The 230,686-nt window shown below is 72.3% G+C and carries 203 protein-coding genes, 1 tRNA gene and 1 riboswitch (2 of these 205 cut by a window edge); of the genes, 82 read left to right on the top strand and 122 right to left on the bottom strand.

Annotation, left to right across the window (positions count from 1 at the left end; genetic code table 11):
- A protein-coding gene (locus NI26_RS04270; protein WP_158407734.1) for a UrvD/REP family ATP-dependent DNA helicase crosses the window boundary here: on the bottom strand, nucleotides 1–2,958 show its 5' portion. It extends 198 nt beyond the left edge of the window; the window shows 2,958 of its 3,156 coding nt (coding positions 1–2,958); its start codon is at nucleotides 2,956–2,958; its stop codon lies off the left edge, out of view.
- A gap of 117 nt (nucleotides 2,959–3,075) precedes the next feature.
- Here NI26_RS04270 and NI26_RS04265 point away from each other — a divergent pair, with 117 nt between their 5' ends.
- Nucleotides 3,076–3,300: a DUF3107 domain-containing protein gene (locus tag NI26_RS04265; RefSeq protein WP_066657860.1), complete on the top strand. Its 225-nt coding sequence runs from the start codon at nucleotides 3,076–3,078 to the stop codon at nucleotides 3,298–3,300.
- Nucleotide 3,301: 1 nt separating this feature from the next.
- Nucleotides 3,302–3,598 carry a hypothetical protein gene (locus NI26_RS04260; RefSeq protein ID WP_066652875.1) on the top strand — a complete coding sequence of 99 codons (297 nt, stop codon included), beginning with the start codon at nucleotides 3,302–3,304 and terminating at the stop codon, nucleotides 3,596–3,598.
- 57 nt (nucleotides 3,599–3,655) lie between these two features.
- Here the strand turns inward: NI26_RS04260 and NI26_RS04255 are convergent, their stop codons facing one another.
- Nucleotides 3,656–4,372, bottom strand: coding sequence for a ferritin-like fold-containing protein (locus NI26_RS04255; protein WP_066652872.1), 717 nt, complete (start codon nucleotides 4,370–4,372; stop codon nucleotides 3,656–3,658).
- A gap of 104 nt (nucleotides 4,373–4,476) precedes the next feature.
- On the opposite strand from NI26_RS04255, the gene NI26_RS04250 reads away from it, so the two are divergent.
- Entirely contained in the window at nucleotides 4,477–5,973 is a 1,497-nt protein-coding gene (locus NI26_RS04250; RefSeq protein ID WP_066652870.1) for a DEAD/DEAH box helicase, read from the top strand.
- Between the two features lie 91 nt (nucleotides 5,974–6,064).
- Here the strand turns inward: NI26_RS04250 and NI26_RS04245 are convergent, their stop codons facing one another.
- Nucleotides 6,065–6,946, bottom strand: a complete 882-nt coding sequence (locus NI26_RS04245) for a PHP domain-containing protein (RefSeq protein WP_066652868.1) — start codon at nucleotides 6,944–6,946, stop codon at nucleotides 6,065–6,067.
- Between the two features lie 61 nt (nucleotides 6,947–7,007).
- On the opposite strand from NI26_RS04245, the gene NI26_RS04240 reads away from it, so the two are divergent.
- Both NI26_RS04240 and NI26_RS04235 read left to right on the top strand, forming a co-directional pair.
- The gene (locus tag NI26_RS04240) at nucleotides 7,008–8,492 is read left to right on the top strand and encodes an aminopeptidase P family protein (RefSeq protein WP_081985228.1); all 1,485 of its coding nucleotides are present in this window, start codon (nucleotides 7,008–7,010) and stop codon (nucleotides 8,490–8,492) included.
- 15 nt (nucleotides 8,493–8,507) lie between these two features.
- Nucleotides 8,508–9,017 (top strand): GNAT family N-acetyltransferase, encoded by a 510-nt coding sequence (locus tag NI26_RS04235; protein ID WP_081985226.1) that lies wholly within the window; start codon nucleotides 8,508–8,510, stop codon nucleotides 9,015–9,017.
- Nucleotides 9,018–9,132: 115 nt separating this feature from the next.
- Here the strand turns inward: NI26_RS04235 and NI26_RS04230 are convergent, their stop codons facing one another.
- Nucleotides 9,133–10,050: a general stress protein gene (locus NI26_RS04230; protein ID WP_066652862.1), complete on the bottom strand. Its 918-nt coding sequence runs from the start codon at nucleotides 10,048–10,050 to the stop codon at nucleotides 9,133–9,135.
- Nucleotides 10,051–10,207: 157 nt separating this feature from the next.
- Between NI26_RS04230 and NI26_RS04225 the strand changes: the two genes are divergently transcribed.
- Genes NI26_RS04225 through NI26_RS04210 form a run of 4 tightly spaced genes read left to right on the top strand, consistent with a single transcriptional unit; the run spans nucleotide 10,208 to nucleotide 14,131 of the window.
- Entirely contained in the window at nucleotides 10,208–11,527 is a 1,320-nt protein-coding gene (locus tag NI26_RS04225; RefSeq protein WP_066652860.1) for a magnesium transporter MgtE N-terminal domain-containing protein, read from the top strand.
- Nucleotides 11,528–11,561: 34 nt separating this feature from the next.
- Nucleotides 11,562–12,077, top strand: a complete 516-nt coding sequence (locus tag NI26_RS04220; RefSeq protein ID WP_066657854.1) for a DUF1003 domain-containing protein — start codon at nucleotides 11,562–11,564, stop codon at nucleotides 12,075–12,077.
- Nucleotides 12,070–13,236 carry a P-loop NTPase gene (locus NI26_RS04215; RefSeq protein ID WP_066652857.1) on the top strand — a complete coding sequence of 389 codons (1,167 nt, stop codon included), beginning with the start codon at nucleotides 12,070–12,072 and terminating at the stop codon, nucleotides 13,234–13,236. Before NI26_RS04220 ends, NI26_RS04215 begins: the two co-directional genes overlap by 8 nt.
- Nucleotides 13,237–13,279: 43 nt before the next feature.
- Complete coding sequence (locus NI26_RS04210; protein ID WP_066652855.1) at nucleotides 13,280–14,131, top strand: class I SAM-dependent methyltransferase; 852 nt, start codon at nucleotides 13,280–13,282, stop codon at nucleotides 14,129–14,131.
- A gap of 69 nt (nucleotides 14,132–14,200) precedes the next feature.
- Here NI26_RS04210 and NI26_RS04205 read toward each other — a convergent pair whose 3' ends face one another.
- The gene (locus NI26_RS04205; RefSeq protein WP_066652853.1) at nucleotides 14,201–14,581 is read right to left on the bottom strand and encodes a twin-arginine translocase TatA/TatE family subunit; all 381 of its coding nucleotides are present in this window, start codon (nucleotides 14,579–14,581) and stop codon (nucleotides 14,201–14,203) included.
- A gap of 64 nt (nucleotides 14,582–14,645) precedes the next feature.
- Between NI26_RS04205 and NI26_RS04200 the strand changes: the two genes are divergently transcribed.
- Nucleotides 14,646–15,278 carry an O-methyltransferase gene (locus tag NI26_RS04200; protein ID WP_066652851.1) on the top strand — a complete coding sequence of 211 codons (633 nt, stop codon included), beginning with the start codon at nucleotides 14,646–14,648 and terminating at the stop codon, nucleotides 15,276–15,278.
- Between the two features lie 173 nt (nucleotides 15,279–15,451).
- Here the strand turns inward: NI26_RS04200 and NI26_RS16130 are convergent, their stop codons facing one another.
- On the bottom strand, nucleotides 15,452–15,622 hold the full coding sequence (locus NI26_RS16130; protein ID WP_017887054.1) for a DUF3117 domain-containing protein: 171 nt from the start codon (nucleotides 15,620–15,622) through the stop codon (nucleotides 15,452–15,454).
- 145 nt (nucleotides 15,623–15,767) lie between these two features.
- Here NI26_RS16130 and NI26_RS04195 point away from each other — a divergent pair, with 145 nt between their 5' ends.
- On the top strand, nucleotides 15,768–16,910 hold the full coding sequence (locus tag NI26_RS04195; protein WP_158407733.1) for an AI-2E family transporter: 1,143 nt from the start codon (nucleotides 15,768–15,770) through the stop codon (nucleotides 16,908–16,910).
- On the opposite strand, the gene NI26_RS04190 is transcribed toward NI26_RS04195, so the two are convergent.
- Entirely contained in the window at nucleotides 16,889–18,127 is a 1,239-nt protein-coding gene (locus NI26_RS04190) for a hypothetical protein (protein WP_235426504.1), read from the bottom strand. The genes NI26_RS04195 and NI26_RS04190 overlap by 22 nt on opposite strands.
- Entirely contained in the window at nucleotides 18,124–19,206 is a 1,083-nt protein-coding gene (gene dapE / locus NI26_RS04185; protein ID WP_066657851.1) for a succinyl-diaminopimelate desuccinylase, read from the bottom strand. Before dapE ends, NI26_RS04190 begins: the two co-directional genes overlap by 4 nt.
- Before the next feature lie 174 nt (nucleotides 19,207–19,380).
- Between dapE and dapD the strand changes: the two genes are divergently transcribed.
- A complete protein-coding gene (dapD, locus tag NI26_RS04180) occupies nucleotides 19,381–20,349 on the top strand; it encodes a 2,3,4,5-tetrahydropyridine-2,6-dicarboxylate N-succinyltransferase (RefSeq protein WP_066652842.1) in 969 nt (322 codons plus the stop codon).
- A 25-nt stretch (nucleotides 20,350–20,374) separates the two neighbouring features.
- Complete coding sequence (locus tag NI26_RS04175; RefSeq protein ID WP_066652840.1) at nucleotides 20,375–21,190, top strand: alpha/beta hydrolase; 816 nt, start codon at nucleotides 20,375–20,377, stop codon at nucleotides 21,188–21,190.
- Between the two features lie 557 nt (nucleotides 21,191–21,747).
- On the opposite strand, the gene NI26_RS04170 is transcribed toward NI26_RS04175, so the two are convergent.
- The 7 genes from NI26_RS04170 to typA form a co-directional block, all read right to left on the bottom strand.
- Nucleotides 21,748–23,046 (bottom strand): citrate synthase, encoded by a 1,299-nt coding sequence (locus tag NI26_RS04170; protein WP_081984701.1) that lies wholly within the window; start codon nucleotides 23,044–23,046, stop codon nucleotides 21,748–21,750.
- A gap of 194 nt (nucleotides 23,047–23,240) precedes the next feature.
- Nucleotides 23,241–24,359: a succinyldiaminopimelate transaminase gene (gene dapC / locus NI26_RS04165; RefSeq protein WP_066652838.1), complete on the bottom strand. Its 1,119-nt coding sequence runs from the start codon at nucleotides 24,357–24,359 to the stop codon at nucleotides 23,241–23,243.
- 14 nt (nucleotides 24,360–24,373) lie between these two features.
- A complete protein-coding gene (fdxA, locus tag NI26_RS04160) occupies nucleotides 24,374–24,691 on the bottom strand; it encodes a ferredoxin (RefSeq protein WP_066652836.1) in 318 nt (105 codons plus the stop codon).
- A 37-nt stretch (nucleotides 24,692–24,728) separates the two neighbouring features.
- On the bottom strand, nucleotides 24,729–25,988 hold the full coding sequence (locus NI26_RS04155; RefSeq protein WP_066652834.1) for a PIG-L family deacetylase: 1,260 nt from the start codon (nucleotides 25,986–25,988) through the stop codon (nucleotides 24,729–24,731).
- A gap of 19 nt (nucleotides 25,989–26,007) precedes the next feature.
- A complete protein-coding gene (locus NI26_RS04150; RefSeq protein WP_066652830.1) occupies nucleotides 26,008–26,547 on the bottom strand; it encodes a hypothetical protein in 540 nt (179 codons plus the stop codon).
- A 75-nt stretch (nucleotides 26,548–26,622) separates the two neighbouring features.
- Nucleotides 26,623–27,816, bottom strand: a complete 1,194-nt coding sequence (locus NI26_RS04145; RefSeq protein ID WP_066652826.1) for an amidohydrolase — start codon at nucleotides 27,814–27,816, stop codon at nucleotides 26,623–26,625.
- Nucleotides 27,817–27,925: 109 nt separating this feature from the next.
- A complete protein-coding gene (gene typA / locus NI26_RS04140; RefSeq protein ID WP_066652823.1) occupies nucleotides 27,926–29,848 on the bottom strand; it encodes a translational GTPase TypA in 1,923 nt (640 codons plus the stop codon).
- 139 nt (nucleotides 29,849–29,987) lie between these two features.
- Between typA and NI26_RS04135 the strand changes: the two genes are divergently transcribed.
- Complete coding sequence (locus tag NI26_RS04135) at nucleotides 29,988–30,737, top strand: CPBP family intramembrane glutamic endopeptidase (protein ID WP_066652815.1); 750 nt, start codon at nucleotides 29,988–29,990, stop codon at nucleotides 30,735–30,737.
- A 187-nt stretch (nucleotides 30,738–30,924) separates the two neighbouring features.
- On the opposite strand, the gene NI26_RS04130 is transcribed toward NI26_RS04135, so the two are convergent.
- Genes NI26_RS04130 through NI26_RS04120 form a run of 3 tightly spaced genes read right to left on the bottom strand, consistent with a single transcriptional unit; the run spans nucleotide 30,925 to nucleotide 35,073 of the window.
- Nucleotides 30,925–33,063: a dipeptide ABC transporter ATP-binding protein gene (locus NI26_RS04130; protein WP_066652812.1), complete on the bottom strand. Its 2,139-nt coding sequence runs from the start codon at nucleotides 33,061–33,063 to the stop codon at nucleotides 30,925–30,927.
- Nucleotides 33,060–34,088: an ABC transporter permease gene (locus tag NI26_RS04125; protein ID WP_081984699.1), complete on the bottom strand. Its 1,029-nt coding sequence runs from the start codon at nucleotides 34,086–34,088 to the stop codon at nucleotides 33,060–33,062. The genes NI26_RS04130 and NI26_RS04125 overlap by 4 nt, the downstream gene beginning before the upstream one ends.
- Nucleotide 34,089: 1 nt before the next feature.
- Nucleotides 34,090–35,073: an ABC transporter permease gene (locus NI26_RS04120; protein WP_066657847.1), complete on the bottom strand. Its 984-nt coding sequence runs from the start codon at nucleotides 35,071–35,073 to the stop codon at nucleotides 34,090–34,092.
- Nucleotides 35,074–35,217: 144 nt separating this feature from the next.
- Here NI26_RS04120 and NI26_RS04115 point away from each other — a divergent pair, with 144 nt between their 5' ends.
- From NI26_RS04115 to NI26_RS04105, 3 genes are all read left to right on the top strand, one after another.
- Entirely contained in the window at nucleotides 35,218–36,900 is a 1,683-nt protein-coding gene (locus tag NI26_RS04115) for an ABC transporter family substrate-binding protein (RefSeq protein WP_066652802.1), read from the top strand.
- A 69-nt stretch (nucleotides 36,901–36,969) separates the two neighbouring features.
- A complete protein-coding gene (locus tag NI26_RS04110) occupies nucleotides 36,970–37,446 on the top strand; it encodes a peroxiredoxin (RefSeq protein ID WP_066652799.1) in 477 nt (158 codons plus the stop codon).
- Between the two features lie 212 nt (nucleotides 37,447–37,658).
- Nucleotides 37,659–38,204: a PH domain-containing protein gene (locus NI26_RS04105; RefSeq protein WP_158407732.1), complete on the top strand. Its 546-nt coding sequence runs from the start codon at nucleotides 37,659–37,661 to the stop codon at nucleotides 38,202–38,204.
- A gap of 174 nt (nucleotides 38,205–38,378) precedes the next feature.
- On the opposite strand, the gene NI26_RS04100 is transcribed toward NI26_RS04105, so the two are convergent.
- The 8 genes from NI26_RS04100 to gcvT all read right to left on the bottom strand — a co-directional run bounded on the left by NI26_RS04100 (nucleotide 38,379) and on the right by gcvT (nucleotide 49,228).
- Nucleotides 38,379–38,882: a PH domain-containing protein gene (locus NI26_RS04100; protein WP_066652794.1), complete on the bottom strand. Its 504-nt coding sequence runs from the start codon at nucleotides 38,880–38,882 to the stop codon at nucleotides 38,379–38,381.
- Nucleotides 38,883–38,944: 62 nt separating this feature from the next.
- On the bottom strand, nucleotides 38,945–40,687 hold the full coding sequence (locus tag NI26_RS04095; protein ID WP_066652791.1) for a dipeptide ABC transporter ATP-binding protein: 1,743 nt from the start codon (nucleotides 40,685–40,687) through the stop codon (nucleotides 38,945–38,947).
- Nucleotides 40,684–41,634 (bottom strand): ABC transporter permease, encoded by a 951-nt coding sequence (locus tag NI26_RS04090; protein ID WP_066652788.1) that lies wholly within the window; start codon nucleotides 41,632–41,634, stop codon nucleotides 40,684–40,686. The genes NI26_RS04095 and NI26_RS04090 overlap by 4 nt, the downstream gene beginning before the upstream one ends.
- Nucleotides 41,624–42,553, bottom strand: a complete 930-nt coding sequence (locus NI26_RS04085) for an ABC transporter permease (protein ID WP_066652773.1) — start codon at nucleotides 42,551–42,553, stop codon at nucleotides 41,624–41,626. The genes NI26_RS04090 and NI26_RS04085 overlap by 11 nt, the downstream gene beginning before the upstream one ends.
- A 246-nt stretch (nucleotides 42,554–42,799) precedes the next feature.
- A complete protein-coding gene (locus NI26_RS04080; RefSeq protein WP_066652772.1) occupies nucleotides 42,800–44,428 on the bottom strand; it encodes a peptide ABC transporter substrate-binding protein in 1,629 nt (542 codons plus the stop codon).
- A 402-nt stretch (nucleotides 44,429–44,830) separates the two neighbouring features.
- Entirely contained in the window at nucleotides 44,831–47,746 is a 2,916-nt protein-coding gene (gcvP, locus tag NI26_RS04075) for an aminomethyl-transferring glycine dehydrogenase (protein ID WP_066652770.1), read from the bottom strand.
- A complete protein-coding gene (gene gcvH, locus NI26_RS04070; RefSeq protein WP_066652768.1) occupies nucleotides 47,743–48,120 on the bottom strand; it encodes a glycine cleavage system protein GcvH in 378 nt (125 codons plus the stop codon). The genes gcvP and gcvH overlap by 4 nt, the downstream gene beginning before the upstream one ends.
- A 4-nt stretch (nucleotides 48,121–48,124) precedes the next feature.
- On the bottom strand, nucleotides 48,125–49,228 hold the full coding sequence (gene gcvT, locus NI26_RS04065) for a glycine cleavage system aminomethyltransferase GcvT (RefSeq protein WP_066652765.1): 1,104 nt from the start codon (nucleotides 49,226–49,228) through the stop codon (nucleotides 48,125–48,127).
- A 170-nt stretch (nucleotides 49,229–49,398) separates the two neighbouring features.
- A riboswitch (glycine riboswitch) is annotated at nucleotides 49,399–49,489 on the bottom strand.
- A gap of 95 nt (nucleotides 49,490–49,584) precedes the next feature.
- Between gcvT and NI26_RS04060 the strand changes: the two genes are divergently transcribed.
- From NI26_RS04060 to NI26_RS04045, 4 genes are read left to right on the top strand one after another with little or no spacing between them, the layout of a single operon-like run.
- Nucleotides 49,585–49,974 carry a BlaI/MecI/CopY family transcriptional regulator gene (locus NI26_RS04060; protein WP_066652757.1) on the top strand — a complete coding sequence of 130 codons (390 nt, stop codon included), beginning with the start codon at nucleotides 49,585–49,587 and terminating at the stop codon, nucleotides 49,972–49,974.
- A gap of 13 nt (nucleotides 49,975–49,987) precedes the next feature.
- Nucleotides 49,988–50,722 carry a M56 family metallopeptidase gene (locus NI26_RS04055; protein ID WP_066652755.1) on the top strand — a complete coding sequence of 245 codons (735 nt, stop codon included), beginning with the start codon at nucleotides 49,988–49,990 and terminating at the stop codon, nucleotides 50,720–50,722.
- A gap of 48 nt (nucleotides 50,723–50,770) precedes the next feature.
- A complete protein-coding gene (locus NI26_RS04050) occupies nucleotides 50,771–51,253 on the top strand; it encodes an FBP domain-containing protein (protein WP_081985224.1) in 483 nt (160 codons plus the stop codon).
- Complete coding sequence (locus NI26_RS04045) at nucleotides 51,250–51,504, top strand: hypothetical protein (RefSeq protein ID WP_066652753.1); 255 nt, start codon at nucleotides 51,250–51,252, stop codon at nucleotides 51,502–51,504. The genes NI26_RS04050 and NI26_RS04045 overlap by 4 nt, the downstream gene beginning before the upstream one ends.
- Nucleotides 51,505–51,653: 149 nt before the next feature.
- On the opposite strand, the gene NI26_RS04040 is transcribed toward NI26_RS04045, so the two are convergent.
- On the bottom strand, nucleotides 51,654–52,532 hold the full coding sequence (locus NI26_RS04040; protein WP_066652751.1) for a LysR substrate-binding domain-containing protein: 879 nt from the start codon (nucleotides 52,530–52,532) through the stop codon (nucleotides 51,654–51,656).
- 68 nt (nucleotides 52,533–52,600) lie between these two features.
- On the opposite strand from NI26_RS04040, the gene NI26_RS04035 reads away from it, so the two are divergent.
- From NI26_RS04035 to NI26_RS04025, 3 genes are read left to right on the top strand one after another with little or no spacing between them, the layout of a single operon-like run.
- On the top strand, nucleotides 52,601–53,086 hold the full coding sequence (locus NI26_RS04035) for a GNAT family N-acetyltransferase (protein WP_066652748.1): 486 nt from the start codon (nucleotides 52,601–52,603) through the stop codon (nucleotides 53,084–53,086).
- Nucleotides 53,087–53,110: 24 nt separating this feature from the next.
- Nucleotides 53,111–53,374, top strand: a complete 264-nt coding sequence (locus tag NI26_RS04030; protein ID WP_066652745.1) for a hypothetical protein — start codon at nucleotides 53,111–53,113, stop codon at nucleotides 53,372–53,374.
- A 17-nt stretch (nucleotides 53,375–53,391) separates the two neighbouring features.
- A complete protein-coding gene (locus NI26_RS04025) occupies nucleotides 53,392–53,589 on the top strand; it encodes a hypothetical protein (protein ID WP_066652743.1) in 198 nt (65 codons plus the stop codon).
- A gap of 125 nt (nucleotides 53,590–53,714) precedes the next feature.
- Here the strand turns inward: NI26_RS04025 and NI26_RS04020 are convergent, their stop codons facing one another.
- The gene (locus NI26_RS04020; protein ID WP_066652740.1) at nucleotides 53,715–54,902 is read right to left on the bottom strand and encodes a MalY/PatB family protein; all 1,188 of its coding nucleotides are present in this window, start codon (nucleotides 54,900–54,902) and stop codon (nucleotides 53,715–53,717) included.
- A 112-nt stretch (nucleotides 54,903–55,014) separates the two neighbouring features.
- On the opposite strand from NI26_RS04020, the gene NI26_RS04015 reads away from it, so the two are divergent.
- On the top strand, nucleotides 55,015–55,791 hold the full coding sequence (locus NI26_RS04015) for an isocitrate lyase/PEP mutase family protein (RefSeq protein ID WP_066652738.1): 777 nt from the start codon (nucleotides 55,015–55,017) through the stop codon (nucleotides 55,789–55,791).
- Between the two features lie 312 nt (nucleotides 55,792–56,103).
- Nucleotides 56,104–56,391: a hypothetical protein gene (locus NI26_RS04010; RefSeq protein WP_066652736.1), complete on the top strand. Its 288-nt coding sequence runs from the start codon at nucleotides 56,104–56,106 to the stop codon at nucleotides 56,389–56,391.
- Nucleotides 56,392–56,490: 99 nt separating this feature from the next.
- On the opposite strand, the gene NI26_RS04005 is transcribed toward NI26_RS04010, so the two are convergent.
- Complete coding sequence (locus NI26_RS04005; RefSeq protein ID WP_066652733.1) at nucleotides 56,491–56,838, bottom strand: hypothetical protein; 348 nt, start codon at nucleotides 56,836–56,838, stop codon at nucleotides 56,491–56,493.
- Between the two features lie 99 nt (nucleotides 56,839–56,937).
- Nucleotides 56,938–57,303 (bottom strand): hypothetical protein, encoded by a 366-nt coding sequence (locus NI26_RS04000; RefSeq protein WP_144411241.1) that lies wholly within the window; start codon nucleotides 57,301–57,303, stop codon nucleotides 56,938–56,940.
- 147 nt (nucleotides 57,304–57,450) lie between these two features.
- Here NI26_RS04000 and NI26_RS03995 point away from each other — a divergent pair, with 147 nt between their 5' ends.
- Nucleotides 57,451–58,077, top strand: coding sequence for a TetR family transcriptional regulator C-terminal domain-containing protein (locus NI26_RS03995; protein ID WP_066652727.1), 627 nt, complete (start codon nucleotides 57,451–57,453; stop codon nucleotides 58,075–58,077).
- 49 nt (nucleotides 58,078–58,126) lie between these two features.
- Here the strand turns inward: NI26_RS03995 and ychF are convergent, their stop codons facing one another.
- The 3 genes from ychF to NI26_RS03980 form a co-directional block, all read right to left on the bottom strand.
- Entirely contained in the window at nucleotides 58,127–59,200 is a 1,074-nt protein-coding gene (gene ychF / locus NI26_RS03990) for a redox-regulated ATPase YchF (protein ID WP_066652725.1), read from the bottom strand.
- Nucleotides 59,201–59,261: 61 nt separating this feature from the next.
- On the bottom strand, nucleotides 59,262–59,462 hold the full coding sequence (locus NI26_RS03985) for a hypothetical protein (RefSeq protein ID WP_066652723.1): 201 nt from the start codon (nucleotides 59,460–59,462) through the stop codon (nucleotides 59,262–59,264).
- A gap of 24 nt (nucleotides 59,463–59,486) precedes the next feature.
- Nucleotides 59,487–60,029: a hypothetical protein gene (locus tag NI26_RS03980; RefSeq protein ID WP_066652720.1), complete on the bottom strand. Its 543-nt coding sequence runs from the start codon at nucleotides 60,027–60,029 to the stop codon at nucleotides 59,487–59,489.
- Nucleotides 60,030–60,079: 50 nt separating this feature from the next.
- On the opposite strand from NI26_RS03980, the gene NI26_RS03975 reads away from it, so the two are divergent.
- Both NI26_RS03975 and NI26_RS03970 read left to right on the top strand, forming a co-directional pair.
- On the top strand, nucleotides 60,080–60,745 hold the full coding sequence (locus NI26_RS03975) for an exonuclease domain-containing protein (RefSeq protein ID WP_235426502.1): 666 nt from the start codon (nucleotides 60,080–60,082) through the stop codon (nucleotides 60,743–60,745).
- 97 nt (nucleotides 60,746–60,842) lie between these two features.
- Nucleotides 60,843–61,601, top strand: a complete 759-nt coding sequence (locus NI26_RS03970) for a GntR family transcriptional regulator (RefSeq protein ID WP_066652718.1) — start codon at nucleotides 60,843–60,845, stop codon at nucleotides 61,599–61,601.
- A gap of 18 nt (nucleotides 61,602–61,619) precedes the next feature.
- Here NI26_RS03970 and NI26_RS03965 read toward each other — a convergent pair whose 3' ends face one another.
- The 8 genes from NI26_RS03965 to iolC all read right to left on the bottom strand — a co-directional run bounded on the left by NI26_RS03965 (nucleotide 61,620) and on the right by iolC (nucleotide 70,615).
- Nucleotides 61,620–62,027, bottom strand: coding sequence for a tautomerase family protein (locus NI26_RS03965; protein ID WP_066652713.1), 408 nt, complete (start codon nucleotides 62,025–62,027; stop codon nucleotides 61,620–61,622).
- A gap of 181 nt (nucleotides 62,028–62,208) precedes the next feature.
- Nucleotides 62,209–63,249, bottom strand: a complete 1,041-nt coding sequence (locus NI26_RS03960; RefSeq protein WP_081984695.1) for a Gfo/Idh/MocA family protein — start codon at nucleotides 63,247–63,249, stop codon at nucleotides 62,209–62,211.
- 17 nt (nucleotides 63,250–63,266) lie between these two features.
- Nucleotides 63,267–64,217, bottom strand: a complete 951-nt coding sequence (locus NI26_RS03955) for a sugar phosphate isomerase/epimerase family protein (protein WP_066652711.1) — start codon at nucleotides 64,215–64,217, stop codon at nucleotides 63,267–63,269.
- 31 nt (nucleotides 64,218–64,248) lie between these two features.
- Nucleotides 64,249–66,186: a 3D-(3,5/4)-trihydroxycyclohexane-1,2-dione acylhydrolase (decyclizing) gene (gene iolD / locus NI26_RS03950; RefSeq protein WP_066652710.1), complete on the bottom strand. Its 1,938-nt coding sequence runs from the start codon at nucleotides 66,184–66,186 to the stop codon at nucleotides 64,249–64,251.
- Entirely contained in the window at nucleotides 66,183–67,091 is a 909-nt protein-coding gene (iolB, locus tag NI26_RS03945; protein ID WP_066652709.1) for a 5-deoxy-glucuronate isomerase, read from the bottom strand. The genes iolD and iolB overlap by 4 nt, the downstream gene beginning before the upstream one ends.
- An 8-nt stretch (nucleotides 67,092–67,099) precedes the next feature.
- A complete protein-coding gene (locus NI26_RS03940) occupies nucleotides 67,100–68,623 on the bottom strand; it encodes a CoA-acylating methylmalonate-semialdehyde dehydrogenase (protein ID WP_066652707.1) in 1,524 nt (507 codons plus the stop codon).
- The gene (locus NI26_RS03935) at nucleotides 68,620–69,609 is read right to left on the bottom strand and encodes a class I fructose-bisphosphate aldolase (RefSeq protein ID WP_066652698.1); all 990 of its coding nucleotides are present in this window, start codon (nucleotides 69,607–69,609) and stop codon (nucleotides 68,620–68,622) included. Before NI26_RS03935 ends, NI26_RS03940 begins: the two co-directional genes overlap by 4 nt.
- On the bottom strand, nucleotides 69,602–70,615 hold the full coding sequence (iolC, locus tag NI26_RS03930) for a 5-dehydro-2-deoxygluconokinase (RefSeq protein ID WP_066652693.1): 1,014 nt from the start codon (nucleotides 70,613–70,615) through the stop codon (nucleotides 69,602–69,604). Before iolC ends, NI26_RS03935 begins: the two co-directional genes overlap by 8 nt.
- A gap of 148 nt (nucleotides 70,616–70,763) precedes the next feature.
- On the opposite strand from iolC, the gene rmuC reads away from it, so the two are divergent.
- Nucleotides 70,764–72,026 carry a DNA recombination protein RmuC gene (gene rmuC / locus NI26_RS03925; RefSeq protein ID WP_066657838.1) on the top strand — a complete coding sequence of 421 codons (1,263 nt, stop codon included), beginning with the start codon at nucleotides 70,764–70,766 and terminating at the stop codon, nucleotides 72,024–72,026.
- 147 nt (nucleotides 72,027–72,173) lie between these two features.
- On the opposite strand, the gene glpX is transcribed toward rmuC, so the two are convergent.
- Complete coding sequence (glpX, locus tag NI26_RS03920; protein WP_081984693.1) at nucleotides 72,174–73,163, bottom strand: class II fructose-bisphosphatase; 990 nt, start codon at nucleotides 73,161–73,163, stop codon at nucleotides 72,174–72,176.
- A gap of 120 nt (nucleotides 73,164–73,283) precedes the next feature.
- Here glpX and fbaA point away from each other — a divergent pair, with 120 nt between their 5' ends.
- Together fbaA and NI26_RS03910 are read left to right on the top strand one after the other, a co-directional pair.
- On the top strand, nucleotides 73,284–74,312 hold the full coding sequence (gene fbaA / locus NI26_RS03915) for a class II fructose-bisphosphate aldolase (RefSeq protein WP_066652690.1): 1,029 nt from the start codon (nucleotides 73,284–73,286) through the stop codon (nucleotides 74,310–74,312).
- A 94-nt stretch (nucleotides 74,313–74,406) separates the two neighbouring features.
- Nucleotides 74,407–75,666 (top strand): M18 family aminopeptidase, encoded by a 1,260-nt coding sequence (locus tag NI26_RS03910; protein WP_066652688.1) that lies wholly within the window; start codon nucleotides 74,407–74,409, stop codon nucleotides 75,664–75,666.
- Between the two features lie 46 nt (nucleotides 75,667–75,712).
- On the opposite strand, the gene NI26_RS03905 is transcribed toward NI26_RS03910, so the two are convergent.
- Nucleotides 75,713–76,834, bottom strand: coding sequence for a zinc-binding alcohol dehydrogenase family protein (locus NI26_RS03905; RefSeq protein ID WP_066652681.1), 1,122 nt, complete (start codon nucleotides 76,832–76,834; stop codon nucleotides 75,713–75,715).
- 85 nt (nucleotides 76,835–76,919) lie between these two features.
- Between NI26_RS03905 and NI26_RS03900 the strand changes: the two genes are divergently transcribed.
- Entirely contained in the window at nucleotides 76,920–77,489 is a 570-nt protein-coding gene (locus tag NI26_RS03900) for a TetR family transcriptional regulator (protein WP_066652678.1), read from the top strand.
- Between the two features lie 39 nt (nucleotides 77,490–77,528).
- Here NI26_RS03900 and NI26_RS03895 read toward each other — a convergent pair whose 3' ends face one another.
- Both NI26_RS03895 and NI26_RS03890 read right to left on the bottom strand, forming a co-directional pair.
- Complete coding sequence (locus NI26_RS03895; RefSeq protein WP_066652677.1) at nucleotides 77,529–78,287, bottom strand: DUF6264 family protein; 759 nt, start codon at nucleotides 78,285–78,287, stop codon at nucleotides 77,529–77,531.
- Nucleotides 78,284–79,348, bottom strand: a complete 1,065-nt coding sequence (locus NI26_RS03890) for a 4-hydroxy-3-methylbut-2-enyl diphosphate reductase (RefSeq protein WP_081984691.1) — start codon at nucleotides 79,346–79,348, stop codon at nucleotides 78,284–78,286. Before NI26_RS03890 ends, NI26_RS03895 begins: the two co-directional genes overlap by 4 nt.
- 137 nt (nucleotides 79,349–79,485) lie before the next feature.
- On the opposite strand from NI26_RS03890, the gene xseA reads away from it, so the two are divergent.
- The 5 genes from xseA to NI26_RS03865 all read left to right on the top strand — a co-directional run bounded on the left by xseA (nucleotide 79,486) and on the right by NI26_RS03865 (nucleotide 83,884).
- The gene (gene xseA / locus NI26_RS03885; protein ID WP_066652675.1) at nucleotides 79,486–80,727 is read left to right on the top strand and encodes an exodeoxyribonuclease VII large subunit; all 1,242 of its coding nucleotides are present in this window, start codon (nucleotides 79,486–79,488) and stop codon (nucleotides 80,725–80,727) included.
- Nucleotides 80,728–80,791: 64 nt separating this feature from the next.
- On the top strand, nucleotides 80,792–81,064 hold the full coding sequence (locus tag NI26_RS03880; RefSeq protein ID WP_066652672.1) for an exodeoxyribonuclease VII small subunit: 273 nt from the start codon (nucleotides 80,792–80,794) through the stop codon (nucleotides 81,062–81,064).
- Nucleotides 81,061–81,696: a DUF4245 domain-containing protein gene (locus NI26_RS03875; RefSeq protein ID WP_066652670.1), complete on the top strand. Its 636-nt coding sequence runs from the start codon at nucleotides 81,061–81,063 to the stop codon at nucleotides 81,694–81,696. The genes NI26_RS03880 and NI26_RS03875 overlap by 4 nt, the downstream gene beginning before the upstream one ends.
- A 35-nt stretch (nucleotides 81,697–81,731) precedes the next feature.
- Nucleotides 81,732–82,346 carry a carbonic anhydrase gene (locus NI26_RS03870; RefSeq protein WP_066652668.1) on the top strand — a complete coding sequence of 205 codons (615 nt, stop codon included), beginning with the start codon at nucleotides 81,732–81,734 and terminating at the stop codon, nucleotides 82,344–82,346.
- Between the two features lie 164 nt (nucleotides 82,347–82,510).
- Nucleotides 82,511–83,884: a class II fumarate hydratase gene (locus NI26_RS03865; RefSeq protein WP_144411421.1), complete on the top strand. Its 1,374-nt coding sequence runs from the start codon at nucleotides 82,511–82,513 to the stop codon at nucleotides 83,882–83,884.
- A 164-nt stretch (nucleotides 83,885–84,048) separates the two neighbouring features.
- Here the strand turns inward: NI26_RS03865 and NI26_RS03860 are convergent, their stop codons facing one another.
- The 3 genes from NI26_RS03860 to NI26_RS03850 form a co-directional block, all read right to left on the bottom strand.
- Nucleotides 84,049–85,410 carry a PhoH family protein gene (locus NI26_RS03860; RefSeq protein ID WP_200884132.1) on the bottom strand — a complete coding sequence of 454 codons (1,362 nt, stop codon included), beginning with the start codon at nucleotides 85,408–85,410 and terminating at the stop codon, nucleotides 84,049–84,051.
- Between the two features lie 368 nt (nucleotides 85,411–85,778).
- Nucleotides 85,779–86,888: an aminotransferase class V-fold PLP-dependent enzyme gene (locus NI26_RS03855; protein WP_066652665.1), complete on the bottom strand. Its 1,110-nt coding sequence runs from the start codon at nucleotides 86,886–86,888 to the stop codon at nucleotides 85,779–85,781.
- Nucleotides 86,889–87,000: 112 nt separating this feature from the next.
- Entirely contained in the window at nucleotides 87,001–87,786 is a 786-nt protein-coding gene (locus tag NI26_RS03850) for an isoprenyl transferase (RefSeq protein ID WP_235426501.1), read from the bottom strand.
- A gap of 86 nt (nucleotides 87,787–87,872) precedes the next feature.
- Between NI26_RS03850 and trhA the strand changes: the two genes are divergently transcribed.
- The gene (gene trhA, locus NI26_RS03845) at nucleotides 87,873–88,571 is read left to right on the top strand and encodes a PAQR family membrane homeostasis protein TrhA (protein WP_066652662.1); all 699 of its coding nucleotides are present in this window, start codon (nucleotides 87,873–87,875) and stop codon (nucleotides 88,569–88,571) included.
- 159 nt (nucleotides 88,572–88,730) lie between these two features.
- Here the strand turns inward: trhA and NI26_RS03840 are convergent, their stop codons facing one another.
- Nucleotides 88,731–89,024, bottom strand: a complete 294-nt coding sequence (locus NI26_RS03840; RefSeq protein ID WP_081984689.1) for a hypothetical protein — start codon at nucleotides 89,022–89,024, stop codon at nucleotides 88,731–88,733.
- Complete coding sequence (gene mca, locus NI26_RS03835; RefSeq protein WP_144411239.1) at nucleotides 89,021–89,911, bottom strand: mycothiol conjugate amidase Mca; 891 nt, start codon at nucleotides 89,909–89,911, stop codon at nucleotides 89,021–89,023. Before mca ends, NI26_RS03840 begins: the two co-directional genes overlap by 4 nt.
- A gap of 121 nt (nucleotides 89,912–90,032) precedes the next feature.
- Here mca and NI26_RS03830 point away from each other — a divergent pair, with 121 nt between their 5' ends.
- Nucleotides 90,033–90,482 (top strand): DUF4307 domain-containing protein, encoded by a 450-nt coding sequence (locus NI26_RS03830; RefSeq protein ID WP_081984687.1) that lies wholly within the window; start codon nucleotides 90,033–90,035, stop codon nucleotides 90,480–90,482.
- A gap of 67 nt (nucleotides 90,483–90,549) precedes the next feature.
- Nucleotides 90,550–91,038, top strand: coding sequence for a transcription elongation factor GreA (gene greA, locus NI26_RS03825; RefSeq protein ID WP_066652650.1), 489 nt, complete (start codon nucleotides 90,550–90,552; stop codon nucleotides 91,036–91,038).
- Between the two features lie 366 nt (nucleotides 91,039–91,404).
- Here the strand turns inward: greA and ilvA are convergent, their stop codons facing one another.
- Both ilvA and NI26_RS03815 read right to left on the bottom strand, forming a co-directional pair.
- Nucleotides 91,405–92,664 (bottom strand): threonine ammonia-lyase, encoded by a 1,260-nt coding sequence (ilvA, locus tag NI26_RS03820; protein WP_066652647.1) that lies wholly within the window; start codon nucleotides 92,662–92,664, stop codon nucleotides 91,405–91,407.
- A gap of 65 nt (nucleotides 92,665–92,729) precedes the next feature.
- Nucleotides 92,730–93,968 carry an AI-2E family transporter gene (locus NI26_RS03815; protein ID WP_066652641.1) on the bottom strand — a complete coding sequence of 413 codons (1,239 nt, stop codon included), beginning with the start codon at nucleotides 93,966–93,968 and terminating at the stop codon, nucleotides 92,730–92,732.
- A 93-nt stretch (nucleotides 93,969–94,061) separates the two neighbouring features.
- Here NI26_RS03815 and NI26_RS03810 point away from each other — a divergent pair, with 93 nt between their 5' ends.
- On the top strand, nucleotides 94,062–95,324 hold the full coding sequence (locus NI26_RS03810) for a winged helix-turn-helix domain-containing protein (protein ID WP_066652634.1): 1,263 nt from the start codon (nucleotides 94,062–94,064) through the stop codon (nucleotides 95,322–95,324).
- 320 nt (nucleotides 95,325–95,644) lie between these two features.
- On the opposite strand, the gene NI26_RS03805 is transcribed toward NI26_RS03810, so the two are convergent.
- Nucleotides 95,645–96,547, bottom strand: a complete 903-nt coding sequence (locus tag NI26_RS03805; RefSeq protein ID WP_066652624.1) for a M48 family metalloprotease — start codon at nucleotides 96,545–96,547, stop codon at nucleotides 95,645–95,647.
- A gap of 23 nt (nucleotides 96,548–96,570) precedes the next feature.
- The gene (locus NI26_RS03800; protein WP_066652615.1) at nucleotides 96,571–97,152 is read right to left on the bottom strand and encodes a LemA family protein; all 582 of its coding nucleotides are present in this window, start codon (nucleotides 97,150–97,152) and stop codon (nucleotides 96,571–96,573) included.
- 237 nt (nucleotides 97,153–97,389) lie between these two features.
- On the opposite strand from NI26_RS03800, the gene NI26_RS03795 reads away from it, so the two are divergent.
- A complete protein-coding gene (locus NI26_RS03795; protein ID WP_066652611.1) occupies nucleotides 97,390–99,771 on the top strand; it encodes an Ig-like domain-containing protein in 2,382 nt (793 codons plus the stop codon).
- Nucleotides 99,772–100,161: 390 nt separating this feature from the next.
- Here NI26_RS03795 and NI26_RS03790 read toward each other — a convergent pair whose 3' ends face one another.
- From NI26_RS03790 to NI26_RS03755, 8 genes are all read right to left on the bottom strand, one after another.
- Nucleotides 100,162–101,490, bottom strand: coding sequence for a threonine/serine exporter family protein (locus NI26_RS03790; protein ID WP_081984684.1), 1,329 nt, complete (start codon nucleotides 101,488–101,490; stop codon nucleotides 100,162–100,164).
- A 255-nt stretch (nucleotides 101,491–101,745) separates the two neighbouring features.
- Nucleotides 101,746–101,819 (bottom strand) — tRNA-Leu (locus NI26_RS03785).
- Between the two features lie 82 nt (nucleotides 101,820–101,901).
- Nucleotides 101,902–103,377, bottom strand: coding sequence for an NAD(P)/FAD-dependent oxidoreductase (locus tag NI26_RS03780; RefSeq protein WP_066652606.1), 1,476 nt, complete (start codon nucleotides 103,375–103,377; stop codon nucleotides 101,902–101,904).
- A gap of 47 nt (nucleotides 103,378–103,424) precedes the next feature.
- Nucleotides 103,425–103,973 carry a DUF501 domain-containing protein gene (locus tag NI26_RS03775; protein WP_066652599.1) on the bottom strand — a complete coding sequence of 183 codons (549 nt, stop codon included), beginning with the start codon at nucleotides 103,971–103,973 and terminating at the stop codon, nucleotides 103,425–103,427.
- A 68-nt stretch (nucleotides 103,974–104,041) separates the two neighbouring features.
- A complete protein-coding gene (locus NI26_RS03770) occupies nucleotides 104,042–104,599 on the bottom strand; it encodes an FtsB family cell division protein (RefSeq protein ID WP_066652590.1) in 558 nt (185 codons plus the stop codon).
- Between the two features lie 378 nt (nucleotides 104,600–104,977).
- Nucleotides 104,978–106,261 carry a phosphopyruvate hydratase gene (gene eno / locus NI26_RS03765; protein WP_058728084.1) on the bottom strand — a complete coding sequence of 428 codons (1,284 nt, stop codon included), beginning with the start codon at nucleotides 106,259–106,261 and terminating at the stop codon, nucleotides 104,978–104,980.
- A 98-nt stretch (nucleotides 106,262–106,359) separates the two neighbouring features.
- Nucleotides 106,360–107,604 carry a histidine--tRNA ligase gene (gene hisS, locus NI26_RS03760; RefSeq protein ID WP_066652581.1) on the bottom strand — a complete coding sequence of 415 codons (1,245 nt, stop codon included), beginning with the start codon at nucleotides 107,602–107,604 and terminating at the stop codon, nucleotides 106,360–106,362.
- A gap of 323 nt (nucleotides 107,605–107,927) precedes the next feature.
- Nucleotides 107,928–108,626: a MazG family protein gene (locus NI26_RS03755; RefSeq protein WP_066652572.1), complete on the bottom strand. Its 699-nt coding sequence runs from the start codon at nucleotides 108,624–108,626 to the stop codon at nucleotides 107,928–107,930.
- Between the two features lie 103 nt (nucleotides 108,627–108,729).
- Between NI26_RS03755 and nhaA the strand changes: the two genes are divergently transcribed.
- Nucleotides 108,730–109,908: a Na+/H+ antiporter NhaA gene (gene nhaA, locus NI26_RS03750; protein ID WP_066652563.1), complete on the top strand. Its 1,179-nt coding sequence runs from the start codon at nucleotides 108,730–108,732 to the stop codon at nucleotides 109,906–109,908.
- Between the two features lie 225 nt (nucleotides 109,909–110,133).
- On the opposite strand, the gene mfd is transcribed toward nhaA, so the two are convergent.
- The 7 genes from mfd to NI26_RS03715 form a co-directional block, all read right to left on the bottom strand.
- Nucleotides 110,134–113,745 carry a transcription-repair coupling factor gene (gene mfd, locus NI26_RS03745; RefSeq protein ID WP_066652554.1) on the bottom strand — a complete coding sequence of 1,204 codons (3,612 nt, stop codon included), beginning with the start codon at nucleotides 113,743–113,745 and terminating at the stop codon, nucleotides 110,134–110,136.
- 61 nt (nucleotides 113,746–113,806) lie between these two features.
- On the bottom strand, nucleotides 113,807–116,314 hold the full coding sequence (locus NI26_RS17125; protein WP_235426499.1) for a hypothetical protein: 2,508 nt from the start codon (nucleotides 116,312–116,314) through the stop codon (nucleotides 113,807–113,809).
- A 160-nt stretch (nucleotides 116,315–116,474) separates the two neighbouring features.
- The gene (gene pth, locus NI26_RS03735; RefSeq protein WP_058742290.1) at nucleotides 116,475–117,059 is read right to left on the bottom strand and encodes an aminoacyl-tRNA hydrolase; all 585 of its coding nucleotides are present in this window, start codon (nucleotides 117,057–117,059) and stop codon (nucleotides 116,475–116,477) included.
- A 32-nt stretch (nucleotides 117,060–117,091) separates the two neighbouring features.
- Nucleotides 117,092–117,724, bottom strand: coding sequence for a 50S ribosomal protein L25/general stress protein Ctc (locus NI26_RS03730; RefSeq protein ID WP_066652537.1), 633 nt, complete (start codon nucleotides 117,722–117,724; stop codon nucleotides 117,092–117,094).
- 335 nt (nucleotides 117,725–118,059) lie between these two features.
- Nucleotides 118,060–119,022 carry a hypothetical protein gene (locus NI26_RS03725; protein ID WP_066652530.1) on the bottom strand — a complete coding sequence of 321 codons (963 nt, stop codon included), beginning with the start codon at nucleotides 119,020–119,022 and terminating at the stop codon, nucleotides 118,060–118,062.
- A 10-nt stretch (nucleotides 119,023–119,032) separates the two neighbouring features.
- Entirely contained in the window at nucleotides 119,033–119,689 is a 657-nt protein-coding gene (locus tag NI26_RS03720) for a response regulator transcription factor (RefSeq protein ID WP_081984677.1), read from the bottom strand.
- Entirely contained in the window at nucleotides 119,686–120,888 is a 1,203-nt protein-coding gene (locus tag NI26_RS03715) for a sensor histidine kinase (RefSeq protein WP_066652525.1), read from the bottom strand. Before NI26_RS03715 ends, NI26_RS03720 begins: the two co-directional genes overlap by 4 nt.
- Before the next feature lie 115 nt (nucleotides 120,889–121,003).
- On the opposite strand from NI26_RS03715, the gene NI26_RS03710 reads away from it, so the two are divergent.
- Nucleotides 121,004–121,615 carry a hypothetical protein gene (locus tag NI26_RS03710; protein WP_066652521.1) on the top strand — a complete coding sequence of 204 codons (612 nt, stop codon included), beginning with the start codon at nucleotides 121,004–121,006 and terminating at the stop codon, nucleotides 121,613–121,615.
- 13 nt (nucleotides 121,616–121,628) lie between these two features.
- On the opposite strand, the gene NI26_RS16775 is transcribed toward NI26_RS03710, so the two are convergent.
- From NI26_RS16775 to NI26_RS03665, 9 genes are all read right to left on the bottom strand, one after another.
- The gene (locus tag NI26_RS16775) at nucleotides 121,629–122,591 is read right to left on the bottom strand and encodes a hypothetical protein (RefSeq protein WP_066652519.1); all 963 of its coding nucleotides are present in this window, start codon (nucleotides 122,589–122,591) and stop codon (nucleotides 121,629–121,631) included.
- Nucleotides 122,592–122,784: 193 nt separating this feature from the next.
- On the bottom strand, nucleotides 122,785–124,140 hold the full coding sequence (gene manD, locus NI26_RS03700; RefSeq protein ID WP_235426496.1) for a D-mannonate dehydratase ManD: 1,356 nt from the start codon (nucleotides 124,138–124,140) through the stop codon (nucleotides 122,785–122,787).
- Entirely contained in the window at nucleotides 124,137–125,417 is a 1,281-nt protein-coding gene (locus tag NI26_RS03695) for a mannitol dehydrogenase family protein (RefSeq protein WP_066652516.1), read from the bottom strand. Before NI26_RS03695 ends, manD begins: the two co-directional genes overlap by 4 nt.
- A complete protein-coding gene (locus NI26_RS03690) occupies nucleotides 125,414–126,286 on the bottom strand; it encodes a sugar phosphate isomerase/epimerase family protein (protein ID WP_066652510.1) in 873 nt (290 codons plus the stop codon). The genes NI26_RS03695 and NI26_RS03690 overlap by 4 nt, the downstream gene beginning before the upstream one ends.
- On the bottom strand, nucleotides 126,283–127,467 hold the full coding sequence (locus NI26_RS03685; RefSeq protein WP_066652507.1) for a Gfo/Idh/MocA family protein: 1,185 nt from the start codon (nucleotides 127,465–127,467) through the stop codon (nucleotides 126,283–126,285). Before NI26_RS03685 ends, NI26_RS03690 begins: the two co-directional genes overlap by 4 nt.
- Nucleotides 127,464–128,300: a sugar phosphate isomerase/epimerase family protein gene (locus NI26_RS03680; protein ID WP_066652502.1), complete on the bottom strand. Its 837-nt coding sequence runs from the start codon at nucleotides 128,298–128,300 to the stop codon at nucleotides 127,464–127,466. Before NI26_RS03680 ends, NI26_RS03685 begins: the two co-directional genes overlap by 4 nt.
- A gap of 125 nt (nucleotides 128,301–128,425) precedes the next feature.
- Nucleotides 128,426–129,373 (bottom strand): carbohydrate ABC transporter permease, encoded by a 948-nt coding sequence (locus NI26_RS03675; RefSeq protein WP_066652496.1) that lies wholly within the window; start codon nucleotides 129,371–129,373, stop codon nucleotides 128,426–128,428.
- Nucleotides 129,370–130,383, bottom strand: coding sequence for a carbohydrate ABC transporter permease (locus NI26_RS03670; RefSeq protein ID WP_066652494.1), 1,014 nt, complete (start codon nucleotides 130,381–130,383; stop codon nucleotides 129,370–129,372). The genes NI26_RS03675 and NI26_RS03670 overlap by 4 nt, the downstream gene beginning before the upstream one ends.
- Nucleotides 130,383–131,735, bottom strand: a complete 1,353-nt coding sequence (locus NI26_RS03665) for an ABC transporter substrate-binding protein (protein WP_066652491.1) — start codon at nucleotides 131,733–131,735, stop codon at nucleotides 130,383–130,385. Before NI26_RS03665 ends, NI26_RS03670 begins: the two co-directional genes overlap by 1 nt.
- A 143-nt stretch (nucleotides 131,736–131,878) precedes the next feature.
- Here NI26_RS03665 and NI26_RS03660 point away from each other — a divergent pair, with 143 nt between their 5' ends.
- The 4 genes from NI26_RS03660 (at nucleotide 131,879) to NI26_RS03645 (ending at nucleotide 138,950) form a co-directional block, all read left to right on the top strand.
- Nucleotides 131,879–132,919, top strand: a complete 1,041-nt coding sequence (locus NI26_RS03660; protein ID WP_066652489.1) for a LacI family DNA-binding transcriptional regulator — start codon at nucleotides 131,879–131,881, stop codon at nucleotides 132,917–132,919.
- Between the two features lie 135 nt (nucleotides 132,920–133,054).
- Nucleotides 133,055–134,494 (top strand): glucuronate isomerase, encoded by a 1,440-nt coding sequence (gene uxaC, locus NI26_RS03655; protein ID WP_066657811.1) that lies wholly within the window; start codon nucleotides 133,055–133,057, stop codon nucleotides 134,492–134,494.
- A 220-nt stretch (nucleotides 134,495–134,714) separates the two neighbouring features.
- Nucleotides 134,715–138,122, top strand: coding sequence for an SdrD B-like domain-containing protein (locus tag NI26_RS03650; RefSeq protein ID WP_066652486.1), 3,408 nt, complete (start codon nucleotides 134,715–134,717; stop codon nucleotides 138,120–138,122).
- Between the two features lie 204 nt (nucleotides 138,123–138,326).
- Nucleotides 138,327–138,950, top strand: a complete 624-nt coding sequence (locus tag NI26_RS03645) for a class I SAM-dependent methyltransferase (protein ID WP_066652483.1) — start codon at nucleotides 138,327–138,329, stop codon at nucleotides 138,948–138,950.
- On the opposite strand, the gene NI26_RS03640 is transcribed toward NI26_RS03645, so the two are convergent.
- Nucleotides 138,951–139,634: a response regulator transcription factor gene (locus tag NI26_RS03640; RefSeq protein ID WP_235426495.1), complete on the bottom strand. Its 684-nt coding sequence runs from the start codon at nucleotides 139,632–139,634 to the stop codon at nucleotides 138,951–138,953.
- Nucleotides 139,631–141,067: a sensor histidine kinase gene (locus NI26_RS03635; protein ID WP_066652482.1), complete on the bottom strand. Its 1,437-nt coding sequence runs from the start codon at nucleotides 141,065–141,067 to the stop codon at nucleotides 139,631–139,633. The genes NI26_RS03640 and NI26_RS03635 overlap by 4 nt, the downstream gene beginning before the upstream one ends.
- 216 nt (nucleotides 141,068–141,283) lie before the next feature.
- On the opposite strand from NI26_RS03635, the gene NI26_RS03630 reads away from it, so the two are divergent.
- On the top strand, nucleotides 141,284–141,529 hold the full coding sequence (locus NI26_RS03630) for an SHOCT domain-containing protein (protein ID WP_066652480.1): 246 nt from the start codon (nucleotides 141,284–141,286) through the stop codon (nucleotides 141,527–141,529).
- On the opposite strand, the gene NI26_RS03625 is transcribed toward NI26_RS03630, so the two are convergent.
- Entirely contained in the window at nucleotides 141,516–142,055 is a 540-nt protein-coding gene (locus tag NI26_RS03625) for a gluconokinase (RefSeq protein WP_066652478.1), read from the bottom strand. The two genes, NI26_RS03630 and NI26_RS03625, sit on opposite strands and share 14 nt — an antisense overlap.
- 113 nt (nucleotides 142,056–142,168) lie before the next feature.
- Between NI26_RS03625 and gndA the strand changes: the two genes are divergently transcribed.
- Nucleotides 142,169–143,641: an NADP-dependent phosphogluconate dehydrogenase gene (gene gndA, locus NI26_RS03620; protein ID WP_081984671.1), complete on the top strand. Its 1,473-nt coding sequence runs from the start codon at nucleotides 142,169–142,171 to the stop codon at nucleotides 143,639–143,641.
- A gap of 192 nt (nucleotides 143,642–143,833) precedes the next feature.
- Here the strand turns inward: gndA and NI26_RS03615 are convergent, their stop codons facing one another.
- Nucleotides 143,834–144,517, bottom strand: coding sequence for a hypothetical protein (locus NI26_RS03615; RefSeq protein WP_158407729.1), 684 nt, complete (start codon nucleotides 144,515–144,517; stop codon nucleotides 143,834–143,836).
- A 147-nt stretch (nucleotides 144,518–144,664) separates the two neighbouring features.
- Between NI26_RS03615 and NI26_RS03610 the strand changes: the two genes are divergently transcribed.
- Complete coding sequence (locus NI26_RS03610; protein WP_081985218.1) at nucleotides 144,665–146,266, top strand: molybdopterin-dependent oxidoreductase; 1,602 nt, start codon at nucleotides 144,665–144,667, stop codon at nucleotides 146,264–146,266.
- Here the strand turns inward: NI26_RS03610 and NI26_RS03605 are convergent.
- From NI26_RS03605 to NI26_RS03555, 11 genes are all read right to left on the bottom strand, one after another.
- Nucleotides 146,253–146,705, bottom strand: a complete 453-nt coding sequence (locus NI26_RS03605) for a GNAT family N-acetyltransferase (protein WP_066652472.1) — start codon at nucleotides 146,703–146,705, stop codon at nucleotides 146,253–146,255. The genes NI26_RS03610 and NI26_RS03605 overlap by 14 nt on opposite strands.
- Nucleotides 146,706–146,733: 28 nt before the next feature.
- The gene (locus NI26_RS03600; RefSeq protein WP_081984669.1) at nucleotides 146,734–147,519 is read right to left on the bottom strand and encodes a putative protein N(5)-glutamine methyltransferase; all 786 of its coding nucleotides are present in this window, start codon (nucleotides 147,517–147,519) and stop codon (nucleotides 146,734–146,736) included.
- Nucleotides 147,520–147,565: 46 nt separating this feature from the next.
- Nucleotides 147,566–148,543, bottom strand: a complete 978-nt coding sequence (locus NI26_RS03595; RefSeq protein WP_066652469.1) for a ribose-phosphate diphosphokinase — start codon at nucleotides 148,541–148,543, stop codon at nucleotides 147,566–147,568.
- Nucleotides 148,544–148,598: 55 nt separating this feature from the next.
- Nucleotides 148,599–150,026, bottom strand: coding sequence for a bifunctional UDP-N-acetylglucosamine diphosphorylase/glucosamine-1-phosphate N-acetyltransferase GlmU (gene glmU / locus NI26_RS03590; protein WP_066652467.1), 1,428 nt, complete (start codon nucleotides 150,024–150,026; stop codon nucleotides 148,599–148,601).
- Nucleotides 150,027–150,111: 85 nt separating this feature from the next.
- Nucleotides 150,112–151,491: an MFS transporter gene (locus NI26_RS03585; RefSeq protein WP_066652465.1), complete on the bottom strand. Its 1,380-nt coding sequence runs from the start codon at nucleotides 151,489–151,491 to the stop codon at nucleotides 150,112–150,114.
- Between the two features lie 167 nt (nucleotides 151,492–151,658).
- Nucleotides 151,659–152,705 carry an NAD(P)-dependent alcohol dehydrogenase gene (locus NI26_RS03580; protein WP_066652463.1) on the bottom strand — a complete coding sequence of 349 codons (1,047 nt, stop codon included), beginning with the start codon at nucleotides 152,703–152,705 and terminating at the stop codon, nucleotides 151,659–151,661.
- Nucleotides 152,702–153,994, bottom strand: a complete 1,293-nt coding sequence (locus NI26_RS03575) for an ROK family transcriptional regulator (protein ID WP_066652461.1) — start codon at nucleotides 153,992–153,994, stop codon at nucleotides 152,702–152,704. The genes NI26_RS03580 and NI26_RS03575 overlap by 4 nt, the downstream gene beginning before the upstream one ends.
- A 127-nt stretch (nucleotides 153,995–154,121) precedes the next feature.
- Complete coding sequence (locus NI26_RS03570; RefSeq protein ID WP_235426493.1) at nucleotides 154,122–155,198, bottom strand: sugar phosphate isomerase/epimerase family protein; 1,077 nt, start codon at nucleotides 155,196–155,198, stop codon at nucleotides 154,122–154,124.
- Nucleotides 155,199–155,275: 77 nt separating this feature from the next.
- Nucleotides 155,276–156,361, bottom strand: coding sequence for a Gfo/Idh/MocA family protein (locus tag NI26_RS03565; protein ID WP_066657795.1), 1,086 nt, complete (start codon nucleotides 156,359–156,361; stop codon nucleotides 155,276–155,278).
- Complete coding sequence (locus NI26_RS03560; RefSeq protein ID WP_235426490.1) at nucleotides 156,358–157,071, bottom strand: ThuA domain-containing protein; 714 nt, start codon at nucleotides 157,069–157,071, stop codon at nucleotides 156,358–156,360. The genes NI26_RS03565 and NI26_RS03560 overlap by 4 nt, the downstream gene beginning before the upstream one ends.
- Nucleotides 157,071–158,264 carry a Gfo/Idh/MocA family protein gene (locus NI26_RS03555; RefSeq protein ID WP_066652454.1) on the bottom strand — a complete coding sequence of 398 codons (1,194 nt, stop codon included), beginning with the start codon at nucleotides 158,262–158,264 and terminating at the stop codon, nucleotides 157,071–157,073. The genes NI26_RS03560 and NI26_RS03555 overlap by 1 nt, the downstream gene beginning before the upstream one ends.
- Before the next feature lie 97 nt (nucleotides 158,265–158,361).
- On the opposite strand from NI26_RS03555, the gene xylA reads away from it, so the two are divergent.
- The 4 genes from xylA to NI26_RS03535 all read left to right on the top strand — a co-directional run bounded on the left by xylA (nucleotide 158,362) and on the right by NI26_RS03535 (nucleotide 163,317).
- Nucleotides 158,362–159,555, top strand: a complete 1,194-nt coding sequence (xylA, locus tag NI26_RS03550; RefSeq protein WP_066652452.1) for a xylose isomerase — start codon at nucleotides 158,362–158,364, stop codon at nucleotides 159,553–159,555.
- On the top strand, nucleotides 159,548–161,053 hold the full coding sequence (locus NI26_RS03545) for a xylulokinase (protein WP_066652449.1): 1,506 nt from the start codon (nucleotides 159,548–159,550) through the stop codon (nucleotides 161,051–161,053). Before xylA ends, NI26_RS03545 begins: the two co-directional genes overlap by 8 nt.
- Nucleotides 161,054–161,167: 114 nt before the next feature.
- Nucleotides 161,168–162,157, top strand: a complete 990-nt coding sequence (locus NI26_RS03540) for an acetylxylan esterase (protein WP_066652446.1) — start codon at nucleotides 161,168–161,170, stop codon at nucleotides 162,155–162,157.
- Nucleotides 162,158–162,309: 152 nt separating this feature from the next.
- Nucleotides 162,310–163,317, top strand: a complete 1,008-nt coding sequence (locus NI26_RS03535; protein ID WP_066652444.1) for a helix-turn-helix domain-containing protein — start codon at nucleotides 162,310–162,312, stop codon at nucleotides 163,315–163,317.
- On the opposite strand, the gene NI26_RS03530 is transcribed toward NI26_RS03535, so the two are convergent.
- Both NI26_RS03530 and NI26_RS17050 read right to left on the bottom strand, forming a co-directional pair.
- A complete protein-coding gene (locus tag NI26_RS03530; RefSeq protein WP_066652443.1) occupies nucleotides 163,275–163,847 on the bottom strand; it encodes a TetR family transcriptional regulator in 573 nt (190 codons plus the stop codon). The genes NI26_RS03535 and NI26_RS03530 overlap by 43 nt on opposite strands.
- Nucleotides 163,848–163,965: 118 nt before the next feature.
- Complete coding sequence (locus tag NI26_RS17050) at nucleotides 163,966–164,139, bottom strand: hypothetical protein (RefSeq protein ID WP_200884131.1); 174 nt, start codon at nucleotides 164,137–164,139, stop codon at nucleotides 163,966–163,968.
- A 490-nt stretch (nucleotides 164,140–164,629) separates the two neighbouring features.
- Between NI26_RS17050 and NI26_RS03520 the strand changes: the two genes are divergently transcribed.
- Both NI26_RS03520 and katG read left to right on the top strand, forming a co-directional pair.
- On the top strand, nucleotides 164,630–165,094 hold the full coding sequence (locus tag NI26_RS03520) for a DUF2231 domain-containing protein (RefSeq protein ID WP_066652441.1): 465 nt from the start codon (nucleotides 164,630–164,632) through the stop codon (nucleotides 165,092–165,094).
- Between the two features lie 109 nt (nucleotides 165,095–165,203).
- Entirely contained in the window at nucleotides 165,204–167,609 is a 2,406-nt protein-coding gene (katG, locus tag NI26_RS03515; protein ID WP_235426485.1) for a catalase/peroxidase HPI, read from the top strand.
- Between the two features lie 21 nt (nucleotides 167,610–167,630).
- Here the strand turns inward: katG and NI26_RS03510 are convergent, their stop codons facing one another.
- The 5 genes from NI26_RS03510 to NI26_RS03490 all read right to left on the bottom strand — a co-directional run bounded on the left by NI26_RS03510 (nucleotide 167,631) and on the right by NI26_RS03490 (nucleotide 174,709).
- Nucleotides 167,631–168,788 carry a PP2C family protein-serine/threonine phosphatase gene (locus NI26_RS03510; RefSeq protein ID WP_066652440.1) on the bottom strand — a complete coding sequence of 386 codons (1,158 nt, stop codon included), beginning with the start codon at nucleotides 168,786–168,788 and terminating at the stop codon, nucleotides 167,631–167,633.
- A gap of 164 nt (nucleotides 168,789–168,952) precedes the next feature.
- The gene (locus tag NI26_RS03505) at nucleotides 168,953–171,325 is read right to left on the bottom strand and encodes a glycoside hydrolase family 3 N-terminal domain-containing protein (RefSeq protein ID WP_066657788.1); all 2,373 of its coding nucleotides are present in this window, start codon (nucleotides 171,323–171,325) and stop codon (nucleotides 168,953–168,955) included.
- Between the two features lie 170 nt (nucleotides 171,326–171,495).
- Nucleotides 171,496–172,389: a carbohydrate ABC transporter permease gene (locus tag NI26_RS03500; RefSeq protein WP_066652437.1), complete on the bottom strand. Its 894-nt coding sequence runs from the start codon at nucleotides 172,387–172,389 to the stop codon at nucleotides 171,496–171,498.
- Entirely contained in the window at nucleotides 172,389–173,408 is a 1,020-nt protein-coding gene (locus NI26_RS03495) for a carbohydrate ABC transporter permease (protein ID WP_058728968.1), read from the bottom strand. Before NI26_RS03495 ends, NI26_RS03500 begins: the two co-directional genes overlap by 1 nt.
- 2 nt (nucleotides 173,409–173,410) lie before the next feature.
- Entirely contained in the window at nucleotides 173,411–174,709 is a 1,299-nt protein-coding gene (locus NI26_RS03490; protein WP_066652430.1) for an ABC transporter substrate-binding protein, read from the bottom strand.
- Nucleotides 174,710–174,867: 158 nt separating this feature from the next.
- Here NI26_RS03490 and NI26_RS03485 point away from each other — a divergent pair, with 158 nt between their 5' ends.
- The gene (locus NI26_RS03485; RefSeq protein ID WP_066652428.1) at nucleotides 174,868–175,896 is read left to right on the top strand and encodes a LacI family DNA-binding transcriptional regulator; all 1,029 of its coding nucleotides are present in this window, start codon (nucleotides 174,868–174,870) and stop codon (nucleotides 175,894–175,896) included.
- 774 nt (nucleotides 175,897–176,670) lie between these two features.
- Here NI26_RS03485 and NI26_RS03480 read toward each other — a convergent pair.
- Nucleotides 176,671–177,657: an AraC family transcriptional regulator gene (locus NI26_RS03480; RefSeq protein ID WP_066652426.1), complete on the bottom strand. Its 987-nt coding sequence runs from the start codon at nucleotides 177,655–177,657 to the stop codon at nucleotides 176,671–176,673.
- 121 nt (nucleotides 177,658–177,778) lie between these two features.
- On the opposite strand from NI26_RS03480, the gene NI26_RS03475 reads away from it, so the two are divergent.
- On the top strand, nucleotides 177,779–178,225 hold the full coding sequence (locus NI26_RS03475) for a MarR family winged helix-turn-helix transcriptional regulator (RefSeq protein ID WP_066652420.1): 447 nt from the start codon (nucleotides 177,779–177,781) through the stop codon (nucleotides 178,223–178,225).
- A gap of 161 nt (nucleotides 178,226–178,386) precedes the next feature.
- A complete protein-coding gene (locus NI26_RS16770) occupies nucleotides 178,387–178,539 on the top strand; it encodes a hypothetical protein (RefSeq protein WP_158407728.1) in 153 nt (50 codons plus the stop codon).
- Between the two features lie 135 nt (nucleotides 178,540–178,674).
- Here NI26_RS16770 and NI26_RS03470 read toward each other — a convergent pair whose 3' ends face one another.
- From NI26_RS03470 to NI26_RS03455, 4 genes are all read right to left on the bottom strand, one after another.
- Nucleotides 178,675–179,523: a carbohydrate ABC transporter permease gene (locus tag NI26_RS03470; RefSeq protein ID WP_081984659.1), complete on the bottom strand. Its 849-nt coding sequence runs from the start codon at nucleotides 179,521–179,523 to the stop codon at nucleotides 178,675–178,677.
- Complete coding sequence (locus NI26_RS03465) at nucleotides 179,523–180,404, bottom strand: carbohydrate ABC transporter permease (protein WP_066652417.1); 882 nt, start codon at nucleotides 180,402–180,404, stop codon at nucleotides 179,523–179,525. Before NI26_RS03465 ends, NI26_RS03470 begins: the two co-directional genes overlap by 1 nt.
- A 98-nt stretch (nucleotides 180,405–180,502) precedes the next feature.
- Nucleotides 180,503–181,822 carry an ABC transporter substrate-binding protein gene (locus NI26_RS03460; protein WP_066652411.1) on the bottom strand — a complete coding sequence of 440 codons (1,320 nt, stop codon included), beginning with the start codon at nucleotides 181,820–181,822 and terminating at the stop codon, nucleotides 180,503–180,505.
- Nucleotides 181,823–181,982: 160 nt separating this feature from the next.
- The gene (locus tag NI26_RS03455) at nucleotides 181,983–183,002 is read right to left on the bottom strand and encodes a LacI family DNA-binding transcriptional regulator (protein WP_235426482.1); all 1,020 of its coding nucleotides are present in this window, start codon (nucleotides 183,000–183,002) and stop codon (nucleotides 181,983–181,985) included.
- 247 nt (nucleotides 183,003–183,249) lie between these two features.
- On the opposite strand from NI26_RS03455, the gene NI26_RS03450 reads away from it, so the two are divergent.
- The 8 genes from NI26_RS03450 to NI26_RS03415 all read left to right on the top strand — a co-directional run bounded on the left by NI26_RS03450 (nucleotide 183,250) and on the right by NI26_RS03415 (nucleotide 191,653).
- Nucleotides 183,250–184,488 carry a sugar ABC transporter substrate-binding protein gene (locus tag NI26_RS03450; RefSeq protein ID WP_066652409.1) on the top strand — a complete coding sequence of 413 codons (1,239 nt, stop codon included), beginning with the start codon at nucleotides 183,250–183,252 and terminating at the stop codon, nucleotides 184,486–184,488.
- A gap of 58 nt (nucleotides 184,489–184,546) precedes the next feature.
- Entirely contained in the window at nucleotides 184,547–185,497 is a 951-nt protein-coding gene (locus NI26_RS03445; RefSeq protein ID WP_066652406.1) for a carbohydrate ABC transporter permease, read from the top strand.
- Entirely contained in the window at nucleotides 185,494–186,384 is an 891-nt protein-coding gene (locus NI26_RS03440) for a carbohydrate ABC transporter permease (protein WP_066652403.1), read from the top strand. The genes NI26_RS03445 and NI26_RS03440 overlap by 4 nt, the downstream gene beginning before the upstream one ends.
- Before the next feature lie 49 nt (nucleotides 186,385–186,433).
- Nucleotides 186,434–187,279, top strand: coding sequence for a ThuA domain-containing protein (locus NI26_RS03435; RefSeq protein ID WP_066652399.1), 846 nt, complete (start codon nucleotides 186,434–186,436; stop codon nucleotides 187,277–187,279).
- Entirely contained in the window at nucleotides 187,276–188,397 is a 1,122-nt protein-coding gene (locus NI26_RS03430) for a Gfo/Idh/MocA family protein (RefSeq protein ID WP_066652397.1), read from the top strand. Before NI26_RS03435 ends, NI26_RS03430 begins: the two co-directional genes overlap by 4 nt.
- Before the next feature lie 260 nt (nucleotides 188,398–188,657).
- Entirely contained in the window at nucleotides 188,658–190,022 is a 1,365-nt protein-coding gene (locus NI26_RS03425) for a sensor histidine kinase (RefSeq protein WP_066652394.1), read from the top strand.
- Nucleotides 190,019–190,639 (top strand): response regulator, encoded by a 621-nt coding sequence (locus tag NI26_RS03420; protein WP_066652392.1) that lies wholly within the window; start codon nucleotides 190,019–190,021, stop codon nucleotides 190,637–190,639. Before NI26_RS03425 ends, NI26_RS03420 begins: the two co-directional genes overlap by 4 nt.
- A 135-nt stretch (nucleotides 190,640–190,774) precedes the next feature.
- Nucleotides 190,775–191,653: a hypothetical protein gene (locus NI26_RS03415; protein WP_066652389.1), complete on the top strand. Its 879-nt coding sequence runs from the start codon at nucleotides 190,775–190,777 to the stop codon at nucleotides 191,651–191,653.
- 204 nt (nucleotides 191,654–191,857) lie between these two features.
- Here the strand turns inward: NI26_RS03415 and opgC are convergent, their stop codons facing one another.
- The 4 genes from opgC to NI26_RS03395 all read right to left on the bottom strand — a co-directional run bounded on the left by opgC (nucleotide 191,858) and on the right by NI26_RS03395 (nucleotide 197,664).
- Nucleotides 191,858–194,374, bottom strand: a complete 2,517-nt coding sequence (opgC, locus tag NI26_RS03410) for an OpgC domain-containing protein (RefSeq protein ID WP_144411236.1) — start codon at nucleotides 194,372–194,374, stop codon at nucleotides 191,858–191,860.
- The gene (locus tag NI26_RS03405; RefSeq protein WP_066652386.1) at nucleotides 194,362–194,775 is read right to left on the bottom strand and encodes an ATP-binding protein; all 414 of its coding nucleotides are present in this window, start codon (nucleotides 194,773–194,775) and stop codon (nucleotides 194,362–194,364) included. Before NI26_RS03405 ends, opgC begins: the two co-directional genes overlap by 13 nt.
- Nucleotides 194,772–196,799 (bottom strand): glycosyltransferase, encoded by a 2,028-nt coding sequence (locus NI26_RS03400; RefSeq protein ID WP_066652384.1) that lies wholly within the window; start codon nucleotides 196,797–196,799, stop codon nucleotides 194,772–194,774. The genes NI26_RS03405 and NI26_RS03400 overlap by 4 nt, the downstream gene beginning before the upstream one ends.
- A gap of 115 nt (nucleotides 196,800–196,914) precedes the next feature.
- On the bottom strand, nucleotides 196,915–197,664 hold the full coding sequence (locus NI26_RS03395; RefSeq protein ID WP_066652382.1) for a TetR/AcrR family transcriptional regulator: 750 nt from the start codon (nucleotides 197,662–197,664) through the stop codon (nucleotides 196,915–196,917).
- Between the two features lie 121 nt (nucleotides 197,665–197,785).
- Between NI26_RS03395 and NI26_RS03390 the strand changes: the two genes are divergently transcribed.
- Nucleotides 197,786–198,715, top strand: a complete 930-nt coding sequence (locus NI26_RS03390) for an NAD-dependent epimerase/dehydratase family protein (protein ID WP_066652379.1) — start codon at nucleotides 197,786–197,788, stop codon at nucleotides 198,713–198,715.
- 191 nt (nucleotides 198,716–198,906) lie between these two features.
- On the opposite strand, the gene NI26_RS03385 is transcribed toward NI26_RS03390, so the two are convergent.
- The gene (locus NI26_RS03385; protein WP_066652376.1) at nucleotides 198,907–200,727 is read right to left on the bottom strand and encodes a DEAD/DEAH box helicase; all 1,821 of its coding nucleotides are present in this window, start codon (nucleotides 200,725–200,727) and stop codon (nucleotides 198,907–198,909) included.
- A 182-nt stretch (nucleotides 200,728–200,909) separates the two neighbouring features.
- Between NI26_RS03385 and NI26_RS03380 the strand changes: the two genes are divergently transcribed.
- The 4 genes from NI26_RS03380 to NI26_RS03365 all read left to right on the top strand — a co-directional run bounded on the left by NI26_RS03380 (nucleotide 200,910) and on the right by NI26_RS03365 (nucleotide 205,744).
- The gene (locus NI26_RS03380) at nucleotides 200,910–203,150 is read left to right on the top strand and encodes an MDR family MFS transporter (protein ID WP_066652372.1); all 2,241 of its coding nucleotides are present in this window, start codon (nucleotides 200,910–200,912) and stop codon (nucleotides 203,148–203,150) included.
- Between the two features lie 119 nt (nucleotides 203,151–203,269).
- Nucleotides 203,270–203,860 (top strand): TetR/AcrR family transcriptional regulator, encoded by a 591-nt coding sequence (locus NI26_RS03375; protein WP_066652370.1) that lies wholly within the window; start codon nucleotides 203,270–203,272, stop codon nucleotides 203,858–203,860.
- Nucleotides 203,861–204,042: 182 nt separating this feature from the next.
- Complete coding sequence (locus NI26_RS03370) at nucleotides 204,043–205,065, top strand: hypothetical protein (protein ID WP_066652365.1); 1,023 nt, start codon at nucleotides 204,043–204,045, stop codon at nucleotides 205,063–205,065.
- Nucleotides 205,066–205,321: 256 nt separating this feature from the next.
- On the top strand, nucleotides 205,322–205,744 hold the full coding sequence (locus NI26_RS03365; RefSeq protein WP_066652363.1) for a glyoxalase: 423 nt from the start codon (nucleotides 205,322–205,324) through the stop codon (nucleotides 205,742–205,744).
- A gap of 6 nt (nucleotides 205,745–205,750) precedes the next feature.
- Here NI26_RS03365 and NI26_RS03360 read toward each other — a convergent pair whose 3' ends face one another.
- Entirely contained in the window at nucleotides 205,751–206,035 is a 285-nt protein-coding gene (locus NI26_RS03360; protein WP_066652361.1) for a hypothetical protein, read from the bottom strand.
- A 64-nt stretch (nucleotides 206,036–206,099) separates the two neighbouring features.
- Between NI26_RS03360 and NI26_RS03355 the strand changes: the two genes are divergently transcribed.
- Nucleotides 206,100–206,408 (top strand): hypothetical protein, encoded by a 309-nt coding sequence (locus tag NI26_RS03355; RefSeq protein WP_066652360.1) that lies wholly within the window; start codon nucleotides 206,100–206,102, stop codon nucleotides 206,406–206,408.
- 54 nt (nucleotides 206,409–206,462) lie between these two features.
- Here the strand turns inward: NI26_RS03355 and NI26_RS03350 are convergent, their stop codons facing one another.
- Complete coding sequence (locus NI26_RS03350) at nucleotides 206,463–207,275, bottom strand: glycoside hydrolase family 16 protein (RefSeq protein WP_066652358.1); 813 nt, start codon at nucleotides 207,273–207,275, stop codon at nucleotides 206,463–206,465.
- A gap of 295 nt (nucleotides 207,276–207,570) precedes the next feature.
- Between NI26_RS03350 and NI26_RS03345 the strand changes: the two genes are divergently transcribed.
- The gene (locus NI26_RS03345; RefSeq protein WP_066657781.1) at nucleotides 207,571–208,449 is read left to right on the top strand and encodes a DUF808 domain-containing protein; all 879 of its coding nucleotides are present in this window, start codon (nucleotides 207,571–207,573) and stop codon (nucleotides 208,447–208,449) included.
- Between the two features lie 128 nt (nucleotides 208,450–208,577).
- Here the strand turns inward: NI26_RS03345 and NI26_RS03340 are convergent, their stop codons facing one another.
- From NI26_RS03340 to NI26_RS03325, 4 genes are all read right to left on the bottom strand, one after another.
- Nucleotides 208,578–208,793 (bottom strand): hypothetical protein, encoded by a 216-nt coding sequence (locus NI26_RS03340; protein ID WP_066652356.1) that lies wholly within the window; start codon nucleotides 208,791–208,793, stop codon nucleotides 208,578–208,580.
- A 100-nt stretch (nucleotides 208,794–208,893) separates the two neighbouring features.
- Nucleotides 208,894–210,843, bottom strand: a complete 1,950-nt coding sequence (locus tag NI26_RS03335; RefSeq protein ID WP_081985211.1) for a potassium transporter Kup — start codon at nucleotides 210,841–210,843, stop codon at nucleotides 208,894–208,896.
- 444 nt (nucleotides 210,844–211,287) lie between these two features.
- Nucleotides 211,288–211,992: a 5'-methylthioadenosine/S-adenosylhomocysteine nucleosidase gene (gene mtnN, locus NI26_RS03330; RefSeq protein WP_066652353.1), complete on the bottom strand. Its 705-nt coding sequence runs from the start codon at nucleotides 211,990–211,992 to the stop codon at nucleotides 211,288–211,290.
- Nucleotides 211,993–212,026: 34 nt separating this feature from the next.
- Nucleotides 212,027–217,468 (bottom strand): discoidin domain-containing protein, encoded by a 5,442-nt coding sequence (locus NI26_RS03325; RefSeq protein WP_066652351.1) that lies wholly within the window; start codon nucleotides 217,466–217,468, stop codon nucleotides 212,027–212,029.
- Between the two features lie 225 nt (nucleotides 217,469–217,693).
- On the opposite strand from NI26_RS03325, the gene NI26_RS03320 reads away from it, so the two are divergent.
- From NI26_RS03320 to NI26_RS03310, 3 genes are read left to right on the top strand one after another with little or no spacing between them, the layout of a single operon-like run.
- On the top strand, nucleotides 217,694–219,433 hold the full coding sequence (locus NI26_RS03320; RefSeq protein ID WP_066652349.1) for a discoidin domain-containing protein: 1,740 nt from the start codon (nucleotides 217,694–217,696) through the stop codon (nucleotides 219,431–219,433).
- A 47-nt stretch (nucleotides 219,434–219,480) separates the two neighbouring features.
- Nucleotides 219,481–221,067: a sensor histidine kinase gene (locus tag NI26_RS03315; RefSeq protein ID WP_066652347.1), complete on the top strand. Its 1,587-nt coding sequence runs from the start codon at nucleotides 219,481–219,483 to the stop codon at nucleotides 221,065–221,067.
- Entirely contained in the window at nucleotides 221,064–221,756 is a 693-nt protein-coding gene (locus tag NI26_RS03310; RefSeq protein ID WP_066652345.1) for a hypothetical protein, read from the top strand. Before NI26_RS03315 ends, NI26_RS03310 begins: the two co-directional genes overlap by 4 nt.
- Before the next feature lie 16 nt (nucleotides 221,757–221,772).
- Here the strand turns inward: NI26_RS03310 and NI26_RS16765 are convergent, their stop codons facing one another.
- The gene (locus NI26_RS16765) at nucleotides 221,773–222,438 is read right to left on the bottom strand and encodes a hypothetical protein (RefSeq protein WP_066652340.1); all 666 of its coding nucleotides are present in this window, start codon (nucleotides 222,436–222,438) and stop codon (nucleotides 221,773–221,775) included.
- A gap of 119 nt (nucleotides 222,439–222,557) precedes the next feature.
- On the opposite strand from NI26_RS16765, the gene NI26_RS03300 reads away from it, so the two are divergent.
- The gene (locus tag NI26_RS03300) at nucleotides 222,558–224,033 is read left to right on the top strand and encodes a glycosyltransferase family 2 protein (RefSeq protein ID WP_235426481.1); all 1,476 of its coding nucleotides are present in this window, start codon (nucleotides 222,558–222,560) and stop codon (nucleotides 224,031–224,033) included.
- 18 nt (nucleotides 224,034–224,051) lie between these two features.
- Here the strand turns inward: NI26_RS03300 and NI26_RS03295 are convergent, their stop codons facing one another.
- Complete coding sequence (locus NI26_RS03295) at nucleotides 224,052–225,098, bottom strand: response regulator transcription factor (RefSeq protein WP_066657774.1); 1,047 nt, start codon at nucleotides 225,096–225,098, stop codon at nucleotides 224,052–224,054.
- A gap of 35 nt (nucleotides 225,099–225,133) precedes the next feature.
- Between NI26_RS03295 and NI26_RS03290 the strand changes: the two genes are divergently transcribed.
- Nucleotides 225,134–225,484, top strand: a complete 351-nt coding sequence (locus NI26_RS03290; protein WP_066652339.1) for a hypothetical protein — start codon at nucleotides 225,134–225,136, stop codon at nucleotides 225,482–225,484.
- A gap of 55 nt (nucleotides 225,485–225,539) precedes the next feature.
- Complete coding sequence (locus tag NI26_RS03285) at nucleotides 225,540–226,397, top strand: formate/nitrite transporter family protein (RefSeq protein ID WP_066652338.1); 858 nt, start codon at nucleotides 225,540–225,542, stop codon at nucleotides 226,395–226,397.
- 70 nt (nucleotides 226,398–226,467) lie between these two features.
- Here NI26_RS03285 and NI26_RS03280 read toward each other — a convergent pair whose 3' ends face one another.
- The 4 genes from NI26_RS03280 to NI26_RS03265 form a co-directional block, all read right to left on the bottom strand.
- Nucleotides 226,468–228,027 carry a glycoside hydrolase family 32 protein gene (locus tag NI26_RS03280; protein ID WP_066652336.1) on the bottom strand — a complete coding sequence of 520 codons (1,560 nt, stop codon included), beginning with the start codon at nucleotides 228,025–228,027 and terminating at the stop codon, nucleotides 226,468–226,470.
- A complete protein-coding gene (locus tag NI26_RS03275; protein WP_081984649.1) occupies nucleotides 228,024–228,968 on the bottom strand; it encodes a carbohydrate ABC transporter permease in 945 nt (314 codons plus the stop codon). The genes NI26_RS03280 and NI26_RS03275 overlap by 4 nt, the downstream gene beginning before the upstream one ends.
- Nucleotides 228,965–229,957 (bottom strand): carbohydrate ABC transporter permease, encoded by a 993-nt coding sequence (locus NI26_RS03270; protein ID WP_066652333.1) that lies wholly within the window; start codon nucleotides 229,955–229,957, stop codon nucleotides 228,965–228,967. The genes NI26_RS03275 and NI26_RS03270 overlap by 4 nt, the downstream gene beginning before the upstream one ends.
- A 103-nt stretch (nucleotides 229,958–230,060) precedes the next feature.
- Nucleotides 230,061–230,686, bottom strand: partial view of an ABC transporter substrate-binding protein gene (locus tag NI26_RS03265; RefSeq protein WP_066652332.1) — the 3' end only. 694 nt of this gene lie beyond the right edge of the window; the window shows 626 of its 1,320 coding nt (coding positions 695–1,320); its start codon lies beyond the right edge, outside the window; it ends in the stop codon at nucleotides 230,061–230,063.

The following is a 230,686-nucleotide window of genomic DNA, read 5'->3' as shown; positions in this document are numbered from 1 at the left end:
GGGGTTCTGCACGAAGACGAGTCGGGCGTCGGCCATCGGCGCGCCCGCCGGGACCCCCTCGACCGCGCCGTCCTCGACCGCGAGCTGGTACGCGCCGAGCTGGGGGTGCTCCGGCATGTCGTTCTTCTCGCTCGGCATGGAGCGCCCGGTCTTCAGGTCGACGACGCTGACCCGCCCGTCGGGGTCGACCTCGATGCGGTCGATGCTGCCGCGCATCCGCGCCGGCCCGGTCACGAGTGCGAACGACGTCTCCGCGCCGAGCAGCCGTCGACCGGCGCTCGCGAACGTGCGCAGGTAGTCGCTGAGCCCCTCGATCATCCGCCGGGTCCGCGCGCGTTCGCGGTCGGCGACCCACGGCGACTCGAAGGTCAGCTCGTCCCAGCGCCCCTCCACGTGGTCCCACAGCGACTCGACGTCGACCGCGGTGGCCTGCTCCATCGCCTCGTGGACGATCGTCCCGATGCCCATCGCCGGGCTCGGCGCGCTGCCACCGAAGGTCTGCACGAACCAGTGCACCGGGCACTCCTCGAAGGTGCCGATGCGCGAGGGCGACACCGCGACCGTCGGGGCGACCGGCTCACCGTCCTCGTGCTCGGGCGCCGGCGGGGCGTCCAGGTCGACCAGCGGGTCCTCCGTCGTCGGCTCGGCCGTCCCGTACCACTCGTCCGGTGACGCACCGGCGACCCCGGCCTCGGCGAGCCGTGCGAGGGCGGATGCGGCCTCGTGGTCGCCCGAGGCGACGACGCGGCGCCGCAGCGAACCCGCCATGCCCCGGAGCGACAGCGGGTGCACGGTCGGTTGCCGGTCCGGCGGCACCGGGACGAGCCGGACGAAGGGCGACGGTGCCTCGTCGTCGTTGGCGACCGTGCCGATGACGACCTGGGTGGTGGCGCGGGAGACGGCGCGGGCGAACAACCGGAGCTCGTCCGCGATGACGGCTGCCCGGTCGTCGACGGTCTGGTCGTCGATGCCGGCGGCTGCGCGGACCAGCCCGTCCGGGTCGAGCAGGCTCCCCCGCACCCGGGTGTTCGGCCAGACACCGTCCTGGAGCCCGAGCACGACGACCACGTCGCACTCGAGCCCGATCGTGGCCGAGGGGGTGAGCACGCGCACGCGGCCCGCCGTGCGGTCGGGGCCGATGGAGTCCTCGGGCAGGTCGGCGCCGAGCAGGTCGTCGACGAACACCCGCGCGGGCGCGTCCGGGGTGCGCTCGACGAAGCGCTTCGCCGCGGTGAAGAGCCCGACGACGGCGTCGAGGTGCCGGTCGGCCTCAGCGGCCCCGACACCTCCTGCCGCGGACTGCCCGCCCCAGGCCGTCGCGAGGCCGCTGCGCTCCCACAGTCCCCACAGGATCTCCTCGATGCTGGCGTCCGCGGCGGCGTCCGCCCGCGCCTGCATGAGGCTGCGGGCGAGTCGGGTCGCGCGTCGGGCGAAGCCGGCGTCGACGGTGGCGAGCCGTTCGGGGGCACCGAGCGCCTCGACGAGCAGCTCGTCGGCGGTACGGGTCCCGCCGCCCGCGAGTTCCTCGCGACGCAGGGCGAGCCGGAGACGGCGCATCGCCAGGGTGTCCAGGCCCCCGAGGGGTCCGGTCGCGAACGACGTCGCCAGGTCGGCACCGAGCGGGAGCACCCCGAGCGCGACCGCGGCGGCGTCGAGGAGCGCCCGGGCAGCGCTGTCGTCACGCGGGCGCACCGGGGCGGCGCCGGCCGTCGCGGGCACCTCGGCGACGGACAGGGCACGCACGAGCTCCGGGATGGCGGCTCCGCTGCGGGTGACGACGGCCATCCGGTGCCACGGCAGGCCGTCCAGCAGCCGGTGTTCACGGAGGCGCCGGGCGACGGCGACGACGAGCGCCGAACGGCTGCCGGCCTCGAGGTGCAGCACGGCGTCGCTCCGGGCACCGGTCGTCGACGCGACGGCGGTGCGCTGGCGTCCGGCCGCGGCGGCCCCGATGCGCGCCGTCACCGCGCCGACGAGCTCCCGGACCGGTGCCGCGTGCCGGTGCACCGTGCCGAGCACGACCTCGTCGACGCGCGCCACACCGAGCCGGGTGGCCAGGCGTCCGAGCACGTCCGGCTCCGCACCGCGGAACGCCGAGGCCGCGATGTCCGGGTCCCCGAAGGCCACGACCTGCACCCCGGAGCGGGCGAGCGCCCCGAGCAGGGCGACCTCGCCCTCGACGAGTTCCTGCGTGTCGTCCACGACGACCAGGCGCAGCGCGGCGACACTCGCCGGGACCTCGTGTCGCAGCACCGCGGCGGTCGCGAAGGCCACGAGCTCCGCGGCGTCGAGACTGCTGCCACGGAAGGCCGTCACCGCTGCGCGGTACTCGTCCACGAAGTCACCGACGGCGCGCCACTCGGGGCGACCGCGCTCGTCGGCGAGCTCCCGCATGTCCTCGGGCTCCACCCCGGCGGCCACGGCGCGCATCATCACGTCGCGGAGTGCCGTGCGGAAGCCGGCCCGTTCCCGCACGACGGCGGTGATCGGCGCCGGCCACTCCGGTCCGACCCCGTCGGTCTCGTGCCCCGCGAGCAGGTCGGCGATGATGCGGTCCTGCTCGCCACCCGTGAGCAGCGTCGGCGGCTCCTGCCCCTGCAGCGCGGCGGCGTGCGCGACGACCTGGAAGGCCAGGGAGTTGACCGTCCGGGCGAGCGCGCCCGGGACCGCCCGGTCGACCGCGGCCGCCAGGCGATCGCGGAGCGCCGTGGCTGCGGTGCGGGCCGAGGTCAGCGCGAGCACCGTGGCGTGACCGTCCGGCGAGACCGCGTCCGGACGGGAGAGCCGGTCGGCGACGAGCCGCGCGAGCGTGGTGGTCTTGCCGGTGCCCGGCGCGCCGAGCACGGCGGCGTGCCGGCCCTCCGGCAGGGCGAGCACGGCGTCCTGCGCGGGGTCGGCGACGAGCGGGCGGACGACCCCGACGTCCTCGGGGAGGGTCGTCAGCGTGGTCCTGGGCACGCGGACACGGTACCGAGGACGGCCGACAGCAACGCTCGACGCACCGGGACCGCCGTCGGCGGTGCGCCCCCGGCGAACGCCCGGGCCGACGGGGTACCGCTCGGATACGCTGTGCTCGTGGACATCAAGATCGGCATCATCAACAGCCCGCGCGAGATCGCCTTCGAGACCGCCCAGAGCGCCGAGGAGATCGAGCAGGCCGTGGCAGCGGCCCTCGAGTCGCAGTCGACCCACCTCTCCCTCAAGGACGAGAAGGGCCGCCGGTTCATCGTGCCCGTCGCCTCGCTCGCCTACGTCGAGGTCGGCGCAGAGGAGTCCCGCCGCATCGGCTTCGTCGCCTGACGTGGAGCTGCTCTTCGCCGTGCTCGGCGGCCTCATCGCGGGGGCCGTCGCGCACGTCGTGGTGCCGTGGCGCTCGACGCGCGGAGCACTGCTCGGCCCCGTCGTCGGCGGCGTCGTGGCGGCCGTCGTGTGGGAGGCCCTGACCTGGGCCGGTTGGCCGTACGACGGCGGATGGATCTGGGTCGTGGCCCTGGTGGGTGCCGGGGTCGTCGCCGTCGTGACCGAGTGGGTCCTGGGTCGTCGTCGCACGGCCGCAGACGAGCACGCCTTCGAGCGCGCACGCACCGAGCGCGTCTGACCGAGCAGGCCCGAGCGAGCGCGCCCCGCGCCCCGGGCCGTCGACGCGGCCCGCGCCTCAGGCGGTCAGGCCGAGTGCGTCCATCCGCCGTGTGTGCGCAGCGATGAGCTCCGTCCACACCGGCTCGAGCTTCTCCTGGTCCTCACGGGCGTGGACCGCCAGCGCCGACCGTGCCACGAGCAGCGTGTCCCCCACGAGCCGCCGGCCCCACATCGCCAGGCGCGACCCGACGCGCGGGTCCTGCTCGATGTGCGCTGCCAGCTCCTCGACGACCGCCGGTTCCTCGCGCGCGTCGAACACCGTCCGCAACCGCTGTCGGACGTCGAGCGGCAGCGACCGGAGCAGGCTGCCGAAGAGGTCGTTGAGGATCCCTGCCGTCACGTAGCCCGTGAGCATCGACTCGTACCAGTCAGCGCCGCTCGTGCGCAGCAGGAAGCGGTCGATCGCCTCGCGGTGGGGCTCCATGAGCTCCGCCGGCGCCCACCCGCCTCGTTCGATCTCGGCGACGATCGTCCGGTGCCGCTCGAGCGCGGTCGTCGCGAGCACGCCCGTGACGAGTCGCCCGGACATCGTCGGCGCCGCGGCACCGGCTCGACCCATCGTCTCGTAGAGCGACAGCTGCAGGTAGGCCGCCTGCCCCAGGTACACGTCGAGCTCGGGACTCACGTCGTCCAGCTGCAGGCGCTCCACGGGCTTGGCGTTCCGCGGGTTCCGCGACGCCAGCCACGCGGCGGCGAGCTGCGCAGCGCGCTTCCGGTTCCACCACGACACCACGCCCCAAGCATACGGGCCGCGGGCACCACTCCCGCCCGGCGGGCGCTGTCCTCGCCCGCCGTCGGTAGACTGGCCTGGACTTCCACCAGGACTAAGGTGATTCTTTGACTTTCGCAGACCTCAACATCGAGCAGGACATCGTCGACGCGCTCGCGACGAAGGGCATCGCCGAGCCCTTCCCGATCCAGCAGCAGACGATCCCGCTCGCCCTCACCGGCCAGGACATCATCGGCCAGGCCAAGACGGGTACCGGCAAGACCTTCGGCTTCGGCCTGCCGCTGATCCAGCGCCTCGGTGCCGACCCGGAGCACGGCGTGAAGGCGCTCGTCGTCGTCCCGACCCGCGAGCTCGCGGTCCAGGTGACCGAGGACCTCGAGCTCGCCACGTCGAACCGGTCGACCACGATCGTGTCGATCTACGGCGGCAAGGCGTACGAGGGCCAGATCGAGCAGCTCAAGGCCGGCGCGCAGATCGTCGTCGGCACGCCCGGTCGCCTCATCGACCTGCAGCGCCAGCGCCTGCTCGACCTGTCGAAGGTGCAGGAGGTCGTGCTCGACGAAGCAGACCGCATGCTCGACCTCGGCTTCCTGTCGGACATCGAGCGCATCTTCCAGGCCGTCCCCGCGGTGCGCCACACCATGCTCTTCTCGGCGACGATGCCGGCTCCGATCGTGGCGCTGGCCCGCCGGTTCATGACGCGCCCGGTGCACATCCGCGCGACGGACCCCGACGAGGGCCTGACGCAGGCGAACATCAAGCACGTCATCTACCGCGCGCACTCGCTCGACAAGGACGAGGTCATCGCCCGCATCCTGCAGGCCGAGGGCCGCGGCAAGACCGTGATCTTCACGCGCACGAAGCGCGCCGCCGCGAAGCTCGTCGAGGAACTGAAGGACCGTGGTTTCAACGCTGCCGCCGTCCACGGTGATCTCAACCAGGAGCAGCGCGAGCGCGCGATGGCGGCGTTCAAGGCCGGCAAGCGCGACGTGCTGATCGCGACCGACGTCGCGGCGCGCGGCATCGACGTGGACGACGTCACGCACGTCATCAACCACACGATCCCGGACGACCCGGACACCTACCTGCACCGCGCCGGCCGCACCGGTCGTGCCGGCAAGACGGGCATCGCGGTCACCTTCGTGGACTGGGACGACCTGCACAAGTGGACGCTCATCGACAAGGCCCTCGAGTTCGGCATCCCCGAGCCCGTCGAGACCTACTCGTCGTCGCCGCACCTGTTCGCCGACCTCGACATCCCCGCCGGGACGAAGGGCCGCCTGCCCGGTGCGCCCTCGCACGCGGCCGAGGCAGGTTCCTCCGCCGGCCGTGGCGCGCAGCGGACCGGTGACCGTCGCGGCTCCGAGCGCAGCGGTGACCGCCAGGGCGGCTCGCGTCCGCGCTCGCGCACCCGGTCGGGAGGCTCGTCCGACGCCGTCACGTCGGCTCCGGCCGCCGAGTCCACGGGTCCTGACGCCGCGCAGCCCGCCGGCGAGGGCTCGACCACCGACGGGGCCGCGAAGCGCCGTCGCCGTCGTCGTCGTCGCAGTGGTTCCGCCGAGGCGACCACCTCGGCACCGCAGGGCACCGGCGAGGGCGAGTAGCGCCTCCCGTCCGAAGGCCCCGTCACTCACGTGACGGGGCCTTCGTCACGTCCGCGTGCCTGCCCGCCGGGGACCCCGACAGGGGCGGACGTCAGGCCAGGCGGGAGCCCGCGCCGTGCACCGGGTCGCTGCCGGTGGCCTGGTCGACGATGGCGTCGAAGGAGTGCCGCGCGGTCCGGTGCTCGCCGAACCGGTTCGGCTTGCCGGTGCCGTGGTAGTCGCTCGAGCCGGTGACGAACAGGTCGTAGCGACCGGCCCAGTCGAGCAGCGTCCGCTTGCCGTGGGCGAGGTTCTCGCGGTGGTCGACCTCGAGCCCGCCGAGGCCGGCGTCGACGAGGTCGCGCAGCATGGGCTCGTCGATCACGATCCCGCGCGAGGACGCCGCCGGGTGCGCGATCACCGGCACGCCACCGGCGCCGCGGATGAGCTCGACGCCGCGCAGGGGCGTCGGCGCGTCGTGCGGTTCGTAGTAGCCGGAGGCCGGGTGCAGGATCCCGCGGAACGCCGCGCTGCGATCCGGTTCGAGCCCTCGGGCGACCAGGGCGTCGGCGATGTGCGGGCGACCGATGGTGGCGCCGTCGCGCGCCTGCGCGAGGACGTCGTCCCACGTGATCGGGTGGTCGCGACCGATGCGCTCGACCATGCGTCGTGCCCGCGCGAACCGGCCGTCGCGGATCCGGGCGGTCTCCGCGACCAGGGCCTCGTCGGTCGGGTCGACCAGGTAGCCGAGCACGTGCACGCTCCGGTGGCCGACGCGGGTGCTCAGCTCGAGGCCGGGGAGCAGCGACATCGGGCGGTCGCGGACGGCGGCGGTCGCCTCGTCCCAGCCGGCCGTCGTGTCGTGGTCCGTCAGGGCGACGCCGTCGAGGCCGGCAGCAGCGGCGGCAGCGACGAGCTCCGCCGGCCGCTCGGTGCCGTCGGACACGCTCGAGTGGGCGTGCAGGTCGATGAACGGATCGGGCACGTCGACCATGCTACCGACAGGTGAACAGCCGCTCAGGCCGGAGGGTCAGCTCGGTGCGATGATGGGTGACATGGCCGACACCACTCCTCGCGCGACGAGCAACCGATCCACCACCCCCGGGTCCTCGACCTTCAAGGACCACATCGCGTCGCAGTGGGCGGACCGGGAGCGTCCCACCCCCGAGCCGCGCGAGCAGTCGCCCTTCGCGGCGGAGCGACGTGCTCGCATCTCGGAGCTGCACCCCGGACGCACGATCGTCGTCCCCGCGGGTCAGGCGAAGGTGCGGTCGAACGACTGCGACTACCCGTTCCGTCCGCACTCGACCTTCGCGCACCTGACCGGCTGGGGCACCGACACGGTCGTCGGCTCCGTCCTGGTGATGACCCCGAACGGGTCCGGTCACGACGCCACGCTGTACTTCCGCGCCACGGCCGGCCGTGACTCCGAGGAGTTCTACGCGAACCCCGAGATCGGTGAGTTCTGGGTCGGGCCCCGCCCCTCGCTCGACGAGGTCGCCGCCGACCTGGGTCTCGCGACGGCCGACCTCGGCGCCTTCGCCGGGGTGGCCGACGGCCTCGACGCATCCGTCCTGCTCGTCCGCGATGCCGACGCCGAGCTGACGCGCGCCCTCGACACCCGACTCGGCACGACGGTCGGCGGTGCGGACGCCGTGGACGGGACCCCGGCGACCGAGGACGTGCTCTCCCGTGACCTGTCCGAGCTCCGGCTGGTCAAGGACGCGTACGAGGTGCGCGAGCTCCGGAAGGCCGTCGAGGCGACGGGGTCCGGTTTCGACGACGTCATCGCCGACTTCGACGCCGTGCTCGCGCACCCTCGCGGCGAGCGCATCGTCGAGGGCACGTTCAACCGTCGCGCACGGGCCGACGGCAACACGGTCGGCTACGACACGATCGCCGCGTCCGGCCACCACGCGTGCATCCTGCACTGGACCCGCAACGACGGCGCGGTGCAGCCGGGCGACCTGATCCTGATCGACGCCGGCGTCGAGGTCGACTCGTTCTACACCGCCGACATCACCCGGACGCTCCCCGTGTCGGGCACCTTCACCGACGTGCAGCGCATGGTCTACGAGGCCGTGCTCGAAGCCGCCGACGCCGCGTTCGCGATCGTGAAGCCGGGCATCACCTTCCGCGAGGTGCACGCGACCGCGATGGAGGTCATCGCGAAGAAGACCGCCGAGTGGGGCTTCCTGCCCGGTACGGCCGAGGAGTCGCTGCAGCCGGACAACCAGTTCCACCGCCGCTACATGGTGCACGGGACGAGCCACCACCTCGGGCTCGACGTCCACGACTGCGCGAAGGCCCGCCGCGAGATGTACATCGACGGTGTCGTGCAGGCGGGCATGGTGTTCACGATCGAGCCCGGCCTGTACTTCCAGCAGGACGACCTGACCGTGCCCGAGGAGTTCCGCGGCATCGGCGTCCGGATCGAGGACGACGTCCTGGTGACCGAGGACGGCGCCGAGAACCTGTCGGTCGGCATCCCCCGGACCCCCTCGGAAGTGGAGGGGTGGATCGCCCGCACCGGCCGCTAGCCTGAGCGGGTGACGATGCCCGACGCCTCCCCCAGCACGACGTCCGCCCCGACCGACGGCCCGATCGCGCCGCGCGGGCTGGTGATCGACGTCGAGCACTTCGACTCGCCCGACGCACAGCGGCTCCGCGCCGCCCAGCGTCTCGAGATCGACCGGGCCTACGGCGGGGACACCGAACCGGGCGAGAAGCCGACGGCCGACTCGATCGCGGTCTTCTTCCTGGCCCGCGACGAGGACGGCACGCCCCTCGGCTGCGGTGGCCTGCGCCTGGTGCAGGACGGCATCGCCGAGGTGAAGCGGATGTACGTGCGGCCGGAGTCCCGCGGGGCCGGTGTGTCGAGCGCGATCCTCCGTCGCCTCGAGGAGGCCGCGATCGACCTGGGTTCCCCGGCGCTCGTGCTCGAGACCGGCGACGAGCAGAAGCGCGCGATCGGGTTCTACGAGCGCGAGGGCTTCCGCCGCATCGCGCAGTTCGGGCCGTACGTCGGAGCGGCGCGGTCGATGTGCTACTCGAAGGTGCTCTGACCACCGAGCCCTGACCGGCGACCCGTGACCGGAGCCCTGACCGGTCACGCGCCGCAACGGAGGACGCCCGCGTCGACGATCGTCGACGCGGGCGTCCTGCGGTTCGGTCCCTCCGTCAGCCGCGCTCGCCGTCGCGGCGGTCGTCGGGTGCCGAGCCGGGTCGCTGGTCCGCACCGGCGGGGCGCTCGTCGGCTCCGTCGACGCGCTCCCCGTACTGCGGGGGCTGGCCCGGTCGTGACTGCGGGACACGCGGGTCCGACGTCGGCGCCGGCTGCTGCGCCGTCTGCGGGGTCTCGCCGTACCGGGGGCCGTCGTTGGTCCCGTACCGCGGGCCGTCGTTGGTCCCGTACCGCGGACCGGCGGCCGACGGGCCGGACTGCTGCGGGCCTCCAGGCCGGTGCTGCTGCGGCTGGTGCGGCGTCGCGTGCCCACCGTAGGGCGAGCCCTGCCGGGGGCCCGGACGCCACGGCTCCTGGCCCTGGGACGGACGGGCCTGCGAACCCGGCGCGCCCGGCTGCGGAGCGTCGTTCCAGTGCGTCGACGGCGTTGCGCCGTGCTGGCCGAGGATCCGCTGCGCCTGGCCGGTGAGCTGCGGGTCGACGACGATCTGGTAGTTCGTGGCGAGCACCTGGTGCACGCTCGTGAAGTCCCGCTGCCGCTTCGTGATCGCGAACGAGACGATGCCGTACAGCATGCCGAACGCGGCGCCGATGATCGCCGCGGCGATGATCAGACCGCCCGCCGTCGGTGAGAACAGCGTCAGCACGATGCCGAAGAAGATGCCGAGCCAGAGACCGGAGAGCGCGCCCGCGATGGCCGCACGGCCGTAGGTCATCTTCCCGGTGACGCGCTCGACGGTCTTCAGGTCGTTGCCGACGATCGAGATCTTGGCGACGGGGAAGTCCGCCTCGGCGAGCTTCGCGACGACGCGCTGGGCATCGGGGTAGCTGTCGTAGGTGCCGAGGACGTCCCCACGCGGCAGCGTCGGGAAGGCCTGGGCGGTGCGTCCGGCGAACGGGCTCTGGTTGCTCACCCAGCCATCATCCACCGGGCACCTTGCGATCACACGTGCGCCTCCCGGGAACCTCCGGGGCAGGGGCGCAGCGGCTGGTGCACCGAGCCGCGCGTCCCCTCGGTGTGCGCAGGGTGCGCTCGTCCCCGGCCCGCGCGGCAGCGACTACGCTGGACGGGTGAGCGCCACGAAGGTCTTCGTCGCCCGCCTCGCCGGGTGCTCCGTCTTCGACCCCGCGGGCGACCGCGTCGGTCGCGTCCGGGACGTCCTGGTCGTGTACCGCCGCGTCGACGCCCCGCACGTCGTCGGGCTCATCGTCGAGGTGCCCGGCAAGCGCCGCATCTTCCTCAGCATCGGCCGCGTCACGTCGATCGGCGCCGGTCAGGTCATCACCACCGGCATCGTCAACATGCGTCGCTTCGAGCAGCGCGGGGGTGAGGTGCGCGTCATCGCGGAGATGCTCGGCCGCAAGGTCCTGCTGACGCGCGACCGCATCCGCGCCACGATCGAGGACGTCGCGATCGAGGACCGCGGACAGGGCGACTGGGAGGTGTCGCAGCTCTTCCTCCGCAAGCCGAAGACGACGCCGTCGCCGTTCGGCAAGGGCCCGACGACGTTCGCCACGTGGAACGAGGTCACCGAGGACGAGCTCCCCGGCGAGGCCCAGTCCGCCGAGCACGTGATCGCCGCCTACTCCGACCTGGTCCCGGCCGACCTGGCGTCGACGCTCCTCGACCTGCCCGAGGAGCGCCGGTTCGAGGTCGCCGAGGAGCTCCCCGACGACCGGCTCGCCGACGTGCTCGAGGAGATGCCCGACCAGGAGCGCATCGAGATCCTGACCCGGCTCGAGGACGCCCGCGCAGCCGACGTCCTCGACCAGATGCAGCCCGACGACGCCGCCGACGTGCTCGCGCAGTTCCCCGACGACCGGAGCGAGGCGCTGCTGCAGCTCATGGAGCCGGAGGAGGCGCAGGACGTCCGCATGCTCCTCGAGTACGAGCCGGACACCGCGGGTGGTCTCATGACCACCGAACCCGTCATCGTCTCCGCGGACGCGACCGTGGCCGAGGGGCTGGCGCTCATCCGCCGGCACGAGCTCGCCCCGGCGCTCGGCGCGAGCGTGTGCGTGGTGCTGCCGCCGTACGAGCCGCCGACCGGTCGGTTCCTCGGGCTCGTGCACTTCCAGCGCATGCTCCGGTACCCGCCGAACGAGCGCCTCGGCACGCTCATCGACCAGCAGACCGAGCCGGTCCGCGTCGACGCGAGCGCTGCCGAGGTCACGCGCGTGATGGCGACCTACAACCTCGTGTCCGTCCCCGTGGTCGACGACGCCCACCGTCTGGTCGGGGTGGTGACGATCGACGATGTCCTCGACCACGTCCTGCCGGACGACTGGCGAAGTCACGGCGAGGGGGATGCCCCCTCGCGACTCCGCCAACGCCAGCGCAAGACGCCCGTGACGACGGGGAGGAGGACCACCCGTGGCCCGAACGGATGACAACCGCCAGGAGCGACTCGACTCGCCCAAGGGCATGCGCACGCGTGTGCTCCCGACCCGCCGCCGTGGCCGCGGGGACACCTTCGGTCGGGCGACCGAGGGCATCGCGCGGGCGATGGGAACGCCCTGGTTCCTGGTCGGCCTGACCCTCTTCTGTGCCCTGTGGATGGGCTACAACACCCTCGCTCCGAAGCCGTGGCAGTTCGACTCGGCTGCGATCGGCTTCACCGCGCTCACCCTGGTGCTCTCACTGCAGGCCTCGTACGCGGCGCCGCTCATCCTGCTCGCGCAGAACCGGCAGGACGACCGCGACCGTGTGCAGTTCGAGCAGGACCGCCAGCGCGCCGAGCGCAACCTCGCCGACACCGAGTACCTGGCCCGCGAGGTCGTCGCCCTCCGCCTGGCGATGCGGGAGATGGCGTCGAAGGACTTCATCCGCGCCGAGATCCGGTCGCTGCTCGAGGAGCTCGACCGGCGGGACGCCGAGGAGGCAGCGCTGCGCGCCGACTCCGTCGACGACGGTGAGGGAGCGGCGAGCACGCGTGGCTGACGGCACCGCAGCGACGCCCGACGAGCAGCTCGGCGCCGCGGTCCTCGCTGCGCTCGGTCGCGTGATCGACCCCGAGATCCGCCGCCCCGTCACGGAGCTCGACATGATCCGCGGGGTCGACGTCCGGCCGGGAGGCTCGGTGCGGGTCGACCTGCAGCTCACGATCGTCGGGTGCCCCGCCGCCGACACCATCGAGCGCGACGTGCGGTCGGCCGCCGGTTCCGTGGACGGCGTGCACCACGTCGAGGTCGACGTCGACGTGATGAGCCCGGCGACCCGCGCCGCCCTCACCGAACGCCTCCGTGCCGGCCGGCCGCGCGGCGTGCAGTTCACCCCGGACTCCCTGACCCGCGTGATCGCCGTCACGAGCGGCAAGGGCGGGGTCGGGAAGTCGACGGTCACCGTCAACCTGGCCGTCGCGCTCGCAGCGGCCGGTCAGCGGGTCGGCATCGTCGACGTCGACGTGCACGGCTTCAGCGTGCCCGGCCTGATGGGGTTGACCGACGAGCACGGCGTCGCACCCCGGCCGACCCGCGTCGACAGCATGATCCTGCCGCCGGTCGCCCACGAGGTGAAGGTGGTCTCGATCGGCATGTTCGTCGACGACGTCTCGACCGCGGTGTCCTGGCGTGGACCGATGCTGCACCGCACGGTCTCGCAGTTCCTGACCGACGTGTGGTTCGGCGACCTCGACGTGCTCCTGCTCGACCTGCCGCCCGGCACCGGCGACGTGGCGATCTCGGTCGGGCAGCTGCTCCCCCACGCCGAGGTGCTCGTCGTCACGACGCCCCAGGCCGCGGCCGCCGACGTCGCCGAGCGGAGCGGGGTCGTCGCACGGCAGACCGGGCAGAAGGTCATCGGTGTGGTCGAGAACATGGCCGGGCTCGTGCAGCCCGGCGGCAGCGTCCTGCACCTGTTCGGCGAGGGCGGCGGCGACGAGACCGCCGCTCGGCTCTCCCGGGGGCAGGACGTCCCCGTGCCGGTCCTCGGCCGCGTCCCCCTGTCGGTCCCGCTCCGGGAGGGCGGCGACGCCGGCGTCCCCGTCGTGCTCGGCGCCCCGGAGGACCCCGCCGCGGTCGCCCTGCGGTCCGTCGCCGAGACCATCACCACGATGGGACGGGGCCTGGCCGGACGGAAACTCGGGCTCAGCCTGTCCTGAGCGATCGTCGCGCACGGGCCGACGCGCCCGCTAGCGTGGCCGCATGGACAGCTCCGACCACGTCAGCGTCGACTGGGACGCCGCCCGCGCGACGAACCGCGCGAACTGGGACGACCGGGTCCCCATCCACGAGGGCGCGTACGACGTCGCCGCGCTCGACGACCCGGCACACCGGTCGGACGTCGTGCGCGACGACCTGCCCGCGCTCACGCCGTGGCTGCCCGGCGGCACGCTCACGGGGCTCGACGTCTGCCACCTGCAGTGCCACATCGGCACCGACACGGTCTCGCTGGCCCGCGAGGGTGCACGCCTCACCGGGGTCGACTTCTCGGCACCGGCGCTCGCGGCGGCAGCGGCCCTGGCCGACCGGCTCGGCCTCGACGTCACGTGGGTGGAGACCGACGTCCTCGACGCCCGCGCGGCCGTCACCGGCGACTTCGACGTCGTCTACACGAGCATCGGCACGATCTGCTGGCTCCCGGACCTCGACCGCTGGGCCGCGCAGGTCGCGGGACTCCTCAGGCCGGGCGGGGTGTTCTTCATCCGCGACGGACACCCCGCGCTGTACGCCCTGGACGAGGACGCGCCGGAGCTCGTGACGCGGCACCGGTACTTCCCCGACGGCACGGCCCAGCAGTGGGAGGACGCGGGCACCTACGTCGGCGAGGGCACCGTCGCGAACACCCGGACGTACGAGTGGCCGCACCCGCTGTCCGAGGTCGTCAACGCCCTGCTCGGCGCCGGACTGCGTCTCCGCCGACTGGACGAGGGGCGCACCCTGCCGTGGCGGTTCAGCCCGCGCATGGAGGAGGACGGCCACGGTTCGTGGGTGTGGCCCGCCCCGGACCGCGACCGGATCCCGACGACGTTCACGATCGTCGCGACGCGTGATTGAGAACGGACGGGAGGCCCGGTGCCAGCTGGCACCGGGCCTCCCGTCCGTCGTGTCGTGACGGGAGCCGCGTCAGGTCGCCTCGGTGTCGAAGGGGGCCGGCTCGCCCTCGGCGAGCGGCACCACCGGCGCCGTCGCACGCACCTTCGACGCGGTGACCTGCGCGGTCTCCACCGCGGCCGTGCTGCCGGCGGCGGTGCCCCCGGAGTCGAGCAGGGCGTCGCGGATGATGCGACGGGGGTCGTACTGCCGGGGGTCGAGCTTCTGCCAGTCGACGTCGTCGAACTCGGGGCCCATCTCCTCGCGCATGCGGTCCTTCGCGGTGTCCGCGAACCGGCGGATCGCCTTGACGAACTCGGCGAGCTTCTGCGCGTACATCGGCAGGCGCTGCGGCCCGAGCAGCAGCACCGCGATGATCCCGATGATCAGGATCTTGTTGAAGTCGATGGACACGGCAACGAGCGTAACCCGTCCCACTGCGCCGCACCCGTAGAGTTGTCTCCCGAACGGAGTGTGCGTGTCAGAGAAAGAGTCGAACTGGAAGTTCGCCGAGGACATCGTCTCGGAGCCCGAGGTGATCGCGCGAGCGCGAGAGCACTCCCTCGAACTCGGGGTCGAAGCCGTCTCCCCCGCGATCGGCGCCCAGATCGCCGTGGTCGCAGCGGCATCGCGCGCGACGAGCATGATCGAGATCGGCACCGGGCTCGGCGTCTCGGGACTCTACCTGCTGCGCGGCGCGCCCGATGCGACCCTCACGACGATCGACGTCGAGGTCGACCACCAGCAGTACGCCCGTGACGCCTACGTCGCCGCCGGCACGGCACCCTCGCGCGTCCGGCTCATCCCGGGTCGGGCGAACCAGGTGCTGCCCCGGATGAACGAGGCGTCGTACGACGTCGTCCTCGTCGACGCCGACCCCGAGCACGTGATCGAGTACGTGGAGCACGGACTCCGCCTCGCGCGCGTCGGGGGCACCGTGCTCGTGCCGCACGCGCTCTGGCGCGGTCGCGTCGCGGACCCGGTGCGTCGGGACCGCGCGACGACGGACTTCCGACTGCTGCTCACCGAGGTCTCGACCTCGGGCGCGGTGCGGAGTGCGCTCTCCCCCGCCGGGGACGGGCTGCTGCAGATGACGAAGGTCTCGGCCTGACCCGCCGGACGTCCTGACCCGACGGACGTCCTGGACCGACGGACATCCTGATCCGATGGACGTCCTGGATCGACGGACGTCGCGGCCCGGTCTGCCGGTTCCGTCGGCCACGACGCACACGAGAGGCCCGGAGCGTACGCGCTCCGGGCCTCTCGTCGTGGTGCGTCGACGGACTAGGCGGAGACGACCTCTGCCAGTGCGTCGTGGAGTTCCTTGGCCTCGGCGTCGTTGACCGAGACCACCAGGCGGCCTCCACCTTCGAGCGGAACCCGCACGATGATGAGTCGACCCTCCTTGACAGCCTCCATCGGCCCGTCACCGGTCCTCGGCTTCATCGCTGCCATCAGATGTCCCCTTTCGTGCAGAAGATGCAGGCCCATTATCCCGTACCGAGGGGGCAACTGCGAAACCGCCCAGGTTGGGGGTGTCGGAATGCGACGTTCTCGCGGCTTCGGGTGGTCACCTTGGCGTGTGCCGAACATCCGCTCCATGCTGCGTCCACAGGTCGATCCGGTCGTCGAGGCGGTGCCGAGGGGCATGCGCATCGCCGGAGCGTTCTCGTGGCGCTTCCTCGTGGTGGTGGCTGCCCTCGCCGTCGTCGTCGCCCTCGTGGTCCTGCTGCAGGACATCCTCGTGCCGTTCCTGGTCGGGCTGCTCGTCTGCGCACTGCTCGCCCCCTTCTCGGCGTTCCTGCAACGTCACCGGTGGCCGAAGTGGCTCGCCGTGCTCACGGCCTGCATCTCGGTCGTGGTCGTCCTCGGTGTCCTGGCGCTCGTCGTGACGGCGCAGATCCGCTACGACCTGCCGACGCTCGAGCGTCGACTGACGAGCAACGTGCAGACCTTCCAGACCCTGCTCGCGTCCGAGCCGTTCGGCATCACCTCGGCGCAGGTCACGAAGTACCTGGCGGAGGCGACGAAGTTCCTGCAGACCCACGTCGCGTCGATCCTGTCCGGGGCCGCCGAGGCGGGCAGCGGGCTGGTGCACGCGCTCGAGGGGCTGTTCATCGTGGTGTTCACGACGATCTTCGTGCTCATCGACGGCCGCCGGATCTGGTCGTGGGTGGTGCGGATCTTCCCGCGACGCTCGCGCGGACGCATCGACGCCGCGGGTCAGGCGGGGTGGAAGACCCTCACCAGCTTCATCCGCGTGCAGCTCGTCGTCGCGGTGACGGACGCACTCGGCATCGTCATCGGCGCGCTCGCGCTCGGCCTCCCGCTCGCCGTCCCGATCGGCGTGATCGTGTTCTTCGGCGCGTTCGTCCCGGTGGTCGGGGCGATCGTCGCCGGCATCGTCGCCGTGCTCATCGCGCTGGTCTTCAACGGACTGGTGCCGGCGCTGGTCATGCTCGCCGTGGTGGTGGTGGTCCAGCAGCTCGAGAGCCACGTGCTGCACCCGTTCCTGACCGGCTCGGCCGTCCGGGTGCACCCGCTCGGCGTCGTGCTCGGTGTGACCGCGGGCACCACGATCGCCGGCGTCGTCGGAGCCTTCTTCGCCGTGCCGTTCATCGCGACGGTGAACGCGATGGTGCACGCCGCGGCCGACTGGCGCCCGGGCGAGGACCCCTCGGCGACACCCGCCGCCGAGGACTCAGACGACCGCGAGGTCGATCACGGCGGCGTCCAGTCGTAGCCGTCGACCCACCAGCAGGTGTACAGCCAGACGAACTGCAGACCGAGACAGACCGCGACCACCAGCACCCGGTAGCCCGACGACCGCGGGAGGGCCACGATGCCGAGGAGCGGCGCGATCGGCAGCAGGATGCGCCAGGTGCTCGACTGCGGGAAGAACACGGCGAGCAGGTAGACGACGTAGGCCACGCCCCACAACCGCAGCTCGAGGCCGACGCGCCGCACAGCGGGGTGCGCGACGAACACCGCGAACCCGACGAGCGCCACGGCGAGCAGGATCGCCCCCGCCGGCTGCCCGAACCACCAGCCGGCGCCCTGGATCCACGGCGCGAACGGGACGAGTTCCCGCCACCCGATGTACGACGACCGCCAGGCGAGCTCGGTGTCGGTGTACGCCTTCGGGACCCCGGTCACCGCCCACGCGATCGCCGGCCATGCGAGTCCGACGAGCCCCGAGACCGCACCCACGACGAGTGGCGGCAGAGCGGTGCGCAGGGTCGGCCGCTCCACCTCGCGCACCCATGACGGCCGGATCGTCCAGGCGGCCAGGAACAGCACCACGAGGAACGCGAACGCGAGCCCGGTCGGTCGGGTCATCCCGAGCAGCAGCACGACCGGCACCATCGTCCACCAGCGGCGGTCCACCATCAGCAGCAGGGCGACCAGGAGCAGGAAGAGCCCCATCGCCTCGGCGTAGGCGACCTGGAACACGGCGGACACCGGCGCGACGCAGAACAGCACCGTGGCGAACGTCGCCCGGCCATCGTCGAGGAAGCGGCCCATCAGCCGTCGGAACACCAGCGCAGCGCCCCACCCGGCGACCAGCGACACCGTGACCGCGACGGCCTCGAACGACGCCCCGGTCAGCACCATCAGCCCTCGGACGAGGAACGGGTACGCGGGCATGAACGCCCACGCGTTCTCGGTGACGTGGCCCGCGGCGTCCACCGGCAGGGTCGACGGGTACCCGTTCGACGCGATCACCCGGTACCAGGCGCCGTCCCAGATCGATGCGAAGGACAGGTACGACGGACGCGCACCGGTGAACGAGTTGGCGGTCTGCACACCGGCGAAGGCCAGGAGCATCGCCCCCGTCACGAGCCGCGCGACCACGTAGACGACGGTGACCCGGACCCACCAGGGCACGAGCCGGTAGCGCGCGCGCCAGCGGCCGGCGCCGTGGAGCCCCGCGACGGTGCGCGCGGGGCCGGTGGTCACGCCGTCAGCCACCGACGCAGGCCGTCCTCGACCGCGGTGATCTGGTCGACGGGGACCTGCTCGTCGTCGTGGTGGGCGAAGACCGGCTCGCCGGGACCGTAGTTGACCGCCGGGACCCCGAGCGCCGAGAAGCGGGCGACGTCGGTCCACCCGTACTTCGGACGCGGGGCCGGGCCGCCGACCGCTGCGACGAACTGCTGCGCGAGCGGCGCGTCGAGCCCGGGGCGGGCGCCGGCGGCGAGGTCGACGATCTGCACGTCGTACCCGGCGAAGAGCTCTCGGATGTGCGCGACCGCCTCGTCCGCGCTGCGCGACGGCGCGAAGCGGTAGTTCACGTGCACCATGGCCTCGTCCGGGATGACGTTGCCGGCGATGCCGCCGGTGATGCCCACGGCGTTGAGCCCCTCGCGGTACTCGAGCCCGTCGACCGTCACGGTGCGCGGTTCGTACGCCGCGAGCGTCGCCAGGATCGGTGCGGTCTTGTGGATCGCGTTGTCGCCGATCCAGCTGCGTGCGCTGTGGGAGCGCTTGCCGGAGGTCCGGACCTCGGCGCGGAGGTTGCCGTTGCACCCACCCTCGATCTGGGCCCCCGACGGCTCACCGAGGATCGCGAAGTCGCCCGCGAGCAGCTCGGGACGGGTCCGTGCGAGCCGACCGAGGCCGTTGAGGGAGTCGCTGACCTCCTCGTGGTCGTAGAACACCCACGTGACGTCGACGTTCGGCTCGGTCAGGTCGTGCGCGAGCTTGAGCTGCACGGCGCACCCGGCCTTCATGTCGACCGTGCCGCGACCCCAGAGGATCTCGGTGCCGTCGTCCGCGGTCCGGAACTCGGTCGGCAGGTTGCCGTTGAGCGGCACCGTGTCGATGTGCCCGGCGATCACGACACGGCGCTCGCGACCGAGCTGCGTGCGTGCCACGATCGCATCGCCGTCGCGCACGACGTCGAGGTGGGGCAGCGACGACAGCGCCGCCTCGATCGCGTCGGCGAGGGGTCCTTCGTTCCCCGACACCGACTCGATGTCGCAGACGGCGCGCGTGATGTCGATGGACGAGGCGGTGAGGTCGAGCTGCTCCGGCATGCGGTCAGCGTACCGGCCGTGTCCCTCAGCGGACGGTGAGGCGACCACCGGTGGACGGTGCCGATCCGTCCACAGCACCCGCGCCTCCAGGCCGGCCTGGTCGCGTCACCGACGTTCTCCACAGACCGTCTCCCCGGACGGGTCGCCGACCGGCCCGCTCGCTACCCTGGTGGCGTGACCGACGCGACCGCTGCCACCGACCGACCCACGCACGCCTGGGGCCACGGCCTCGCGACGATCGCCGCCGACGGCACCGTCCTCGACACCTGGTACCCCGAGACGCACCTCGGTGCGCGTCCGGCCGACGCGGTGTTCCCGCCCGAGCTCGAGGCACACGTCGGCGACGACCCCCGGCGCGAGGTCCGGATCGAGGCGGTGACGACCGAGATCGCCATCGACGACGCACCGACCAGCACGCCCGATGCGTACCTGCGGCTGCACCTGCTCAGCCACCTGCACGTCCGGCCGAACACCGTCTCGCTCGACGGCGTCTTCGGTCACCTGCCGATCGTCGCCTGGACCAACGCCGGCCCGGTGCACCCGGACGCCCTCGTCCGCCTGCGTCCGGTCCTGCAGCGCGCGGGCATCGCGGTGCACGCGGTCGACAAGTTCCCCCGCCTGCTCGACTACGTCGTGCCGGACCGGGTGCGCATCGGCGACGCCAACCGGGTGCGGCTGGGCGCACACCTGGCTCCCGGCACGACCGTCATGCACGAGGGCTTCGTGAACTTCAACGCCGGCACGCTCGGTGACGCCATGATCGAGGGTCGGGTGTCGCAGGGGGTCGTCGTCGGAGACGGCACCGACATCGGTGGGGGTGCGTCGATCATGGGGACCCTGTCCGGCGGCGGGACGCACCGGGTGTCGCTGGGCGAGCGGGCGCTCCTCGGGGCGAACGCCGGCCTCGGCATCTCGCTCGGCGACGACTCCGTGATCGAGGCCGGACTCTACGTGACGGCCGGCACCAAGGTCGTCCTGGTGGGGGTCGCACCGAACCCGGACGGCACGCCGCGCACCGTGAAGGCCGCAGAGCTGTCGGGCGTGCCGAACGTGCTGTTCCGGCGCAACTCGCTCTCCGGTGCGGTCGAGGCCCTGCAGCGCCAGGGCCAGGGCATCCAGCTCAACACGGCGCTGCACGCGTAGCGCCGCTCCCGACGAGACCGACGGCATGGGGGCGACGATCGCGGGGCCGCACGGACCGGTGCCCGTCCGGCAGTACGGACGCCCGGGCCGACCCACCTTGGTGTGGTTGCACGGGGGCGGGTTCTTCCGCGGCGGCCTCGACCAACCGGAGTCGCACGCCGTCGCCACCGCGCTGGCCGCCCACGGGCTCGCCGTCGTGACCGTCGACTACCGCCTCGCTCCGCTGCCCGGGCTGCCCTGGGTCGGACGCCGTGGAGCTCGGCCCCGGGCGCGGTGGCCCCACGCGCGCGACGACGTGCTCGCGGTGGTCCGACACACGAGGGCGCACACCGACGGGCCGCTGCTGCTCGGTGGGGCGAGCGCGGGGGCGTGCCTCGCGTCCGCCGCGACGCTCGGCCTGCTCGATGCCGGCGACCCGCCGGAGGGCGTCGTCCTCGCGTACGGCTTCCACCACGCCCGACTCCCCCGCGACCGCGCCGTGCAGCGCACCGTTCGCGGACACCGCCGTGTGACGCACGCCCCGTGGGCCCTCGACGTCGCGAACCGGAACGCGGTGCCCCGGACGGCACTCGGGCAGCGGACCGCGTTCGCCGGCGGACAGGACCTGACCGGCTTCCCGCCCGCCTTCGTCGTCGACGCCGCGTCCGACGCGATGCGGGCGTCGGGCGAGCGGTTCGCTGCCGAACTCGTCTCGGCGGGCACGTCGGTGGAGCGACACGTCCTGCCCGATCGGCACGCCTTCCTGAACCGACCGGGCACGCCCGCGTTCCGTGCGGCCGTCGACCTGCTCGGGACCTGGGCGACGGGCCGGTTCCCGGCGGCGGCGCACCGCGCCTGCTGAACGCCGCTCCTGAGCGCGGCGCCTGACCGCCGCTCCCGAGCGCCGCCTGACCGCCGCGAGGAGTTCGCCGCGAGCCGGGTGACGCCGCCGGGGACCGACGGACCCCGGGCGCACTCACGGAACCGGGCGCACCCAGCAGAACCGGGCGCACCCAGCAGAACCGGGCGCACCCAGCAGAACCGGGCGCACCCAGCAGAACCGGGCGCACCCAGCAGAACCGGGCGTACCCAGCAGAACCGGGCGTACCTGATCCGCAGGATCGACCAGGTACGCCCGATTCCGCTTGCCATGGCACGCGTGTCGGGAAGGAACGGGCTGCGCGCCGGACAGGAGGCGCGGTGCCAGCCCGCACCGCGCCTCCCGTCCGGCGCGCGCAGTTGCGCTCAGGTCACCGAGCGGGCAGGACACGCCGCGCGTCTCCTGCCGAGCGGGCAGGAACCGTCGCCGGACGACGCCGAGCGTGACAGAGATGGCCCGCTCGCGGCTCGCGACCGTCGAGCGTGACGGAGAAGGCCCGCTCGCGGGGCGCGAGCGGGCCTTCGGACCGGGGCCGGACGTCAGCGAGCGGGCAGGTCCCGCTCCGGGTGCCCCACGTAGAGCTGCTGCGGGCGGCCGATCTTGTTGAGCGGGTCGTTGTTGAGCTCACGCCACTGGGCGATCCACCCCGGCAGACGCCCGATGGCGAACAACACCGTGAACATGCGCGGCGGGAAGCCCATCGCCCGGTAGATGATGCCCGTGTAGAAGTCGACGTTCGGGTAGAGCTTGCGGCTGACGAAGTACTCGTCCTCGAGCGCGATCTGCTCGAGCTCCATCGCGATGTCGAGCAGGTCGTCCTGCACCCCGAGCGACTGCAGCACCTCGTGCGCGGACTCCTTCACGAGCTTCGCGCGCGGGTCGTAGTTCTTGTAGACGCGGTGCCCGAAGCCCATGAGCTTCACCCCGCGCTCCTTGTTCTTCACCCGCTCGACGAAGCGCGACACCGGCTCGCCGGAGTCCTTGATCTGCTGCAGCATCTCGAGCACGGCCTCGTTCGCGCCACCGTGCAGCGGCCCGTACAGCGCGTTGATGCCGGCGGAGATCGACGCGAACATGTTCGCCTTCGTCGAGCCGACCAGGCGCACGGTCGAGGTGGAGGCGTTCTGCTCGTGGTCCTCGTGCAGGATGAGGAGGCGCTCGAGCGCCTTCGACAGCACCGGGTTCGGCTCGTACGGCTCGGCCATCGTGCCGAAGTTCAGCCGGAGGAAGTTGTCGACGAACGACAGCTTGTTGTCCGGGTAGAGGAACGCCTGCCCGATCGCCTTCTTGTGCGCGTAGGCGGCGATGACCGGCAGCTTCGCGAGGAGCCGGACGGTCTGCAGCTCGACCTTCTCAGGGTCGTCGACGTCCATGTCGTCCTCGTAGTACGTGGACAGTGCGCTCACGGCGCTCGACAGCACCGACATCGGGTGCGCCGAGTGCGGCAGTGCGTCGAAGAGCCGGCGGAGGTCCTCGTGCAGCAGCGTGTGCCGACGGATGCGGGCGTCGAAGTCGTCGAGCTCGTCCTTCGTGGGGAGCTCGCCGTAGATGAGGAGCCACGCGACCTCGAGGTAGGTGCACCCCGATGCGACCTGGTCGATCGGGTACCCGCGGTAGCGCAGGATCCCCTGGTCGCCGTCGATGTACGTGATGGCGCTCTTGGTCGCGCCGGTGTTGACGAAGCCGTAGTCGAGCGTGTTCAGCCCGGTCTGCTTCTTCAGCGAGGAGATGTCGATGGCGGACGCGCCGTCGACGCTCGGCAGGATCGGGAACTCCGCCGTGCCACCCGGGAACGTCAGTGTCGCCGTCTCCGTCGACTCCGCGGCGGCGGGGCTCACGGGGACGGGCGTGGTGGGCGGTGTGGCCGTCTTCTGAGCGTCGTTGGCAGTGTCAGTCACGACGACAGCCTAACTGCGCCGACTGTCGGTCGTGCACCACCGGAAGGCGGAGATCTGGTGGATTCCACGGATTGTGCGGGGAGCGCACAGCGGTCCCACCCCTCGTCACGACCGGGAGGCGCGGCCCACCTCGATCAGGACGCGGCCAGTCTCCGGGTGCTCGCCAGCCGCTGCGCCGCGGCCGCGATCCGGTCGTCGGTCGCGGTGAGCGCCACCCGGACGTGCTCCGCCCCGGCGGGCCCGTAGAAGGTGCCCGGTGCGACGAGGATGCCCCGTTCCGCCAGCCAGCCGACCGTGTCGAGCGCGGGCTCGCCGCGGGTCGCCCAGAGGTAGAGCCCGGCCTCGCTGTGGTCGATCCGGAAGCCCGCCCCTTCGAGTGCCCGTCGGAGCATGTTCCGACGGGCCCGGTAGCGGGCCTTCTGCTGCTGCACGTGCGTGTCGTCGGCGAGGGCCACGATCATCGCGTCCTGGACCGGCAGCGGCGGCATCATGCCGGTGTGCTTCCGGACCGCCAGCACGTCGGCCAGGATCGCGGCGTCCCCCGCGACGAAGGCAGCACGGTACCCGGCGAGGTTCGACTGCTTCGACAGCGAGTACACGCTGAGCACGCCGTCCACCCGATCGCCCACGACCTGCGGGTCGAGGATCGAGGGTGTCGGCGACGCGTCGTACGGCGGCTCCCACCCGAGCTCGGCGTAGCACTCGTCGCCGACGATCACGGCGCCGAGCTCCCGCGCCCGTGCGACCGCGGCGCGCAGCTGTTCGACGGACAGCACGCGACCGTCCGGGTTGCCGGGCGAGTTCAGCCACACGAGCTTCGTGCTCTCCGGCCATGCGGCGGGGTCGTCCGATGCCAGCGCGTCGGCCCGGACGAGCGCGGCTCCGAGCTCGTAGGTCGGGTACGCGGCCTCCGGGAACACGACTGTGTCCCCCGGGCCGATCCCGAGCCAGAGCGCGAGCCCGGCGATGAACTCCTTCGAGCCGATGGTCGGGAGCACCTGCTCGGGCGTCAGCGTGATGCCCTGCCGACGGCCGTACCAGTCGGCGATCGCCTCGCGCAGCGCGGGCGTGCCGGCGACCTGCGGGTAGGCGTGCGCGTCGGTGGCACCCGCCAGGGCCCGTCGGACGACCTCAGGGGTCGGGTCGACGGGCGAACCGACGCTGAGGTCGACGATGCCGCCCTCGTACGCCGCTGCGCGCTGCTTGAACGGGACGAGCTGGTCCCAGGGGAAGTCGGGGAGGTCGAGCGCCACGGAGCGGTCCGGGGTCAGCCGCGCGGGGGCTGGGCCGTGATGACGGGGTGGTCCTTGTGGATCACACCGACCTTGGCAGCACCGCCGGGCGAACCGACCTCGTCGAAGAACTCGACGTTGGCCTTGTAGTAGTCGGCCCACTCGTCCGGCAGGTCGTCCTCGTAGTAGATCGCCTCGACCGGGCAGACCGGCTCGCACGCACCACAGTCGACGCACTCGTCGGGGTGGATGTACAGCGACCGGTCACCCTCGTAGATGCAGTCGACCGGGCATTCGTCGATGCAGGCGCGGTCCTTGACGTCGACACAGGGCTGGGCGATCACGTAGGTCACGGTGCGGGTGCTCCCTTCGGACTGAGCGTGGTCGAGTCTACTCGCGGCGCCCGGGAGCCCCGGACCGCGCGGTGTCCGTGGACGATGCGGCAGCCGTCCCGGCCCCGGCTCCAGACGCCGACGCCGCCGCGGCGCGGGCGCGCAGCCCCGACAGGTCGGGCCAGGCGAGGGCGAACGCCGCGATCGCCGCCGGCGCGAAGGTCCAGACGTAGCCGGCGAGGTTCGCGAGCACCAGCGGGGACGACTGCCCGCCGACGCTCACGAGCACCTGCGTCGCGACGATGATCCCGATGCCGGCCGCTGCGACCATCGCCCGCGAGCGGTACAGGAGGCGCAGTCCCACCACGAGTCCGAGCACGATGAGCGTCGTCAGGACCATGCCGACCGGGAAGACCGCGAGCCGCTGCTGGTGCGTGACGGTCCCGAGTGCTCCGACGACGAGCCCGGCGACCGCCGCGACGACGACCGCCGTCACCTTCCCCTGACGGGTGAGCTCGGCGAAGGTCTCGGGAGCGTGGGGCACCGGGTCGGCGTCGTGCCGGAACGCCTCGACCGCGGGGGCCTCCTGCCGGACGCCGTGGGGCATCACCCAGGTCAGGCGCTGCGGGTCCGTCGGGTCCACGGGGTCGATGGCGACCTGCGACCGGTACTGCTCGACGGCGGCGCGGACCTTCGCCCGGACGGGGACGACGTCGACGGTCAGGTCGACCTCGTCCGACGTCGGGTCGACGATCATCGAGAAGGGGACCTCCTCTGCCCGGGCCGCGTACCGGGCAGCGTGGTGCACCCGCACGTGGTCCGGGTGGCCGTACCCGCCGTCGTCGGCGTAGCTGACCACCGCGTCGGCGCCGGTGGAGCGGATCGCCGCGCGCACGTCGTCGACGACCTCGCCCAGGTCCGCCGCGGTGAGCGAGTCGGCCGGGGCGTCGTCGGCGGCCGTCGCGCGTCCGTCCGGTCCCCACTGCATGCCGGAGTCGCTGTACCGCCGCTCGGGCAGGTCGGTGGGACGTGCTCCCCGACCGCCGAGCCACAGGTGTGCCGGACCGCCGAGCGCGGCCAGCGCGGCGGCGATCTCGGTCTCGCGGTGTGCCGCGACACGGGGGCCGTCACCGAAGAGCGGCGCCAGGGCCTCGGTGAGCATCTCGCCGCGCTCGCCCCGCGTGGCGGTGAGCACCGTCACCTCGGCGCCGAGCTCGAGCAGGGTGGCGATGGTGCCGCCGGACGACAGGGTCTCGTCGTCGGGATGGGCGTGCACGAACAGGACGCGCTCGGGACGCGGTGCGGGAGCCTTGGACATCGCGTCCCAGGGTACTTCGCTAGCGGGGCGTGACGATGTACGTCGCGGTCACGCCGTCCGACGACTCGGACACCGTCAGCACCACGCGGTACGCATCGCTGCGGAACATCCCGAACGCGCTCGACGTGTCCGCACGCTTCGCGGACTCGGTGTACCCGGCGGCAGCGAGCTGCTCGGCGGCCGCCGCGAAGTCGTCGACCGAGGCCACGCGGACCTGGACCACCCAGCCGGAACCGTTCGGCCCGGCCCCACCGCCGAGCACGGTGCCGTCGACGAGCGGGACGTCGGGGGTCGGGAAGCCGTCCGGCACCCTGCCGTCGCTCGTCACGCCCGTGCCCGACAGTGCCGCGTCGAGGGCGCCGTCGATGCCGCCCGCGACCGAGGCCATGCCGTCCTGGACCGCCTTGCCGTCGATGCCCTGCACGGTCTCGCTGACGTTCGAGGCGACCGACGAGCCGAGGTCGGTCGCCTGGCGCACCGCGTCGGCGGAGCAGCCGGTCAGGCCCGCGAGGGCGATCCCCGCGGTCACGGCGGCGATGAGGGTCCGGGTCGTGCGCATGCGGACACCCTAGGTGGACTGCCGGGAGGCGCGGCGTGCGTTCCCTGGGAAGTCTCCCGTCCGCCGCGCCGCCGGTCAGGACAGGTAGGTGCGGGCGGCTGCCGTCAGGGCGTCGACGCCGACCGGGATCGCCGTCTCGGCCTGCGGCGCGTAGAACGGCGAGTGGTTGCTCGGGATCTCCTCGCCGCGGCGGAACAGCTCCGGATCGGTGATGCCGGTGAACCAGTACACGAGCGGCACCCCCGCCGCGGTGGCGAGCTGGCCGACGTCCTCCGACGCCATCGCCAGCCCGATCTCCAGGTCGCGCGCACCGGGCACGACGGGACGGATCGCCTCGAGCACGCGCTTCGCCGCCTCGGGGTCGTTCACGGTCACCTCGGCACCCGGGGCACGCTCGATGGTCGGCGCGGCGAGGCCGCCCGCCTCGCTCTCGGCCCGCACGATGCGCTCGATCGAGGCGATGATCCGCTCGCGGGTCTCCTCGTTCCGGGCGCGCGTCGAGATCTCGATGACGGCCTGGTCCGGGATGATGTTCGGCCGGGTCCCGGCGTGGAAGGCGCCGACGGTGACGACGCCGGCGTCGGACGGCGAGACCTCGCGGGAGACGACCGTCTGCAGCCGCACGACGGCGCTCGCGGCGGTGACGATCGGGTCGAGCGAGGCCTGCGGCGCCGAACCGTGCGCGCCGCGGCCGTTGAACGTGACCGTCAGCCGGTCGCTCGACGCCATGACCGGTCCGCTGCCGACCGCGACGATCCCGACCGGCGCGGGGGCGGAGTGCTGCCCCAGCACGACCTCCGGCTGCGGGAAGCGCTCGACCAGGCCGTCCTCGATCATCGCGCGGGCACCGGAGATGACCTCTTCCGCGGGCTGGAAGACGGCGACCACCGTGCCGTGCCACGCGTCGCGGGTGTCGACGAGGCGCTCGAGGGTCCCGAGCAGCCACGTGACGTGGATGTCGTGTCCGCAGGCGTGCATCGTCGGGACCTCGACGCCCTCGTCGTCGCGGCCGGTGTGCGTGCTCGCGTAGGACAGCCCCGTGCGCTCCTGCACGGGCAGGCCGTCGATGTCGGCGCGGAGCCACACGACCGGCCCGTCGCCGTTCGCCAGGACGCCCACGACGCCCGTGCCGCCGACGCCTGTGGTGACCTCGATCCCACCGATCTCGGCCAGTCGGTCGGCGATCACACCGGCGGTGCGGTGCTCCTGGAAGCCGAGCTCCGGGTGGGCGTGCAGGTCCTGGTACAGGGAGAGGAGATCGAGGGTCACCCGTCCACCGTAACCCCGGAGCCGGAGGGCGCGGACGCCGACGGCCCGGCCACCTCGACGAGGTGACCGGGCCGTCGGACGGAGGCGGTGCCTCCAGGCTGTCGCGGGGTTACGCGTCCTGGCGCTTCAGGCGGGCGTACGCGCGCTGACGGGCCTGCGCGTCGAGCTCGACCTTGCGGATGCGCACGTTGTCGGGGGTGACCTCGACGCACTCGTCCTCGCGCGCGAACTCCAGGCACTCCTCGAGGGAGAGCTGGCGCGACGGCGTCATCGACTCGAAGGAGTCGGCGTTCGCCGAACGCATGTTCGTGAGCTTCTTCTCCTTCGTGATGTTCACGTCCATGTCGTCGGCGCGCGAGTTCTCGCCGATGACCATGCCCTCGTAGACCTCCTCCGTCGGGTTGACGAAGAACGTCATGCGCTCCTGCAGGTTCGTGATGGCGAACGGCGTCACGACACCGGCGCGGTCGGAGACGATCGAGCCGTTGATGCGGGTCTGGATCGGGCCCGCCCAGTCGTCGTAGCCGTGCGAGATCGCGTTCGCGATGCCCGTGCCACGGGTCTCGGTGAGGAACGACGTGCGGAAGCCGATGAGGCCACGCGACGGCACGATGAACTCCATGCGGATCCAGCCGGTGCCGTGGTTCGTCATGTTCTCCATGCGACCCTTGCGCGCGGCCATGAGCTGCGTGATCGCGCCGAGGTGCTCCTCCGGCGTGTCGATCGTCATGTGCTCGTAGGGCTCCTGGAGCTTGCCGTTCTCGTCACGCTTCGTGACGACCTGCGGCTTGCCCACGGTGAGCTCGAAGCCCTCGCGGCGCATCTGCTCGACCAGGATGGCGAGCGCCAGCTCACCACGGCCCTGGACCTCCCAGGTGTCCGGACGGCCGATGTCCTGCACCTTGAGCGACACGTTGCCGATGAGCTCGCGGTCGAGGCGGTCCTTGACCATGCGCGCGGTCAGCTTGTGGCCCTTGACCTTGCCGACGAGCGGGCTCGTGTTGGTCCCGATGGTCATCGAGATGGCGGGGTCGTCGACCGTGATCGTCGGCAGCGGGCGGACGTCCTCGGGGTCGGACAGCGTCTCACCGATGGTGATGGTGTCGAAGCCGGCGACGGCGACGATGTCACCGGGGCCCGCGGACTCGGCCGGGAAACGGTCGAGTGCCTTCGTGATGAGCAGCTCGGTGATGCGGGCGTTCGCGACGGTGCCGTCGTGCTTGACCCACGCGACCGTCTGCCCCTTCTTCATCGTGCCGTGGAAGATGCGGAGCAGCGCGAGGCGGCCGAGGAACGGCGAGGCGTCGAGGTTGGTGACGTGCGCCTGCAGCGGGTGCTCGTCGTCGTACGTCGGCGCCGGCACGTGCTGCAGGATCGCCTCGAACAGCGGCTCGAGGTCGTCGTTGTCGGGCAGCTCGCCGTCGTTCGGCTTGTTGCGGCTCGCGGCACCGGCACGACCGGACGCGTAGACGACCGGGACGTCGAGGATCGCGTCGAGGTCGAGGTCGTCGACCTCGTCCGACAGGTCCGAGGCCAGGCCGAGGAGCAGGTCCTGCGACTCGGAGACGACCTCGTCGATGCGGGAGTCCGGGCGGTCCGTCTTGTTGACGAGCAGGATCACCGGGAGCTTCGCGGCGAGCGCCTTGCGCAGCACGAAGCGGGTCTGGGGCAGCGGGCCCTCGGACGCGTCGACGAGCAGCACGACACCGTCGACCATGGAGAGGCCGCGCTCGACCTCACCACCGAAGTCGGCGTGGCCGGGGGTGTCGATCACGTTGATCGTGATGCGGCCACCCGGGTTGAACTGCTCGGCGTGCTCCCCGTTGTAGAGCACCGAGGTGTTCTTCGCGAGGATGGTGATGCCCTTCTCGCGCTCGAGGTCGTTCGAGTCCATCATCCGGTCTTCGCCCTCGAAGTGGGCGTCGAACGAGTTGGTCTGCGTGAGCATCGCGTCGACGAGGGTGGTCTTGCCGTGGTCGACGTGTGCCACGATGGCGACGTTGCGCAGGTCGGACCGGGTGGCGAGCGCCATACAGGACATCCTTCAAGTGTTCGGAGAAGATCGGGCGGCCGACGGCGGCTCTCGCGCCGTGGTGGCACTGCCCGTGGGTGGGCTGGAACGCCCGACACGCCAGTCTACCGGTAGTTCGCAACCCTGAGGAGTACAGCGCATGACCCGACGGCGGACGTGGACCGAGATCACGATCGTCCTCATGCTCTCACTGGGCGGCAGCGCCCTGTACTCGGTGCTCCAGATCATCGACGACCTGTCGCAGACGACGCCCCTCGGCGAGCAGTCGACGGCACTCAACACGTCCACCACGACCGTGCAGTACGTCGACCTCGCGCGGCAGCTCGTCGGCATCGCGGTCGACCTGGCCCCGGTCGCGCTGGTCTGCTACCTCCTCTGGAGCGCGAGGCGCCCGCACCTCCACCGGCTCGGCATCGACCGCTTCCGGGCGCGGCCGGACCTCGGCGGTGCAGCCCTCATCGCGCTCGGCATCGGCGTCCCCGGACTCGCGCTCTACTTCACCGGTCGCGCACTCGGCTTCACGGTGGACGTCGACCCGGCGGCGCTGAACACCTACTGGTGGACGATCCCCGTCCTGCTGCTCTCGGCCGTCCGGTCCGGGCTGCAGGAGGAGGTCATCGTGATCGGGTACCTGTACGAGCGACTCGGCGGGCTCGGGTGGGGGCGGTGGCAGGTCATCCTGTCGACCGCGGTCCTGCGCGGGAGCTACCACCTGTACCAGGGGTTCGGGGCGTTCGTGGGGAACGCGGTGATGGGCGTCGTGTTCGGGTGGATCTACACGAGGTGGGGGCGGCTGCTCCCGCTCGTCATCACGCACTGCCTGCTCGACGCCGTCGTCTTCGTGGGCTACCCCTTCGTCGCCCAGGCGTTCCCGGGACTGTTCCGGTGAGCGCGTGCGTCGCCGAAGCGAGACGCCGGCGTGCCCGTCAGACGGAGGCATCGACGCGAGACGCCGCAGGATCCTGCGGCGTCTCGACGTGACGAGACCGTCTCACGGCAGGACGGGCCCGACGTGGGCCGGTGACGGACGGGAGGCGCGGTACCGACCGGCACCGCGCCTTCCGTCCGTCGGCTGGTCACGCGACCAGCTGCGGCACCTGCTCCGGGTAGTGGCACGCCGCACGGTGGTCGCGCTCCGCGCCGGCGCGCGGCGCCTTCTCGGGCACCTCGTCGCGGCACCGCGCCTGCTGCGCCTCGGGCAGCATCGCGTAGAGCGGGCAGCGCGAGCGGAACCGGCAGCCGGTCGGGCGCTCGGTCGGGCTGGGCGGGTCCCCCGGCAGCAGGATCGTCCGCCGTGCGCGCTCCACGACGGGATCCGGCACCGGGACCGCCGACATGAGCGCAGCCGTGTACGGGTGCATCGGGCGCTCGAAGACCTCGTCGACCGCGCCCTCCTCGACGGTGCGGCCCAGGTACATCACGCTCACCCGGTCCGCGACGTGCCGGATCACCGACAGGTCGTGCGACACGAACAGGTACGACAACCCGAGTCGTGCCTTGAGGTCGGCGAGCAGGTTGAGCACCCCGGCCTGGATCGACACGTCGAGCGCGGAGACCGGCTCGTCGAGCACGATGAGCTCCGGCTCGGTCGCGAGCGCCCGAGCGATCGAGATGCGCTGCCGCTGCCCGCCGGAGAACTCGTGCGGGTAGCGGTCGGCCTCGGCGGCACGGAGCCCCACGAGCCCGAGGAGCTCCGGCACCCGCTCGGCGATGCGGTCCGACGAGGCGCCGATGGCCCGGAGCGGTTCGGCGACGACGTCGTACACGGACATGCGCGGGTCGAGGCTCGCTGCGGGGTCCTGGAACACCATCGAGATGCGCTGCCGCAGCTGCTTCGACGCCGTGACCGGCTGTCCGAAGAGCTCGACCGTGCCGTGCTCGGGCCGCTCGAGGTCCATCAGCTGGTGCAGGGTCGTCGACTTGCCGGACCCCGACTCCCCGACCAGGCCGAGCGTCTCGCCCGTGCGGATGTCGAGGTCGACGCCGTCCACCGCGTAGACCTCGCCGACCTTGCGCTTGAACACCGATCCCTTGACGAGCGGGAACGTCTTCGTCAGCCCCTCGACCTGGACGACGGCGGGGCGCTGCTCGCGGGCGGCGGGTGTGGTGACCGCGACGCCGGTGTCCGGGATCTCGGGCAGCCGGAAGATCGCGCCGGCGTCGGCGTGGGCCTCGGCGACCTCCTCGTACCGGTGGCAGGCGACCGCGTGCGGCACCGAGGTGTCGACCGGCCCTTCTCCGGGGACACCGGCCGCCACGTCGACCGCGGCGAGCGGCGGTTCCGACCCACGGCAGACGGCGGCGGCGAGCGGGCACCGGTCGGCGAACGGGCAGGCGTCGGGCAGCCCGATGAGCGACGGCGGCGACCCGGGGATCGGGACCAGCGGCTCGCCGCTCGACTCGTCGAGCCGGGGCAGCGCGCCGATGAGGCCGATCGTGTAGGGCATGCGTGGTCGGGCGAACAGCTCGTCCGCACTCGCGGTCTCGACGATCCGCCCGGCGTACATCACGGCGATGCGGTCGGCGATGCCGGCGATCACCCCGAGGTCGTGGCTGACGAACACCAGGGCGGCACCGGTCTCGCGCTGCGCGGTGCGGAGCACGTCGATGATCTGGGCCTGGATCGTCACGTCCAGTGCCGTGGTCGGTTCGTCGGCCAGGATCACGTCCGGGTCGTTCGCCATGGCCATCGCGATCATCGCGCGCTGCCGCATGCCACCGGAGAACTCGTGCGGGAAGGCGTCCACGCGCTGCGCGGCCTGCGGGATGCCGACGAGCTCGAGCAGCTCGATCGCCCGGGCGCGTGCGTCCTGCTTCGAGGCACCCCGGTGCACGCGGACGGTCTCGGCGATCTGCTCACCGATCGTGTACACGGGCGTGAAGGCGGACAGCGGGTCCTGGAAGACCATGGCGACCTTGGCTCCGCGCAGCTTGCTCAGCTGCTTGTCGCTGCGGCCGAGGAGCTCCTGCCCCTCGAGCGCGATCGACCCCGTGACCTTCGTGGTCTCCGGCAGCAGTCCGAGGATCGCCATGCTCGTGACGGACTTGCCCGAACCGGACTCGCCGACGATGCCGAGGACCTCGCCCCGCCGGAGCTCGAGGTCGACCCCCCGAACGGCGTGCACGACGCCGCGCGGGGTCGGGAACCGGACGTCGAGATCGCGGACGCGGAGCAGCGGTTCGGTCGTGGTGGTCGTCGTGGTGGTGGTGCTCATGCGCCGGCCCCTGCCTGCGTGGTGATGGTCGCGGCGTCGACCGCGGCCTGGTTCTGGTCGCGCTTCCGACCGGTCCGCTTCTGCTTCTTGCCCGTCGCCGACGTCGGGTCGAGCGCGTCGCGCAGCCCGTCGCCGAGCAGGTTCGCCGCGATCGCGAAGACCACGAGCGCACCGGCCGCGAAGAAGAACAGCCACGGGCTGGTGAGCGCGGCGTCCTGGTTCTGCGCGATGAGCGTGCCGAGCGAGACGTCCGGTGGCTGGACGCCGAAGCCGAAGTAGCTCAGGCTCGTCTCCGCGAGCACCGCGGCCCCGACCTGGATGGTGCCGTCGATGATGAGGAACGAGGCCACGTTCGGCAGGATGTGCCGGAGGATGATCCGGAACGGGCCGATGCCCATGTACCGGGCGGCGCGCACGAACTCGCGCTCCTTCACCGAGAGCGTCATCGAGCGGACGACCCGGGCGGTGACCATCCAGCCGAAGGCCGCGATGAGGACCACGAGCACGATCCAGCCGGAGTCCTGGATGCGCGGGCTGATGATCGCGATGATGAGGAACGACGGCAGCACGAGCAGCATGTCGACGAAGAACATCACGATCCGGTCGACCCAGCCGCCGAAGTAGCCGGCAGCGGCACCCGTCAGCGCTGCGAGTGCGGTCGAGAACAGCGCGACCAGCAGACCGATGAGCAGGCTCTTCTGCATGGCGCGAGCGGTCTGCGCGAAGACGTCCTGCCCGATGCCGTTCGTGCCGAACCAGTGCGCGCCGCCCGGGGGCTGCGAGAACGCGGTGTAGTCGATCTGGGAGTAGCCGTAGGGGCTCACGAACGGCCCGATGAACGCGAAGGCGAAGAGCAGCACGATCACCACGAGGCCGATCCCGGCCCCACGGTTCATGAACACGCGGACTGCGGTCTGCACGAAGCGGTTGCGCTGCTTCCCGCCCGGCTTCGGGCTGCCGGGCAGCGGCGTGTCGGACCGGCCGACGGTCGTGCCGTCGACGGGTTCGATGCGGGTGTCGGTCATCTCAGCTCCTCCGCACACGCGGATCGAGGGCGGCGGTGAGGACGTCGGCGAGGAAGCCCGCGATGAGGACCACGACCGAGGCGAACAGCGTGTACGCGGTCACCGCGTTCACGTCGTTGTTCTGCACCGAGTCGATGAACCACGCGCCGAGACCGTTCCAGCCGAAGATCTTCTCGGTGAAGGTCGCACCGGTGAGGATGCCGAGGAACCCGTAGGCGAAGAGCGTCGTCATCGGGATCAGCGCGGTCCGGAGCCCGTGCTTGAAGGTCGCCTGGCGCTTGGTCAGCCCCTTCGCCCGCGCGGTCCGCAGGAAGTCCGAGCCGAGCACGTCGAGCATCGTCGCCCGCTGGTACCGGCTGTAGATCGCGATGAGGCCGAGCGCGATGGAGATCGTCGGCAGGAGCAGGTGCACGCCCCGGTCGAGGAACAGGTCCCACGCGCTGCCGCTCAGCCCCGGGGTGGCCTCGCCGGTGAAGTTGATGAGCTGGGTCCCGGTGTCCTGGTTGAGCTTCGTCGCTCCGATCTTCAGGAACACGGCCGTCAGGAACACCGGTGTCGAGATGAGCACGATCGAGACGATCGCACTCACCCGGTCCGAGATCCGGTACTGCCGGATGGCGTTCCAGACACCGAGCAGCACCCCGAGGAGGATGCCGAGCAGGGACCCGACCACCAGCAGCCGCAGGCTCACCCCCAGGCGCGGCCAGAAGGCGTCGTTGACGCTGCGGTCCTGGATCGTCCGGCCGAGATCGCCCTGGACGGCGTCGCCGAGCCAGTGCCCGTAGCGCACGACGATCGGCGTCTTGTCGTTGACGCCGATGTCGTCGAGCTTCTTGTCGATGGTGGCCGCAGGTGGTGCCGGGTTGCGTTCTGCGTAGACGGATCGGGGGCTGAACGTCGCCGAGGCCAGGAAGTACGTCAGCGAGGTGGCGAGGAACACGAGCACGACGTAGTACACGAGTCGACGCGCCAGGAAGCGGGTCATGCGGAACACCATACGACCCGATTTGTTTCCGGGAGATCACATCCCGACACATCCCGCGTAACGGATTGGTGTTTGCAACAGAACGGGTCGACTGCCCCCGCGCGGGGGCCGTATGGTGATCCACAACTTCACGAGGGGAACACCATGAAGCACAGGAAAGTCCTGGCGTTGACGGCGGCACTCGCCGGCTTCGCTCTCGTCGCGACCGGCTGCTCGAGCGGATCCAACGGAGGATCCGGCGGCGGCTCGGACGACTCGGGCAAGAAGACCCTGCCCACCTCGGCCCAGATCAACGAGCAGCCGGTCTCGGACCTGCAGGACGGCGGCACGCTCCGTCTGCCGATCTCGCAGTGGATCACGCAGTGGAACTACAACCAGGTCGACGGCGCCCTGGTCGACGCCTCCACGATCGAACAGGCGACGATGCCGTTCATCTACGTGATCGACGGCAAGGGCGCACCGCAGCTCGACACTGACTACGTGTCGAAGGCCGAGGCGACGAGCGACGACCCGCTCACGATCGAGTACGAGATCAACCCGAAGGCGAAGTGGAACGACGGGTCCCCCATCACGTGGAAGGACTTCGAGAACGAGTGGAAGGCCCTGAACGGGTCGAACCCGGACTACCTGGTCGGGTCGACCACCGGGTACGAGGACATCGCGTCGGTGTCGAAGGGCGCGTCCGACCAGGACGTCAAGGTCGTCTTCGACAAGCCGTTCTCCGACTGGAAGTCGCTCTTCAGCCCGCTCTACCCGGCGAGCCAGACCGGCACCCCGGAGCAGTTCAACGAGGCGTACAAGGGCAAGGTGCCGCTGTCGTCCGGACCGTACAAGGTGTCGAAGCTCGACGAGACCGCCGGCACCGTGACGATCGTCCCCGACGAGAACTGGTGGGGTGACAAGCCGAAGCTCGACCAGGTCATCTTCCGGTCGCTCGACGGCAACGCGGACGTCGACGCCTACCTCAACAAGGAGATCGACTCGGTCCTGACGACGACGTCCGAGCGGTTCGACCGCGTCAAGGACGCCAAGGACTCGAAGGTCTACGCCTCGACCTCGGCGCAGTACACGCACGTCGACTTCTCGTCCAAGGGCATCCTCAAGGACAAGCAGCTCCGACTCGCGATCCAGCACGCGGTGAACCGTGAGGCGCTGGCGCAGGTCATCGGCGGCACGCTGCCGTACAAGCTCGGCACGCTCGACAACCACATCTTCCTGTCGACCGACGACGGCTACGAGGCGAACACCGACCCGAACGGCACCTTCGACGTCGAGAAGGCGAAGAAGATCCTGGACGACGACGGCTGGAAGACCGACGGTCAGTACCGCAAGAAGGACGGCAAGACGCTCTCGCTGTCCATCACGATCCCGTCGGGTGCGACCGCATCGCAGAAGCTCTCCGAGGTCATGCAGCAGCAGCTCAAGGACGTCGGCATCGAGCTGAAGCTCAAGTCCGTCGCGGTGGACGACTTCTTCGAGCAGTACGTCACGCCGGGCAACTACGACATGACGATCTTCGTCTGGGGCGGCACCGGCTTCCACTCGGGCGGCGCCTCGATCTACACCACCGGCGACACCGGCCAGAACTACGGCCGCATCGGCGACGACAAGATCGACGAACTCGTCGCGAAGGCCATCGCCGAGCCGGACACCGACAAGGCGAACGAGATCTGGAACCAGGTCGACAAGCAGGTCTGGGCGATCGGCCACTCGATGCCGATCACCGCGAAGCCGGCCCTCGTCGCGCAGAACCCGAAGCTCGCCAACTACGGCGCGTTCGCGGGCGCGCAGAACATCGACTGGACCAAGGTCGGGTTCACGAAGTAGCAGCACGACACCAGGACGGGCCCGGTCGCAGAACGCGACCGGGCCCGTTCCCTGTCCTACTGTGAGGGCATGAGCATCCCCGAGCCGGGCGAGACCGCGCCCGACTTCTCCCTGCCCGGCCTGGTCATCCGGAACGGCGCACGGACGGACGACGAGTACGCCCTGTCGGCGGTCATCGGACGCCCCCTCGTCCTCGCCTTCTACCCCGGCGACGCCACGCCCGTGTGCACGGCCCAGCTCTGCAGCTACCAGGAGGAGCTCGACGGGTTCTCCGACCTCGGGGCCGTCGTCTGGGGTGTCAGCCCGCAGGCACTGGACTCGCACGAGGACTTCGCCCGCGGTGCGTCCCTCACCTTCCCGCTGCTGAGCGACACCGGCGGCGACGTCGCGCGGGCCTACGGCGTCCGTGCGCCGGGCATCGGCCTCCGCCGCTCGGTCTTCGTCATCGATGCCGACGGCATCGTCCGCTGGCGCCACGTCGGGCTCGTCGGCCTGCGCTTCCCGAAGGCCGACACCATCCGCGAGCAGGTCGAACGACTCGTCTGACCGCGCGGGACGGACCAGCGTTCCTGAAGATCGGGCACCGGGTGTTGACACCCGGGCGTGGCGGTGCCGACCATGGACGGACGAGGTCCGCAACGGACCCGCCTCTCCGGGGAACCGGGTCGTCCGGCGGTACGCGCAGGTGTGTCACACCCGCTCCCGGACGTCCCCGGGGAGGCGCTCTCGACCCCGCCCACTCCCCTACGATGGCCTGGATGAGCACCGTCGTCGCGCCCCGGATGCGCCTGTTCGCCGTCGTCCTGTGGGTCGTCGCGGTCGTGCTGGTGCCGCTCGCGCTCCTGACCGGCGGCAACCCGTTGCTCGTCCCCGTCCCGAGCATCTTCACCGCGTTCATCGCGTGGGCCGTGCTCTGGCGCCCGCGGTTCGAGCTCACGGAGGAGACGCTGACGATCGTCGACGTCCGCCGCACGAGCACCTACCCCTGGCGCCGCGTGCAGGAGGTCCGCACGAAGTACGGCATCGAGGTGGTCACGACCGAGGGCGTCCGCCGCACCTGGCTCGCGACGCGGCCGACCGCCGCGCTCGGGATCCGTCGGCCGGGCGACGGCGCGACGACGGCCGCCGACGTCCGGGAGGTCGCGGACGTCCTCCGCGCGCACGTGCCGGCGCCGGTCGTGCAGGACGGACCGCCGCCGGCGACCGTCGAGGCCGCGACCATCGTCCACCGCGTGCACGGGTGGACGGTCACGGCGATGATCGTGCTCGGTGTCGCCGCGTCGATGGCAGGCGCACAGCTCTAGACGAGCACGCAACGGCCCGGTGGCGCGTGGCGGGACCGCGTCGAGCCTCCGGATCATCCCGTCGGCGGACGGGAGGCGCGTGGCGGGACCGCGCAGAGCCTCCCGGCCATCCCGTCGGCGGACGGGAGGCGCGTGGCGGGACCGCGCAGGGCCTCCCGACCGCCCCGTGGTGCGTCAGACCGCCAGCGCGCCCGCGGAGACCAGCAGCAGGACCGCGACCGCCGCCCCGGTCACGACGGCGGGACGGTCCCACCCGCGGCGGACGTCGCTGTCGGGTGCCCCGGCCGCGCGGCGTGCGCGCCAGCGCTGGCGGATCGTCCGCAGCTCCTCCGGCTCCTGCGGCACGGACAGCTGCCCACGACGGACCGGACGCGACCCGCGGATCGACGGCCCGCCGCGGCAGGTGACGGAGCGCCCGTCGGCGGTCTGCACCACGATCTGCCAGCGCAGCCGGACGTCGGTGACGGCAGCCCACGGGACGCGGGTGGTGCGCATCGGGTTCACGACCGTGAGCGCGTCGTCGTCGAGCCGCACCGACGGCCGGACGGTGAGCAGCCAGAGCGCCCACACGATCGCGGCGACCGGGCCGACCGCGACCCAGACGACGTCCCAACTCCCCCGTACCGCGGCGTCGGCGAGCAGGAACACCCCCAGGACGACGACGAGGCCGGACGCCACCGCCCCTCCGCGACCTGCGCGGAGGACGACGGGACGTCCGGCCTCGGGGTGGTGCAGCGGGATCAGCGCCCGAACTCGAACCCGGCACCCGGGATCGCCGCGAGCAGGTCCTTCGTGTACTGCTCCTTCGGGTTCGCGAAGACCTCGTCGGTCGTCGCCTTCTCGACGATCTGCCCCTTCCGCATGACGCAGACGTTGTCCGCGACGAGGCGGACGACGGCGAGGTCGTGCGTGATGAAGAGGTACGTCAGGTCGAGCTCGGTCTGCAGCTCGGTGAGCAGGTCGAGGATCTGTCCCTGGACGAGCACGTCGAGCGCCGAGACCGCCTCGTCGAGCACGATGACCTCGGGCTTGAGCGCCAGCGCACGCGCGACCGCGATGCGCTGCCGCTGCCCGCCGGAGAGCTCGTTCGGGTAGCGGTTCACCATCGACTTCGGCAGCGCGACCTGGTCGAGCAGCTCGAGCACGCGGGCCCGGCGGCTCGCCTTGTCGCCCACCTTGTGCGTGGCAAGGGGCTCGGCGATCGTGTTCCCGACGTTGTACATCGGGTCCAGCGAGCCGTACGGGTCCTGGAAGACCGGCTGCACCCGGCGACGGAAGTCGAACAGGTCCTTGCCCTTGAGGGCGCCGATGTCGATGCCGTCGAACGTGACCGAACCACCGCTGATCGACTCGAGCTGCAGCACGAGCTTCGCGACGGTCGACTTGCCCGAGCCCGACTCGCCGACGAGCGCCGTGGTGGTGCCCTTCGGGATCGCGAACGAGACGTCGTCGACGGCCTTGAGCTCGCGGGACTGCAGGTTCTTCCCGCGGAGCTTGTAGACCTTCTGCAGGTTCTTCACCACGATGAGGTCCTGCGCCGGACGGTGCTCGCGCTCCTGGGCGCGGGCGATCAGCTCGTCGTCCTCGCTGCCCGCGTCGGCGATGTCGACCCGCGCGTGCTGCACCTTCGACTGGATGCGACGGCTCGCGAGCGAGGGCGCCGCGGCGACGAGGCGCTGCGTGTACGGGTGCTGCGGGTTCGCCAGGATCTCCTTGGACGGACCCGACTCGACGACCTGGCCCTTGTACATCACGACGAGCTTCTCGGCACGCTCGGCGGCGAGGCCGAGGTCGTGCGTGATGAACAGGACCGAGGTGCCGAAGTCACGGGTCAGCGTCTCGAGGTGATCGAGGATGATCCGCTGGACGGTGACGTCGAGCGCCGAGGTCGGCTCGTCGGCGATGAGCAGCTGCGGGCGGCTGGACAGACCGATGCCGATGAGCACCCGCTGGCGCATGCCGCCGGAAAACTCGTGCGGGAACTGCTTGAGCCGGGTGGCGGCGTCGCCGAGGCCGGCCTCCTGCAGCACCTCGACCGCGCGGGCGCGGATCGCGTGCTTGCCGGTGGCCATGCCGTTGGCCTTGATGGCCTCTTCCACCTGGAAGCCGATCGACCACAGCGGGTTGAGGTTCGACATCGGGTCCTGCGGGACGTAGCCGATCTCCTTCCCGCGGATGCCGGCCATCTCCTTGTCGGACAGCCCGACGAGCTCACGCCCGTTGAACTTGATCGACCCGCCGGTGACCTCGCCGGTGCCGGCGAGCAGCTTGATGATCGCCTGGGCGCTGGTCGACTTGCCCGAACCGGACTCGCCGACGATCGCCAGACGCTCGCCCTGCTCGAGGGTGAAGTCGACGCCGCGTACGGCCTGCACGAGACCGCTCTGGGTACGGAACCCGACCTGCAGGCCGGAGACCTCGAGCAGCGGGGCGCCGGAACCGGCCGGACGACGGGTGGTGGGATCGGTGAGCGTCTCGGTCATCGACGGGCCCTCGCCTTCGGGTCGAGCGCGTCGCGGACCACGTCGCCGAGGAGCAGGAACGCGAGCACGGTGATGGACAGGGCGGCGGACGGCCAGAAGATCGTCGACGGGTTGGTGCGGATCGACGTCTGCGCGGTCCCGATGTCGAGGCCCCAGCTGAGCGCCGACGGGGGCAGCCCGATGCCGAGGAACGACAGGGTGGCCTCGGCGACGATGAACGACCCGAGCGACACCGTGGCGATGACGATGACCGGGGCGATCGCGTTCGGGATCACGTGGCGGACGAGCGTGGTGAAGCGGCTGACGCCGAGCGCCGCCGAGGCGGTGACGTAGTCGGACTGCTTCGCACTGAGCACCGCACCGCGCATGATGCGGGCGATCTGCGGCCACGCGAACGCGGCGAGCACGAGGGCCACCGTGATCGCGTTGCGGGCCGGGATGACCGACATGATCACGATCGCACCGAGGATGGTCGGGATCGAGAAGAAGATGTCGCCGATGCGGGAGACGATCGTGTCGAGCCAGCCGCCGTAGAAGCCGGCGAGGGCACCGATGATGATGCCGACGAGCGACACCAGGATCGTGGCCACCAGGCCGACGATGACCGAGCTGCGTGCGCCCCAGATGACACGGGCGTACACGTCGTAGCCCTGGCGGTTGTACCCGAGCGGGTGACCCGGGCGGGCGCCCTCGTCACTGAAGTCGAGGTTCGCGGCGCGCGGGTCCACGTGCGTGAACAGGCCGGGGAAGACCGCGACGACCAGCACGAGCAGGATCAGGACCGAGGAGATCCAGAAGGTCGGGCGGACACGCATGGAGTCCCACGCGTCGGTCCAGGTCGAGCGCGTCTTCTCCGTCTCGTCGACCTGGTCGACGGCCTGGAGCGGCGTCTCCTCGATCGGCGCCACGTAGTGCGTCGCGGAGCGGGGTTCGGCGTTACTTGGCATAGCGGATCCTCGGGTCCAGGACGGCGTAGAGCAGGTCGACCAGGAGGTTGGCGAGCATGAAGATGATGACCATCACGGCGACGAACGACACGACCGTGGGGCCCTCGCCGAGCTTGACGGCGCGGAACACCGTGCCGCCGACACCGTTGATGTTGAAGATGCCCTCGGTCACGACCGCGCCGACCATCAGGTTGCCGATGTCGACACCGAGGTAGGTCACCACGGGGATGAGCGAGTTGCGGAAGATGTGCACCCCGACCACGCGACGACGGGGCAGGCCCTTCGCGGTGGCGGTCCGGACGAAGTCGGCGTTCATGTTCTCGGCGACGCTCGCGCGCGTGAGCCGCACGATGTACGCGAACGACACGGTCGCGAGCACGACGGCCGGGAGCACGAGCTCCGACCACGGTGCCTGACCCGACACGGTCACGCGGAACAGACCGAGCTGGATGCCGAAGACGTACTGCAGCAGGAAGCCGACGACGAAGGTCGGCACCGAGATGAGCAGCAGCGAGACGACGAGCGCGGAGGTGTCGAACCACTTGCCCTTCTTGAGACCCGCGATGACACCGACGACGATGCCCGCGACGGCCTCGAAGAGCAGGGACAGGAGCGCCAGACGCGCGGTGATCGGGAACGCCGACGCGAGCTGCTGCGACACCGGCAGGCCCGAGTAGGTCAGTCCGAGGTCGCCGCGGAAGACGCCACCGATCCACAGGAAGTACTGGACGAGGAACGGCTTGTCCAGGTTGTACTGCTGCCGGAGCTGCTCGATCACCTGCGGCGACGGCTGACGGTCGCCGAACAGCGCGGCGATCGGGTCGCCGGGCAGCGAGAAGACCATGAAGTAGATGAGGAACGTGGCCCCGAAGAAGACGGGGATGAGTTGCAGGAGGCGCTTGCCGAGGTACCAGAGCATCAGATCGCTCGGCCCTGCGCAGCGGCGCGCGTGTCGTTCAGGTTCATGTCGTGAGGGGTGGACGGCTCGCGGGTCGGCACGGGTGTCCGGTGCGGGCGGCGGCGCCCGCGGTGGTGGGGGTTGTGTTGCCGCCGAGGTACGGGGGCCCGGAGACCGTGTGGTCTCCGGACCCCCGTCCGGTGGCCGCGGAGCAGGATACCTGCTCGCGATGTGTCTCCGCGGTGCTCGACCGCGGTGACACCGGTGTTACTTGGTGACCTCGATGTCGTAGTACAGCGGCACGGAGTCCCAACCGAACTTGACGTTCTTCACGTTGTCGGCCGACCAGACGCCGGTCACGTTGGAGTACCACAGCGGGATCTCCGGCAGGTCCTGGAACAGGAGCTCCTGGGCCTGGTCGAAGTACTTGTTGCCCTCTTCGACGGTCGAGGCGGAACGGCCCTTGGCGAGCAGCTCGTTGTACTCGGCCGAGTCGTAGCGCGCGTAGTTGCTGGACGAGCCCTCACCCATGGTCGGGCCGAGGAAGTTGTACAGCGACGGGTAGTCGGCCTGCCAACCGGTGCGGCTACCGCCCGTGAGCTTGTCCTGCGTCTGGGCGTCGAGCGCCTCCTGGAACGTCGGGATCGCCTTGCCCTCGGCCTTGATGTCGAGCGTGTTCGAGATCGAGTTGGTGACCGCGGTCACCCATGCCTCGTGCCCGCCGTCGGCGTTGTAGGCGATGGTGAGCGTCTCGTCGTACGGCGACATCTCGTTGGCCTGCGCCCAGAGCTTCTTGGCCTCGGACGGGTTGTAGTCGAGGACGTCGGAGCCCTTGAGGTCACCGTTCCAGCCGGCGATGACCGGGGAGGTGAAGTCCTTGGCCGGGGTGCGGGTGCCGTCGAAGATCTTGTCGGTGATCTGCTTGCGGTTGACCGCCATCGACAGGGCCTCGCGACGGAGCTTGCCCTCCTCGCCCTTCCAGTGGTCGAGGTAGTAGGGCAGGTAGAAGCCCTGGAAGATCGCCGCGGCCTGGTTCGCGTTCGAGTCGGGGAAGTCCGACTTGTACGTCGCGAAGGCAGCGTCCGGGATGGCGTCGAGCACGTCGAGGTTGCCACCCTGCACGTCCGCGTAGGCGGTGTCCTGCGAGGTGTAGAACGTGATCGTCAGACCACCGTTCTTCGGCTTGCGCTTGCCGGCGTAGTCCTCGTTGGTGACGAGCTTGATCGACTGGTTGTGCGTCCACGCACCCTTGCCGTCGAGCTTGTACGGGCCGTTGCCGATCGGGTTCTCACCGAACGCCTTGGTGTCGTCGTAGAACGCCGAGGGGAGCGGCATGAAGGCCGAGTAGCCGAGCGACAGCGGGAAGTCCGACTGCGCCGACTTCAGCGTGACGGTGAACTCGTCGTCGCTCTTGACCTTGAGCCCGGTGAGCTCCGAGTCCTTGTCGGCGTCGTAGCCCTCGATGTTCTCGAAGAAGTAGCTCGCGCCCTGCGCGTTCGACTTCTGGGCAGCCCAGTTCCACGCCTTCGTGAACGACTCGGCCGTGACCTTCTCGCCGTTGGTGAAGGTGTAGCCCGTGTTCAGCGTGATGTCGTAGGTCTTGGAGTCATCGGTGTCGATGCTCTTCGCGACCTCGTTCACCGGCTTGCCGTCGGCGTCGTACGAGACGAGGCCCTCGAAGATCGACGTGATGATCTTGCCGCCACCGGTCTCGGTGGAGTTCGAGGGGATGAGCGGGTTCTGGGGCTCGGAGCCGTTCGTGGTGACGATCCCGGACGCGTTCGTCGAGCCCGAGTCACCGCCGTTGCCGCTTCCGTTGCTGGAGCAGCCGGTCAGGGCGATTGCTGTGGCCCCGAGCACGGCGAGGGCAGAGAGCCCAGCGCGCTTCTTGATCAAGGTTCCTCCTGGTGCATGGGACGCGCCAGGCACAGAGGTGCTGCCGGGCGCGTTTGTCCTTGCACTGTAGGCAGTGCTCGGACCGCCGACCAAACCCTGCGGCCATCGGTTACAAACCGGAAACCAAGTTGCAGGATCGTTGCGGGAGGATGCAAGATTCGGTCGCCCTGACGAGGCGCGAGCGGGTTTGTTGCTTCTGCAACGAAGTTGTTGCACGAGCGCACAGCGATGGGCTAGCCGAGCAGCCCTCGGACGGAGGTGGAGCGCTCCGACATCCCGCGGTCCGGAACCGTCGGCGCACACCCCCTGGCGCACGTGTGCCCTGCCCGGATCTCCGGACAGGGCACACGCTACGCGCTCAGGGGTGGGACCGCCGCCGTGTGACACGGGCGGCGGGCCTGATCAGGCGAACGCCTCGATCGGCGGGCACGCGCAGACCAGGTTCCGGTCGCCGTACGCCTGGTCGATCCGGCGGACCGGTGGCCAGTACTTCCGCGCACTGATCCCGGGCACGGGGTAGACGGCCTGCTCCCGCGTGTACGGGTGCGTCCACTCCCCCGAGATCGCGGACGCCGCGGTGTGCGGGGCGTGCACGAGCGGGTTGTCGTCCGCCGGCCACTCCCCCCGCTCGACGGCTGCCGCTTCGGCACGGATGGCCAGCATCGCGTCGACGAAGCGGTCGAGCTCGGCGAGGTCCTCGCTCTCGGTCGGTTCGACCATGAGCGTCCCGGCGACCGGGAACGACATCGTCGGGGCGTGGAAGCCGTAGTCCACCAGGCGCTTCGCGACGTCGTCGACCGTGATGCCGGACGACTCGCGCAGGGGGCGCAGGTCGAGGATGCACTCGTGGGCGACGAGCCCCGACTCCCCCGTGTAGAGCACGGGGAACGCGTCACGGAGCCGCGCGGCGATGTAGTTCGCACCGAGGACCGCGGCCTCGGTCGCCCGGGTGAGGCCCTCGAGTCCCATCATCCGGACGTAGGTCCAGGTGATCGGCAGGATGCTCGGGCTGCCGTAGGGCGCTGCGGAGACCGGCCCACCGGCGTGGGCGAGTCGCCCGTCCGAGGTCGATCCGGGTCGCCGGTCCGGGTCCTGGGCGAAGGCGTGCGCCGGCAGGAAGGGCGCGAGGTGCGCCTTCGCCGCGACCGGGCCGACGCCGGGGCCGCCGCCGCCGTGCGGGATGCAGAACGTCTTGTGCAGGTTGAGGTGCGAGACGTCGCCGCCGAAGTCGCCGAACCGGGCGTGCCCGAGCAGTGCGTTGAGGTTGGCACCGTCGACGTACACCTGGCCACCGGCCTCGTGCACGGCGTCGCAGACCTCGCGGACGTCGTGCTCGTACACGCCGTGCGTCGAGGGGTAGGTGATCATCAGCGCGGCGAGGGTGTCGGCGTGCTGCGCGGTCTTGGCACGGAGGTCGGCGAGGTCGACGTTGCCGTCCTCGTCGCAGGCCACGACGACGACCTTCATGCCGGCGAGGACGGCGGACGCGGCGTTCGTGCCGTGGGCGCTCGACGGGATGAGGCACACCGTGCGGTCGACGTCACCGCGGGACCGGTGGTAGCCCCGGATCGCGAGCAGCCCCGCGAGCTCGCCCTGGCTGCCGGCGTTCGGCTGCAACGAGACCGTGTCGTACCCGGTGACCTCGGCCAGCCAGGTCTCCAGGTCGCCGATCATGTCGAGGTACCCCTCGACGTCCTCGCGCGGGGCGAACGGGTGCATGTTCGCGAACTCGGGCCAGGTGACCGCCGCCATCTCGGTCGCCGCGTTGAGCTTCATGGTGCAGCTGCCGAGCGGGATCATGCCGCGGTCGAGCGCGTAGTCCTTGTCGGCCAGGTGCTTGAGGTACCGCATCATGCGGGTCTCACTGCGGTGCGCGCTGAACACGGGGTGCGTCAGGTACTCGCTGCTGCGCAGCAGGTCGGACGGGAGGCCCGTGGCCGCGTCGCGCACGGCGCCCTCGGTCGACGGGACGGTCACGTCCACCGCCCCGAACACGTCGGCGAGCGCCGTCACGTCCTCGGGTGTGGTCGTCTCGTCCACCGACAGCTGGAGGGTGTCGGCGTCGATCAGGTGGAGCAGGCGGTCGGCGTCGCGCGCGGCGTCGACGATCGCTGCCGCGCGCCCGGGAGCCCGCAGGGTCAGGGTGTCGAACCAGTGCTCGTGCACGACCTCGAGCCCCGCCGCACGGGCGACGTCGGCGAGCGCCGAGGTCGTCCGGGCCACGCGGTCCGCGATGAAGCGCAGCCCCTCGGGGCCGTGGTAGACCGCGTACATCGAGGCCATCACGGCGAGCAGGACCTGCGCGGTGCAGATGTTGCTCGTGGCCTTCTCGCGACGGATGTGCTGCTCACGCGTCTGCAGGCTCAGCCGGTAGGCCATCTGTCCGTCGGCGTCGAAGGAGACGCCGACGAGCCGGCCGGGCAGCTGCCGCTCCAGACCGGCACGGACCGCGAGGTACCCGGCGTGCGGGCCGCCGAAGCCGAGCGGGACGCCGAAGCGCTGGCTCGTGCCCACGGCGACGTCGGCACCCAGGTCGCCCGGGCTCGCCAGGAGCGTCATCGCGAGCAGGTCGGCCGCGACCACGGCGATGCCGCCACCGGCGTGCACGCGCTCGATGGTCGTCGAGGGGTCGACCACGCGCCCGGAGGCACCGGGGTACTGCACGATCACGCCGAAGGCGCCGTCCAGGTCGTCGTCGCTGGGCCCGGTCGCCGCGTCGAACTCGCGCAGGGCGATCCCGACCGCGTCGGCACGGTGGTCGAGCAGCGCGCGGGTCTGCGGCAGCAGGTCGGCGTCCACCAGGAACGCGTCGCCCTTCACCTTCGACGCACGACGGGCCAGGAGCATGCCCTCGACCACGGCCGTGCCCTCGTCGAGCATCGACGCGCCGGCGGTGGCCATGCCGGTCAGGTCGGACACCATCGTCTGGAAGTTGATGAGCGCCTCGAGTCGGCCCTGCGAGATCTCCGGCTGGTAGGGCGTGTACGCCGTGTACCAGCTCGGGTTCTCGAGCACGTTCCGCTGGATCACCGCGGGCGTGTGGGTGCCGTGGTAGCCGAGGCCGATCATGGCGCGACGGACGGTGTTCCGCCCGGCCTTCGCGCGGAGCTCGGCGAGCGCCTCGGTCTCACCGACGGCCGCGGGGACGACCGTGTCGGTGGTGGGCGCGGCGTGGATCGACTCCGGGATCGCCGCGCGGACGAGGGCGTCGAGGGACGGCTGCCCGACCACGTCGAGCATGACCTGCTGGTCGGCGCTCGTCGTGCCGATGTGCCGGTCGGCGAAGCACGTCTGGAGGTTCTGCTGCGCGCCGGTCATGCGAGGGACGCCCGGTACGCGTCGTGGTCCATCAGGTCCTCGGGGAAGGAGGTGCCCTCGACCTTGAGCTTCACGAGCCAGCCGGCGCCGAACGGGTCCTGGTTGACGGTGTCGGGGGCGTCGACCACGGCGTCGTTGATCGCGACGACCTCGCCCTCGATCGGGGCGAAGAGCTCGCCGACGCTCTTGGTCGACTCGATCTCGCCCATCTGCTCGCCGGCGGTCGTGGTGGTGCCGACGGCGGGGAGCTCGACGTAGACGACGTCCCCGAGCTGCTCGGCGGCGTGGTCGGTGATGCCGACGGTCACGGTGTCGCCCTCGACGAGGATCCACTCGTGGTCGGCGGTGTACTGCAGTGCGGTCTGGTCGGTCACGGGATCAGCCTCTCGGAGTGCGGCGGTAGAAGGGGAAGGGGGTGACGGTGCTGGGGATCGCGGTCCCGCGCACGTCGATGTGCAGGAGCTGTCCCTCGCCGGCCACCGTCGGATCGACGAAGGCCATGGCGACGGGGTGTCCCAACGTCGGCGAGAGCGCCCCGGACGTGACGGTGCCGACGACCTGCCCGTCGTGCACGACGTCGTACCCGGCGCGCGGCGCACGGCGTCCCTCGGTCACGAGGCCGACGAGCACGCGGGCACCGGGGGCGGGCACCACGCCGGCGTCCCCCACGAACGAGCCCGAGGTCGCGACGACACGACCGAGACCGGCCTGGGCGGGTCGCACCTCGGTCGACAGTTCGTGCCCGTAGAGCGGCATGCCGGCCTCGAGCCGCAGGGTGTCCCGCGCGGCGAGCCCGGCGGGCACGACACCGCGGTCGGCGCCGGTCTCGAGCAGGGCGTCCCAGATCGACGACGCGACGTCGGTGTCGCTGTAGATCTCGAAGCCGTCCTCGCCGGTGTAGCCGGTCCGGGCGACGAGGACCTCGGCGCCGTCGAACAGCGCGTGCAGCACGCGGTAGTACCGGAGTTCGTCGAGCGGGGTCTCCGGCTGCAGGCGGTCCGCCACGACCAGGGCGTCGAGCGTCCCTGCGGCGGCCGGACCCTGGATCGCCACGAGGGCGGTGGTGTCCGAGTCGTCGGTGACCTCGACGTCGTGGCCGCCCGAGCGCGCGACGAGCGCGTCGACCGCGACGGAGCGGTTCGCGGCGTTCGCCACGACGAGGAAGACGTCCTCGCCGGTGCGGTAGACCACAAGGTCGTCGAGGATCCCGCCGTCCTCGGCGAGGAGCAGCGAGTACTTCGCGCGACCGACCGGCATCGCGCCGAAGGACCCGGCGAGCGCGTGGTCGAGGAACGGCACGGCGTCGGGGCCGACGACGCCGACCTCTGCCATGTGCGACAGGTCGAAGACGCCCGCGGCCTGACGCACGGCGTGGTGCTCGGCGAGGTCGGACGAGTACCGCACGGGCATCCGGTACCCGGCGAAGTCGGTGAAGGTGGCGCCCGCAGCCTCGTGCGCGGACTCGAGTGGGGAGGAACGCATGACGGAGTTCTCCTGGCATCGGCAGGACCCGACGGCCGTCGTCGGGTGGGAACTCCCCCTCTGTCATGGGCCTGAGAGTTTCACCGCGGCCCGTGAGGTCCGGCGGCTTTCACCGTGGGCGAGACGCCGCGCGGGCCCGGCGGGGACGCGTGTCTGCTTTTCAGAGTGGCCTGTCCGCTGCGGTGTGGGACCTGAGAGATTGACGGGGAGGTTGCTCCTTCGGTGCCGTGCGCGTGCGCTCGGCTCTCCCGCGGCGGGTGTGCGGCCGGTGTTGAGTTGTGCAGGCCCGAGCATACCGACCCCGCGTTTCCGGCATGTGTCGTGGTCGCCCCTTCGACGTCTCGTAGAATGCGGGGATGGCAGGACAGCGATCGCGCCCCCGTGGGCAGCTCGAGCAGGCGGTCCTCGAGACCCTGCGCGCTGCGGCCGACCGCGGCGTCGTGGACGGGTGCACGGCACGGCAGGTGCTGGACGCCTTCCCGGAGCCGCGTCCGGCGCTCACCACGGTGCTGACCGTGCTCGACCGCCTGGGACGCAAGGGCCAGGTCGAGCGGCAGGAGCACGCCGAGGCCCCGCTGACCTTCCGCGCCGTGCACAGCCGTGAGCAGCAGACGGCATCGCTGATGTCGAACGCGCTGGCCGCCGCGTCGGACCGTGAGGCCGCGCTGCTCCAGTTCACCGGATCGCTCGCCTCGGACGACCTCGACGTCCTGCGCCGCGCCCTCGACGCCCGAGCCCGCTCCTGACCGGAACCGAGCAGTGGTCGTCGTCGGAGTCGCCCTCATCGCCCTCGCCCTCGTCGTCGTGGTGGTCGCCCCGCGCGTCCTGACCCGGTCCGCCTGGACGATCGACCACCCACGCACGGCGCTGGTCTCGTGGTCCGTCGCGGTCCTGCTCGGCGTGGTCGGCTTCGTCGTCGGGGTCGCCCTCGTCGTCGCGGCCGACCGACCACTCGACCCCTTCCGGCTCACCGAGTCCCCGACGCACGGCCTGAACCTCGGCGTCGCACTCCTCGGCGTGGCGGCGTTCGTCGTCGCGGTCCGGGTCCGTCCCGGTGCCGAGCACGAGGCCGTGCGGCAGGCCATGCGGTCGGGCACCGCTCCGCACCGACAGATCGACGGCACCACCGTCGCCCTGGTCGAGGCAGACCACGCGCTCGCCTGCGCGGTCCCCGGTCGGTCCGGCGGCGTGCTCGTGAGCACCGGGCTCGCCGACCTGCTGCGGACCGACGAACTGGAGGCCGTGGTCGCCCACGAGCGGGCCCACCTGACGCAGCGCCACGCCGTGGCCGTCGCGGTCGCCGAGTCCATCGAGCGTGCGGTCCCGTGGGTTCCCGGGGCGCGCGCCATGGCGCGCTCGACGCGCGTCCTCGTCGAGTTCGCCGCCGACGACGCGGCGGCCCGACGCGTCGGACGCGACGCCCTGCACCGGGCGGTGCTCGTGGCGGACGGGACGAGCGCGCTCGGGGCGGTCCGTGCCTCCCGGCTGCGCTGAGCCCACCGGTCACGCCTGTCGGGGGCGAGGCATAGGGTGGCAGGCACCGTGAAGCCACTGACCGAAGCAGACATCCGTTCGTCGTTCGTGAACGCCACCCCGGACGAGCTCGAGCAGCTCCCCATCCCGGGGTTGCACGAGATGCTGTGGGACGAGCGCGAGTTCCTCGGCTGGCGCGACCCGCAGGCCGCCCGACGCGGCTACATCGTGTCGTGGATCGACGATCGCCCGGTCGGCATCGTCGTCCGCTCCGCCGGCGGTTCGCTCCGCCCGGGCATCGCCGCGATGTGCTCGTTCTGCCACTCCCCGCAGCCGGCGACGCAGGTCCGCCTGTTCTCCGCCGCCCGCGCCGGTGAGTCCGGCCGGAACGGCAACACCATCGGGTCCTACATCTGCGAGGACCTGGGCTGCTCGATGCTCATCCGGACGGCCCCGCCGCACCTCAACCCGCCCGCGACGATCGCGATGCGCGGCGAGGCCCTGCTCGGGCGCGTGCGGAACTTCACCGAGGACGTGGCGAAGACCGCGTGAGCCGGTTCGCCACCGCGCGGTGGGCCGTCGTCGAGGAACAGGGCGACGGGCGCTGGCGCCTCAGCATCCGCGACGAGGCGGACGACGAGCTCGGCGCGCTCGGCCTCGGGGTCGAGGGGCCGTGGGACCCGGACGTCGAGCCGCACGTGGCGTTCGTCCTGGTGCAGCTCGGACTGACGCTCCGCGGTGCGCGGCCGTGGCACGAGGACGAACTCAGCGACCAGCGCGCACCGGTGCTACCGCTCGGGTGAGCGACCGCTCCCGTGGTCGCGGCGGGCGGCGGGCGGCGGGCGGGGACCGAACCACGTACCCGACGTCGAACCAGCCACGCCGCCTGCTTCGACGTCGGGGACCTGGTTCGACGCTGCATTGCACCCCCGGCCCGGCGGCGGGGCACAGCTCAGGGCTCGGTGGCCGCGATGAAGTTGCGGAGGATCTCGCGGTCGTCGTCGACGCGGACGGCCCAGACCAGCTCGCTGCGGTGCGGGTCGTCCTGCAGCGGGAGCAGGACGACGGTGTCGGGTGCCGCGAGGGTCGCGCTCTCCGGGGCGATCGTCACACCGAGCCCCGCTCCGACCAGGTGGAGCACGGTCGCCCACGTCGTGGCCTCCTGCACGACCTCGGGTCGCCGTCCGTCGACGACCACGGGCGCGAGGTTGCGTTCGGTCGCGACCGCACCGGCGATCGCCGGGAAGAACACGAACGGATCGTCGACCAGTTCGGTGCCGCGGATCGACGCCCGCTCCGCGAGCCGGTGCCCGTGCGGGACCGCCGCGACGAAGGGCTCGGAGCGGAACGGCAGGAACCGCACGGCGGGGTCCGGGTCGGGGTCGCGCAGGACCGCCAGGTCGAGCTCGCCGCGGACGGTGCGCGCGAGCAGCGTCGACGAGTAGCCCTCGGTGAGTTCGACGCGGACGAGCGGGTACCGCTGCCGGAAGGCCTGCACGCGCTCGATCGGACCGAGGGGCAACGCCGAGACGACGAACCCGACGTCCAGCCGTCCGGCCTCACCGCGTCCGACCCGCACGACCTCGTCCAGGTCGCGCGCTGCCTGGTCGAGCAGCGAGCGCGCACGGCCCTGCAGCACCCGACCGGCGGCGGTGAGCGCGACGCTGCGCGAGGTGCGGACGAACAGGTCCACCCCGAGGTCACGCTCGGTCCGTCGGATCTGCTGCGAGAGCGCGGGCTGGGCGATGCGCAGCCGTTCGGCAGCCCGCCCGAAGTGCAGCTCGTCGGCGACGGCGAGGAACGCCCGGAGCTGCCGCAGGTCGACATCCATGCACGCAGCCTATCGATACGCCGGAACGAGTATTGGACACGATCAGATCGCTGGTCGAGGATGGATCAGTGCCCGAGACGCCCACGCTGACCATCGCCGAGTTCGAGACCGCTGCCGACGCCACGGCGTTCCGCACCCTCAACGAGGCGTGGATCGAGCAGTACTTCACGCTCGAGGACGAGGACCGCGCGATCCTCGGCGATCCGATCGGCCGCATCATCGAGCCCGGCGGTGCTGTGTTCGTCGCGCGGCTCGACCACGAGGTCATCGGCTGCATCGGGATCATGCCCGTGGGCGAGCGCGTGTTCGAACTCGTCAAGATGGCGGTCTCGCCGGTGCACCAGGGGCACGGCACCGGGCGGAAGCTCATCGCCGCAGCACTCGACCGCGCCCGGTCCCTCGGCGCGCAGCGGGTCGCGCTCGAGAGCAACAGTGCCCTGGCGAGCGCCGTGCACCTGTACGAGGCGTTCGGCTTCCGGCACCTCGGACACGACGAGATCGTGCCGAGCCCGTACGCCCGTGCGGACGTCCACATGGTGCTCGACCTGGTCTGACCCCGACCCGGTAGCGTCGCGATCGTGCACATCCGACCGCGCCGCGACGACGACCTGGAGCACCTGGTCCGGGTGCTCCGGCGCACGCACGACGAGGACGGCTACCCGGCGCACTGGCCCGACGATCCGGTCGCGTGGCTGACCCCGCCCGGGCACCGCTCGGCGTGGACCGCGTGGCGGCTCTACGAACGCCGCGGCTGGCGGTTGACCCACCGGTCTCCCGCGGACTGGGCGAAGCCGGACGGGACCGTCCCGACCATGCGGTGGTACGAGAAGCGCCTGCCGTGAGCCGGTACGCTCGCCGCATGGCGACGTACGAGGTGCAGGCCGTCCGTGAGCGCGGCGTGTGGCAGGTGTTCATCGAGGGGACCCCGATCACCGAGGTGCTCCGCTGGTCCTCCGTCGGTCCGGTCGCACGGGAGTTCCTCGCGATGGACCGCGACGACGACCTGCGCATCCGCGTCGTCGGCCGCAACCAGTACGTCAACGAGCTGTCCGACTGACGTTGTCGCGGCGCTCCTCCGCGAGCGTCCTCCCGCGGTGAGGCTCGAGCTGCGCGACGTCCCTCGCGCGCCCGGGCCCGGGACGGGTCGCTGGGCGCGAGACTCGTCCGAGCGCGACCGACCGCTCAGGCGACGTGCCAGACCAGCCCCTCCTGCGCGCTCGACGGGTAGGCCGCCGCGATGCGGTGCACGGCCTCGCGCAGGGTCTCCGGCGAGCACGCCAGGTTGAGCCGCGCGAACCCCCGCCCCTGGGCGCCGAAGCCGAGCCCGGAGTTCAGCGCCACGTACGCGTGCTCACGGAGCGGCACCGCCGGGTCGTCCCCGAGGCCGATCCCCCGGAAGTCGAGCCATGCCAGGTAGCCGGCCCGCGGCCGCGTGTAGACCACCCCGGGCAGGTGCTCGGCGAGCAGGGCCCCGAGCAGCCGCTCGTTCGCGACGATGCGGGCGACGACGTCGTCGAGCCAGTCCGTCGCGAGGGTGAACGCGGCGAGGTTCGCGTGCAGCCCGAGGATGCTCGTGCGGCAGGCGACCTCCTCCCACAGCGTGTCGAGGAGCGCCGCGGTCCGGTCGTCCCCCGCGACCATGACGGAGCACTTCACGCCGGCGAGGTTCCAGCCCTTGCTCGCGCTCGTCACGCAGACGCTGCGGGCGCCGTGCTGCTCGGCGACCATCGCGAACGGGGTGAAGCGGACCCCCGGGTGCGTGAGCGGCGCGTGGATCTCGTCGCTGACGACGAGCACGTCGTACCGTGCCGCCAGCTCGGCGAGCGCCTCGAGGTCGGCCCGGTCGTGCACGAGTCCCATCGGGTTGTGCGGGTTGCAGAGCAGGAACACCCGGACGCCGTCGGCGAAGGCGCGCTCGAGCCCGGCGAGGTCGAGCCGGTAGACACCCCACTGCTCGGTCAGCGGGACCTCCTCGACCCGACATCGTGCTTCCTCGACGAGCTCGAAGAACGGCGGGTACACCGGCGGGGTGATCGCGACGCGTCCGCCCTCGGGCAGCGCGAGCCGGAGCGACTCGACGATCCCGACGCTGACGTCCGTCGCCAGGTGCACACGCTCCGGGTCGACCGCCCACCCCCACCGGTCGCGCGCGAACTGCGCGAACGCCGGCGCGAGCGGCCCGGGGCCGTCCAGGTACCCGAGGTCGGACTGCTGCACCCGCTCGACCAGTGCCTGCCGGATCGCCGGCGCCACGTCGTGGTCCATCTCGGCGACGAACAGGGGCAGCACGTCGGGCGCGTAGCGCGTCCACTTGATGCTCGTGCGGACCCCGCGGAGCGTGCCGACCGGGTCCTGTTCGTCGTCAGCCATGCGTCCCAGCATGCATCGACCGGGAGGCCCGGTGCGAGTCCGGCCGTCATCCCGCGTCGTCCAGCGGTCACCTCCCGTGCGTGCCGAGGCCCGCCCACGTAGGTTCGGCACCATGAGCACGAGCACCGCCGACAAGGCGACCACCCTCAAGCAGCTGCACGAAGCCCCCGAGATCCTGCGCGTCGTGAACGTGTGGGACGCGATCAGCGCGAAGGTCGTGAGCGACCTGCCGGAGACGAAGGCGATCGCGACCGCCGGGCACTCCATCGCCGCGAGCCACGGCTACGACGACGGCGGGATGCCGCTCGACGTGGCCCTCGCGGGCGCCGCGACCGTCGCCGCCGCGACGGACCTGCCCGTCACGGCGGACCTCGACGACGGGTACGCGGACCCGGCCGAGACGATCCGTCGCGCGATCGCCGCCGGGATCGTCGGCGCGAACGTCGAGGACCGCCTCCGTCCCTTCGACGAGGCCGTCGCCCGCGTCGCCGCGATCACCGCCGCAGCCGAGGCCGAGGGCGTCGCCTTCCAGCTCAATGCCCGCACCGACGCGATCGCCCGGGGTGGCGACCGCCCGATCGACGAGAGCATCGAGGACGCCATCGCCCGCGGGAAGGCGTTCCTCGACAACGGCGCCGCACTCGTCTTCGTGCCGGGTGCGATCCAGCGCGACGTGGTCGAACGACTCGTCGACGGGCTCGGTCGCGGCAAGCTCTCGGTGATCGGACTGCCGGGCGCCCTGCCGGCTGCCGAGTACGAGGCCCTCGGCGTCGCCCGCATCTCCTACGGTCCGCTGACGCAGCGCGTCGCGCTGCGCGCGCTCCGCGACCTGGCGACCGACCTGTACGGCGACGGCGTCGTGCCGGAGGACACCCCCGCTCTGAACTGACGGCCCACCGGACGGACGGCGCGGTGCACGCTCGCACCGCGCCTCCCGTCCGTCTTGCTGGACGTTCCGGACGAAGCGACGTATAGTGTCTCATTGGTGCACTGCAGCGAACCCATCTGACTCGCGCACACCAGCACGTCTCGTACCGACCCGCCGGGTCGCATTCCACCGAGACCACCGCTCGATCCGAACGGACGAGCAGCACGTCGAGACACGACGTGCGCACCCGCAGCCGATGCGTCGTGCCGGACCACGGAGTCCGCCGACCAGAGCACGGCCGGGTGCCGAACGACCAGGAAGTACCGCACCACCATGACCAGCAACGACCGCATCACCATCTCCGGGACCGCACTCGCGGCCCCCACCGTCTCCCCCGACCGCATCGCCGAGTTCCCGGTCCGCGACGACCGCTCGCAGCGCGAGTACCTCGTCCGCATCGCGGCCGACGACCTGCGCCTGTTCGTCACGCGTGACGCACGCGTGGACATCGACGGCGAGGCCGGCTGGACCGTACCCGGCCGCTCCTGGCGGGGCGAGTCGAGCCGGACCATCCTGCTCGCGCGCCGCGTCGGCAAGGGCGAGCTCGCCCTGGCCGCCTAGGTCGGACCCGCCGGAACCGCTCACACGGTTCCCGGTCCACACACGACGAACGCCGCCGGCTCAGCGCCGGCGGCGTTCGTCGTCTGTGCCTTCAGGGTGTCAGGCCGGCCCGTACGACGACGGCCCCTCGGCTCCGCGGAAGCGCGTGCCACCGTCCGCGTTCACCGGGAGCGCCGGACCCGCACGCCGTGCCGCGTCGCGCAGGCGACGGATGAACGCCGGGTCCTCGGGCTCGAGCTCGTCGTCCGGGGCGACCGTCACGCAGAGCTCGCTCGCCGGGCCGACGAGCAGGATCGACGTCGACACCGAGCCGTCGTCACCGACGCTCGGCACCGTGATCGTGTCGGTGCGCGAGTTCGCTCCGAGGACGGCCGCGTAGTCGGCGACCGCGTCCGCGATCAGGTCCCCGGTGAGGATCTGGCTCGCGTCGTAGTTGATGTACTTCACGTCTCCTCCTCATCTCTCCCTCGACGGTAGGTACCGCGTGTGCGAGGAGGTCTGGAGTGTGCGTTCCGTGGCCAGTCCACTCCTCGGGGCGTGCGCCGGTCAGACCTCAGGCGGGTCCGTCCGGAGGCGCTTGGCCTCCGGCTCGTCGGAGTGCGACGACGCGGCGTCCGTGAACCGTCCGCCGCCCACCACCGCGATGCGGCGCCCGAGCTCGTTGACCAGGTCCTCGTCCTCGGGCTCCAGCTCGTCGTCCGGCGCCGCCTCGACCATGATCTGGGAAGCCGGGCCGAGCAGGACCTCCGCCGTGGTGCCGTAGCCCTCGGCGTCCGCGGTCGGGATCTCGACGATGTCCGTCGTGCCGTTCTCGCCGAGCGCAGCGGCGTAGGCGAGCACCGCCTCGGCGATCGCGTCGCCGGTCATCACTCGGTTCTCTCCGTAGACCACGTACTTCATCGGTCCAGTCAACGCTGCATCCTCGAAGGGCACTCAGCTCGGACGCGCCCCGGGGGACGCGCTGCTCCTCCGCCACGCCGGGACTGCGCGGCTGCGGAGATCGGCTCTTCCCAGTTCTGGGGACTGGTCAGGGCAGCACACACCCGGTGGACTGGACCCATGCGATCGTTCCACCCCCTCGACACGTCAGCGCTGCTCCGGGTCGAGATCGTCGACGCGATGATCCGTGTGCTCCGCGCGAACGCCCTGCACGAGGTGTCGTACGAGCACGTGGCCACCGAGGCGTCGCAGCCGCTCGACGTCGTCACCGAGGTGTTCCCGACCTGGGACGGACTCCTGCTCGCCACCATCGACCAGTGGAACGACCAGCGGACCACCGCGCTGCTGCCGATCGCCGAGCGCAGCGGCACGATCGTGTTCCTCCGCGCCATCGTCCGCGCGAACGTCGCCGACCCGTCACTCATGCGCTTCCTGACCTCGACGCTCAACATCGCCGCGACGCCGCACCACCCGCTCGCACCGATGCTCCACCTGCGCTGGCGTCGCTTCCACGGGTTCGTGCTGGCGGCCCTGCAGCGGGACGTCGAGCTCGGCCGGGAGCCGCGCACCATGGAGCCGGCTCGTGGCGCCGAGCAGCTCCTCGCGACGTACGAGGGGCTGCAGCTGCAGTCGATGGTGCGGCCGGAGATGGACCTGCTCGAGTCGTTCGACCGTGCGGTCACCCGACTCCGCGAGGGCTGGTCGCGCGAGTACGTGCCGCCGGTGTGGGACCTCGAGACGGCCTGACCGGACTTCCGAGCGCGGCGGCCGACAGCCGTCGGCCGCCGCGTACCGGTCAGTTGTTGAAGCGGAACTCCACCACGTCGCCGTCCTGCATGACGTAGTCCTTGCCCTCGATGCGGGCCTTGCCGTGCGCACGGGCCTCCGCGATCGAGCCCGCCGCCATGAGGTCCTCGAACGAGATGACCTCGGCCTTGATGAAGCCCTTCTCGAAGTCGGTGTGGATCACGCCGGCAGCCTGGGGAGCCTTCCACCCCTTGCCGATCGTCCACGCCCGGGCTTCCTTCGGCCCGGCGGTCAGGTAGGTCTGCAGCCCGAGGGTGTCGAACCCGATGCGGGCGAGCTGGTCGAGGCCGGACTCGGTCTGCCCGGTCGACTCGAGCAGTTCGGCGGCGTCCTCGGGGTCGAGCTCGATGAGCTCCGACTCGACCTGGGCGTCGAGGAACACGGCCTGCGCCGGTGCCACGAGCGCGGCCAGCTCGGCCTTGCGGGACTCGTCGGTCAGGATCGCCTCGTCGACGTTGAAGACGAAGATGAACGGCTTGGCCGACAGGAGGCCGAGCTCGGCGATCGGCGCGAGGTCGATCGAGGTCGCGGAGAGCAGCGTGCCCTGCTCGAGCGCCGCCCTCGCCTCGTTCGCGGTCTCGAGCACGATCGGCTCGGCCTGCTTGAGCTTCACGGTCTTCTCGTACCGGGGCAGCGCCTTCTCGATGGTCTCGAGGTCCGCGAGGATGAGCTCGGTGTTGATGACCTCGAGGTCGTCCTTCGGCGAGACCTTGTTCGCCACGTGCACGACGTCGTCGTCGGTGAAGCCACGGACGACCTGCGCGATGGCGTCGGCCTCGCGGATGTTCGCGAGGAACTTGTTGCCGAGGCCCTCGCCCTCGCTCGCACCCTTCACGATGCCGGCGATGTCGACGAACGACACGGGCGCGGGCACGGTCTTCTCGGAGCTGAAGAGCGTCGCGAGCTGGTCGAGCCGCGGGTCGGGCAGGTTCACCACGCCGACGTTCGGTTCGATCGTCGCGAACGGGTAGTTCGCGGCGAGGACCTGGTTCTTGGTCAGGGCGTTGAACAGGGTCGACTTGCCGACGTTCGGGAGACCGACGATTCCGATGGTGAGAGCCACGGGAGCACAGCCTACCGGCGGCGGCCCGCCGGAGCCGACCCGGTCCTCCAGGCCGGTGCCGTCAGGACGGCCAGATGCCGGACAGGAAGCTCACGAACGTGAGCAGCAGGCCGTGCGCGATCCCGAGCACGATGCCGGCGACCAGCACCGCGGTCACGAGCAGGGTGGTCCCGAGACCGATCCCACGCCGCACGGTGTGCGGCCGCGCGTCCACGCGGTGTGCGCCCGCCAACAGCTCGTCCAGGTCCCTCGGCTCCCCCATGCGCCGACTGTACGTCGCGGCGGGTCAGGACACCAGCGCTCTGAGGCGCTCGTCGACCAGGGCGAGCACCTCGGCCTGGAGGCGCTGGGAACCGCGCCAGTCACCGCGCACCTCGAGCGCGTGGTCCGCACCGTCCACCGTGTGCAGTCCGGCGCGTGTCGTCCCGACCGCGGAGGGCAGCCACATGGGGTCGGCGGAGCCGCCGACGGCGAGCGAACCGGTGCCCGCCGCGGCGAGCGCGGCGACGACGGCCGGATCGGTGAGGACCGGCGTGAGCCAGACCCCGTCGACGCCGTGGCGGACCGCCCAGGGCAGGGCGGAGCACCCGAACGACTTCGCGACGACGAGGTCCGGGCGGCGGCCGTCGAGTGCGCCCGCGACGTGGCGCTCGACGAAGGCCACCGGGTCGTCCTTCGCTGCGGCGTCGACCGTCCACGCCGGCGCGACGACCTCGACGCCGTGCTGCGCGGCGATCGCGCGCGTCCACCAGAGCAGGGGCGCCTGCTGCCCGTACCCGGCACCGGGCAGGACGAGGACGAGCGGGGTCGTGGTGGCGGTGGCGGTCACGCCTCGGACGCTACCGCGCCGGGCCGCAACGCCGAGGCCGCGCGCGGGTGATGTCGGAACCCCGTGCGACCATCGAGGGCGTGCCGTTGAACTTCACCGCGATCGACTTCGAGACCGCGAACAGCTCCCCCGCGAGCGCCTGCTCCGTCGGACTCGTCAAGGTCCGCGGCGGCCGCGTGGTCGAGCGGGCCTCCTGGTTCATCCAGCCACCGCAGGGCCACGACGCGTTCCTCGAGTGGAACACCCGCATCCACGGCATCGTCGCGACGGACGTGGTCGGGGCGAAGGGGTGGGCCGAGCAGTACCGGGACATCGTGGCGTTCGCCGAGGGGGACGTCCTGGTCGCGCACAACGCCCGGTTCGACATGGGTGTGATCGCCGGCGGCTGCTCGGCGACCGGCACGGAACTGGCGCAGCACCACTCGCTGTGCTCGCTCCAGGTGGCGCGCAAGACCTACACGCTCGACTCCTACCGACTCCCGATGGCGGCCCGCGCGGCCGGGTACGAGGGCTTCCAGCACCACGACGCCGCTGCCGACGCCGAGGCCTGCGCCGCGATCGTCGTGCACGCCGCGGGGCAGCACGGGTGCGACACGGTCGAGGCGCTCGGTGCGGCCACCCGGGTGCACATCGCGCCGGTGCGACCGCGGACGGAGCAGCCCCGTGCGGCAGCCCAGCCGCGGCTGTCGAACCGTCCGATGATCTTCGCCGACTGACGATCCCGGGGGGCCGGGCCGCGCGGAGTCCGGTGCTATTGTCACGACATAGCCGTGGGGTGCCGTCGCCGGTGCCCTCCCCACCCGGAGGACCGCGATGACCAACGAGGGCCAGCTGCCGTCCGACTTCTCCACGGACCTGGACCGCTCCGGGCCGGTGCCGCTGTACTTCCAGGTCGCATCGCGGCTCGAGGAGGCGATCCGCTCCGGCGCGATGCCGCCCGGCGCACGGCTCGAGAACGAGATCGCCCTCGGCGAGCGACTCGGGCTCTCGCGCCCGACGATCCGCCGAGCCATCCAGGACCTGGTCGACAAGGGGCTGCTCGTCCGTCGTCGAGGGATCGGCACGCAGGTCGTGCACGGCCCCGTGACGCGCAAGGTGGAGCTGACGAGCCTGTACGACGACCTCGCGCAGGGCTCGCAGGCACCGGCGACCACGCTGCTCGAGCGCACGGACCTGCCGGCGAGCGACGTCGTCGCCGAGGCCCTCGGCACCGCCCCGGGCACGCCGGTCGTCCACATCCGCCGCGTCCGCTTCGCCGAGGACGTCCCGATGGCGATCCTCGAGAACTTCCTGCCGCCCGAGTTCACGGCGATCACCGACGAGGACCTGCGGACGCACGGGCTGTACCAGCTGCTCCGCGGCCGGGGTGTCACGATGCGGGTCGCGAAGCAACGGATCGGGGCACGGGCGGCCACCGACGACGAGGCCTCGCTGCTCGAGATCGAGGACGGTGACCCGGTCCTGACGATGAGCCGCACGGCGTACGACGCGTCGGGCCGGGCGGTGGAGTACGGGATGCACTGCTACCGCCCGGACCGCTACTCGTTCGAGGTCACCCTCGTCGACAAGTAGGCCGGCGGACCCGCTGCCTCAGCCGGCGGAGGGGACGCCGAGCTCGCCGGTCACGTACTGGGCGCGGCCGAACCCGAACGACCAGTCCTGCGGCCCGTTCTCCACGTAGCCGATGAAGACGTCCTCGCTCGCGACGCCGACCTCGGCGAGCCGGTCGTGCACGGCGCGGTAGAGACCCTGCTTCGCCTCGTCGCTCCGACCGCCCTGGGTGAAGACCTGGACCATGACGACGCCCTCGGTCCGCTCGAAGCCGAGACCGGCGTCCTGCGCGATGATCTGCTGCGCCGGGTGCTCGGTGATCACCTGGAACCGGTCGCGCTCGGGGATGCCGTACTCGGCGACGATGGCGGTGTGGATCGCGTCGGCGACGGCACGCACCTGCTCCGGGGTGCGACCGGTGACGAGATCGATGCGGACGAGCGGCATGGTGCCTCCTGTGGGTGGGGGGGGGTGGCGGTGCGCCGTCGCGGACGGGAGGCGCGGTGCCAGCATGCACCGCGCCTCCCGTCCGGTACACGGCCCGTCTCCAGCACCGGTGCCGGCACCTCCGTCGCCGGGCGCCCGCCGCCGGGCGCCGCCGTCAGGCGTCCTTCGTCAGGGTGCGTCCTCAGGCGTCAGGCGTCGTGTCGTAGAACGCGGGCTTCGCGGTGGCGTAGGTCACGTGCTCGAGGGCGCCGGTCTGCTGCGCCCGCACGGCGACCTCGGCGACGACCGACGCCGTGTAGCCGTCCCAGGCGCTCGGCCCGTCGATGCCCCCGGTGCGGGCAGCGTCCACCCAGCGCTGGACCTCCTCGTCGTACGCGGCGCCGAAGCGCTCGACGAAGGACGGGGTGACGCCCTGGCCCGAGACACCGGCCGACACGACGTTCATCGTCGTCTCGCGCCCGATGTACGCGACGCCGGACTCGAACACGGCGTCGGTCGTCACCTGGTACCCGAACTGCGCGTTGACGTTGATCTCGACGATCGCCATGGTGCCCGACGCGGTGGTGAACAGCACGAACTGCGGCTCCGGCAGGTCGACCGGTCCGAGCGAGTTCCTGCGGGGCTTCTTCACCTCGACCGCGACGATCGGCTCGCCCGTGAGGAACGGGATGATGTCGATCTCGTGGATGACCGAGTCGTGGATGAGCATCGACTCGCTGAAGTTCGGCGGCGTCGTCGGGTTGCGGTGCGCGTGGTGCAGGGCGAGCAGCGCGCCGTTCGTGCCGGACTCGCGGAGTGCCCGGAGCTCCTGGTACCCCTTGTCGAAGCGACGCATGAAGCCGACCTGGATCCGTGGGCGGTCGGACCTCGCCTGCTCGAGCTCGACGATGCGCAGGGAGTCCTCCGCGCTCGTGGTGAGGGGTTTCTCGCACAGGACGGCGAGACCACGCTCGATCGCCGGAACGAGGACGGGCTCGTGCAGGAACCCGGGCGTCGCGACGAGCACGGCATCGATCGGCGTCGCGTCGAGGGCGTCCTCGAACGACGCTGCGGTGAGCGCCCCCGGTGCCCGCTCGGCGGTGGCGGTGGCCCGGGCGGTGTCCGGGTCGACGACGGCGACGACGTCTGCGCCGGCGATCGTGGACGTGATGCGACGGACGTGGTCGCTGCCCATCGCGCCGGCTCCGACGACGGCGACGCGGAGGTTCTCGGTGGTGCTCACGGGGTTCTCCTGGGGGGTCAGCGGACGCGCGCCGAGGCGGTCGACTCGAGGATGTGCTGGACGGTGCGCTCGGCGATCGGGCCGGGGGCGTCGACCGAGCACCCGTACATGTCCTGCTCGACGATGCCGAAGACGTCCGGGTCGATCCGGGCGACGGCCTCGATGACCGGGGCGAGCTCGGGGGTGCCGTGCGGCGGCTCGGTCATGATGCCCTGCGCCACGGCCGTCGCGAAGGGCACGTCGTTCTTGAGCACGTCGAACAGCAGCTCGGTGTCGACCTGCTTGAGGTGGAGGTAGCCGATGCGCTCCGGGTGTTCGGCGATCATGCGGAGGTTGTCGCCGCCGTAGTAGGCGAAGTGCCCGGTGTCCAGGCACAGGTTCGTGTACCGCGGGTCGGTCTCCTCGAGGAAGCGCACGGTCTCGCGGTACGTGCCGACGTGGCTGTCGGCGTGCGTGTGGAACTGCTGGCGGACGCCGAACTCCTCGAGCAGCGCCTTGCCCAGCTGGTCGTGTCCCCTGCCGAGGCGCTCCCACTGCTCGTCGGTCAGGGTCCGCGACTCGAGCACCGCACCGGTCGCGTCCGAGCGCCAGAGGTCCGGGATCGTCACGAGGTGCCGGGCACCGAGCGCCGACGCGAGCCCGGCGACCGCGACCGCCTGGTCCCACGCCCGCTGGAACTGGTCGTCACCCTTGTGGAACCCGGTGAAGACCGTGCCGGCGGACAGCCGGAGGCCGCGGGACTCGAGCTCGTCGGACAGCTGCGCCGGATCGGTGGGCAGGTACCCGTACGGACCGAGCTCGATCCACGTGTAGCCGGCTGCTGCGGCCTCGTCGAGGAAGCGCTGCCACGGCACCTGGCCCGGGTCGTCCGGGAACCAGACGCCCCAGGAGTCGGGGGCGGTACCGATGCGGATCGCGGCGGGGGCGGCCGCTGCGTCGGTGGCAGCGGTGTCGGCGGTGTCGGTCATGACGTCGTCGTCCTTCGTGGGATGGGTTCGTTCAGCCGAGCAGGGGGCGCTGCGACGCGACCTGCTGCTCGTACTCGGCGCGGGCCCGCCGGGTGCTCGGCAGGGTCGAGGTCTCGGCGACGGGGACGTCCCACCAGCCGTCACCCTCGGGGGCGGGGGCGAGCGGGTCGGCGTGCACGTGCACCAGCGTGGTGTGGTCGTTCGCCTTGGCCTGCCGCACGGCCGCGGTCAGGTCGGCGATCACGTCCGGGCCGGGGCGGACCTCGATCACGTCGACGCCGTAGGAGCGCGCGTTCGCGGCGAGGTCGACGGGCAGCACCTCGTCGTTCTCGAACGACCCGGTGTCGTCCCGGTAGCGGTACTCCGTGCCGTAGCGCTCGGAACCGACGGTCTCGGACAGGCGGCCGATCGACGCGTAGCCGTCGTTCTGCACGAGCACGACGACGACCTTGATGCCCTCGGCGACCGCCGTCACCAGCTCGGTGTGCAGCATCAGGTACGAACCGTCGCCGACGAGGACGATCGCGTCGCGGTCCGGGGCGCCGCGTCGCACACCGATGCCGCCGGCGATCTCGTAGCCCATGCACGAGAAGGCGTACTCGACGTGGTACCCGAGCGGGTCGCGGACCCGCCAGAGCTTGTGCAGGTCGCCGGGCAGCGAGCCGGCTGCCTGGACCACGACGTCGCGCGGGTCCGTCGCCGCCCGGACCGCGCCGATGATCTCCGACTGGCCCGGGACCGCGCGTCCGGACGGCACGGACGCGGCGTCGACGACGGCGTCCCACTCCTGCTTCCGCGACGCGACCTCGGCGGCGTACCCGGCGGAGACGGCGTACGACGGGGCGTCCGACGAACCTGCCGTGAGCATCTCGGTCAGCGCGACCAGCGCCTCCCGGGCGTCCGCGACCAGCGGCAGCTGCGAGCCGTGCTTGTGGGCGTCGAACGCGGCGACGTTCACGTTGACGAAGGTCACGTCGGGGTCCTGGAACGCCGTCCGGGACGCCGTGGTGAAGTCGCTGTACCGCGTGCCGATGCCGATCACGACGTCGGCCCGTGCGGCGATCGCGTTCGCCGCAGCCGTCCCCGTCGCCCCGATGCCGCCGAGGTACTGCGGGTGGTCCCAGACGAGCGAGCCGCCGCCCGCCTGCGAGGTGCCGACGGGGATGCCCGTCGTCTCGACGAAGGCCGCGAGTTCGTCCTCGGCACCCGAGTAGAGCACGCCACCACCGGCCACGACCACGGGACGCTCGGCGCTCCGGATCGCCTCGACCGCACGGGCCAGCGGTCCGCGTTCCGGCAGCGGACGCCGGACGTGCCACTCGCGCGGTTGCAGGAACGTCACCGGCACGTCGAGCGCTTCGGCCTGGACGTCCTCGGGCAGGGCGATCGTCACGGCGCCGGTCTCGGCCGGGTCGGTGAGCACCCGCATCGCGGCGAGCGCGATCGGGAACAGCTGCTCGGGCCGTTCGACGCGGTCGAAGAACCGCGACAGCGGCCGGAACGCGTCCGTCACCTGCAGCGACGGGTCGTGCGGCATCTCGATCTGCTGCAGCACCGGATCGGTCCTGCGGGTGGCGAAGGTGTCCGACGGCAGCAGGAGCGCGGGCAGCCGGTTGGTCGTCGCGAGCGCGGCGCCGGTGAGCATGTTCGCCGCGCCGGGGCCGACCGAGGCCGTCGACGCGAAGGTCGCCCGGCGGCGGTGCATCCGGGCGAACCCGACGGCCTGGTGCACCATCGCCTGCTCGTTGCGGGCCTGGTGGTACGGCAGCAGGCCGGGCTGGTCGACGTGGAGCTGCTTGATCGCCTGCCCGAGACCGGCGACGTTGCCGTGCCCGAAGATGCCGAAGATCCCCGGGATCGTGCGCTCGCGGTGATCACCGTCGACGGTCCACTGGTTCGCCAGGAACGCGACGAGCGCCTGACCGACGGTCATCCGACGGGTCTGCTCCGGGCCGGCGTGCTGGCTCATCGGGAGGGCTCCTTCTCGTAGGGCAGGCGCGGGTCGATCGGTTCCGAGGTCCACGTCTGCCGGACCCACCCGTGGGCGGGGTCGTCGGTGATGTTCCAGACGCGCTCCGGGTCCGGTCCGGCCATGACGTTGAGGTAGTACATGTCGTAGCCCGGTGCCGCGACGGCCGGTCCGTGCCAGCCGTACGGCACGAGGGCGATGTCCCCGGTCCGCACCTGGCGGAACTCGTCGATGGGCCGGTCGTCCGAGGCGTACGTGCGGTGCAGGGCGAAGGGGTCGGCCTGCTCGGGAGCCTGCACACCACGGGCCACGGCGGCTTCGTAGTAGTAGATCTCCTCGAGGTCCGACTCCTCGCCCGGGCGGTTCGTGTCGTGCTTGTGCGGCGGGTACGACGACCAGTTGCCGGCCGGCGTGATCACCTCGCAGACGATGAACCGCACCGCGTCGAGGGCGGCCGGGGTCCCGAAGTTGTGCACCTGCCGGCTCGACTGCCCCGTGCCGCGGAGTTCCACGGGGACGTCGACGCGGGCGATGTACGTGCTCGGCCGGACCGTCGCCGTGGGCGCCTCGGCCACGGCGACACGACCGGAGCCGGTGATCGTCGCGGCGGTGCCGGACCCCAGGTAGAGGACGTCGGTCGGCCCCTCGAAGACGCCGGTGCGTCCCTCGAGCGCCTGCTCGGTGTCGTCGTACGCCACGGTGAAGCTGCCGGCGAGCGGGACGACGAGGCGCTCGACCGCGTCGGCCGGGAGGCGCAGCTCGCCCCCGTCCTGCAGGGCGCCGGTCCGCAGACCGGTGTGCGTCCACCCCTCGACGCGGCCGTCGACCACGTCGGTCCAGCCCGCCTCGGGGCGGGAGCCCGCCGGGATGAACCAGCGGTCGCGCTGCTGCTGTTCGTTCGCCATGCTGCGCGTCAGCCGTTCGACGGGAAGCCGAGGTCGACACCGCCGTGCACTGCCGGGTCGAGCCAGCGGGAGGTGATCGCCTTCTGCCTGGTGAAGAAGGCCACCCCGTCGGCGCCGTACGCCTTGTGGTCGCCGAACAGCGAGTTCTTCCAGCCGCCGAACGAGTAGTAGGCCACCGGCACCGGGATCGGCACGTTGATGCCGATCATGCCGACCTGCACGTCGCGCTGGAATCGTCGAGCGGCTCCGCCGTCGTTCGTGAAGATCGCGGTGCCGTTGCCGAAGGCGCCGGAGTTGATCAGCTCGAGCCCCTCGTCGTAGGACTGCACCCGGACGACCGAGAGCACCGGACCGAAGATCTCCTCGGTGTAGACGCGACTCGACGTCGGCACCCGGTCGATCAGCGTCGGGCCGAGCCAGAAGCCGTTCTCGTCGCCGTCGGGTCGCACGGTGCGGCCGTCCACCACGACCTCGGCTCCGTCCTGCTCGGCGACCTCGATGTACGAAGCGACCCTGTCGCGGTGCTGCTCGGTGACGAGCGGGCCCATGTCGCAGCCCCGACGTCCGTCGCCGACGCGCAGCGTCGCCGCGCGCTCGCTGATCTTCGCGATCAGCTCGTCGGCGACCGGCTCGACCGCCACCACCACCGAGATCGCCATGCAGCGCTCACCGGCCGAGCCGAAGCCCGCGTTGACCGCGTTGTCCGCGACGAGGTCGAGGTCCGCGTCCGGCAGCACCAGCATGTGGTTCTTCGCCCCGCCGAGCGCCTGGACGCGCTTGCCGTGCTTCGTGCCCGTCTCGGACACGTACCGGGCGATCGGCGTGGACCCGACGAACGAGATCGACTCGACGTCGGGGCTGGTGAGGAGCCCGTCGACCGCTGCCTTGTCGCCGTTGAGCACCGTGAACACGCCGTCGGGCAGACCGGCCTCCCGGAACTTCCGCGCGAGCCACATCGCGGCGGACGGGTCCTTCTCGCTGGGCTTGAGCACGACGGTGTTGCCGGCGGCGATCGCGATCGGCAGGAACCAGAGCGGCACCATCGCCGGGAAGTTGAAGGGCGAGATGATGCCCACGACGCCGAGCGGTTGACGGATCGAGTACACGTCGATGCCGGTCGACACCTGGTCCGAGAACTCGCCCTTCATCAGCGACGGGATGTTCGTCGCCAGCTCGACCACCTCCTGCCCGCGGGCGATCTCCCCCAGGGCGTCGTCGATGACCTTGCCGTGCTCGCTCGTGATGATCTCGGCGAGCTCGGCCTTGTCCCGGTTGAGGACCTCACGGAACGCGAACATGATCTGCTGGCGCTTCGCGAGCGACAGGTCCGACCACGCCGGGAACGCCGCCTTGGCACTCGCGATCGCCCGCTGGACCTCGGCCTCGTCGGCCAGGGCGACCCGCTTCGTCACGACGCCGAGCGCCGGGTCGTGGACCGGGGCGGTCCGACCGGAGGCCGAGGCGACGTGCTCGCCGTCGATCCAGTGCCCGACCGTCGTGCTGCCGGCGCTGGTCTCGGTGCTGGTGGTCATGCGGTGCTTCCTTCCGGGACGGACGGGTCCAGGGCGGCGGACGGGGCAGGCGAGTCGGCGCGACGGCGAGCCGGTGTGGAGCGATCGCCCCGTGCCTCCCGGCTGTGGACGAGGGCGGCGGCGACGTCGACGGCGGCGGCGACGTCGCCGTCCTGCGGGTAGAGCAGGGTGCGACCGACGACGAGCCCGCGGACGCCCGGCAGGGCGAGCGCGTCGTCCCAGGCGGCGTACGTCTCGTCCGGACTGCCCGACGGGTCGCCGCCGAGCAGCAGCGTCGGCAGGGTGGTCGCAGCCATCACGCGTGCCATGTCGTCGACGACCGGGACCTTGAGCCAGCTGTAGGCGCTCGACTCGCCCAGGCCGGCGGCGATCGCCATCGACGTGATGACGGCGTCGGCGCTCAGGTCGTTGACGACCCTGCCGTCCCGCCACGAGGACATGAACGGCTCGAGCATGATCGGAAGCTGCAGGGCCGCGGCCTCGGTCACCGCCCGCGCCGTCGCCTCGAGCGTCGAGGCGGTGCCGGGATCGTCGAGCGCGATCCGGACGAGCAGCTTCGCGACGTCGAGCCCGGCGTCCGTGATCGCCTGCGCCGAGTACGCGGTGTAGCGGTCGTCGAGCTCGAACGATGCTCCGCGCAGGCCGCCGCGGTTCATCGAGCCGACGACGACCTTGCCGTCGAGCGCCCCGAGGAGCGCCAGGTCCTCGAGGACGTCCGGCGTGCCGAGGACCCCGTCGACGCCCGGGCGGCCGAGGGCCACGACGAGCCGTTCGAGCAGGTCGTACCGGTCGGCCATCGCCGAGGCGTCGTCGCGGACCGCGAGCGCACCGCGCGCGGGGTGGTCCGCGGCGACGATGAGGAGCCTGCCGTCCTCGGCGAGCAGCGGACGGCGGATCCGGGTCCGCAGGACCTCCGCGACGTGTTCCGGTGACCCGGCGCGCAGGTCGCGCAACCGGGCGAAGTCGGCCGGGCTGACCTCAGGCACCGACGCCCTCCTCCGCGGTCGCCGGCGCGGGGTTCGTGCGCAGGAAGCCCTCGACCTCGTCGCTCGTCGGCATCGCGGTCGAGCACTCGAACCGGGTGGCGACGATCGCCCCGGCCGCGTTCGCGAAGGCGAGGGTGCGGTCGAGGCTCCAGCCCTGCAGCAGCCCGTGCACGAGTGCTCCGCCGAACCCGTCGCCGGACCCGAGGCCGTTGACGACGTCGACGGCGTGCGGTCGGTACGCGACGGTCTCGTCGCGGGTCTTCGCCAGCACGCCCCTCGGGCCCTGCTTCACGATCGCGAGCTCGACGCCGCGCTCGAGCAGGGCGTCGGCGGCGCGCAGGGGGTCGGTCTCCCCCACGGCGATCTCGCACTCCTCACGGTTGCCGACGGCGACGGTGGCGTGGTCGAGAGCGACGGCGACCTCGCGCGTCGCGGCCGCCGGCTCGGGCCAGAACACCGCTCGGTAGTCGAGGTCGAGCACGGTGTGCCGCCCGGTGGCGCCCGGCGCCCGCAGTGCCGCGCTCCGTGCCGCGGCGGCCGCGTCGTGCGCGCTGCGGCTCGGCTCCTCGCTGAGTCCCGTCACGGTCGTCCAGAACACCCGCGTCCGTTCGATCGCGTGCAGCGGCAGGGACTCCGACGTGATCATCAGGTCCGGCGCCTTCGGCGCGCGGTAGAAGTAGAGCGGGAAGTCGTCCGGCGGGAAGATCTCACAGAACGCCACGGGCGTGTTGAGGCCCTCGACCGGCTCGACGAAGTCGTTCGCGACGCCGAACTCGGGCAGGGTGCGGGCGATGTAGCGGCCGAAGGGGTCGTTGCCGGTGCGGGTGATCACCGCTGCGTCCGCGCCGTGCCGGGCGGCGGCGACGGCGACGTTGGTCGCGCTCCCACCGACGGACTTCGAGAAGGTGGTGACGTCCTCGAGCGGTCCGGTCTGCTGTGGGTAGACGTCGACACTGACGCGTCCCATCGTGATCACGTCGTGGACGTGCGGGGCTTCGTCGGTCATGCGACGCGGGACCTTCCGGGCGGCTTCATCGGCGGACGAGCACGACTGTACACGGACTTTGCGCTGATGTCAGTACATGGACCGGGCTGCTGTCGGGCGCCTCTCCGGCCCGGAGGCGCGTGTCGGTGGGACCTGCCAGGGTCACGACATGCAGATCCTCGCCCTGGTCATCGGCCTCGTCCTCGGTACGGCCGTCGGTGCCGTCGTCGCGTGGTCGCTCGCCCGCTCGCGCGCCGGGGTGGACGCGGCAGCCGCACGGGCGACGGCCGACGTGCTGCGTGCGCAGCTCGACTCGGTGCGCGCCGACGCCGAGGAGCGCCTCGACGCCCAGGACGCCCAGTACCGCCGGCAGGTCGACTCCCTCGAACGCCGTGCCGCCGAGCTCGAGCACCTCGTGCAGCGCATGCACGGCGCCGACGCGGCGCGGAACCAGGGCGAGTCGAAGGTGCTGTCGGCGCTGAGCCCGGTCGCGCAGACGCTCGACGTCATGCGCGCGAAGATCGCCGAACTCGAGCAGTCCCGCAGCGAGCAGTACGGTGCCCTCTCCGCGCAGCTGCGATCCGCCGCCGAGTCCGAGGAACGGCTCCGCGCGACGGCGGACACCCTCGCGAGCGCCCTGTCCTCGAACAGCACCCGCGGCGTGTGGGGCGAGACACAGCTCCGGAACGTCGTCGAGGCCGCGGGGCTCCTCGAACGCGTGGACTTCGACGTGCAGTCCTCCGTCACGACGACCGCGGGGACCGCCCGACCCGACATGGTCGTGCACCTGCCCGGCGGCAAGACGATCGCCGTCGACGCGAAGGTGCCGTTCAGCGCCTACCTGCAGGCGGCCGAGATCCCGGCGAGCGCGACGGGTGCCGAGGGTGCCCGGCGCGAGCAGCTCATCGCGCAGCACGTCAAGGCGCTCCGGGCGCACGTCGACGCCCTCGCCGCCCGCGAGTACTGGACGGGCTACGACGCGTCGCCCGAGTTGACGATCGCGTTCATCCCGTCCGAGTCGCTGGTCTCGAGCGCGCTGGCCGCCGACCCCGGACTGCTCGACCACGCCTTCCGCAAGCGCATCGCACTGGCGTCACCCGTCACGCTGTGGTCGGTGCTGAAGACGGTGGCGTTCTCGTGGCAGCAGGACGTCGTCACCGCCGAGGCACGCGAGCTCTTCCGGGTGTCCCGCGAGCTGTACGGCCGCCTGGCCACCATGGGCGGGCACGTCGACAAGCTCGGCCGGGCGATCCGGGGGTCCGTCGTCGACTACAACCGCTTCGTGGGGTCGCTCGAGCGCCAGGTGCTGCCGAGCGCCCGGCGGCTGTCGCTGCTCGACGAGTCGAAGGTGCTCGCCGACCCGGCGACGATCGACGACGAGCCGCGGCTGCTCACCGCGCCGGAGCTCGTCGGCGCCCTCGACGAGGACTGACCGCGCGGCGCCACGGCACGAGGCGCCACGGCGCGAGGTGCTCCGGCACGACGAGAAGCACCCCGAACCACGTGATCCCGTGGTTCGGGGTGCTTCTCGTCGTGCGAGCGGTCAGGTGTCCCGACGGCCGTCAGCGGTCCGGACGGATCAGAACCACTTCTCGGCGCGGTGGTCGGCCTGGATGCGGCGGATCGTGTTCGAGCGCGAGCGGAGCACGAGCGAGTCGGTGTGGATGACACCGCGCGACCGGCGGACACCGTCCACGAGGACACCGTCGGTGACGCCCGTCGCGACGAAGAACGTGTTGTCGCCCGTCACGAGGTCGTCCTGGTCGAGGACCTTGTCCAGGTCGTGCCCGGCGTCGAGTGCCTTCTGGCGCTCCTCGTCGTCCTTGGGCTGGAGCTTGCCGAGGATCACGCCGCCGAGCGCCTTGATCGCGCACGCGGTGATGATGCCCTCGGGCGTACCGCCGACACCGACGCACATGTCGATCTTCGAACCGGGCAGTGCCGCCGAGATGCCACCGGCGACGTCGCCGTCGAGCAGCAGGCGCGTGCCGGCGCCCGTTGCGCGGATCGCGCGGATGAGCTCGTCGTGGCGCGGACGGTCGAGGACGGCGATCTGCATGTCCTCGATGTCCTTGTGCTTCGCCTTCGCGAGCGCGCGGATGTTCTCGCCGATCGGCTTCTCGAGGTCGAGGACGCCACGACCCTCGGGGCCCGCGGCGATCTTGTCCATGTAGAACACCGCCGACGGGTCGTACATCGAGCCGCGGTCGGAGACGGCCATCACGGAGATGGCGTTCTGCCGGCCGGCGGCGGTGAGCGAGGTGCCGTCGATCGGGTCGACCGCGATGTCGCAGGCCGGGCCGTGGCCGTTGCCGACGTGCTCGCCGTTGAAGAGCATCGGGGCGTCGTCCTTCTCGCCCTCGCCGATGACGACCACGCCGTCGAAGTTCACCGTGCCGAGGAACTTCCGCATCGCGTCGACGGCTGCGCCGTCCGCGAGGTTCTTCTCGCCCCGGCCGACCCACGGCTGCGCACGGATCGCGGCGGCCTCCGTCGCACGCACGAGCTCGAGCGCCAGGTTGCGGTCGGGCTGGAGGAACAGGGAGCCGGTCTCAGTCGTGGGAGTCACGACCAGAGCCTACCGACCGGGCTCCGGGGCGGCCGCACGGGTGCACGGACGTGCACGCTGTAACCCGTTGAGGAGCCCTGACTAGGCTCGGCGGGGAACCACCAGTCGAAGGAGATCGCAGTGCCCATCGCAACGCCGGAACAGTACGCCGAGATGCTCGAACGAGCGAAGGCCGGCAAGTTCGCCTACCCCGCGGTGAACGTGTCCTCCTCCCAGACGATCAACGCGGTCCTCCAGGGCCTGCAGGAGGCCGGCTCGGACGGCATCCTCCAGGTCACGACCGGTGGCGCCGACTACTTCGCCGGGCACACCGTGAAGAACCGCGCCGCCGGCGCCCTCGCGATGGCCCGCTTCGCCCACGAGGTCGCGAAGAACTACGACGTCACGGTCGCGCTGCACACGGACCACTGCCCGAAGGACGCCCTCGACGGCTTCGTCATGCCCCTCATCGCCGCGAGCGAGGAGGAGGTCCGCCAGGGCCGCAACCCGATCTTCCAGTCGCACATGTGGGACGGGTCGGCCGTGCCGCTCGACGAGAACATCGAGATCGCGCGCACGATGATCGAGAAGACGCGCAACATCAACGCGATCCTCGAGGTCGAGATCGGCGTCGTCGGCGGAGAAGAGGACGGCGTCCAGCACGAGGGCACCAACGACGCGCTCTACACGACCCCGAACGACGTCGAGAAGGTCGTCGACGCGCTCGGGCTCGGCGACCGGGGTCGCTGGATCGCCGCGCTCACGTTCGGCAACGTGCACGGCGTCTACAAGCCGGGCAACGTCAAGCTGCGCCCGGAGCTCCTCGGCGAGATCCAGGCCTCGGTCGCGCAGAAGCACGGCACCGGTGAGAACCCGCTCGACCTCGTCTTCCACGGCGGCTCCGGCTCGACCGACGACGAGATCCACGAGGCCGTGCGCAACGGTGTCATCAAGATGAACATCGACACGGACACGCAGTACGCGTTCACGCGCTCGATCGCCGACTCGATGTTCCGGAACTACGAGGGCGTGCTGAAGATCGACGGCGAGGTCGGCAACAAGAAGCAGTACGACCCGCGTGCCTGGGGCAAGGTCGCCGAGACCGCCATGGCGGCCCGCGTCGTCGAGGCGGCGAAGGTCCTCGGCTCGGCCGGCAACAGCAAGGGCTGATCGGCACCACCAGCCGGGAGGAACGGGGCGCGTCCGCAAGGACGCGCCCCGTTCCGCGTCCGGTCACCGCCACCGCCCGTGCCACGATGGGCGGGTGACCTCCGACGCCATCGCCTCCTCGTTCGCCCAGTACGTCACCGAGTCCCCCACCGCGTTCCACGCGGCCGCGGTCGCGCGGGACCAGCTCGTCGCAGCGGGGTTCACCGAGCTGTCGGAACTCGACGCCTGGCCGACCGAGGCGGGCGCCTACGTCGTCATCCGCGACGGCGCGGTCATCGCCTGGCGTCTGCCGGAGTCGGCGACGCCCACCACTCCCTTCCGGATCCTCGGTGCCCACACCGACTCCCCCGGCTTCCGCATCAAGCCGAACCCCGCCGTGCGAGTGGGCGGGTGGGAGCAGCTCAACGTCGAGGTCTACGGCGGCGCGCTCCTGTCCACCTGGTTCGACCGCGACCTCCGCATCGCCGGACGTGTGGTCGACGCCGACGGATCGGTGCGGCTCGTGTCGACCGACGCGGTCGCGCGGATCCCGAACCTCGCGATCCACCTCGACCGCGGGGTGAACGACGGCAAGGAGATCGACCGGCAGCGCCACACCCTGCCGGTCGTCGGCACGGACGGCACCACCGGCGGCACCGACGTGCTCGGGTGGCTGCGCGGCCGGCTCGGGGAGGACGCGGTCTCGTGGGACCTCTTCCTCGCGGACACACAGCCCCCGGCGCGCATCGGCATCGATCGGGAGTTCCTCGCGTCCGGCCGCATGGACAACCTGACGAGCGTGCACGCCGGGCTCCGCGGGGTCGTCGACGCGCCGACCGACGGCGACCACATCCCGGTGTTCGCGGCGTTCGACCACGAGGAGATCGGTTCCTCGACCCCGTCCGGTGCCGGGGGCCCGTTCCTCGAGGACGTGCTCGGCCGCGTGCAGGAGGGGCTCGGTGCCACCCGCTCCGAGGCCGCCCGGGCGTTCCGGGCGTCCTGGCTCCTGTCGAGCGACGCCGGACACCTCGTCCACCCGAACCAGCCGGAGAAGCACGACCCGACGAACCGTCCGCGTCCGGGAGCGGGCCCGCTCCTGAAGATCAGCGCGAACCAGCGTTACATGACCGAGGCGAAGGGCGAGGCCGTGTGGGCGACCGCCTGCGACACCGCCGGCGTCTCCTGGCAGCCCTTCGTCAACGTGAACACCATCCCCGGTGGCTCGACCATCGGCCCGATCGCGGCGACGCGGCTCGGCATCCCGACGATCGACATCGGCGTCGGCCTGCTGTCGATGCACTCGGTCCGTGAGCTCGTGCACGTGGACGACCTCGCGGCACTGCACGGCGCCGTCGCCGCCTTCCTCGCCGGGTAGGCGGGTCACGGCCCGGCCGGCCGGACAGCGCCGGCTGGCCCGCGGGTCAGAGCGTCACGACCACCTTGCGCGCGGACACCCCTGCACGCTGCCGGTCGATCGCGCCCTGCACCGCGCCCGGCCCGTGCCCGACGACGAGCGGCTCCGGCATCGGTCGGATCGAGCCGTCGGCGAGCCCCTCGGGCAGGACCCGGCCCCACAGCTCCGGGCCCAGGTCGTCGTCGCGCAGGCTGCTCCCCCACACGAACGCGGCCCGGATCCCCGCACGACGGGCACGCAGCGTGAGCGCCAGCGTGGCGAGTCCGAGGCGGGTGAACACCGGGAGCATCGCCGGGAAGAGTCGCCGACGGCCGGCGATCCGGTCGAGGGAGACCGGCGTGCTCGCCATCGCCAGCGCGGTGCCACCCGTCCGGCGGAGCACCTCGATGCACGCGGCCGTCGAGGTCGTCCCGAGCGCGACGGCACCGACGACGGGGCGTCCGGCGACGCCGGCGACGAGGTCGTCCACCGCCGTCGGCGAACCGTGGTCGACGACGACCTCGGCCCCGAGCGACCGGACGGTCGCGGCGTTCCGGGGCGACGCGGTGCTCACGACCGCGTACCCGGCGGCACGGGCGAGCTGCACCGCGTTCATCCCGACGCTCGTCGAACCACCCCAGACCACGACGACGCCGGAGCGGTCCGACGGCGCGTCGGCGGCCCCGGGGAGCGGGAGCCCGAGGTGCTTCGGCTGGAACAGCGCGCAGGCGGCGGTCGAGGCCCCGAGCGGCAGGACCGCGGCCTGTTCGAGGGGCACGTCGTCCGGCACCGCGGCGGTCAGGCGTTCGAGCAGCGCGGTGTGTTCCTGGAACGCGCCCTCGTGCACCGGGTCGCGGCCACGGTCGGTCCCGGTCGCGAGTCCGACGACGCGGTCGCCGACCGCGAAGCGGGTGACGCCGGAGCCGACGGCGACGACCTCGCCGGCGACGTCCGAGCCGAGCACCGCCGGCGTCCGGAGCCAGCGGTAGGTCACCGGCCCCGTGCCCTGGATCACCCAGTCCACGGGGTTGACGGCAGCGGCGCGGACGCGCACGACCACCTCGTCCTCGGCGGGGACGGGGACCGGTACCCGGTCGACGACGAGTGCGCCCCGGGGTTCACGGAGCAGAGCGGCGGAGTTGTCGGGCACGGCGGGCCTTTCGTCACGAGCGATGACACCTGGTGTCGTCACTCTACCCGCCCTCGGCACCGAGTGTCATCACTAGGGTGTCCCCATGGCGAGATGGGCACCGGACACCCGTGAGCGACTGCGGACGGCCGCGATGGAGCTCTTCGCGGAACGCGGCTTCCATGCGACGACGGTCCCCGACATCGTCGCGCGGGCGGGCGTCACCCGGCGCACGTTCTTCCGCCACTTCAGCGACAAGCGCGAGGTCTTCTTCGGCGATGACGAGATCCCCGCGATCGCGACCCGGATGATCGAGACCGCGCCGGCCGAGGAGGCACCGATGCGCGTGGTCCTCGACGGGCTCCGGCGGCTCGCGGCCGAGCGGTTCGACCCCCGCCGCGACCAGGTGCTCGCCGCACGACGGATCATCAGCGAGGAGCCCGACCTGCGGGAGCGGGACCTGCGGAAGCAGGAGGACCTGCGGGCGGCGGTCCGGGACGGCTTCCGTCGCCGCGGCGAGGACGACCGGACCGCCCGCTCCGTCGCCGGGCTCACGGTCCTCGTCCTGCAGACCGCGCTCGAGACGTGGCTCGAGGACGCGGACGGAACACCGCTGCAGGACCACCTCGACGCCACGGTCGACCGGGTCACCGGACTGCTCGACACCGGTCGCTGACCGGCGCACGGCCCGCACACGACAGCGAGGGCCCGAGGGTCAGGCCCCGGACTGCTGCATCAGCACCTGCACGAAGCCCGGGTCCTGGAACATCACCACGGCGAAGGCGACCAGGCTGACGAGCGACGCCACGGCCCCGCCGAGCAGCGGGACCCAGAACGTCCACCTCCGAGCGGCCAGCCGACGCAGGGACCACCACGCGACGAGGGCGAACACGACCACGTTGCCGATGGCTCCGACGGCAGCGGCGGTCGACAGCGCCGTGGGGTCGGAGAGCTCCAGGCCCTGCTGTTCGAACGCCCTGCGCACGGCGGAGGCGACGTCGCTCACCGCGAGCGACTGCACGACCGACAGCAGACCGAACGCCAACAGGGCGACCGTCACCACGAAGTCGAACTGCGACGCCCCGAAGCGGCTCGAGAGCGTCGGCCGCTCCTGACCGGCCGCGGCACCCCGCGACGGCCCGGCGCCGGTGCCACCGGGCGTGCGGCGGTCCGTCGGACGGGTCGTGCGTGCCGTGCCACGGTCGGTCGGCCCCTGGGTCGCCGCGCGGGCACGGTCGTCGGCCTCGCGCCGCTGCCGGTCGCGCCGTTCCTGCTCGACCAGGACCGGGTTCACCCAGCCCTCCGGCGCGTACTCGCCGTACTCGGGAGCGGGCGTGCCGTGGACCCGGCCGTCCCGTCGATCGGAGGCCGGTGCGGCGGAGGCGGGACGGGCCTCCAGGCCGAGGGCGGTCTCGTCCACGTGCCCCGGTTCACGGGCCGGTGCCGACGACCAGTCGCCGCGGAGGCCGCTCACGAGCGACGCCCGCCGAGGGCGCGGGTGGGGTTGCCCGCGGCGTCCGTGCGGAGCTCCTTGGGGAGCGAGAACATGAGGTCCTCGTGCGCCGTCACGACCTCTTCCACGGTGCCGTAGCCGGCGTCCGCGAGCTGCTCGAGCACCTCCGTGACGAGTTCCTCGGGCACCGAGGCACCGCTGGTCACACCCACCGTGCGGACACCGTCGAGCCAGTCCTGGCGGATCTCCTCGGCGTAGTCGACCCGGTGGGCGGACGCCGCACCGTACTCGAGGGCGACGTCGACGAGGCGCACGCTGTTCGAGGAGTTCGCCGAACCGACGACGATGACGAGGTCGGCGTCGGGCGCCACCTTCTTCACCGCGACCTGGCGGTTCTGCGTGGCGTAGCAGATGTCGTCCGACGGCGGGTTCTCGATGGACGGGAACCGCTCACGGAGCAGGCGGACGGTCTCCATCGTCTCGTCGACGCTCAGGGTGGTCTGCGACAGCCAGACGAGGTTGTCGGGGTCGGGCACCTCGAGCGCGGCGACGTCCTCGGGTCCGTTGACCAGGATCGTGCGCTCGGGCGCGTGGCCCATGGTGCCCTCGACCTCCTCGTGACCGGCGTGGCCGATCAGGACGATCGTGCGGTCCGCCTTCGCGAAGCGGGTGGCCTCGCGGTGGACCTTGGTGACGAGGGGGCAGGTCGCGTCGATCGCGTGCAGGTCGCGTTCTGCGGCACCGGCCACAACGGCGGGTGCGACGCCGTGCGCACTGAAGACGACGTGTGCGCCGCGCGGGACCTCGGCGACGTCGTCGACGAACACCGCGCCGCGCTGCTCGAGCGTGGAGACGACGTGGACGTTGTGGACGATCTGCTTCCGCACGTAGACCGGCTCGCCGTACTGCTCGAGCGCCTTCTCGACGGCGACCACGGCACGGTCGACACCCGCGCAGTACCCGCGGGGCGCGGCGAGCAGGACCTTCTTCGTGCCGGCGACCGGCTCGTCCCGCAGCCGACCACGCGCTGCGTGCACCCGCGGCGGGGCGAGCGGGACCGTGCGGCCGTTGGTGATCGTCACGTCCCCGATGATAGGTGCCGGGCACGCGCGGGGCCTGGGTGCGTCCGGGGCCGAGCCGGGCCGTGACGACGTGGTGGAGCACCGGCGTGCGGCGCCGCGGGCCGGCGCTGTCGCCGGGATGCGGCACGATGGTGGGCATGGCGATCGAACAGGGCCCGCCGACGGCCGACAACCCGTGGCCCGTCGCCCTGCTCGGGGCGAAGCTCCGCGACTGGATCGACCGACTCGGCACCGCCTGGGTCGAGGGCGAGATCACGCAGTGGAACGTCGCCGGCGGCAACGTCTACGGCAAGCTCAAGGACGTCGAGGTCGACGCGACCGTGTCCTTCTCGATCTGGTCGAGCGTGCGTTCCCGGGTGCCCGCGGACCTGGGGCAGGGCGCCCGCGTCGTCGCCGCGGTGAAGCCGAACTACTGGGTCAAGGGCGGCTCACTCACCATGCAGGTGGTCGAGATGAAGCACGTCGGCCTCGGTGACCTGCTCGAGCGGCTCGAACGGCTCCGGCGCACCCTGGCGGCGGAGGGCCTGTTCGACCCGTCCCGCAAGAAGCGTCTGCCGTTCCTGCCGCACCGGATCGGCCTAATCACCGGCAAGGACTCCGACGCCGAGAAGGACGTCAAGCGGAACGCGCAGCTCCGCTGGCCGCAGGTCGAGTTCCGCACGGTGCACACGGCGGTGCAGGGCGAGCGGGCCGTGGGCGAGGTCACGGCCGCGATCGTCGAGCTCGACGCCGACCCGACCGTCGACGTCATCATCGTCGCCCGGGGTGGCGGCGACTTCCAGAACCTGCTCGGCTTCAGCGACGAGGGACTCGTCCGGACCGCCGCTGCCGCCACCACCCCCATCGTCTCCGCCATCGGGCACGAGGCGGACCGCCCGATCCTCGACGAGGTCGCCGACCTGCGCGCCTCCACACCCACGGACGCCGCGAAGCGCGTGGTGCCCGACGTGGCCGAGGAGCTCGCGAACGTCCGCCAGGCCCGGGCCCGGCTCGGGCTGCGGCTCTCGCACACCCTGTCGGTCGAGGCCGACCGGATCGCCGCCCTCCGGTCGCGCCCGGCGCTGGCGTCGACCGCCTGGCTCGTCGACACACGGGCCGAGGAGGTCGCACGCGACCTGTCCCGTGCCCGTGAGCTGCTCGACCGACGCCTCGAGCGCTCGCACAGCGACGTCGGGCACCTGACCGGGCGGCTGCGCGCGCTCTCGCCGCGCGACACCCTGCGCCGCGGCTACGCCATCGTGCAGCGGAGTGACGGCGGGGTCGTGCGCGGCACCGAGGACCTCGACGGTGCGACGCCGGTCCACGTCACCCTCGGCGCGGGCACGGCGACGGGGACACTCGAGCCGGAGGGACCGGGGCCGGACGGTTCCGGGGCGTAGCCCGGTCTCCACGGGCTCCGCCGGCGGTGCACCGCCGACGGAGGGTGCTCGGTAGGATCGGGGTGTGTCATCCCAGCAGGAACCCGTGCCGTCCGACGTGCAGTCGCTGAGCTACGAGGCAGCGCGCGACGAACTCGTGCGCGTCGTCGGTGAGCTGGAGCAGGGGTCCGCGACGCTCGAGCGTTCGCTCGCGCTCTGGGAGCGTGGCGAAGCCCTCGCGGCCCGGTGCGAGGAGTGGCTCGTCGGTGCGCGCGCCCGGCTGGACGCCGCCCGTGCCGCGTCGGCCGGTGACGGCACCGCGGACACCGCAGGCGACCCGGACGGAGCAGCACGGTGACCGACCCCGACGGACGCCCGATCGTCGCCGAGCTCGGCCGCCCGGAGACCCCGGAGGAGACCTGGGCCCGGAAGGACGCCGCGCGACGCTCCCGCCGCGAGCACCAGACCGCCTTCAACCTCGTGCTGGCGCTCATCGCATCGCTCGGCATCGTGCTCTTCCTGGTCGCCGTGGTCGTGCGACCGGACCAGACCGTCGACCGGTCCGTGGACTACCAGCAGGTCGCCGCCGGTGCCGACGTGCCCGGCGTGACGCTCGCGGCACCGGACCTGCCCGACGGTTTCACCTCGAACCGCGCCGACTTCCAGGACAAGACGTCGGACGGCGTGCGGGTCTGGACGGTCGGCCTCGTCACCCCGGACCGCCAGTACATCGGCCTCCAGCAGGGCATCGATGCGAACGCGTCGTGGGTGGCCAACCAGCTCGACCAGGAGCCCGCCACCGGTGACCGCACCATCGACGGCACGAAGTGGACGGTGTACGACCGTCGTGACGAGGGCAAGGACGCCGGGAACCACGCGTACTCGCTCGTGCACACCTTCGGCCGCGACACCATCGTCCTGTCCGGCACGGCCGACGACTCGTCGTTCACGACCGTCGCGAAGGCCGTCACCGAGCAGCTCGCGAACTGACCCCGCCCGACCGAACCCGAAGCACGAGGAAGACCATGCCCGACCGCGCCGCCTCCACCCCGTCCGACGCCCTCCGCCTGCTCGTCGAGGGCAACGCCCGCTTCGCCGCCGACAAGCGCCGCACCGGCCGGATCGACCCGGACCGCCGTGGCGAGCTCACGGGCTCGCAGGCGCCCTTCGCGACCGTGCTCGGCTGCTCCGACTCACGCGTGCCGTTCGAGCACGTCTTCGACGCGGGCATCGGTGACCTGTTCGCGATCCGCAACGCCGGTCAGATCGTCGACGACGTCGTGCTCGGCTCCATCGAGTTCGCGGTCGTCGCCCTCGGCACCCCGCTCGTCGTCGTCCTCCGCCACACCGCGTGCGGAGCCGTCGCCGCGGCGCGCTCGGGCGAGCCCGTGCCCGCGCCGCACCTGCAGTCGCTCGTCGACGCGATCGCGCCGAGCGTCGAGCGGGTCCGCGCGACCGACGCCGAGCTCCCGCAGGAGGCCGTCGGTGCCGCGCACCTCGAGGCCACGCTCCGCCAGGTGATCGAGCGGTCCGGTGTCGTCTCCGACGCGGTCGCCGACGGTAGGTTGGCCGTCGTCGGGGCGACCTACGACCTCTCCACGGGCGAGGTCACCATCGACACCGTCGTGGGCCAGGCCTGACCGGCCGCCACGACGCGACGCCCGGAGACCACCGGGCCGCCGAAGACACCGGGGCGACCGCTCCGGCCGTGCACCACAGGAAGGACCACGACGACGTGACCCACACCAGCGAGCCCGACCAGACCGCGACCGACCGGACCGCGACGGGCGGTGACGGCTTCCGCATCGAGCACGACACGATGGGCGAGGTCCGCGTCCCGGTGGACGCCCTCTACCGCGCCCAGACGCAGCGCGCGGTCGAGAACTTCCCGATCTCGGGCAGCGGACTCGAGCCGGCACAGATCGTCGCCCTCGCCCGGATCAAGCGCGCCGCAGCGGTCGTCAACGGGTCCCTCGGCATCGTCGACCCGACCGTGGCCGACGCGATCGCACGGGCGGCCGACGCGATCATCGGCGGCGAGCACCACGACCAGTTCCCGGTGGACGTCTACCAGACGGGCAGCGGCACCTCGTCGAACATGAACATGAACGAGGTCCTCGCGACCCTGGCGACCCGCATCGCCGGCACGGACGTCCACCCGAACGACCACGTCAACGCGTCCCAGTCGTCGAACGACGTCTTCCCGACCTCCGTGCACGTCGCCGTGACCGAGGCCCTCATCCGCACGCTCGTCCCCGCGCTCGAGCACCTGGCGGAGTCGCTCGAGGCCAAGGCGACGCTCTGGGCCGACGCCGTGAAGTCCGGACGCACCCACCTGATGGACGCCACCCCGGTCACCCTCGGGCAGGAGTTCGGCGGCTACGCCCGCCAGGTCCGGCTCGGCATCGAGCGCGTGCAGGCCACGCTCCCCCGCGTCGCCGAGGTCCCGCTCGGCGGCACCGCGGTGGGCACCGGCATCAACACGCCGAAGGGCTTCCCGCAGCAGGTCATCGCCCGTCTGGCCTCGGACACCGGCCTGCCGATCACCGAGGCGCTCGACCACTTCGAGGCACAGGGTGCCCGGGACGCACTGGTCGAGGCGTCGGGTGCGCTCAAGGTCATCGCGGTCAGCCTGACGAAGATCAACAACGACCTGCGCTGGATGGGCTCGGGTCCGAACACGGGCCTCGGCGAGCTGCACATCCCGGACCTGCAGCCCGGCTCGTCGATCATGCCCGGCAAGGTGAACCCGGTCATCCCCGAGGCCACCCTGATGGTCGCTGCACGCGTCATCGGCAACGACGCGACGGTCGCCTGGGCCGGCGCCTCGGGTGCCTTCGAGCTCAACGTCGCGATCCCGGTGATGGGCACGGCCCTGCTCGAGTCGATCCGCCTGCTCGCGAACAGCTCGCGGGTGCTCGCCGACAAGACCATCGACGGGCTGCAGGCGAACCTCGAGCGCGCCCGCGCGTTCGCCGAGTCGTCCCCGTCGATCGTCACGCCGCTCAACCGCGTCATCGGGTACGAGGCCGCGGCCAAGGTCGCCAAGTACGCCGTCGCCGAGGGCATCACCGTGCGCGAGTCGGTCGTCGCCCTGGGCCACGTCGAGCGCGGCGAGGTCACCGAGGAGCAGCTCGACAGCGCGCTGGACGTCCTGTCGATGACGCACCCGAACTGACCCACGGGACCCACTGACGGACGGGAGGCACGGTGCCGGCTGGCACCGCGCCTCCCGTCCGTCGTCGGGTCACCCCCGAGACTCGCGCCTGCGGACACGTTCGCAGTCCTGCGACCGCGAACGTGTCCGCCCAGGCGAGTCCCGCCGGCGGCCGACCAGCCGCGCTACCCGAGGTCGGGCGAGTCGAGCAGCTCCGTCACGAGCGCCGCGATCGCCGACCGTTCCGAGCGGGTCAGCGTCACGTGCGCGAACAGCGGGTGCCCCTTCAGGCGCTCGATCACGCTCGCGACACCGTCGTGCCGGCCGACCCGCAGGTTGTCCCGCTGGGCGACGTCGTGCGTCAGCACCACGCGCGAGTTCTGCCCGATGCGCGACAGCATGGTGAGCAGGACGTTCCGCTCGAGCGACTGCGCCTCGTCCACGATCACGAACGCGTCGTGCAGGGACCGCCCGCGGATGTGCGTGAGCGGCAGCACCTCGAGCATCCCGCGCTCGACGACCTCGTCGAGGACGTTGTCGGACACCAGCGCGCCGAGGGTGTCGAAGACGGCCTGCGCCCAGGGGTTCATCTTCTCGGCGGCGTCGCCGGGCAGGTACCCGAGCTCCTGCCCACCCACGGCGTAGAGCGGCCGGAACACCATGATCTTCTTGTGCTGCTGTCGTTCGAGCACCGCCTCGAGCCCGGCGCAGAGCGCGAGCGCCGACTTGCCGGTGCCGGCCGAACCTCCGAGCGAGACGATGCCGATCTCCGGGTCGAGCAGGGCGTCGATCGCGAGCCGCTGCTCGGCGGAGCGTCCCCGCAGCCCGAAGACCTCGCGGTCGCCGCGGACGAGCGACACCGCGCCGGCCTCGTGCACGCGGCCGAGGGCCGACCCGCGCTCCGAGTGGATGACGACGCCGGTGTTCACCGGGACGCCGTCGAGGTGCGAGGACCGGATCTCCTCGTGCTCGTACAGGTCGCTCATCTGCTCGCCGGACACCTGCAGGTCGGTGATGCCCGTGTAGCCGGAGTCGACGGCGAGCTCGGCGCGGTACTCCTCGGCGGCCATGCCGATCGACGACGCCTTGACTCGGAGTGGCAGGTCCTTCGACACGACGACGACGTCCAGACCGTCGTTCGCCAGGTTCGATGCGACGGCCAGGATCCGCGAGTCGTTGTCCCCGAGCCGGAGCCCGGACGGGAGCACGGACTGCTCGGAGTGGTTCAGCTCGACGCGGAAGGAACCGCCGTCGTCGAGTGCGACGGGGAAGTCGAGCCGCTCGTGCTCGACCCGCAGTTCGTCGAGCAGCCGCAGGGCCTGGCGTGCGAAGTACCCGATCTCCGGGTCGTCGCGCTTGGACTCGAGCTCGCTGACGACGACCACGGGCAGCACCACGGCGTGCTCGGCGAAGCGGAACAGCGCCCGCGGATCGCTGAGGAGCACCGACGTGTCGAGCACGTACGTGCGTTGGGCGACCGACGTGGACGAGTCCGCGGTGGACCGCTGGGCGGGTTCGCGAGCGACGTTGCGAGAGGTCACGACCACTCCATCCCCGGGCCGCGCTCGGCCCGGTCACTGTCCTCGACGCGGCCGGAGAGCGGTCCCGAAGCACCGTTGCCTGGCCGCTCCGACCGGGCACCGTGCCCGGTGGGGCCAAGCTACGACCGGCCCCCGACAGCCGGACCGCGACACGCGGTCCCCGAGGTTACGGTCACGTGAACGCGCACCACGACGGCCGGGAGGCACGTGGCGGGCCCGCCACGGGCCTCCCGGCCGCCTCGGGCGCAGGCGCGCAGCGGCGAGATTCGCGGACGCGGACGGATTCGCGGGCTGGGAGGCGCGAACACGTCCGCCCGGCCGAGTCTCGCGGACCGCGGCCAGGCCGGCGGGCGGGCGGCCAGCGCGCGGGCGCGCTACTGCATCGTGGCGTAGGACAGGCACGCGTCGCGGAACATGTCGAGCGTCGCGTCCGTGGTGGACGCGAACACCGACACCCGCGCGACCCCGAGCCGCGTCGTCGCCGTGACCCCGTGGTTGTGCAGCGCCGCGGACAGCGCCGTGAGCCGACCCTGCGGCGGACGCAGCACGACGATGCCGGCACGCTCGCGCGGGTCACGGCTGGACTCGACCGACAGGCCGAACTCGTCGGCGATGTCGAGCACCCGCTCGACCCGGTCGGCCACGCGCTCCTGCACGGCCCCGACCCCGACGGAGACCAGCCGCTCGAGGGACACCGCCATCCGGGCCTGGGCGACCGGGTCGACGCGCGTCATCTGGTACCCCGCGGCGCCCGGCTTCACCGAGGGGACCTCGGTCGGCCAGCCGGTCGTGCCGTGCGGCCCGGACAGCGCCGGGCGCAGGCGGTTCAGGGCGCGGTCGCTGAACGCGAGGAAACCCGTGCCCCACCCGGCGTGCAGCCACTTCTGCCCGCCGGTGGCGACGACGTCGGCGACCTCGTACGGGGCGTCGACGACGCCGAAGCCCTGGATCGCGTCGACGATGAGCAGGCGGTCCCCGATGACCTCCCGGATCGCAGCGAGGTCGGCGAGGTACCCGGTCTGCCAGTCGACGAGCGACACGGCGACGGCGGCGACGTCGTCGGTCAGGCGCTCCCGGACCAGCGTCGGGGTCATCCAGCCGGCACCGGACTCGACGACGACGGGCTGCACGCGGCCACCCGTCGCCGAGGCGGCGCTCGCCAGTGCGAGCGGCAGCGACGGGTACTCGTCGGCGGCCACCAGGACACCGCCGGTCAGGCCGAACGCCGTGTGCAGCAGCCCCGGCGTCGTGGCGGTCTGCGAGACCACCTGGTCCTCGCGACGGCCGACGAGCCGGGCAGCGACGGTGCGCACCCGGGCGTCCTGCTCGTCGAGGGTCTCCACGGCGCCGAAGCGCATGCGCTCCTGGATCGTCCCGAGCACCCGCTGCTCCTCGAGCACGGCGGTCTGCACCGGCCCGAAGGCGGCGTGGTCGAGGTACCCGGGCTCCTCGTCGAAGCCGGCCGCGTACTCGGCGATGTTCACAGGGGCAACCTTCCGTGGGACGAAAACCCTGTGAGTCTACTGGGACGCACGGAGGCCGCGCGAACCTGAGCCGCCCGACGCACTCGCCACCGCCGTCGGGAGCCTCCCGCGATCAGCCGCCGAAACGACGGGAGCGCAGGCCGAAGTCGCGCACGGCCCGCAGGAAGTCGACCTCGCGCAGGTCCGGGTAGAGGGCCTCGACGAAGTAGAACTCGCTGTGCGCGCTCTGCCACAGCATGAAGTCCGACAACCGCTGCTCACCCGAGGTGCGGATCACCAGGTCGGGATCGGGCTGGCCCTGCGTGTACAGGTGGTCGCCGATGAGCTCGGGCGTCAGCACCTCGGCCAGGGTGTCGAGCGTGCCGCCGCCCTCGCCGTGCGCCCGGACGATGCTCCGCATGGCGTCGGCGATCTCCCGGCGTCCGCCGTAGCCCACCGCGAGGTTGACGTGCAGGCCGGTGTGGGCTGCGCTCCGGGCCTCGGCGTCCGCGAGCGCCCCGAGGAGACCCGCGGGCAGCCCCTCGTCGGAACCGACGTGCTGCACGCGCCAGTCGCGGTGCACGGCGAGCGTCCCGGCCAGGTCGCCGATGATGCCGACGAGCTGCTCGAGCTCCTCGCCGCCCCGACCGGTCAGGTTGTCGGCGGACAGCAGGTAGAGCGTGACGACCTCGATGCCGAGCTCGTCGCACCAGTCGAGGAACTCGGGGATCTTGGCGGCGCCGGCACGGTGCCCGTGGGCGGCCGACTCGAGGCCGAGCTGCTTGGCCCAGCGACGGTTGCCGTCGACGATCATGGCGACGTGCTTCGGCATCGCCTGGCCGTCGATCTGGCGGCGGATACGACGCTGGTAGGCACGGTAGAGGACGCCGCGCCCTGCCCATCCCACCCTGCCGGTCACGCCACGACTGTAGTGCACCGTGGCGCCGGTCGTGCGGGGCTGTGCATTCCCTGCTGCCGTTCGGCCGGGGGCCCTACTGTCGCCCCATGCAGGACGAGACCGCCACGCTCCCCCACGTCCCGTTCACCGAGGAAGCGGACACCACCGAGTCGCCGCGCCCCGCCTGGCGCGGCTGGATCCACCTCGGCACGTTCCCGTTCGCCATCGCGATGGGCATCGTGCTCATCTCGCTGGCCGACAGCGGGGCCGCGAAGGCCGGCAGCGCCGTGTTCATGGCGACGTCGCTGCTCATGTTCGGCGTCTCCGCGACCTACCACCGATTCCCGTGGGGCCCGACGGTGAAGAAGGTCCTCAAGCGGATCGACCACACGAACATCCTGCTGCTCATCGCCGGCACCTACACGCCGATCGCGATCTGCGCGCTGCCGCACACGCTCATGGTGGTCGTGCTCTGGGTGATGTGGTCCGGAGCCGCGCTGGGCATCGCCTTCCGCGTCCTGTGGATCGGCGCCCCGCGCTGGCTGTACGTGCCGATCTACCTCGTGCTCGGGTGCGCCGCGCTCGGTCTGCTCCCGCAGTTCTTCGCCGCGAGCGTCCCCATGACGGTCCTCGTGCTCTCCGGCGGCCTGGCGTACGTCATCGGTGCCCTGGTCTACGGCTTCAAGCGCCCCGACCCCGCCCCGACCGTGTTCGGCTTCCACGAGGTCTTCCACGCACTGACCGTCGTCGCGTTCGCCGCGCAGTGGGTCGGCGTGCTCATCGTGGCCCTCGACCCGGTGCGCTGACCACAGCCGCTGCGGACCGCGGCACCGGCCGGCAGGGGCGACCGGACGACGGACGGGAGGCCCGTGGCACGCTCGCCACGGGCCTCCCGTCCGTCTGCTGGGGACGTCGCTGCTGCCGACGTCGCCGCTGCTGGTGTCGCCGCTGCCGACGTCGCGGGCTCAGCCGCGTTCGGTGTCGTCGCCCACGTCGGTCCGGCCGTCCTCGTCGGCGCGACGCACCGGCTCGTCCGTCGACGTGCCGTCGCCCGCGTCGGACTCGAGCCGCTGGCGGATCTCCGCGCGGTAGCGGGTCCGACGGATCCGGCGGGTCATGTCGACCACGAGCAGGATCGTGACGACCGCGACGACCGCGATCGCGACGAAGCCGGCGACCCCGGGGGTGACGTCGACGTCGGGCACGACCGACGGGCTCGGGCTGGGGGCGGCGGCGATGGCCGTCAGGATGGTGCTCACGCGGTGGTGTCCTCGTCGTCAGGGAGCCCCGCGAACAGGTCGGACTCCGGCAGGTCGGTGGGCACGCGGGCCTCGACGAGCTGGTAGTCCTCGGTGGGCCACACCGTCGCGAGGAGGTCGTTCGGCCACGAGAAGAAGACGCTGTCCGGCGGCACCTGGCTGGCGTGCGCGTGCAGGGCGGCGTCGCGGGCGTCGAAGTGGTCGCGGACGTCGACGTGGGTCGTCGCCAGGTCCGGCCGGTCGGCGAACCGTTCCACCCACTCGCGCAGCTGCTCGACGGCAGCGCTGTCCGGGTCGCGCTCGCGCAGTGCCTCGTAGATCGTGCGGAAGCGGCGCGGGTTCATGGTGCGCTCGTAGTAGAGCTTGCTGATCGACCACGGCTCCCCGGCGTCCGGGTACTCCGCGGGGTCGGCGGCGGCGCGCCAGGCGGCGACCGAGACCTCGTGCGTGCGGATGTGGTCGGGGTGCGGGTAGCCGCCGTTCTCGTCGTAGGTGACGAGCACGTGCGGACGGAAGCGGCGGACGACGCGGACGAGTGCCTCGGTCGAGTACTCGAGGGGCACCGTCGAGAACGTGCCCGGACGGACCGTCTCGCCCTTCTCGGCGTCCGGCAGCCCGGAGTCGTGGTAGCCGAGCCAGACGTGGTCGATGCCGAGCGCTGCCTGCGCAGCCGCCATCTCGGTGCGCCGGTAGCCCGCCATGTCGCGGTGGGCGCGGCTCGTCGCCGGCTCACCGAGCTGGTCGTTGAGGATGTCCCCGGCCTCGCCGCCGGTGCAGGAGACGACCATCACCTGGTGCCCCTCGGCGACGTACTTCGCGGCCGTCGCGGCACCCTTGCTCGACTCGTCGTCGGGGTGGGCGTGGACGGCCAGCAGGCGGTACGGCACGGAGGATCCTCACGGGTGACGGAGCGGGCGGAACGCGCACGGATCGACCCGGGCGTGGGGGCAGCGCACAGCGGGGCGTGAACTACCCTGGGACCAGGATAATCACCCCAGGAGCCCCGAACTGTCCGAACCGCTGCACCCCACCCCCACCGCTGCGTCGGCCACGGCCACGGCCACCGCCGCGTCGCTGGACGACCGGTACGGGCGCACGCCGGATCGTCGGCGCCGCGGGAAGCTGTTCGGGGTCGCCGCGGCGATCGCCGTCGTGCTCGTGTTCGTCGCGTGGGTGGTCTGGGCCGGCCTCGACCAGGAGTCACACGGGCTCGACAACACCGAGCTCGGGTACACCGTCGTCTCCGACCACCGCACCGTCGTGCACTCACAGGTGTCGGCCGACCCGGGCACCGAGGTCCGGTGCGCCGTGCAGGTGCTCGACAAGTCGTACTCGATCGTCGGGTGGAAGGAGGTGACGCTGCCGGCATCCGAGCAGCGCACCCGCTCGATCTCGACCGAGGTGAACACCACGACCCGCGGCGTGACCGGCTTGATCCACGACTGCTGGGTTCCCTAGACTCGACTGATTCGCGGACGAGACCGGCCACACCGGCCGGTCTCGTCCTTTGTCGAAAGGGAGACCGATGAGCAACGACACGCAGACCACCTGGCTGACCCAGGAGGCGCACGACCGTCTCACGGCCGAGCTCGAACAGCTGTCGGGCCCGGCCCGCAAGGAGATCGCGGACCGCATCGAGGCGGCGCGTGAAGAGGGCGACCTCAAGGAGAACGGCGGCTACCACGCCGCGAAGGACGAGCAGGGCAAGATCGAGGCCCGCATCCGGCAGCTCACCGAGCTGCTCAAGCACGCCACCGTGGGCGAGGCCGACTTCGACGGCACCGTCGAGCCGGGCACCGTCGTCACGGCGGTCATCGCCGGCGACGAGTCGACCTTCCTCGTGGGCAACCGCGAGATCGTGGCCGAGGGGTCCGACCTGACCGTGTACAGCCCGGTGAGCCCGGTCGGTGCCGCGATCCTCGGGCTGCGCGCGGGCGACGAGACGACCTACACCGCGCCGAACGGCAAGGAGATCAGCGCCAAGGTGACGAAGGTCGAGCGCTACGAGCCGTAGGCGCCCGGCGCCGCAGCGCGCCCGGTGCGACGGCCCGCGGCGGGCGGCGCGACGTGCCGGGGCGGGCGGCGCAGAGCGCGCGGCGGGCCGGCCCGCGGCGCGACGTGCCAGTGCACAACGAGGAGCAGCTCGCACCACGGAACCACGTGGTGCGAGCTGCTCCTGGTTGCGCGGGGGCCGACTGGACTCTCGGCGCCGGTCGGTGCGCGACCACGGCGCGGAGCGAGGGCAGGATCGACGTGAGGGGAATGACGGGAGCTCCACGCGCCTCCCGGCCGTCCGCGGTGTCGCTCACGCGACCCTGACGCCTGCGCGGCCGTCCCGTGCGCACCGCTGACACCGACGCGTGCAGCTAGCGCGGCGGGGTCAGTTCTCGAGCAGCTCCGGGCGGAAGCCGACCTCGTGCAGGCGCTGGATGACCTCCTGCGCGTGCTCGGGGCCGCGTGCCTCGATCGACAGGTCCAGGGCCACCTCGTTGATCACCAGGCCCTGCCCGTGCCGGGTGTGCAGCACCTCGACCACGTTGGCGCCGGCGTCCGAGATGACCTGGGCGACGCGGGCGAGCTGCCCGGGGCGGTCGGGCAGCATGATCCGGATGCCGATGTAGCGCGACGCCGCGACGAGACCGCGGGTGATGATGCGCTCCATCATGAGCGGGTCGATGTTCCCACCGCTCAGCAGCACGACGGTGCGGCCGGTGTCGCGGACGGCGCCGGACATGATCGCCGCGACGCCGACGGCGCCGGCGGCCTCGACCACGAGCTTCGCGCGCTCGAGCAGCACCAGCAGGGCACGGGCAGTGTCGTCGTCCGAGACGGTCACGATCTCGTCGACGAGGTCGCGGATGATCGGGAAGTTCAGGTCGCCCGGTCGGGCGACCGCGATGCCGTCCGAGATCGTCGGCTTCGTCGTGATCGTCACCGGTGCTCCCGCGGTGATCGACGACGGGTACGCCGCGGCGTTCTCCGCCTGCACGCCGATCACCCGGATCGGACGACCGAGGCGCTCGGACATGCCCTTCACCGCGAGCGCGATGCCGGAGATGACCCCGCCGCCACCGATCGGCACGACCACCGTGTCGACGTCGGGCACCTGGTCGATGATCTCGAGGCCCAGCGTGCCCTGGCCCGCGATGACGTCCGGGTGGTCGAAGGGCGGGATGAACACCGCACCGGTGTGGGCGGCGAAGTCCTTCGCGGCGCTCAGCGCTTCCTCCACCGAGTGACCCCGCAGCACGACCTCGGCGCCGTAGTGCCGCGTCGCCTGGAGCTTCGGCAGCGCGACGCCCACCGGGGTGAAGATCGTGGCCGGGATGCCGAGCTCCCGAGCGGCCAGGGCAACTCCCTGCGCGTGGTTGCCGGCGCTCGCGGCGACGACACCCGCCGCTCGCTGCTCGGGGCTGAGGGCAGCGAGGCGGTTGTAGGCACCGCGCACCTTGTACGCGCCCGTGCGCTGCAGGTTCTCGCACTTCAGGTGCACCGGCGAGCCGAGCAGCTCCGCGAGGAACTGCGACGTCTCCATCGGCGTGACGCGTGCGACGCCCGCGATGGTCTGCCGAGCGGCCTCGATGTCCGCCAGCGTCGGGAACGCGTCGGTCTGCTGCTGGGGCGCGGAGGTGTCGGTCACGGACCCATCATCGTCCGTCGGAGCCGTCACGGCGAACTCGTGACGGTCCGTCGGTGAACGCCCGCTCAGCCCGCGGTCCCCTTCGCGGCGGTGGGCTGTTCGTCGCTGCCCGGGGCCGGGACGCCGTCGGGGTGGCGCTTCCGCCAGCGACGGCGCTTCTTCGCCTCGACGCTCGCGTGGTGGTCGCGCTGCTTCGCCTCGAGCACGTGGTCGGAGTCGAGCCCCTTCCACCGGCCGCTCGCGATCGTCGTCACCATCGAGTTCACGGTCGCGATCAGCGGCACCGCGAAGAAGGCTCCGGCGATGCCGGCCAGCCCGGACGCCGCGGTGACGCCGAGGACGACGGCGAGCGGGTGCACCTTGACCGCGCTGCCCATGACGAGCGGCTGCAGGATGTGCCCCTCGACCTGCTGCACGACGAGGATCACGCCGAGCATGACGAGCGCCGCGACCCAGCCGTTGAAGATCAGGGCGATGAAGACGGCGAGGAAGCCCGTGACGATGGCGCCGACGACCGGGATGAACGCGCCGAGGAACACGAACACGGCGATCGGGATGACGAGCGGCAGCTGCAGCGCGGCGGCACCGATGCCGATGCCGACGGCGTCGACGAACGCGACGAAGATCTGCACGCGGATGAAGCTCGTCAGGGTGGTCCACCCGGCGACCCCGGCGCCGTCGATCGCGGCGCGGGCGTTCTTCGGGAACAGCCGGACGGTCCAGCGCCACACGTTCTTGCCGTCGATGAGCAGGAAGATCACCGTGAAGATGACCACGAACAAGCCGGTGAGCAGGTGCGTCAGCGACGATCCCGCGCTCGCGACCCCGGACAGGATCGAGCCGGAGTTGCTCGACAGCCAGTCGGTCGCCTGGTTGAGGTAGTTGTTGAGGTCGGACTGGCTGATGCCCAGACCGGAGCTGAGGACGAACTCGCGGATGTTGTCGTACTGCGAGAGCGTCCGGTCGCGGAGCGAGGGGTAGGCCGCCGCGATCTGGTCGACGACGAGCCAGATGAGTCCGCCGACGGCCGCGAGGCCACCGACGAGGCTGACCACGACGGCGATCCACTTCGGCACGTGGTGGCGCTGCATCCAGTTCGACAGCGGCACGAGCAGGGCGGCGACGACGATCCCGATGAGGAACGGGATGAGCACCTCGCTGAACAGCGTCACGAGGTAGATGAAGACCGCGACCACGCCGACGACCACCAGCACGCGCCACGACCACGCGCCCGCGATCCGCATGCCCGTCGGCACGACCTGTTCGACGACGGGATCCGGATGCGTCTTCTTTCCCCAGGCCATGCGGTGAGTGTACCGACGCGTGCCGGTGTGTGTTCCAGATGCGGCATACGTCGGCGCGACCCCGGTGTCGGCGCCGATCGGTAGCGTCGTGCCATGGTCCGGTCCACGCTCTCCGCCGCCGAGGCCCGCCGCGTCACGCTGGCGGCCCAGGGCTTCGGCGCACCCCCGCGCGACGCGGTGGGCACCCGCACCCTGACCAGCACGATCGGCCGGCTCGGGTTGCTGCAGATCGACTCGGTCAACGTCTTCGAACGCAGCCACTACCTGCCCCTCTTCGCCCGCCTCGGTCCCTACGACCGGGACACGTTGGACCGGCTCACCATGCGGCGCTCCGGCCCCTACGCGGAGTACTGGGCGCACGAGGCGGCGTTCCTGCCGCGGACGGACCTCCCGCTCTTCCGGTGGCGGATGGACGCGTACCGCGAACGCGACGCCCGACCGAACCGGATCGCCGGCGTGGAACGGACCGCGAGCGTCCGCCGGGAGCTCCGCGCACTGCTCGCCGCCGAGGGGCCCCTGCCCGCCAGCGCGGTCGAGCACGAGGCGAACGTCCGACGCGGGCCGTGGTGGGGGTGGAGCGACGTGAAGGCGGGGCTCGAGCAGATGTTCCGCTGGGGCGAGGTCGTGAGCGCCGGACGCGCCGGGTTCGAGCGTGTCTACGCCCTGCCCGACCAGGTGCTGCCGGTGGGGACGCTCGAGGCCGCGCCCGACCGCCACACGGCCGTCACGGAGCTGGTCCGGCGTGCCGCGCGCGCGTCCGGCGTCGGGACCCGCGCGGACCTCGCCGACTACTTCCGCCTGCGTGCGGACGACACCGCCGCCGCGATCACGGAGCTCGAGGAGCGCGGCGAACTCGTGCCGGCGCGGGTGGCGGGCTGGCGGGACCGTGCCTGGCTGCACGTCGATGCCAGGGTCCCACGCCACGTCGCCGCCGACGCGGTGCTCAGCCCGTTCGACCCCGTCGTGTGGTTCCGGCGTCGCGCGGAGCGCATGTACGACTTCCACTACCGCATCGAGATCTACACGCCGGCACCGAAGCGTGTGTACGGCTACTACGTGCTGCCGGTGCTGCAGGACGACCGGCTGACCGGACGCGTCGACCTGAAGAGCGATCGGCAGCGCGGCGTGCTCCGGGTCCGGACTGCCTGGCAGGAGCCCGGCGAGCACCTCGACGCGGAGCGCCTCGCCGAGACGCTGCGGCGGGCGGCGGCGTGGCAGGGCCTCGACGGCATCGAGGTCACGGATCGCGGCACCGCCGCGGGTGCGGTGGCCGCGGCGCTCGGGGTCGCGCTCGTCCCGCACGAGGCGGCGGACGACGCCGATGCTCCGGCTCCCGAAGACGACACGGTCGTGTGACCAGCGGCCGGGAGGCACGGCGCCCGTCCGCCCCGCCCGTCCGGCTCGGGTCGAGGTCCCGTCACCCGCCGCTGCGTTGCGCCGGTCGTGCACGGCCCGCGAGACGCCGCCGTGTCGTGGCGACGCCGCTTCGTCGTCGAGACGCCTCATCGTCGTCGAGACGCCGCTTCGTCGTCGAGACGCCGCATCGTCGTCGAGACGCCGCATCGTCGTCGAGACGCCGCGGATTCCGAGGGCGTCTCGCCGGCACGAGTCCGTCTCGTGTGGACACCGGCGTCTCGGCACCGGCATCGCAGCGACGGCGACGGCGGCAGCGCCCGTCAGAACCGGTCGAGGCTCCCCCGGAGTCGCGCGACCCGGTCGGGCAGCGGCGGGTGCGTGGAGAACAACCGGTCCATCACGCCCGGTCGCATCGGGTCCGCGATCCACAGGTGCGCCATCGAGGAGTTCTGCGACCGGGTCGGTCGGCCGTACGCCTGGAGCTTCTCCAGCGCACGGGCGAGTCCCTCGGGGTACCGCGTGGTCATCGCACCCGTGGCGTCGGCGAGGTACTCCCGCTGCCGCGAGACGGCCGCCTGCACCGCCGCGGCCGCGATCGGGGCGACGAGCACGGCCACGATCCCCGCGACGAGGACGATCGGGTTGCCACCTCCACCCCCGGAGTCGCTGTTCCGCCCGCGCCCGCTCAGCCCGCTGAAGATCGAGATGCGCAGGAGCACGTCCGCCAGGAACCCGACCGCGACGACCAGGCCGAACACCATGGTCGAGACGCGGATGTCGTAGTTCTTGACGTGACCGAGCTCGTGGGCCATGACGCCCTGCAGCTCGCTGTCGTCCATGATCGCGAGCAACCCGGTCGTCGCCGCGACGATCGCGTGCTCCGGGTCCCGTCCGGTGGCGAAGGCGTTCGGTGCCGGGTCCTCGATGACGAACACCCGCGGCATCGACATGCCGTTCGTGATCGCCAGGTTCTCGACCGTCCGCCAGAGCCGCGGCTCCGTGTTCCGGTCGATCTCGACGCCGCCGGCGATGGCCGTCGCCTGCCGCCCGGCCAGGAAGTACTGGAGCACCGCGTACCCGAGCGCGACGAGCAGCACGATGACGCCCACGGAGACGTTGCCCGCGAGGTAGCCGCCCAGGAACCCGAGCGCCCCGACGATGAGCAGGAAGACCAGGATGATGACGACGGTGTTGCGCTTGTTCCGCGCGATGGCGCTGTACACGGGTCAGGCCGCCCCGGTCGGCGTCAGAACTGGACGCGCGGCGGTTCGGCGATCGCCGCGGGCTCGGCCGTCTCGAAGAACGTCGCCTCGCTGAAGCCCTTGCTCTTCGCGAAGGTCGAGTTGGGGAAGACCCGGATCTTCGTGTTCAGCTCGCGCACGCCACCGTTGTAGAAGCGCCGGGCGGACTGGATCTTGTCCTCGGTGTCGACGAGTTCCGACTGCAGCTGCAGGAAGTTCTGGCTCGACTGCAGCTGGGGGTAGCCCTCCGCGACGGCGAACACACCCTTCAGGGCCTTCTGCATGTGCCCCTCGGCCACCGAGGCGCTCGAGGCGTCCGATGCGCCGAGGGTCTCGGCGCGGGCGCGCGTCACCGACTCGAACACGGACTTCTCGTGCGCGGCGTACCCCTTCACCGTCTCGACGATGGTGGGGATGAGGTCCGCGCGGCGCTTCAGCTGCACCGTGATGTCGCTCCACGCCTCGTCCACGCGCAGCTTCAGCGTGACGAGCGAGTTGTAGGTCACCCAGAGGTAGATCCCGACCACGACGAGCAGGACCACCACCACTCCGACGACGATCAGCGTCGTGACGAGTCCGGTGTCCATCTGGGCGTACTCCTTTGCGCTTCGGGTCCGGCGCAGTGGGACCGCGGCCGGTGCGTGGCCGTGGGACGACCGTCCACGAGTGTACCGAGGCGCACCGGCACGACCCGTTCGCGCAGTCTGGTTCACGGGGGATTCCCGAGTGGCGCACACCCACCGTCCGGGGACCCCCAGCCGGGGATCGGTCCAGGGACACATCATCCGGGTGGTGGATTGACCCGAGCCCGATGATCGCGTGTGATGGAGACGGTGGACAGGCTCGGGGACAACGCGCAGGAGGGGACCGTCGGGGGCGGCGGTCCCGTCGGTCGACCCCGATCGCGCGTCGGGCTGCTGGCCGCGGCGCTGGTGACGGTGCTCGCCACCGGGACGGTCCTGCTCGGCGCACAGCCCGCCGCAGCCGCGCCCGCGACGACGTCCGCGACCGCGATGACCACGACGTCCACGACGTCCACGACGTCCACCACCCACACCGCGACGCAGCAGGACGACGACGCGGCCCGGACCGCCTCCCCGACGCCCTTCCCCCAGTTCGGCACCCTGCCACCGGACACCGGTTCCCCGGCACCCTCGCCGACGGACCGCCCCGCCGTCCGCCCGAGCATCGCCGACCCCGGCGACGTCACGACCGCCACCGTCCGGCTGCACGGTGCCGGCACCCCCGGGCACCGGCTGCGCGTCACCGGACCGGCGGCCACGGGCTCGAGCGGCTGCACGACGACCGTGGCCACCGACGGGTCCTGGTCGTGCATCGCCACCGTCCACTCGGGTCCGCAGCAGGTCTTCACGGTCGCCGACGAGACCGACGCCGCGCTCGGGTCGTCCCGTGCTCCGGCCTCGGACGTCGTCGTCCCGCCGGCCGTCATGACCGACGGTCCCACCTCGGGTCCCGTGTCCGGCACCGGCCTGCCCGGAGCGACCGTCGCCGTGTCGGTCTCCGGCACCCCGACCGACCGCACCGCGCGGGTGGACGCCGGCGGTCGCTGGACCGTCGCGCTGCCCGGCAGCGCGCGCGACGGGCGCATCACGGTCTCCGCGGCGCAGACCGCGAGCACCGCGAACGGCTTCCGCTCGGACCTGCGGAGCGCCCCCTCGGCCCCGCGGACGGTGGTCGTGGACCGGACCGCCCCGGCAGCACCGGTCGTCACCACGCCGGAGTCCGACGAGCGCGTCCGCTCCCAGCCGTTCACCGTGCGCGGCACCGGTGAGCCCGGCGCCGTCCTCACCGTGTACGTCGACCGCTCGCCGGTGTGCCGCTCCGACGTCGGTGCCGACGGCCGGTGGGCGTGCACGACGACGGGCGCGACCGCACCCGCCGGGACCCGAGTGCTGAGCGCGATGCAGCAGGACGCCGCGGGCAACTCCTCACCGTCGTCGTCTGGGGTCCGCGTCGTGCTGAGCGACGCGACCGCAGCGCCGAGCGCCGGGCCGAGCGCGAGTGCCTCCGGGGCCCCGGGCGGGCAGACGTCGTCGTCCGGCACGCCGGGGACGACGCCGGACCACACGTCCGGTGCGACGGACGGCACCGGGACCCCGACCGACACCGGCACGAGCGGCGGCGGGTCGACCGGGACGTCCGGGGGCAGCGGCACGGCAGGCGCCGGGGGCAGCACCAGCGGGGTGTCCGACTGGTCCGGCCCCGCGGGCGACTGGACCGCCGACACCGCCTACGACCGCGGCGTCCCGACGATCCAGGCCTCGTTCTCGTGGGGCACCGTCCTGCTCGCCACCGGCGTCGCCGCCGGGTTCCTCGTGCTCGTCGCCGTGCCGCTCGCGGTGGTCGGCGCCACGGCCCGGGGTCGCCTGCGCAACCCGTTCGCCGCGCTGCTCGGCCGCAACCGCTCGCGCACGGAGCGACGACTCGGGGACGAGGTCCTGCCCACCTGGGCCGCGGCGGCCGTCGGCGTCGGGATCGTGGTCGTCACGACGCTCCTCGGTGTCGGCGTCGCGCTCGAGGCCCGCTACGTCCGGCTCGCGCTCGCGGTGCTGCTCGGTTCGGCGGTCACCACCGGGGTCGTCGTCCTGGCCACCCGCTGGGCGGCCGGCAAGGACCGCGCCGCCGTCGGTTTCCGCGTCTCCCCCTGGCTCGTGCTCGCCGCCGTGCTGGGCTGCGCCCTGACCCGCGTCACGGACCTCTCCCCCGCCCTGGTCGTCGGGGCCGTCCTCGTCCCGGTCGGCCGCCCCGGCGCCGACACCGCCGCCCTGCGACTGGGCTCGAGCCTCGCCCGCGGGGTCCGGAGCGCCACGGCCCGCTCGGCCGCGCTGCTCGGCGTCGCCACCGTCGGCTGGGTCCTGCACTCGCTGGTGCACGGGTCGGGCTTCTGGACGACGCTGACGGCCGAGTTCGCCACCACGCTCTGCGTCGGCGCGGTCGGGGCACTCGTCGTGTCGCTGCTGCCGTTGCCCGGGTCGACGGGTGCGGTGCTCGTCGCCGGGGCGCGTGCGCGCTGGGTCGGCCTCACCGCCGCTGGGGTCGCGCTGGCGGCGGTGACGGCGGGCGCGGGAGCTCCCGCTGTCCCCTCACCGACCGAGACCGCGGTGGCGTCCGCCCTGTGCGCCGCCGCCGTCGCCTGCTGCTGGGTCTGGTTGCGTGGCTCGCGCACCGCCGCACAGCACCGCTGACCGGTCCGTCCACGGGACGGGAGGCGCCGGGCTCGCCCGCCACGCCCCTCCCGGCCCGCCACCCACCGGACGGGAGGCGCCGCGCCCGCTGGCCACGCCCCTCCCGGCCCGCCACCCACCGGACAGGAGGCGCCGCGCCCGCCCGCCACGCCCCTCCTGGCCCGCCACCCACCGGACGGGAGGCGCCGCGCCCGCTGGCCACGCCCCTCCCGGCCCGCCACCCACCGGACGGGAGACGCCGCGCCCGCCCGCCACGCGCCTCCTGGCCCGCCACCCACCGGACGGGAGGCGCTGGGCTCGCCCGCCACGCCCCTCCCGGCCCGCACCGGTCGGACGAGAGGCGCGTGACGGGGCGGCTGCGCGCCTCCCGACCGCCGCGAGCCCCAGGTCTCAGGCCACGCGGTGCGGGGCGTTCCGCCGGAACAGACCGGGCAGCAGGCCTCCGATCTTCGTCCCGATGCACAGGCTGACGAACGTGGCCAGGGGCGTGCCGAGCGCGACGGGGTCGAACGTGGTCACCGCGACGAGTCCCACGGTGCCGGGAACGAGCAGCAGGAACGCGGGGAAGAACGACACCGTCGCCGGGATCACCGGGACCACACGCTCGAGCAACCGCGTCGCGACGAACAGCAGCGCGGCCGCAGCTCCGGTCGCGACCACGCTGCCCCACACCGGCGTCGTCCCGCTCACGACCGCGTACGCGCTGATCATGACGGCGACGGACACGACGGTGAGCCGCCAGCCGGAGCGGAACACGAGCCCGAGGCCGACGGCGAGGCCCGCCACCGCCACCCAGGACACCCAGTAGGACGGCACGGCCTCCCAACCACCGCGGAGCGTGCCGACGCCGGCGACCTCGCCGACGAGGGCCGCCGACGACGGGTCGACGCGCAGGCCGGTGAGGGCGCTCCCCGCGGCGATACCGGCGGCCATGAAGCCGAGCGTGATGAGCCCCTGCACCAGGCGCGAGGCTCCGGTCACGATGTCGGCGGCCGTCAGCTCGAGCAGCGCGTTCGTGATCAGCGCGCCGGGCACGAAGACCGCGACGGGCGCACACACCGCGAACAGGGGCACGTGGTCGAACCCGGTGCCGGCGGCGACGAGGCCGACGACGCTCGTCGACATGAACGCGGCCAGGAACGGGATGATCGCGACGGCCTCGCGGAAGCGGCGGAGCACCAGGCTGAGCACACCGACCAGGGCACCGACGACGAGCGCGAGCACGATCGCCCACCACGGGCAGCGGAACACGACGGCCAGTCCGACCGAGGTGAGGGCGTTCCCGGTGATCCACGGCAGCGCCGGCGGCGGCACGGTACCGGTCCGGATCGCGCGCACCCGGGCGGGGATCTCGGCGAGGGCGATGGAACCGCGTTCCAGGCCGAGCACGAGGCGGTTCGCCCGCGCTGCCTGACGCGACGAGAGCTCGACGCCCTCGGCGTTCACGATGGTGGCGGCGCCGGTGGCGACCTCACTGACCATGACGAGTGCGGGCAGGACACCCACGGCGAGCGTCGGTCCGACCCCGGCGGCGTCGCGGGCCTTCTCGAGCGCGGAGCGGACGTCGGTGACGGAGCTGCCGGCGTCGAGCAGCAGGGCGCCGAGGGTCCCGAGCAGCATCCCGGTGGGGACCGTCTCGCCGTCGACGACCTCGACGTGCGCCTCGGGTCGGTTGAGCGCGTTGCGCAGGTTCGCGAGAGCGCTTCCGAGTCCGACCACGGACGTCGATGCTACTGCGCGGCGGGGGTCTGTGCGGGCGGGGCGCTCGCACGAGACTCGGCTGTGCGGACGGCGGGGCGCTCGCACGAGACTCGCCTGTGCGGACACGGCGGGGCGCTCGCACGAGACTCGCCTGTGCGGACACGTTCGCGACGGCCGATCCGCGAAACTGTCCGCGGAGCCGAGACTCGCCGGCCGGCCGGCCGGCGGCGCGGCGCGGCCGGCGGCGCTGCCGACGGCGCGCCAAATCTCGCGTACCCCCGGTGGGACTCGAACCCACAACTCGGCGATTTTAAGTCGCGTGCCTCTACCGATTGGGCCACGGGGGCGGGCCGCAACAGCCTACCGACGCGACGACGGCCGTCGCCCCACGTGGGGCGACGGCCGTCGGTGCTGGTGCTGGTGCTGGTGCTACTTGGCGTCCGCCGGGGCTGCGACGGGCGCAGCGTCCTTCGAGACGTCCTCGGCCGGGGTGGCGTACGCGGGGCCCGCGGCGTCGGCCGGCTGACCCTCCGCCGGAGCCGGGGCAGCGACGGCCTTGGGCTCCTCGGCTGCAGCGGGCTTCGGGCGCGACGCGAAGGCCTCGAACGCGGCACGCGGGGTCTCACGGTCGTCGAGCGACGCGATGTCACGGCCCAGGAAGAAGCCGCCGACCCAGTCGCCGATGACGCGCCACTTGCGCTCCCACGACGGCATCGCCAGGCCGTGGTACCCGCGGTGGGCGCCCCAGGCCAGGAAGCCCTTCATGGCGAACTTGCCGGACTGGAACACACCCGTGCCGAGACCCAGGCCGGCGACGGCACCGAGGTTCTCGTGCTTGTAGTCGGTCGTCGCCTCGCCGCGGACGACCGCGACCAGGTTCTTCGCGAGCTGCTTCGCCTGGCGCACGGCGTGCTGGGCGTTCGGCACGCAGAAGCCGCCGACACCGCCACCGGTCAGGTCCGGCACGGCCGCGACGTCACCGCAGGCCCACGCGTCGGCGATCACGCCGTTGTCGTCGACCACGCGGAGGTCGGGCTGCACGCGGATGCGACCGCGCTGCTCGAGCGGGAAGTCGGTGCCCTTGACCATCGGGTTCGCCATGACGCCGGCGGTCCAGATGATGAGGTCGGACTCGATGGTCTCGATCGACTCGTCCTTGGCCTTGAGCTGGCAGACGCCGCCCTCGGCCGAGGCCAGCTGGGTCTCGAGGTGCACGGTCGCGCCGCGGGACGCGAGGTTCTCGAGCACCCAGTGCGAGGTCTCGAGCGACACCTCGGGCATGATGCGGCCCATCGCCTCGACCAGGTGGAAGTGCGTGTCGTCGAAGGACAGCTGCGGGAAGCTCTTCAGCAGGTCGGACGCGAAGGAGCGGAGCTCGGCGAACACCTCGATGCCGGCGAAGCCACCGCCGACCACGACGACGGTGAGCAGTCGGTCGCGCTCGGGACCGGCCGGCAGGTTCGCCGCCTTGTGGAAGTTCGTGAGGATCTTGTCGCGGATCGCCGCGGCCTCCTCGATGGTCTTCAGGCCGATGGCCTCGTCCGCGACGCCCGGGATCGGGAAGGTGCGCGAGACGGCACCGGCGGTCATGACGATCTGGTCGTAGGACTCCTCCCACGCCTCGCCCTCGGCCGGGGTGATCGTCGCGGTCTTCGTGGCGTGGTCGACCTTCGTGACCTTCGCCGTGACGACACGGGTCTTCTTCAGGTGACGACGGTGCGACACGATCGCGTGACGCGGCTCGATCGAGCCGGCGGCGACCTCGGGCAGGAACGGCTGGTACGTCATGTACGGCAGCGGGTCCACCATGGTGACCTCGGCTTCACCCTGACGCAGGTGCTTCTCGAGCTTCCAGGCGGTGTAGAAACCGGCGTAGCCGCCGCCGACGACGAGGATCTTGGGCACGGGGGATGATCTCCTTGGAGTGGGGTGGTTGCTTGCCGGGAGGCTGGTCAGTCTTCGCCGCCACCCGCCCCGACTCCAGCGTCTGCGATGCCATCATACGCCCGGCACTCACAGCGGGAGGGCGACCAGTCCACGCGCTCGAGCGCGAGGTCGCCGATGGGGTTGACGCCGGGACCGGCAGCGAGGGCGTGGCCGACGAGCGCGTGCAGGCACTTCACGCGGGTCGGCATGCCGCCCGCGCTGATGCCGTCGATCTCGTCGACGTGCTCGATCGACTCGCGGTCCGCCAGGTAGGACTCGTGGGCCGCGCGGTACTGCGCCGCGACGGTCTCGTCCTCGAGCAGGGCGGCGAGCTCGGGCATGACGTGGTTCGCCTCGAGCGTGCTCACGGCCGCGGTGGCGGCGGGGTGGCACAGGTAGTAGAACGTCGGGAACGGGGTGCCGTTCGCGAGTCGGGGCTTCGTCGACACGACGGTGGGGTTGCCGCAGGCGCACCGCGCAGCGATCCCGACGACGTCGCGGGCCGGTCGCCCGAGCTGCGCCGAGACGACCTGGATGTCGCGGTCGGACGGCGGATCGAAGGGAGGGGTCGTCACGGGCACGTGAGCCTACCCGAGTCCTGGTCGCCGTCCCACTCCGTGACGCCGCGGCACCCCCGGTTGCCCTACTTGCTGTCGCTCGTCGCGGCGCCGGTCGGGTCTCCGGTGCCGGAGACGTCGGGCGCCACGAGCTGCTCGGTGGTCTTCTCGGTCAGTCCGGACTGCAGCACGCTGGAGAGCATCGCCTGCACCCAGTCGACCTTCGGCGTCTGCACCGTCGAGCTGACCGGGCTGCCGGAGTCGGTCTCGGCCCTGTCCGACCCCTTCGCCTGCTCCGCACCCATGACGAGGTAGCTCTCCTCGCCCGGGTACACGTAGAGCAGCCGGTCGCGGGCCTGGGCCTCGATGTAGGCCGGGTCGTCCCACCGCGCGACGTCCTGCTTCTTCTGCGCGACGTCGGCCTTCTGCGCTGCGACCTCGCGCTGCTGCTGCGCGATCTGCTCCTGCTGCTGGATGAGCGTCCGCAGCGAGGGGGCGAGCACGACGACGAACAGCACGATGATCGCGAGCATGAGGAGGCTGAAGCCGGAGAACCGGATGGACCGGTACCAGGGCTGCTCGTGCGCACCGGACTCCGGCACGGCCACGGGGATGCGGCGGACGCGGGGCTTCTGGCTGGGCACGGCTCGACGATAACCCGGCGCGGCACGGTCACGTGACCCGGCACGCGGACCGTCGTGCGTCGCTCGGCACCCTCCCAGCGGCCGGGAGGCGCGGCGCACGGCCGCCACGCGCCTCCCGTCCGCCACCCACCGCCGGGCGTCCACCGCTGGGCCAGCTGGCCGCCGAACGGGCAGGACGTGCCGCTCGCGTCCGCCGAGTGGGCGAGATCCGTCGGACTGCTGCGCCGAACGTCGCAGATGTTGCCCGCTCGAGGGCGAGAGCAGACCGATTCGAGGGCGAGGGCGGACCGGCTCGACGGCGACAGCGGGAGCGCCCGGGGACGGCGAGACGCCGCCCTCCCGGAGGAGGACGGCGTCTCGTGGTGGAGCGGGTGCGACCTAGAGCGCAGCGGCGCGGGGGAACGCGGTGCGGCCGGCGTAGACCGCGGCGTCGCCCAGTTCCTCCTCGATGCGGAGCAGCTGGTTGTACTTCGCGACGCGGTCCGAGCGGGCCGGGGCACCGGTCTTGATCTGGCCTCCGTCGACGGCCACCGCGATGTCGGCGATGGTGGTGTCCTCGGTCTCGCCCGAGCGGTGCGACAGGATCGCGGTCATGCCGTGGCGGTGCGCCAGGGAGACGGCGTCGAGGGTCTCGGTCAGCGTGCCGATCTGGTTCACCTTGACCAGGATCGAGTTGCCGGCCTGCTCGTCGATGCCCCGCTGCAGACGCTTCGGGTTCGTGACGTACAGGTCGTCGCCGACGAGCTGCAGCTTCGAGCCGAGCTCGGCGGTGAGGTGCTTCCAGCCCTCCCAGTCGTCCTCGGCCAGGGCGTCCTCGATGGTGACGAGCGGGTAGTTCGCGACGAGGTCCGAGAAGTACCCGGTGAACTCCTCGCTCGAGAGCTGCTTGCCCTCGAACGCGTACTTGCCGTCGTGGAAGAACTCGGTCGCGGCGACGTCGAGGCCGAGCGCGATGTCCTTGCCCGGGGTGAAGCCGGCCTTCTCGATCGCGGCGAGCAGGAAGTCGAGCGCAGCACGGTTCGAGGCGAGCTCGGGGGCGAAGCCGCCCTCGTCGCCGAGGCCGGTCGCGAGACCCTGCTTCTTCAGCTCGCCCTTGAGGGCGTGGTAGGTCTCGACGCCCCAACGCAGGGCCTCCGAGAAGCTCTCGGCGCCGTAGGGCACGAGGAAGAACTCCTGGATGTCGACGTTGGTGTCGGCGTGCGCGCCACCGTTGACGACGTTCATGAGCGGGACGGGCAGCGTGTGCGCGTTCGGGCCACCGAGGTAGCGGAACAGCGGCAGGTCGGCCGAGTCGGCGGCGGCACGGGCGACGGCGAGCGAGGCGCCGAGGATCGCGTTGGCGCCCAGGCGGGACTTGTTCTCGGTGCCGTCGAGCTCGATGAGCGCGGCGTCGACGAGACGCTGGTCGGTGGCGTCGAAGCCCTCGAGCGCCGGGCCGATCTCGTCGAGGACGGCGTCGACGGCCTTCAGGACGCCCTTGCCGCCGTAGCGGTTCGCGTCGCCGTCGCGGAGTTCGTACGCCTCGAACGCACCGGTGGAGGCACCGGACGGGACGAGCGCGCGCGAGACCACGCCGTCGTCGAGGAGGACCTCGACCTCGACCGTCGGGTTGCCTCGGGAATCGAGGACTTCGCGTGCGCCTACGGCATCGATCTGGGCCACGGGGTACTCCCTACGAGTTCGGTTGTGGTGGACAGCGGGTCGATCCTACCGAGGCGCGGTGGACGCCTCGCCGCGGATGACGTCGGGTGTGGAGGAGTTCACGCCAGCGGGCGGAACTCGACACCTTCCAGGGTCTCGGTGTCGGCCCGCACACCGGCGAAGGCCGCGAAGCCCTGCTCGGCGAGGCTCGCGAGCAGGTTCTTGGTGTTCTTCGGCCGCCGCTCGAGCCGGACGCGACGGTGCGACGCGAGGGCCTCGGTCTTGAGCGCCGCGAGGCGGACCGGGTCGACGTCCTTGTCGTACAGGAGCACGACGGCGTCCGACTCGGCCGACTCCGGCAGCGTGACGAGGTCGACGAGCCGCTCGAACCCGAGCGAGAACCCGACCGCGGGCACGTCCTGCCCGAGGAAGCGTCCGATCATGCCGTCGTAGCGACCGCCGCCGCCGAGGCTGTAGCCGAAGTCGGGGTGGGCGACCTCGAAGATCGTGCCCGTGTAGTAGCCCATGCCGCGCACGAGTGTCGGGTCGAAGCGCAGGTCCACGCCCGGCAGGGCCCGGCGGAGGCGGAGCAGGTCCGCGAACGCCTCGGCATCGAGCCACGGCGACCCCTCGACGGATGCCCAGTCCGCGGCCTCGAGCGCACGGATCGTGTCCTCGAGGCCCGGCAGGTCGGCGCCGATCGTCGCGCGGAGCTCGGCGGCCACACCGTCCGCACCGATCTTGTCGAGCTTGTCGACCGTGATCAGCGCCCGGTCCGCGGCGTCCGGTTCGGTGATCCCCCACGAGGCGAGCAGCGCGAGCAGGATGCGTCGGTCGTTGATGCGGATGGTGGTGTCCGCGATGCCGAGCGCGTCGAGCGCGGCGGTGGTCGCGCGGATGAGCTCGATCTCCGCGAGCTGCCCCGGCTCGCCGAGGATGTCGATGTCGCACTGGACGAACTGCCGGTAGCGCCCCTTCTGCGGACGCTCGGCACGCCACACGGGTGCGATCTGCACGGCACGGAACACCGAGGGCAGCTCGGCGCGGTGCGAGGCGTAGAAGCGGGCGAGCGGGACCGTCAGGTCGAAGCGGAGCCCGAGGTCCGCGAGGTCGAGCGGCGCATCCGCCTTCTGGAGGTCCTCGGTGGTGAGCCCTCGGCGCATCACCGCGAACGCGAGCTTCTCGTTGTCGCCGCCCAGCCCCGAGTGCAGGCGTGCGGCGTCCTCGACGACCGGGGTCTCGATCTCGTCGAACCCGTGTCGCGCGTACACGTCCCGAACCACCCCGAGGACGTGCTCGCGACGGGCCTTGTCCGCCGGGAGGAAGTCACGCATGCCACGGGGAGCCGTCACGGTCGTCGCCATGCCGCCAATCCTGCCAGAACCAGGGCACGACCTTGCGCCGCATCCGGTCCACTGATACTCTGGATGCAGAACCTCGGTCTGGCGGCCTCCTGATCCGGCCACCAGATCGTTCGCGGGGCCGGTGTGCTGCAACGGTGCCCCGCGGTTCGAGCGGGCGTCCCTGTCGTCGTGTCCCCCTGGCACGTCGTGGCCCGCTCGCGGGCACCCTCCTTTTTCGGGTTGGGAGGGTGCCCGCTCTCTCGTCTCAGCGGCTTGACGGCCCCGTCTCGGTAGCGCGGCGGCCCCGCCTCAGCGGCGCAACCCACCGGCCTCGGAGGCCCGGCTCACTCCCCGACGCGCGCCTCGGCTTCCAGCCGGGTCACCGCAGCGCGCAGGCTCGCGACCACGTCGACGCCCGCCTCCCGCGCCGCGGCGACCTCGGCGAGCATGCGCGCGCCCCACCGCTCGTCCACAGCGTTCGCACCCGCCGACCGGACCGTGCCCACGTCCGCCGACCCGTGCGTCTTCCCGATCTCCCGCCCCGATGCGCGCACGGCGGCGGCGACGACCGTGGCGGCGTCGCCACGCTCCTCCAGGCGTTCGAGCAGCTTCACGGCTCGCTCCAGCGGCGGCATCGCCCTCGGGACCCCGTCGAGGACGCTCGTGCGCGACGCCTTCTCGGCCGACTTCGCCGCCCGCCACACCCGGACGACCTCCGCCTCCGTGTCCGCCCGTTCGGCACCGAACACGTGCGGGTGCCGACGGACCATCTTGTCGCGAGCACCGGCGGCGACGTCCTCGAGGTCGAACCGGCCCTGCGCTGCAGCCAGTCCGGCGTGCAACACGACCTGGTAGAGCACGTCGCCGAGTTCCTCGCGGAGGTCGTCGTCGTCGCCGGAGTCGATGGCGTCGACGAGTTCGTACGACTCCTCCACGGCGTACCGCGCGAGCGATGCGTGGGTCTGTGCACGGTTCCACACGCAACCACCCTCGGGGGCGAGCAGGCGGTCGACGACTTCGACGAGGTCCGTGACGGCGGTCATGGCGTCATGCTCGCACGCAGGCCGCTCCGGTAGGCTCACCCCTGGTGTGTCGGGAAGTCTGGTCGACGGTCCCGTACCCGTACCCGCACACCGTCGGAGATCCATGTCGGCACTCGTCCGCTCCCCCCGTTTCAGCGCGATCGCGCTCCTTGCCGCCGCCGTGCTCGGCCTCCTCGTGGCGAACTCGCCGCTCGGACCGGGCCTCGAACGAGCCCTCGACGCGCACTCGCCGTGGGGAGCGGTCGGTCTCGACCTGTCCGTGTCGCACTGGATCAGCGACGGCCTGCTCGCGGTCTTCTTCCTGCTGGTCGCGATCGAGTTGAAGCAGGAGCTGCTCGACGGGGAACTCTCGAACCCGAAGACGGCCGTCATCCCGGCGATCGCCGCGGTCGGCGGCGTGCTCGTGCCGGCCGGGATCTTCCTCCTGGTGACCTCGGGCACGCCCTACCAGCACGGGTGGCCCATCCCGACCGCGACGGACATCGCGTTCGCGCTCGGGGTCCTGGCGATGTTCGGTCGAGGGCTGCCCTCCACGCTCCGCGTCTTCCTGCTCGCGCTCGCGGTGCTCGACGACCTCATCGCGATCGTCATCATCGCCGTCGTCTTCGCGCACGGCACCGACTTCCTCGCGCTCGGCGGTGCGGTCGTCGCCCTCGCCGTCTTCGCGGTGCTCGGTCGGCTGCTGCGTCCGGGCCGCACCGGCCGCGTGTCGATCATCGCCGCGATGGTGCTGGTCGGCCTCGTGACGTGGTGGCTCGTGTACCACTCGGGAGTGCACGCGACCATCGCCGGCGTCGCGCTCGGTCTCGTCCTGCCCCGCCGTCCGGGACACACGCTGCACGAGAACGTCGAGCCGTGGTCGAACGCCGTCGTCCTGCCGGTGTTCGCCTTCGCCTCGGCGGCGGTCGTGATCCCGAGCGTCGGCATCGGCGAGCTCTCCCCCACGTTCTGGGCCGTCGTCCTCGCGCTCCCGGTCGGCAAGGTCATCGGCATCACGCTGTTCGGTGCCGTCGCGACGCGCATCTTCCGCGCCCCCGGTCGATCGACGCTCTCGTTCTGGTCGATCGTGACGGTCGGCGTGCTCGGCGGGATCGGCTTCACGGTCTCGCTGCTCATGAACGAGCTGGCGTTCGCCCGGAACGAGGAGATCCTCGACGAGGGCGTCCTCGCCGTGCTCGTCGGGTCCGGCATCGCGATCCTCGCGTCCGCCGTCGTCGTCAGCCTGCGCGCCCGCCGCTACCGCGCGCGACGCGAGCTCTCCGAGGCCGAGGCCACCGAGTAACGCACCGAGCGGCCGCCGCGCTGCGACACGTCCGCGGTCGGACGACCGCGGACGTGTCGTTGCAGGCGCATCGTGCGACTCAGCACGGGTCGATCGACACGTGCGATGTCGGACGACGACACGTGCGATGTCGGAAGACGGCCACCCGACGGCCTGGAGGCGCGGTACCGGCTGGCACCGCGCCTCCAGGCCGCGTCGGGCCGCGTCACTTCGCGCCGGACCGTGTCAGGAGGCGGGCGCCTCCGCGGGGGCCTTGGACGCGCCGTAGACGGCCGTCAGGATGCTCTCCACCCACTCGATGAGCCCGTCGTCGGGCAGCGTCTCGCCGTGCGGCTTCGGCAGCGGGATGCTCGCGGCGTCCTGCTGCGGGAACCAGCGCGCGCCGGGGAACATGCGCTTCAGCCGGACCTGGGCCGAGTCGGCGAGCTCCTTGCCCGCGATCCGCAGGTTCGACCCCATCACGACGACGTCGGACAGGCCGACCTGCTGCGCCATGCGCCGCAGGCGCGACACCTCGACCAGGGTGAGCACCGGCTGCGGCGGCTGGCCGTAGCGGTCGGTGAGCTCGTCGAGCACCATGTCGATCGCCTCGGGCTGCGCAGCCGGAGCCGATGCGGCCGACAGCTTCTGGTACGCCTCGAGCCGGAGCCGCTCGGACTCGACGTAGTCCTCGGGGATGTGCGCGTCGACCGGGATCTCGAGCCGGAGCTCGGTCTGCCCCTCGGCGACGTCTCCCCGGAACTGGGACACGGCCTCGCCGATCATCCGCAGGTAGAGGTCGAACCCGACCCCCGCGATGTGCCCGGACTGCTCACCACCGAGCAGGTTGCCGGCACCCCGGATCTCGAGGTCCTTCATGGCCACCTGCATACCGGCGCCGAGTTCGTTGTTCGCGGCGATGGTCTCGAGACGGTCCTGCGCGGTCTCGGAGAGCGGCTTGTCGGCGTCGTAGAGGAAGTACGCGTACCCGCGCTCACGCCCGCGGCCGACGCGACCTCGGAGCTGGTGGAGCTGGGACAGCCCGTACTTGTCGGCCTTGTCGATGATCAGCGTGTTCGCGTTGGCGATGTCCAGGCCCGTCTCGACGATGGTCGTCGACACGAGCACGTCGAACTTGCGCTCCCAGAAGTCGACCATGACCTGCTCGAGGGTGCCCTCGGACATCTGCCCGTGGGCGACCTGGATCCGGGCCTCGGGGATGATCTCGGCCAGGTGCGACGCCACCGACTGGATGTCCTTCACGCGGTTGTGCACGTAGAAGACCTGGCCCTCGCGCAGGAGCTCGCGGCGGATCGCGGCGGCGACCTGCAGGTCGGACTGCGGCCCGACGAAGGTCAGGATGGGGTGGCGGTCCTCCGGCGGGGTCGCGAGCGTCGACATCTCCCGGATGCCGGTGACGGCCATCTCGAGCGACCGCGGGATCGGGGTCGCGGACATCGCGAGCACGTCGACGTTGGTCTTGAGCTTCTTGAGCTGGTCCTTGTGCTCGACGCCGAACCGCTGCTCCTCGTCGATGATGACGAGCCCCACGTCCTTGAACGCGATGTTCTGCGACAGGATGCGGTGTGTGCCGATCACGATGTCGACGGTGCCGTCGGCGAGGCCGGCGATCGTCTCCTTCGACTCCTTCTCGGTCTGGAAGCGACTGAGTGCGCGGAGGTGCACGGGGAAGCCCGCGAAGCGCTCCTGGAACGTCTCCATGTGCTGACGCACCAACAGCGTCGTCGGGACGAGCACGGCGACCTGCTTGCCGTCCTGCACGGCCTTGAACGCCGCGCGGATCGCGACCTCGGTCTTGCCGTAGCCGACGTCGCCGGAGAGCAGGCGGTCCATCGGGATCGGGCTCTCCATGTCGCGCTTGATCTCGTCGATGGTGGTGAGCTGGTCGGCGGTCTCGGCGAACGGGAAGGCCTCCTCCAGCTCACGCTGCCACGGGGTGTCCGGGCCGAACGCGTGCCCCTTCGAGGCCATGCGTGCCGAGTACAGCTTCACGAGGTCGACGGCGATGTCGCGGACGGCCTTGCGCGCCTTCGACTTCGCTGCGGACCAGTCCGAGCCGCCCATCTTGGACAGGGTGGGGTTCTCGCCGCCGACGTACCGGGAGAGCTGGTCGAGCTGGTCGGTCGGGACGAAGAGCTTGTCGCCCGGGTAGTTCCGCTTCGACGGGGCGTACTCGAGCACGAGGTACTCACGCTGCGTCTTCACGGCGTTGCGACCGCCGGAGCTGACCTCGCGCGAGACGAGCTCGACGAACTTGCCGATGCCGTGGGTGTTGTGCACGACGACGTCGCCCGGCTTCAGCTGCAGCGGGTCGACGACGTTCTTGCGGCGGGCGGCGAGCTTCTTGACGGTGCGGGCGCCCTGCTGGACGCTGCGGCCGTAGAACTCGGCTTCGCTCAGGACGGCGATCCGCGGGTCGGGGGTCGCGAAGCCGGCCTCGACGGTGGCGGTGGTGACGATCGCGACACCCGGCTCGGGCGGCGCGGTGAGGTCCTCGGCACGAGCCGCGACACCCGCGTCCGCGAGCACCTGCACCGCGCGCTCGACGAGCCCCTTGCCCTGCGCCGTCACGACGACGCCCCACCCGTCGTCGACGAGCTGCTTGACGTGCTCGACGGCCCCGTCCGCGCTGCCCGCGAAGCTCGGGATCGACTCCGCTCGGACGCGGATGTACTCACCGGCCTCGGCAGCGGCCTCGGCGTCGGTGAGCACGCGCTCGCGGTCACCCTCGTCGAGCCCCGAGTCGAACGGCGTGACCGTCCACCAGGTGCGCTGGCCGCGGGTGTTCTTGAGCTGCTGCACGGACAGGAAGTTGCCCGCGTCGAGGTCGATGGGTGCCTGTGCGCCCGCGACCGCGGCGCTCCACGCGGCCTGCAGGAACTCGGTGTTCGTCTCGGCCAGGCTGTGCGCGCGACCGGCGACCCGCTCGGGCGAGAGGACCGCGATCGTGGCGGTCTCGGGCAGGTAGGTGGTGATCGGCACGAGGTCCTGCACGAGGGCCGGCGCGAGGGACTCCATGCCCTCGACCGGGATCCCCTCGGCGATCTTCGCGAGCATCTGCGACAGGTTCGGGAACTCGTGCAGCATCTCGCGTGCCCGCTGGCGCACGTCGTCGCTGAGCAGGAGCTCGCGCGAGGCGGTGAGCTCGACCGAGCCGAGGTCGTCGTCGGTGGTGCGCTGGTCGGCGACCGAGAACGCCTTGATCGCCTCGATCTCGTCGCCGAAGAAGTCGACGCGCACCGGGTGGTCGGCACCGGGCGGGAAGACGTCGAGGATGCCACCGCGCACCGCGAACTCGCCGCGGCGGGTGACGAGGTCGACCCGGGCGTAGGCCAGGTCGACGAGCTGCGACGCGATGGCCGCGAGGTCGTTGCCGCGTGAACCCGTCGCGAGTGCGACCGGGGCGAGCGACGTCAGGTTGCCCGCGATGGGCTGCAGTGCGGCGCGGACGCTCGCGACCACGACGATCGTGCGGCGGTCGGCCGGATCGGCGTCCTGCCACGCGGCGAGCTTGCGGAGCGTCGCGATGCGGGTGCCGACCGTCTGGGCGCTCGGGCTGAGGCGCTCGTGCGGCAGGGTCTCCCACGCGGGGAACTCGAGGACCTCGGCGTCGGGGACCGTGCACGTGAAGGCGCCGCGCACCGCCTCGGCCTCGCGCCCGGTGGCGGTGACGACGAAGAGGCACTGGGGACCGTTGCGCTCGGCGAGCAGCGCGCCGAGCAACGGGACCCGCAGGCCGTCGACGACGGAGAAGTCCGCGTCACGCCCGGCAGCGCGGAGGACGCGATCGAACGCGGAGGCGCGCGAGAGCGCAGGGATGATGCCCGAGATCGTCACTCAGACGATGGTACCGGCGGCGTCCGACACCCGGCCCGGCGTGCGCGGGCGGCGAACACGGTCAGCTGCGGCGACGGAGTCGGGACCCGATCAGGACGAGCAGCGCGGCCACGAGCAGCGCGGGCGCGACGGGTGCGGCGCCGGTCCAGGCGAGGCTGGTCGGGCTGCGGTCCGCAGACGTGGAGCCGGCCCGGTCGGGAGGCGCGGCACCGTCCGCCGCGTCGGCACCCGTCACGCCGGTGGTCCCGCCGCGGCCGGGGGCCGCCCCCGGGTCGGCGCTCGGGGTCGGGTCGCTCGGGGTCGGGGCGGTCGGTCCTCCCCCGCCGGTGGTGCCGCCCGGGCCGGGCGACGGGTCGGGGTCGGGTGCGGGCGTCGGTCCGGGGGCGCCGGTCGGACCGGGGGTGGGTCCGGACGAGACGTCGGGCGCGGGCGACGGTCCGGGCTCCGGGGCGGTGGTCGCCCCCGGTTCGGGCGCCGTGGTGGGTCCGGGCGCGGTGGTGGGCTCGGGCGCGGTGGTCGGTTCGGGCGCGGTGGTCGGCTCGGGGGCGGTGGTCGGCTCCGGCGCGGTCGTCGGTCCGGGCGCCGTGGTCGGCTGCGGCGCGGTCGTCGGTCCGGGCGCCGTGGTCGGCTCCGGCGCGGTGGTCGGTCCGGGCGCGGTGGTCGGCTCCGGCGCGGAGGTCGCTCCGGGCTCCGGCCCCGCGGTCGGCTCGGCCGTCGGGGGCGGTGCGGGCGACGGCTGCGCTCCCGTCGAGGGTGTCCCGGTCGGGAGCGGTCCTGCCGTGGCCGGGGCGGAGGGGGTCGGGGTCGCGCTCGCCCCCCACGTCGGGTCGGGATCCGGCTCGGGTCGGGGGTCCGGGTCGGTCGTCGGTGTCGCGCCCGGGGTGCCCGACGGCGTCGGGGTCGGCTCCGGGGTGGTCGGTCCGGGCGGCGTCGGGGTGGGGCCCGGCTCGTCGGTCGGCTCCGGGTCCGTCGAGGGACCGGGCTCCGTCGAGGGGACGGGCTGCGGCGTGGCGGTCGGCTCCGCGGTGGGATCGTCGGTCGGGGAGGGCGACGAGGTCGGTGCAGGGGTCACCGTCGGCGTCGCGCTCGGCTCGTCGGAGGGCTCGTCGGTCGGCTCACCCGTGGGGGCGGGGGTGGGCTCGTCGGTCGCCGGCGTCGGCTGGTCGGTCGGATCCGACGTCGGCGCTGCGGTCGGTTCCGACGTCGGCCCGGGGGTGGGCTCCCCCGTCGGGTCGGACGTCGGTGCAGCGGTCGGTTCCGACGTCGGATCGGGGGTGGTCTCCCCCGTCGGGTCGGACGTCGGCGAGGCGGTCGGCTCTGCGGTCGGGTCAGGCGTCGGCGGGTCGGTCGGGTCGGCCGTCGGCGAGACGGTCGGCTCCGCCGTCGGCGGGTCGGTCGGGTCGGCCGTCGACGAGGGGGTCGAACCGCTGCTCGGGTCACTGCTCGCCGGCGTCGTCGGCTCGCCGGTCGCCGGAGTCGTCGGCTCCGCCGAAGGTCCGGGAGACGGGGCGGTCGTGGGGCCAGCCGTCGGCTCGGGCGTCGGGGTGTCCGACGGCAGGGGCTCCGCCGTCGGTGCGGTCGGGCTCGTGCCCGGGCTCTCCTTCACGCGGCCGGACGACGTCGCGGTGACGATTCGCTGCCGGTTGTAGTCCGCCACGACCAGGCTCCGACCCGGGCCGACGGACACGGCGGTCGGGTTCGCGAGTGCCGATCCGTCGGGCGCCGTCGAGAACGCCGGAGCCCACGCGCCACCGGCGTCCGACCAGACGCGGCCGTTCCCGTTGTCCACGACGAAGACGTCCCCGTCGTCGACCGCCACCCCGCGGAGCCGGGTCTGCCCGTCGGCCGGGAACCCGAGCGCGCTGACGACGCCCGACGCGCGGTCGACCTGCCACACCTCGTCGGGTCCGGCGTCCGTCACGGTGAGCGTTCCACCGTCGGCGGAGATCGCGACGCCGCTCGGGTCGGACCACGGACCCGCGACCGCCGTCCACGTCCCGCTGCCGAGCTCGGCCGTCCAGAGCGATCCGCTGCCGGGCACGGCCGCGAAGACCGTCGTCCCCTGCACCGCGAGTTCGGAGACGGCTCGTCCGCTCGGAGGCGGGGCCCACCGGGAGAGGACGAGCCCGTCCGGGGAGAGGAGCGTGATCGACCGCCGCCCGGCCTCGGCGACGAGGATGCGGCCGTCGTCGAGGGTGGTCACGGCCGACGGGTTCCACATGTCGCCCGGCGCCGTGCCGAACGGAGCGACCACGCTCCAGGTGCCGTCGAGTCCGCGGCGCAGCAGGCCGTTCCCGGCGAAGTCGGCGACCAGGAGTCGTCCGTCGACGTCGTGGTGCACGTCGTTCGGGGCGGAGAAGCTGCTCGCGACCGGTGGCGCGGACGACTCGGCGCTCGTCGGTGTCCAGGTCTCGGTCGCTGCGACCGCGCCGTCCTGGGTGAGCAGGGAGGCCATGCCGACCGCGATGAGCGCGACCGCGGCCGGGACGACGGCGAGGACCGCACGCACCCCCGTGCCGGAGCGCTGTGCGACGTCTGTCGGTCCTGCCCGGTGTCGTGCTCGCCCCACGTCGCCCCCTCGTCGTCGGGACGGTCGCCCCGACGGTGAACCTACCGACGACCGGGGGACGTGACGGTCCCCCAGTTCGGGGACCCGGCGGGAACCGGACAGCAGCGTGGACGACCCACACCGTGCCTCCCGGCCGGATCCGCGAACTCGACCGGACGCGTCAGGAGGGCGCGTGCACGCGCTGCTGCGCGGCGAGGAGCCCGAGCTCCGCGATCGCCTCGACGGCGTCGGCGCCGTCGGCGAGCAGGTTCGGCAGCGTCTTCTTCTCGGTCGGCGAGAAGTCACGCAGGACGTAGTCGGCGGGGTCCTGGCGACCCGGGGGACGGCCGATGCCGATCCGCACCCGGGTGAACTCGTTCGTGCCGGTCGCCTTGATGATGTCGCGGAGCCCGTTGTGGCCGCCGTGCCCGCCGCTGCCCTTGAGACGGACGGTGTCGAACGGCAGGTCGAGTTCGTCGTGGACGACGACGAGGTCCGCCGGGGTGGCGCTGTAGAACCCGAGCACGCTCGAGACCGGGCCACCCGAGGTGTTCATGAAGGATCCCGGCTTCGCCAGGACGAGCTTCGGTCCGCCGGGCACCAGGCGCCCCTCGGCGACCTGGTTCGGCGTCTTGTGCTTCTTGAACGTCGCACCCATGCGGGCGGCGAGTTCGTCGAGGACCATCTGGCCGACGTTGTGACGGTTCCCCGCGTAGCCGGGCCCGGGGTTCCCGAGCCCGACCACGACGAGGGTCGTTCCTGTCATCAGCGTCGGCCAGACGTTCCGCGGCGGGTGTGTTACTCGGAGTCGACCGGGGCGGAGCCGCCCTCGGCACCGGCCTCGGCGCCCGCCTCGGCAGCAGCCTCGTCGGCAGCGTCGTCGTCAGCGGTGCCACGCGGGGTGACGATCTGCACGACGAGCGCCTCGCCGTCGGTCTCGAGCTCGGCGCCGGTCGGCAGCTCGAGCTGCGAGGCCAGCACCTGGGTGCCGTCCTCGAGGCCCTCGACGTCGACGGTCACGTGCTCCGGGATGTCGGTCGCCTCGACGAGGAGCGAGACCGAGGAGAGGTCCTGGACGTGGATCGTGCCGGAGAACGACTCGCCCTCGACGACGACGGGGACGTCGACGGTGACCTTCTCGCCACGGCGCACGACGACGAGGTCGATGTGCTCGATGATCTGGCGCACCGGGTCGCGCTGGACGTCCTTGACGAGGGCGAGCTGGGCCGCACCCTCGATGTCGAGGTCGACGACCGCGTTGGCGGTACGGACGAGCAGCATCGTCTCGTGGCCCGGGAGGGTGATGTGCTGCGGCTCGGTGCCGTGGCCGTAGACGACCGCGGGGATCTTGTCGGCGGCGCGGAGCTTGCGCGCAGCGCCCTTGCCGAACTTGGTGCGGGTCTCCGCTGCGAGCTTGGTGTAGTCGGCCATGGTGCCTCCTGGTGTCGGGGTCGACGCCGGGGTGCCGGCATCGGGGGGTCTGTGGTGTTGCAACTCGAACGCGTGCACGCGTGAGGAACGCTCCCAGGACTGGGCCGGGTCTCCCTACCGCGTCGATCACGGCCGCGCGCTGCGCGGCCCTCGCCGAAGTCGGTTTGTGAGTCTAGCAGGGGACGTCGGGCGTGTCGCACCGCGGCACCGCCCACCACCGGACGGGAGGCTCGTGGCGGTGCCGCCACGAGCCTCCCGTCCGTCCCTGCGCACGGTCGCGGACCGGTCCCCCCAGGTCCACCTGCCCGCGACCGCGGGTCCGTCGCCGGCGCCCGTCAGTCGACGTCCTCCGGTGCCTCCGGCGCCAGTCGCTCGATCGTCCTGGCGACGCGGTCGGCGACCGCGAGCTGGTCCGGCCGGGCGGCTGCCAGCACGGCGGCGTCGGTGGCGGTGACGTGGAGGAGCCGGGACCACTGCGCGTCGTAGAGCGCCTCCCGGTAGCCGGACGACTGCTGGCAGGCCAGGTCGTGCTCGGCGAGGGCGATCTCGGCCTTCGTGACGGGCAGTGCGAGGCCGCTGATGCCGAACGCCTGGCGCATCGGAGCGGTCGGCATCCCGTGCGGGTCCTCTGGGAGCGCGCTCGGGGCGTGCGGTCCCAGGCACGTGCGCCAGCGGGCCGCCGCAGCGACGACCGCCGGTTCTCGTCGTGCCTCGTCCGCGGCGAGGTAGGTGAGGCGCTTCACGGTCATCGAGGCGCCCTGGGCTTCCCCGTCGTCGTCCGTGCCGAGCGCGCGACGGGAACGTTCGAAGCACCGATCGACGGCGGACCGGTCGGCGCGGTCGAACGCCGCGTTGTGCTCGGGGTCCTCTGCCCACTGCCGCAAGCCGTCACGGTTCGCACCCCGTGCCGACGGCCGGTGGTAGCCGAGGTCCGCCGCCGCCGCCTTGCTCAGCGGTCGTGACCAGTCGAGTGCGGGAGCGTCGTTGCCGCGTTCCGGCGTCTCGTCGGCGATCGACTCTGCCTGCAGGCCCGCGGACGTCGCCCACGGCACCGGGAAGTCGATGCCGACGTCACGCAGGCAGGGCTGGTCGAGGAGCGACTCGGCGTACCCGGTCTCGGACCAACCGGGCTGGGCGTAGCCGTCGAGCGGCATCGACCACGTGTCGAGGTCGCGCTCCACCGTCGGGCGGACGGCGTGGTCGGCGGGCTCGGGCAGGCTGTGCAGCACGGCTCCCCCGAGGCCGGCGAGGACGAGGACGAGTGCGCCGGACTTCGCGGAACGCTGGGTGATGCGCATGGTGTTCCCCCTAGGCGCGGACGAGTCCGCGTTCGTGTGCGGTGATGACGACCTGGATCCGGTTCCGGAGTCCGAGCTTCGTGAGCACCGCGCGGACGTGCGTCTTGACCGTGGCCTCGCTGAGGAACACGGTCGCCGCGATCTCCTGGTTGCTGAGCCCCTTCGCGACGAGCAGGAAGACCTCGCGCTCCCGGGCGGTGAGGACGTCGAGCACCTCGTCCGGGCGCGGGGTCTCGACGAGGGTCCCGTCGGCGCGGAGCAGGTCGAGCGCCTCGGCCTCGGTCGGCGCCGGACGCCCCTCGTGGACGTCGCGGATCGTGCCGAGCACCACATCGGGCAGGGCGTCCTTCGTCAGGAACGCCGCCGCTCCCGCACGGAGGGCGGCGAGCACGGCCTCGTCGCGGCGGATCGTCGTCAACACCACGACCCTCGGGCGGTCTCCGCCCTGCGCGGCCAGGCGTGCGGTGGTCTCGATGCCGTTCAGCACCGGCATGCGGAGGTCCAGGAGCAGGACGTCGGGGTCCTCGTCGGCGCAGAGCTCGAGCGCCGCGGCGCCGTCGGCAGCGGTGCCGACGCAGACCATGTCGTCCTGGGCTTCGACGAGCATCCGCATGCCGGAGGCGAAGAGGTGCTGGTCGTCGACCACGGCGACGCGGATCGCGCTCACCGGGCGTCCTCGACGGGCACCCAACCGGTCACGACGAACTCGTCGGCGTCGTCACCCGCACCGGCCCGGAGCCACCCGCCGGCGAGCCGTGCCCGCTCCCGCATGCCCTCGATGCCCGAGCCCGCGCCGTCGAGCTGCACCAGGGGCGCGTCCCCTCGCGAGGTGACCACGATGCCGAGGCCCGGGCCGCGCCAGTCGAGCACGACGCGGGTCGACGCCGTCCGCCCCTGGTGCTTGAGGACGTTCGTCAGGCTCTCCTGCACGATCCGGTGCACCGCTCCCCCGGTCGCCGTGCCGACGGCTCCGGGCACACCGTGCTGCTCGAACGTCGCACGCATGCCGAGGTCGCGCATGTCCTCGACGAGGTCGGGGACGTCCACGAGGCCGTGCACCGCCACCGACCCGGTGCCCTGGATGCGTTCGACGAGTGCACGGACGTCGCCGAGGGCGCTCCGGCTCACGTCGGCGATGTCGCGGAGGGCCGTCGCTGCCGGTGCGCCGGCACCGGCGATCGCCGCGGCGCCCTGGGCCTGCGAGACCACCACGGCGAGCGAGTGTGCGAGCGAGTCGTGCACGTCGCGGGCGATCCTGGCGCGTTCCTGTTCCGCGCGGAGCTCGGCGGTCGTGACCTCGGTCTCCCGCTCGGCCGCGACGACGCGGGTCCTGGCGAGGCCGATCCGCCACGCTGCACCGACGGCGACGCCGGCGGCCCAGGCGATGCCGCTCGCGCCGGCGATCGCCAGCGACAGGAGCACGAGGTCACTCCGCGTCCCCGAGTGCGCCCCGGTCCAGTTGCCCCAGACGTCGGGGTCGGCGACCGTCGGCACCGCCATCGCCCAGGCGGCGGCGATGCTCGCGACGCCGAGCACCGGGACCGCGAGCCACCGGAGCAGCCCCGACCGCCCTGCACCGACGACGCCCACGACGATCGCGATCGCCAGGTACTCCGGCCACGTCGTCGCGCGCGGGCGGTCGAGCAGGTGCAGCGCCTGCAGCAGCGGGACCACCACGACCAGGCCGAGCGCCGTCGCGGGCATCCAGTTCGTCAACCCGATGGCGACGGCGAACGCGGCGACGACGAGCACGTGCCCGGTCAGCTCGGAGCGTCCGGCCTCGGCGACGATCCAGAGCACCAGGTACACGGCACCGACGACCGGAGGCAGCACGTGCCGGACGCGGCGACGCAGGAAGGAGGTCATGTCGGCGAGCGTAGGGCGGGCGTCGACGCGGCTGCGAGCTCGGGCGGCACCTTTCATCCGAGTGGATGAGATGCCGTCGAGCCCTGCGGTCAGGACGCGTCGCTAGCGTCGGGGCGTGTCGACGAACGAGTCCCTGCCCGCGCGCGACCCGGCCACCGACGACCGGTGGGCAGCGGCGGCGCGCGCAGCCGAAGCGCTCGCCCGCGGACCGAGGCGGGGACGCGGGCCGTCGATCCAGGCCGCCCTCGCCGCCGCCGCGACGCTGGTGGCCGGCATCGACGTGCCGCTCGCGGTCCTCGGTGGGCTCGACTGGCGCGTCGCCGTCGCGGTCCTCGGGTGGGTCGTGGCGGTCGGGGCGTGGTCGGTCGCTCGACGGCGCGGGCGACTCGAACCGTTCCTCCCTGCCCGGTCTCCGGTCGCACTCCTCGGGGCTGCCGATCGTCGGGACCTCCGCCGACAGCTCCGCGGTGCGGAGGTACCCACGCCGCGATCGGTCGACCTGGTCGACGCGATCACCCGGTGGCAGCGCCGGACGTCGGCGGCGACCCTGCCGAGCCTCGTCGGACTGGGGATCGTCCTGCTCGGCTCCCCGGGGCCGCTCGTCCCCGCCATCGTCCTCGCGACCGCCGTCCTGGTGGTCGTCCTCGCCGTCGCTGAGCGTCGTCGGTGGTCGCGCGTGCAGCGGCTCGTCGCGGAGGTGCGTTCCGAGCGATCGGCTGGTGCCTGAGGGTCGTCACCGGTCAGCGACCGACGTCTCGGCGGTGGTGCTGCGCGGCGCGCAGGAGGTCCCGCGCGCGGTCACTCGCGTCCGCTGCCTCGTCGCGCGCGCGTTCGGCCCGCTCGACCTCGACGACTGCTTCGGCGAGCTGCCGTTCGAGCTCGGCACGACGGTCCTCGGCGGCCTCGAGTTCCTGCTCCGCCGCGTCGAGGGCCGCGTCGGCATCGCGGGACTCGGCCCGAGCGGTCGCCTCGGCCTCGCGAGCGGCGCGGCGCTCGGCAGCTGGGTCGGTACGCGGTCCGGGTTCGGCCTGCGGTTCGGCTTCCGGCTCCGGCTCCGGCTCGGACTGCGGCTCCGGCTGCAGCTCCGGCTCCGGCTCCGGCTCCGGCTCCGGCTCCGGCCGGGAGGCTCGGCTCCCCTTCCGGGATCGCCGCGCGCTGGTGATCGGGATGGGTTCGGCGTCGGTACCGGACCACGCGTCCGGGACCGCGTCGGGATCGGCCAGTGCCCCGTCGAGGTCGACGTCGTCGAACCCGGCGCTCTCGAGCGGTCGGACGAGCAGGCCGGATCGGACGGCGGCGCCCGCGTGTCCGTCGGCCATCGCAGCCTCGATCGTCGCGCGGACCTGGTCGAGGACGGCGGATGTCAGCGGGTGCCCGGCGTCGGACGCCAGGTCGGCCCCCGCCTGCGCCAGCGCGGCGACGACGTCGGACCGCTGGCGGCGGAGCCGTCGGATCTCGTCGGGGTCCGCATCCTCCTGGGCCTGCCGGATCGCGGGCCCGAGCTCGACCGCCTCGTCCAGGGCGCCCTCGTGCGCGAGCAGGTCGACCACCCACGCCGCGGGCGCGGGCTTGCGCAGACCGCCGATGCGCGTCGCGAGCGCTCGGTCGTCCTTCCGCACCGCACGCTGCCGCGTGGTGCGCTCCCGCACGAAGTCGGCGGGCGCGACGAGGAGCAGTTCCCTCGCCTCGTCCGCGAACTCCATGCCCCCAGCATGCCCGTCGGCTCACCCGCGCTCTCGGCGGAACCACGAGCGACCGGGCAGGACACGCCGCACGTCCTCCACCGAGCGGGCCGCGTACGTCACCGTCGTGCGCGACCGTGCCGCAGGTCGCCCGCTCGGAAGCGGGGGCGGGGGCGGGGGCGGAGGCGGGGTCCCCCGCCGGTCCGGCGTCGGACTACCAGTCGTGGACGGTGCCGTCGGCCAGGCGGTTGAACGGCAGGTACGCCTGCTCGTACGGGTACTTCCCCGCCTCGTCCACGTCGAGCGTCACGCCGAGGCCCGGCTCGTCGCCCGGGTGCAGGTACCCGTCCGTGAAGGTGAACGTCTGCCGGAACACCTGGTTCGTCCTCGGTCCGTGCTGCATGTACTCCTGGATGCCGAAGTTGTGGATCGCCATCCCGAGGTGCATCTGCGCGGCGAGTCCGACGGGTGAGATGTCCGTCGGCCCGTGGAACCCGGACTTGATCTGGTACATCGCGGCGTAGTCCATCGTCTTGCGCAGCGGGGTGACGCCGCCCATGTGGGTCACGGCACCGCGCACGTAGTCGATGAGCTGGTCGCGGATGATGTCCTTGAAGTCCCAGATCGTGTTGAAGACCTCGCCGATCGCGAGCGGCGTGGTGGTGTGCTGCCGGACGAGCTTGAGCGCCTCCTGGTTCTCGGCGGGGGTGCAGTCCTCGAGCCAGAACAGGTCGTACGGCTCCAGGCTCTTGCCGAGCTTGGCCGCCTGCAGCGGGGTCATCCGGTGGTGGCCGTCGTGCAGGAGCGGCAGCTCGGGCCCGAACTCGTTCCGGACGGCCTCGAACACGGTCGGCACGTGGCGCAGGTAGGCACGGGTGTCCCAGTCCTCCATCGCCGGGAACGCACCGCGCTGTGCCGGCTCGAAGTCGTACCGGACGCCGGCGTTGCCCTCGGTCGTCCGGTTCGACGCGATGCCGTAGATGCTCTCGAGCCCGGGGACGCCCGTCTGCACGCGGATGGACCGGTAGCCCTCCTCCTGGTGCTCGCGGATCGAGTCGAAGAGCTCCGGGAGCTCCTTGCCCGAGGCGTGGCCGTACGCCATGAGTCCGGTGCGCGACGCCCCGCCGAGCAGCTGGTAGAGCGGCATCCCGGCGACCTTGGCCTTGATGTCCCACAGCGCCATGTCGACGGCCGCGATGGCGGCCATCGTGACCGGGCCCCGGCGCCAGTACGACGAGCGGTAGAGGAACTGCCAGGCGTCCTCGATGCGGCTGGCGTCCCGCCCGACGAGCAGCGGGACGACGTGCTCGGACAGGTACGCGGACACGGCGAGCTCGCGGCCGTTGAGGGTGGCGTCGCCGAGCCCGGTGACACCGTCGGCGGTGGTGATCCGCAGGGTGACGAAGTTGCGGTCCGGACTCGTGACGATGACCTCCGCCCGGTCGATGAGCTGTCCGCGGTCGGCCGACGCCCAGGTGTCCGGTCGGCCGGCGGTCGGGTCCGTCGCCCCGCCGCCGTCGGCAGCGCCGGGGACGGGCGCAGCGGGGTTCGTGGTGCCGGTGTCGGTCATGCGTGGACTCCTTCGTCGACGGGGCCGCGTGCTGGTGCCGCGGCGGCGCGGATGCGTTCGGCGGCCGCGGTGACGGCGGCCACCACTGGGGTGGTGTCGAGGTCGGGCGCGACGACCCCCAGGACGTCGTGCACGTCCGAGTCTGGCCCGGGTGCTCCGGCGTCGTCCACCAGCTCGGCCTGCGTGGTGCAGTGCACCCACCAGGCGGCGAGCAGGGTCGCGGCTCCCGGGCCGACCCCGGCGTCGGGGTCGCGCTCGAGTCGCCGACGCAGGACGTCGACGACGCGGACGGGCAGCTTCTGCGAGCCGCCGGACGCGATCTGGCGCAGGGTGTGCCGGATGCGCGGGTTCGCGAACCGCTCGACGAGCGCGGCCCGGGCGTCGGCGACCTCGTCGGCCGGCAGCGGGAGTTCGGCGGCGGCTTCGTCCCAGAGCTGCTCGACGGCGGTCCGGCAGCGTGGGTCGTCCATCGCCGACGCCACGGTGTCGTGGCCGAGCAGCAGGCCGAGGTACGCCAGGAGCGAGTGCGCCCCGTTGAGCAGCCAGAGCTTCCGCTGCTCGTACGGGGTGACGTCGGGCACGAGCCGGACGCCGGCGGTCTCCCACTCGGGGCGGTCGATGCCGTCGAACACGTCCTCGAGCACCCACTCGGCGAAGGGTTCCGTGACCACGGGCACACGGTCGCCGTCGAACGCCCCGGGCAGGTCGCCGATCTCGTCGAGGTCGGCGGCGGTGGTGGCCGGCGTGATCCGGTCCACCATCGACGACGGGAAGGCGACGGACGACTCGATCCACGACCGGAGTGCCGGGTCGTCCGTCGCCCCCAGCACCGCCTCGCGGAGCACGGCGCCGTTGTGCGTCAGGTTGTCGAGCGACACCAGGGCGATGCGTCCGCCGTCGGCGGCCCGGCGTGCGGCGAGCCCGTCGACCAACCGGGCCGGCACGTCGGCGTCGGCGCGGTAGCCGGCCTCGGTGACCGTCAGCGTGACGATGGTCGTCCCCGGGGACGCGACCACGTGCCTCCAGGCCGTGCCGTCGCCGCCGGGGTGCGCCGCCACGATCGAGTCGACCACCTCGGCCGTGTCACCGTCGGCCGCTCGCGTCACCAGCGTGTACCGGCAGTCCTGCCCGGCGAGCGCATCGGCTGCTCCGGGCGAGCGCCCGGTGAAGGCGGTGATCCCCCACGGATCACCGCTGGCGTGCTGCGTGTACCAGGCGAGGTGGGCGCGCGCGAACGCGCCGATGCCGAGGTGGGCGATGCCGGGGCGCCGACTCATGCGGTCACCGGGACCAGGGAGCGCAGGTACGCCAGGTTGTCGGCGGTGCGCTCGGCGAGCGGCAGGTCGGTCGAGAAGTCCTCGATGGTGACCCAGCCGCCGTACCCGTGCCGTCGCAGGGCGTCGAGGTACTCGGACACCGACGCCTGGCCGTCGCGCAGCGGTGCCCACTCGTTCCGCCAGATCCGGCTGCCGTCGGCCCGGGTCTCGCCGGTGTCGACCCACCGTGCGTTCTTCACGTGCGCGTGGGCGAGGTACGGCCCGAGGAGCTCGAAGGCCGCGAGGTGGTCCTCCTGCCCCTCGATCACGAGGTTCCCCAGGTCGTGGATGACGCCGACGTGCTCGGGGTCGAGCCCGTCGACGAGCCGGAGCGCGGCCGACGCGGACGGGGTGATCGTCATGTGGTGCAGCTCGACGAGTGCCTTGACACCGAGCGCGGCAGCACGCACCGCCGCCCACTCGAGGTCGGCGCGCGTGCGGTCGAAGAGCTCCCCGTAGGTGGCGCCGGTCCGCTCGCGCTCCCGCTGGTACCAGGGCATGGTGACGCGCACCTGGCGGGCGCCGAGTTCGCTCGTCACCCGGAGCATCGTCTCGACGCCCTCGTGGTCGGACACCGGCTGGTAGCCGCCGATGCCCGAGTACTGCAGGCCGGCGGCGGCGGTGGTGCGGGCGATCTCGCCGACCCGGTCCGCGATGCCGGTGAACTGCCAGGTCGACCGGTTGCCGGCCCAGAAGCCGGACGAGCCGTCCTCGGTGCGGTCGTCGACGATCCGCCACTCGATGCCGTCCCAGCCCTGCTCGGCGAGGGTGTCGGCTGCCTGCGACGGGGTCCAGTCGGGCGTGGACGCGGTGAACACGGAGAACTTCACCGGACTGCTCCTTCCCGGGGAGCGACGACCGGTTCGACGTCGTCGTACTTCCCCTCGATGACGTCGTCGATCCGGACCGGCTGCCCGAGGGTCGCGCTGACGTACAGGCCGCGGACGGTCGCGAGCGACACGAGGGCGTCGTCGACGGTCACGCCGGGGTCGCGCCCCTCGCGGATCGCGGCGACGATGTCCGTGTACTGGCGGGCGTGCCCCGCGGCGAAGTGGTCGGGCTCCGGCGGGCCGCCGACGACGTGCTCCGGCGGGACGACGTCGTGCTTCTGGTCGACGGCGTCGGCGACCGCGGTGGCGTTCGCCGTGGTCGACGCGGACTCGAGCGTCGCCGCGTCCGGTGCGACGTGGAAGTACGCGAGCCGGTCGTCGTCGACGATCGCCGAACCGTGCGTGCCGTACACCGCGTAGCGCGCGGAGAGTCCCGGGTAGGCGGCGGTCGTGCAGTGGATGACGCCGAGCGCGCCGCCGCGGAACCGGACGGTCGCGACCGCGGTGTCCTCGACCTCGATGCGGTCGTGCGCGAGGAGCCCGACCTGCGCCGAGATCTCCTCGGGACGACCGAGTGCCCAGACGAGCAGGTCGACGGTGTGCACGCCCTGGTTCATCACCGCGCCGCCGCCGTCGAGCGCCCACGTGCCGCGCCAGTCGCCCGAGTCGTAGTAGCCCTGCGAGCGGTACCAGGCGACGCTCGCGACGCCGGAGGTCACGGTGCCGAAGTCGCCACCGTGCGCGGCTCCCGCGACCGCGACCGAGGCCGGGTCGAAGCGGTGCTGGCTGATCACGCTCGTCGTCACCCCACGGGAGCGGGCGTCCGCGGCGAGCGCCGCGATCTGGCGCGCCCGGGGCATCGTGGTGTCGAGCGGCTTCTCGATGACGACGTGCTTGCCCGCGGCGAGCGCCGCCTCGGCCAGCTGGACGTGCATGCCGGACGGGGAGCAGATCGCGACGACGTCGATGTCGGTCTGCGCGATGGCCTCCTCGACGGTCGCGGTGGTGACGGGCCGGTCGGCGCCCGTCGCCTCGATCTCGTCCGCCGCGCCGGTGGCGGCCGCGGGGACGGCGTCGACGAGGGCGACGACCTGCAGGTCCGGGTGCTGCACGGCGACGCGGGCGTGGTGGCGTCCGATGACGCCGGCGCCGACGACCGCCAGCTTCAGTGGGGTGCTCATCGCAGGGTGACTCCGATCTGGTCGGTGAGGGAACGGAAGGCCCGTCCGGCACGGCCGAAGGCCGCGGGGCCGGAGAACCCGCCGAGGGAGGTGACGTCGCTGAGGTGCGGTTCGAGGGAGGCGTACCCGGAGTAGCCGGCGTCGCGGAGGGCGGTCAGGGTCTCGAGCAGTTCGCCGTCGCCCTCCCCCGCCGGGACGACGGACGCGTCGGCGGCCAGGGCGTCCTTCACCTGCAGGTAGTCGACGTACGGCGCGAGCTGCGCCCAGCCGTCGGTGAACGGCCGGACGCCGCACTGCACGTAGTTCGCGTTGTCCCAGGCGAGCCGCAGCGCGCTCGACCCGACGCTCTCGACGATGTCGAGCACGCGCTCGGGGACGTCGCCGTAGATGTCCTTCTCGTTCTCGTGCAGCAGGGTGACGCCCTCGCGCTCGGCGAGGTCGGCGAGCGCACGCATCCGGACCATGACGTCGTCGCGCACCTCGTCCGCCGAGCGCCCGTCGAAGTAGAACGAGAAGATCCGGATGTTCGTCGTGCCGAGCGCGTGCGCGGCCGCGATCGCGCGGCCCAGCCGCTCGACCTCGTGCTCGACGGGCCGGTCGACGACCACCTTGCCGATCGGCGAGGCGATCGCGGACACGGTCTGCCCGCGCTCCTCGAACAGGCGGTGGAGGCCGGCGAGCTGGTCGTCGTCGAGGTCGACGACGTTGGTGCCCCAGGCGCTGCGCACCTCGATCGCGCTCGCGCCGAGCGCCTGCAGCACCGCGACCTGGACGGCCGGGTCGGCATCGATCTCGTCGCCGAAGCCGGAGAGCTCCCACGTTGGCTGGGTCATCGTGTTCCTTCCTTGTCGGACGGGAGGCGCGTGGCGGGCCGGCACCGCGCCTCCCGTCCGTCGTGTGGTTGCGTTCGCTCCTTGACGGAGCCGGCGGCCTCGATGGGTCCTGCCCGCCGACCAGGTCACTTGACGGAGCCGGCGGTGAGCCCGCCGACCAGGTAGCGCTGGAAGATGAGGTAGAGCGCGACGACCGGCACGGCGCAGACGATCGACGCGGCCATCATCTGGCCGTAGATCGGGACGGCGCCGCCCTCCTGGGCGGTGCCGAGCACCTGCAGCACCACGGCGACCGTGCGGGTGTTCGGGGTCGTCATGATCGTGCTGAAGAGCACGTCGTTCCAGCCGAGCAGGAAGGCGAAGATCGCCGAGACCACGATGCCGGGCCACGAGAGGGGCAGCACGACGCTCCGCAGGATGCGGGTGCTCGAGGCGCCGTCGATGCGGGCCGCCTCCTCGAGCTCCTTCGGCAGACCGCGCAGGTACGTCACCATCACCCACGTCGAGAACGGCAGGGCGAACGTCAGGTAGGTGACGAAGAGGCCCCAGCGGGTGCCGATCACCTGCACGCCGGTGGCGCTCGCGATGTTGGCGAAGACCACGAAGACGGGCAGGAGCAGCAGGGTGCCGGGGATCGACTGCAGGGCGAGCAGCCCGCGGAGGATCGTCAGCCGGCCGAGGAACCGGAACCGGACGAGCACGTAGGCGGTGGACACGGCGAGCGCCGCACTCGCGACCGCCACCGCACCGGCGGTGAGCAGGGAGTTCACCAGGCCCTGCCCGAGCGCCACGGTGTCCCAGATCGCCACGTAGTTCGACAGCGTGAACTCGGACGGGAAGTACTCGCCGCGGGCGACCGCGACGTCCGAGTTCACCGAGCCGAACAGGATGTACAGCACCGGCACGGCGATGAACGCGACGAGGACCGCGATCACGGTGACCAGCAGCCACCGCGGCAGCAGCCGGGTGACGTCGGTGTCGTACGGACGCTTCGGGCGCTTCGCGCCACCGGCGGTGATGCTCTCGGTGAGCGTCGCGGTCGGACGGGTGCGGGTCTGGCTGAAGGCGCTCATGCGCGGGCTCCCTCGAGGTCGGCAGCGGCCGGGGCGGCGAGCAGGGCGCGGTCCGCGCGACGCTGCTTCCGAGTGGGGCCCGCGTCGTCTCCGGTGTCGAGCTTGACGGCCCGGAGGTAGACGAACAGCGGGATCGCGACGATCACCAGCGAGCAGATCGCCATCGCCGCGGACAGGCCGAAGCGGAACGACTGGAAGCTCGCGATGTACGTCAGGACGGGCATCACCTCGACGCTCGAGGGCAGGGGGTTGCCGAAGAGCACGAAGGGCAGCGTGAAGTTGTTGATGTTGTGCAGGATCGAGATGATGATCGCCAGGCTCAGCGGTCCGCGCAGGTACGGGAAGACGATGTAGCGGAGCTTCGCCCACCACGTCACGCCGTCGAGGGCGGCGGCCTCGTGCACCTCGTTGTCGACCGCCTGCAGTCCGGCGAGCGAGAGCAGGTAGACGAACGGCCAGCTCGTCCACACCATGACGCCGGCGAGCGCCCAGTAGGACGCGGAGCCGTTCAGCCAGAGGACGTCGGTGCCGAGGACGGTGTTCACCACGCCCTGCGGCTGGAGCATCGTGCGGAAGAACGTCCCGACGACGAAGGCCGGCAGCACGTACGGCACGAGGTAGATCGACCGGACCAGGCCGCGCCCGGGGAACCGGTTCTGCGTGGAGACCGCCGCGGCGACACCGATCGGGACGGTGACCGCGGTGACGAGCACCGACAGGGACACCGAGATCCAGATCGAGTGCAGGAGCGGCGAGTCGGTGAAGGCCTCGGCGAAGTTGGCGAACCCGACGAAGGGGGCGCTGAACCACTGGCGCAGCGTGTACTGGTCGAGGTCGAGCATCGCGATGTACAGGCCGACGAGCAGCGGTACGACGATGACGGCGAGCATGAGGACGCCGCCGGGCAGGAGCATCCAGAGCGGACGCTCGCGCTGGTACAGCGGGGTCGTCCCGTGCGGGCGGACCTCCCGCGGGGTCTCCTGGCGGGGTCGGGTCTGCGTGGTGGTCATCACAGCCCTCCGTTCTTCTGGCGGTCGAGCGATGCCTGGGCGTCCCGCTGCGCCGCTGCGAGGCGCTTCCGGAGCTGGTCGTCGCTGACCTCGCCGCGCTTCAGCGACGGGATCGACTGCACGACGACGTCGACCAGCGAGAGCTGTACGTCCGACCAGGCGCCGGTGAAGGCGGTGGGCTTCGACAGTTCGCCGGCGCGGACGATGGGGGCGAGGTCGGGGTTCTGCTGCGCGATGCGGTCCGCCGCGACGGTGTTCGTCGGCAGTTGCCCGAACAGCTCGAAGTAGCGTTCCTGCGCCTCGGGCGAGGACACCTGCCGCACGAAGTCGAACGACAGGTCCTGCTTCGAGCCGTAGTCGGCGACGACGAGGTTGTCCCCGGACAGGATGCTCGCCGCCTCGATGCCGTCGGCGGGACGCTCGGTCGCGCCCGGGGGCACGGTCGGCAGCAGGGCGTACTCGTACTTGCCGTCGACGGCCGAGCCCTGCAGCGAGTTCAGGGAGGTCGTCGTGGTCATCGGGAAGAACGCGGCCTTGCCGTCGGCGAACTGCGCGAGGGCCTGCGGGTTGTTCCAGCCGATCGCCGCGGGGTCGACCACGCCGTCCTCCGTCACCCAGTCGAAGTAGGTGCGGTAGGCCTGCTCGACGGCGGGGGCGTCGATCTCGGCCTTCCCACCGTCGATGATCGTGTTGCCGGCGTTCTGTGCCATGCCCCACACGAACTTCCACGGGTCGAAGCCGTCCGCGTAGGCGATCGCCATGCCGTAGGTACCGTCGCCGGTGGTCTTCCGGGCGTCCTCGGTGAGCTCGTCCCAGGTCGTCGGCAGGTCCGTGATCCCGGCGCGCTCGAGGAGCTCCGTGTTGACGGCCATCACGAACGGTCGGCTGGCGAAGGGGATCCCGATCTGCTCCGCCGTGCTCGGACCGGAGATGCCGAGGGACGCCGGTGCGAACTGGTCCTTGCCGCCGACCGCGTCCCACTGCTCCGGCCCCATCTCGACGAAGGCACCGGTGGCGTAGGCGGTCGGGGTGAAGGTCGTCCCGATCGCGTAGACGTCCGGGCCCTGGCCCGAGATGACGCTGGTCTGGATCGCGGTGAGCTCCTCCTGCGGGGTCGAGTAGGTCTCCCACTGGATGTCGGCACCCGTGGTGCGCTCGAACTCGGCGGCGGTCTCCCGCTGCCACTGCGCGCGTTCCTTCGGGTAGGTGGTGTCCGCGCCCATCATCACGCGGAGGGTGTCCGGGTCGTCGCCGCTGCCGTCGACGATCGCGCAGCCCTGCAGCGAGAGGGCGGCGACGGCGACGACGGCGGCACCGACCAGGATGCGGGTCCTGCGTCTTCCTGTGCTCATGCGGGGGTGTCCTCCTCGACATCTCCCCCGGGCGACGGTGCCCGGGACGGCGGCTGCGCTGCCGACGTGCCACCACTGTCCCGGCCGTGGCAACAACCGGCAACCGGTTGCCACTTGTTGCCACGCCGGCCTAGTTTCGCCTCGTGAGCAGCGCAGACACGGACACCTCGCGGCGGGTGACCATCCGGGACATCGCCGACGCGACCGGGGTCGCCCCGTCCACGGTGTCCCGCGCGCTCTCGCTGCCGGACCGGGTCAACCGCGACACCCAGCAGCGGATCCAGCAGGTCGCCCGCGAGCTCGGCTACGTCGCGAACTCGCAGGCCCGGGCGCTCACCTCGGGACGGACCCGGGCGGTCGCCGTCCTGGTGTCGGACATCACCAACCCCTTCTACTTCGACGTGATCCGCGGCACGCAGCACCAGCTCTCCGCCGCCGGGTGGACGCAGCTGCTCGTCGACACCGAGGAGTCCGCCGAGGCCGAGGTCGCGGCGCTGCGTGCCGTCGCCGGCAAGGCCGACGGCGCCGTGCTCACGGCGTCCCGCCTGTCCGACGCGCAGATCGCCCGGTTCGCCGAGCGGACCCCGCTCGTCGTCGTGAACCGTCGCCCGGCCGGGGTGCCGTCGGTCCTCATCGACACCCCCGGAGGCGTCGAGCAGGCCGTGCAGCACCTGGTCTCCCTCGGGCACCGGGACGTGCTCTACGTGGCCGGCCCGGACAGCTCGTGGTCGAACGAACGCCGCTGGCGGGCGCTCGTCCGCGTGGCGGGGCGTCTGGGCGTCCGGGTCGCCCGCGTCGGCCCGCACGCGCCGTTCGTCGACTCCGGAGCGGCCGCCGCCGACGCCGCCGTGCACGCCGGGGCCACCGCGTGCATCGCCTTCAACGACCTCATCGCGATCGGGATGCTGACGCGGTTCCGGGAGCGGGGCGTCCGCGTGCCCGAGGACGTGAGCGTGGTCGGCTGCGACGACATCTTCGGTGCCGACTTCTGCAACCCGCCCCTGACGACCATGACGTCGCCGATCGAGCGCGCCGGTCGGGTGGCGATCCGGATGCTGCTCGGTCGACTCGATGCGCTGCCGGCCGACGAGCCGCCGGGTGAGCACCCGTCGGGCGCCGTCGCGCTGCCGACCCACCTGACCGTCCGGGGGTCCACGGGCCCGGCACCCGTGCGGCCCCGCTGATCCCCGCACCGCCGCACGATCCCGCCCGCCCGCCCACCCGCCGCTCGCCCGACCTCGCTCGCCTGCCCGCCCGCTCGCCCTCGCCCGACCTCGCCCGCTCGCCCGACCTCGCCCGCCTGCCCGAAGGAGCCGATGATGCCCTCCACCAGCACGACCACGCCGCTCGCACCGCACCCCGACCGGCTGTTCCCGGCGGACCCGGGGACGCGCTCGGTCGCCCGCACCGTCTACGAGGCGGTCCGCGACGCCCCGATCATCTCCCCGCACGGGCACGTCGACGCGGCGCTCATCGCGGACGACCAGCCGTTCCCGGACCCCGCTGCGCTGCTGGTCACGCCCGACCACTACGTCCTGCGCCTGCTGCACGCGAACGGGGTCGGGTTGCAGGAACTGGGTCGCCGCGACCTGACGGGCACGCACCCGGACCCCGACGGCCGGGAGGTCTGGCGCCGGCTCGCCGAGCACTGGGACGACTTCGCCGGCACGCCGGTCCGCTACTGGTTCGAGACCGAGCTGCACGACGTCTTCGGTCTGACCGAGCAGCCGTCGGCCGCGAACGCGGACGCGCAGTACGACCGCATCGCAGCCGCGCTCGCGACGCCGGCGCTCCGACCCCGCGCGCTGTTCGACTCCTTCGGGATCGAGGTGCTCGCGACCACCGACGGCCCCGCGGACGACCTCGCAGCGCACGCACGGCTCGCCGCCGACCCCTCCTTCACCGGTCGGGTGCTCCCCACCTTCCGCGCGGATGCCGTGTTCGACCCGTCACGCCCGGACTGGAGGCACGTGGTCGCGTCGATCGGCGAGGCGTCCGGCATCGACACGGGCACCCACGACGGGCTGCTGGCGGCCCTCCGGGACCGGCGCCGGTACTTCATCGAGCACGGCGCGACCGCCACCGACACCGGCGTGCTCGACGCGGGATCCGCGCCGCTGTCCGCGACCGAGCGCTCGCGCATCCACGCGGCGGCGATGCAGGGCCCGTCGGGCGTCACCGCGGCCGAGGCGGTCGCCTACCGCCACGACATGCTCTACCGGTGGGCGGAGATGAGCGTCGACGACGGCCTCGTCATGCAGCTGCACCCGGGCGTGCTCCGGAACCACCACACGCCGACCCTCGAGCGGTTCGGCCCGGACACGGGCCACGACCTGCCGGCCGTCGGCGCGTTCACGGAGCCGCTCCGGCCGCTGCTCGAGGCCTTCGGGACCGCACCCGGCTTCCACCTCGTGCTGTTCACCGTGGACGAGACCGTCTTCTCGCGCGAGATCGGCCCCCTGGCCGGCTTCTACCCCGCCGTGTACGCGGGCGCCCCGTGGTGGTTCATCGACACCCCGGCGGCGATCGGCCGCTACCGGGCGGCGGTGACGGACTCCGCCGGGTTCACGAAGACCTCCGGGTTCATCGACGACACCCGGGCGTACTGCTCGATCCCGGCACGGCACGACATGGCACGACGGGCCGATGCGGCGTACCTGGCGTCGCTCGTGGTGTCGCACCAGCTCTCCGAGGAGGACGCGGTGCGGACGGCACGGAGGATCGTGTCGGACATCCCACGGGCGACGTTCAAGCTCTGAGCGGGATGCCGAACATGTGACATGCGGAGTATTCGGTCCTTCGGCGTCGGCGGGGTCAGGGTGAGGCGTCCGTCGTCCATCCGATCTCCGACCGAGGAGCGCCATGTCTCGTCGTCCGTCGTCCGAACGTCCTCCCTCGCCCGCCCCTGCCCGCTCCGGCCGACCCGGCCGACCCGACGGGCCGCCCTCGCTCGGCCGCGCGGTCGGCGCCCTGGGGGCAGTGGCCCTCGCGGTCCCCTCCGTCCTGCTCGGACCGGCCGGTGCTGCCGCTGCCGCGACCGCGCCGGCAGCGGTGGTCGGCCTGGCCGTCGAGGTCGCCGCCGACGGCCGCGGGCCCTTCACGCCGGACGACGGCCCGGGCGGGGACCGGGGTCCCGCGAACGGCATCGTCCGGACCCGCGACGCCGTCACGTACCGGGTCACGGTGAACGCCGGCGACGGGACCGCGCACCACGAGCGCTTCGTCCTCGACGCTCCGGCGGGCACGGGTTGGGCGGGGGTCCCGCTCGCGTGCACGGGTGCCGGGTCGGCGGTCGAGGGCCAGCGGCTCACCTGCGACCTCGGCGACGTCCCCTCGGGGCACGCCGTCGCCGTGCCGGCCGTGCTCGACGTCTCCGGGGACCTGCGGAACGGTGACCGCATCGCCGTGACGGGCACCGCGACCGCCGACGACGCCGAGCCCACCGCACCGGTCACGTCGGCGACGACCGTCGTGTCCGCCGCGCCGCGGTACAACCTCAGCAAGGCCGTGGTGGGCTCGACCCTGCGGTCGGACGTGCCGGGGCCGGACGGCACCCCCGGCGTGCAACTGCGCTACCCGATCACCGTCGACTGGCAGTCCCCCGTCCCCGGGCAGGGCCTGCTCGGCTTCGAGCGGAGCACGGGCGACATGCACTTCACCGACGACCTGTCCCACCTGCTCGGCGACCGACCGTCGGGTGCGGTGCTCTGGAACGGCGGTCGACCCGCCTGCGGCCGCAACGGCGAGGACGGCGTGCAGTTCGGCGGTCTGCCGGGCGGCCGCGGCGGAGGCGACCGAGCCGTGGCCGACTCCGGCACCGTCACCTGCACGCAGGCAGCGCCCGGCGGCGAGGTCGACGTGACGATCCACGGCGCCGTGACGGACGCCGCGCGCATGCCGGGGCGCAACATCGGCGGCGGCCCGATCAGCGGCGGCGCGAAGCCGTACGTCGTGAGCGGGTGGATCTCGCTGTGGATGCCCACCCCGTCGGTGCCGACGTCCGTCGAGTCGGTGAACACCTTCACGCCGCTGCAGACGACCTCGGTCAGCGGGACCCCGAACTTCCCCGGCGGCGCGGAGCCGACGGCCGACAACAGCGCCCGGCGGAACCTCGTCGAACTCGGACCGGGCAGCGCAGGCAAGCGGCTCTGGCGCCTCGGGAGCGACGGCAGCGGCGTGACCGCCGGATCGGCGAAGGACGGGGACCCGTGGGCCACGGGCGGCACCCGACTCCGCAGTGACGTCACGATGGTGAACACCGGTCTCGCACCCTTCCGCGGCGCAGCGCTCTGCGACACCTTCGACCGCCGGACGCAGCGCCTGACGACGGTGGCAGGGCGGGCTCCTGCGTGGTCGAGCGGCCTCGAGCACGCGCACGTGCAGTACGCCGCGTACGACATGGCGTCACCGGCGGCAGGCCAGGTCCGCACCTGCGACGACGGCGACGGCCCCTGGTTCGACGACCCGGCGGAGGTCCCCGGCGGCATCGCGGCGGTCGGGGCGGTCCGCGTCACCGGCGACCTGGCCGGCGGCGCGAGCGGCGGCCTGTACTCCACGGTGACGACGCAGCGCGCGCCCGACGGGACCCGCGTGTACGACTTCGGGCACGCCCGCTTCGGTGACCACCGGCCCGAGTGGGTGCACGACCACCAGGACCCCGGGCTCGGTGCCGGCGGGCTGGCCGACAGCGTGGAGCTCACCGAGGACCTGGTCCGCGTCGGCAAGGTCGTCGTCGATCCGGGTTCCGACGCTGCGGACACCCCGGACCGGACGAGCTCGGTCGTCCCCGGCAACACCGTCGACTACGCGCTCCGTCCGACCCTGACGAACGGCTTCGCCGACGGTCGCCCCACCGACGTGACCGTCCGTGACGTCCTGCCCGCGCACACCTCGTACGTCGAGGACAGTGCGTCGAGGACCCCCGAGGTCGACACGGTGCCGGGTGCCGACGGCCAGGAGCACCAGCGTCTGACCTGGACGCTGCACGACGTGGAACCGAACAGCCGCATCACCCCGATCACCTACACGGCGCGGATCGACCGCTCGGCGCCGGCCGGTCCGATCAGCAACACGGTGACCGTGGCGTCACCGGCCGACCGGTCCGACGAGCGCTGGCGCACCGCCGAGCGCGGCCTGGAGGTCGTCACCACCGGCGGGGTCGGGGTCGAGAAGCGCACGCCTGCCCCCGTCGTCGTGACCGGCGACGATCCGGAGTGGGACCTCGACGTCACGAACACCGACGACGCCGCGATCGGCGGCCTCGACCTGATCGACGTGCTCCCGCACCACGGAGACGCACGAGGCTCGGACTTCCACGGCACCGTCGGACTCGCGGCGCCGGCCCCCACCGACCCCGACGCCGGTGAGGTCGTCCGGTACACCGACACCGAGGCCGCCGACGTCTCCCCCGACGGTGCCGACCCGAGCAACCAGCCCGGCGGTACGACCCACTGGTGCACCGAGGACGAGTTCGGTGCGAGCGGCTGCCCGGACACACTCGACCGGGTGACCGCCGTCCGGATCGAACGGCAGACGCCGGTCCCCGCCGGCGAGACCGTCACGCACCGGCTCGTGCTCGCGACGAGCGGCGCGCACGACGGCGACCGCTACGTGAACCGGTTCGGCCTGCGGACGTCCGACCTGGCGCTCCCGGTGCAGTCGAACCCGTCGACGGTCCGGGTCGTCGCCGGCATGATCGGTGACCGGGTGTGGGACGACCGGAACGACGACGGCCTGCAGGACGACGACGAGCCCGGCGTCCGTGGCGTCCCCGTCACCCTCACCGGGACCGACGACCACGGTGACGCGGTCGAGCGGCGGACGACCACCGACGACGACGGCGGGTACCGCTTCGACGGGCTGCGGCCGGGCGACTACCGCGTGCACTTCAGGGCGCCCGACGGCATGCACTTCACCGAGGAGCACGTCGGCGACGACCCGGCGGTCGACTCCGACGCCGGACCGGACGGCGAGACCGCGGCGGTCACGATCGACCGGGTCACGAGCGCGGAGGGTGCGCTCGAGGGGGTGCGCCGCGACACGACCGTCGATGCCGGCCTGGTCGAGGCCGGACCCGGCGACGGTGGGGACGGCGGTGGTGGGGACGACGGCGGGGACCCGGGGGCAGGCGACGGGACCGATGGCCCGGGGAACCCCGGTGACGGTGACGGCGGCCGTCCTGGTGGCGCCGGTGCCGGTACCAGGGGTGGTGACGCGCCGATCGGCAGCGGTCACGAGCGGACCGTCGCGGCGCAGGCCCTGTCTGCCGGCCGACTCGCCTACACGGGGACGACCGTCGGTGCTGCGGTGGCGCTGGCGCTCGCGCTCCTCGTGCCCGGGCTGACCGTGCTCATCAGCCGACGACGGTCCCGTCGGTCGTCTGACTGATCCGGCATCCGGCGCTCGGCACGGCGGGGTCGGGTCACCTCCGGGTGGCTCGACCCCGCTGTCGTGCGTCCACCGCTCACCGTGGGGCAGCAGCGGCCCCGGTCGTGCGCCCGTCGGTACGGCTGCGGTCGGCGGTCGGCGGTCGCCGGTCGGCGGTCGGCGGTCGGCGGTCGGCGGTAGCGTCGCCCCGTGGACCCTGCCTCGATGAGCGCCCCGAGCGCAGCAGCTCGAGCGGACGCCCGTGTGGTGGCGGCCTACGACGACCGGGCGGACGAGTACGCCGAGATCCTCGGGTCCATGGACGCCGTCCACCCCGAGGACCGGACGCTCGTCGAGGACTGGGCGGACACGACGCACGGACTCCTGCTCGACGTGGGATGCGGACCCGGCCACTGGACCGCGCACCTGCACCGTCGTGGCCACGCCGTCATCGGGATCGAGCCCGTACCGCGGTTCGTCGAGCTCGCGCGCGCTGCCGCTCCCGAGGTCGACTTCCGGACCGGGACGATCGAGGCGACAGGTCTGTCCGACGGCGGTGTCGGCGGTGTGCTCTCCTGGTACTCGCTCGTGCACCACCGTCCGGACCGGGTGCCGGTCGCGCTCGCGGAGTGCCGCCGGATCCTGGCACCCGGGGGCGGGCTGCTCGTCGGGTTCTTCGAGGGTCCGACGCTCGAGCCGTTCGACCACGCGGTGACGACCGCCCACCGATGGCCCGTCGAGCGGATGGTCGCTGCGATCGAGGACGCGGGTCTCACGGTCGACGCCGTGCACCGACGCTCCGACGACGGAGCGCGCCCGCACGCGGCCGTCCTCGCGCACCGGGCCTGATCACGGCTGCCATCCCGGAGTGACCAGCCCGGTCTCGTAGGCGAAGACGACCAACTGCGCGCGGTCGCGGGCACCGAGCTTGATCATGGCGCGCGAGACGTGCGTCTTCGTGGTCATCGGACTGACGAAGAGCCGCTCGGCGATCTCCGTGTTGGTCAGGCCGAGGGCGACGAGTTGCATGACCTGGCGCTCGCGGTCGGTGAGGACGTCGAGGGACGGGGCCAGCGCGGACGGCTTCGCGTGCGTTGCGTAGGCGGCGACGAGCGAGCGCGTCGGACCCGGCGACAGCAACGACTCCCCGGCGTGCACGGTACGGACGGCGCGGAGCAGTTCGGCGGGTTCGGTGTCCTTCACGAGGAAGCCGGCCGCACCGCCACGGATCGCCTCGAACACGTACGAGTCCTCCTCGAAGGTGGTGAGGATCACCACGTGCACGCCGTCGAGGTCCGGATCCGCCGAGATGCGCTGGGTCGCGACGAGCCCGTCCGTGCCCGGCATCCGGATGTCCATCAGCACGACGTCCGGACGCTCACGCCGGACCGCCGCGACGGCCGAGTCACCGTCGCCGGCCTCGCCGACCACGGTCATCCCCGGTTCGGCGTCGACCAGGGCGCGGAGCCCGGCGCGGATGAGCACCTGGTCGTCCACGAGCACGACCCGGATGGCCTCGTCGGTGGTCGTCACGATCGCTCCTCGTCCTCGTCCTCGTCCTCGTGCTCGTGCTCGTGCTCGTGCTCGTGCTCGGCCGCGTCCGACGACCGCGCGGCGACGGTCGAGGGCAGTCGTGCGACGACGCGCCACCCGCCGTCCGGCGTGGGTCCGGCCGACAGGGTGCCACCGACGGCGGAGGCCCGCTCGCGCATCCCGATGATGCCGTTGCCGGACGGTCCGAGCAGCGGCGTGACCCGGGCGTCGGCCGGGTCACGGTCCGGGGCCGGGGAGTCCTCGACCGACAGGTCCACGATCTCCGGTCCGAACCGCACCGCGATGCGGGCGCGGTGCTCGGGAGCGTGCTTCATCACGTTCGTCACCGACTCCTGCACGATCCGGAAGGCCGTGCGGTCCGTGGTCCGGTCCACCGGTGCAGGGTCACCGTCGACCGTCGCGCTGATGTCGACCCCGGCCGCGCGTGCCCGCTCGACCAGGTCCGCCAGGCGGTCGAGCCCCGGGACGGGGGTGCGGTCCGCGGCGCCGGGGAGCGGCTCGCTCCCGGCGGACCCGCGGTCGGCCGTTCCACCGGTCGGTCCGTCCGTCCTGTCAACGACCCGGTCCCCGGACCCGTCGACCGACCGGAGGACCCCGAGGATCGTCCGCAGCTCGACCAGTGCCTCGCGGCTCGTCTCACGGATGTCGGCCAACGAGATGCGGGTCTGCTCGGGGAGCGCGGACCCCAGGTGGAGCGCGACACCCGCCTGCAGGTTGATGAGCGACATGCTGTGGGCGACGGAGTCGTGGAGCTCACGGGCGATGCGGACGCGCTCGTCACGGGCGCGTTCCTGCTCTGCGGCAGCGCGCCGACGCCGTCGGTCCGCGACGCGGTCGAGACGGACGCGGACGAGCTCCGCCACGGACAGGGTCACCGCTGCCCAGGCGACGGCGAGGACGACCGCGTCGAGGTTCCGCGCGGGTGCACGGCCGAGGAACTCGTCGGCGGTCGGCAGCACCGTGACGGCCAGTCCGAGCGCGACACCCACCGCGGTGCGGCGCCCGTGCAGCCACGCGTTCACCGCCGCCATCGTCAGCGCGGCCACGAACGGCCCCCGCGGACTGACCAGCAGGGCGTAGCCGATCGTCGTCACGAGCGTCACGGCGAGGACGCCCGTCGGCCACCGCCAGCGCCACGGCAGGACGAGCACCCCGACGATGAGCAGCACGATCGCGAGCGGACCCGGCTGCGCTGCGTCGACGATCGAGGAGCCGAGGACGTGGGTCGCCCAGGGCGGGCCACCGCGAGGGCCGACGGTGTCGGTCGGCCCGGTCGGGAAGCGCGCGGCCAGCAGGGTCCCCACGATCTGCACGAGTGCGACCGGCAGCACCCGACCGAACCGGGCGAAGCGACGGACGCCGTCTCGCTGGTCGTCGGTCGCCTCGGCGGCGGCAGTGGGGGTGCGGTGCATGCGTCCGAGCCTAGGGTCGCCTCGGCGGCACGGCATCGGGTCGTGGCAGGAGCTGTGGACTACTCCCACGGGAGTAGTCGGCGGTGCAGGAGGACCGGTCGTACGGCTGCGGGAGCAGGCGGGAGTCGGCCTCCGTGGCGGACGCGGGACGAGCCTCCGGACCGGATGCTGGGAACGTCGCCCGACCGGGCGACACGATCCGCCCAGGAGGCAACCGTGCACACCGCTCTCACCACCTTCGCCGCCGTCGGCCCCCTCGGGCACGGCGGGCCGCCCTTCTTCCTGTTCCCGGCGTTCTTCCTGCTGGTGCTCCTGGCCACCGCCGTCGTGTTCGGCGTCCTGCGCCGCGGCGGCTGGCGGGCGCGGTCCGATGCCCGGGCCGTCCTCGCCGACCGGTTCGTCCGGGGTGACATCGACGCGGACGAGTACCGCTCGCGGCTCGCGGAGCTCAGCCGGAAGTGACCGCCAGCGCCGACGTGATCGTCGCCACGGTGTCGTCGACCGACCCCTCGATGGACACCGCGACGACGGTCTCGTCGGGCTGGGGCCGCTCGAGGGTCGCGAACTGCGAGTCGAGCAGCGACGACGGCATGTACTCGTGGTGGCGGTGCGCCTGGCGCTCGGCGATGAGGTCGTGCGAGCCGTCGAGGAAGGCGATCACCAGGTCGGGTGCCGCGCTGCGCAGCCGGTCGCGGTAGGCGCGCTTCAGCGCGGAGTTCGCCATCACGCACCGGTGCCCCGACGCCTGCACCTCGGCGATCCGTGCCGCGCAGGCGTCCAGCCACGGCCATCGGTCCTCGTCGGTCAGCGGCGTACCCTGCCGCATCTTCTCCTTGTTGGCGCCCGGGTGGAGGTCGTCGGCGTCGACGAACGTGCTCGGCTGGCCCTGCTCGGCGAGCGCGTCGGCCAGCGCCTGACCGATCGTGGACTTGCCCGAGCCGGAGACACCCATCACGAGCACGGGCGGGAGGACGTCGTGGTCGGTCATCCCTCCACAGTACGGGTCGTCCGCTTCCCGTCCCCAGTTGACCGGATCCCCGTGCCGACCCCAGGTGTCGGTCGTACCGTGGGCCGCGACACGTCAGGACGAAGGAGACTCAGGTGGCGGACAACGAACAGCACGACGACGGCGGCACGGCGAACATCGGTGTCGTCGGTCTGGCGGTGATGGGGTCGAACCTGGCCCGCAACCTCGCCTCGCGCGAGGGCAACACGGTCGCGGTGTACAACCGCACCTACGCGCGCACCCAGGAGTTGCTGGACGAGCACGGCGACATGGGGTTCATCGCGTCCGAGGACATCGACGGCTTCGTCGCGTCGCTGTCGAAGCCGCGCACCGCGATCATCATGGTGCAGGCGGGCAAGGGCACCGACGCCGTCATCGAGCAGCTCGCCGACCGTTTCGAGGAAGGCGACATCATCGTCGACGGCGGCAACGCCAACTTCCACGACACCATCCGCCGCGAGCACGACCTGCGTGAGCAGGGCCTGAACTTCGTCGGCACCGGCATCTCGGGTGGCGAGGAGGGCGCGCTGAAGGGCCCGTCGATCATGCCCGGCGGCTCGGACGAGGCGTGGGAGACCCTCGGCCCGATCCTGAAGTCGATCGCCGCGGTGGCCGAGGGCGAGCCGTGCGTGACGCACATCGGTACCGACGGCGCCGGTCACTTCGTCAAGATGGTCCACAACGGCATCGAGTACGCGGACATGCAGTTGATCGCCGAGTCCTACGACCTGCTCCGTCGTGCCGGCGGACACTCGGTCGACGAACTCGTCCAGATCTACGAGAAGTGGAACGAGGGCGACCTCGAGTCCTACCTGATCGAGATCACCGGCGAGGTCCTCAAGCAGCAGGACGCCGACTCCGGGAAGCCGCTCGTCGACGTCATCCGTGACGAGGCCGGGTCCAAGGGCACGGGTGTGTGGACGGTGCAGAACGCGGTCGGGCTCGGCATCCCCGTCTCCGGCATCGGTGAGGCTGTCTTCGCCCGCGCGGTGTCCTCGAAGCCGTCGCAGCGCGCAGCCGTCCAGCGCTCCGTGACGAACCGACCGGACGTGGTCGACGTCCCCGACACGTTCGAGGACGACGTCCGGGCCGCGCTGTACGCGTCGAAGGTGGTCGCGTACGCGCAGGGCTTCGACCTCATCATCGCCGGGGCGAAGGAGTACGACTGGGACATCGACCTCGGCGCGGTCGCGAAGATCTGGCGCGGTGGCTGCATCATCCGCGCCCAGTTCCTCAACCGCATCGTCGAGGCGTACGACAAGAACCCCGCGCTCGAGAGCCTGCTGGTCGACCCGTACTTCGCGGACGCCGTCGCCGAGGGCGAAGCGGCCTGGCGTCGCATCGTCGGCATCGCCGCTGCGTCCGGCATCCCCGCCCCGGGGTTCTCGTCCGCGCTGGCGTACTTCGACTCGCTCGCGTCCGATCGACTGCCGGCGGCGCTCATCCAGGGGCAGCGTGACTTCTTCGGAGCGCACACCTACCAGCGCGTCGACAAGGACGGCACGTTCCACACGCTGTGGTCCGAGGACGGCCGCCGCGAGGTCGAGCAGGAACCCTCCACCCACTGACCCGGGCGGGCAGCAGGCCCCGTCGGACGGCGCGGCCTGCTGCCGCCGGGTCGGCGGGGCCTGCTGCCGCAGAGTCGGCGGGGCGTGCTCCCGCCGGGTCGGCGGGGCGTGCTGCCGCCCGGCCGGAGGGGGCAGCTGCCGCGGCCGGTCGGTCGATCCCTTCGGCCCCGGGGCCGGACACGGGCGACGCGGTCAGGCCACGATCCGCTCCCGCGCGAGGTCGGCGACGAGCCGCTCGAGCCGAGGTCCCCGTCCGAGCAGCCGTCGGGACCCGGGCGACGAGCGGACGAAGAACGTCGCGACGGCAGCGGAGTCGTCCGGTCGGACGTAGTGCATCGCCACGGCGCTCGCGTCGCGCTCCCCCGGGACGTCCTCGACCCCGACGTGCACCATCCGGCTCCAGCGGATCACGAGCAGCCGCGTCGCCCGGCGCTCCTCGAGTTCCCAGAGCGACGCCTCGGTGGCTCCGAACGCCCAGGTCACGCGCTCGCCCAGGGTGACCTCGGGGCGGGCCCGCAGCACGTCCTGGCGCAGTTCCGGTGTCGGCGCCGCGGGGACCAGCCAGACCGTCGGGTCGATGCGACGGATGGCCAGTGCGAGCGCTTCGTCCGCGCGTCGCCGACGGATCGCGCGGGCGCGGACGACGGCGACGACGAGCCCGACCACGCCGACGGAGATCGCGACGAGCTCGGCGATGCCGAGGAACGCCAGGTCGGTCTGCGGCGCTGCCGCCACGACCACGATGCGGCTGACGACGAGCGCGGTCCAGACACCGACGAGGGTCCACCGCAGGACCGCGAACCGGCGGCCAGCGCTCCCCGGCGTCCGCGGCCGGTGCGCGCGGCGGCCGCTGGGCACGCGGTCTGGTCGGTCCAACACGCTCCCGATCCTCGCACGGCCGCGGTCGGCGGCGCTGTCCCGGAGCGGCGCACGACCGACGAACCCGGCGCGGAGCGGGACCGAGGCGTCCACCGCCGTGCTGTTGTCAGCCCATCCGCGGTGGCGCCGACCTACGCTGCACGGGTGAGCACGTCAGCGGCACCGACCACCGAGCAGGCACCGACCCCGACCCCGGTCCGTCGCCCGGCCCTGCTCGCCGCGGTCTGCGGCGTGATCGCGATCGCCGCGTTCCTGGCGGTCGCCGAGCTCGGAGCGCTGCTGCTCGGCGGGGCGGGCAGTCCGCTGGTGGCCGTCGGCTCCGCCGTGATCGACCTCGCTCCCCCGGCGGCGAAGGACCTGATGGTCGGCCTGTTCGGCACCGGGGACAAGGTCGCCCTCTTCGTGCTCATGGCCGTGGTGACGGCCGCGGTCAGCGCCGGCGCCGGTGTGCTCGAACGTGCCCGGCCGCCGTTCGGCGCGCTCGTCCTCGCGGCCGGTGCGGTCCTCGCGCTGGTCGCCGTCACCACCCGCTCGGGCAGCGGCACGTGGGACGGAGCGCCCACGGTCCTCGGCGTCGCAGCCGCGATCGTCGTGCTCCGCGTGCTCCTGCGCCACCTCCGCCGGTGGGAGGCAGCGACCGCCGTGCCGTCGGCCTCGCCCCGCCCCGCGGCGACCGAGCGGCGCACCTTCCTCGTGTGGAGCACGACGACGGCCGTGGCGGCCATCGTCGTGGGAGGAGCGTCGCGAGCCGGCACCGCGGCGGTGCAGGCCGCCGCAGCGGCACGGCGGGCGGTCCGGCTGCCCCGTGCGGCGACGACCGCGCCCGCCGTTCCCGGGGGCGCGTCCCTCGACGTCGACGGGATCACGCCCTACGTCACCCCGAACGCCGACTTCTACCGGATCGACACCGCGCTGCGGGTCCCGTCCGTCGACCCCGCGGACTGGTCGCTCCGCATCCACGGCGCCGTCGACCGCGAGGTCGAGCTGACGTGGGACGAGCTGCTGGCGCTCCCGCTGCAGGAGCACATGGCCACGCTCAGCTGCGTGTCGAACGAGGTCGGCGGCGACCTGATCGGCAACGCGCTGTGGCTGGGCTACCCGATCCGTGAGCTGCTCGCTCGTGCGGGTGTCCAGGACGGTGCCGACATGGTGCTGTCCCGCAGCATCGACGGGTTCTCCGCGGGCACGCCGCTGGACGTGCTGCAGGACGAGGGCACGGCTGCGTTGCTCGCGATCGGGATGAACGGCGAACCGCTGCCGGCCGAGCACGGGTTCCCGGTGCGGATGGTGGTCCCCGGGCTGTTCGGCTACGTCTCCGCGACGAAGTGGGTGACGGAGCTCGAGGTCACCCGCTTCGCCGACGCCCAGGGCTACTGGACACCCCGCGGGTGGTCGGAGCGCGGGCCGGTGAAGCTCGAGTCGCGGATCGACACCCCTCGCGGCGGTGCCTCGGTGACCGCCGGGCAGCAGGTCGCGGTCGCCGGCGTCGCGTGGCAGCCGCACACCGGCGTGAAGGCCGTGCAGGTCCGCATCGACGACGGCTCGTGGCAGGACGCCACGCTCGCCGACTCCGTCTCGGCCGACACCTGGCGACAGTGGGTGTACCGCTGGACGCCCGACGCCGGCTCGCACACGATCCGGGTCCGGGCGGTCAGCGCCGACGGTCAGGTGCAGACGAGCGTCGAGCGGCCGCCGGCGCCGAACGGCGCGACCGGGTGGCACACGGTGCACGTCAGCGCCGGCTGACCCCGCTGCCGATGCCGTCGCTGCCGGTACCGGGCGCCGCGACGACCGTCACGAGGTCCATGCCCGGTCCGTCCTCGTGCCGGCGTGCGAAGCCACGCTGCTCGTAGAAGGCAGCTCGGCCCCGAGCCGCGAAGAGCTGCACGTCGTCGACCCCACGACGGCGCGACTCGTCGACGAGCCGCGCGAGCACCTCGCCGCCGACGCCCCGGCCGCGCGCGTCCTCCGCCACGATCATCTCGGTCACGAAGGCGTGCAGGGCGCCGTCGCTGATCAGCCGTCCGATGCCGACCAGACGCCCCGTCTCGTCGCGTGCGCTGCACACCACCCAGCTGCCGGCCAGCGCCCGACGGAACCGTTCGAGGTCCCACGCACCCCACCCGGTTTCGTCGTACAGGGCCCGGAACTCCGCTGCGGTCGGCAGTGCGAACGAGTACTCCACACCGCGACGGTACCGCGGCGGACGAGTGTCAGGCGGGGAACTCCGCGACGATGCACGTGCCCTCGACCTGCTCGTCGGACTCGACCGTCACGGTGAACCCGGCGCCCTCGAACAGCGCAGCGGACTGCGGCGCCTGCGTCGACGAGACCTCGATGACGACCGCGCCGCCCGGGCGCAGCCACTCCCCCGCTCCCGCGGCCACTCGCCGGTGCACGTCGAGCCCGTCCGGCCCACCGTCCAGCGCGATGCGCCGCTCGTGCTCCCGCGCCTCGGCCGGCATGGTGGCCAGCGCGTCCGACGGCACGTACGGCGCGTTCACCGCGATGACGTCGACGACGCCGCGGAAGCGCTCGGGCAGCGGCGCGAACAGGTCGCCCAGGACGACGATCCCCCGGTCGCCGATGTTCTCCGCCGCGACGTCGACGGCGTCCGCGTCGATGTCCGCCGCGACGAGGTCGAGTGCGCCGACCCGTCCGAGCAACGCCACCGAGATCGCCCCGACACCGCAGCACAGGTCGACGACCCGGTCGTAGCGGTGCAGGCGTCGCGCGGCCTGCTCGACGACGACGGCGGTGCGGGTCCGCGGCACGAAGACCCCCGGGACGACCCGGACACGGTGCCCGTCGAACGCGGCCCAGCCGAGCACGACCTCGAGCGGCTCACCGCCGAGTCGCCGCTGCACGAGCCCGCGCAGCTTCACCGGATCGCCGTCGCCGGCCTCGAGCAGCAGGTCGGCCTCGTCCTCGGCGAACACGCTGCCCGTCGCCCGCAGACGGGCAGCCAGGGCAGCGCGTGCCGGGTGGACGGGAGGCACGGCTCAGCCCGCCGGCCGGGTCACGCCCGGCACGCGTCCGGTCCGCCTACGCGGCACCGTCGAACATGGAGGTCACGGACCCGTCGTCGAAGACCTCGTGGATCGCGCGGGCGATGAGCGGCGCGATCGGCAGGACCTCGAGGCGGTCCCAGCGCTTGTCCTCGGGCAGGGGCAGCGTGTCGGTGACGACGACGCGATCGATGAACTCGCTCTGCAGCAGCTCGGTGGCCGGGTCGGAGAACACGGCGTGGGTCGCCGCGACGACCACGCCGGTCGCGCCGGCGTTCTTGAGCGCCTCGGCGGCCTTCGCGATGGTGCGGCCGGTGTCGATGAGGTCGTCGACGAGCAGGCACACGCGGCCCGAGACGTCACCGACGATCTCGTGCACGGACACCTGGTTCGGCACGAGCGGGTCGCGCCGCTTGTGGATGATCGCCAGCGGAGCACCGAGCTTCTCGGACCAGATGTCGGCGACGCGCACACGGCCCATGTCGGGCGACACCACGGTCAGGGTCTTCGGGTCGAGGATCTGCTGGAAGCGCTCGAGCAGGACGGGCATGGCGAACAGGTGGTCCACGGGGCCGTCGAAGAAGCCCTGGATCTGTGCGGCGTGCAGGTCGACGCTCATGATGCGGTGGGCACCGGCGGCCTTGAACAGGTCGGCGACGAGCCGGGCCGAGATCGGCTCGCGCCCGCGGCCCTTCTTGTCCTGGCGCGCGTAGGGGTAGAAGGGCGCGACGACGGTGATGCGCTTCGCCGAGGCACGCTTCAGGGCGTCGACCATGATGAGCTGCTCCATGAGCCACTCGTTGATGGGCGCGGTGTGCGACTGGATGACGAACGCGTCGCAACCGCGGACCGACTCGTCGAAGCGGGCGTAGAGCTCACCGTTCGCGAAGGTCCGGGCATCGGTCGGCACCAGGTCGACTCCGAGCTCGTCGGCGATCTGCGCCGAGAGTTCCGGGTGCGCCCGGCCCGACACGAGGACGAGTCGTTTCTGGCCCGTGGTCTTGATTCCGGACAAGTGCGGTGCTCACTCCCTGACCCGCTCGGGGTCGTCTCGATCGACCCGACCGCCGTCAGATCTGTTCGCCGTGCGCGCGCCGAGCCGCCTCGGCCGCCGGCGAACCGGGTCGGTGTTCCTCGACCCATCCGTCGGTGTTGCGCTGCGGGGCGTAGCTGATCGCCAGCGACCCGGCCGGTACGTCCTTGCGGACGGTCGTACCCGCGCCGGTGTACGCCCCGTCACCAATCCTAACCGGGGCGACGAACACGTTGTGCGAGCCCGTGCGGACGTTCGACCCGACCTCGGTGCGGTGCTTGTGCACGCCGTCGTAGTTCGCGGTGATCGTGTTGGCCCCGATGTTCGAGTCCTCGCCGACCTCGGCGTCACCGATGTACGACAGGTGCGGGACCTTGCTGCCGCGGCCGATCACCGCGTTCTTCGTCTCGACGAACGTGCCGATCTTGCCGTGCTCGCCCAGGACCGTCCCCGGTCGCAGGTAGGCGAAGGGACCGACCGTGGCGCCGTCGCCGATGACCGCCAGCGTCGCGTCGACACGGTTCACGACCGCGCCGGCTCCGACCTCGGTGTCGCGGAGCGTGGTGTCCGGTCCCACCACCGCGCCGGCGGCGATCGCCGTCGCCCCGACGAGCTGCGTGCCGGGGAGGATCTCGGCGTCGGCCTCGACGGTGACGGCGACGTCGATCCACGTGGTCGCCGGGTCCTGCACGGTGACACCGGCGAGCTGGTGCCGACGGACGATGCGGGCGTTGAGCTCACGCGCCGCGTCGGCGAGCTGCGCGCGGTCGTTGATGCCGGCGACGAGCCACGGGTCGGTCAGCGTGACGACGTCGATCGCTCCCCCGCGCGCGGCGACGAGCGACGGGACGTCGGTGACGTACTTCTCGCCCTGCGCGTTGGCCGTGGTGAGCGAGGGCAGCACCGCACGCAGGTGGGTCACGTCGAACGCGTAGATGCCGGCGTTCGCCTCGGTGATGGCCCGTTCGGCCTCGGTGGCGTCCTTGTGCTCGACGACGCGCACGAACGCCCCGGCGGCGTCGCGGACGACCCGGCCGAGCCCCGTCGGGTCCGGGGCGATCGCACTGACCAGGGTCACGGCGTTGCCGGCGTGCGCGTCCACGAGGCGTCGGAGCGACGCCGTGTCGAGCAGCGGGACGTCCCCGGAGAGCACCACGACCGAGCCGTCGAAGTCCGCCGGGAGCGCCTGCACCGCGACCTCGACGGCGCGTCCGGTGCCGGGGACCTCGTCCTGGTCGACCACGATCGCCCCGGGGGCACGCTCGGCGACCTCGGCCGCGACGCGCTCGCGCTCGTGCCGCACGACCACGGCGACGTGCTCCGGCTCGATCGAGGACGCCGTGCGCAGCACGTGCGCCAGCAGGGGCAGGCCGGCGAGGCGGTGCAGCACCTTCGGGGTGGACGACTTCATGCGCGTGCCCTGCCCGGCGGCGAGGACGACGACGGCGATCCGCTGGTCGGTCATGCACCCATCCTGGCGTATGTGCTCCGACTGGGTGCTCGACCCGCACCGGCAGCGCCGGCCCGGCGTGGGGCGAGCGGACCGTGCGCTACGCCCGCGCGGGCTCCCGCTGCACGAACGCCATGAGCACGAGGCCCGCGACGAGGACCACGACCACGCCGATGATCCCGTACCGCGTCGAGCCGCCGATCGTCACCGCGATGCCGAACAGCGCCGGCGCGAGGAACGACGCCGCTCGCCCGGTCGTCGCGTAGAGGCCGAAGAGCTCGCCCTCGCGTCCCGGGGTGGCGAGTCGTGCCAGGTACGCCCTGGACGACGACTGCACCGGCCCGACGAAGATCGCCAGCGTGAGCCCGAGCACCCAGAACCCGGCCGTCGCGCTCCCGATCAGGAACACCCCGATGCCGGTGAGCGCGAGCCCGACGAGCGCGACCGTGATGACCGCCCGGGAACCGAAGCGGTCGTCGAGCCGCCCGGAGGCGAAGGTCGCGACACCCGCCACCACGTTCGCCGCGATCGCGAAGAGGATCACCTGCGACGGGCTGAAGCCGAACACCTGCGCGGCGACGATGCCGCCGAAGGTGAAGACCGCACCGACGCCGTCGCGGAACACGGCGCTCGCGAGCAGGAAGACCAGGACGTTGCGGCGTTCCCGCCACAGCCGGGCGACGTGCCGTCCGAGGTCACGGTAGGCGCTGAGCAGACCGCCCGTGCGCGAACGGTCCGGCGCCGCCTCGGGCACGGTCAGGAAGAGCGGGACCGAGCTGACCGCGAGCCACACCGCGGCGATCCCGATCGCGACCCGGACGTCCCACGACCCGGACGCGACGGTCGACGGCAGCTGCAGGAGGCCCGCGACCCCCTCGGTGCCGAAGTCCTGGATGCAGAGGAGGAGCAGGACGACGAGCAGCACGATCCCGCCGAAGTACCCGGCGGCCCAGCCGATCGCCGACACGCGGCCGGTCTGCGGGCCCGACGCCACCTGGCCGAGCATCGCGTTGTAGCCGACGGTGGCGACCTCGTACGCGACGGTCCCGATGCCGAGGAGCGCTGCGCCGAGCACCAGGTACGGCTGCTGCGGCGCGACGAACACCATCGCCCCGATCGACAGCGCCACCCCGATCGTCCCGATGAGCACGGACCGGCGGCGGTGCCCGGACGAGTCCGCCAGCCGCCCCACCGCAGGTGCGACGAGCGCCACGACGATCCCCGCCAGGGTCAGGGCCGTCGACACCGTCGCGGCGTTGTGCGCCAGCTCCCGCTCGACCGTCTGCGCAGCGGCCGTCGACGAGTCCTCGGCAGCGACGAGCCGCGGGTCGACGAACGCCCGGCTCGCCAGGTAGGTGCTGAAGACGAAGGTGGTGACGACGGCGGTGAACGCCGAGGACCCCCAGTCCCAGAGCGCCCAGGACACGAGTGCCCGCCGGTCGGTGCGTCGCGGCACTGCCGCCGCCGGTGTCGCGGTCATGGCCGAACCGTAGCGCGTCGCGGTGTCGCGGCGGGGCCGACCCGGCCACGGCTCGCCGTGGTGATCGGACGACGGACGGGAGGACGGCACTCGCCGGCACCGCGCCTCCCGTCCGACGACCGCTCACCGGACGGCGCGACCCGCGTCGCGCACGTCGGCTCGCGTCCTCACGCGCCCGCGGGCACGCCGTTCGGGTAGACGACGGACTTGAGCGAGGCCGGGTCGGTGTCGCTCTCGAGGGCCTCGCGGACCGCGTCGAGTCCGAAGCGCCCGGTGACGAGCGCGTCGAGGTCGACCTGGCCCGACGCGACCAGACCGATCGCGACCGGCCAGGTGTTCGTGTAGCGGAAGATGCCGGTGACCGTCACCTCGAGGTTCTGGATGTGCTCGACGGGCAGCACCATCTCGGAGTTGCCGAGGCCGACGAGCACCGCCGCGCCGGCCGGTCCGACGGCCTTGATGCCGTCCGAGACGGCACGGGGCGCACCGCTGGCGTCGATGAAGGCGTCGACGGGGACGATGTCCGACGTGACGTCCACCGAGACGGGGTCGACCACCTCGGTCGCGCCGAAGGACAGCGCACGCTCGCGGCGCTCGGGGACGAGGTCGCTGACGACCACGCGCGTCGCGCCGAACGCCCGGGCGACCTGGGCGCAGATGACCCCGATCGGACCGGCACCGGCGATCAGGACGCTCGAGCCGGGCACGATGCCGGCCTTGCGCGCCGCGGCGATGCCGACGGACAGCGGCTCGAGCAGTGCGCCGGCCTCGAAGGACACCGTGTCGGGCAGGGCGTGCGCGAACTCGGCCTCGATCGTCACGTACTCCGCGAAGGCACCGTCGACCGGCGGTGTCGCGTAGAAGCGCATGTGCGGGCAGAGGTTGTAGCGGCCGGCCAGGCACTGCGCGCAGCGGTGGCAGGGGCGCTGGGGCTCGACGGCGACGCGCTCGCCGACGCGGGCGGGGTCGACGCCCTCGCCGACCGCGGCGATCGTGCCGGAGAGCTCGTGGCCGAGGACGAGGGGCTCCTCGACGACGAAGTCGCCGATGCGGCCGTGGCGGTAGTAGTGGACGTCGGAGCCGCAGACGCCGACGGCGGCCACGCGGACGAGCACGTCGCCGGGGGCGACCTCGGGGACGGGGCGGTCCTCGATCGTCAGGTCCTCGGTGCCGAGCAGGACGCTCGCGCGCTGGGTGTCGGAGGTGGTGCTCATGCGGATCTCGCTTCCTCGACCGCGTCGTCGCGGTCGGCTGTGGTGTGGTCGGTGTCGGACGCGCGGGTCCCGGTCGCGCCGGTCGTGGTCGCGCCGCTCGGGCCGGTCGTGGTCGCGCCGCTGGTTGTCGGGAGGGCCCCGTCGCGCAGCAGGTCGGCGAAGCCGAGCTCGGCGGCGCCCCGGACGAGGACGTCACGGCCGAGCTCCGCCGGCACGATGCGCAGCCGGTCGGTCATCGCGGCCATCGTCTGCGCCCGGACGTCGTCCTCGACGCGGTCCCCCACGTGCCCGAGCAGCACGCCGAGGAACCCCCCGAGCACGACGACCTGCGGGTCGACGGTGTGGATGGCGTTCCGGATCGCCGTCGCGAGCGCGGTCACCTGGCGGTCCACGACCCGTTCGACCGCGTCGTGTCGCTCGGCCAGGGCGGCGGCGAGGGCGTCCAGGTCGTCGGGCGCGGTCCGGGTCACCGCGGTGAGGGCCCCGCGTGAAGCCTCGGTCTCCAGGCACCCGATCGCCCCGCAGTGGCAGCGGATGCCGTTCGCCGCGACGAAGGTGTGCCCGAGCTCGCCCGCGTACCCGTCCGCGCCGCTGAACGGGCGGCCGGCGCTGACGATCCCACCGCCGATGCCGCTGGCGCCGCCGTTGAGGTACACGAGGTCGTCGACGCCGCGCGCGCTGCCGTAGAGCCGTTCGGCCCACGCACCGACGTTCGCGTCGTTCGCCGCGCGGACGGGCAGCCCGAGACGCTCGGCGAGGGGCCCGGCGAAGGGCTCGTCCCGCCAACCGAGGTGCGGGGCGTCGCGGACGACCCCGTCCTCGACCCGGACGATGCCCGGGACAGCGACGCCCACGCCGACGAGCCGCAGTGCCGGATCGGCGCGTGCGGTCAGCGTGGCGAGGACACGGGCCACGGCGTCGATCGCTGCGGCGGCACCGGGCACGCTCGACTGCGGTTCGACGAGGCGGTCGCGCACGGTGCCGTCGAGCGCGACGAGCGCCACCGCGACGGCGTCGATCTCCACGGTCACCGCGGCGGCCACGACGTCGCGCGATGCCCGGACGACGGCGCTCGGCCGACCGACCCCGGCGGGACGGTCCGCCCCGGCTCCCGGGAGCTCCTCGTGCACGAACCCCTGCTCGACGAGCTCCCCGACGAGCGCCAGGACCGTCGACCGGTTGAGTCCCGTCCGACGGGTGAGCTCGGCACGGGTGACCGGCCCGCCCTCGTGCACGATGCGGAGGACGCGCGCGACGTTCCCGGGCGTGGTCGTGGCCGACCTGGCCATGGGTCCTCCTCGTGGTGGTGTGGTGTGGGGGGCCGAGTCTCGGCTCGGCGGACACCTTCGCGGGTTCGGCACCGCGGAACTGTCCGCGGTGCCGAGTCTCGCGGGTCCGTCCGTACCCGCGCGCGGCTCAGCGCGAGCGGGAGAACGCGGCGTCGAACGCGGCGTCCGGTGGGGCGATCGTCCCCAGGCGACGCACGAACGCGAGCGCCTCGGGGCCGCCGACGAGTCGGTCCATGCCGGCGTCCTCCCACTCGACGCTCGTCGGGCCGTCGTACCCGATGTGGTTCAGCACGCGGAACACCCGCTCCCACGGCACGTCCCCGTGCCCGGCGGAGACGAAGTCCCACCCACGACGGGGGTCGCCCCACGGCAGGTGCGATCCGAGTCGACCGTTGCGGCCGTCGAGCTGCTTGACCGACTCCTTGCAGTGCACGTGGTACACCCGGTCGGCGAAGTCGAGCAGGAACGCGGCGGGGTCGAGGTCCTGCCACACGAAGTGCGACGGGTCGAAGTTGAACCCGAACGACGGGCGGTCCCGGAACACCTCGAGCGCCCGCTTCGCGGTCCAGTAGTCGTAGGCGATCTCGGACGGGTGCACCTCGAGCGCGAAGCGGACGCCGACCTCCTCGAACACGTCGAGGATCGGCGACCAGCGGTCGTGGAAGTCCTGGTACCCGGCCTCGATCATCGCCGGGGGCACGGGCGGGAACCCGGCGACGGTCTTCCAGATCGACGACCCCGAGAAGCCGGTCACGGTCGACACCCCGAGCGCAGCGGCCGCACGGGCCGTCCACTGCAGCTCCTCCGCCGCCCGCTGCCGGACGCCCTCGGGGTCGCCGTCGCCCCACACGTGCGGCGCGAGGATGTCCTCGTGCCGCTGGTCGATCGGGTCGTCGCAGACGGCCTGGCCGGTCAGGTGGTTCGCGATCGTCCAGACCTGCAGTCCGTTGCGCTCCAGGACCGCCTTCCGGTCGGCCACGTACGCCGGGTCCGTCGCGGCGCGTCGGACGTCCAGGTGGTCGCCCCAGCAGGCGATCTCCAGCCCGTCGTAGCCCCACTCGCCCGCCAGCCGTGCGACCTCCTCGAAGGGCAGGTCCGCCCACTGCCCGGTGAACAGGGTCACCGGCCTGGTCGAGCGGCCGCCGCCGTCCGGCCTGGAGGCGCCGCTCGCCCCGGTCTCGCCGGTTCCGTCCGTCGTCGTCATCGTCGTCGTCCTTCCTCGCCTGTCGTGTCGTGTCGCGTCGTGCTGCTGCTGCTGCTGCTGCTGCTGCCGAGTCTGGCTCACCAGGACCCGGGGGTGGCACCGGCCGGCACGGTGTCAGGGCGGTCGACGCGCGACCGGACCTCGACCACGGTGTGCTCGCGGGCCGCGGTGGAGACCGCCTCCATCACCTCGAGCACGTGGAACGCGAGGTCGCCGGACGCGCGGTGCGGGCGATCCGTCGCGATCGCGTGCGCCATGTCGGCCAGGCCGTAGCCGCGTCCGGCGTCGACGTACCCGGCGCTCGTCGGCAGGTCCCGCCACTCGCGGGTGGCGGCGTCGGCGATCGACACGGTGTCGGAGAACCGGTTCGGGTCGGGGACGCCGAGGGTGCCCGCGGTGCCGAACACCTCGAACAGCGGCGCCCTGGTGGCCCAGACCTCGAACGACACCGTGACGGTCGAGACGACGCCGTCCGCGTGCTCGAGGACGGCGACGACGTGCGTGTCGATGTCGACCCGGAGCGGGGTGCCGGCCGCGGGGCCGGTCGCGATGGTGCGCTCGCGGTCCGACCGGGTCGAGGCTCCGCTGACCCGGACGACCGGGCCGAAGAACGACACGAGGCTCGTCAGGTAGTACGGCCCCATGTCGAGCAGCGGGCCGCCGCCGGGCTGGTAGTAGAACGCCGGCGCCGGGTGCCAGAGCTCGTGCCCGGGCGCCGACCACGACACGGCGGCGCCGACCGGGGTGCCGATCGCGCCGCTGTCGAGCGCCTGCCGCGCCGTCTGGATCCCGGTGCCGAGCACGGTGTCCGGCGCGCTGCCCACCCGCAGGCCCGAGCGACGCGCGAGGTCGAGCACGGGGCGCGCCTCGGCCGTCGACATCGCGAGCGGCTTCTCGCCGTACACGTGCTTGCCGGCCTCGAGCGCCCGCGTGGCGATCTCGGCGTGAGCCGCCGGGATCGTCAGGTTGAGCACGACGTCGACGTCGTCCGCGGCGATCAGCTCGTCGACCGAGGAACCGCGGACGCCCTGCGTCTCGCCCACCGACCGTGCCCGGGCCACGTCGATGTCCGCGACGGCGGTGAGCTCGAGCCCGGGCAGCGCCGGGAAGTGCTCGAAGTACTGCTGGCTGATGACGCCGACCCCGACGACACCGACCTTCATCGGGCTGCCCACAGGAGTCCCCTCTCGATGATCGTGCGGAGCGGCTGCGACTCGACGACCTCGAGCCGGTGCCCGGGTGCCGAGACGAACACGCGTCCCTGCCCCCACTGCCGGGTCCAGATCGCCGGCGCGGTGACCGGACGGTTCCAGGCGTCGAAGTCCCGGGCCTCCTGCGTCGTCGTCGCCAGCACGTCGTTGTACTCGTCGGAGAGCACCCAGTACTGCTCGGTCACGAGGTCGAAGTCCTCGATGCCCTGCGTGATCGGGTGCTCGTGCCCGGCCTCGGTGATGTGCACCGTGTACGGGATGTAGTTGTCGGACTGCTCGCCGGTGCGCTCGGACGGGTGCTTGCCCGCGTGGTGCGCGAACTGCCCGCCGACCATGTGCAGGTAGTCGGCGGTGTTCCGGAAGGCGTCCGCGATCCCGCCGTGCCACCCGGCGAGCCCGGCGCCGCCGAGCACCGCCTGCTGCAGTCCCGCGAACTCGTCGTCGGCGATGGTCGACATCGTGACGACCTGCACGATCAGGTCGACGTCCGCCATCACGGACTCGTCGGCGTACACCGCCGTCGAGTCCGACACGCGGACGTCGAAGCCGTTGTCGCGCAGGAAGGGGACGAACAGGTCGGTGGTCTCGACGGGCATGTGCCCGTCCCACCCGCCACGGACGACCAGCGCTCGCTTCGTCGTGTCGTTCATCGTGTCGGCCATCAGATCGCCGTCCAGGCGCTGCCGTCGGACGCGCTGCGCTCGACCGCGTCGAGGACGCGCTGCACGTGCAGGCCGTCGGCGAACGACGGCGAGGGGTCGGTGCCCGCGACGATCGCCCGCACGAGGTCGGCGACCTGGTGGCTGAAGGTGTGCTCGTAGCCGATGAGGTGCCCGGTCGGCCACCACGCGGCCATGTACTCGTGCTCCGGCTCGGTGACGAGGACGCGACGGAAGCCCTGCTCCCCCGCGGGCGCCGACGACTCGTACAGGCGCAGCTCGTTCATGGACTCGAGGTCGAACTGGATCGCGCCCTCGGACCCGCTGACCTCGAGCGTCAGGCCGTTCTTCCGCCCGGTCGCGTAGCGCGTGGCCTCGAAGGTGCCGATCGCACCCTCGGCAGCGCCGCCGGTGAGCCGACCGAGGAAGAACGCGGCGTCGTCGACGGTGACCTGTCCGCGCTCGCTCGACGCGGTGCCGGAGAGCCCGACCCCCTCGGCCATCAGCGGACGTTCGTGCACGAAGGTCTCGAGCGTGCCGGACACGGTCGACAGGTGTGCGCCCGTGACGTGCTCGACGAGGTCGATCGCGTGCGCACCGATGTCGCCGAGCGAGCCCGAGCCGGCGAGCGCCTTGTCGAGGCGCCACGTCATCGGGCCGTCCTCGTCGGACAACCAGTCCTGCAGGTAGAGCGCGCGGACCTGGCGGACCGTGCCGATCCTCCCGTCCGCGACCAGCTGCCGGGCGAACGCGATCGCAGGGACGCGGCGGTAGCTGAAGCCGACCATCGCGCGGACGCCGCGCTCGGCGGCGGCCTCCGCAGCGGCGGTCATCGCCTCGGCCTCCTCGACCGTGTTGGCGAGGGGCTTCTCGCAGAGGACGTGCTTGCCGGCCTCGAGCGCGGCGATCGCGATCTCGACGTGCGAGGAACCGGGCGAGACGATGTCGACGAGGTCGATGTCGGGGTCCGCCACCACCTGCCGCCAGTCCGTCGACGCGGCCTGCCAGCCGTACTGCACGCGCGCTGCCTCGGTGCGCTCGGCGTCACGGCCGACCACCACGGCCATCTCGGGTTCGACGCCGAGGTCGAAGAACCGCGGTGCGGTCCGCCACGCCTGGGAGTGCGCCGCTCCCATGAAGCCGTGCCCGACCATGGCGACGCGCAGTCGTCCCGGCCCGTGTCCGTCCTGTGCCATCCACTCGCTCCTTTGCGATCCGGTGTTGCCAGGATCCACCCTACCGCTTATGTTGGGCGCGGCAACATTTTGTTTCGACGACGAACGGTGATCCACCATGGCAACGACGCCCACCCGCGACGACAAGTTCTCCTTCGGTCTCTGGACCATCGGCTACAACGGCTCCGACCCGTTCGGCGGCCCGACCCGTCCCGCGCTGGACGTGGTCGAGGCGGTCGAGAAGCTCGACGAGCTCGGTGCCTACGGCCTGACCTTCCACGACGACGACCTGTTCGCGTTCGGCTCGACCGACGCCGAGCGCCAGGCGCAGATCGACCGCCTCAAGGGCGCGCTCGACTCCACCGGCATCATCGTGCCGATGGTCACGACGAACCTGTTCTCGGCGCCCGTCTTCAAGGACGGCGGATTCACCTCGAACGACCGGAACGTCCGTCGCTTCGCCCTCCGCAAGGTGCTCCGCAACCTCGACCTGGCCGCCGAGCTCGGCGCGAAGACGTTCGTCATGTGGGGTGGCCGCGAGGGCTCGGAGTACGACTCCGCCAAGGACGTGCAGGCCGCCCTCGAGCGCTACCGCGAGGCCGTGAACCTGCTCGCCCAGTACGTCACCGACAAGGGCTACGACATCCGCTTCGCCATCGAGCCGAAGCCGAACGAGCCCCGTGGCGACATCCTGCTGCCGACCCTCGGTCACGCGATCGCCTTCACCGAGACGCTCGAGCGTCCGGAGCTCTTCGGCATCAACCCGGAGGTCGGCCACGAGCAGATGGCGGGCCTGAACTTCACGGCCGGCATCGCCCAGGCGCTCTACCAGGGCAAGCTCTTCCACATCGACCTCAACGGGCAGCGCGGCATCAAGTACGACCAGGACCTCGTGTTCGGCCACGGCGACCTGCAGAACGCCTTCTCGCTCGTCGACCTGCTCGAGCACGGTGCCCCGCAGGGCGGCCAGGCGTACGACGGCCCCCGCCACTTCGACTACAAGCCGAGCCGCACCGAGGACATCACCGGCGTCTGGGACTCGGCGCAGGCGAACATGCGCATGTACCTGCTCCTCAAGGAGCGCGCCCAGGCGTTCCGCGCCGACCCCGAGGTGCAGGAGGCCCTGTCCGCCGCGAAGGTCGACGAGCTCTCGACGCCGACGCTGAACAGCGGTGAGTCGTACGACGACTTCCTCGCCGACCGCTCGGCCTACGAGGACTTCGACGCCGACGCGTACTTCGGCGGCAAGGGCTTCGGCTTCGTGCGCCTGCAGCAGCTCGCGATCGAGCACCTCATGGGCGCTCGTGGCTGACGTCGTCGAGCGTCGGCTGGTCGCAGGGGTCGACTCCTCGACCCAGTCCTGCAAGGTCACGGTCCGTGACGCGGCGACCGGTGCGGTCGTCCGGGAGGGGCGCGCGTCCCACCCGGACGGCACCTCCGTCGACCCCCGCCACTGGTGGGACGCGCTCGGCACCGCGATCGCGGACGCCGGCGGGTTCGACGACGTCGCCGCCGTCGCGATCGCCGGGCAGCAGCACGGCATGGTCGCGCTCGATGCCGACGGTCACGTGGTCCGCGACGCACTCCTGTGGAACGACGTCCGCAGCGCCGACGCGGCCGCGCAGATGGTCGAGGAGCTCGGCCGGGAGGCATGGGTCGCCCGGACGGGTCTGGTCCCGGTGGCGTCGTTCACCGGCACCAAGCTGCGGTGGCTCCGCGACGCGGAGCCCGACAACGCGGCGCGCGTCGCCGCCGTCGCGCTCCCCCACGACTGGCTGTCGTGGCGACTGCGCGGGTACGGCCCCGCCGACGAGAGCCCGCTCGGGCCGGACCTCGACGCGCTGGCGACCGACGGTTCGGACGCCAGCGGCACCGGCTACTGGGACCCGGTGCGCCGGGAGTACGACGCGGAGCTGTTCGAGCAGGCGCTCGGGCGTCCCTCGCGGGTCGCTGCCGGACCGCACGACGGCGACGCGCACGCCGACGGCGACGGCCCGGTCGTGGTGCCGCGGGTCGTGGCGCCCGACGAGGCGATGGGCACCCTGGCGTCCGACGTCGAGCTGCCGGGCGGCGCCGTCGCCCGCGCCGGTCTCGTCGTCGGCCCGGGGCTCGGCGACAACGCCGGGGCAGCGCTCGGCCTCGGGCTCGGCCCGGGTGACGTCGCGGTGTCCCTCGGGACCAGCGGGACCGTCTTCGGCGTCACCGACACCGAGGTGACGGACCCGAGCGGGACCGTGGCGGGCTTCGCCGACGGGACCGGGTCGCGCCTCCCGATCGTCACCACGCTCAACGCGGCCCGCGTGCTCGAGGTGATCGGCGGACTCCTCTCCGTCGACCACGGCGAGCTCGGCGAGCTGGCGCTGCAGGCGCCGGCAGGGGCGGGCGGGCTCGTGCTCGTGCCGTACTTCGTCGGCGAGCGCACCCCGAACCGACCGGACGCCACCGCCTCGCTCGTGGGCATGACGCCCGCGACGACCGACCGGGCGCACCTCGCCCGCGCCGCCGTCGAGGGCATGCTCTGCGCCCTGGCCGACGGCCTCGCCGCGGTCGAGGCCACCGGCGTGCAGGTGTCGCGGCTGCTGCTGATCGGCGGCGCCGCACGGAACGAGGCCGTCCGGGCCGTCGCCGCGCAGGTGTTCGGCCGCGACGTGTCGATCCCGGAACCGGGCGAGTACGTCGCCTCGGGTGCCGCTCGACAGGCCGCGTGGGTGCTGACCGGGAGCCTGCCGTCGTGGGAGGTCGCCGCGACGGTGGTGCCCGCGGACCCGCACCCCGAGGTGCTCGAGCAGTACCGCGCCGCCGCGCGCTGATGCGCTGAGGCGCGTCCACCTGGTGGAATCGGGCGTACCCGGTCGGAACTCCCGACCAGGTACGCCCGTTCCGACCAGGGACACCCGGAACGACCCACCACCAGCGAGGACCCCATGCCGCTCACCGACCTGCCCCTCGACCAGCTGCGCGCCTACCGCCCGACCGTGCGGCGGCCCGACGACCTCGACGCCTTCTGGACCGCCACCGTCGCCGAGGCGCGGGCGGCCGGCGCCGGGACCGAGCCCGTGCTCGTCCCCGCCACCACGCCGGTCACGGCGCTCGACGTGCAGGACCTGACGTTCCCGGGCTTCGGCGGCGACCCCGTCCGCGCCTGGGTCTCGCGGCCGGCGGACTCGACGGGCGACCTGCCCGCCGTGGTCGAGTTCATCGGCTACGGCGGTGGTCGCGGGCTGCCCGGCGAGCGGGTCGCGTGGGCGCTCGCCGGGTACGTGCACGTCGTGATGGACACCCGCGGGCAGGGCAGCGGCTGGGGAACCGGCGGCGACACCCCCGACCCGCACGGGTCCGGCCCGAACGGTGGCGGGTGGATGGCGAGCGGCATCGCCTCGCCCGCCGAGCACTACTACCGGCGGGTCTACACGGACGCCGTCCGACTCGTCGACGCCGTGCGGACACTGCCGGGCGTCGACCGGGACCGCATCGCACTGACCGGCGGCAGCCAGGGCGGGGGCATCGCGATCGCGGCGGCCGCCCTGGTCGAGGCACACACCGCGCCGCTCGTCGCCGTGCTGCCCGACGTCGCGTTCCTGTCCGACTGGGAGCACGGCACCGACGTCGCGACCGGCGGCCCCTACCTCGAGCTCGCCCAGTACCTCTCCGTGCACCGGGACGCGGTCGACACCGTGTGGGACACCGCGGCGTACTTCGACGGCGTGAACCTGGCCGCAGGCATCACGGCCCCGGCGCTGTTCTCGGTCGCCCTCATGGACGACGTGGTCCCGCCGCGCACGACCTTCGCTGCGTACAACGCGCTCGCGTCGACCGACAAGCACATCGAGGTCTACCCCTACAACGGCCACGAGGGCGGCGGCCACCGGCACTGGGAGCGGCAGGCCGCGTTCCTCGCTCGGCACCTCGGCTGACCCGCAGTTAAAGTTAACAACGTCGGACCGGCGACGATAAATTTAACGCCGCAACGCCGCAACGCCGCAACGCCGCAACGCCGCAACGCCGGAACGCCGCGACGCGCACTGCACCACTGGTCCTCGGCGAGGAGGCGCAGACTGGTGCGCGCATGCGAACCGATCTCCGCACCCCCACCGCCACCGAACAGCACGGCGCAGCGGTCGACGACGCCGTGGAGCTGTTCGAGGGCGTCTGCAGCAGTCACGACATCAACATCGGACAGGCGGTCTCCGAGGGGTTCTCGTACCGGTACCGCGCGGTCGGCGACGACCAGGTGACCACCGCGACGTCAGCGGTCGCGGCGCACCGCTGGGGCACGATCAACCCGGGGCGCCAGTACACCCTGGCGTGGGCGACCGGGCCGGGCATGGTCCTCGACACCGACCGCCGTGACCGGATCACCATGCGGCCGAACGTCCCCGTGATGTACCCGGCAGGACGCCCGTTCACCTTCGACGCCGCCCCCGCGGTCCAGCACGTGATCCGCTTCGACGGCGCCTTCCTCGAGTCCGTCTCGGCTGCGGTCCGCGGTGACCTCCCCGGCCCGCTGGACCTGCGCGCGGAGGCCGACCCGGACGCGCTCCCCGCACTGCGGCGGACCATCGCGGGCGCCGCCACGACCCTGTGGGACCCGGGCGCCGACCCCGTCGTCCGCTCGGTGCAGCACCGTCGCGTCGCCGAGGCCGTCATCGGGGCGTTCGACGTGACCGCTGCGTCCGGCGTCACGGCCGCAGGACGGGGATCGGTGCGGGTCGCGCAGGAGTGGATCGCCGCGAACGCGCACCGCCCGCTCACCACTGCCGACGTCTGTCGCGCCACCGGGCTCAGCGCCCGCGGGCTGCAGGCGGCGTTCCACCGCGTCGGAGCCGCGAGCCCGATGCAGTTCCTGCGCGACGTGCGACTGCACCGGGTCCGTGCCGCGCTCGAGGCCGGGGACCCGACCACCACCACGGTCTCCGAGGTGGCGCAGGCGTGGGGGTTCGCACACCTCGGCCGGTTCGCGGGGACCTACGCCGGCGCCTTCGGCGAGCGCCCCTCGGACACGTTGCACCGCAGGGCCCGACGGGACACCGGTCAGTCGCCGAGCAGCGCTCCGACGGCGTCCACGACGACCTGACGGCGGCGCTGCGGCACGACCGCGGCGACCGGAGCGGACGCCTCGGGCCGGAGCGTCGACCAGACCTCCGCGAGCTGGACGACCAGCCCGTAGAGCACCGCGGGGCGGAAGCGCCGCGGGAGCACACCGGCGCGCTGTGCCCGCTCGACCTCGGCGACGTCGTCGGCGTACTGCTCGGCGAGCGCCTCGATCGGTGTCTCCGGCCGCTCGAGCCGGTGCCAGGTGGCGAGACGCTGCACCCAGGGACGCTCGACCAGGACGTCGTGCAGGCGTCCGGCCCACGCCGCCAGGTCGGCCGTGTCGAGCGGCGCGGCCTCGTGCACGGCCGTCAGCTCGCTCGTCAGCAGCGCGTCGAACAGGCCGTCCTTGCCCCCGAAGTAGTGGAACACCTGCGCCTTGTTGCTCCCGGCGTCGGCGGCGAGGCGCTCGATCCGCGCCCCGCCCAGCCCGTGCGCAGCGAACTCGTCGCGGGCGGCGGCGAGCAGGGCCGCACGCATCGCGTCGGCAGCGGGGGGTGTGAAGCGGGCCATGCCCGACACGGTACCGATCCGCGGCCCGGTCCCGCAGGCGACGCGGCGACCGGAGACGCAACGGGAGGCCCGTGGCGGCGTCGCCACGGGCCTCCCGTACGTCTCGTGCTCGGGTCGGCTACTCCGCCGTCTCGTCGTCCTCTTCGGGGTTGAAGTGCGAGTCGTCACCGGCGAAGCCGGCGGCGACGCCCTCGGGGTGCGCGGGGATCGTGCCGTCCTCGCCGAGGCCGTCGGCCTTCTCGGTGCCCTCGGGGTCGTTGGTGGTGTCGCGGGGGTCGTGTGCGTCCGACATGGCGTGCTCCTTCACGGTGTGAGGAGTGCCACGGTACCCACGCTCCCCCGGGGTTCCCGGAGCGAGGTCGGGTCCCGGACCTCCCGGTGCGGGCCGCGGCCGTGTAGCCTCACGAGCACCGACACCGGGAGGGGCGGCATGGGGCACTCGGACGACGACCGACCGTGGGGTGACGACGCGTTCGAGCATCCGCGGAGGCGCGGGTGGTTCGCGACCGCGGTGAGCATCGTGACCCGCTCCCTCACGACCGTGGGCGCTGCGAGGAACGGCGGCCAGTCGCCGCGACAGCTGCCGCTCGCCCCACCGCCGGGTCGGTACGACCACCGCCCCTGACGGGGTCGTCCCGGTGTGGCGCTCCGGCCGCTCCGTGTGAGGTCTCGAGTGCTCGCGGAGTGCGTCGACCGGCCTGCCGGGCGAGCGCGGTACCGGTCGGTCCGCTTGGCTGATCGCAGGTCGTCGGAACCACCGACGCGCGATCCGGAAGGCCACGATGGACTGGCAGTTCGACGGCATCCCCCTGCACCCGCTCCTCGTGCACCTGACCACGGTCTCGGTGCCCGTCGCGGCCCTCACCGCGATCGTGACGGCGGCCTGGCCGGCAGCCCGACGGTGGCTCGCGGTCGGCGCGCCGGCCATCGCCCTGGTGGCGCTGGTCTCGGTGCCGCTCGCGACCTCGTCCGGCGAGTGGCTCGAGCACCGCGAGCGTGAGACCGCGCTGCTCGAGCGGCACACCGAGCTCGCCGACGGACTGCTGCCGTGGTCGATCGCGGTGTTCGTGCTGCTGACGCTCTGGTGGGGCTGGCACCGCTTCGCCGCCCCGCGGGTCGCGGACGCCGGGCTGGCACGAGCGGTGGGGATCGTCGGCCCCGTGCTGCTCGTCGCCGCCGGCATCGGCTCGCTCGTCGAGGTCGTCGTGATCGGTCACGCCGGCGCCGTGTCCGTCTGGAAGGGCTGACCGGACCCGCCGGCGGGATGCGCACTGCTCCCGCCGTCCTCACAGCCTCGGGGCGGAGCGTGACGGGCGTCCCCCGCGTTCCGCGGACAGTCATCGAACAGGAGCAGCGTTGAGCAACGACAGCACGACCGGCACGCACGGCACCGACGACAGCGGGCAGCACGACACCGCGACCCCGCAGGGCGCGTCCTTCCACGGTTCCCACGGCCGGGACGCCGACGGCACCGACACCTGCAGCTTCCACATGGCCGGGTCCCTGCCCGCCGGTGGTGACCACCTGGGCGGGACGTTCGGTCAGGCACCGTCGTCGCTCGAGGGCTGGTACCCGCAGCGGCTCCGTGTCGAGCTGCTGCACCGCAACGGCGTCGACGCCGACCCGCTCGGTGCGGACTTCGACTACGCGGCGGCCTTCGCGACGATCGACCTCGACGAGCTCAAGCGCGACATCACGCAGCTGCTCACGACCTCGGTCGACTGGTGGCCCGCGGACTACGGCAACTACGGCCCGCAGATGATCCGGATGGCCTGGCACGCCGCGGGGACCTACCGGATCGCGGACGGTCGCGGCGGAGCGGGCACCGCGATGCAGCGCTTCGCCCCGATCAGCAGCTGGTGGGACAACGGGAACACCGACAAGTCGCGACGTCTGCTCCAGCCGATCAAGCACAAGTACGGCAACGCGCTCTCGTGGGCCGACCTGATGGTCCTCACGGGGAACTGCTCGCTCGAGCTCATGGGTCTGCCGACGTACGGCTTCGGCGGCGGTCGACTCGACGCGTGGGAGCCGGACGAGGGCACCTGGTGGGGCCCGGAGGTCCGGGACCCGCACCACGTCGAGAGCCAGGACGACATGGTCCAGCGCGACGAGCGGTGGCACGGCGAGAACGGCGACGCGGACTACGACCTGCAGAGTCCGCTCGCTGCCTCGCACCAGGCGCTCATCTACGTGAACCCCGAGGGACCGTACGCGAACGGCGACCCGATGGGCTCGGCGCGGGACATCCGCATCACCTTCAGCCGGATGGCCATGAACGACGAGGAGACGGTCGCCCTGATCGCCGGCGGCCACGCGTTCGGCAAGAGCCACGGCCAGGTCCCCGCAGCCGAGATCGGTCCGCCGCCGGAGATCGCGCCGATCGAGGCGATGGGGCTCGGGTGGCACAACCCGAAGGGTGCCGGCAACGGCAAGGACACGATGACGAACGGCATCGAGGGCAGCTGGACCCAGGACCCGACCCGCTGGGACAACAGCTACCTGGAGAACCTGTTCGGCCACGAGTGGGAGCAGACCAAGAGCCCGGCGGGCGCCCTGCAGTGGACCCCGGCGGACCCCGAGGCCCCGCGCACCCCGGACGCCCACGTGCCCGGCGAGACACACGCGCTCATGATGATGACCTCGGACATCGCGCTCAAGGTCGACCCGGCCTACCGCGAGGTGTGCGAGCGCTTCCTCGCCGACTTCGACCTGTTCACCACGGCCTTCTCGAAGGCCTGGTACAAGCTGACGCACCGCGACATGGGGCCGAAGCACCGCTACCTCGGTCCGGAGACGACGATCTCGGACGACCTGCTGTGGCAGGACCCGCTGCCCGACCCGGTCGGCGAGCCCCTGAGCGACGCGGACGTCGAGACGCTCCGAGCGGCGATCCGGTCGACCGGCACCTCGGTCTCCGACCTGGTCGTCACCGCGTACTCCGCCGCGTCGACCTACCGGGACAGTGACAAGCGCGGCGGTGCCAACGGCGGGCGGATCGCGCTCGCCCCGCAGAAGGACTGGCCGATCAACCGGCGGACGGTCCCGGTCGTCGAGACCCTCCGCAGCGTCAAGGCCGCCTTCGAGCAGGACGGGAAGCACGTCTCGCTCGCCGACCTGGTCGTGCTCGCGGGCTGCGTCGGGGTGGAGGACGCCGCACGCGCCGCGGGTGTCGAGGTCACCGTGCCGTTCACGCCCGGCCGTGTGGACGCGTCCCAGGAGCAGACCGACGTCGAGATGTTCGAGTGGCTCCGGCCGATCGCCGACGGGTTCCGGAACCACGTGTCCGAGCGCTTCGCAGACTTCGCCCCCGGCGTCGCTCCGGAGGCGGTGTTCCTGGACCGTGCGAACCTCATGACGCTCACGGCACCGGAGTGGACGGTGCTGACCGGCGGGCTGCGGGTGCTCGGCGCGAACTGGGACGGCTCGTCGACGGGCGTCCTGACCGACCGCGTCGGCGCGCTGACGACGGACTTCTTCGTCAACCTCACCGACACCGACCTGGTGTGGACGAGGACGGACGAGCACGAGTCGACCTTCACCGGGACCGTGCAGGCCACCGGCGAGGAGCGGTGGACGGCCTCGCGGAACGACCTGGTGTTCGGGTCGAACGCGCAGCTCCGTTCGATCGTCGACGTCTACGCCGGCAGCGACGGGCGGGAGCGGTTCGTGCGGGACTTCGTCGCCGCCTGGGACAAGGTGATGATGCTCGATCGCTACGACGTCAAGGGGCACCGCCGGTACGGCCCGATGGCTGCCTGAGCCGGAGGCCGCTGTGCGCGGTCAGGCCCGGCCGAGGACGACGACCGTCACGTCGTCCTCGGCCCGCTCGGCCGCACGCAGCCGCACCGTCTCGAGGAAGGCGTCGACGCTCGACGCGGCGCGCAGGGTCCGCGCGAGGTCCAGCAGGGTGTCGATCGTCCCGTCACCCAGGTCGAGCGCCCCGTCGCTCACCACGACGAGGACGTCCCCGGGCTCCAGGACCGTGGTCGACGCCCTGCGCCGTGCACCCTCGGCGTGCAACCCCAGCGGCAGCCCGTGGGACCGGAGCACCCGAGGCGTCCCCGCCGCCGGCACGTGCACCGCCAGCCCGTGGCCCGCGTCCACCACGTCGACCACGCCGCTGGCCGGGTCGAGCCGGGCGTGGAACAGTGTGGCGAAGGCGCTCGCACGTCCGAGGTCCTCGGCGAGGGCGGGTTCGACGGCGGCGACGGCGGCCACGGGCGCGACGGTGCGGTGCTGCCGGAGGGCAGCCCGGATCCCGGCCGCGAGGAGCGCGGCCGGCTGCTCCTTGCCCATGACGTCGGCGAGCGTCAGCACGAGGTCGCCGTCGACGACCGACCAGTCGTGCAGGTCGCCGCTGAGGTCGCCGTAGGGCACCGTTGTGCCGGCGATCCGGTAGCCGTCGGGCGCGACGGCGCTCGGCGCGAGTGCGCCTGCGACCTCGAGCAGGCGGTCGTGGTGCAGCCCCTGGGCGAGCGCGCGCTCGGCCCAGTGTCCGAGGTCGATGAGCGCGGCGGTGTCCTGCGGCGAGAAGGCGCGCGGTCGCGTGTCCATCAGGCAGAGCGTCCCGACGGGCTCCCCACCCGCGATCGTGAGCGGGACGCCCGCGTAGAACCGGATGCCGCGCCGTGTCACGCCCGGCAGGTCGGCGGTCCGGGGGTCGGCCGTGGTGTCCGGCACGACGGTCGGCTCCGTGTGCTGCACCGTCAGCTGGCAGAAGGACCACCCGACCGGTCCGGAGACGATCTCGTCGGGCACGTTCGGGGTGAGGGTGTGCAGCAGGTCGTCGTCGAGCACGTTGACGTACGACAGCGGCACGTCGAAGACCTCGCGCGCGACCCGGACGATGCGCTCGAAGCGCTCCGACGGTGGCGCGTCGACGACGTCGAGTGCCGCCACGAGCGCGCTGCGCACGCGTGCCTGGTCGTCGGTGCTCACGGGTGTCGTCCTCCTCCTGGTCCACCGGGGCCGCGGTGCGTGGTGGCGCACCGTGACGCGGTCCCCGTGGAAGACTCGTTCCACGCTACCGGCCGGACGTCGGAACGCACGCGGACGCCGCCGCAGAGGCCCTGATCCGGACACTCCACGGCGGCGTCGGCAGCTCAGACGGTCGTCCAGGTCACGGTGCGCCGGTCGGCCAGCGTGACCTCGTGCACGGCGCCGGTCAGGCGCACGACCGCACGGTCCGTCGCCGACCGGGGGAACTCGTGCCGGACCGGACCGTCCCCGGACGCGACGATCCCGCCCGTCTCCACCGGGCCTCCCGGCCGCGACGCCGCCGCGTCGGACGCGACCCACACCTCGACGTCCCCCGGCTCGACCACCTTCCGCATCGCGCGGTCGGTGAAGGCGAACCGCTGCACCGGCACGTCGAACCGCACCGTGACGCACTCCCCCGCCGCGACCGCGACCCGGGCGTAGCCGAGCAGCTGCGCGACCGGGCGCGTGATCGACGCGTGCGGGTCGTGCCCGTAGAGCTGGACGACCTCGACGCCGTCCCGGTCGCCGGTGTTCCGCACGGTGACCGACGCGGTGAGCGCTCCGTCCGTGGACGCGGTCCCGTCCACCGTCAGGTCCTCGTACGCGAAGGACGTCCAGGTCAGGCCGTAGCCGAACGGTCGGACCGGCGTGGAGTCCGTCGCGGTGACGTCGGACGGTCCGCCGAGACGAGGGTGCAGGTACGAGTACGGCTGCGCGCCGGCGGACCGCGGCAGCGAGACGGGCAGGCGGCCGGACGGTGCCGCGGCACCGGTGAGCAGGTCGGCGATCGCGGTGCCGCCCTCCTCGCCGGGGAAGAACGCCTGGACGACCGCCGCGGGCTTCGGCTGGTCGCCGTCGAGTGCCCAGCCGATCGCGTACGGACGACCGGTCAGCAGCACGACGACGGTCGGCGTGCCGGTGGCGACGACGGCCTCGACGAGCTCGCGCTGCACGCCCGGCAGGTCGAGCGACTCGGAGTCGTTGCCCTCGCCGACCGTGCCACGACCGAACAGGCCGGCCTGGTCGCCGACGACGACGACCGCCACCGAGGACTCCCGCGCGACCGCCACCGCCTCGGCGAACCCGGCGCGGTCCTCACCCTCGACCTCGGCACCGCGGGCGTACCGGACCGTGTCGGACCCGAGCGCGTCCTGCATCGCCTCGAGCACGGTCGGGATCGCGAAACCGGCCTCCAGCCCGGGGTGCGTGGCCAGCACGTGGTTGGCGAAGGAGTAGCAGCCCTGCAGGGCCTCGGCGCGGTGGGCGTTCGGGCCGATCACCGCGACCGGGCCCTGCAGGTCGGCGCCCGGGGTCGGGGAGACGGGGGCTGAGGCGCCACCGTCGAGCGGCAGCACGCCGTCGTTCGAGAGCAGCACGAGCGACTCCGCCGCGAGCCGCCGCGCGAGCACCCGGTGCTCCGGCGAGTCGAGGTCGACACCGGTGGGCGGTTCGTCCTCGAAGACGTCCGGGTCGAGCAGGCCGAGCCGCTCCTTCTGCCGGAGCACGCGCAGCACGGCGCGGTCGACGAGGGCCTCGTCGACGAGTCCGCTGCGCACCCGCTCGACCAGCGGCGCCAGGTAGGCGTCACCGGTCGGCAGCTCGACGTCGATGCCGGCGGCGAGCGCCGTCGCAGCGGCCTCGCCGCGGTCACGGGCGACGCCGTGCATGACCTCGAGGAACGCGACGGAGAAGTAGTCGGCCACGACCGTGCCGTCGAACCCGAGCCGGTCGCGCAGCAGGTCGGTGAGCAGCGCGGGGTCGGCGGCGACGGGGACGCCGTCGACCTCGGCGTACGAGTTCATGACGCTCCGCGCGCCGCCGTCGACGAGGGCCATCTCGAACGGCGGCAGGAACACGTCGGCGACCTCGCGCGGTCCGGCGTGGACCGGGGCGTGGTTGCGGCCGGCGCGCGAGGCCGAGTAGCCGAGGAAGTGCTTGAGCGTGGCGTCGACGCCGGCGCTCTGCACACCGCGGACGTACGCGGTACCGACGGTGCCGACGAGGTACGGGTCCTCGCCGATGCACTCGTCGACCCGTCCCCAGCGGGGGTCGCGGACGACGTCGAGCACGGGCGCGAGGCCCTGGTGGACGCCGAGCTCGCGCATCGAGCGGCCGATCACGGCGCCGACGTGCTCGACGAGTTCCGGGTCGAACGACGCACCCCACGCCAGCGGTGTCGGGAACGTCGCGGCCTTCCACGCCGCGAGCCCGGTCAGGCACTCCTCGTGCACGAGCGCCGGGATGCCGAGGCGGGTCTCGCGCTTCAGCCGACGCTGCTCCGCCCACAGCCAGGCGGCGCGCTCGTCGGGCTCGACGGGACGGGTGCCGTACACGCGGGTGTACTGGCCGAGGCCGTGCCGGGTGACGTCGGTGAGCGTCGTGCCCTGCTGGGCCGCGGCCATCTCGCCCTGCATCGGGGCGACGACGCCGTTCTGGTCGAGCCAGTAGCCGACCAGCTGCGCGGTCTTCTCCTCGAGGGTCATCGCGGCCAGCAGCGTGGTGACGCGGTCGGACGCGGTCGCGTCCGTGACGTGTCCCGGGTCGGACGGGAGGCCCGTGGCGGCGTCGCCACGTCCCTCCCGTCCGTCACGGGTGGCGGCGGGCCGCGGTGCGGACGTGCCGCGTGCCGCCTGGCCGTCGGTGGTGACCGTGTGGTCGAGCGTGGTCACCCCTTCACCGCCCCGGTCAGACCGCCGACGATGCGCTTCTGGAAGATCGTGAAGAACACCAGCGCGGGGATCATCGACATCGACGTGAAGGCGAGCACCTTCGCCGTGTCGACGGAGTACTGCGACGAGAACGCCTGGACGCCGAGCGGCAGCGTGTAGGCGGCCTCGTTGTTGAGGATGAACAGCGGCAGGATGTAGCTGTTCCAGCTGCCGATGAACGCCAGGATGCCGACGGTCACCACACCGGGCAGGGACAGCGGGACGATCATCCGGAAGAAGAAGCCGAGGCGGCTGGCCCCGTCGATCGAGGCGGCCTCCTCGAGCTCGTCCGGGATCGCCCGCAGGAACGGCACCAGGATGATGACGGTCGTCGGCAGGGCGAAGGCGATCTGCGGCAGGATCACGCCCGCCAGGCTGTTCGTGAGACCGAGGTCCTTGACGAGCAGGTAGAGCGGTGTGATCGCGACCGTGATCGGGAACATCAGGCCCGCGGCGAACAGCGCGTACACCGCACCGCGACCCCGGAAGGAGTAGCGGGCGAGCACGAAGCTGACCATGAGCCCGAGCACGACGACGCCGAGCGTCGTGGTGACCGCGCTGATCGTCGAGTTGCCGAGCTGCTGCCAGAAGATCCCGCTCGACAGGACCGATCCGTAGTTGCCGAACTGGAACGGTGCCGGCAGACCGGCCGGGCTCGTCGTGATCTGCGAGTTCGTCCGGAACCCGCCCAGCACGATGTAGAGCACCGGGGCGAGGTTCGCGGCGACGAACAGGATCGCGACGACGTAGGTCAGTGGGCTCGCCTGGCCGAGTGCTGCGCCGGACTTCCGTGCCCGGGCACCGCGGCGGCCGGGGGCGACGAGGTTGGTGGTGGCGCTGGTGACGGCCATCAGTGCTTCCTCTCGGTGATGGCGCCGGCGGTGTCCCGACGGAGCACGAAGTGCTGGTAGACCAGGGCGACGGCGAGCGAGATCAGGAACATGACCACCGCGACGGCACTGCCGAAGCCGTAGTTCCCCGAGGTCCGGCCGTTCGCGACCATGTACGTCGCCATGGTCGAGGTCCCTGCGGTCGACGAGATGTACTGGCCCCAGATGATGTAGACGAGGTCGAACAGCTGGAGCGAGCCGATGATCGACAGGAACGCCCAGATGCGGATGGTGGGGCCGAGCAGCGGCAGGGTGATGCGGCGCTGGATCTGCCAGTAGCTCGCACCGTCGATCGCCGCGGCCTCGAAGAGCTCCTCGGGGATGCTCTGCAGACCGGCCAGGAACAGGATCACCGCGAAGCCGATGTACTTCCACGAGATGATCGCGAGGAGGCTCCAGATGGCGATGTCCGGGTTGGACAGCCAGTCCTGACGGAGTCCGCCGAGTCCGATGCCCTGCATCAGGTCGTTCACGGCGCCGTTGGACTGCAGCATGAGGCTCCAGCCGGTGCCGACGATGACCTCGGAGATCACGTAGGGCACGAAGACGAGCACGCGGACGAGCCCGCGGCCGCGCATCTTCTGGTTGAGCAGCAGGGCGAGGACGATGGCGATCGGGCCCTGGAGCACGAGCGACATCACGACGATGAAGCCGTTGTGCAGCAGGACCGACTGGAACGCCTTGTCCTGGAAGATGATCAGGTAGTTCTGCAGCCCGACGAAGTTCGTCGGCGGGCCGTAGCCCTGCCACTTGTAGAAGCCGTAGTACGCGGCGAGCGCCACCGGCAGGATGACGAACGTCACGAAGACGATGACCGCGGGTCCGGCGAGGACCGCGATCTCGACGCGCTTGCGCCAGTCGGCGACGCGCTGGGCGGTCCGCCGGGCGGGGAGCGGCGAACCGCTCCCCGCCGGGGACGTCCCGGGAGCCGTGCCCGACGCCTTCGCCGGGGTCGTGCCGAGGGAGGTGTCGAGCGCCATGATCAGCCCTTGGCCGCGGCCTGGTTGGTGGTCTCGACGATGTCCTTCGCGCTGCCCTTGCCGGCGAGCAGGTCGACGACGCTGGTGTTCAGCGCGTTGCCGACGTTCTGGCCGTACAGGGTGTCGAGGTACTGCGAGACGAACGGGGCCTCCTGGTAGGCGGCGAGGGCCGTCTTCAGGTAGGGCTCGGACACGACGGACTGCGCGTCCTTGTTGACGGGGATCGCGTTGAAGGCCTTGTAGTACGCCTCCTGGTTGTCCTTCTGCACGATGAAGTTGAGGAAGTCCGTGCAGGCCTTCTTCGGGGCCTGTGCCGAGCAGGAGTTGCCGTCGACACCACCCATCATCGACTTCGGGTCACCCTTGCCGCCGTCCACCGCGGGGAACGGGAACCACCCGAGGTCGCCGAGCGGCTTCGCGTCGGGGGTCAGCGAGGCGATCACGCCCGGGTCCCAGGCGCCCATGAGTTCCATCGCGGCCTTGTGGTTCGCCAGGAGTCCGGCCGAGCTGCCGGCGCCCTGCTGCGCGGCGGTGGTGAGGAAGCCCTGGTTGAAGGGCTTCGTCGCGTTGAAGTCCTCGAGCTGCTGGCCGGCCTTGGTCCAGCACGCGTCGTCGAACTCGAGCGTCTTCGCCGCGTCGTTCAGCGTCTTCTCGCTGCACTCGCGGAGCGCGAAGTTGTAGTACCAGTGCGCGGCGGGCCAGGCGTCCTTCGCGCCGACGGCCACCGGGTCGATGTCCTTGGCCTTGAGCTTGGCGATGTCCTCGTTCAGCTCGTCCATCGTGGTCGGGGTGCCGTCGATGCCGGCCTGCTCGAACAGGTCCTTCGAGTACCAGATGCCCTCGGGGAGCACGGCGCCCGGCATGGCGTAGGTCTTCCCGTCCTTCTCGTACCCGGCGAAGGTGCCCTTGCTGATCGACTGCTTCGCGTCGTCGCTGATCGAGTCGGAGATGTCCATGAGCTGACCGGCCGCGATCATCGCGTCCATCTTGCCGCCGCCGCGCTGCAGGAAGACGTCCGGGCCGTCACCGGAGTTGAGCGCGGTCTGGAGCTTGCCGTCCAGGTCCTCGTTCTGGATCGCCTGGGTCTTGATGGTGACGTTCGGGTACTTCTCCTCGAACGCCTTGACGGTGCTGTCCCAGTAGGCCTTGCCCGGACCGGTGGTCGAGTTGTGCCAGAAGGTCATCGTGACCTTGCCGCCGTCCTCCGACGGGTCGCTGCCGCCGGCGGAACAACCCGCCAGCGTGAGAGCGGTGGCCCCGACCAGCGCGATGGCTGCCGCGGCACGGATCTTCCTCGTCATCGTGGAACTCCTCGGTGTCGTCGTTGACGTTCGCGGCAGTCGATGCCGCTGCGGAGAGCGTGCCAGCTGCTCCACGGGCTTGTCAATCGTTATCGATAACGTTTTCTAACCGTGATCTGCTCGCTGGCGGAACGCTGTGGCGGCGGTACGGTGAGCACATGCAGACCGCCGTCGACCACACGCCCGGACCGGGGCGGGTCACGATCGCGGACGTCGCGCGTGCCGCCGGCGTCTCGATCCCGACCGTGTCGAAGGTGGTCAACAACCGCGACGGCGTGGCGCCCGCGACCATGCTCCGCGTCCAGGAGGTGGTCGAGCGCCTGGGCTACGAGACGTCCCTCGTCGCGCGCAGCCTGCGGAGCTCCCGCACCAACGTCATCGGCATCCTGGTCCCCGAGTTCGAGCCGTTCTCGACCGAGCTCCTGCGCGGCGTCTCGGCGGCGACCACGGGGACCGGCTACGAGCTGCTCGCCTACGCCGGACTCGAGGCCGGCACGGGGCAGCCCGGGTGGGAACGCCGCTCGCTCTCACGCCTGTCCGGAACGCTCATCGACGGCGCCATCGTCGTGACCCCCTCCGCCGCCCTGTCGGGAGCGTCCATCCCCGTCGTCGCGATCGACCCGCACACCGGGCCGGAGGGCCACGCGACCGTCGACACCGACAACGTCGCCGGGGCCCGGGACGCCGTGGACCACCTGCTCGAGCTCGGGCACACCCGCATCGCCCACGTGCAGGGGCGCAGTGACCTGGCGTCGTCGCAGCTCCGCGAGACCGGCTACCGGGACGCCCTCGCCGCCGCCGGCATCGCGGTCGACGAGCGACTCGTGCGCGCCGGTGACTACCAGGAGGAGCGCTCGGCAGCCGTTGCTCACGAGCTCCTCACGCTGCCCGACCGGCCGACGGCGGTGTTCGCCGCGAACGACTCGTCGGCCATCGGCGTGCTGCACGCCGCAGCGTCGCTCGGGCTGCGCGTGCCCGAGGACCTGTCGGTCGTCGGGTTCGACGACGTCCCGCAGGCGTCGACCACGACGCCGCCGCTCACCACCGTGGCCCAGCCGCTCGCCGAACTCGGCGCGAGCGCGGTCGCGATGCTCCTCGCCATGCTCCGCGGCGAGCCCACGAGCGACCACGTGCGCCTGCGCTCGACGCTGCGCGTCCGGAGCAGCACGGCGCCGGCGCACGCCTGAGGCGCGCGGCCGCTGCGCGGCGCCTGCCGGCGCTGCGGAGCCCGTCGGTACGGCGAGCGGGCCACATCCGTCACGCTCGGCACTGCTGACAACCGATCGCACCCGCCCGACGCACGCCCGCGGCGGGTCGTACCCACTCAGCCGTCGCGACGGGCCGACGGACAGGTCGACGGACGGGAGCCGCGCGGCAGGCGCCGCGCCTCCCGGCGGTCCGGCGAGCGGGCCACATCCGTCACATTCGGCGCTGCTGGCAACCGATCGCACCCGCCCGACGCACGCCCGCGGCGTGTCGTACCCGCTCAGCCGTCACGACGTCCCGACGGATCGACGGACGGGAGGCGCGCGACGACCTGGCACCGCGCCTCCCGTCCGGCGGTGCTCGCCTGCTGCGCGATGGCGCGAGTCGTCCGCGGGAGCGACAGTGCGCCGCGGTCGGGAGACGGAATCACGTCGTTGCCGCGGCGCGGGCCGCGCCGCTCGCGCCCGCGGCGCCCACGACGCCTGCGGCACAACCGACGGCACGTCGCGCCACGGCTTTCCGTGGCGCGACGTGCTCCTGGTCATGCGTGAGCACGTCGCACCCGCCGACAGCGGCGCAGGCCGCGCCGCTCGCGCCGCTCGCGCCCGCGGCGCCAGCGGCACAACCGAAGACACGTCGCGCCACGGCGTTCCGTGGCGCGACGTGCTCCTGGTCGTGCGTGAGCACGTCGCGCCCGCCGCTGCGCGCTGCGCCGACCGGCGCAGCGCAGCGCTCAGCGCTCAGCGGCGCAGCGCTCAGCGCCGCAGCGTCTGCTTCGGGTACTCGCCGAAGCGCTCGGCGTAGGACGCCGAGAACCGCCCGAGGTGCGCGAAGCCCCACCGGCGCGCGATGTCCCCGACGGCACCGGCCTGCGGCCCTGCCTCGAGGAGCTCCTCGTGCACGCGGTCGAGCCGCACGTGGCGCAGGTAGGTCAGCGGGGAGACGTCGAAGACCCGCCGGAAGGACTCCTGGACGGACCGCACGCTCAACCCCGCGGCCTCGGACAGGTCGACGATCGACACCGGTTCGGCGGCGTGCGCGTGGATGTACTCCACGGCGGCCCGGAGCCGGGCGTTCCGCGGCTGCTCCAGCACGTCGGGCAGGTCGTCGCTCTGCGGCGGGAACATGTCGAGGAAGACCTCGGCAGCGGTGACCTTGGCGTCCTGCCACGCGTCTGAGTCCGGTCCGCCGACGCGCAGCGCCCGGGACAACGCCGTCAGGGCGCCCTGCCAGCGGTGCTCGATCGACTCGTCGGCACCGCGTCGCGCGTCGAACCGCATCGGCCGGTCCGCGACGTCCGCCCGCGCCGCGGCGACACGTCGGACGAACTCGCGGTCGAAGTGCACCAGTCGCTGGTCGTAGTCGGCGGTGACGAAGCCGAACTCCTCGTCGGCGGGGAACATCACCGGGGTGTCGTGCAGCATGGGCCAACGCTCACCGCGCATCTCGAGCTCACCCGTGCCGGTGCTGATCCACGTGACGACGTAGTCGACCGAGCCGACGGGCATCCAGCCCCGGATCTCGCCGTGCATCTGGGAGCGCCGGATGGTGACCTCGCTGTCCCCGATCGCGGTGTAGCGGTAGTCGAACCGCCCGTGGGACGGCACGGCGCTCCACCGCTCCCCCGCGTAGATGCCGCCGAGGGCGCGGACGGCGGCGTCCGGGCGCGTCCCGGACACCTCGAACCGCACCGGTGCGATGGTCTCCTCGGCGCCGAACGCCTCGATCAACGGGTCAGCCACGGCAGGTCCGTCGGCGTGGCTCTGTCCAGATGGCGCATGCTTCCTCGTTATCCGGATACGGTTCTGGGGTGGGTGCCGCGTAATGTCGCGCACGACCAATGCGCACGGAGGGGGCGACCACGTGAGTGAGATCGACCTGACGGCGGCGATCACCCGGCTCGAAGCCGCGATGGGTGCCCTCCGCGGCCGACTGCGCGAACGCCTCTCCGTCTCCGGCTCGGACCTCACGGTCCTGCAGTTCGTCGCCCGCGCCGCCGCGGCCGACCGGACGGTCCGGGTGAAGGACCTCGTGTCGCACCTCGGCCTGACGGGCCCGGCGGTCACCGGGACGGTCGACCGGCTCGAACGCGCCGGGCACCTGTGCCGCGTGCCGAACCCGGAGGACGGCCGCAGCCGGTTCATCGAGCTCACGCCGGACACGCAGCGCGCCTACGCCGCGGCGATGGACAGTACGAACGAGCACCTGCACGAGCTCCTGTCCTCCTTCTCCGAGCGCGAGATCACGCGGTACGTCCGCGTGATCGATCGTGTGATCGAGGCGCTCGAGTACGGCGCTCCGACCCCCTGACGGCAGGCTACGGGCGGCCGAGGACCCTGCTCGAACGTTTGTCCAACAAGCGCAGTTAGGTAACTTCCCGACCTATCTTGCCGGACGCGGAGTCGCCGTGCCCGTACCGTCACCACTGGGTACCCCCACACGGGGGTGGATCAGGGAAACGGGGAGGAACCATGGGTTCGTACCAGTCCGAGCCGGGCATCGACCCGGTGCGCATCGAGACGTTCCGCCGGATGCGCAAGCGGTGGAAGTACGGCGAGCTGCAGGACGCGAACGGCCTGTACGCCGACTTCTTCACCGACACCGCGCGCGACGCACGTCGCTGACGGCACGGCACCGTCCGGGCCGCGACGAGCGCGTACCGGCCGGGTGACGGACGGGAGGCCCGTGGCGGGATCGCCACGGGCCTCCCGTCCGTCACGGGGCCGGCGACCGGTCCGCGGTCACCGAGGCTGCGGACGTCACCCCTTGACCGCTCCGCTGGTGAGCCCGGAGACGATCGAGCGGCGGAACACCAGCACGAGGATGACGATCGGGATCGTCGCGGCGACGCTCGCCGCGAAGATCTGCGCGAACGGCACGGTGAACTGGGTCCCGAACAGGGCGATGCCGACCGGGATGGTCCGGAACGAGTTCTCGCTGTTGAAGGTGAGCGCCATGAGGAACTCGCTCCACGACGCCGTGAAGGTGAACACCCCGACGGTGAAGAGCCCGGGCTTCGCCATGGGCAGGATCACCGACAGCACGGTGCGCCAGGCGCCGGCGCCGTCGATCTCGGAGGCCTCCTCGATGGTCGAGGGGATCCCCTGCAGGTAGTTGCGCATGATCCAGATGGCGAAGGGCAGGTTGAACGCGACGTACGGCACGACCAGGCCCGGGTACGAGTTGAGCAGCCCGAGGTTCCGCTCGAGCAGGTACAGCGGCGTCAGGACCGCGATCGCCGGGAAGACCGACAGCATGAGCAGCGAGGTCATGATCGCCGTGCGGCCCTTGATCCACCGCCCGGCGAGGGCGTACCCGGCGAGGAAGGACAGCGCGAGCACGATGACCGTCGTCGCCACCGACACCACGATGCTGTTCACCATGTACTGCCCGAGGGCGTTGTCGCGGAAGGCCACGACGAAGTTGTCGAACGTCAGCGACTGCGGCACGACGGTCGGCGGCGACTGGGCGATCTCCGACGACGGCTTGAGCGAGGTCGAGACGAGCCAGTAGAGCGGCAGCGCGGTGAGCACGGCGATGACGACACCGCTGACGTTGACGGTGTTGACCCACTTCCGCCAGCCCTTGCGGACACGTTGACGGGGCATCAGGCATCCCCTCCCTTCGCCTGGTTCCGGAACGCCCGCAGGAAGAGCAGGCACCCGACGGCCACGATGACCGCGGTGCTGGTCGCGATCGCTGCGCCCGGTCCGATGTTGATGTCCTGGAAGAGCACCTTGTAGCCCATGATCGCGAGCGACTGGGTCGTGGTGCCCGGTCCGCCGTTCGTCAGCACGAACGGCAGGTCGAAGACGCCGAACGCCTGCAGCACGCGGAACAGGACCGCGATCGTCAGGGTCGGCGCCAGCTGCGGGACGACGACGCGCCAGAACGTCTGCCACCCGTTCGCCCCGTCGAGCTCGGCGGCCTCGTAGAGGTCCTCCGAGATCTGGACGAGGCCCGCGAGCAGGATGATCGCCACGAACGGCGTGGTCTTCCAGATGTCCGCGACCATCAGACCCGTGATCGCGGGGACCGGTTCACCGAGGATCACCGGGGCGTCGCCGAACAGCCCGAAGAACCACGTCGCGACGCCGTAGGTCGAGTCGTAGATGTACTTCCACAGCTGTGCGTTCACGATCGTCACGAGCGACCACGGCACGAGGAGCAGCGCGAGCATCCAGCCGCGGGTGACCCCCAGCCGTTCGAGCACCAGGGCGACGAGCATGCCGAGGACGAGCTCCACGGACACCGTGACGACCGTGTACAGCACCGTGAAGCCGAGCGCCCGGTACCAGTCGGCGCTCTGCAGCAGGGCCGCGTAGTTGCCGAGGCCGAAGCCCTGGATCGTGAAGCCGTCGTAGCCGATCTCGACGTCCGCGAAGCTCAGGACGATCGAGTACACCACCGGGAAGATCGTGACCGCGGCGACGACCAGGAGCGCCGGGGCGGCGAAGCCCCACGCACCCCGGGCACGGACGCGCTCCATCCGCGACCGAGCGCTCGTCGGGCGGTACCCGTCGGGCCTCCTCCGCGGAGTCCGTCCCTCGGCTGCGCCGGCCGGCGTCCGCGTCGCGGTGCCGGCGCTCACAGCGCGTCCCCGGTCAGGGCGAGCGAGATCGCGGAGGCCATCGCGCGGGTGCCGCCGTCGACGGAGGCCTGCCCGCCGAGGATGCTGTTGCCGTTCTGGTACACGCCCTGCGAGACCTTCGGGTAGTACGCCGTCGAGGTCGGACGGGGAACGAGCGTGATGCCCGCCGCGGTGTCGTACGTCGGGCGGTTCTGCCGCTTCGCGTCGTCGCTGACCAGGCTCGCGCTGCGGGCCGGCAGGACGCCGCCCTCGCGGGTGAGGAACTGCTGCGCCGTCTCGCTCGACATCCAGGCCGCGAAGGTGAGCGCCGCCGCGGGCTGCTGGGTGTGCGGGTTGATGTAGTTCCCCCACCCACCGATCGTCGAGTGGTGCTCGTCCGTGCCGTCGAACGTCGGGCGCGCGGCGAGACCGACCTTGCCCGCGACCGCGGAGTCCGGCCCGTTGGCGATGCCCCACGCGTACGACCAGTTGCGCAGGAACGCGGCGCGACCGCCTGCGAAGGCGTCGTTCGTGTCCTGCTCCTGGTACGTCAGGGTCGCGCGCGGTGCGGCGCCGTCGGTGATGAGCGACCGCATGAACTCGAAGGCGCGCTTCGTCTCCGAGCTCGTGGTCGCGGGCTTCGTCAGGTCGTCGTTGAGCAGCGAGCCGCCCGCGTCGGCGACGAACTCGGTGACGTTGCAGGTGAGGCCCTCGTACACGTCGCCCTGGAACGCCAGCCCGTAGTCGACGTCGCCCGTGTCGACGAGCTTCGCGGCGGTCTCCTTGACCTCCTCCCACGAGCGCGGGACCTGGAACCCGTGCTTGTCGAGCAGGTCCTGCCGGTACAGGAAGAACGACTCGTCGATGTAGAGCGGGAACATGTAGTAGGTCCCGTCGACGCTGGCGGCCAGCCGGAGTCCCTCGGGGAACTGCTCGAAGAAGTCCTCGCCGACGAGCTGGTTCACCGGGGTCGCGAGCTTGTTCTTCGCGAACTGCCCGGGCCACGCGACGTCGCCCAGGTACACGTCCGGTGTCGGGCTCCCCGCGGCGATCTGCGTCGTCAGGCTGGTGCGGTTCGTGTCGGTGTCGCTCGGGGCGCTGACGATCCGCACGCGGATGTTCGGGTGCTCCTTCTGGAACTCCGCGATCAACCGGCGACGGAGGTCACCGCCGTCCTTCGAGGCCACCTGCCCCGCCCACCAGCTGATCGTGACGTCACCCTCGGGCGGGTCGGTGGGCCACTGCTCGACGGTGGTGCGCTCCGGCCGGGTGGAGCAGCCGGCGAGCAGCAGCACCCCCGTGCCCCCGAGCAGGAAGAGCCTGCGGTCGATTGCCATCCGTCCTCCTCGACGAAGGGTGCGCGAGCACCCGGCGATCACGTGGCACCACAGAACCAAGCGCGCCTGAGCGACCGCACAGGGAGCCTGAGTAGGCGACGGACGGGAGGCGCGGTGCGGGCCCGCCACGTGCCTCCCGTCCGAGGCGTGGCCGCGCGGGTCAGCGGGTGGGTGCGGGGGCCGTCGACTCGGCGGGGCGGAGCACGCAGGGCAGCAGGAAGTGCGGGAGCTCGACGGACGTGCCGTCGAGGCGGTCGATCAGCGCGTCGGCCGCGCGCACGCCGAGCTCGCGACCGGGCGCGATCATCGTCGACAGGCGGGGGTGGTGCTGGTCCCCCGCTGCGGCCGACGACGCGATGCTGAGCACCGAGACGTCATCAGGCACCCTACGACCCGCGCCGTAGAGACCGACCAGCAGACCGGCGGACGAGTCGTCCTTCATCACGAGCACCGCGGTGACGTCCGGGTCCGCCTCGAGCAGGCGTCGGGCGGCGTCGCGACCGCCCTCGCTCCCGGGGCCGGCGTACACGATCGTTCCCGCACCGCCGCGCTCGGCGACCGAGCGGCGGAAGGTGTCCTCGACCCGCAGGTGCGGTGCGTACCCGGCCATCGGTGTGCCCTCGAGGCTCTCGAGCACGAGCCCGAAGCGCCGGTGGCCGAGACCCTGCAGGTGGTCGAGTCCGTCCTCGATGGTGGTCTCGAAGTCGATGTCCACGTACGGCAGCTCGTCCGCGTCGCGCGTCCGGCCGATCAGGGTGAAGGGCACCCCGAGCTCGGACAGCTTGACCACGCGCGGGTCGTCCATCCGCACCTCCATGAGGACGACGCCGTCGACGAGACCGCCGGAGACGAGGTCGTCGAGGTCGTCGCCGGCCGGGTCGACGGGCCAGAGCACCAGGTGGTACCCGCGCTCGGAGGCCCGCTCCGCGGCGTTCATGAAGAACTCGGACGTGGTCGGGCTGAAGCGGTTGCCCGTCGTCGGGAAGAGCAGGGCGATGATCCGCGTCCGCCGGCTGGCGAGCGCGCGCGCCACGACGTTGCCGCGGAACTTCAGCTCGCGCATCGCCGCGGTGACCTTCGCCGTCGTCGCCGGCGTGACGTACTTCGTGCCGTTCACCACGAACGACACCGTCGCGATGGAGACGCCGGCGCGGTCGGCGACCTGCTGCATCGTGGCCATCGGCCCCTCCTGATCGATCGGCACCGTCGGGTTCCGTGCACGTCCGGCGGCAGGCCGGCGACGGTGCCGTCCTGCTCCGCGTGCACTGCGGTGGTCACGAGCATAGACCCGCACCGGAACCAGAAAAGCGCTTTACAGGTGAAGCGCTTTTCTGTTAGCTTCTCGCCCCAGGACCACCGCGACGACGACGTCAGTGGAGTCGACGCACCGTGTCCTTCCCCGCATCCGCGAAGAGAAGAGCAGTGCAATGAAGCCTGGTTTCCGCTCCACGTCCCGCCGGGGCCGCGCCCTCGTCGGCGCCGCCGCGATCGTCGCGACGGTCCCCCTCGTCCTGGCCGGGTGCTCCGGCTCCGGCAACGCATCGTCGTCCGGCGGCGGCGGCAAGACCCTCACGATCGAGGACTACTACGACGCCAACTACGACCCCGTGTACCAGCAGTGCGCGAAGGACGTCGGCGTCGAGGTGAAGATCAACCACGTCGCCGGCGCCGGCCTCATCTCGAAGGTCCTGCAGCAGGCGTCGTCGCGCACCCTGCCCGACGTGCTCATGCTCGACAACCCCGACGTGCAGCAGATCGCCTCGTCCGGGGCGCTGTCCGACCTCGCCGACTACGGCCTCGACGCGGACGACGACGTCCCCGGCGTGAAGGGCGCGAACACGTTCGAGGGCAAGCTCTACGGGCTGCAGCCGAACACGAACTCCATCGCGCTGTACTACAACAAGAAGCTGCTCGACGAGGCAGGTGTCCAGCCGCCCAAGACGTGGGACGAGCTCAAGGAAGCCGCGAAGAAGCTCACGAACGGGTCGACGTACGGCTTCGCGATGAGCAACATCAACACCTACGAGGGCACCTGGCAGTTCCTGCCGTTCTTCTGGTCGAACGGCGGCGACGAGAAGGACATCGCGACGCCCGAGGCCGCGCAGGCGCTGCAGCTCGTGCAGGACCTGCAGGACGACGGCTCGATGTCGAAGAGCTCGATCAACTGGGCGCAGGCCGACGTCAACAACCAGTTCATCGCCGGCAAGGCCGCGATGATGATCAACGGTCCGTGGCAGCTACCGGCGCTCAAGAAGGCGAAGGACCTGGAGTTCGACAGCGTCCCGATCCCGACGCGCACCGGGTCCGAGACCGTCGCCCCGCTCGGCGGCGAGGCCTTCACCGTCCCGCAGACCGGGAACAAGGACACGATGCAGCTCGCCGGCAAGTTCGTCGGGTGCCTGAACAGCGACAAGATGCAGGCCGTCCTGGCCGGGGTCAGCGGCAACGTGCCCACCAACATCGAGGTCGGCAAGAAGTGGGCGGAGGACCACGCCGACGTGGCCTCGTTCGTCACCACCGTGCAGACCGCCCGGGCCCGGACGGCCGAGCTCGGACCGGACTGGCCCAAGGCCGCCACGAGGATCTACACCGCCGTGCAGCTCGCACTGACCGGCAAGGCCGACCCCGAGCAGGCGCTCGAGCAGGCGCAGTCGCAGAACCAGTAGCGGAGCCGGGGAGCCGGTCGCGAGACCGGCTCCCCGTTCCCTGACGGAAGGACCTGACATGAGCGCCTCCACGCAGATCCGGCCCCGGGCGACGACGCCCGCGGCCCCCGCCCGCCCCGGACAGCGCCGCGCGCGCATCCGGTCGTCCATCACCCGCTGGCTGTTCGTCGTGCCGGCCGCGGTGTTCGTGGCCCTGTTCTTCGGCTACCCCGTGGTCAAGAACATCCTGATGTCGTTCCAGGACTACACGACGAAGACCTTCTTCACCGGCGAGGCCCCCTGGGTCGGCCTCGGCAACTACATCGCGGTCTTCTCGAGCAGCGTCTTCACGACCAGCGTCGTCAACACCGCCCTGTTCACCGCGGGCTCGATCGTCCTGCAGTTCGTCCTCGGCCTCGGCCTCGCGCTGTTCTTCCGGCGGCACTTCCCGCTGTCGGGCTTCCTGCGCGGCCTGCTGCTCCTGCCGTGGCTGCTCCCCCTCATCGCCTCGAGCGCGGTGTGGAAGTGGCTGCTCGACCAGGACAGCGGTGCGCTGAACCAGCTGCTCGGCGTCGTCGGCATCGGCCCCGTGCCGTGGCTGGTCAGCCCGAGCCTGGCCCTCATCGCCGTCATCGGCGTGAACGTCTGGCTCGGCATCCCCTTCAACACGACGATCCTGTACAGCGGGCTGCAGTCCGTCCCGCCGGAGCTCTACGAAGCGGGCGCCCTCGACGGTGCCACCGGCGTCAAGGCGTTCTGGTACATCACCTGGCCGAGCATCCGGAGCGTCGTGAGCGTGGTCATCGTGCTCGGGGTCGTCTACACGCTGAAGGTCGTCGACATCATCCTCGGCCTGACCGGCGGCGGTCCCGCGAACTCGACGCAGACGCTCGCCACGAACGCCTACCACCAGTCGTTCATCAACTTCCAGTTCGGCATCGGAGCCGCGGTGAGCAACGTGCTCATCGTCGTCTCGTTCGTCTTCGCGATGGTCTACATCGCGATCTCCCGGAAGGCGGTCGACGAATGAGCGTCGGACTCGCGAACCAGACCGTGACCGTCACCCGCGCGATCACGACGAAGCGGAGCGCACGAGCGCCCCGCCCGCGCCGCACCGCGAAGGGGTTGCCGTTCACCATCCTCGGGATCGTGTTCCTCGCGATCATGGTCTTCCCCGTGTACTGGATGGTGAACACGAGCCTCCAGGCGACCTCGGGAGCCGCCACCGCGACCTGGTTCCCGTGGAACCCGACGTTCGCCGGCTACCGGGCGGCCTTCGCCCAGCAGGGGCAGAACTTCGTGTCGAGCATGATCATCGGCCTCGGCACCGTCCTGCTCACGCTGGCGATCGCGACCCCGGCGGCGTACGGCCTCGCCCGGTTCCGGATGCGCGGCACGAAGGTGTTCCTGCTCGTGCTGCTCATCACGCAGATGATCCCCGGCATCGTGATCGCCAACGCGCTGTACACGCTCTTCAACAACGTCGGGCTGCTCAACAGCTACGTCGGGCTGATCCTGGCCGACAGCGCCGTGCAGGTGCCCTTCGCGATCCTGCTCATGCGGGCGTTCATGGAGTCGATCCCGCCGAGCCTGGTCGAGGCCGCGCTCGTCGACGGGGCGAACGACCTGCGTGCCTTCGTGTCGATCGTGCTGCCGATCAGCCGCAACGCCATCGTCACCGCGGCACTCTTCACGTTCCTCGGCGCGTGGGGCGACTTCCTCATCGCGCTCACGCTCACCTCGACCGATGCGGTCCGACCGATCACGCTCGGCATCTACAACTACATCGGCTCGAACGTCACCGACTGGGGACCCGTCATGGCGACGTCGGTCCTCGCGTCCCTGCCGGCGGCCGTGCTCCTCATCGTCGCCCAGCGCTACATCTCCGCCGGTGCACTCGGCGGGGCGGTCAAGTGACGACCGCCCCCGACGTGCTCCACGCCACCCCTCCAGGAAGGCCCACACCATGACCACCACCCCGCTGCGCATCACCGTCTGGGGCGAGAACGTCCACGAGCAGGTCGAGCAGCACGTCGCCGAGCGGTACCCCGACGGCATGCACGGCGCGATCGCCGACGGCATCCGCGAGAACCTGCCGGACGCCGTCGTCCGCACCGCCACCATGCAGGAGCCCGAGCACGGGCTGACCGATGCCGTGCTCGCCGAGACCGACGTCCTGACCTGGTGGGGGCACGCCGCCCACGCCGACGTCGACGACGCCGTGGTCGACCGCGTCCACAAGCACGTGCTGTCCGGCATGGGGCTCGTGGTCCTGCACTCCGGCCACTGGTCGAAGATCTTCGGCAAGCTCATGGGCACCACCTGCACCCTGCGCTGGCGGAGCGAGCACGACCAGGAGCTCGTCTGGACCGTGAACCCGCAGCACCCGATCACCCGCGGTGTCCCGAACCCGATCGTCATCCCCGAGCAGGAGATGTACGGCGAGTACTTCGACGTGCCCACGCCCGACGAGCTGGTCTTCATCTCCGGGTTCACCGGCGGCGAGGTCTTCCGGAGCGGCATGACCTACCGCCGCGGCCTGGGGAGGATCTTCTACTTCTCCCCCGGGGACCAGGACTTCCCCGTGTACCACCACCCGGACGTCCGACGGGTGATCGCGAACGCGGCCGAGTGGGCGCGACCGGAGCGCGAGCGCGAGCTGCCGACCCTGCGCCGCTACGACCTCGGCGAGTACTTCGACGGGCAGCACTACCGCGGCCCGTTCGACGACGCACCCGAGGACGAGCTCGCCGAGCCCGCTGAGCCCGCCCAGTCCGCCGAGCCAACCGAGCCCGCCGAGGCCCGCGCATGACCGAGCACGCCCCGCTGCGGGTCGTGCAGGTCGGCGCCGGCGGCATGGGCCGCGCGTGGCTCGGGACGGTCGCCGCCGACCCGGACGTCGAGCTCGTCGGAGTCGTCGACCTCGACCTCGACGCCGCCCGCGCCGGGGCAGAGCTCGCCGGGTCCCCGACGATCCCGGTCGGTCGTGACCTGCCCGCGCTCCTGGCGGAGACCGGCGCCGAGGCCGTCCTCGACATCACGGTGCCCGTCGCCCACCACCCGGTGACGATGGACGCCCTGCACGCGGGAGTCCCCGTCCTCGGCGAGAAGCCCGCGGCGCAGACCGTCGCCGAGGCGCTCTCCCTCGCCGCCGCCGCCGAGGCCACCGGGCAGCTGTTCATGGTGTCGCAGTCGCGCCGCTACAACGACCAGCTCGTGGCCTTCCGGCAGCACGTCCGCGCGCTCGGCGGCGTCGGCAGCCTGAACACCCGGTTCGCGAAGGCCCCGCACTTCGGCGGCTTCCGCGAGGAGATGGACGACGTCCTGCTCCTCGACATGGCGATCCACGCCTTCGACTCCGCCCGCTACGTGCTCGAGCGCGACCCGGTGTCGGTGTACTGCGAGTCGTGGAACCCGTCGTGGTCCTGGTACCGCGGTGACGCGGACGCCGCCGCGGTGTTCACCTTCGAGGACGACGTCCGGTACGTCTACGACGGCTCGTGGTGCGCGCCCGGTGACGAGACGTCGTGGAACGGTGACTGGCGCGCGTCGGGAGCGTCGGGGTCGGCGTCGTGGGACGGCGACCACGACCCGTCGAGCGTGATCGACGACGCACCCGGCACGCCGGCGGGTGCGCCGGGAGTCGGTACGGAGATCGCCGGGGCGCTCGCGTCCTTCGTGCGGGCCGTCCGGACCGGGGTCACCCCCGACGGCGAGGTGCACGGCAACGTCATGAGCCTGGTGATGGTGGACGCGGCGATCGCCTCCGCCCGCTCGGGTCAGCGCGTCGTGGTCGACGACGTGCTCGAGCAGGCGCACGCGACGGCGCTCGAGGTCGAGCGGGACGACGCCGTCCGGGAGCGGCTCGCCGCGTGGGGGTCGGTGCGGCAGGCGCTCGCCTCCGCGCCGGACCGCACGCCCGCGGGCTGACGCAGGCACGCACGGACGGGAGGCGCGGTGCCGGCCGGCACCGCGCCTCCCGTCCGTCGCTGTTCGCGCCACCCCGCCGGACGGATCCGCGCGTCGCGGGCGGATCCGCGCGTACCAGGTCGTTCCTCCTGACCAGGTACGCGCGGTTCCGCTTCCCACTCCAGGCGTGATGGGGAGGAACGGGCACACGACACACGGTCGGCTCGTCCGGCATCCGCGACCAGGACGCGAGTGCAGCTCAGGGCGATTACGGTTGCTCCGTGCGTGGACACCGGGCGTCGACCAGCGGGCAGCCGACCCCGGTCGTGCTCGTCACCGCCGACCCGCGTCGTCGTGCGGCACGGACCCCCTGGCGGCGGGTCCTCGTCGGGGTCGTCGTCGCCGCGCTGCTCGGCGGCGCCGTCGTCGCGACCGCGGGCACCCTCGTGTCGCAGCGCGTCGCCGAGTCCTTCGCCGTGCGGGACGCCACCGCCGACACGGCTGCGCTCGCCCGGGTGGTGGTGGAGCCCGCCCTCGTGGACGACGTCACCAGCGGCGACCCGGACGCCCGAGCCGTCGCCCGCGCACGACTCGACGACGCCCTGGCCGGCGAGTCCCGCGCCGGCTCGACGGTGCGCCTGAAGCTCTGGGGCGCGGACGGCACCGTGCTCTGGTCCGACGAACCCCGGCTGGTCGGTGAGCGCTTCCCGCTCTCCGACGAGGACCTCGCGGCGCTCCGGACCGACCGGTCCGACGCCGAGGTGTCCGACCTGGACGAGCCCGAGAACCGGTACGAACGCGGGCACGGACCGCTGCTCGAGGCGTACCAGGCGGTGCACACGCCCTCGGGTGAGGCCCTGCTGTTCGAGGCGTACCGGCCGTACGACCAGGTCATCGCCCGCGCCGCCGACCTGCGGGCCGCGTTCGCCGCGCTGGCGTTCGGCACCGTCGGGGTCGTGCTCGTGCTGCTCGTGCCGCTGCTGCTCTGGCTGCTCGTGCGGATCCGCACGGGCCAGCGGCTCCGCGAGCGGTTGCTCGGGCGCGCGCTCGACGCCGAGGCGGCCGAGCGCCGACGCCTCGCGGGCGAACTGCACGACGGTCCCGTGCAGGACGTCGCCGGGCTCGCACTCTCCCTCGGTGCGGTGCCCGAGACCCGTGCCGCCGCCGAGACGCTCCGGCAGGCGGTGTCCGCCCTCCGGACCTCGATGGCGACGATCCGCCCGGCCGCTCCCGGTCGCGACGGCCTGGGTGCCGCGCTCGACGACGCGTGCGCCCGTGCCCGGGCCGCGGGGGTGGTGACGGACGTCGACGTGCCGGAGCCGCTCGAGGCCTCCACGGCCGCGCGGACCGCGGTCGTGCGCTTCGTGCGTGAGGCGGTCTGGAACGCCGTGAAGCACGCCGACGCGACCCGCATCCGGGTGTCGGTGCGGACCGACCGCGGGGACCTGGTGGTGCGCGTGTCCGACGACGGGGTGGGGTTCGACCCGCGGCTCCTCGACGGGCCGGCTCCCGCCGGGCACCTCGGCACGACGCTCCTGCGCGAGGTCGCCGAGGACACCGGCGGCGCGCTGCTGCTGCGGACCGCACCTGGGGCGGGGACCGCCTGGGAGCTGACGCTGCCCGCCAGGACGGAGTCGCTGCGGTGAGGGTCCTGCTCGTCGACGACCACGCCCTGGTCCGACAGGGCCTCCGCGCCGTGCTCGCGACCACGACCGACTGCGACGTGGTCGGCGAGGCAGGCACGGGTGAGGAGGCCACCGAGCGTGCCGCGTCCCTGCACCCGGACGTCGTCGTGATGGACCTCTCCATGCCGGGCGCGGGCGGGGTCGAGGCGACGCGGGTGATCCGCACCACGATGCCGACGGTCCGGGTGCTCGTCCTCACCACCTTCTCCGACGACGACCGCGTGCGCGCTGCCCTGGCCGCCGGGGCGACCGGGTACCTGCTCAAGGACGCGGCTCCGGAGGAGGTCGTCGCCGCGGTCCGCTCGACGGCGCGCGACGAGGCACCCGTCGACCCACGCGTCGCCCGTGCCCTGCTGCCGGGTGCGCCGGCTCCGGGGCGGGACCGCGGACCGGCCCTGCCGCCCCGCGAGCGCGACGTGCTCGACCGCATCGCACGCGGCCTGTCGAACCGCCAGATCGCGACCGAGCTCGGGATCGCCGAACGGACCGTGAAGGTGCACGTCGGATCGCTGTTCCGCCGCATCGGCGTCGCCGACCGGACGAGTGCGGCGCTCTGGGCCCGCGACCACGGCTGGTGACGACGCGGCCGTGCACACGCCGGCGGAGCGGGTACTAGTACCAAGGTCCGATGGTGCCGCCTCCGCGTCCCGGCGACGATCGTCACGAGGGACGCGACCACCGCCGGCGCGTCGGACCAGCCCAGGAGGCACCCCATGACCACCCAGCGCACGCGACGCCGCACCACCGGCATCGCCACCGCGATCGCGCTCGGCGCCGTCGCCGCGGCGGCCCTCGTCGGGGTGTCCCCCGCGAACGCGTCCGGCAAGACGTCGACCGGCGGGGACTACGCCGTCACCGTCAACGGCGCCACGACGAACCCCGCGGTCGGCAGGGACTTCAAGCTCAAGGACGTCGCCGTCACCGGCACCATCGCGGTCCGCGGCAAGCACAACGGCTTCGACATCCGCATCGCCGACCTCGGCGTGTACGACTACACGCTGACCGGGGCACCGGACACCCAGCGGATGGTGACGAAGCCGACCGTGGTGTTCGCCTCGAAGGTCCCGTCGCTCACCGCCGCGCAGCTCGCCGGCACGAAGCTCTCCTCGCTCGAGGTCCGCGACGACACGCTCGTGGCGATCTTCGGCACCGGCGCGGGCAAGTTCAAGATCCAGGCGAAGGACGGCGCCCAGGGCGGGATCTTCCAGATGGAGACCGAGTTCGCCCAGCCCGTGACGTTCACGCACACGCTCGGGGCCGGGCTCTTCTACTTCACCAACCCCTACACGGGGAAGATCAACTTCGGCGACGGCGTCGCGGCGGTGTCCTCGGGCAGCGACGCGCACCAGATGCTGCTCGGCAAGGACAGCCCGCAGGTCGCGACGAAGACCTCGCAGACCGCGACCACCACGACCTGGACGGTCCAGCCCGGCGGACGCATGGGTGGTGTGCTCGGCGAGGACGCGGTCGAGCTGTCGCAGGGCGCGACGAACTGCACGAGCGACTGCCAGGCGCAGAACCAGGTCCGCGGCTCCCTGCCGGTCCCCCCGGACCCGGTGGACCCGCAGCCGCTGCGCGTCGCCACGCGCTGACGGGACCACGCGACGGACTGGAGGCGCGGTGCCAGCTGGCACCGCGCCTCCCGTCCGTCGTTCCGTCCCGCCCGCCCGGCCCGGCCCGGCCCAGCCCGGCCCGAGACTCGGGCTCAGCGACGGTCCTCGTGCCGCCGACCGCGAGGACCGTCGGTCAGGACGAGACTCGGGGCCCGCTGCGACGGACCACGCCGCCCACGCGGGTCAGCGCGGGATGACCGAGAACATGAAGCGCTTCCGGATCATGTACCAGACCAGCAGGATCAGGGCCGTGTGGGCCGCGAAGCCGATCCAGCCGTTGAACCAGTCCACGCCCGGGATCGACGCGATGGCCAGCGCGAAGAAGACCTGCCAGACGAACACGTAGAGACTCGCCTGCCCGATCGGGATCCACAGCCACCCGATGACGGCGCTGATGGGCTTCCAGAACACGGTGAGGATCGCGTACGAGACGATCGCGAAGAAGGCGATGTCGACCAGACGCCCCCACTGCAGGTCCACCCGCTGGTACGCCGTGTTGTACAGGTCGTTGTACATCGACGCGGGGAACGGTGCCGGGGTGAACCCGAACTGGTCGCCCGCCCACACGTAGACGAGGAACGCGGCGTACCCGGTGATCCCGATGCCGATCAGGACCTTGCCGAGTCGGCCGGTCAGCGCCCCGATCACCTGGCGCCGGTAGTAGCCGAGCACCAGGCCGTGCGTGAAGACCACCTGCCAGGTGAGCAGCGGGAACACCGACTCGAACTGCGAGTTCAGCGGGCGGAACTCGGGGTTCAGCGCCTGGAACGCGTACAGCCCCCAGCTGACGAGGAGCAGCGCCCACCAGAAGCCGCGCCGGATCACCCACAGGAAGACGGGGATGAACAGGCTCAGCACCACGAACAGTCCCATGATGTTGAACGGCCACGGCCCCATCTCGAGCAGCAGGAACTGCCGGATCGCGAACCAGGGCGGCGGGTAGGCCAGCAGCTGCATCGCGTTCGGGTACAGGTCGTACACCCGACCCTCGGCGCCGACGCCCCCGGTGCCGGTCCCCCGGTCGGTGAAGGTGGTGATCGCATCGGTGTCCAGGAACGGCACGAAGCTCAGCGCGAAGACGACCACGATCACCGCCAGGGTGACGACGTACTGCTTCCGCGCCCGCTTCCACGCCCCGACGGCCGCCACCCACTCGCCGAACTTCTTGATCGCGAACGGGTACGTCATGCCCAGCACCATGCCGGACAGGAACACGAACATCTCGGCGCCGGTGATCGCACCGGTGGCGTGCAGCGTGATGTACGAGTAGGGCCCGCCGATCTCGATGTGCGTGATCACCACCGCGAGGATGATGAACCCGCGGAAGAGGTCGAGGCGCAGGTCGCGCCCGGGCTTGCCGTCGTCGGGGTACCGCCAGCTCGGCAGCAGCCGTCCGACGAGCCCGCTCAGCAGGAACGCCGCTGCGAGGCCGAAGGCGCACCAGACGATCCACGCCATCTGGTCGCCGCCGGTCTCGTACTGCTGGCTGATCGCCGCGGCACCCTCCTGCGTCGTCACGCGCTCCGTCACCGGTCCGAGGACGAAGTCCCCGGCCTGTTCGAGGTCCGTCCGGAAGGACCCGGCGATCCCCGGGTCGGCCGTGTCCCGCCAGTCGGCGACGCGGTTGCCGGCCTCGGGCTCGCGCCGGTTCGTCTCGAGGAACGTCACGCCCCGGACCTCGGGGTGGTCCTGCACGGCGGCGATCACCTGCCGCCACCACGCCTGCTTGACCGGGAGCTCGGCCGCACCGCGCAACGAGTGGTCGTACAGCGCGCCGGTGTCGAGCAGCATCGGCCGGTCCTCGCCCTGTGCGAAGCGCTCGGTGAACGTGCCCTCGGACTGCGTCTGCTCGTAGCCCCAGGTCTCGTCGAAGCGTGCCGCGACCTCGCCGTCCTGCGGGACCTCGTTGCGGGTCAGCGGGACGTCGCGACCGGCGGCCTCGGTCGCCTTGCCCTTGCCGAAGAAGAACATCGACAGCCCGACCCAGTCGACGCTCTCGGCGCCGGGCCAGTACGGGCCGTAGGGGTCGTCGGCGGCGGTGAGTCGGCCGTCGCCGTCGGTGTCCAGCTCGGCGACGTCGTTGCCCGACAGGGTCTGCAGCCGCCCGGCGGACTCGCCGAACGGGTAGCCCGCGCCGTACGACGGCGACCACACCATGGCAGCGTCGGAGTCACCCGCGTGCACGGCCGCGGCCAGCGTCCGGAACGCCGGGACGAACGCGGTCGGCTGCTGTCCCCAGCGAACCCACGTGCCGTTCATCTGGGGAGCGAAGCGCACGAGCAACTGGGTGTCGTACTGCCGGTGGACCTCCTCGAACAGCCGGTTCGCCGCGGCGGCGTCGGCCTTCGTGAGGGACCGCAGCGACCGCGACGGCTCCAGGCTCACCGCGAGCACCGCGCCCTGGGTCGCCGCCGCGCGGGTCGCCCGCAGGAACTCGTCCCGTGCGCTGCGGTCGAAGGGGTACTCGATCTCGACCCCGTAGACAGACGGCGTCGCGCCGAGCCGACCCTCGTACCCGTCGGGGGCGTCGCTCCCCCAGTCGAGGTCCGGGCCGAACCACACGCGCCCGTCGGAGGGCGTCTCGCCGGCACGACCCGGAGCCGACACGGCCGACGCGGGGAGCGCCCCGCCGAGCAGCAGCGTCCCGACGACGACGAGGAACGCGACGGCCTTCGCCAGCGCGCCCCTCACCGGTTGCACGCCAGGGTCCAGATGTTGTGGCCGCCGGTGTGCTCGTGCTCGAGGCGGTCGAGCGCGGCGATCGCCAGCGCGAGGCCGCGACCGCTCTCCTCGTCGGGGTCGGCCATGGTCACGGCGGACAGGTCGACGTCGGCGGGGCGCCCGTTGTCGGTGAGCACCGCGACGAGCTCACGGTCCGTGGCGCAGAGCTCCACCGTGTACCCGCGACCGGCCTCGGCATCGGTGCGTCGCGTGTGCTCGACGATGTTGGCAGCGATCTCGGCGAGGGCGGTCTCGAGCGAGAAGCGGAGACGGGCGTCGTCGATCGCCATGGTGTCCCACCAGGCGCCGAAGCGGTCCTGCACGACGTCGAGCGACTCGGCGACGGCCGGGACGTCGAAGGTCAGGTCGTGGTCGGTCACAGTGGGCCTCCTGCCGTCGAGGACACGTGTTCGGACTGCGGCGTCCCCGCCTCCGGTCCGCGGTAGAGCACGGCGCGGACGACGATGCTGAAGATGAACAGGTCGAAGATCACCCACGCGGTGTTCACGAGCGGCGCGATGCCGTCCGCCTGGCCCGTGGCGTACCGGATCGCGATCATCACGAGGGCGGCGACGAGCGCACCCATCGCGTACAGCTGGGGCTTCACGAGGTCCCACCGCGGTCGCTGGTCGGACTCGTCCTTGACCTTCGGCGTGACCCGGAACCCCAGTGGCTTGCCACGGAACACGTTCTCGAACGCGCTCGTCACCGACTCGATCCAGACGGGGAACAGCGCGAGCGAGTACTGCTGCCCGCGCCACGTGGGTCTGCCGGCGGCCACCACCCAGAACAGCAGCTGGTTGAGCACGAGGAACGGGATGAGCCGCACGAAGAAGTCGACGCTGTAGGCCTGCACGGGCACGACACCGAACGACAGGCAGAGCACCGGGGCCGCGATGTACACGATCGCCGCGAAGCCCGAAAGGTAGCTCCACATGGTCGAGAAGTACATGAGGCGCTGCCCCCACGACAGGCCCTTCTGCACGAGGGGGTTCTCGCGGAAGAAGACCTGCATGGTGCCCTGCGCCCAGCGGAGTCGCTGCACGAGCATGGTGGGCAGGTCCTCCGGCGCGAGGCCCTTCGCCAGGATCTCGTCGTGGTACGCGGACCTCCATCCCAGGCCGTGCAGGCGCATCGCGGTCGCCATGTCCTCGGTCACGGAGATCGTGGCGAGCGGCATGATCGGCTGGGCCTCGTCGTCGCGGTTCACGTCGAGCGCCCGGGCGAGCACCGCGATGGACTCGATCGCGGCCACCGGCGAGGCGTCCCGTCGTCCGAGCACGTCGAGGGCAGCGTCGTCGAGGCCGGCGAAGGTGTCCGCCTCGGTCGACATCGCGGCGAGCTCCTGCAGGTCACGGCGGACCGACTCGAGGTCGGCGGCGGCGAACCGGTACGCGATCGCGTCGATGCCGCGCTGGAAGTCGTAGGTGACGTCGCCGAGCGGTTCGCCGCGGTCGATCTGGTCACGGGCACGGTCGACGACCTGCTCCGCACCGTCGAGCGCGTCGAGCACCCGCGGGTCGGTCTCGGTCTCGCGGGCTCGTGCGAGCAGCTTCCGCGACGTCTTGATGGTCCGCTCGACGGACTCCTCGACCTCGCGCACGTAGCGGGTCACGCCGAGCTGCATGAGTGCCTCGCGCCGCAGGATCGCGTTCGATCCGCAGAAGAACGCCGCGTTCCAGCCGTCCTTCGACTGCTGGATGGGCCCGTAGAACAGCGGAGCCTGGCTGCCGAGCAGGTCGGCCTCGGGCACGTTCTCGAACCACTGCGGCGTCTGGACCAGCGCCATGCGCTCGTCCTTGAAGTAGCCGAGCGTCCGGTCGAGGATCGACGGCTCCGGGACCTGGTCGGCGTCGAGGATGAGCAGGAACTCGCCCTGCGTCGCGAGCAGCGCGTTGTTGAGGTTGCCGGCCTTCGCGTGCCGTGGCCGGTCGACCCAGTCGGCGCCGCGCGTGATCACGCCGATGCCGAGGGACTCGGCGGCGGCGCGCATCTCCGGGCGGTTGCCGTCGTCGAGGATCCACGTGGCGTGCGGGTGCGTGATCGCCTTCGCCGCACGGGCGGTGCGGACGACCAGCTCGACCGGCTCGTTGTACGTCGTGATGAAGACGTCGACGGTGACGTCCCCGGCGGGCTTCGTCGGCGGTTCCCCGCGTTCGCGGAGTCGCCAGGCGCCGAACGCGAACAGCAGCGAGTCGATCACGCTGTAGGTCTCCGCGAGGATCAGCGGCACCGCGATCCACCACGAGTGCCAGTTCACCGAGCCGATCCAGCGCCAGACGATGTAGTTGACGCCGGCGATCGACGCGAGGAGCGCGACGGTGCGCACGGTCGCGAGCCGCTTGGTCGGGGTACCGGTGGTGAGTCGGCGACGGTCCTGACGGCTGACGTCGAGCGCGGTCATCGGCGTCCTTCCTGCTGCAGCCGGCGAGCGCTGGGTGAGTGCGCCGTACCGCCCTGTCTACCGCAGGCAGGGCACCGCTGTCAGCCCGCCGCCCCGTCCGCGGGGTGAGATCGGCTCATCCGGGCGCTGCGAGCCCCAGATCGTGCGCGAGGCGGACGATCACCTCGTCGAAGTACGCCGCCGGGTCGGTCACCGAGCCGACCGCGTGCCCGAACAGCTCGAACGACAGGACGCCGAACACCGTCGTCCAGGCGATCAGGGTCCGCAGGACGACCTCGGGCGAGGGGTCGTCGTGGAAGCCGCGCTCTCGTGTGTAGGCGACCGCGTCGGCGACGGCGCCCGGCGCTGCGGGCCGCGAGCCGATCGCGGGACCGGCACCGAGCCTCCAGTCCGGAGCCAGCTCGGACCCGGCGACTCCCGACCACGCGTCGGTGACGACGCGGACGAGCACGTGCGTCGTCCGCGAGGCGGGCTCGACCGTGTCCTGCGGTGCGACGTACCCGGGCACGGGTGAGCCGTACAGGAGCGCGAAGTCCCCGGGGTGCCCGATCGCCCACTGCCGGACGGCACGACACGCGGCGACCCAGCGGCCGACGTGGTCGGACCGGTCGACCGGCGCCTCTGCCGCCTCGACCGCGGCGCCGAGTTCGTCGTAGTCGAGCACGAGCAGCGCGGTGAGCAGGTCGTCGCGGCTCGGGAAGTACCGGTACACGGCGGAGGACACCAGGCCGACGTCACGAGCGACGGCGCGCAGGCTCAGCTGCTCCGGTCCCTCCTCGGTGAGCCGGGCGCGCGCGGCCGCGAGGATGCTCGCGTGCACGGCCTCCCGTGCCAGGGACCGGGCGGTCCTCGCCTTCTCCACCATGCCGTCAAGCGTGCCACGGGAGAGCACTGCACACAAACGAGAGCACTGCTCTTGCATCGGAGCCCGTCCGGCTGCATGATGGCTTCCGAGAGCACTGCTCTCCCGAATCTCAGGAGGAACCATGCCCCGTCACCACGTCGTCGTCGGCGCCGGCCCCGTCGGTCGCCACACTGCGGCACTGCTGTCCGAGCGTGGCGACGAGGTCGTCGTCGTCACCCGCTCCGGACGCGACACCGGTCTGCCCGGGGTCCGCCACGTCGGGCTCGACGCCGCCGACGCGGACGCCCTGACGGCCGTCGCGGACGGCGCGGCAGCACTCCACAACTGCGCGAACCCCGGCGACTACACGCAGTGGGAGCGGGTGTGGCCGCCGCTGGCGTCCTCCCTCCTCACCGCCGCCGAGCGGACGGGTGCCGTGTACGCGATCACCGGGAACCTGTACCCGTACGGCCCGGTCGACGGACCGATGCGCGCGGACCTGCCCGACGCCGCGACCGACCACAAGGGCGTCCTGCGGGCCCGGATGTGGGCAGACGCGCTGGCGGCGCACGAGGCCGGACGCATCCGCACGGTCGAGGTCCGCGGCTCGGACTACGTCGGCCCGGGCACCGGCGTCAACGGGCACGTCACGCGGGTGCTCCCGACCGCGATGCGGGGGAAGCCCGTCACCGTGATCGGGCGCTCGGACCAGCCGCACTCGTACACCGACGTCGGCGACGTCGCGCGGCTCCTCGTCGCCGCGGCGGACGACGAGCGGTCGCACGGTCGGACCTGGATCGTCCCGACCAACGCACCGCGGACCCAGGAGCAGGTCCTCACCGAGATGCTCCGGACGGCCGGTCGGCCCGCCGTCCGCGTGCGGTCACTGCCGATCGGCCTGCTCCGCGGGATCGGCGCGGTGGTCCCCTTCATGCGGGAGGTCGCGCAGCTCGGCTACCAGTGGTCGGCTCCCTACGTGGTCGACGACACCGCGACCCGGGCGCACTTCGGGTTCGGCCCGACGCCCTGGGACGAGGTCTGCCGCCGCACGGTTCACGGGCTGACCGTCTGAGCCGACCGGACGGGAGGCACGACCCGCGACGGGCGGGCGGCTCGCGTCCGTCCCGGAGTCGGCCCGGCAGTGGGCAGGGCCGATGGGGTCCCGCGACGCGACTGCGCGACCCCGCAGGACGGGGTCGCGCAGCGGATCAGTGGCCGGTCAGTGGCCGGTCAGTGGCCGGTCAGTGACCGACCGATGGCTGGTCAGTGCCGGGGCTTGCGTGCCGGACGGTCGTCGTCGCGGCGGTCGTCACGGCGGGGACGGTCGTCCCGACGGGGCGCACGCGGTCCGCGGTCGTCGCGGTCGTACCGACGGGCACCGCCGCGGCGGTCCGGCGCGATCTCGATGAGCTTCCCGCTGATCCGGGTGTCGGCGAGCCGGTCGAGCACGCCCGGGTCCATGCTCTCGGGCAGCTCGACGATCGAGAAGTCGGGTCGGATCTGGATCGCGCCGAAGTCGTCGCGCCGCAGGCCGCCCTCGTTCGCCAGGGCGCCGACGATCTGGCGCGGCTCGACGCGGTGGCGACGCCCGACCTCGATCCGGTAGGCGGTCATCGGCTGCGAGCGGCGCGGCCCACGGTCCTCGCGGCCACCACGGTCGTCGTCACGGTCGCGGCGCTCACCACGGCGGCCGTCGCGGTCCACCTGGTTGCGGAGCTGGTCGTCGGCCGGGTCGAGCAGCAGCGGCGAGTCACCCTGCGCCACGACCGCGAGCGCGGCCGAGACGTCCTCGGCGGGCACGTCGTGGTTGCGGACGTAGTGCGCGATGACGTCACGGAACTTCTCGATGCGGTCCTGCTGCTCGAGCGCCGCGGTGATCGCGTCGTCGAACCGGCTGAGGCGCGTCTCGTTGACGTCCTCGACCGTGGGCAGCTGCATCTGCGTGAGCGGCTGCTTCGTGTGGCGCTCGATGGCCGACAGGAGCCGGCGCTCGCGCGGCGTGACGAAGCTGATCGAGTCACCCTTGCGGCCCGCGCGACCGGTGCGGCCGATGCGGTGCACGTAGGACTCGATGTCGACGGGGATGTCGAAGTTCACGACGTGGGTGATGCGGTCGACGTCGAGGCCACGGGCGGCGACGTCCGTGGCGACCAGGATGTCGAGCTTGCCGGACTTCAGCTGGTTGACCGTGCGCTCGCGCTGTGCCTGGGCGACGTCACCGCTGATCGCCGCCGCGGCGTACCCGCGGGCGCGGAGCTTCTCGGCCAGGGTCTCGGTCTCGCTCTTCGTGCGGACGAAGATGATCATGCCCTCGAAGTCCTCGACCTCGAGGATGCGGGTGAGCGCGTCGACCTTCTGCGGGTACGACACCATCAGGTAGCGCTGCGTGATGTTCGCGGCGGTCTTCGTCTTGGTCTTGACGGTGATCTCGGACGGGTCGTTCAGGTACTGCTGCGAGATGCGACGGATCTGCGCGGGCATCGTCGCCGAGAACAGCGCGACCTGCTTGTCGTCCGGCGTCTCGGCCAGGATCGTCTCGACGTCCTCGGCGAAGCCCATCTTGAGCATCTCGTCGGCCTCGTCGAGCACGAGGTACTTCAGCTGGGACAGGTCGAGCGTGCCCTTGGCGATGTGGTCCATGATGCGACCGGGCGTGCCGACGACGACGTCGACGCCACGGCGCAGCGCGGACAGCTGCACGCCGTACGCCTGGCCGCCGTAGACGGGCAGGACGTGCACGTGCTTCATGTGCGACGCGAACTGCTCGAACGCCTCGCACACCTGCAGCGCGAGCTCACGGGTCGGCGACAGCACGAGGGCCTGGGGCACCTTGCTGCCCGACTCCATGCGGGACAGGATCGGCAGCGCGAACGCCGCGGTCTTGCCGGTGCCGGTCTGCGCGAGGCCGACGACGTCGCGCCCCTCGAGCAGCGTCGGGATCGTCGCTTCCTGGATGGCGGAGGGGGTCTCGTAGCCGATGTCCTTGACGGCCTTGAGCACCGGATCGCTCAGGCCGAGGTCGGCGAAGGTCACCACGGGCCCCTCGTCGGCGGTCTCGGTGGCGGTGGCGGTGTCCGTGCTCATGGGGAAACGGTACCTCGGACGGCGGACGCCCGCTGACGCGACCGGGCGAGCGGTGGCCGGACGGAAGGCGCGTGGCGGCGCCGCGACGCGCCTCCCGTCCGTCGCCATTTAGTTGCATTCCGGAACCACCCGATGTATCGTTGCGCGGTCTGCAAAGTTACACAGTACGAAAAAGGAGTTCGATGACCGCCACCGCACCCGTCTCGGTGCAGCAGGGCCGCGACACCGCCGGCCCCGACGCGGCGACCGGCGCGCACGCGCCCGGCACCTCCGGCCAGCAGCCGCTCATGACGCACCGCCAGATCCTCCTGGTGATCTACGGCCTGATGGCGGGCATGTTCCTGTCGTCCCTCGGCCAGACGGTGTTCGGCACGGCGATCCGCACCATCGGCGACGACCTGCACGGTCTCGACCAGCAGGCATGGGTGACCACGGCCTACCTGATCACGTCGACGATCGCGACGCCGATCTACGGCAAGCTCTCCGACATCTTCGGCCGACGGCCGCTCTACATCTTCGGCATCGTCGTCTTCATCCTCGGCGCCGTGCTGTCCTCGATGTCCACCTCGATGCTCATGCTCGCGGCCTTCCGTGCCGTGCAGGGCATCGGCGCCGGCGCGCTCATGTCGCTGCCGCTCGCGATCATGGGTGACATCCTCGCGCCGCGTGAGCGTGCGAAGTACCAGGGGTACTTCCTCGCCGTGTTCGGCATCTCGTCCGTCATCGGACCGCTCATCGGCGGCCTGCTCGCCGGCTCCTCCGAGATCCTCTGGATCACCGGGTGGCGCTGGGTGCTCCTCATCAACGTGCCGATCGGCGTCGCCGCGCTCATCATGGTGATCGTCTTCCTGCACCTGCCGAAGGTGCACGGCAAGGGCGACAAGCCGAAGGTCGACTGGTGGGGCGCGACGGCCGTCATCGTCACGCTCGTGCCGCTGCTGCTCGTCGCCGAGCAGGGCCGCACCTGGGGCTGGGGCTCGCCCGCCGCGATCGCCAGCTACGTGATCGGTGCGCTCGGACTCGTCGCACTGCTGCTCGTCGAGTCGAAGATGGGCGACGCGGCGATCATCCCGCTGAAGCTCTTCCGCTCCGGCACGTTCTCGATGGCGACCGTCATCGGGTTCCTGGTCGGCTTCGCGATGTTCGGCGCCATGCTGACCATCCCGCTCTACCTGCAGATCGTCGTGGGCCTGACCCCGACCGAGTCGGGCTTCGCCACGCTGCCGCTCGTCGGTGGGCTGATGATCGCGTCGATCACCTCGGGCCAGATCGTCGCCCGTGTCGGCCGCTACCGGATCTTCCCGGTCATCGGCACGTTCCTGGTGTCGGCCGGCTACGTCGTCCTGACCTTCATGACGATCGACAAGCCGCTCTGGTTCCTCATGATCGGCATGTTCCTGATCGGCCTCGGGCTCGGCTCGGTCATGCAGTCGCTGACCCTGGCGTCGCAGGGCTCGGTCGAGGCCCGGGACATGGGCGTCGCGACCAGCTCGGCGACGTTCTTCCGGCAGATCGGCGGAACGCTCGGCACCGCGGTGCTGCTCTCGATCCTGTTCTCGGTCATGCCGAGCAACATCCTGACGGCGACCGCGAACCAGGCCGACCTCAAGCCGGCGCTGTCGGCCGCACTCGACCCCGCGGTGGCGAGCAAGCCGGCCAACCAGGGCGCGATCGACACGATCTGGGCCCCGATCACCACCCCGCTGCAGCAGACCGTCCAGGGGAAGCTCGACGACGCCTCGGCGCAGGCGAAGCAGGCGGCCGACCAGGCCGTCACGCAGCAGGTCACCGCGGCCGTGCAGCAGCAGGTCGCCGCCGGTGCCGTGCCCGCAGCCGCGGCGCAGGGCGTGATCGACCAGCAGGTCGCAGCGGCCACCCCGGCCGCAGAGTCCGCAGCCCTCGAGGCCGTGGCGGACGAGGCGCACGCCAGCGTCCAGGACGGCACGGTGTCGGTCGACTGGTCGAACGCCTCGCAGCGGTCGTACTGGGTGGACGAGCTCACGCCGGCCCTGGCGAAGCAGATCGACGACGGTGCCAGTTCGGACTCCGCGGCGACGAGCACGAACGACACCTCGTTCCTCACCGGCGCCGACAGCCGCCTCACGCGGCCGTTCATGGCGGGCTTCAACGCCTCGTCCGTGACGATCTACTGGGTCGGACTCGGCGTGATCCTGCTCGCCTTCGTGCTCACCTGGTTCTTCCGGGTGCCGCCGCTGCGCCAGCGCTCGGCGCTGCAGGAACAGCACGACGCCGCGAACGGATCCTCGTCAGACGGCTCCTCGTCCGACGGTTCCTCGTCCGATGTCGACCGCTCGGCGCCGTCGGCCGAGGCCGAGCTCGAGGCCCGCGCCGGGCTCGCAGCAGCCGAGGCCGGATCGTTCACCGGGCCGATGACCGGCTCCACGCCGACCCAGCGTCGGTGACCCCCGGCCGCCCGCACCCCGCCCGGGGTGCGGGCGGCCTCCCCGTGCCGGACCCGTCCGGCGCAGACGACCCGGCCCACCGCAGCACACGGTGGCCGCCCAGCACCACAGGAGTGCACGTGAGCACCACAGCAGCACCGGAGCCGGTCACCGCACCGTGCACGTTGCGCGAGCGGAAGAAGCAGCAGACCCGGCAGGCGCTCCACGACGCCGCCCTGACGCTCGTCTCCGAGCACGGTCTCGACGGCGTCACCGTCGAGCAGATCTGCAGCGACGCCGACGTCTCCCCGCGGACCTTCTTCAACTACTTCACGTCGAAGGCGCACGCGGCGCTCGGTCTCGACACCGTCGAGGTGCCGGAGTGGGCGGCCACGCGCTTCGCCGAGGCGGACGGCCGACTCGTCGACGACCTGTGCGTCCTGATCGCCGCGACCGTCCCGCTCTCCCAGGACCGCCGCCGGATGAAGGAGCTCCTCGTGCTCCGACCCGAGATGGCACCGATGGTCATGCAGTGGATGGCCGAGTCGCGGCAGTCGCTCCTCGCCACGGTGTCGTCGCGCACCGACGAGCAGACCGCTCGCACGGCCGTCGGACTCGTGCTGTCCGCGCTGTCCGAGGTCGCGCACCGCGACACCGTCGGTGACAGCGACGAGCTCGCGGTGAAGCTCCGCACCGTCGTCGCCGAGATGGGCGCGATCGCCGCGTCCTGATCCGCGCCCGCGGTGCGACGCACGGTGCCGCACGGCGCTGCGGGGTTCCACAGGGTCCCTTCGGGAAGCCGCAACCGATCGTCCGCGAAGGTTCCTCGCCGCCTACGCTCGCGGCACCGGACGTACCCGACGACCGGTCCCGGCGCGGTCTCCCGACGCTCCGGGGATCCGCGAGGAGCACCATGCACCACGTCCCGAGCGCTCGGTCCGCAGCGCGCACCACCGCAGCGGCTGCCGCCGTGCTGGTCGCCGCCGCACTCGGCGTCCTGCCGGCCGCCACGGCCCGGGGCGCCACCCAGCCGGTGTCGGCGTCGACAGCGTCGTCGTCGCCGACACCGGTCACCCCGCCGACGACAGCGGACGTGCCGTCCTGGGCAGCGGCCACCAGCGAGTCCTCCCCCCAGGTGCTCCCGACCGTCCGGGCCGGCGAACCGTCCTCCGCCGACCTGCGCGCACGGGACGCCGACGGAGCCACGTACTCGCTCACCACCGCGGACGGCGCCACGGCCCACCCGGACGACGGGCTGACCTTCGCCCACGGTGTGCTCTCCGGCACCCCGACCCACGCGGGCACCGCCACCGTGCGGGTCACCGCGACGACCGCGGTCGGCTCCGCGGAGCACTGGGTGCGCTGGACCGTCCTGCCCGCTGCCGCCACCGGCGTCGGCGTGGTCGTCCGCACCGTCCCCGCCGCGTCGGACGGGACGTACACCTGGGTCGGTGCCGACGGCCGGGTCTACCCGGATCCGCTGGGCGTGGCGCTCGGCGGCTCCCTCACGCTCGAACCGTGGACGACCGACCGGTTCGGCAACACGGTGGCGGTCGCCGAGGACGCCGAGGTCCGTGCGAGCGACGACGCCGACCGGGTCGACCGCGCCGACGGGACCGTCACGGTGACCTTCACCGGTGCGGCGTCGCAGACCGTCCGGGTGTCGGTCGACGGCACCGCGACCACGTTCCCGGTGCGGGTGACCGGCGGACGGGCGGCGACCGCTCCCGAGGGAGACGCCACCACCGCAGCCCGGGTCGGGCAGGACCCGGACGGTGGTCCGTCGAGCGCCCGCTCCGTCGCGGACACCGCCGGCGAGCTCGCCTGGACCGGGGCCGATGCCGCCGTGCCGATCGGCTGGGCCGTGGCGCTCCTCACGCTCGGCACGGCCGTGGTCGGACTGCGCCGGGCGCGTCGGACGCGGCACCGCGCCTGAGCCGGGCGGCCGGCCCGAGACGCCGGCGTTTCGCCGTGCCGGACGGGTCCGAGACGCCGGCGTCACCGCGAGACGCCCCCGATCGCGCGAGACGCCGTCCTCTTCGGCGGCGTCTCGGCACGACACCGGCGTCTCGGCACGACGGCGGCGTCTCGGCACGACGCCGGCGTCTCGGCACGACGCCGGCATCTCACGTCGACCACGGACAGGGAGGCCGAAGGGGGCCCGCCTGCGAGCACCGGAGTACGGTCAGCCCATGGACGGCACAGCCCCGACCCCGTACCTCCTGCTCCCCGGCACCGCCCGCACGGCGCTCGCCCGCTGGCAGCAGGTCTTCGGCGGCGACGTCCGCGTCACCTCGTACGAGGAGGCCGCTCGCGAGGACGGGCCGCCCGGCGCCGTGGCGCACGGCGAGCTCGTCGGCCCGGTCCGGCTCTTCGCCGCCGACACCGGCCCCGACGACACCGCGCTCGCGGTCTCCGGCTTGTTGTTCGCCCTGCTCGGGAGCGCCCGGCCCGAGGTGCTCCGGCGGTGGTTCGTGGACCTGGCCTCCGACGGCACGGTGGTCGACGACCTCCAGGAGCGGCCGTGGGGCGACTGGGACGGAACGGTGCGCGACGCGTTCGGGGTGACCTGGTTGATCGGGTTCGAACGGTCAGCGCTCGACGACCAGGACTGACCAGCCTCAGTCCGTCGGGTGCTCGTCGGACCCGAGCGGGAGCAACGGCGCCCAGAACGCGTCCGGGCCGTCCGTGACGACGGCGTCGGCCTCGAAGCGGAACCCGTACCCGCGCACGAAGTCGAGGGCTGCGACCCGCTCGTCCTCGGCATCGTCGGACGCAGCGTCGGGGAGGTGCACGCCGTGCCCCATCCGGACGCCGGAGTCGCTGACGAGGGTGAGGTCCCACCGGCCCTCCTCCGCGCGCTCGATCCGGACGACGGCGGCCTGTGCAGCGGTGAAGTCAGCCATGCAGCGGATCCTACGGACGGCCGCCCGGGCGCGTTCAGGGTGCCGACGCCCGTACCCTGACCGCATGGACACCCCGCAGCCGTCCGGCACGACGAAGCGCCGGATCACCCTCGACCTCGGTCGCCCCCTGCTGACCTGGGGAGCCCGACCGACGGTGACGATCGACGGCGTCGGTCACCCGGCCCAGTGGGGCACCGGCACGTGGGCGGTCGCCGACGACGGGTCGACCCGGATCGGCGTCTCCTGCTTCAACCGCCTGTGGCACTTCGGCACCGCCAGCGGCACGGTCGGCGATGCCGACGGCTTCGCCTACCGCAGCGGCGCACTGCCACTGGGCCGCGGTCGGCTGACCGCCCGTCGCACCGCAGGCTGAGCCCGGAGGCGCGGTGCCGGTGGGCGGTCCCGCTCACCGGCACCGCGCCTCCCGTCAGTCGTAGATCGCGATCCAGTCGACGCTCACGTGCCCCGAGGCGCCCGCCGGCACGCGCCCACCGGTGTCGGTCTCGGCCTGCAGCGTGACCCGCATCGGCTTCGTCGGCACGGCCTTCGTCGTCGACGCGACCAGCTTGCCGTCCCAGTAGAAGCGGACCACCTTGCTGTCCCACTCGGTGGTGGCGACGTGGTAGCTGCTCGTGTCGGTGGCCGCGAAGGTCTCACGCTCCGGCTGGAAGGTCATGGCGCCGTTCCGCAGGCTGCCCGGGACGGCCGACGCGGGTCGGGGCTTCGCGCCGAGGGCCGCTTCGGGCCAGTCGATCTCGCCCTCGTTCCACCGGTCGCTCGACGGCCACAGGATCACGACGAACTTGTACCCGGGGGTCTTCGTGGTCTTGTAGCGGATCGAGACGCGGCCGGTGCGGTGCGGCGCGTAGCCGTCGGGCATGACGGCCGCGGCGAGCGGCTGACCGCGGTCGGCCCGCAGCCAGAAGTCGAGCGCACCGTTCTGCACGCTCAGCACCTTCGACGGCGTGTAGCGCCCCTGACCGCTCGTGTCGGAGAACCCGTCGTACAGGCCCATGCCCGGGTACTTCGCGGCGACCCCGCCGGCCGGCGCGGCCGTGGCGAAGTCCTGCCGGTAGGTCTGCTTCCAGGTCCGACCGTTCGACACGACGGCGCCCCTCGGGGCGGAGGTCGTCGTGGTCGACGTCGGTGCGGCGGACGCGGAGGGGGGAGCCGAGACATCGGCGACCGCGCCGACTGCGAGCACGGCGACGGTGAGGGCTGCGACGATCGAGGACTGCAAGGGGCGCTCCTGCCTGTGGGCGCCGACGTGGGTGGCGTCGGCGGACCGTGGTGGTGGTGCTCGGTGTGCCCTGCTGTGTCGGCTCGGGAAGGGCTGCCGTCAGTGGAACGACGGGCGGCTGCCAGGCAACCCCCAGCGGCGTACCCCGTTCGCGCGAGCAGAACGGTCTGACTGCGCGCCGCTTCGCGGATGTCGGCGCGGACCCGCCGTCGCACGTACCCCGATCTGGGGGAAGCGCCGGCCGGTGGGAGGGCGCGGGACGGACGCCGGTGACCGCTCCAGTAGGGTGAGCGACATGTCAGTCGGGTTGCTCGCCGTGGTGGACGACATCCTCTCCGCGGCCCTCAAGGCCAGCGCGAAGACCGCGGGGGTCGTGATCGACGACGCGGCGGTCACTCCGCAGTACGTCCAGGGACTGCAACCGGCGCGCGAACTCCCCGTCGTCGGGCGCATCGCGCTCGGCAGCCTCTTCAACAAGTTCGTCATCATCATCCCGTTGGCGCTGCTGCTGTCGGCGTTCGCCCCGTGGGTGCTGCCGTGGCTGCTCGTCATCGGCGGCACGTACCTGTGCTTCGAGGGTGCCGAGAAGGTCACCGAGTGGTTCGGTGTGCACCACGAGGCCGCCGGCGACGCGCAGCCGACCACGGAGCCCAAGCTCGTCTTCGGCGCCGTGCGCACCGACCTCGTCCTCAGCACCGAGATCATGCTCATCGCCCTGTCGAGCCTGGACACCGGGCTCGACTTCTGGCCGAAGGTCGGTGCCCTCGCGCTGATCGGGCTCGGGATGACGGCCCTGGTCTACGGCGCCGTGGCGCTCCTGGTGAAGGTCGACGACATCGGCCTGCAGATGATGAAGAACGACTCCCGGCGGACCCGCCGTGCCGGTGCGCGGATCGTGCGCGCGATGCCGACGGTGTTCCGGGTCATCAGCATCGTCGGCACGGTCGCCATGCTCTGGGTCGGTGGGCACCTGGTGATCGCGAACCTGGCGGAGACGTTCTGGGCGGGCCCGCAGGAACTGCTGCACGTCGTCGAGCACGCGGTCGAGGCCGCCGGCCCGGTCGTCACGTGGATCGTCGACACCGCGGTGTCGGCCGTGGTCGGGCTCGTGCTCGGCATGGTCGTGGTCGGCATCGTGCTCGGGGTCGGTCGCCTGCGGGGCCGCGCACACTGACCCGGCCGGGCTCCCCCGACGGCACGGTCCGCGCGGTCCTCCTGGCGCGCTGTGGACGTGGCCGGCAGGTCGTCACCGCGACCGGGCGGAGTGCTGCGGCGGCCCGGTCCGGCCGAGGGACAGGGGCCTCAGGCGTCGCCGACCGCGGTCTCCCACTGGTACCAGGCCTCGAGCTGCGCCTGCGCACTGCCGAGGGCGCTGTGCGACCCGCGCACCGATCCGTCCTCGGACTCGAGCTCGTACTGCCGCTGGAGCGTGATGCGGGCCAGCACGCGGCCGTCGGCCCACGCCGACCAGGAGGCGTCGCTGTCCTGACGCCAGGTGAGGTCGTTCCGGTGTGCCATGGTGCGGCTTCCGTTCGGTGCCGCAGGAGCCCGGGTGGCGGAACGACCCGTCGGACGCTACGCCGTCCGCCTGGACGGTGCTCAGCCGCACGGACGGCGCTCAGAGCTCGACGTCGCTGCCCATCGTCACCGTGCGCTGTGCCGGCAGCCCGAAGCGCGCTGCCGGATCGGCCGCGTTGTGCGCCAACCCGACGAAGAGCTTCTTCCGCCAGCGCGCCATGCCGCGGTTGCCGGCCTGCGGTCGGAGCGCACCGCGCGAGATGAAGTACGACGCCCCGGCGATCGCCTCCGGATCGACGTCGAGCACCTCGGCCAGGCACGCGGCGTGCAGTGCCCGTGGCAGGTCCTGGTCGTCGGAGAACCCGAACTTCACCGTGATGTGGTCGATGCCGTCGTCCTCGTACCCGAGGTCGTCGCGGAAGAACGCCCTGGCGTGCGGCACGTGCGGCACGTTCGCGGTGAGCACCGAGACGATGATCACGGTCCGGTGCACCACGTGGTTGTGCTCGACGTTCGCGCGGAGCGCCAGCGGGGTCGTCTCCTTGTTGGGGTGCGGGAAGATCGCGATGCCCTCGACCCGTGGGACGTGCTTCGTGTTGATGCGCTCGATGAACTCGGCGAGCGACCCCTCGCGTTCCTTGCGTTCCTCCTGTACGAGCTGCCGTCCCCGACGCCAGGTCGTCATCAGCGTGATCACCGCGAGGGCGATGAGCAGCGGGACCCAACCGCCGTGCACGATCTTCGACAGGTTGCCGGCCAGGAAGGTCAGCTCGAGCCCGCCGAAGACCACCGCGGCCAGCACGAGCTTCCACGTCGCCCAGTGCCAGAGCGGCTTGACGACCAGGAGCAGCAGCAGCGTGTCCACGACCAGCGCGCCGGTCACCGACACCCCGTACGCGGTGGCGAGGCTCGCCGACGACCGGAAGGCGAGCATGATCGCGAGGACACCGATGAAGAGCAGCAGGTTGACCGCCGGCAGGTAGATCTGGCCGCCTTCCTCCCGCGAGGTCTGCCGGATCGTCAGGGGCGGCAGCAGCCCGAGCTGGACGGCCTGGCGTGTGAGCGAGAAGGCGCCGGAGATGACCGCCTGGCTCGCGATCACCGTGGCCATCGTCGCGAGCACGACGACCGGGATCTGCAGGGCGTCCGGGAAGAGCAGGAAGAACGGGTCCTTCGCCGCCGAGGGGTCCTGCAGCACCAGCGACGCCTGGCCGAGGTAGTTGAGCACGAGCGCCGGGAACACCACGAAGAACCAGGCGCGGAGGATCGCCGGACGGCCGAAGTGGCCCATGTCCGCGTACAGCGCCTCGGCCCCGGTGATGACGAGCACGACGGCGCCCATCGCCACGAACGTGATGTACGGGTGGGCGACGAGGAAGGAGATCGCCCAGGTCGGCGAGAGCCCCTGCAGCACGCCGGGGTGCGCGACGATGTGCGGGACGCCGGCCGCGGCGATGACCACGAACCAGAGCAGCATCACCGGACCGAACAGGTTGCCGACCTTGCCGGTGCCGAACCGCTGCACGAGGAACAGCAGCACGAGGATGACGGCCGCGATCGGCACGATGAGGTGCTCGAGCGACGGCGCCGCGGTCGAGAGCCCCTCGACCGCGGAGAGCACGGACACGGCCGGGGTGATGACCGAGTCGCCGTAGAAGAGCGAGACACCGATGATGCCGATCACCAGGAAGACCGTCGCGCCCCCGCGCCGCTTCGCGTAGAGCCGGCGCGCCAGTGCGGCGAGCGCCATGACCCCGCCCTCGCCGTCGTTGTCGGCGCGCATGAGCACGAGCACGTACTTGATCGACACGACGATCGTGACGCTCCAGAACATGATCGAGATGACGCCGTAGACGTCCTCCTGGTTCGCCTTCACGATGCCGCCGTCGATGGTGAACACCGTGCGGAGGGCGTACAGCGGGCTGGTGCCGATGTCGCCGAACACGACGCCGAGGGCGGTGAGGGCGAGGGCTGCGATGCCCTTCGCCGGGCCGTGCGAGGGGTCGTCGACGGTGTCGCTCGTCGGCGCCGGGGAGCGGGTCTCGGTCACGCTCGTCACTTCCGTCCGGGCCGTCCGGGCGACGGCCGCGGATCATCATCGCACCGGCGGAGCGTCGAGGCACTCGGCTGGCGCCCAACCGTGCACGAGTGTGCGGAGACCGGCTGTCGTGCAGGAGTCGTACCCCGTCCCCTCGACGCGTACAGGAACCGCGTCCTACCGTTCGGGTCGATGCGAGCGCGGACGTCCCGCGCACGGAAGGAGTGCACCATGGACCTCGACGGGTTCCAACCGGCCCAGCTGATCGTCTTCGTGATCGCGGTCGTCCTGGTGTTCGGCGGCCTGATCGCCAGCCGCCGGCGTCGCTGACCCGGCGCTCACCCGGTCTGCCGCCACGCGCGTCCGACGCGGGCGACCGACGGACGGGAGGCGCGGGACCGACGGGTGCCCTGCCTCCCGTCCGGTGGGCGGTGGCGGTCGCTGGTGGTCGCCGCCTCAGGCCGCCAGGTCGAGCAGCACGTCGTGCGCCACGCGCGCTGCGCGTGCCGACGCGTCGTCGAGGTGCTCCCGGAACTCGTCGCCGTCCGGTGCGCACAGGTCGCTGATCCCACGGATCGACAGGAACGGCATGTCGTGCACGTGCGTGAACTGCGCGATGGCCGCGGACTCCATGTCCACCGCTGCGACCGCGGGGAAGACCTCGCGCAGCGCACGGGCGCGCCCCTCGGTGACGAAGACCTCGCTCGAGCCGATGGTCGCGGATCGGATGCGGTACGGCGTCCGAGCAGCGGCGGCGCGGGCGAGCATGCGGGAGTCGGGCGCGTACTGCGGCGGCATCCCGGGGACCTGCCCGAGCGCGTAGCCGAACGCCGTCGCGTCCGCGTTGATGTTCACGTAGTGCTCGCCGACGACGACGTCACCGATCTCGATGCCGCGCATGAGCCCGCCGGCGGTCCCGACGCTGAGCACCGGGACGGTGCCGAAGTCGTGGAAGCAGTGCGCGACGGCGGCCGTCGCGTTCGTGAACCCGATGCCGCTGCGGCGGAGGGCGACCACCGATCCGCCGACGTCGAGCAGGTGGTGTTCGTCGTGTCCGCCCACCGGCCCGTCGTCGATGACGACACCCCCCAGCAGGGTGGCGACGGCGGAGAGTTCCTCGGTCATCGCGGCGATGACGACGGCGACGGGCGTTGCTTGCACCGACCGATCCTCGCACGGAGCGGCTCGGGAGACGTCACCGGACCTCGACGGCGTACGTCGAGTACCCGTACGGCGTCGCCCGGTCGACACCCTGCAACCGGATCTGCCGCCACGTACCGGACAGCGGGACCCGGTCGGTGCCACCGTCGCCGTTCGTGACGGTGGCGATGGTCGTCCACGCTCCGGTCGTCGCGTCGCGACCCTCGATGCGGTAGGCGCGGCCGTACGCGTCCTCCCACCGGATCGTCGCCTCGTGCACCTCGTGGCGCGCACCGAGGTCGACGTCGAGCCGGGCATCGTCCCGGTGCTCGCTCGCCCACCGCGTGCCCGGGTCCCCGTCCACCGCGTGGCGCGCCGGTGTGCCTGCCGACTCGTCGCCGGACGATGAGACCGCGGCGCGCCGGGCGAGGTCCGGCGTCGGCGTGCCCTCGGTGGAGAACACCCGGAACGACCACACCGAGACGCCGTACCGGGTCGTGCGCGAGTCGGCCACCAGGCGCACGAAGCGGGCCCGGACGCCGTCGAGGTCGTGCGTCTCCGTCCCGCCCCGTCCCTCGGCCGTCGTCGAGACCGTGCGCCACGGGTCGGATGCCCGGTCGCGGACCTCGACGTGGTCCGACGCCGCTGCAGCCGTTTCCCAGAGGACCTCGACGCGGTCGAGCGGCAGCACCGAGCCGAGGTCGACGGCGAGCCACTCGCCGTCGCGAGCCGCGCTCGACCACCGGGTGGTGTCGTCGTCGTCGACGGCGGCGTCGCCCGACAGGTCCCCGCGCTCGTCGGACGAGGTCGTCACCCGCTTGCCGACGGCGACGTCGCGGGAGACCGCGGGCGACTCACCCTGGTCGAGGGTCGTGAGGACGGCCTGCCCGGTCGCCGCACCACGGACCGCGCGGACCGTCGCGGTGGCACCGCCGCGGTCCGGAAGGGTCGCCGTGCCCGAGGCGCTCACCGTCGCACCCTCGTCCGCGGTCCAGACGGGCTGGGCGTCACCGGTCAGCAGACCGCCGTAGCCGTCGGCGTCGAACCCGTACGCGGCGAGCCGGACGGAGGAGCCGGGCAGCACCGTGACGCTGCGCGGGGCGACCAGCAGGTCGCGCACGTCCACGTCGGCGGTGGCCGGTGTCCCGGTCACCTGCACGTCCCACACCGAGTAGCCGTACTGGGTGAGGCGATCGGTCATGTGCAGCCGGACGAAGCGGGCGGTCGCGCCGACCGGCACGGTGTCCACCGACGCGTCCACGTTCGTGACGGTGCGGACGTTCCGCCAGGGGCCGTCGTCCGTGTCGGACACCTGCACGACGTACCGTGCCGCCGCGGCGTTCTCCCACGTGACCCGGACGGAGTCGACGTCCCGCGCGGACCCGAGGTCGAGCGTCAGGTCCACCGTGTCGACGCCGTGCGCGCTCTCCCAGCGGGTGGCGGGGTCCCCGTCGACGGCCTTCGCCGCGGTGTTGCCCCCGTCGGTCGAGCTCGCGGTCGCGGTGGTCCCCTCGACCACCGGGACCGAGGCGATCGACGACACGACGGCGCTGCCCTCGACCCAGCCGGCCTCGACGTCGCCCACCGTCGCGACGACGTAGCCTGCGCCGGGCGCGGTGGTGGTCAGGGTCCCGTCACCGGTGACCGTGCCGGGAGCGGTGGTGCTCCAGGCGACGTCGGCGGGCAGCGGAGCCGGGTCACCGTACTGGTCGCGCCCCTCGGCGGAGAACGTCACCGGCTCGCCGACCACGGCACGGGCGGTGCCGGGCGTCACGGCGATGCCCGTGAGCACCGGTGCCGGTGCGACACGCACGTCGTACGCGTCGGAGACCGTGCCGACGGTCGCGGTCACGGACACCTGGTCCGCCGCGGCCCCCGCGTGCAGGGTGCCGTCCTGGTCGATCGTCCCCGCACTCGTCGACCACCGCACGTCGTCGAGCGGCACGGTCGCGCCGTACTGGTCGTAGCCGGTCGCGGTGAACGCGGTCGTGCTGCCCGGGGCGAGCGTGCGCGGGTCGCCCGTCGTCCCGACGACGACCTTCGCCAGTCGGGCATCGAGGTGCGACGTGATCTGCGTCCGTGCGGGCACCGCGATCTGCCCGACGACCCGCTGCCCCGCGTACACGTCGTAGGTGCGCTGGACGTCGTCGACGTTGTCGATCACGTAGGAGTACGTGCCGTCGGCGGCGCGGAACACCTGGCTCAGCGGGTTCGACGTGTGGCGGTCGGTGACCTCGAGCCCGACGGTGCGGTTCGACATCGCCTGGTGGTAGACCATCCCGGCCATCGACTGTCCGGTCACGGTCGGGTCCTGCGCCTCCCAGAGCGCCGCGTGGACGTCGGCGTAGGTGTCCGGGTCGTACTGGGCGAGGAACCCGAGGACGACGTTGCCGAGTGCATCGCCCATCTCGCTGAAGACGGCGGCCGCGCGGGCGGTGTCGGCGCCCGGGCGGTGATGGGTCAGGTCGACGCCGTACAGCCGGCCGATGGTGTCGGGGTCCGCCCGGTAGTCGGTGACGAGGAACGGCAGGAGCGGCGACGACTCCGGCCAGTCCCCCGGCTGCCGGTCCGCCGTCGGGCCGTCGAGCTGCGCGGGCACGAGTGCCGCCGGCAGGGCCTCGGGTGTCCACCACCGGGACGGGAACACGACGGAGCCGTCGTCGTCGACCGAGACGTACAGCGTGTCCGTCGACCGGTCGTACAGGGGGTTCGTCGCGGTCTTCGCGGTCACGTACCCCGGGTGGTTCCGCTCCACGGCCCGGATCGCGTCCTGCAGCTCGCCGATCGCCGCCGACCGGTCCCGCGTGATCGCGACGTCCCCGTAGGTGCCGACGCCCCACCACTTCTTGGTGAGCATCTGCACGTGCCCGGCGTTGCCGTCCACGACGCCGTCCTGCCCGACGACCTCGCCCCGGGCTGCCATCATCTGCCGCATGATCGCCTTCGAGAAGTCCGGGTCCCACCCGAAGTACGTGAACCACGGCGCGGTCGGCATCCACTGGATCCCGTAGATCCACGCGGGGTCGCCGGAGAAGTACGTGGCCTCGGCCTGCCCGGAGTCGAAGAGGATGCCGGCCTGTCCGGCGTCGTACGCCTCGGGGAACGCGCCGTCGCCGTCGTACGCCGCCGACGCCGGGTTGCCGTGGGCGTTCTGGTAGTAGTCGCGGACGGCGGCACGCTCGGTGACGTACTGCACCGCACCGGCTGCCTGCATGTCCTCGTCACCGAGCACCGACCCGAGCAGGAACAGCCCGGCCTCGGACTGGATCGCCTCGGACGACGACTCCTGGTTGTTGCCGCCCGGCGAGGACACACCGCCGGCGTTCGAGTGACCGGTCCACACGCCGAAGGTGCGGAAGTGCGGGAAGCGCTCGTCGTCCCGGTCCCAGTTCGCGTACTGCTTCGCGACGAGGGTCGCCATCTCGCCGTACCGCTGTGCCCACTCGGGGTCGGCCCGTCCGAGCAGCGCGGTCGCGAGTGTGAAGTAGCCGTAGTGGAAGTGGTTGTCGTTGAACTGGGCGGACCCGTACGAGTCGCCGAACCCGATGAGGGCCTTCCACGTCGGGTACATCGCGAAGAAGTGCTCCCGCTCGCCCTCGCTGTACGTGTACCAGTCCGTGAGTGCGCGCTCGAGGGTCGCCCGCATCCGGTCGGCGTCCTCGGTGTCGCCGATCTGGTCCGCGACGCTCATGTACGCGCCGAGCTGCTGCAGGTCCTTGCCGCCCCAGTAGGTGTCGCCGCCGTAGGTCTCCTTCGCGGCGTAGTCCGACAGGTACTGCCGCATGACCTCCTCGCGGTACGGGTCGTCGCCCGTGCTCGTCGGCTCGGCGCCGATCGGGGTCAGCCCGCTGAAGGCGTACCGCAGCGTCCAGCCGTCGTGCCCGACGGTCGTCCTCATCGTGCCGCGCGGCGTCGCGTACGTGGCTCCGGTGAACGACAGGTCGTGCGTCGCCTCGGCGTACTGGTGCTGCAGCCAACCCTGGACGGTGTCGTGGTCCGAGCCCTGCAGCACGTCGGTCTGCAGCGACCACCGCTGCTCGACCTGACCCGCCGCGGGGTCGTACGAGTAGTCCATCCGGGTGTCCCGCGGGACGGCGAAGGCCGTGCGGTGCAGGTCGTCGAGCGTCAGCCCCTGCTCGGGCACCGCGCTGAGCACGAGGAAGGGGGTGCCCGCGGATGCCTCGAGCACGTTCCCGGAGCGGGTGAAGGTGGTGCCGGTGGGCGCGTGCACCCCGAACACGTGCCCGTCCTGCCGGATCTCGAAGCGGTCGGTCGTGATCGTCCCGGTGAGTCCGCGGCCGTCGGCGTCGGTGAGCGCGGCGCCGTCCTGCAGGGTGATGCGCGGGGTCATGCCGTGGAACTCGAACCACTCGTACGGCGACCCCTGCACGCTCGTCACGTCCATGTACTGACCGCCCGGTCCGGCCTGCGGCATCCGCCAGCTCACGTTCCAGTCGCCCCAGCGCAGGGCGTCGGCCCGATCGGCGGAGAACGCCGTGGTGAAGCGCTCCGCGATGCCGTCCGGGGCGTCCGTGAGCAGCACCTGGTCGACCAGGACGTGCGCCCACCCGGCACGGAGCGAGTCGACGACCCGGACCTGCGCCGTCCGTCCGCGGTACGCGCTGACGTCCCACGTCGTCCAGCGCAGCTCCTCGCTGTCCGCGCCGGTCGCCTCCTCGACCACCGCGCCGTCGACGAGCAGCTGCACAGCCTCGGCCCCCGGGTGTCGGCCCCCGCCGACCAGGAAGGCGAGGGTCGACCGGTCGACCGTGAACCCCGGCGAGGTGAGCGTGCCGGTCGCGCCGTCGCCGTCGCGGTCGGTGAACGAGTCGACGAACCCACCACCGAGCCAGCCGGACACGGCGCTCTGCCCCGACGCGGTCCCGGACGAGGTCCCGGCGAAGGCGTCACCGGTCGTGGTCCACCCGTCGGGCAGACCGTCCTCGAAGTCGGCGAGCACCCGGTCGGAGGTGTCCGGCGTCGGGTCGACCGTGCCGCCCACGGTGACCGGCGCGTCGAGCCGCATCGCGGTGCCGTCCGCGTTCCAGGACGTCGGGAGGGTCACCTTCGTCCCCTGCGCACTGTTCGACGACACGAACGGGTACGCCCACATGTCGCCCGAGTACCTGCTGACGAGCAGGTCGGTCCACCACTGGTTCGTGGGGACGGGCTTCCCCGCCTGCGACGGGTCGACGTACAGGTGCTGGTCGACGGTCTTCCGCACGTCGGCGACGGACGCGATCTCCGCCGGCGGCGTCGGCGCGTACGAGCCGGCCCCGACGCGCACGCCGTCGACCTGCGGGCCGGCAGCACCGGGAGCGGATGCCACGGCCCGGTCGACCGGCGGGTCTGCCGGGTCCGCGGCTAGGGTCCCTGCGGCAGGGTCCGGCAGGACCGTCGGGAGGGTGCTCGCCGACGCGAGGTCCGCGGCGGCGACGGGCGCGAGCGAGAGCCCGCCGAGCAGGAGCGTGACGACGACGGTGCGGACCAGGTGCACGGAGGGGTCCCTTCCGGGGGCGGAGGTTCGGCGGCGGGGCGTGCGTCGGGTCGCAGGGACCCCTGTCGGCAGGCCCGCGCTGGACGTCAGGAGAAGTGAGGATCCGTCCTGGGAGGCACGGCGTCGGCCCGCCTTGCTCGTCCCCTCGGACTGGGGTGGCGTCCACCCGTTGACCCGCTCCGACGGCTTCCGTACGGTTGCCGGGTCTCGGTCGGAAGGGGCCCGATGCGCGTCACCACCACCCACGGCCGGACCGCCACGACGGCCGTCCGGCTCATCGCGACCGTGGTCGCCGTCGTCCTGGTCGCGGTGGTGCTGGTGACGGTCCGGGCACCGGCGGCGAGCGCCGCACCCGCCCAGCTCTCGAAGGGCCGCCCGGCCGTCGCCTCGTCGAGCGACGCCGCGTCCCGTGGTCCGCAGATGGCGGTCGACGGACGCGCGGGCACCCGGTGGGCGAGCGCGCGGTCGGACGCGCAGTGGCTGCGTGTCGACCTCGGTGCGGCGGCGCGACTCGAGCGGATCGACCTGCGGTGGGAGACGGCCTACGCGAAGGCGTACCGGCTCCAGGTCTCGTCGGACGCGAAGACCTGGCGCACCCTCGCCAGCACCTCGTCCGGCAGGGGCGGCGTCGAGCGCAAGACGGTGTCCGGCACGGGCCGGTACGTCCGGATGCTCGGTGTGCAGCGTGGGACCGGCCACGGCTACTCACTGTGGGAGTTCCGGGTCTACGGGACGCCGCTGACGACCACACCGAGCGCGACGCCGACCCCGACCCCGACCCCGACGGACGGGGTGCGTGTCACGGGCTCGCAGGGCAACTGGCAGCTCACCGTCGACGGCAAGCCCTGGCTCGTCCGGGGCGTCACGTACGGCCCGTCGAACGCCGAGGCGCCGTCGTACCTGGACGACATCGCGGCCATGGGCGTCAACACCGTCCGCACCTGGGGCACCGATGCGTCCTCGGCGCAGCTGTTCGACGCGGCGCGTGCCCGGGGCATGCGGGTCGTCGCCGGGCTCTGGCTCGACCAGGGTGTCGACTACGTGCACGACTCCGCGTCCATGGACGCGACGCTCGCGAGCATCACGAGGACCGTGACGACGTACCGCGACCACGGCGGGGTCCTCGTGTGGGACGTCGGCAACGAGGTCATGCTCGGCCAGGACGAGGCGCAGCGGGTCGCGTACGCCCGGTACGTCGAGCGGGTCGTGCAGGCGATCCACCGCGTCGACCCGTCCCACCCGGTGACCTCCACGGACGCCTGGACCGGTGCCTGGAGCTACTACCGCCGGTACACGCCGAGCCTCGACCTCTACGCGGTCAACTCGTACGGCGGCATCGGCTGGGTGCAGCAGGCGTGGCGCGACGGCGGGTACACCAAGCCGTACCTCGTCACCGAGACAGGACCGGCGGGCTCCTGGGAGGTCCCGCTCGACGCGAACGGCGTCCCGCGTCAGCCGACGGACGCCGCCGCAGCACAGGCGTACACCGACGCGTGGAGTGCAGTGCGGGCGGCACCGGGGGTCGCGCTCGGAGCGACGATGTTCCACTACGGCATCGAGGACGACGAGCCCGGGGTGTGGTTGAACCTGCGCACCGGCGGCCTCAAGCGGGCGTCCTGGTACGCCGTGCAGCAGGCGTACCAGGGGACGGTCGCGGGCAACCGACCACCCGTCGTGGGGAGCACCACCGTGGCCCCGTCGTCCGGTGTCGCTCCGGGTTCGACACTCACGGTCACGGCCCCGACGACCGACCCCGACGGAGACGCCGTCACGTGGCGCGCTGCCACGTCGAGCCGGTACCTCGACGGCAACGGCACCCAGCGTCCGACGCCCGTCGTCCGCGGCGCCGACGGCACCCTGCGCATCACGGCCCCGACGACCCCGGGAGCGTGGAAGATCACCGTCTACGCCCTCGACGGGCACGGCAACGCGGGCATCGGCACGACGTCGGTGCGCGTGCGCTGAACCCGTGACGTGCTGCGCGACCGGCCGCTGGGTGACAGCATGTGCGCATGGGGAGCCGTCCGGACCGCGACGAACGCGCGGGTCTGCGTGCGTTCCGCAACCAGCTCGGCGTCGTCGCCGGCATCATGCCCGTCGTCGCGTTCGTGCTCGTCGTCGAGCGCGAGTCCGTCGCCGGGCTGACGGTGGTCGGTACGGCGCTCCCGCTCGTCGCCCTGGCGCTCACCGCCGCAGCCCCGCCGGCGACCGACCCACGGTGGTTCGCAGCGGTCCTGGCCGTCGACGTCGCGGCGGTGGCCTTCATCCGCGGTGACGTCCCCTCCATCGGTGTCAGCGCGCTCTTCACCCTCCCGGCGTTGTGGGCCGGCTACGCCTTCGGGTTCCGAGGCGCCGCCGTGACGACGGGGTTCACGGTCGCACTGCTCTGGATCGGCGCACCCGGCGAATGGGACGTCCTCGACGCCGACGACACCGCACGACTGGTGTCGCTCCCGCTCGTGATCGCGGCGGTGAGCGGGACCGCGGCCGCGCTCACCCGCCGGAGCCGCGCGCAACGTGACCTGCTCCACGACCAGGCGGCGCTCCTCCGTCGGCGGCTCAGCGAAGTGAGCGAGCGCGAGGAACTCGTCCGGGCGGTCATCGACTCGGTCGACTTCGACGTCCTGGCCTTCGACGGCAGCGGGCGCACGACGGTGACGAACCGCGGCAGGGGCCGGACCGCGCTCGACGACCTGACAGCCCCGACCGCTGCACCCGGCGCCGGCGAACTGGTCCGACGGACGCTCGAGGGCACGGAGTTCGAAGGGGAGATCGTGTCGGTGCGACGCCCCGACGGTTCCTCGAGGACGTACACGGTCAGCACCCGAGTCCTCCCGGACGAGGGCGGGACGGGCGGTGTCCTGGTCGCACGCGACGTCACCGCCGAACGGCGTGCCCTCGCGGCGCGGGACGACCTCGTCGCCTCGGTGTCGCACGAGCTCCGCACCCCGACCACGGCGGTGCTCGGCTCCGTCGAGCTCGCGCGCGAGGTCGACGGACTGCCCGCCGACGCGGAGCGGATGCTGGACGTCGCCTCGCGGAACGCGGAGCGGCTGGTCGAACTCGTCGGCGGGATCCTCGAGGCGGCACGCGAGGAGCGCGTGGACCTGGTCCTCGCGCCGTGCGACCTGCTCGAGGTGATCGACGCAGCGGTGGAGGCAGCGGGACCGGCCGCACGTGCAGCGGGGGTCACGCTCCGGACGACCGCGACCGAGCGACCCGTCCCGGCGATCGCGGACGCCTTCCGGATGCGCCAGGTCGTCGACAACCTCATCAGCAACGCAGTGAAGTACAACCGTGACGGCGGCTGGGTCGAGGTCGGAGCGCACACGGTCGGCGAGCTGGTCTGGGTGATCGTGCGCGACGACGGTATCGGCATCGCCGACGACGACCAGGACCGCCTGTTCGAGCGGTTCTTCCGCGCCGAGCGTGTCCGGAGCACCGGCATCCACGGCACCGGCCTCGGCCTCGCCATCTGCCGACAGATCGCCCGCCGACACGGCGGCGACCTCGCCGTGGTGAGCGTGCTCGACGAGGGGACGACCGTCACGATGACGATCCCGACCGCGGGCCCCGGATCGACGGAGGTGGACGCATGAACCCGTTCCTGCTGTGGACCGCGATCGCAGGGGGGTTCGGTCTGCTCGTCACCGTCCTCGTCTCCCGTCGGTCGAGCGGCCGGCGCGCGGATGTCCCCCGCGACGCCCTCGAGGTCGCGGTCGCGATCGTCGGCGCCTTCCTGGTGCTCATCGGCGGAGCACTGCTCGCGGGACCGGCAACCCGCGTCCTCGTCGTCTGGCTCGTCGTGCTGTTGACCGTGGCGCTCTTCTGCACGGTGCTGCGGGTCCGGAGCGGCGCCACCGTGACGACGGACGAATCCGTCCCGCAGCGGACCGAGGCGCTGACCGCGGCTCGCCGCATGCTGGACCGGGCGGACTACCACCAGGTCTCGGTGGTGCGCGTCGCGGTCACCCTCGGGAACGCCGACCTGCTGGCCACGGCGTTCGGCCACACGGCCGTCGAGGCCGCCCGCACCGAACTGGCACGGGCGCTCCTCGCCGTGGTACCGCCCGACGCGCTGCTCTGGACGGAGGACCGCGACCGTGTGGTCACCCTCGTGCGGGAGGACGAGTGCGACCTGGCTGACTGGCGGGGCGGACTCGAGGCCGCGCTCGCCACGCTCCCGCCCGACAGGCTGCCGACCGTGCCGACCGCGTCGTGGGGGACGACGTCGACCGACGACCGCGGCTACCGGCTCGAGGACCTGGAGGTCGACGGACGCACGTGAGCGCCGCGGGCCGGTGTCACCCGGCGCGTGCGAGGTCGACGGAGAGCGTGTCCGTCGCGGTCTGCTGCGCGGTCGCACCGCCGGTCCCGACCGGGGTCTCGGTGAGGACGAGCGTGACGACGGCACGCAGCCGGGCGGCACGCTCGGGCGCGGCACCGAGCACGAACGTGCCCGACCACGACTGCGGCGTCACCACGGCGTACCCCTGGCTGTCCGACTGCTCGGCGGGAGACGCAGCGGCGGTCACGTCCGCCCCGGACCCGTCCCGGTAGAAGACGGCGACGGCGGCACGGACGAGCCGGACCTCCGAGTCGCTCCCGCCGCCGCGGGTGGTCACCGACATCGAGAGGGGCTTGTCCGCCCCCGGCGTCCACTCGTCCATCGGCAGCGTGGACCAGTACCGGACGTCGACCGACAGGTCACCGGCGGTCAGCGTCCGACTGACCGCGCCTGCCGCGAGGTCCCCGCCGACCGCGACCGACTCCGTTGGAGCCGGCGTCGCCGAGCCGGACGACCGCTGCGGGGTCGACCTCGCGGATGCCGATGCCGATGCCGATGCCGATGCCGATGCCGCGGTCTCCCACGGCGGGGTACCGCACCCGCTCAGGAGGAGCCCCGTGACGACGACCAGTGCTGTGCCGGCCGCTCCCCTGCCCGCCGCGGCCTTGCCGTTCCCTGCCATGACGCCCCCGTCCAGAGCGGATCTTGAGGTTCCGCTGCGTCATGGTAGCGCTGGACCAGAGGGACCGGAACGAGACTCGGAGCAACCGCAGCACCGACCGAACGACCAGGAGCAGGACCGTGTCGACCATTCCCCACACCACCGGCACCACGCAGCCGATCGCGTCCACCACCGACCGCTCGCGCTGGACCCGTCGCCATGATCCCGAGCTCGCGGCCTCGGTCCTCGAGGACCTCGACGCACTGCCCGAGTACCGCCCGACCATCGGCTGCGTGATCCCGGCCTACAACGAGGAGGAGAGCATCGGCGACGTCCTCCGTTCCCTCCTCCAGCAGACCCGACTCCCCGACGTCGTGCACGTCGTCATCAACAACACCACGGACGCGACCTTCGACGTGGCCGCCGAGTACGCCGGTCCCCACCGCGTGGAGCGCGACGGCGTGGAGCAGTGCACCGAGGTGTACGTGCACGACATCGGTGAGAACCCCGACAAGAAGGTCGGAGCGCTCAACTACGGCTTCAGCCTCATCGAGGGCTGCGACTACATGCTCGGCGTCGACGGCGACACCACCGCCCACCCGGACGCCGTGGAGTGGCTCGCCCAGGAGATCGTCTCCGACGCGCGCATCGGCGGGATCTCGGCGATCTACTCCATCGACGACCGCCCCTTCCACGGGCCGGTGCAGCGGTTCCTCATCGCGGGTCAGCGCGCCCAGTTCGCCGCCTTCAACATGCAGAACATGCTGAAGGGCCGCAACATGGCGGTGCTCGGCGGGCAGTTCTCGATCTTCTCGATGCGAGCCCTGCACGAGGTCATGGAAGCGAACCACCAGGGCTCGCCGTGGGTGAAGGACAGTGAGGTCGAGGACTCCCTCCTCTCGCTGCAGGTGAAGAGCGCCGGGTACCTGACGAAGATCAGCGCGCGAGCCCGCGCCGACGTGGGCGGGATGCACACGCTGCGCGGCCTCGACGCCCAGCAGGTCAAGTGGAACTTCGGTGCGATCGAACTCATGTGGCCGGGGCAGCGCGGCGACACGAAGGGACAGCCGTTCCACCCGAACCTGCGACTGCGCTGGATCGAGCACGCGTCGATGGCGATGAACTTCCTGACGCGGGTGCTCTTCGTCCTGCTGCTCGTGGCGTCGCTCTCGATCCACGCGTTCGTCTTCAGCCCGGTCTGGCTCGTCCCCCCGGTCGTCGCGGCGGCACTGAACCTGCGCGTCGTCGCATCGATGAAGCAGCGCACCTGGCGGGACGTCCTGTTCGCCGCGCTCGTCGCTCCGGCCGAGATCTACATGTGGATCCGCCTCGGGCACTTCCTGCGCGCGTGGACCCGGTTCGCCAGCAAGAAGCAGACCGACAACTGGGCGGAACAGGCGAAGGCCGAGCGGGGCTCCGGCAACGCGCACCTCGCGCCGGTCGCGATCGTCCTGCTGGCGATGACCGCTGCCGTCTACGGCTGGCTGCAGCTGGACGTCGTCGCCCAGTCGACCGTCCTCTGGTTCGGCTGGCCCGTACTCGCCGTGATCACCGCGCTGCAGACGCTCGGGATGGTCGGTAAGCTCCTGCGCCGTCAGTTCGGCTACAAGGTCTGACGGATGCCGTACCGAGGGTCAGTCCGCAACGAACCCGGGGTCGCCGGGTCCGGTGAGGCGGTAGCCGACGCCACGGACCGTCACGACGAACCGTGGCGCGTTCGGGTCGTCGGCGAGCTTGCGCCGGAGGTTCGCCATGTGCACCTCGACGTTCCGTCGGTCGGCGTCGCCGATGTAGTGGGTCGTGACGTAGGCGTCGTTGCGGACGGCCAGCGCCAGGTCCGCCTTCGACCGCACCCGCCGACGGGACTCGACCAGCGTCGCGAGCAGGTCGAACTCGGTCTTGGTCAGCTCGACCGGAGCGCCGTCCACCTGGACGAGTCGCGCCTCCTGGTCGATCGCGAGTCCGTTGTGCCGCGTCCACGACGCACCGTCGGACGTGGTCTCGGCCTCCGTCGCGGCGTCGTCCCGCACGACGGCAGCGCCCTCCCGCGCGACGGCGGCGCCCTCCGACGCGGCTGCACCCCCGGACGACGGCGCGGCTGCACCCCCGGACGACGGCGCGGCTGCACCGCCGGACGACGGCGCGGCCGCACCGCCGGACGACCGAGGAGCGTCGGCGGGCGCGGCACCGGGGTCCGGGACCACCGACAGCACGGCCGACGCGGACGCAGTCGGGACGGGGACGTCCCCGGGCGCCATCGGACCTGTCCCCTCGGCGTCGGCTCCCGCAGACTCGATGGTCCGTGGCCGACGGAGCATCGCTCCGAGACGAGCCCGGAGCTCGCGCGGGCGGAACGGCTTCACCAGGTAGTCGTCCGCACCGGCCTCGAGACCCTGGAGGACGTCGATCTCGTCGCCCATCGCGGAGATCATGACGATGTACGTGCCGCTCGACCCCCGGATCCGCCGTGCGACCTCGAACCCGTCGATGCCGGGCAGGGACACGTCGAGCGTCGTCACGAGCGGCTCGTGGGCCAGGACGGCCCGGACTCCGTCCTCACCGTTCCCGGTGCTGATCGTCGAGAAGCCCGCCTGCCCGAGCACCTGTTCGAGCAGGTACCGGATGTCGAGGTCGTCCTCGATCACCACGGCCACCCGCCGGTCCTGCGTGGAATCGTCCACGATGCTGTCCCCCTCCCCCGCCACGGTGGTCGACCGTGACGGGCACGCTGATCATCCTCGACGCGCGGCCCGGTCGCCAGCGGTACGGGTGGCTCGTCTCTCCGCAGTATTGCAGCACCGCGCTCCACGTGGGCACCTGGGGTTCCGCGCTCGAGCACTTCCGAACACGGCCGGACGTGCTGCTCATCGGTGCGCTCACCGATCGCGATCGCGCCGCCGTCGGATCGGTCGTCCGGGTGAGCAGGACGCTCGGTGTCCGCGTCGTCTGCGACGCGTCGACTGCGGGTGTCTCCGTGCTCCGGGCGGCCGTCGCCGCGGGCGCGACCGGGTGGGACGGCGCCCGGGCCACCGCGTCGGCCGTGTTCGGCAGACCGCACGCTCGGTGAGCCGTTCCCTGCACCCCGGCCCGTGCACAGCAGGCCCGGGGCTACCGTCGGAACGGTGACGGACGAACGACGCCGCGAGGTCGGCGACAACGACGCCCCGGTCGAGGACGAGATCGAGGAGTCCTTCGACGCGGTGGTCGACGAGGGGGCCGAGCGCCTGCAGCGGACCCTGCGGGTGGTGCTCGCGACCGGGTTCGCCGGCGGCCTGGAGATCGGGCTCGGCGTGATGGGGTACCTGGCCGTCCTGCACGAGACCGACAGCCACCTGCTCGCGGGCCTCGCCTTCAGCATCGGGCTCGTCGCGCTGTACCTGGCGCACAGCGAGCTCTTCACCGAGAACTTCCTCGTGCCGATCGTGGCGCTCGTCGCCCGGGAGGGCACGGTGTGGCAGCTCGTCCGGCTCTGGGCGGGGACGCTGGTCAGCAACCTCGCCGGCGGCTGGGTCGTGATGTGGCTCGTCGTCCAGGCGTTCCCGCAGTGGCACACGGTGCTCGAGGAGTCCGCCCGGCACTACGTCGACGCCCCCTTCGGACTGCAGACCGCGGTGCTCGCCGTGCTCGGTGGGAGCACGATCACCCTCGTGACCCGCATGCAGCAGGGCACCGACTCCGACCCGGCGAAGCTCGTCGCGGCGGTCGCCGGTGGCTTCCTGCTGGCCGGTCTGCAGCTCTTCCACTCGATCCTGGACTCGCTGCTGGTCTTCGGCGCCATCCAGGCGGGGGCGTCGATCACGTACGGCCAGTGGGCCGCCTGGTTCGGCTACGTGCTCGTGTTCAACGTGCTCGGCGGTGTCGTGCTGGTGACGTCGCTGCGCCTCATCCGGTCGGCGGACCTGCTGCGCGGTCGACGGCGCGACGCGCCGGACGCACCGGACCGTGCGACGGGCGAGCAGGAGCGGGGCACCGCGCGCTGACCGGACCGGGTGCCGGACGGGAGGCCCGTGGCGGCGTCGCCACGGGCCTCCCGTCCGGCACGGCGTCGGGTCAGCCGACCGGGGTCACCTCGTCCGCGTCGGCGGATGCCGTCACGGTGACCGCGTGCGGCCCGGGGTCCACCAGCAGGCGACGGCGTGCGTCGGTCGCCGACCCGGCGAGCAGCGCCGTCATCGAGCCGGTGCCGGCACCCGACGAGACCTCGACCGACGACTCGTCGAACCACAGGGTGAGCGCGACGCGGTCGCCCTCCGGTCGCACCGTCGATGCCACGTGCCGTCCGAACGACGCCGGGAGCCCCGGCACGGCGGGACGGTCGAGCCGGAGCGAGGCGTCGGCGGCGTCGTAGCGCAGGCCGAGCCGACGTCGGCCGTCGGCGTCGTCGAGCTCCAACCGGACCACACCGTCGGGTCCGCGCAGCGTGATCACGACCTCGACGCGGACGAGTCCCGGGAGCTCGTGGGTGCTCGCCGCGTCGTCGTCGTGACGGAGCACCGTGTCCACGGCACCGGTCGGGCCGACGATCCGCTGCACCAGCTCGAGGCGTCCGTCCCGCTCGGTCAGGCCGAGGGCCCGAGCAGCGGTCATCGCGCCGCGCCACGGCGTGGTCGGCAGGTCCTTCGCGTAATCCCAGTTGTCCATCCACGCGACGAGCGTCCGGTCTCGGAGGCCCGTACCGGAGAAGGTCACGCCGGCGTACGAGTCGGGACCGTGGTCGAGCCAGCGGTACGTCGCGAGCTCCTCGGTGGACTGCTGCCGCCAGGACCCGTCCGGCGACCGGGTCTCGGCGGGGAGCGGCTCGTCCGGGACGAACCGCTCCCCGTCGAACTGCCCGAGCACGACGTGCGTGCCGGATCCGCCCGCGACCCCGCCGGGGTTGAGGCTGACCAGCAGCACCCAGACCACGCGGTCGGGGTCGCCGTCGACGGTCAGGGGGAAGAGGTCCGGGCACTCCCAGACGCCACCGACCGGACCGGCGGGACCGTAGGTCGACACGAGGGTCCAGGTGCGCAGGTCGGTCGACCGGTGCACGAGCACCTGGCGGTCCTGGGCCTCGACGGCGACCATGATCCAGCAGGGGCCGTCCGTTCCCTCGTACCGGAACACCTTCGGGTCGCGGAAGTCGGCGGAGCCGCGGCGCAGCACCGGGTTCCCCGGGTACTTCCGCCACCGGTACCCGCCGTCGGTGCTGGAGGCGAGGGCCTGCGACTGCTCGGTCTCGGCGGCCTGCGTCCAGATCGCGACCAGCGGCGGCTGCTCGGCCGATCCGAGCCCGCTCGTGTTCTCCGCGTCGAACACCACGGAGCCCGAGAAGACCTGCCCGTCCGCGTCGGCCTCGAGCGCCACCTCGTGCTCGGTCCACGTGAGCAGGTCGGTGCTCGACGCGTGCCCCCAGCCGACCGTGCCGTGGTCGATCCCGTCCGGGTTGTGCTGGAAGTAGAGGTGGTACCGGCCGCCGTGGACGACCAGGCCGTTCGGGTCGTTCATCCAGTTGCGGGCGGGCGTGAAGTGCCGCCGCGGGCGCCGGATCGTGGCGCCGTCCGCCGCTGGCTCGGTCCGGCTGCGCTCCGTCTCCGGCGCGTCGGACTGCGTCGCCGTCTCCGTGCTCACTTGACCGACCCCGCGGTGAGGCCACGGACGAAGAAGCGCTGGAGCGACAGGAACACCACGAGGGGCACGATCAGCACGATGAACGAGCCGGCCGCGACCAGGTTCCAGCCCGACCCGTACTGTCCGAGCAGCCCGAGCAGGCCCTGCTGCAGCACGGGGTTCGTGTTGCCGATGAAGATGTACGCGACGAGGTAGTCGTTCCAGACCCAGAGGAACTGGAAGATCGCGAACGACGCCAGCGCCGGCACCGACATCGGGACCGCGAGCCGCCAGAAGATCTGGAAGTGCGACGCGCCGTCGACGCGGGCGGCCTCGATGAGCGCGACCGGGAGCGTCGACATGTAGTTCCGCAGGATGTAGATGCAGAGCGGGAGCGCGAACGCCGAGTGCACGATCCACGCCGCCGGGAATGTGCCGGTGATCTGCAGCCCGGTCGCCTGCGTGATCGTCTTGTACAGCTGCAGGACCGGGATCAGCGAGATCTGCACGGGCACCACGAGCAGCCCGACGATGACCGCGAAGTAGAACTCCTTGAACCGGAACTGCAGGAACGTGAACGCGTAGGCCGCGAACGCGGAGATCATGAGCGGCAGGATCGTGGCCGGGACCGCGACGGCGACGCTGTTGAGGAACTCGGCCGCCAGGCTCTGCCCGGTCCCCGAGGTCGCCCCCGTCAGCGCGTTCGAGTAGTTGTCGAGGGTCCACTCCGTACCGAACAGGTTCCCGAAGGCGGTCCACCACCCGGTGCTCTGGGCGGCGGTCGTCGTGCGGAAGCTCGTGACGAGCAGGCCGATCGCCGGCACCATCCAGAGCACGGCGATGACGCCCATGACGATGCTCAGCAGGACGCGGGGACGCTGCTCGGCGCTGGTCTTCGTGACCCGTTCGCGCTTCGTCGCGACGATCTCCGGGGCTCCGGCCACCGGGACGATCTCGGTCATCGGAGGGCCTCCTGTTCGCGGTAGGTCCGCACCTGGTACACGATGACGGGCACCACGGCGAGGATGAGGATGACGACCACGGCGGACGCCTTCCCGGGGTTGTTGAACGCGAAGAACTGCGAGTAGAACTCGACGCCGAGCACGTTCGTGTCGAACTGCCCGTTGGTCATCGCGAAGACGATGTCGAAGATCTTCATCACCGTGATGAGGACCGTGATGCCGACGGCGATGATGGTCGTGCGGATCTGGGGAGCGATCACACGGAAGAACGCCTGCCGCTCGCTGGCACCGTCGATGCGTGCCGCCTCGATCGTCTCCTCGGGCACGGCCTTGATCGCCGCGGAGAGCAGGACCATCGCGTAGCCGGCGTTCAGCCAGATCACGACCGCCATGAGCAGGAAGCTGTTCATGCGCAGGAAGTCGTTCTGCAGCCACGGGATCGGGTTCTGGTGCGTGATCGCGGTCCAGATGCCGTTGAGCAGTCCGACCTGGGGCTGTCCCGGTGCGTTGTACGCGTACACGAACGACCACATCGACGCGGCCGCGATGAAGCTCACCGACATCGGCAGGAAGATCAGGGACTTGAACGTCTTCTCGCGCTTCGGCCCGAGGCGGTCCGCCAGGGTCGCCACGAGCAGGCCGATCACGACCACCACCGCCGGGACGACGATGATCCAGAGCAGGTTGTTGAACAGGGTCGACAGGAACGACGGCGTCGAGAAGAGCGAGACGTAGTTGTCGAGGCCGCCGAAGGACGTCAGCCCGTACTGGTCCGTCTTCTGCAGGCTCTGGATGACCGTCTGCACCGTCGGGACGACCAGGAAGACGAGCAGGAGGAGCAGGACCGGCCCGATGAAGACGTAGGGCAGCAGTCGACCGTGCCACTTGCCGTGCGTCTTCGAGACCAGGAAGTTCAGCCCGAGGTAGATCAGGAACGAGACGGCCAGTCCGCCGATGACGGAGACGAGGACGCTGAGGACTTGCTGCACGAGGGGTCACCTCACTTCGTTGTCGGGGTGTGTCGTCGCGGCGTGCAGGCGCCGACGGCCGTGGCGGCGCCGGTCGGCACCGCCACGGCGCAGGTGGAGGGTGTTACTGCGACGGCCAGGAGTCGTCGATGGCCTTGAGCGTCTGGTCGAGTGACTGCTGACCCGCGGTCCAGGCCGTCAGGTTCGTCCACTCGGTACCGGCACCGACGGCTCCGGGCATCTGGTCGGAGGCGTCGAAGCCGAACACCTTCGAGTCCTTCACGGCCTGCTGCGCGACCTTCTGGAACGGGCTGGTGTACTCGGACGCCGGGAAGTCGTTGTGCGGCGAGAGCGCGGCCGACCAGTTCTTGGCGTAGCCGTTCGTGCCGAACTCCTTGCCGACCAGGTAGTCGACGACCTTCTTCGTGTCGTCGTCCGTCTTGAACGCGGCGACCAGGTCACCACCGCCGAGCGTGCCGGAGGTCGCGGCACCCTCGGGCGTCGGGAGCGGGAAGGCGTTCACGTTCGTCGTGTCGCCCTTCGCGATCTGCTCCTGGATCGCGGCCGGGAAGTTGCCGGTGATGAAGGTGCCCTGGCGCATCATGTAGCACTGCCCCGCCGACTTGCCGCCGTCGACGAACAGGTTGTTGCCCGCCGCGCCGAAGTCGGTGGACGCCATGGCCTTGCCGCCGCCGTTGACCGCGCCGTCGGCGAAGATCATCGACTCGACCTTGCCCGCGGCCTGCTTGA

The sequence above is a fragment of the Curtobacterium sp. MR_MD2014 genome, assembly GCF_000772085.1.
In the GTDB taxonomy this organism is placed as follows: domain Bacteria; phylum Actinomycetota; class Actinomycetes; order Actinomycetales; family Microbacteriaceae; genus Curtobacterium.
The sequence above is the reverse complement of the archived record's forward strand: the minus strand, read 5'-3'. Positions and strand labels throughout refer to the sequence as shown.

Bases quoted from the DNA above. Each gene is read 5' to 3' on its own strand.
- NI26_RS04245 (WP_066652868.1), bottom strand. From the start codon at position 6,946: ATGGTCGACGTGCCCGATCCGTTCATCGACCTGCACGCCCACTCGAGC.
- NI26_RS04240 (WP_081985228.1), top strand. From the start codon at position 7,008: ATGGCCGACACCACTCCTCGCGCGACGAGCAACCGATCCACCACCCCC.
- NI26_RS04235 (WP_081985226.1), top strand. From the start codon at position 8,508: ATGCCCGACGCCTCCCCCAGCACGACGTCCGCCCCGACCGACGGCCCG.
- NI26_RS04220 (WP_066657854.1), top strand. From the start codon at position 11,562: ATGCGCACGCGTGTGCTCCCGACCCGCCGCCGTGGCCGCGGGGACACC.
- NI26_RS04210 (WP_066652855.1), top strand. From the start codon at position 13,280: ATGGACAGCTCCGACCACGTCAGCGTCGACTGGGACGCCGCCCGCGCG.
- NI26_RS16130 (WP_017887054.1), bottom strand. From the start codon at position 15,622: ATGGCAGCGATGAAGCCGAGGACCGGTGACGGGCCGATGGAGGCTGTC.
- NI26_RS04195 (WP_158407733.1), top strand. From the start codon at position 15,768: ATGCTGCGTCCACAGGTCGATCCGGTCGTCGAGGCGGTGCCGAGGGGC.
- dapE (WP_066657851.1), bottom strand. From the start codon at position 19,206: ATGCCGGAGCAGCTCGACCTCACCGCCTCGTCCATCGACATCACGCGC.
- NI26_RS04175 (WP_066652840.1), top strand. From the start codon at position 20,375: ATGGGGGCGACGATCGCGGGGCCGCACGGACCGGTGCCCGTCCGGCAG.
- NI26_RS04155 (WP_066652834.1), bottom strand. From the start codon at position 25,988: ATGTCCAAGGCTCCCGCACCGCGTCCCGAGCGCGTCCTGTTCGTGCAC.
- NI26_RS04150 (WP_066652830.1), bottom strand. From the start codon at position 26,547: ATGCGCACGACCCGGACCCTCATCGCCGCCGTGACCGCGGGGATCGCC.
- typA (WP_066652823.1), bottom strand. From the start codon at position 29,848: ATGGCGCTCGCCACCCGGTCCGACCTGCGCAACGTCGCCATCGTGGCA.
- NI26_RS04135 (WP_066652815.1), top strand. From the start codon at position 29,988: ATGACCCGACGGCGGACGTGGACCGAGATCACGATCGTCCTCATGCTC.
- NI26_RS04130 (WP_066652812.1), bottom strand. From the start codon at position 33,063: ATGAGCACCACCACCACGACGACCACCACGACCGAACCGCTGCTCCGC.
- NI26_RS04125 (WP_081984699.1), bottom strand. From the start codon at position 34,088: ATGACCGACACCCGCATCGAACCCGTCGACGGCACGACCGTCGGCCGG.
- NI26_RS04120 (WP_066657847.1), bottom strand. From the start codon at position 35,073: ATGACCCGCTTCCTGGCGCGTCGACTCGTGTACTACGTCGTGCTCGTG.
- NI26_RS04115 (WP_066652802.1), top strand. From the start codon at position 35,218: ATGAAGCACAGGAAAGTCCTGGCGTTGACGGCGGCACTCGCCGGCTTC.
- NI26_RS04110 (WP_066652799.1), top strand. From the start codon at position 36,970: ATGAGCATCCCCGAGCCGGGCGAGACCGCGCCCGACTTCTCCCTGCCC.
- NI26_RS04105 (WP_158407732.1), top strand. From the start codon at position 37,659: ATGAGCACCGTCGTCGCGCCCCGGATGCGCCTGTTCGCCGTCGTCCTG.
- NI26_RS04095 (WP_066652791.1), bottom strand. From the start codon at position 40,687: ATGACCGAGACGCTCACCGATCCCACCACCCGTCGTCCGGCCGGTTCC.
- NI26_RS04090 (WP_066652788.1), bottom strand. From the start codon at position 41,634: ATGCCAAGTAACGCCGAACCCCGCTCCGCGACGCACTACGTGGCGCCG.
- NI26_RS04085 (WP_066652773.1), bottom strand. From the start codon at position 42,553: ATGCTCTGGTACCTCGGCAAGCGCCTCCTGCAACTCATCCCCGTCTTC.
- gcvP (WP_066652770.1), bottom strand. From the start codon at position 47,746: ATGACCGGCGCGCAGCAGAACCTCCAGACGTGCTTCGCCGACCGGCAC.
- gcvT (WP_066652765.1), bottom strand. From the start codon at position 49,228: ATGCGTTCCTCCCCACTCGAGTCCGCGCACGAGGCTGCGGGCGCCACC.
- NI26_RS04060 (WP_066652757.1), top strand. From the start codon at position 49,585: ATGGCAGGACAGCGATCGCGCCCCCGTGGGCAGCTCGAGCAGGCGGTC.
- NI26_RS04040 (WP_066652751.1), bottom strand. From the start codon at position 52,532: ATGGATGTCGACCTGCGGCAGCTCCGGGCGTTCCTCGCCGTCGCCGAC.
- NI26_RS04025 (WP_066652743.1), top strand. From the start codon at position 53,392: ATGGCGACGTACGAGGTGCAGGCCGTCCGTGAGCGCGGCGTGTGGCAG.
- NI26_RS04020 (WP_066652740.1), bottom strand. From the start codon at position 54,902: ATGGCTGACGACGAACAGGACCCGGTCGGCACGCTCCGCGGGGTCCGC.
- NI26_RS04015 (WP_066652738.1), top strand. From the start codon at position 55,015: ATGAGCACGAGCACCGCCGACAAGGCGACCACCCTCAAGCAGCTGCAC.
- NI26_RS04010 (WP_066652736.1), top strand. From the start codon at position 56,104: ATGACCAGCAACGACCGCATCACCATCTCCGGGACCGCACTCGCGGCC.
- NI26_RS03995 (WP_066652727.1), top strand. From the start codon at position 57,451: ATGCGATCGTTCCACCCCCTCGACACGTCAGCGCTGCTCCGGGTCGAG.
- NI26_RS03985 (WP_066652723.1), bottom strand. From the start codon at position 59,462: ATGGGGGAGCCGAGGGACCTGGACGAGCTGTTGGCGGGCGCACACCGC.
- NI26_RS03975 (WP_235426502.1), top strand. From the start codon at position 60,080: ATGTCGGAACCCCGTGCGACCATCGAGGGCGTGCCGTTGAACTTCACC.
- NI26_RS03970 (WP_066652718.1), top strand. From the start codon at position 60,843: ATGACCAACGAGGGCCAGCTGCCGTCCGACTTCTCCACGGACCTGGAC.
- NI26_RS03965 (WP_066652713.1), bottom strand. From the start codon at position 62,027: ATGCCGCTCGTCCGCATCGATCTCGTCACCGGTCGCACCCCGGAGCAG.
- NI26_RS03955 (WP_066652711.1), bottom strand. From the start codon at position 64,217: ATGACCGACACCGCCGACACCGCTGCCACCGACGCAGCGGCCGCCCCC.
- iolD (WP_066652710.1), bottom strand. From the start codon at position 66,186: ATGAGCCAGCACGCCGGCCCGGAGCAGACCCGTCGGATGACCGTCGGT.
- iolB (WP_066652709.1), bottom strand. From the start codon at position 67,091: ATGGCGAACGAACAGCAGCAGCGCGACCGCTGGTTCATCCCGGCGGGC.
- NI26_RS03940 (WP_066652707.1), bottom strand. From the start codon at position 68,623: ATGACCACCAGCACCGAGACCAGCGCCGGCAGCACGACGGTCGGGCAC.
- iolC (WP_066652693.1), bottom strand. From the start codon at position 70,615: ATGACCGACGAAGCCCCGCACGTCCACGACGTGATCACGATGGGACGC.
- rmuC (WP_066657838.1), top strand. From the start codon at position 70,764: ATGCAGATCCTCGCCCTGGTCATCGGCCTCGTCCTCGGTACGGCCGTC.
- NI26_RS03900 (WP_066652678.1), top strand. From the start codon at position 76,920: ATGGCGAGATGGGCACCGGACACCCGTGAGCGACTGCGGACGGCCGCG.
- xseA (WP_066652675.1), top strand. From the start codon at position 79,486: ATGGCGATCGAACAGGGCCCGCCGACGGCCGACAACCCGTGGCCCGTC.
- NI26_RS03870 (WP_066652668.1), top strand. From the start codon at position 81,732: ATGCCCGACCGCGCCGCCTCCACCCCGTCCGACGCCCTCCGCCTGCTC.
- trhA (WP_066652662.1), top strand. From the start codon at position 87,873: ATGCAGGACGAGACCGCCACGCTCCCCCACGTCCCGTTCACCGAGGAA.
- greA (WP_066652650.1), top strand. From the start codon at position 90,550: ATGAGCAACGACACGCAGACCACCTGGCTGACCCAGGAGGCGCACGAC.
- NI26_RS03815 (WP_066652641.1), bottom strand. From the start codon at position 93,968: ATGGCCTGGGGAAAGAAGACGCATCCGGATCCCGTCGTCGAACAGGTC.
- NI26_RS03810 (WP_066652634.1), top strand. From the start codon at position 94,062: ATGGTCCGGTCCACGCTCTCCGCCGCCGAGGCCCGCCGCGTCACGCTG.
- NI26_RS03800 (WP_066652615.1), bottom strand. From the start codon at position 97,152: ATGGACACCGGACTCGTCACGACGCTGATCGTCGTCGGAGTGGTGGTG.
- NI26_RS03795 (WP_066652611.1), top strand. From the start codon at position 97,390: ATGGAGACGGTGGACAGGCTCGGGGACAACGCGCAGGAGGGGACCGTC.
- hisS (WP_066652581.1), bottom strand. From the start codon at position 107,604: ATGGCGACGACCGTGACGGCTCCCCGTGGCATGCGTGACTTCCTCCCG.
- NI26_RS03755 (WP_066652572.1), bottom strand. From the start codon at position 108,626: ATGACCGCCGTCACGGACCTCGTCGAAGTCGTCGACCGCCTGCTCGCC.
- nhaA (WP_066652563.1), top strand. From the start codon at position 108,730: ATGTCGGCACTCGTCCGCTCCCCCCGTTTCAGCGCGATCGCGCTCCTT.
- pth (WP_058742290.1), bottom strand. From the start codon at position 117,059: ATGACAGGAACGACCCTCGTCGTGGTCGGGCTCGGGAACCCCGGGCCC.
- NI26_RS03730 (WP_066652537.1), bottom strand. From the start codon at position 117,724: ATGGCCGACTACACCAAGCTCGCAGCGGAGACCCGCACCAAGTTCGGC.
- NI26_RS03725 (WP_066652530.1), bottom strand. From the start codon at position 119,022: ATGCGCATCACCCAGCGTTCCGCGAAGTCCGGCGCACTCGTCCTCGTC.
- NI26_RS03715 (WP_066652525.1), bottom strand. From the start codon at position 120,888: ATGACCTCCTTCCTGCGTCGCCGCGTCCGGCACGTGCTGCCTCCGGTC.
- NI26_RS16775 (WP_066652519.1), bottom strand. From the start codon at position 122,591: ATGGAGTTCGCGGACGAGGCGAGGGAACTGCTCCTCGTCGCGCCCGCC.
- manD (WP_235426496.1), bottom strand. From the start codon at position 124,140: ATGACCGACACCGGCACCACGAACCCCGCTGCGCCCGTCCCCGGCGCT.
- NI26_RS03695 (WP_066652516.1), bottom strand. From the start codon at position 125,417: ATGAGTCGGCGCCCCGGCATCGCCCACCTCGGCATCGGCGCGTTCGCG.
- NI26_RS03685 (WP_066652507.1), bottom strand. From the start codon at position 127,467: ATGAGCACCCCACTGAAGCTGGCGGTCGTCGGCGCCGGCGTCATCGGA.
- NI26_RS03680 (WP_066652502.1), bottom strand. From the start codon at position 128,300: ATGACCCAGCCAACGTGGGAGCTCTCCGGCTTCGGCGACGAGATCGAT.
- NI26_RS03675 (WP_066652496.1), bottom strand. From the start codon at position 129,373: ATGAGCGCCTTCAGCCAGACCCGCACCCGTCCGACCGCGACGCTCACC.
- NI26_RS03670 (WP_066652494.1), bottom strand. From the start codon at position 130,383: ATGACCACCACGCAGACCCGACCCCGCCAGGAGACCCCGCGGGAGGTC.
- NI26_RS03665 (WP_066652491.1), bottom strand. From the start codon at position 131,735: ATGAGCACAGGAAGACGCAGGACCCGCATCCTGGTCGGTGCCGCCGTC.
- uxaC (WP_066657811.1), top strand. From the start codon at position 133,055: ATGCCCTCCACCAGCACGACCACGCCGCTCGCACCGCACCCCGACCGG.
- NI26_RS03645 (WP_066652483.1), top strand. From the start codon at position 138,327: ATGAGCGCCCCGAGCGCAGCAGCTCGAGCGGACGCCCGTGTGGTGGCG.
- NI26_RS03635 (WP_066652482.1), bottom strand. From the start codon at position 141,067: ATGCACCGCACCCCCACTGCCGCCGCCGAGGCGACCGACGACCAGCGA.
- NI26_RS03625 (WP_066652478.1), bottom strand. From the start codon at position 142,055: ATGACCGACCACGACGTCCTCCCGCCCGTGCTCGTGATGGGTGTCTCC.
- glmU (WP_066652467.1), bottom strand. From the start codon at position 150,026: ATGACCGACCAGCGGATCGCCGTCGTCGTCCTCGCCGCCGGGCAGGGC.
- NI26_RS03585 (WP_066652465.1), bottom strand. From the start codon at position 151,491: ATGACCGCGACACCGGCGGCGGCAGTGCCGCGACGCACCGACCGGCGG.
- NI26_RS03580 (WP_066652463.1), bottom strand. From the start codon at position 152,705: ATGAGCACCACCTCCGACACCCAGCGCGCGAGCGTCCTGCTCGGCACC.
- NI26_RS03575 (WP_066652461.1), bottom strand. From the start codon at position 153,994: ATGGCCAGGTCGGCCACGACCACGCCCGGGAACGTCGCGCGCGTCCTC.
- NI26_RS03570 (WP_235426493.1), bottom strand. From the start codon at position 155,198: ATGACGACGACGGACGGAACCGGCGAGACCGGGGCGAGCGGCGCCTCC.
- NI26_RS03565 (WP_066657795.1), bottom strand. From the start codon at position 156,361: ATGAAGGTCGGTGTCGTCGGGGTCGGCGTCATCAGCCAGCAGTACTTC.
- NI26_RS03560 (WP_235426490.1), bottom strand. From the start codon at position 157,071: ATGGCCGACACGATGAACGACACGACGAAGCGAGCGCTGGTCGTCCGT.
- NI26_RS03555 (WP_066652454.1), bottom strand. From the start codon at position 158,264: ATGGCACAGGACGGACACGGGCCGGGACGACTGCGCGTCGCCATGGTC.
- xylA (WP_066652452.1), top strand. From the start codon at position 158,362: ATGGCAACGACGCCCACCCGCGACGACAAGTTCTCCTTCGGTCTCTGG.
- NI26_RS03540 (WP_066652446.1), top strand. From the start codon at position 161,168: ATGCCGCTCACCGACCTGCCCCTCGACCAGCTGCGCGCCTACCGCCCG.
- NI26_RS03535 (WP_066652444.1), top strand. From the start codon at position 162,310: ATGCGAACCGATCTCCGCACCCCCACCGCCACCGAACAGCACGGCGCA.
- NI26_RS03530 (WP_066652443.1), bottom strand. From the start codon at position 163,847: ATGGCCCGCTTCACACCCCCCGCTGCCGACGCGATGCGTGCGGCCCTG.
- NI26_RS17050 (WP_200884131.1), bottom strand. From the start codon at position 164,139: ATGTCGGACGCACACGACCCCCGCGACACCACCAACGACCCCGAGGGC.
- NI26_RS03520 (WP_066652441.1), top strand. From the start codon at position 164,630: ATGGACTGGCAGTTCGACGGCATCCCCCTGCACCCGCTCCTCGTGCAC.
- NI26_RS03500 (WP_066652437.1), bottom strand. From the start codon at position 172,389: ATGGCCGTCACCAGCGCCACCACCAACCTCGTCGCCCCCGGCCGCCGC.
- NI26_RS03495 (WP_058728968.1), bottom strand. From the start codon at position 173,408: ATGGCGCTCGACACCTCCCTCGGCACGACCCCGGCGAAGGCGTCGGGC.
- NI26_RS03490 (WP_066652430.1), bottom strand. From the start codon at position 174,709: ATGACGAGGAAGATCCGTGCCGCGGCAGCCATCGCGCTGGTCGGGGCC.
- NI26_RS03485 (WP_066652428.1), top strand. From the start codon at position 174,868: ATGCAGACCGCCGTCGACCACACGCCCGGACCGGGGCGGGTCACGATC.
- NI26_RS16770 (WP_158407728.1), top strand. From the start codon at position 178,387: ATGGGTTCGTACCAGTCCGAGCCGGGCATCGACCCGGTGCGCATCGAG.
- NI26_RS03470 (WP_081984659.1), bottom strand. From the start codon at position 179,523: ATGCCCCGTCAACGTGTCCGCAAGGGCTGGCGGAAGTGGGTCAACACC.
- NI26_RS03465 (WP_066652417.1), bottom strand. From the start codon at position 180,404: ATGGAGCGCGTCCGTGCCCGGGGTGCGTGGGGCTTCGCCGCCCCGGCG.
- NI26_RS03460 (WP_066652411.1), bottom strand. From the start codon at position 181,822: ATGGCAATCGACCGCAGGCTCTTCCTGCTCGGGGGCACGGGGGTGCTG.
- NI26_RS03455 (WP_235426482.1), bottom strand. From the start codon at position 183,002: ATGGCCACGATGCAGCAGGTCGCCGACCGCGCCGGCGTCTCCATCGCG.
- NI26_RS03450 (WP_066652409.1), top strand. From the start codon at position 183,250: ATGAAGCCTGGTTTCCGCTCCACGTCCCGCCGGGGCCGCGCCCTCGTC.
- NI26_RS03445 (WP_066652406.1), top strand. From the start codon at position 184,547: ATGAGCGCCTCCACGCAGATCCGGCCCCGGGCGACGACGCCCGCGGCC.
- NI26_RS03440 (WP_066652403.1), top strand. From the start codon at position 185,494: ATGAGCGTCGGACTCGCGAACCAGACCGTGACCGTCACCCGCGCGATC.
- NI26_RS03435 (WP_066652399.1), top strand. From the start codon at position 186,434: ATGACCACCACCCCGCTGCGCATCACCGTCTGGGGCGAGAACGTCCAC.
- NI26_RS03430 (WP_066652397.1), top strand. From the start codon at position 187,276: ATGACCGAGCACGCCCCGCTGCGGGTCGTGCAGGTCGGCGCCGGCGGC.
- NI26_RS03415 (WP_066652389.1), top strand. From the start codon at position 190,775: ATGACCACCCAGCGCACGCGACGCCGCACCACCGGCATCGCCACCGCG.
- NI26_RS03400 (WP_066652384.1), bottom strand. From the start codon at position 196,799: ATGACCGCGCTCGACGTCAGCCGTCAGGACCGTCGCCGACTCACCACC.
- NI26_RS03395 (WP_066652382.1), bottom strand. From the start codon at position 197,664: ATGGTGGAGAAGGCGAGGACCGCCCGGTCCCTGGCACGGGAGGCCGTG.
- NI26_RS03390 (WP_066652379.1), top strand. From the start codon at position 197,786: ATGCCCCGTCACCACGTCGTCGTCGGCGCCGGCCCCGTCGGTCGCCAC.
- NI26_RS03385 (WP_066652376.1), bottom strand. From the start codon at position 200,727: ATGAGCACGGACACCGCCACCGCCACCGAGACCGCCGACGAGGGGCCC.
- NI26_RS03380 (WP_066652372.1), top strand. From the start codon at position 200,910: ATGACCGCCACCGCACCCGTCTCGGTGCAGCAGGGCCGCGACACCGCC.
- NI26_RS03370 (WP_066652365.1), top strand. From the start codon at position 204,043: ATGCACCACGTCCCGAGCGCTCGGTCCGCAGCGCGCACCACCGCAGCG.
- NI26_RS03365 (WP_066652363.1), top strand. From the start codon at position 205,322: ATGGACGGCACAGCCCCGACCCCGTACCTCCTGCTCCCCGGCACCGCC.
- NI26_RS03360 (WP_066652361.1), bottom strand. From the start codon at position 206,035: ATGGCTGACTTCACCGCTGCACAGGCCGCCGTCGTCCGGATCGAGCGC.
- NI26_RS03355 (WP_066652360.1), top strand. From the start codon at position 206,100: ATGGACACCCCGCAGCCGTCCGGCACGACGAAGCGCCGGATCACCCTC.
- NI26_RS03345 (WP_066657781.1), top strand. From the start codon at position 207,571: ATGTCAGTCGGGTTGCTCGCCGTGGTGGACGACATCCTCTCCGCGGCC.
- NI26_RS03340 (WP_066652356.1), bottom strand. From the start codon at position 208,793: ATGGCACACCGGAACGACCTCACCTGGCGTCAGGACAGCGACGCCTCC.
- NI26_RS03320 (WP_066652349.1), top strand. From the start codon at position 217,694: ATGCGCGTCACCACCACCCACGGCCGGACCGCCACGACGGCCGTCCGG.
- NI26_RS03315 (WP_066652347.1), top strand. From the start codon at position 219,481: ATGGGGAGCCGTCCGGACCGCGACGAACGCGCGGGTCTGCGTGCGTTC.
- NI26_RS03310 (WP_066652345.1), top strand. From the start codon at position 221,064: ATGAACCCGTTCCTGCTGTGGACCGCGATCGCAGGGGGGTTCGGTCTG.
- NI26_RS16765 (WP_066652340.1), bottom strand. From the start codon at position 222,438: ATGGCAGGGAACGGCAAGGCCGCGGCGGGCAGGGGAGCGGCCGGCACA.
- NI26_RS03275 (WP_081984649.1), bottom strand. From the start codon at position 228,968: ATGACCGAGATCGTCCCGGTGGCCGGAGCCCCGGAGATCGTCGCGACG.